The sequence below is a fragment of the Roseibium alexandrii DFL-11 genome, assembly GCF_000158095.2.
GTDB classification, from domain to species: Bacteria; Pseudomonadota; Alphaproteobacteria; order Rhizobiales; family Stappiaceae; genus Roseibium; species Roseibium alexandrii.
Genome location: NZ_CM011002.1, coordinates 173015 through 399599, shown reverse-complemented (window position 1 = coordinate 399599; position 226585 = coordinate 173015). Strand labels below are relative to the sequence as shown.

The 226585-nt window shown below is 55.9% G+C and carries 218 protein-coding genes, 1 other RNA gene and 3 pseudogenes (1 of these 222 only partly in view); 123 read left to right on the top strand and 99 right to left on the bottom strand.

Annotated elements, in window-relative coordinates:
• Both SADFL11_RS01855 and SADFL11_RS01850 read right to left on the bottom strand, forming a co-directional pair.
• Positions 1-242, bottom strand: the 5' portion of a protein-coding gene (locus tag SADFL11_RS01855; RefSeq protein WP_209002715.1) for a c-type cytochrome. Its footprint begins 61 nt before the window's first position; only the first 242 of its 303 coding nucleotides appear in the window; the start codon lies at positions 240-242; its stop codon lies off the left edge, out of view.
• Positions 243-354: 112 nt separating this feature from the next.
• Entirely contained in the window at positions 355-771 is a 417-nt protein-coding gene (locus SADFL11_RS01850) for a rhodanese-like domain-containing protein (protein ID WP_040452260.1), read from the bottom strand.
• Between the two features lie 90 nt (positions 772-861).
• On the opposite strand from SADFL11_RS01850, the gene ftrA reads away from it, so the two are divergent.
• From ftrA to SADFL11_RS01835, 3 genes are read left to right on the top strand one after another with little or no spacing between them, the layout of a single operon-like run.
• A complete protein-coding gene (gene ftrA, locus SADFL11_RS01845; protein WP_008192308.1) occupies positions 862-1872 on the top strand; it encodes a transcriptional regulator FtrA in 1011 nt (336 codons plus the stop codon).
• A 58-nt stretch (positions 1873-1930) separates the two neighbouring features.
• On the top strand, positions 1931-2869 hold the full coding sequence (locus SADFL11_RS01840) for an AAA family ATPase (protein ID WP_008190878.1): 939 nt from the start codon (positions 1931-1933) through the stop codon (positions 2867-2869).
• Positions 2870-2886: 17 nt separating this feature from the next.
• Positions 2887-4098, top strand: coding sequence for a vWA domain-containing protein (locus tag SADFL11_RS01835; protein WP_040450776.1), 1212 nt, complete (start codon positions 2887-2889; stop codon positions 4096-4098).
• 130 nt (positions 4099-4228) lie between these two features.
• On the opposite strand, the gene SADFL11_RS01830 is transcribed toward SADFL11_RS01835, so the two are convergent.
• The 3 genes from SADFL11_RS01830 to SADFL11_RS01820 form a co-directional block, all read right to left on the bottom strand.
• The gene (locus SADFL11_RS01830) at positions 4229-4948 is read right to left on the bottom strand and encodes an LrgB family protein (RefSeq protein ID WP_008194564.1); all 720 of its coding nucleotides are present in this window, start codon (positions 4946-4948) and stop codon (positions 4229-4231) included.
• On the bottom strand, positions 4948-5310 hold the full coding sequence (locus SADFL11_RS01825; RefSeq protein WP_008191073.1) for a CidA/LrgA family protein: 363 nt from the start codon (positions 5308-5310) through the stop codon (positions 4948-4950). Before SADFL11_RS01825 ends, SADFL11_RS01830 begins: the two co-directional genes overlap by 1 nt.
• A 108-nt stretch (positions 5311-5418) precedes the next feature.
• Positions 5419-5931 (bottom strand): L,D-transpeptidase, encoded by a 513-nt coding sequence (locus tag SADFL11_RS01820; RefSeq protein WP_040450777.1) that lies wholly within the window; start codon positions 5929-5931, stop codon positions 5419-5421.
• 170 nt (positions 5932-6101) lie between these two features.
• Between SADFL11_RS01820 and SADFL11_RS01815 the strand changes: the two genes are divergently transcribed.
• A complete protein-coding gene (locus tag SADFL11_RS01815; protein WP_008191474.1) occupies positions 6102-6734 on the top strand; it encodes a YceI family protein in 633 nt (210 codons plus the stop codon).
• Here the strand turns inward: SADFL11_RS01815 and SADFL11_RS01810 are convergent.
• On the bottom strand, positions 6731-7834 hold the full coding sequence (locus SADFL11_RS01810; protein WP_008194193.1) for a branched-chain amino acid ABC transporter substrate-binding protein: 1104 nt from the start codon (positions 7832-7834) through the stop codon (positions 6731-6733). The two genes, SADFL11_RS01815 and SADFL11_RS01810, sit on opposite strands and share 4 nt — an antisense overlap.
• A 169-nt stretch (positions 7835-8003) precedes the next feature.
• Between SADFL11_RS01810 and SADFL11_RS01805 the strand changes: the two genes are divergently transcribed.
• The 4 genes from SADFL11_RS01805 to SADFL11_RS01790 all read left to right on the top strand — a co-directional run bounded on the left by SADFL11_RS01805 (position 8004) and on the right by SADFL11_RS01790 (position 11777).
• Complete coding sequence (locus SADFL11_RS01805) at positions 8004-8531, top strand: flavin reductase (RefSeq protein ID WP_008191787.1); 528 nt, start codon at positions 8004-8006, stop codon at positions 8529-8531.
• A 59-nt stretch (positions 8532-8590) separates the two neighbouring features.
• Positions 8591-9595, top strand: coding sequence for a P1 family peptidase (locus SADFL11_RS01800; RefSeq protein WP_040450778.1), 1005 nt, complete (start codon positions 8591-8593; stop codon positions 9593-9595).
• An 81-nt stretch (positions 9596-9676) separates the two neighbouring features.
• On the top strand, positions 9677-10222 hold the full coding sequence (locus tag SADFL11_RS01795; protein ID WP_008188963.1) for a DUF3833 family protein: 546 nt from the start codon (positions 9677-9679) through the stop codon (positions 10220-10222).
• Between the two features lie 82 nt (positions 10223-10304).
• On the top strand, positions 10305-11777 hold the full coding sequence (locus tag SADFL11_RS01790; protein WP_081450473.1) for an MltF family protein: 1473 nt from the start codon (positions 10305-10307) through the stop codon (positions 11775-11777).
• Between the two features lie 112 nt (positions 11778-11889).
• Here the strand turns inward: SADFL11_RS01790 and SADFL11_RS01785 are convergent, their stop codons facing one another.
• Positions 11890-12471: an NAD(P)H-dependent oxidoreductase gene (locus SADFL11_RS01785; protein WP_008189049.1), complete on the bottom strand. Its 582-nt coding sequence runs from the start codon at positions 12469-12471 to the stop codon at positions 11890-11892.
• Positions 12472-12597: 126 nt separating this feature from the next.
• Between SADFL11_RS01785 and SADFL11_RS01780 the strand changes: the two genes are divergently transcribed.
• Positions 12598-13233 (top strand): TetR/AcrR family transcriptional regulator, encoded by a 636-nt coding sequence (locus SADFL11_RS01780; protein ID WP_008194875.1) that lies wholly within the window; start codon positions 12598-12600, stop codon positions 13231-13233.
• A gap of 6 nt (positions 13234-13239) precedes the next feature.
• Here the strand turns inward: SADFL11_RS01780 and SADFL11_RS01775 are convergent, their stop codons facing one another.
• The gene (locus SADFL11_RS01775; RefSeq protein ID WP_008192515.1) at positions 13240-13728 is read right to left on the bottom strand and encodes a YcgN family cysteine cluster protein; all 489 of its coding nucleotides are present in this window, start codon (positions 13726-13728) and stop codon (positions 13240-13242) included.
• Positions 13729-14036: 308 nt separating this feature from the next.
• On the opposite strand from SADFL11_RS01775, the gene SADFL11_RS01770 reads away from it, so the two are divergent.
• Genes SADFL11_RS01770 through SADFL11_RS01760 form a run of 3 tightly spaced genes read left to right on the top strand, consistent with a single transcriptional unit; the run spans position 14037 to position 17376 of the window.
• Positions 14037-16136 (top strand): transglycosylase domain-containing protein, encoded by a 2100-nt coding sequence (locus tag SADFL11_RS01770; RefSeq protein WP_008192534.1) that lies wholly within the window; start codon positions 14037-14039, stop codon positions 16134-16136.
• 11 nt (positions 16137-16147) lie between these two features.
• On the top strand, positions 16148-16819 hold the full coding sequence (locus SADFL11_RS01765) for a DUF1214 domain-containing protein (RefSeq protein WP_008188628.1): 672 nt from the start codon (positions 16148-16150) through the stop codon (positions 16817-16819).
• Entirely contained in the window at positions 16816-17376 is a 561-nt protein-coding gene (locus SADFL11_RS01760) for a DUF1254 domain-containing protein (protein WP_040450780.1), read from the top strand. Before SADFL11_RS01765 ends, SADFL11_RS01760 begins: the two co-directional genes overlap by 4 nt.
• Positions 17377-17448: 72 nt before the next feature.
• Here SADFL11_RS01760 and SADFL11_RS01755 read toward each other — a convergent pair whose 3' ends face one another.
• Together SADFL11_RS01755 and SADFL11_RS01750 are read right to left on the bottom strand one after the other, a co-directional pair.
• Complete coding sequence (locus SADFL11_RS01755) at positions 17449-18318, bottom strand: hypothetical protein (protein WP_209002714.1); 870 nt, start codon at positions 18316-18318, stop codon at positions 17449-17451.
• Between the two features lie 62 nt (positions 18319-18380).
• Complete coding sequence (locus SADFL11_RS01750; RefSeq protein WP_081450474.1) at positions 18381-18590, bottom strand: hypothetical protein; 210 nt, start codon at positions 18588-18590, stop codon at positions 18381-18383.
• A 366-nt stretch (positions 18591-18956) separates the two neighbouring features.
• Between SADFL11_RS01750 and SADFL11_RS01745 the strand changes: the two genes are divergently transcribed.
• Entirely contained in the window at positions 18957-19961 is a 1005-nt protein-coding gene (locus tag SADFL11_RS01745) for a DUF2336 domain-containing protein (RefSeq protein WP_134852868.1), read from the top strand.
• Positions 19962-19977: 16 nt separating this feature from the next.
• Here the strand turns inward: SADFL11_RS01745 and SADFL11_RS01740 are convergent, their stop codons facing one another.
• The 3 genes from SADFL11_RS01740 to SADFL11_RS01730 are packed head-to-tail and all read right to left on the bottom strand — an operon-like array spanning position 19978 to position 22293.
• Complete coding sequence (locus SADFL11_RS01740) at positions 19978-20367, bottom strand: DUF1491 family protein (RefSeq protein WP_008196738.1); 390 nt, start codon at positions 20365-20367, stop codon at positions 19978-19980.
• A 47-nt stretch (positions 20368-20414) separates the two neighbouring features.
• Entirely contained in the window at positions 20415-21113 is a 699-nt protein-coding gene (locus SADFL11_RS01735; protein ID WP_209002712.1) for a peptidoglycan-binding domain-containing protein, read from the bottom strand.
• Positions 21114-21171: 58 nt separating this feature from the next.
• Entirely contained in the window at positions 21172-22293 is a 1122-nt protein-coding gene (locus SADFL11_RS01730; protein WP_134852867.1) for a hypothetical protein, read from the bottom strand.
• A 327-nt stretch (positions 22294-22620) separates the two neighbouring features.
• On the opposite strand from SADFL11_RS01730, the gene SADFL11_RS01725 reads away from it, so the two are divergent.
• Both SADFL11_RS01725 and SADFL11_RS01720 read left to right on the top strand, forming a co-directional pair.
• Positions 22621-23064 (top strand): DUF5330 domain-containing protein, encoded by a 444-nt coding sequence (locus tag SADFL11_RS01725; protein WP_008196884.1) that lies wholly within the window; start codon positions 22621-22623, stop codon positions 23062-23064.
• A 278-nt stretch (positions 23065-23342) separates the two neighbouring features.
• Positions 23343-23774 (top strand): SufE family protein, encoded by a 432-nt coding sequence (locus SADFL11_RS01720; protein WP_008195160.1) that lies wholly within the window; start codon positions 23343-23345, stop codon positions 23772-23774.
• A 22-nt stretch (positions 23775-23796) separates the two neighbouring features.
• On the opposite strand, the gene SADFL11_RS25520 is transcribed toward SADFL11_RS01720, so the two are convergent.
• The 10 genes and pseudogenes from SADFL11_RS25520 to SADFL11_RS01670 all read right to left on the bottom strand — a co-directional run bounded on the left by SADFL11_RS25520 (position 23797) and on the right by SADFL11_RS01670 (position 32014).
• Complete coding sequence (locus tag SADFL11_RS25520) at positions 23797-24624, bottom strand: DUF6456 domain-containing protein (RefSeq protein WP_228198242.1); 828 nt, start codon at positions 24622-24624, stop codon at positions 23797-23799.
• Complete coding sequence (locus SADFL11_RS01710; RefSeq protein WP_081450475.1) at positions 24621-25058, bottom strand: helix-turn-helix domain-containing protein; 438 nt, start codon at positions 25056-25058, stop codon at positions 24621-24623. The genes SADFL11_RS25520 and SADFL11_RS01710 overlap by 4 nt, the downstream gene beginning before the upstream one ends.
• Positions 25059-25302: 244 nt before the next feature.
• Positions 25303-25719 (bottom strand): Ros/MucR family transcriptional regulator, encoded by a 417-nt coding sequence (locus tag SADFL11_RS01705; RefSeq protein WP_008190661.1) that lies wholly within the window; start codon positions 25717-25719, stop codon positions 25303-25305.
• Between the two features lie 321 nt (positions 25720-26040).
• Positions 26041-26384, bottom strand: a pseudogene (gene mnhG, locus SADFL11_RS01700) (monovalent cation/H(+) antiporter subunit G).
• A gap of 9 nt (positions 26385-26393) precedes the next feature.
• Positions 26394-26738, bottom strand: a pseudogene (locus SADFL11_RS01695) (cation:proton antiporter); the annotation flags it as partial.
• Complete coding sequence (locus SADFL11_RS01690) at positions 26735-27211, bottom strand: Na+/H+ antiporter subunit E (RefSeq protein ID WP_040450782.1); 477 nt, start codon at positions 27209-27211, stop codon at positions 26735-26737. The pseudogene SADFL11_RS01695 and the gene SADFL11_RS01690, both read right to left, overlap by 4 nt.
• The gene (locus SADFL11_RS01685) at positions 27211-28827 is read right to left on the bottom strand and encodes a Na+/H+ antiporter subunit D (RefSeq protein ID WP_008192944.1); all 1617 of its coding nucleotides are present in this window, start codon (positions 28825-28827) and stop codon (positions 27211-27213) included. Before SADFL11_RS01685 ends, SADFL11_RS01690 begins: the two co-directional genes overlap by 1 nt.
• 6 nt (positions 28828-28833) lie before the next feature.
• Positions 28834-29211, bottom strand: a complete 378-nt coding sequence (locus SADFL11_RS01680) for a Na+/H+ antiporter subunit C (protein ID WP_008192232.1) — start codon at positions 29209-29211, stop codon at positions 28834-28836.
• On the bottom strand, positions 29211-29630 hold the full coding sequence (locus tag SADFL11_RS01675) for a Na+/H+ antiporter subunit B (protein WP_040452267.1): 420 nt from the start codon (positions 29628-29630) through the stop codon (positions 29211-29213). Before SADFL11_RS01675 ends, SADFL11_RS01680 begins: the two co-directional genes overlap by 1 nt.
• On the bottom strand, positions 29630-32014 hold the full coding sequence (locus SADFL11_RS01670) for a putative monovalent cation/H+ antiporter subunit A (protein WP_008188602.1): 2385 nt from the start codon (positions 32012-32014) through the stop codon (positions 29630-29632). The genes SADFL11_RS01675 and SADFL11_RS01670 overlap by 1 nt, the downstream gene beginning before the upstream one ends.
• Positions 32015-32502: 488 nt before the next feature.
• On the opposite strand from SADFL11_RS01670, the gene SADFL11_RS01665 reads away from it, so the two are divergent.
• The 10 genes from SADFL11_RS01665 (at position 32503) to SADFL11_RS01620 (ending at position 44334) form a co-directional block, all read left to right on the top strand.
• The gene (locus SADFL11_RS01665) at positions 32503-33477 is read left to right on the top strand and encodes a GGDEF domain-containing protein (protein WP_050775978.1); all 975 of its coding nucleotides are present in this window, start codon (positions 32503-32505) and stop codon (positions 33475-33477) included.
• A gap of 67 nt (positions 33478-33544) precedes the next feature.
• Positions 33545-33955, top strand: coding sequence for a peptide-methionine (R)-S-oxide reductase MsrB (msrB, locus tag SADFL11_RS01660; protein ID WP_008193288.1), 411 nt, complete (start codon positions 33545-33547; stop codon positions 33953-33955).
• A 196-nt stretch (positions 33956-34151) separates the two neighbouring features.
• The gene (locus tag SADFL11_RS01655; protein WP_008190032.1) at positions 34152-34853 is read left to right on the top strand and encodes a substrate-binding periplasmic protein; all 702 of its coding nucleotides are present in this window, start codon (positions 34152-34154) and stop codon (positions 34851-34853) included.
• Positions 34854-34974: 121 nt separating this feature from the next.
• A complete protein-coding gene (locus tag SADFL11_RS01650; protein WP_008189996.1) occupies positions 34975-35838 on the top strand; it encodes a hypothetical protein in 864 nt (287 codons plus the stop codon).
• 125 nt (positions 35839-35963) lie between these two features.
• Positions 35964-37196, top strand: coding sequence for an MFS transporter (locus tag SADFL11_RS01645; RefSeq protein ID WP_008190692.1), 1233 nt, complete (start codon positions 35964-35966; stop codon positions 37194-37196).
• Positions 37197-37490: 294 nt separating this feature from the next.
• Positions 37491-38429, top strand: coding sequence for an ABC transporter substrate binding protein (locus SADFL11_RS01640; protein WP_228198270.1), 939 nt, complete (start codon positions 37491-37493; stop codon positions 38427-38429).
• 68 nt (positions 38430-38497) lie between these two features.
• On the top strand, positions 38498-40582 hold the full coding sequence (locus SADFL11_RS01635; RefSeq protein ID WP_008191557.1) for a S9 family peptidase: 2085 nt from the start codon (positions 38498-38500) through the stop codon (positions 40580-40582).
• A 116-nt stretch (positions 40583-40698) separates the two neighbouring features.
• The gene (locus SADFL11_RS01630) at positions 40699-42291 is read left to right on the top strand and encodes an ABC transporter substrate-binding protein (protein WP_040452271.1); all 1593 of its coding nucleotides are present in this window, start codon (positions 40699-40701) and stop codon (positions 42289-42291) included.
• A gap of 373 nt (positions 42292-42664) precedes the next feature.
• Entirely contained in the window at positions 42665-43729 is a 1065-nt protein-coding gene (locus SADFL11_RS01625) for a hypothetical protein (RefSeq protein WP_008190830.1), read from the top strand.
• A 236-nt stretch (positions 43730-43965) separates the two neighbouring features.
• Positions 43966-44334 carry a hypothetical protein gene (locus SADFL11_RS01620; protein WP_008189683.1) on the top strand — a complete coding sequence of 123 codons (369 nt, stop codon included), beginning with the start codon at positions 43966-43968 and terminating at the stop codon, positions 44332-44334.
• Positions 44335-44420: 86 nt separating this feature from the next.
• Here the strand turns inward: SADFL11_RS01620 and SADFL11_RS01615 are convergent, their stop codons facing one another.
• Positions 44421-45341, bottom strand: a complete 921-nt coding sequence (locus SADFL11_RS01615) for a LysR family transcriptional regulator (RefSeq protein ID WP_008194116.1) — start codon at positions 45339-45341, stop codon at positions 44421-44423.
• A gap of 99 nt (positions 45342-45440) precedes the next feature.
• Here SADFL11_RS01615 and SADFL11_RS01610 point away from each other — a divergent pair, with 99 nt between their 5' ends.
• The 3 genes from SADFL11_RS01610 to SADFL11_RS01600 are packed head-to-tail and all read left to right on the top strand — an operon-like array spanning position 45441 to position 46389.
• Complete coding sequence (locus SADFL11_RS01610) at positions 45441-45764, top strand: putative quinol monooxygenase (protein ID WP_040452273.1); 324 nt, start codon at positions 45441-45443, stop codon at positions 45762-45764.
• Positions 45761-45982: a DUF2798 domain-containing protein gene (locus SADFL11_RS01605; protein WP_008196244.1), complete on the top strand. Its 222-nt coding sequence runs from the start codon at positions 45761-45763 to the stop codon at positions 45980-45982. The genes SADFL11_RS01610 and SADFL11_RS01605 overlap by 4 nt, the downstream gene beginning before the upstream one ends.
• Positions 45983-46005: 23 nt before the next feature.
• Complete coding sequence (locus tag SADFL11_RS01600) at positions 46006-46389, top strand: RidA family protein (RefSeq protein WP_008194738.1); 384 nt, start codon at positions 46006-46008, stop codon at positions 46387-46389.
• A 112-nt stretch (positions 46390-46501) separates the two neighbouring features.
• Here SADFL11_RS01600 and SADFL11_RS01595 read toward each other — a convergent pair whose 3' ends face one another.
• The 5 genes from SADFL11_RS01595 to SADFL11_RS01575 all read right to left on the bottom strand — a co-directional run bounded on the left by SADFL11_RS01595 (position 46502) and on the right by SADFL11_RS01575 (position 50270).
• Positions 46502-46978 carry a GNAT family N-acetyltransferase gene (locus tag SADFL11_RS01595; RefSeq protein ID WP_008194601.1) on the bottom strand — a complete coding sequence of 159 codons (477 nt, stop codon included), beginning with the start codon at positions 46976-46978 and terminating at the stop codon, positions 46502-46504.
• A 34-nt stretch (positions 46979-47012) separates the two neighbouring features.
• Positions 47013-47945, bottom strand: coding sequence for a c-type cytochrome (locus SADFL11_RS01590; protein ID WP_008197319.1), 933 nt, complete (start codon positions 47943-47945; stop codon positions 47013-47015).
• 41 nt (positions 47946-47986) lie between these two features.
• A complete protein-coding gene (locus SADFL11_RS01585) occupies positions 47987-48445 on the bottom strand; it encodes a c-type cytochrome (protein ID WP_008196267.1) in 459 nt (152 codons plus the stop codon).
• A 225-nt stretch (positions 48446-48670) separates the two neighbouring features.
• Positions 48671-49273, bottom strand: coding sequence for a superoxide dismutase (locus tag SADFL11_RS01580; RefSeq protein ID WP_008192782.1), 603 nt, complete (start codon positions 49271-49273; stop codon positions 48671-48673).
• 133 nt (positions 49274-49406) lie between these two features.
• The gene (locus SADFL11_RS01575; protein WP_040450784.1) at positions 49407-50270 is read right to left on the bottom strand and encodes a DUF6159 family protein; all 864 of its coding nucleotides are present in this window, start codon (positions 50268-50270) and stop codon (positions 49407-49409) included.
• A gap of 208 nt (positions 50271-50478) precedes the next feature.
• Between SADFL11_RS01575 and SADFL11_RS01570 the strand changes: the two genes are divergently transcribed.
• On the top strand, positions 50479-51159 hold the full coding sequence (locus tag SADFL11_RS01570) for a thermonuclease family protein (protein WP_134852866.1): 681 nt from the start codon (positions 50479-50481) through the stop codon (positions 51157-51159).
• 58 nt (positions 51160-51217) lie between these two features.
• Here the strand turns inward: SADFL11_RS01570 and SADFL11_RS01565 are convergent, their stop codons facing one another.
• Positions 51218-51973 carry a substrate-binding periplasmic protein gene (locus tag SADFL11_RS01565; RefSeq protein ID WP_040450785.1) on the bottom strand — a complete coding sequence of 252 codons (756 nt, stop codon included), beginning with the start codon at positions 51971-51973 and terminating at the stop codon, positions 51218-51220.
• A gap of 105 nt (positions 51974-52078) precedes the next feature.
• Entirely contained in the window at positions 52079-52783 is a 705-nt protein-coding gene (locus SADFL11_RS01560) for a substrate-binding periplasmic protein (protein ID WP_008193198.1), read from the bottom strand.
• Between the two features lie 294 nt (positions 52784-53077).
• Here SADFL11_RS01560 and SADFL11_RS01555 point away from each other — a divergent pair, with 294 nt between their 5' ends.
• Entirely contained in the window at positions 53078-54253 is a 1176-nt protein-coding gene (locus SADFL11_RS01555) for a YbfB/YjiJ family MFS transporter (protein ID WP_008195992.1), read from the top strand.
• A gap of 145 nt (positions 54254-54398) precedes the next feature.
• Positions 54399-54734 carry a hypothetical protein gene (locus SADFL11_RS01550; protein ID WP_134852865.1) on the top strand — a complete coding sequence of 112 codons (336 nt, stop codon included), beginning with the start codon at positions 54399-54401 and terminating at the stop codon, positions 54732-54734.
• Positions 54735-54812: 78 nt separating this feature from the next.
• On the opposite strand, the gene SADFL11_RS01545 is transcribed toward SADFL11_RS01550, so the two are convergent.
• Positions 54813-55670, bottom strand: a complete 858-nt coding sequence (locus SADFL11_RS01545) for a branched-chain amino acid aminotransferase (RefSeq protein WP_008190784.1) — start codon at positions 55668-55670, stop codon at positions 54813-54815.
• Positions 55671-56001: 331 nt separating this feature from the next.
• Here SADFL11_RS01545 and SADFL11_RS01540 point away from each other — a divergent pair, with 331 nt between their 5' ends.
• From SADFL11_RS01540 to SADFL11_RS01525, 4 genes are all read left to right on the top strand, one after another.
• Positions 56002-56439 carry a VOC family protein gene (locus SADFL11_RS01540; RefSeq protein ID WP_008196842.1) on the top strand — a complete coding sequence of 146 codons (438 nt, stop codon included), beginning with the start codon at positions 56002-56004 and terminating at the stop codon, positions 56437-56439.
• A gap of 115 nt (positions 56440-56554) precedes the next feature.
• The gene (locus SADFL11_RS01535) at positions 56555-57217 is read left to right on the top strand and encodes a haloacid dehalogenase type II (RefSeq protein ID WP_008192585.1); all 663 of its coding nucleotides are present in this window, start codon (positions 56555-56557) and stop codon (positions 57215-57217) included.
• Positions 57218-57540: 323 nt separating this feature from the next.
• Entirely contained in the window at positions 57541-58647 is a 1107-nt protein-coding gene (gene dctP, locus SADFL11_RS01530) for a TRAP transporter substrate-binding protein DctP (RefSeq protein ID WP_040450786.1), read from the top strand.
• A gap of 199 nt (positions 58648-58846) precedes the next feature.
• On the top strand, positions 58847-60169 hold the full coding sequence (locus SADFL11_RS01525) for a TRAP transporter small permease subunit (RefSeq protein ID WP_008194837.1): 1323 nt from the start codon (positions 58847-58849) through the stop codon (positions 60167-60169).
• Between the two features lie 22 nt (positions 60170-60191).
• On the opposite strand, the gene SADFL11_RS01520 is transcribed toward SADFL11_RS01525, so the two are convergent.
• Complete coding sequence (locus SADFL11_RS01520; protein WP_040450787.1) at positions 60192-60461, bottom strand: hypothetical protein; 270 nt, start codon at positions 60459-60461, stop codon at positions 60192-60194.
• Between the two features lie 7 nt (positions 60462-60468).
• Here SADFL11_RS01520 and SADFL11_RS01515 point away from each other — a divergent pair, with 7 nt between their 5' ends.
• On the top strand, positions 60469-61824 hold the full coding sequence (locus SADFL11_RS01515) for a TRAP transporter large permease (protein WP_008191667.1): 1356 nt from the start codon (positions 60469-60471) through the stop codon (positions 61822-61824).
• A 76-nt stretch (positions 61825-61900) separates the two neighbouring features.
• On the opposite strand, the gene SADFL11_RS01510 is transcribed toward SADFL11_RS01515, so the two are convergent.
• A complete protein-coding gene (locus SADFL11_RS01510; protein WP_209002710.1) occupies positions 61901-62488 on the bottom strand; it encodes an outer membrane protein in 588 nt (195 codons plus the stop codon).
• 477 nt (positions 62489-62965) lie between these two features.
• On the opposite strand from SADFL11_RS01510, the gene SADFL11_RS01505 reads away from it, so the two are divergent.
• The 4 genes from SADFL11_RS01505 to SADFL11_RS01490 all read left to right on the top strand — a co-directional run bounded on the left by SADFL11_RS01505 (position 62966) and on the right by SADFL11_RS01490 (position 64831).
• Positions 62966-63547 carry a hypothetical protein gene (locus tag SADFL11_RS01505; RefSeq protein ID WP_040450789.1) on the top strand — a complete coding sequence of 194 codons (582 nt, stop codon included), beginning with the start codon at positions 62966-62968 and terminating at the stop codon, positions 63545-63547.
• Positions 63548-63567: 20 nt separating this feature from the next.
• Positions 63568-64149, top strand: coding sequence for a DUF2975 domain-containing protein (locus SADFL11_RS01500; protein ID WP_008196760.1), 582 nt, complete (start codon positions 63568-63570; stop codon positions 64147-64149).
• Between the two features lie 24 nt (positions 64150-64173).
• Positions 64174-64389 (top strand): helix-turn-helix domain-containing protein, encoded by a 216-nt coding sequence (locus SADFL11_RS01495; RefSeq protein ID WP_008189941.1) that lies wholly within the window; start codon positions 64174-64176, stop codon positions 64387-64389.
• A 121-nt stretch (positions 64390-64510) separates the two neighbouring features.
• Positions 64511-64831: a hypothetical protein gene (locus SADFL11_RS01490; protein WP_040450790.1), complete on the top strand. Its 321-nt coding sequence runs from the start codon at positions 64511-64513 to the stop codon at positions 64829-64831.
• A 48-nt stretch (positions 64832-64879) separates the two neighbouring features.
• Here the strand turns inward: SADFL11_RS01490 and scpA are convergent, their stop codons facing one another.
• Together scpA and SADFL11_RS01480 are read right to left on the bottom strand one after the other, a co-directional pair.
• Entirely contained in the window at positions 64880-67045 is a 2166-nt protein-coding gene (gene scpA, locus SADFL11_RS01485) for a methylmalonyl-CoA mutase (RefSeq protein ID WP_008191620.1), read from the bottom strand.
• On the bottom strand, positions 67042-68877 hold the full coding sequence (locus SADFL11_RS01480) for a methylmalonyl-CoA mutase subunit beta (RefSeq protein ID WP_008195529.1): 1836 nt from the start codon (positions 68875-68877) through the stop codon (positions 67042-67044). The genes scpA and SADFL11_RS01480 overlap by 4 nt, the downstream gene beginning before the upstream one ends.
• 537 nt (positions 68878-69414) lie before the next feature.
• Between SADFL11_RS01480 and SADFL11_RS25515 the strand changes: the two genes are divergently transcribed.
• Complete coding sequence (locus SADFL11_RS25515) at positions 69415-70116, top strand: helix-turn-helix domain-containing protein (RefSeq protein WP_040450791.1); 702 nt, start codon at positions 69415-69417, stop codon at positions 70114-70116.
• A 131-nt stretch (positions 70117-70247) separates the two neighbouring features.
• Here SADFL11_RS25515 and SADFL11_RS01470 read toward each other — a convergent pair whose 3' ends face one another.
• On the bottom strand, positions 70248-71222 hold the full coding sequence (locus SADFL11_RS01470) for an NAD-dependent epimerase/dehydratase family protein (RefSeq protein WP_008195204.1): 975 nt from the start codon (positions 71220-71222) through the stop codon (positions 70248-70250).
• Positions 71223-71489: 267 nt separating this feature from the next.
• Between SADFL11_RS01470 and SADFL11_RS01465 the strand changes: the two genes are divergently transcribed.
• The gene (locus tag SADFL11_RS01465) at positions 71490-72044 is read left to right on the top strand and encodes an RBBP9/YdeN family alpha/beta hydrolase (RefSeq protein WP_008189323.1); all 555 of its coding nucleotides are present in this window, start codon (positions 71490-71492) and stop codon (positions 72042-72044) included.
• 68 nt (positions 72045-72112) lie between these two features.
• Here SADFL11_RS01465 and SADFL11_RS25395 read toward each other — a convergent pair whose 3' ends face one another.
• The 3 genes from SADFL11_RS25395 to SADFL11_RS01455 form a co-directional block, all read right to left on the bottom strand.
• Entirely contained in the window at positions 72113-72505 is a 393-nt protein-coding gene (locus SADFL11_RS25395) for an aldolase/citrate lyase family protein (protein WP_209002709.1), read from the bottom strand.
• Positions 72506-72623: 118 nt separating this feature from the next.
• Positions 72624-72914 (bottom strand): HpcH/HpaI aldolase family protein, encoded by a 291-nt coding sequence (locus tag SADFL11_RS25390; protein WP_209002708.1) that lies wholly within the window; start codon positions 72912-72914, stop codon positions 72624-72626.
• Between the two features lie 157 nt (positions 72915-73071).
• A complete protein-coding gene (locus tag SADFL11_RS01455) occupies positions 73072-73395 on the bottom strand; it encodes a DUF1476 domain-containing protein (protein ID WP_008193764.1) in 324 nt (107 codons plus the stop codon).
• 308 nt (positions 73396-73703) lie between these two features.
• Between SADFL11_RS01455 and purC the strand changes: the two genes are divergently transcribed.
• The 5 genes from purC (at position 73704) to SADFL11_RS01435 (ending at position 75947) form a co-directional block, all read left to right on the top strand.
• Complete coding sequence (gene purC / locus SADFL11_RS01450; protein WP_008195310.1) at positions 73704-74468, top strand: phosphoribosylaminoimidazolesuccinocarboxamide synthase; 765 nt, start codon at positions 73704-73706, stop codon at positions 74466-74468.
• 133 nt (positions 74469-74601) lie between these two features.
• On the top strand, positions 74602-74844 hold the full coding sequence (gene purS / locus SADFL11_RS01445) for a phosphoribosylformylglycinamidine synthase subunit PurS (protein ID WP_040452276.1): 243 nt from the start codon (positions 74602-74604) through the stop codon (positions 74842-74844).
• Between the two features lie 13 nt (positions 74845-74857).
• Positions 74858-74965 (top strand): phosphoribosylformylglycinamidine synthase-associated small membrane protein, encoded by a 108-nt coding sequence (locus SADFL11_RS25735; protein ID WP_322962265.1) that lies wholly within the window; start codon positions 74858-74860, stop codon positions 74963-74965.
• Between the two features lie 18 nt (positions 74966-74983).
• Positions 74984-75652 carry a phosphoribosylformylglycinamidine synthase subunit PurQ gene (purQ, locus tag SADFL11_RS01440; RefSeq protein ID WP_008188661.1) on the top strand — a complete coding sequence of 223 codons (669 nt, stop codon included), beginning with the start codon at positions 74984-74986 and terminating at the stop codon, positions 75650-75652.
• A gap of 40 nt (positions 75653-75692) precedes the next feature.
• Entirely contained in the window at positions 75693-75947 is a 255-nt protein-coding gene (locus SADFL11_RS01435; RefSeq protein ID WP_008195752.1) for a DUF2164 domain-containing protein, read from the top strand.
• A 7-nt stretch (positions 75948-75954) separates the two neighbouring features.
• On the opposite strand, the gene SADFL11_RS01430 is transcribed toward SADFL11_RS01435, so the two are convergent.
• Positions 75955-76761, bottom strand: a complete 807-nt coding sequence (locus SADFL11_RS01430; RefSeq protein ID WP_008194075.1) for a helix-turn-helix transcriptional regulator — start codon at positions 76759-76761, stop codon at positions 75955-75957.
• Between the two features lie 97 nt (positions 76762-76858).
• Between SADFL11_RS01430 and SADFL11_RS01425 the strand changes: the two genes are divergently transcribed.
• The gene (locus SADFL11_RS01425) at positions 76859-77395 is read left to right on the top strand and encodes a peroxiredoxin-like family protein (RefSeq protein WP_008197064.1); all 537 of its coding nucleotides are present in this window, start codon (positions 76859-76861) and stop codon (positions 77393-77395) included.
• Between the two features lie 171 nt (positions 77396-77566).
• Here SADFL11_RS01425 and SADFL11_RS01420 read toward each other — a convergent pair whose 3' ends face one another.
• Entirely contained in the window at positions 77567-77794 is a 228-nt protein-coding gene (locus SADFL11_RS01420; RefSeq protein WP_050775980.1) for a DUF1127 domain-containing protein, read from the bottom strand.
• A 102-nt stretch (positions 77795-77896) separates the two neighbouring features.
• On the opposite strand from SADFL11_RS01420, the gene SADFL11_RS01415 reads away from it, so the two are divergent.
• The 5 genes from SADFL11_RS01415 to SADFL11_RS01395 all read left to right on the top strand — a co-directional run bounded on the left by SADFL11_RS01415 (position 77897) and on the right by SADFL11_RS01395 (position 84161).
• Positions 77897-79417, top strand: coding sequence for an aminotransferase-like domain-containing protein (locus SADFL11_RS01415; protein WP_008196408.1), 1521 nt, complete (start codon positions 77897-77899; stop codon positions 79415-79417).
• A gap of 163 nt (positions 79418-79580) precedes the next feature.
• Positions 79581-81779, top strand: coding sequence for a phosphoribosylformylglycinamidine synthase subunit PurL (purL, locus tag SADFL11_RS01410; RefSeq protein WP_008189817.1), 2199 nt, complete (start codon positions 79581-79583; stop codon positions 81777-81779).
• A 44-nt stretch (positions 81780-81823) separates the two neighbouring features.
• Positions 81824-82057 carry a BolA family protein gene (locus tag SADFL11_RS01405; RefSeq protein ID WP_008196307.1) on the top strand — a complete coding sequence of 78 codons (234 nt, stop codon included), beginning with the start codon at positions 81824-81826 and terminating at the stop codon, positions 82055-82057.
• Between the two features lie 119 nt (positions 82058-82176).
• Complete coding sequence (gene grxD / locus SADFL11_RS01400; RefSeq protein ID WP_008192765.1) at positions 82177-82509, top strand: Grx4 family monothiol glutaredoxin; 333 nt, start codon at positions 82177-82179, stop codon at positions 82507-82509.
• A 218-nt stretch (positions 82510-82727) separates the two neighbouring features.
• Positions 82728-84161, top strand: coding sequence for a glyceraldehyde-3-phosphate dehydrogenase (locus SADFL11_RS01395; RefSeq protein ID WP_008196825.1), 1434 nt, complete (start codon positions 82728-82730; stop codon positions 84159-84161).
• Between the two features lie 403 nt (positions 84162-84564).
• Here SADFL11_RS01395 and halB read toward each other — a convergent pair whose 3' ends face one another.
• Together halB and halA are read right to left on the bottom strand one after the other, a co-directional pair.
• Positions 84565-85248, bottom strand: coding sequence for an anti-phage Hailong system nucleotidyltransferase HalB (halB, locus tag SADFL11_RS01390; protein ID WP_008191186.1), 684 nt, complete (start codon positions 85246-85248; stop codon positions 84565-84567).
• Positions 85245-86252: pseudogene (halA, locus tag SADFL11_RS25810) on the bottom strand (anti-phage Hailong system effector protein HalA); the annotation flags it as partial. The pseudogene halA and the gene halB, both read right to left, overlap by 4 nt.
• A gap of 480 nt (positions 86253-86732) precedes the next feature.
• On the opposite strand from halA, the gene SADFL11_RS01380 reads away from it, so the two are divergent.
• Entirely contained in the window at positions 86733-87953 is a 1221-nt protein-coding gene (locus SADFL11_RS01380; RefSeq protein WP_040450794.1) for a 6-phosphofructokinase, read from the top strand.
• An 85-nt stretch (positions 87954-88038) separates the two neighbouring features.
• Here SADFL11_RS01380 and SADFL11_RS01375 read toward each other — a convergent pair whose 3' ends face one another.
• Positions 88039-88497, bottom strand: a complete 459-nt coding sequence (locus SADFL11_RS01375) for an Lrp/AsnC family transcriptional regulator (protein WP_008192215.1) — start codon at positions 88495-88497, stop codon at positions 88039-88041.
• 113 nt (positions 88498-88610) lie between these two features.
• On the opposite strand from SADFL11_RS01375, the gene SADFL11_RS01370 reads away from it, so the two are divergent.
• Complete coding sequence (locus SADFL11_RS01370; RefSeq protein ID WP_008195951.1) at positions 88611-89816, top strand: methionine gamma-lyase; 1206 nt, start codon at positions 88611-88613, stop codon at positions 89814-89816.
• Between the two features lie 3 nt (positions 89817-89819).
• Here SADFL11_RS01370 and SADFL11_RS01365 read toward each other — a convergent pair whose 3' ends face one another.
• Positions 89820-90287 carry an Lrp/AsnC family transcriptional regulator gene (locus SADFL11_RS01365; protein ID WP_008190576.1) on the bottom strand — a complete coding sequence of 156 codons (468 nt, stop codon included), beginning with the start codon at positions 90285-90287 and terminating at the stop codon, positions 89820-89822.
• Positions 90288-90471: 184 nt separating this feature from the next.
• Between SADFL11_RS01365 and SADFL11_RS01360 the strand changes: the two genes are divergently transcribed.
• Both SADFL11_RS01360 and SADFL11_RS01355 read left to right on the top strand, forming a co-directional pair.
• Positions 90472-92796, top strand: a complete 2325-nt coding sequence (locus SADFL11_RS01360) for a 1-deoxy-D-xylulose-5-phosphate synthase N-terminal domain-containing protein (protein WP_008196754.1) — start codon at positions 90472-90474, stop codon at positions 92794-92796.
• Positions 92797-93024: 228 nt separating this feature from the next.
• Positions 93025-93306, top strand: coding sequence for a hypothetical protein (locus SADFL11_RS01355; protein ID WP_008193677.1), 282 nt, complete (start codon positions 93025-93027; stop codon positions 93304-93306).
• Between the two features lie 5 nt (positions 93307-93311).
• On the opposite strand, the gene SADFL11_RS01350 is transcribed toward SADFL11_RS01355, so the two are convergent.
• Both SADFL11_RS01350 and ttcA read right to left on the bottom strand, forming a co-directional pair.
• Positions 93312-94901: a DUF427 domain-containing protein gene (locus SADFL11_RS01350; RefSeq protein ID WP_209002707.1), complete on the bottom strand. Its 1590-nt coding sequence runs from the start codon at positions 94899-94901 to the stop codon at positions 93312-93314.
• A 54-nt stretch (positions 94902-94955) separates the two neighbouring features.
• Entirely contained in the window at positions 94956-95897 is a 942-nt protein-coding gene (gene ttcA / locus SADFL11_RS01345) for a tRNA 2-thiocytidine(32) synthetase TtcA (RefSeq protein WP_040452278.1), read from the bottom strand.
• A gap of 211 nt (positions 95898-96108) precedes the next feature.
• On the opposite strand from ttcA, the gene SADFL11_RS01340 reads away from it, so the two are divergent.
• The gene (locus SADFL11_RS01340) at positions 96109-96798 is read left to right on the top strand and encodes a ZinT family metal-binding protein (protein WP_008188910.1); all 690 of its coding nucleotides are present in this window, start codon (positions 96109-96111) and stop codon (positions 96796-96798) included.
• An 85-nt stretch (positions 96799-96883) separates the two neighbouring features.
• Here the strand turns inward: SADFL11_RS01340 and SADFL11_RS01335 are convergent, their stop codons facing one another.
• Together SADFL11_RS01335 and rpsD are read right to left on the bottom strand one after the other, a co-directional pair.
• Positions 96884-97630, bottom strand: a complete 747-nt coding sequence (locus SADFL11_RS01335; protein WP_134852864.1) for a type 2 periplasmic-binding domain-containing protein — start codon at positions 97628-97630, stop codon at positions 96884-96886.
• A gap of 263 nt (positions 97631-97893) precedes the next feature.
• Complete coding sequence (gene rpsD / locus SADFL11_RS01330; RefSeq protein WP_008196665.1) at positions 97894-98511, bottom strand: 30S ribosomal protein S4; 618 nt, start codon at positions 98509-98511, stop codon at positions 97894-97896.
• A gap of 477 nt (positions 98512-98988) precedes the next feature.
• Between rpsD and SADFL11_RS01325 the strand changes: the two genes are divergently transcribed.
• Positions 98989-100785 (top strand): EAL domain-containing protein, encoded by a 1797-nt coding sequence (locus SADFL11_RS01325; RefSeq protein WP_008196453.1) that lies wholly within the window; start codon positions 98989-98991, stop codon positions 100783-100785.
• 18 nt (positions 100786-100803) lie between these two features.
• On the opposite strand, the gene murI is transcribed toward SADFL11_RS01325, so the two are convergent.
• The gene (gene murI, locus SADFL11_RS01320) at positions 100804-101625 is read right to left on the bottom strand and encodes a glutamate racemase (protein WP_040450797.1); all 822 of its coding nucleotides are present in this window, start codon (positions 101623-101625) and stop codon (positions 100804-100806) included.
• 10 nt (positions 101626-101635) lie between these two features.
• Positions 101636-102448, bottom strand: coding sequence for an RNA methyltransferase (locus tag SADFL11_RS01315; RefSeq protein ID WP_008193792.1), 813 nt, complete (start codon positions 102446-102448; stop codon positions 101636-101638).
• A 308-nt stretch (positions 102449-102756) separates the two neighbouring features.
• Here SADFL11_RS01315 and SADFL11_RS01310 point away from each other — a divergent pair, with 308 nt between their 5' ends.
• From SADFL11_RS01310 to SADFL11_RS01295, 4 genes are all read left to right on the top strand, one after another.
• Positions 102757-103548 (top strand): substrate-binding periplasmic protein, encoded by a 792-nt coding sequence (locus SADFL11_RS01310; protein WP_209002706.1) that lies wholly within the window; start codon positions 102757-102759, stop codon positions 103546-103548.
• 243 nt (positions 103549-103791) lie between these two features.
• On the top strand, positions 103792-106008 hold the full coding sequence (locus SADFL11_RS01305; protein ID WP_040450798.1) for an NADP-dependent isocitrate dehydrogenase: 2217 nt from the start codon (positions 103792-103794) through the stop codon (positions 106006-106008).
• 134 nt (positions 106009-106142) lie between these two features.
• Positions 106143-106475, top strand: a complete 333-nt coding sequence (locus tag SADFL11_RS01300) for a PAS domain-containing protein (RefSeq protein WP_134852863.1) — start codon at positions 106143-106145, stop codon at positions 106473-106475.
• 8 nt (positions 106476-106483) lie between these two features.
• A complete protein-coding gene (locus tag SADFL11_RS01295) occupies positions 106484-107194 on the top strand; it encodes an HAD family hydrolase (RefSeq protein WP_008191137.1) in 711 nt (236 codons plus the stop codon).
• 30 nt (positions 107195-107224) lie between these two features.
• Here the strand turns inward: SADFL11_RS01295 and SADFL11_RS01290 are convergent, their stop codons facing one another.
• Positions 107225-109324, bottom strand: coding sequence for a putative bifunctional diguanylate cyclase/phosphodiesterase (locus SADFL11_RS01290; RefSeq protein ID WP_008191521.1), 2100 nt, complete (start codon positions 109322-109324; stop codon positions 107225-107227).
• A gap of 466 nt (positions 109325-109790) precedes the next feature.
• On the opposite strand from SADFL11_RS01290, the gene SADFL11_RS01285 reads away from it, so the two are divergent.
• The 3 genes from SADFL11_RS01285 (at position 109791) to SADFL11_RS01275 (ending at position 113133) form a co-directional block, all read left to right on the top strand.
• On the top strand, positions 109791-110441 hold the full coding sequence (locus SADFL11_RS01285; RefSeq protein WP_008193660.1) for a TetR/AcrR family transcriptional regulator: 651 nt from the start codon (positions 109791-109793) through the stop codon (positions 110439-110441).
• A 79-nt stretch (positions 110442-110520) separates the two neighbouring features.
• The gene (gene ilvC / locus SADFL11_RS01280) at positions 110521-111540 is read left to right on the top strand and encodes a ketol-acid reductoisomerase (RefSeq protein WP_008194118.1); all 1020 of its coding nucleotides are present in this window, start codon (positions 110521-110523) and stop codon (positions 111538-111540) included.
• Positions 111541-111906: 366 nt separating this feature from the next.
• Positions 111907-113133 (top strand): GGDEF domain-containing protein, encoded by a 1227-nt coding sequence (locus SADFL11_RS01275; protein ID WP_040450799.1) that lies wholly within the window; start codon positions 111907-111909, stop codon positions 113131-113133.
• On the opposite strand, the gene SADFL11_RS01270 is transcribed toward SADFL11_RS01275, so the two are convergent.
• Genes SADFL11_RS01270 through SADFL11_RS01260 form a run of 3 tightly spaced genes read right to left on the bottom strand, consistent with a single transcriptional unit; the run spans position 113096 to position 115762 of the window.
• On the bottom strand, positions 113096-113995 hold the full coding sequence (locus SADFL11_RS01270) for a D-alanyl-D-alanine carboxypeptidase family protein (RefSeq protein WP_008196996.1): 900 nt from the start codon (positions 113993-113995) through the stop codon (positions 113096-113098). The two genes, SADFL11_RS01275 and SADFL11_RS01270, sit on opposite strands and share 38 nt — an antisense overlap.
• Positions 113996-114027: 32 nt before the next feature.
• Positions 114028-114789: an ABC transporter permease gene (locus SADFL11_RS01265; protein ID WP_008192690.1), complete on the bottom strand. Its 762-nt coding sequence runs from the start codon at positions 114787-114789 to the stop codon at positions 114028-114030.
• A gap of 46 nt (positions 114790-114835) precedes the next feature.
• Positions 114836-115762: an ABC transporter ATP-binding protein gene (locus tag SADFL11_RS01260; RefSeq protein ID WP_008197230.1), complete on the bottom strand. Its 927-nt coding sequence runs from the start codon at positions 115760-115762 to the stop codon at positions 114836-114838.
• Between the two features lie 245 nt (positions 115763-116007).
• On the opposite strand from SADFL11_RS01260, the gene SADFL11_RS01255 reads away from it, so the two are divergent.
• The 4 genes from SADFL11_RS01255 to SADFL11_RS01240 all read left to right on the top strand — a co-directional run bounded on the left by SADFL11_RS01255 (position 116008) and on the right by SADFL11_RS01240 (position 120301).
• Positions 116008-116910, top strand: a complete 903-nt coding sequence (locus tag SADFL11_RS01255) for a pirin family protein (RefSeq protein WP_040452284.1) — start codon at positions 116008-116010, stop codon at positions 116908-116910.
• A 69-nt stretch (positions 116911-116979) separates the two neighbouring features.
• Complete coding sequence (locus SADFL11_RS01250; RefSeq protein ID WP_008197163.1) at positions 116980-118131, top strand: GNAT family N-acetyltransferase; 1152 nt, start codon at positions 116980-116982, stop codon at positions 118129-118131.
• A gap of 307 nt (positions 118132-118438) precedes the next feature.
• Positions 118439-118876 carry a helix-turn-helix domain-containing protein gene (locus tag SADFL11_RS01245; RefSeq protein ID WP_040450800.1) on the top strand — a complete coding sequence of 146 codons (438 nt, stop codon included), beginning with the start codon at positions 118439-118441 and terminating at the stop codon, positions 118874-118876.
• A 513-nt stretch (positions 118877-119389) separates the two neighbouring features.
• Positions 119390-120301 carry a PhzF family phenazine biosynthesis protein gene (locus tag SADFL11_RS01240; RefSeq protein ID WP_008193550.1) on the top strand — a complete coding sequence of 304 codons (912 nt, stop codon included), beginning with the start codon at positions 119390-119392 and terminating at the stop codon, positions 120299-120301.
• A gap of 103 nt (positions 120302-120404) precedes the next feature.
• Here SADFL11_RS01240 and SADFL11_RS01235 read toward each other — a convergent pair whose 3' ends face one another.
• Together SADFL11_RS01235 and SADFL11_RS01230 are read right to left on the bottom strand one after the other, a co-directional pair.
• Positions 120405-121103 (bottom strand): substrate-binding periplasmic protein, encoded by a 699-nt coding sequence (locus SADFL11_RS01235; protein WP_008191294.1) that lies wholly within the window; start codon positions 121101-121103, stop codon positions 120405-120407.
• Positions 121104-121324: 221 nt separating this feature from the next.
• A complete protein-coding gene (locus SADFL11_RS01230; RefSeq protein WP_008196357.1) occupies positions 121325-122341 on the bottom strand; it encodes a DUF3616 domain-containing protein in 1017 nt (338 codons plus the stop codon).
• Positions 122342-122827: 486 nt separating this feature from the next.
• Between SADFL11_RS01230 and SADFL11_RS01225 the strand changes: the two genes are divergently transcribed.
• On the top strand, positions 122828-124384 hold the full coding sequence (locus SADFL11_RS01225) for a 2-isopropylmalate synthase (RefSeq protein WP_008193919.1): 1557 nt from the start codon (positions 122828-122830) through the stop codon (positions 124382-124384).
• Between the two features lie 91 nt (positions 124385-124475).
• Here SADFL11_RS01225 and SADFL11_RS01220 read toward each other — a convergent pair whose 3' ends face one another.
• Together SADFL11_RS01220 and miaA are read right to left on the bottom strand one after the other, a co-directional pair.
• Complete coding sequence (locus SADFL11_RS01220) at positions 124476-125012, bottom strand: GNAT family N-acetyltransferase (protein WP_167578936.1); 537 nt, start codon at positions 125010-125012, stop codon at positions 124476-124478.
• Between the two features lie 198 nt (positions 125013-125210).
• Positions 125211-126173 (bottom strand): tRNA (adenosine(37)-N6)-dimethylallyltransferase MiaA, encoded by a 963-nt coding sequence (gene miaA, locus SADFL11_RS01215; protein ID WP_008191989.1) that lies wholly within the window; start codon positions 126171-126173, stop codon positions 125211-125213.
• On the opposite strand from miaA, the gene serB reads away from it, so the two are divergent.
• Positions 126172-127062 carry a phosphoserine phosphatase SerB gene (gene serB, locus SADFL11_RS01210; protein WP_040450802.1) on the top strand — a complete coding sequence of 297 codons (891 nt, stop codon included), beginning with the start codon at positions 126172-126174 and terminating at the stop codon, positions 127060-127062. The genes miaA and serB overlap by 2 nt on opposite strands.
• A 66-nt stretch (positions 127063-127128) precedes the next feature.
• On the opposite strand, the gene SADFL11_RS01205 is transcribed toward serB, so the two are convergent.
• The 6 genes from SADFL11_RS01205 to SADFL11_RS01180 all read right to left on the bottom strand — a co-directional run bounded on the left by SADFL11_RS01205 (position 127129) and on the right by SADFL11_RS01180 (position 132289).
• Complete coding sequence (locus SADFL11_RS01205; protein WP_040450803.1) at positions 127129-128622, bottom strand: Do family serine endopeptidase; 1494 nt, start codon at positions 128620-128622, stop codon at positions 127129-127131.
• A 131-nt stretch (positions 128623-128753) separates the two neighbouring features.
• Positions 128754-128939 (bottom strand): DUF2065 domain-containing protein, encoded by a 186-nt coding sequence (locus SADFL11_RS01200; protein WP_008190419.1) that lies wholly within the window; start codon positions 128937-128939, stop codon positions 128754-128756.
• Complete coding sequence (gene hflC, locus SADFL11_RS01195) at positions 128936-129865, bottom strand: protease modulator HflC (protein WP_008191269.1); 930 nt, start codon at positions 129863-129865, stop codon at positions 128936-128938. The genes SADFL11_RS01200 and hflC overlap by 4 nt, the downstream gene beginning before the upstream one ends.
• A 2-nt stretch (positions 129866-129867) precedes the next feature.
• A complete protein-coding gene (gene hflK, locus SADFL11_RS01190) occupies positions 129868-131067 on the bottom strand; it encodes an FtsH protease activity modulator HflK (protein WP_040450804.1) in 1200 nt (399 codons plus the stop codon).
• Between the two features lie 229 nt (positions 131068-131296).
• A complete protein-coding gene (locus SADFL11_RS01185) occupies positions 131297-131752 on the bottom strand; it encodes a GNAT family N-acetyltransferase (RefSeq protein WP_008190272.1) in 456 nt (151 codons plus the stop codon).
• Between the two features lie 27 nt (positions 131753-131779).
• Positions 131780-132289 carry a dihydrofolate reductase gene (locus SADFL11_RS01180; protein ID WP_040450805.1) on the bottom strand — a complete coding sequence of 170 codons (510 nt, stop codon included), beginning with the start codon at positions 132287-132289 and terminating at the stop codon, positions 131780-131782.
• 283 nt (positions 132290-132572) lie between these two features.
• Between SADFL11_RS01180 and SADFL11_RS01175 the strand changes: the two genes are divergently transcribed.
• The 3 genes from SADFL11_RS01175 (at position 132573) to SADFL11_RS01165 (ending at position 136799) form a co-directional block, all read left to right on the top strand.
• Complete coding sequence (locus SADFL11_RS01175) at positions 132573-133904, top strand: multicopper oxidase family protein (RefSeq protein WP_008195945.1); 1332 nt, start codon at positions 132573-132575, stop codon at positions 133902-133904.
• 209 nt (positions 133905-134113) lie between these two features.
• On the top strand, positions 134114-135208 hold the full coding sequence (locus SADFL11_RS01170) for a type II CAAX endopeptidase family protein (RefSeq protein WP_008189828.1): 1095 nt from the start codon (positions 134114-134116) through the stop codon (positions 135206-135208).
• A gap of 19 nt (positions 135209-135227) precedes the next feature.
• Positions 135228-136799 carry a B12-binding domain-containing radical SAM protein gene (locus tag SADFL11_RS01165; protein WP_008195927.1) on the top strand — a complete coding sequence of 524 codons (1572 nt, stop codon included), beginning with the start codon at positions 135228-135230 and terminating at the stop codon, positions 136797-136799.
• A 24-nt stretch (positions 136800-136823) separates the two neighbouring features.
• Here the strand turns inward: SADFL11_RS01165 and SADFL11_RS01160 are convergent, their stop codons facing one another.
• Both SADFL11_RS01160 and SADFL11_RS01155 read right to left on the bottom strand, forming a co-directional pair.
• A complete protein-coding gene (locus tag SADFL11_RS01160; protein ID WP_081450476.1) occupies positions 136824-137252 on the bottom strand; it encodes a GFA family protein in 429 nt (142 codons plus the stop codon).
• 158 nt (positions 137253-137410) lie between these two features.
• Positions 137411-138217 carry a thymidylate synthase gene (locus SADFL11_RS01155; RefSeq protein WP_008195085.1) on the bottom strand — a complete coding sequence of 269 codons (807 nt, stop codon included), beginning with the start codon at positions 138215-138217 and terminating at the stop codon, positions 137411-137413.
• A gap of 159 nt (positions 138218-138376) precedes the next feature.
• Between SADFL11_RS01155 and ssrA the strand changes: the two genes are divergently transcribed.
• The 4 genes from ssrA to SADFL11_RS01135 all read left to right on the top strand — a co-directional run bounded on the left by ssrA (position 138377) and on the right by SADFL11_RS01135 (position 139959).
• Positions 138377-138747, top strand: a transfer-messenger RNA (tmRNA) gene (ssrA, locus tag SADFL11_RS01150).
• Positions 138748-138927: 180 nt separating this feature from the next.
• Positions 138928-139503: an SspB family protein gene (locus SADFL11_RS01145; RefSeq protein WP_008190511.1), complete on the top strand. Its 576-nt coding sequence runs from the start codon at positions 138928-138930 to the stop codon at positions 139501-139503.
• Between the two features lie 16 nt (positions 139504-139519).
• Positions 139520-139726: a DUF4169 family protein gene (locus SADFL11_RS01140; protein WP_008190160.1), complete on the top strand. Its 207-nt coding sequence runs from the start codon at positions 139520-139522 to the stop codon at positions 139724-139726.
• 5 nt (positions 139727-139731) lie between these two features.
• Positions 139732-139959: a ribbon-helix-helix domain-containing protein gene (locus SADFL11_RS01135; RefSeq protein WP_008196101.1), complete on the top strand. Its 228-nt coding sequence runs from the start codon at positions 139732-139734 to the stop codon at positions 139957-139959.
• Positions 139960-139980: 21 nt separating this feature from the next.
• Here the strand turns inward: SADFL11_RS01135 and SADFL11_RS01130 are convergent, their stop codons facing one another.
• Both SADFL11_RS01130 and SADFL11_RS01125 read right to left on the bottom strand, forming a co-directional pair.
• Positions 139981-143811 carry an AsmA family protein gene (locus SADFL11_RS01130; RefSeq protein WP_008197139.1) on the bottom strand — a complete coding sequence of 1277 codons (3831 nt, stop codon included), beginning with the start codon at positions 143809-143811 and terminating at the stop codon, positions 139981-139983.
• Between the two features lie 288 nt (positions 143812-144099).
• Positions 144100-145524 (bottom strand): FAD-binding oxidoreductase, encoded by a 1425-nt coding sequence (locus SADFL11_RS01125; RefSeq protein WP_008197299.1) that lies wholly within the window; start codon positions 145522-145524, stop codon positions 144100-144102.
• A gap of 126 nt (positions 145525-145650) precedes the next feature.
• On the opposite strand from SADFL11_RS01125, the gene SADFL11_RS01120 reads away from it, so the two are divergent.
• From SADFL11_RS01120 to SADFL11_RS01110, 3 genes are all read left to right on the top strand, one after another.
• On the top strand, positions 145651-146145 hold the full coding sequence (locus SADFL11_RS01120) for a thioesterase family protein (RefSeq protein WP_008196724.1): 495 nt from the start codon (positions 145651-145653) through the stop codon (positions 146143-146145).
• Between the two features lie 132 nt (positions 146146-146277).
• On the top strand, positions 146278-147927 hold the full coding sequence (locus SADFL11_RS01115; RefSeq protein WP_008197097.1) for a chloride channel protein: 1650 nt from the start codon (positions 146278-146280) through the stop codon (positions 147925-147927).
• A gap of 213 nt (positions 147928-148140) precedes the next feature.
• Positions 148141-149358 carry an NADP-dependent isocitrate dehydrogenase gene (locus SADFL11_RS01110; RefSeq protein ID WP_008196764.1) on the top strand — a complete coding sequence of 406 codons (1218 nt, stop codon included), beginning with the start codon at positions 148141-148143 and terminating at the stop codon, positions 149356-149358.
• Between the two features lie 75 nt (positions 149359-149433).
• Here the strand turns inward: SADFL11_RS01110 and SADFL11_RS01105 are convergent, their stop codons facing one another.
• Complete coding sequence (locus tag SADFL11_RS01105; protein ID WP_040450809.1) at positions 149434-150207, bottom strand: SDR family NAD(P)-dependent oxidoreductase; 774 nt, start codon at positions 150205-150207, stop codon at positions 149434-149436.
• Between the two features lie 107 nt (positions 150208-150314).
• Entirely contained in the window at positions 150315-151007 is a 693-nt protein-coding gene (locus SADFL11_RS01100; RefSeq protein WP_008192113.1) for an aspartate/glutamate racemase family protein, read from the bottom strand.
• On the opposite strand from SADFL11_RS01100, the gene SADFL11_RS01095 reads away from it, so the two are divergent.
• Entirely contained in the window at positions 151006-151536 is a 531-nt protein-coding gene (locus SADFL11_RS01095; protein WP_008192235.1) for a hypothetical protein, read from the top strand. The two genes, SADFL11_RS01100 and SADFL11_RS01095, sit on opposite strands and share 2 nt — an antisense overlap.
• Positions 151537-151586: 50 nt before the next feature.
• Here the strand turns inward: SADFL11_RS01095 and SADFL11_RS01090 are convergent, their stop codons facing one another.
• From SADFL11_RS01090 to recA, 3 genes are all read right to left on the bottom strand, one after another.
• Entirely contained in the window at positions 151587-152861 is a 1275-nt protein-coding gene (locus tag SADFL11_RS01090; protein WP_040450810.1) for a cyclic nucleotide-gated ion channel, read from the bottom strand.
• A gap of 190 nt (positions 152862-153051) precedes the next feature.
• Positions 153052-155709: an alanine--tRNA ligase gene (alaS, locus tag SADFL11_RS01085; protein ID WP_008197114.1), complete on the bottom strand. Its 2658-nt coding sequence runs from the start codon at positions 155707-155709 to the stop codon at positions 153052-153054.
• A gap of 308 nt (positions 155710-156017) precedes the next feature.
• Positions 156018-157085 carry a recombinase RecA gene (recA, locus tag SADFL11_RS01080; protein ID WP_008193049.1) on the bottom strand — a complete coding sequence of 356 codons (1068 nt, stop codon included), beginning with the start codon at positions 157083-157085 and terminating at the stop codon, positions 156018-156020.
• 324 nt (positions 157086-157409) lie between these two features.
• Between recA and SADFL11_RS01075 the strand changes: the two genes are divergently transcribed.
• Complete coding sequence (locus tag SADFL11_RS01075; protein ID WP_209002705.1) at positions 157410-158348, top strand: PfkB family carbohydrate kinase; 939 nt, start codon at positions 157410-157412, stop codon at positions 158346-158348.
• Positions 158349-158448: 100 nt separating this feature from the next.
• Entirely contained in the window at positions 158449-159387 is a 939-nt protein-coding gene (locus SADFL11_RS01070) for a pseudouridine-5'-phosphate glycosidase (protein ID WP_008193555.1), read from the top strand.
• A 7-nt stretch (positions 159388-159394) separates the two neighbouring features.
• Here the strand turns inward: SADFL11_RS01070 and SADFL11_RS01065 are convergent, their stop codons facing one another.
• Positions 159395-161827 (bottom strand): DUF3772 domain-containing protein, encoded by a 2433-nt coding sequence (locus SADFL11_RS01065; RefSeq protein WP_008195947.1) that lies wholly within the window; start codon positions 161825-161827, stop codon positions 159395-159397.
• A 195-nt stretch (positions 161828-162022) separates the two neighbouring features.
• Here SADFL11_RS01065 and SADFL11_RS01060 point away from each other — a divergent pair, with 195 nt between their 5' ends.
• From SADFL11_RS01060 to SADFL11_RS01035, 6 genes are all read left to right on the top strand, one after another.
• Positions 162023-163120, top strand: coding sequence for a class I SAM-dependent methyltransferase (locus SADFL11_RS01060; RefSeq protein ID WP_008196224.1), 1098 nt, complete (start codon positions 162023-162025; stop codon positions 163118-163120).
• A 212-nt stretch (positions 163121-163332) separates the two neighbouring features.
• Entirely contained in the window at positions 163333-164538 is a 1206-nt protein-coding gene (locus tag SADFL11_RS01055) for a hypothetical protein (protein WP_008196773.1), read from the top strand.
• Between the two features lie 66 nt (positions 164539-164604).
• The gene (locus SADFL11_RS01050) at positions 164605-165531 is read left to right on the top strand and encodes a DUF6384 family protein (RefSeq protein WP_008192959.1); all 927 of its coding nucleotides are present in this window, start codon (positions 164605-164607) and stop codon (positions 165529-165531) included.
• A gap of 37 nt (positions 165532-165568) precedes the next feature.
• The gene (locus tag SADFL11_RS01045; RefSeq protein WP_008194225.1) at positions 165569-167050 is read left to right on the top strand and encodes a hypothetical protein; all 1482 of its coding nucleotides are present in this window, start codon (positions 165569-165571) and stop codon (positions 167048-167050) included.
• Positions 167051-167173: 123 nt separating this feature from the next.
• Positions 167174-167668 carry a hypothetical protein gene (locus SADFL11_RS01040; protein WP_008196879.1) on the top strand — a complete coding sequence of 165 codons (495 nt, stop codon included), beginning with the start codon at positions 167174-167176 and terminating at the stop codon, positions 167666-167668.
• A gap of 145 nt (positions 167669-167813) precedes the next feature.
• Entirely contained in the window at positions 167814-168551 is a 738-nt protein-coding gene (locus SADFL11_RS01035) for an SDR family NAD(P)-dependent oxidoreductase (RefSeq protein WP_008189228.1), read from the top strand.
• A gap of 45 nt (positions 168552-168596) precedes the next feature.
• Here the strand turns inward: SADFL11_RS01035 and SADFL11_RS01030 are convergent, their stop codons facing one another.
• The gene (locus tag SADFL11_RS01030; protein ID WP_040450812.1) at positions 168597-169025 is read right to left on the bottom strand and encodes a VOC family protein; all 429 of its coding nucleotides are present in this window, start codon (positions 169023-169025) and stop codon (positions 168597-168599) included.
• 120 nt (positions 169026-169145) lie between these two features.
• On the opposite strand from SADFL11_RS01030, the gene SADFL11_RS01025 reads away from it, so the two are divergent.
• Together SADFL11_RS01025 and SADFL11_RS01020 are read left to right on the top strand one after the other, a co-directional pair.
• Entirely contained in the window at positions 169146-169742 is a 597-nt protein-coding gene (locus SADFL11_RS01025) for a TetR/AcrR family transcriptional regulator (protein ID WP_008191373.1), read from the top strand.
• A gap of 105 nt (positions 169743-169847) precedes the next feature.
• Positions 169848-170633, top strand: coding sequence for a TSUP family transporter (locus SADFL11_RS01020; RefSeq protein WP_008194412.1), 786 nt, complete (start codon positions 169848-169850; stop codon positions 170631-170633).
• Here the strand turns inward: SADFL11_RS01020 and SADFL11_RS01015 are convergent.
• Positions 170617-171642, bottom strand: a complete 1026-nt coding sequence (locus SADFL11_RS01015; RefSeq protein WP_008188724.1) for an FUSC family protein — start codon at positions 171640-171642, stop codon at positions 170617-170619. The genes SADFL11_RS01020 and SADFL11_RS01015 overlap by 17 nt on opposite strands.
• Positions 171639-172655: an HlyD family secretion protein gene (locus SADFL11_RS01010; RefSeq protein ID WP_008192870.1), complete on the bottom strand. Its 1017-nt coding sequence runs from the start codon at positions 172653-172655 to the stop codon at positions 171639-171641. The genes SADFL11_RS01015 and SADFL11_RS01010 overlap by 4 nt, the downstream gene beginning before the upstream one ends.
• A gap of 197 nt (positions 172656-172852) precedes the next feature.
• Here SADFL11_RS01010 and SADFL11_RS01005 point away from each other — a divergent pair, with 197 nt between their 5' ends.
• From SADFL11_RS01005 to SADFL11_RS00990, 4 genes are all read left to right on the top strand, one after another.
• Positions 172853-173464: a CDP-alcohol phosphatidyltransferase family protein gene (locus tag SADFL11_RS01005; RefSeq protein WP_008196596.1), complete on the top strand. Its 612-nt coding sequence runs from the start codon at positions 172853-172855 to the stop codon at positions 173462-173464.
• Positions 173461-174387 (top strand): phosphatidate cytidylyltransferase, encoded by a 927-nt coding sequence (locus tag SADFL11_RS01000; protein ID WP_008190341.1) that lies wholly within the window; start codon positions 173461-173463, stop codon positions 174385-174387. Before SADFL11_RS01005 ends, SADFL11_RS01000 begins: the two co-directional genes overlap by 4 nt.
• Positions 174388-174396: 9 nt before the next feature.
• Positions 174397-175026, top strand: a complete 630-nt coding sequence (locus tag SADFL11_RS00995) for a lysophospholipid acyltransferase family protein (protein ID WP_134852861.1) — start codon at positions 174397-174399, stop codon at positions 175024-175026.
• Between the two features lie 79 nt (positions 175027-175105).
• Positions 175106-175555, top strand: coding sequence for a hypothetical protein (locus SADFL11_RS00990; protein WP_134852860.1), 450 nt, complete (start codon positions 175106-175108; stop codon positions 175553-175555).
• A gap of 7 nt (positions 175556-175562) precedes the next feature.
• On the opposite strand, the gene SADFL11_RS00985 is transcribed toward SADFL11_RS00990, so the two are convergent.
• From SADFL11_RS00985 to SADFL11_RS00950, 8 genes are all read right to left on the bottom strand, one after another.
• Positions 175563-175901 (bottom strand): cupin domain-containing protein, encoded by a 339-nt coding sequence (locus tag SADFL11_RS00985; RefSeq protein WP_008193881.1) that lies wholly within the window; start codon positions 175899-175901, stop codon positions 175563-175565.
• 54 nt (positions 175902-175955) lie between these two features.
• Positions 175956-178505, bottom strand: a complete 2550-nt coding sequence (cckA, locus tag SADFL11_RS00980) for a cell cycle histidine kinase CckA (RefSeq protein ID WP_040452291.1) — start codon at positions 178503-178505, stop codon at positions 175956-175958.
• A gap of 151 nt (positions 178506-178656) precedes the next feature.
• A complete protein-coding gene (gene flhB, locus SADFL11_RS00975; RefSeq protein ID WP_008191652.1) occupies positions 178657-179736 on the bottom strand; it encodes a flagellar biosynthesis protein FlhB in 1080 nt (359 codons plus the stop codon).
• A gap of 9 nt (positions 179737-179745) precedes the next feature.
• On the bottom strand, positions 179746-180519 hold the full coding sequence (gene fliR / locus SADFL11_RS00970; protein ID WP_008193314.1) for a flagellar biosynthetic protein FliR: 774 nt from the start codon (positions 180517-180519) through the stop codon (positions 179746-179748).
• A 10-nt stretch (positions 180520-180529) separates the two neighbouring features.
• Positions 180530-180802, bottom strand: coding sequence for a flagellar biosynthesis protein FliQ (fliQ, locus tag SADFL11_RS00965; protein WP_008196205.1), 273 nt, complete (start codon positions 180800-180802; stop codon positions 180530-180532).
• Between the two features lie 47 nt (positions 180803-180849).
• On the bottom strand, positions 180850-181164 hold the full coding sequence (locus SADFL11_RS00960) for a flagellar hook-basal body complex protein FliE (RefSeq protein WP_008193822.1): 315 nt from the start codon (positions 181162-181164) through the stop codon (positions 180850-180852).
• A gap of 47 nt (positions 181165-181211) precedes the next feature.
• The gene (gene flgC / locus SADFL11_RS00955; protein WP_008193086.1) at positions 181212-181622 is read right to left on the bottom strand and encodes a flagellar basal body rod protein FlgC; all 411 of its coding nucleotides are present in this window, start codon (positions 181620-181622) and stop codon (positions 181212-181214) included.
• A gap of 32 nt (positions 181623-181654) precedes the next feature.
• A complete protein-coding gene (locus tag SADFL11_RS00950; RefSeq protein WP_040450813.1) occupies positions 181655-182059 on the bottom strand; it encodes a flagellar basal body rod protein FlgB in 405 nt (134 codons plus the stop codon).
• Positions 182060-182479: 420 nt separating this feature from the next.
• On the opposite strand from SADFL11_RS00950, the gene SADFL11_RS00945 reads away from it, so the two are divergent.
• The 3 genes from SADFL11_RS00945 (at position 182480) to SADFL11_RS00935 (ending at position 186144) form a co-directional block, all read left to right on the top strand.
• Positions 182480-184042: a flagellar biosynthetic protein FliO gene (locus SADFL11_RS00945; RefSeq protein ID WP_008189795.1), complete on the top strand. Its 1563-nt coding sequence runs from the start codon at positions 182480-182482 to the stop codon at positions 184040-184042.
• The gene (gene fliP, locus SADFL11_RS00940; protein WP_008196333.1) at positions 184039-184806 is read left to right on the top strand and encodes a flagellar type III secretion system pore protein FliP; all 768 of its coding nucleotides are present in this window, start codon (positions 184039-184041) and stop codon (positions 184804-184806) included. The genes SADFL11_RS00945 and fliP overlap by 4 nt, the downstream gene beginning before the upstream one ends.
• A 237-nt stretch (positions 184807-185043) precedes the next feature.
• On the top strand, positions 185044-186144 hold the full coding sequence (locus SADFL11_RS00935) for a DUF2336 domain-containing protein (RefSeq protein ID WP_008189513.1): 1101 nt from the start codon (positions 185044-185046) through the stop codon (positions 186142-186144).
• A gap of 151 nt (positions 186145-186295) precedes the next feature.
• On the opposite strand, the gene SADFL11_RS00930 is transcribed toward SADFL11_RS00935, so the two are convergent.
• The 5 genes from SADFL11_RS00930 to SADFL11_RS00910 form a co-directional block, all read right to left on the bottom strand.
• Positions 186296-190573 carry a tetratricopeptide repeat protein gene (locus SADFL11_RS00930; protein WP_040450814.1) on the bottom strand — a complete coding sequence of 1426 codons (4278 nt, stop codon included), beginning with the start codon at positions 190571-190573 and terminating at the stop codon, positions 186296-186298.
• A gap of 125 nt (positions 190574-190698) precedes the next feature.
• A complete protein-coding gene (locus SADFL11_RS00925; protein ID WP_040450815.1) occupies positions 190699-191424 on the bottom strand; it encodes a MotE family protein in 726 nt (241 codons plus the stop codon).
• Complete coding sequence (locus SADFL11_RS00920; protein WP_008195894.1) at positions 191421-191990, bottom strand: DUF6468 domain-containing protein; 570 nt, start codon at positions 191988-191990, stop codon at positions 191421-191423. Before SADFL11_RS00920 ends, SADFL11_RS00925 begins: the two co-directional genes overlap by 4 nt.
• Positions 191987-193225 carry a flagellar motor switch protein FliM gene (gene fliM, locus SADFL11_RS00915; protein ID WP_008196786.1) on the bottom strand — a complete coding sequence of 413 codons (1239 nt, stop codon included), beginning with the start codon at positions 193223-193225 and terminating at the stop codon, positions 191987-191989. Before fliM ends, SADFL11_RS00920 begins: the two co-directional genes overlap by 4 nt.
• 8 nt (positions 193226-193233) lie before the next feature.
• Positions 193234-193743, bottom strand: a complete 510-nt coding sequence (locus SADFL11_RS00910) for a flagellar basal body-associated FliL family protein (protein WP_008190159.1) — start codon at positions 193741-193743, stop codon at positions 193234-193236.
• A gap of 282 nt (positions 193744-194025) precedes the next feature.
• Here SADFL11_RS00910 and flgF point away from each other — a divergent pair, with 282 nt between their 5' ends.
• Genes flgF through flgH form a run of 4 tightly spaced genes read left to right on the top strand, consistent with a single transcriptional unit; the run spans position 194026 to position 197318 of the window.
• Positions 194026-194766 (top strand): flagellar basal-body rod protein FlgF, encoded by a 741-nt coding sequence (flgF, locus tag SADFL11_RS00905; protein ID WP_008196245.1) that lies wholly within the window; start codon positions 194026-194028, stop codon positions 194764-194766.
• A 21-nt stretch (positions 194767-194787) separates the two neighbouring features.
• Positions 194788-195570 (top strand): flagellar basal-body rod protein FlgG, encoded by a 783-nt coding sequence (gene flgG / locus SADFL11_RS00900; RefSeq protein WP_008189934.1) that lies wholly within the window; start codon positions 194788-194790, stop codon positions 195568-195570.
• A 30-nt stretch (positions 195571-195600) separates the two neighbouring features.
• Positions 195601-196569 carry a flagellar basal body P-ring formation chaperone FlgA gene (flgA, locus tag SADFL11_RS00895; RefSeq protein WP_209002704.1) on the top strand — a complete coding sequence of 323 codons (969 nt, stop codon included), beginning with the start codon at positions 195601-195603 and terminating at the stop codon, positions 196567-196569.
• Positions 196569-197318 carry a flagellar basal body L-ring protein FlgH gene (gene flgH, locus SADFL11_RS00890; protein WP_008190897.1) on the top strand — a complete coding sequence of 250 codons (750 nt, stop codon included), beginning with the start codon at positions 196569-196571 and terminating at the stop codon, positions 197316-197318. Before flgA ends, flgH begins: the two co-directional genes overlap by 1 nt.
• Positions 197319-197548: 230 nt before the next feature.
• Here flgH and dksA read toward each other — a convergent pair whose 3' ends face one another.
• The gene (gene dksA, locus SADFL11_RS00885) at positions 197549-197965 is read right to left on the bottom strand and encodes an RNA polymerase-binding protein DksA (protein WP_008193624.1); all 417 of its coding nucleotides are present in this window, start codon (positions 197963-197965) and stop codon (positions 197549-197551) included.
• Between the two features lie 165 nt (positions 197966-198130).
• Positions 198131-198553: a flagellar assembly protein FliX gene (locus SADFL11_RS00880; RefSeq protein WP_008196094.1), complete on the bottom strand. Its 423-nt coding sequence runs from the start codon at positions 198551-198553 to the stop codon at positions 198131-198133.
• A gap of 313 nt (positions 198554-198866) precedes the next feature.
• Between SADFL11_RS00880 and SADFL11_RS00875 the strand changes: the two genes are divergently transcribed.
• The 11 genes from SADFL11_RS00875 to SADFL11_RS00825 all read left to right on the top strand — a co-directional run bounded on the left by SADFL11_RS00875 (position 198867) and on the right by SADFL11_RS00825 (position 211239).
• Positions 198867-200012, top strand: coding sequence for a flagellar basal body P-ring protein FlgI (locus SADFL11_RS00875; protein ID WP_008189959.1), 1146 nt, complete (start codon positions 198867-198869; stop codon positions 200010-200012).
• On the top strand, positions 200012-200323 hold the full coding sequence (locus tag SADFL11_RS00870) for a rod-binding protein (protein WP_040450816.1): 312 nt from the start codon (positions 200012-200014) through the stop codon (positions 200321-200323). The genes SADFL11_RS00875 and SADFL11_RS00870 overlap by 1 nt, the downstream gene beginning before the upstream one ends.
• Entirely contained in the window at positions 200320-200814 is a 495-nt protein-coding gene (locus tag SADFL11_RS00865; RefSeq protein ID WP_040450817.1) for a hypothetical protein, read from the top strand. The genes SADFL11_RS00870 and SADFL11_RS00865 overlap by 4 nt, the downstream gene beginning before the upstream one ends.
• Before the next feature lie 211 nt (positions 200815-201025).
• The gene (locus SADFL11_RS00860) at positions 201026-201463 is read left to right on the top strand and encodes a flagellar protein FlaG (RefSeq protein WP_008195701.1); all 438 of its coding nucleotides are present in this window, start codon (positions 201026-201028) and stop codon (positions 201461-201463) included.
• Positions 201464-202009: 546 nt separating this feature from the next.
• Positions 202010-203137: a flagellin gene (locus SADFL11_RS00855; RefSeq protein ID WP_040452300.1), complete on the top strand. Its 1128-nt coding sequence runs from the start codon at positions 202010-202012 to the stop codon at positions 203135-203137.
• A gap of 242 nt (positions 203138-203379) precedes the next feature.
• Entirely contained in the window at positions 203380-204894 is a 1515-nt protein-coding gene (locus SADFL11_RS00850; protein WP_008192334.1) for a flagellin N-terminal helical domain-containing protein, read from the top strand.
• A gap of 291 nt (positions 204895-205185) precedes the next feature.
• Positions 205186-206724: a flagellin N-terminal helical domain-containing protein gene (locus tag SADFL11_RS00845; RefSeq protein ID WP_040450819.1), complete on the top strand. Its 1539-nt coding sequence runs from the start codon at positions 205186-205188 to the stop codon at positions 206722-206724.
• A gap of 373 nt (positions 206725-207097) precedes the next feature.
• On the top strand, positions 207098-208618 hold the full coding sequence (locus SADFL11_RS00840) for a flagellin N-terminal helical domain-containing protein (RefSeq protein WP_008197005.1): 1521 nt from the start codon (positions 207098-207100) through the stop codon (positions 208616-208618).
• A gap of 286 nt (positions 208619-208904) precedes the next feature.
• On the top strand, positions 208905-210395 hold the full coding sequence (locus tag SADFL11_RS00835; protein ID WP_008189299.1) for a flagellin N-terminal helical domain-containing protein: 1491 nt from the start codon (positions 208905-208907) through the stop codon (positions 210393-210395).
• A 90-nt stretch (positions 210396-210485) separates the two neighbouring features.
• Positions 210486-210983, top strand: coding sequence for a flagellar biosynthesis repressor FlbT (gene flbT / locus SADFL11_RS25510; protein ID WP_040450820.1), 498 nt, complete (start codon positions 210486-210488; stop codon positions 210981-210983).
• Entirely contained in the window at positions 210928-211239 is a 312-nt protein-coding gene (locus SADFL11_RS00825; protein WP_228198267.1) for a flagellar biosynthesis regulator FlaF, read from the top strand. The genes flbT and SADFL11_RS00825 overlap by 56 nt, the downstream gene beginning before the upstream one ends.
• A gap of 76 nt (positions 211240-211315) precedes the next feature.
• Here SADFL11_RS00825 and SADFL11_RS00820 read toward each other — a convergent pair whose 3' ends face one another.
• From SADFL11_RS00820 to SADFL11_RS00810, 3 genes are all read right to left on the bottom strand, one after another.
• Complete coding sequence (locus SADFL11_RS00820) at positions 211316-212845, bottom strand: hypothetical protein (RefSeq protein ID WP_040450822.1); 1530 nt, start codon at positions 212843-212845, stop codon at positions 211316-211318.
• Between the two features lie 3 nt (positions 212846-212848).
• The gene (flgK, locus tag SADFL11_RS00815; RefSeq protein WP_008196324.1) at positions 212849-214744 is read right to left on the bottom strand and encodes a flagellar hook-associated protein FlgK; all 1896 of its coding nucleotides are present in this window, start codon (positions 214742-214744) and stop codon (positions 212849-212851) included.
• 67 nt (positions 214745-214811) lie between these two features.
• Positions 214812-216245 (bottom strand): flagellar hook protein FlgE, encoded by a 1434-nt coding sequence (locus tag SADFL11_RS00810; RefSeq protein ID WP_008193342.1) that lies wholly within the window; start codon positions 216243-216245, stop codon positions 214812-214814.
• Between the two features lie 315 nt (positions 216246-216560).
• Between SADFL11_RS00810 and SADFL11_RS00805 the strand changes: the two genes are divergently transcribed.
• The 8 genes from SADFL11_RS00805 (at position 216561) to SADFL11_RS00770 (ending at position 225086) form a co-directional block, all read left to right on the top strand.
• The gene (locus tag SADFL11_RS00805) at positions 216561-217406 is read left to right on the top strand and encodes an AAA family ATPase (protein ID WP_040452303.1); all 846 of its coding nucleotides are present in this window, start codon (positions 216561-216563) and stop codon (positions 217404-217406) included.
• Between the two features lie 23 nt (positions 217407-217429).
• Entirely contained in the window at positions 217430-217969 is a 540-nt protein-coding gene (locus SADFL11_RS00800) for a hypothetical protein (protein WP_008196193.1), read from the top strand.
• A gap of 39 nt (positions 217970-218008) precedes the next feature.
• A complete protein-coding gene (locus SADFL11_RS00795; protein ID WP_040450823.1) occupies positions 218009-218536 on the top strand; it encodes a SixA phosphatase family protein in 528 nt (175 codons plus the stop codon).
• Between the two features lie 70 nt (positions 218537-218606).
• Positions 218607-220106, top strand: a complete 1500-nt coding sequence (locus SADFL11_RS00790) for a YcjX family GTP-binding protein (RefSeq protein ID WP_008190742.1) — start codon at positions 218607-218609, stop codon at positions 220104-220106.
• Positions 220103-221161, top strand: coding sequence for a YcjF family protein (locus tag SADFL11_RS00785; RefSeq protein ID WP_008188873.1), 1059 nt, complete (start codon positions 220103-220105; stop codon positions 221159-221161). The genes SADFL11_RS00790 and SADFL11_RS00785 overlap by 4 nt, the downstream gene beginning before the upstream one ends.
• A 209-nt stretch (positions 221162-221370) precedes the next feature.
• Complete coding sequence (ppk2, locus tag SADFL11_RS00780; RefSeq protein WP_008190817.1) at positions 221371-222429, top strand: polyphosphate kinase 2; 1059 nt, start codon at positions 221371-221373, stop codon at positions 222427-222429.
• Positions 222430-222763: 334 nt separating this feature from the next.
• Positions 222764-223939, top strand: coding sequence for a vWA domain-containing protein (locus tag SADFL11_RS00775; protein ID WP_008196934.1), 1176 nt, complete (start codon positions 222764-222766; stop codon positions 223937-223939).
• A gap of 22 nt (positions 223940-223961) precedes the next feature.
• Positions 223962-225086: a class I SAM-dependent methyltransferase gene (locus tag SADFL11_RS00770; RefSeq protein ID WP_008191562.1), complete on the top strand. Its 1125-nt coding sequence runs from the start codon at positions 223962-223964 to the stop codon at positions 225084-225086.
• A gap of 79 nt (positions 225087-225165) precedes the next feature.
• On the opposite strand, the gene SADFL11_RS00765 is transcribed toward SADFL11_RS00770, so the two are convergent.
• Together SADFL11_RS00765 and SADFL11_RS00760 are read right to left on the bottom strand one after the other, a co-directional pair.
• Positions 225166-225594 carry a universal stress protein gene (locus SADFL11_RS00765; RefSeq protein WP_008192897.1) on the bottom strand — a complete coding sequence of 143 codons (429 nt, stop codon included), beginning with the start codon at positions 225592-225594 and terminating at the stop codon, positions 225166-225168.
• A gap of 72 nt (positions 225595-225666) precedes the next feature.
• Positions 225667-226455, bottom strand: a complete 789-nt coding sequence (locus tag SADFL11_RS00760; protein WP_040452309.1) for an AraC family transcriptional regulator — start codon at positions 226453-226455, stop codon at positions 225667-225669.
• Positions 226456-226585: the final 130 nt, after the last annotated feature.

The following is a 226585-nucleotide window of genomic DNA, read 5'->3' as shown; positions in this document are numbered from 1 at the left end:
GCAATTTCTGGCATGTTTTCGTGCGCAGTGACGATGCCTTCAGCGAGGCTTTCTTCAAGACTATCCAGTGGATAAAGGCTGGAGAGCTCCCTGAACGGCGGCGCGCCTTCCAGGGCGCTTTCATCGTCAGCTGCCACAGCATGGCAGGCGGCACAATGGATCTCCGCTATTTCGCGGCCGCTCGCAAGACTGGCCGGATCCGTCGGATATATGCCACTGGCTGCAAGAGCCGGTCCGCTCAAGATACAAGCAATCAAGCCTGTCCAAAAAAGCGCATTGGTTCGCAAAACGAGTCTCCCTTCCCTCACTTGCGAATCTTATACGCGGCAGGTCAGGCTTGCGCCATACGCAGCTTTACTCTGCTGCAGCGGTCACTTCAGAACCAGCAAAAGCAAAGCCCTCATCTTCCCAACCGGTCAGACCGCCAATCATGATCTTTACGGGACGGCCGAGTTCTGCGAGCTTCACAGCAGCCCGATCTGCTCCGTTGCAATGTGGCCCAGCGCAATACGTCACAAAAACCGTGTCCTCTGGCCAATCCGTCATGCGCTCTGCCGTGATGTTCCGATGCGGCAAATGCAACGCCCCTGGAATATGCTTCCTTGCAAAGGTCTCGGCCGATCCGACGACGTGAAGAAGCACAAAGTCCACGCGGCCAGAGGCAAGGGCGTCTGCGACATCCGCGCAGTCCGTTTCAAAGCTAAGGCGTGCCGAAAAGTGACGGGCAGCGTCCGGGGAAGATGCTGGCGGGATATCGGTCACAAAACTCATGACTGGGCTCCTGTCTGTGTTGTTTGACCGGACCATAGCCAAAGGGTTTTCGACTGGCGTTTGGCAAGAAAGACAATTAACGTAAAAATCATGCCAAATACGGATCTTGCCTTTCAATCTCCGGCCAACGCACCCAACAAGCGCGTGGTCGCCCTTGCGTATGACGGCTTATGCCTATTCGAATTCGGCATTTGCTGCGAGCTCTTTGGCCTAAAACGACCGGAGATGGGAGAGGATTGGTACAGTTTTGAGGTGGCCAGCCTTGATCCGGGACAACCACTGAGGGCCTCTAATGGTGTCCGGGTGGAAGTGGATGGCGGTCTGGACCTCTTGAAAGAGGCAGGAACAATTCTCATTCCCGGCTGGTCCGGCATCAATGATCCGATCCCCGGGCGATTGCGAGATGCTCTTTGCCAGGCGCATGCCAACGGCGCGCGTTTGCTGTCGATTTGTTCGGGCGTCTTTGTGCTTGCTGCAACTGGCCTTCTAGAAGGCAAGCAAGTGACGACACATTGGCGGTATAGCGAGGCCTTGTCGGCGCGGTACCCGGATCTCGTGACCGTCCCCAATGTCCTTTATACCGACAACGGCCAGATCCTGACATCGGCCGGAAGTGCTGCAGGAATTGACCTCTGCCTTCATCTCATCCGCCGCGACTTTGGCCCATCAGCTGCAAACAGCGTGGCGCGGCGGCTTGTCGTTCCGCCCCACCGGGAAGGCGGACAGGCACAGTTCGTCGACACCAGTGTTCAGGTACCAAATGAAGCAAACCGCTTCGGCCCGTTGTTCGACTACCTGCGCGCAAATCTTTCAGGAAATCATACGATCAAGAGCCTCGCCGCACGGTCAGGCATGAGCGAACGGACATTTCTGCGCCGGTTTGAAAGTGCAACGGGAACGACCCCTGCCCGCTGGGTTACGCGTGTACGGCTTCAAAAGGCCAAGGACTTGCTCGAAGAAAGCGGTCTCTCAATCGACAAGATTGCAGATCAGACCGGGTTTGGGACGGCTGCTACAATGCGCCACCACTTCCGGGAAATGCTTGGCACTTCGCCGACCCGCCACAGGCGCCTGTTCCAAAGTACCAGCAAACAGACCTAGGCTCCGCCACCTGTTCGTTTATATATAGTCCAAAATCAATCACTCCTGGGAGCCGTTCATGCCGCAATCTGCCATTCCAGCGACGATCGACGAAACGCTCCAGTTGATGGACGAGGCCGGCTATGTTGCCGACCGGTCCCTTGCCACGGTTCTGCACCTTGCGCTGAAAATGAAACGTCCCTTGTTTCTAGAAGGCGAAGCAGGTGTCGGGAAGACCGAGATCGCAAAAGTGTTGTCATCAACACTTGGCCGCGACCTTATTCGCCTGCAATGTTACGAAGGGCTCGACATTGCGTCCGCGGTGTACGAGTGGAACTACCCGGCACAGATGGTTGAGATCCGGGTCGCGGAAGCCTCCGGCGATACCGAGCACTCCGAGCTTTCAAAGTCCATCTTCGATGAAAAATTCCTAATCAAGCGCCCGGTCCTTCAGGCCCTTGAGCCGTCTCTGAACGGCGCTCCAGTGTTTCTCATCGACGAACTGGACAGGGCGGACGAAGCCTTTGAAGCATTCCTTTTGGAAGTGCTCGCCGACAATCAGGTGTCCATTCCGGAGCTTGGCACCGTCAAGGCCGAGGAACCGCCGATCGTCATCATCACGACCAACCGGACCCGGGAAATCCACGACGCGCTTAAGCGCCGCTGTCTGTATCATTGGGTGGATTATCCAGACGCGGAGCGCGAACTGGAAATCGTCCGCCGCAAGGTGCCCGGCGCCTCCGAACGCCTGGCCGGTGAAGTTGTTGCCTTTGTCCAAAAGCTGCGCACGGAAGAAGACCTCTTCAAGCAGCCCGGTGTGGCAGAAACCCTTGACTGGGCCACCGCCCTTTCGGAGCTGAATGAAATCGCCCTTGATCCGGACATGGCCTCCGACACGCTCGGCGTTCTTCTGAAGTATCAGGACGACATCGAACGGGTCCGCGGCTCGAAGGTCCGGCAGATGATCGACGACATTCGCAAGGACGAACCGCGTCCCCAGTCCATGCCGGCCCTTTGAGCCAAGGCCGCGCCTCCATGACCGCAATCCGTTCCCGCATTACAGACAACATCGTTTATTTCGCCCGCACGCTGCGCAAGGCTGGCGTGCCGGTTGGCCCGGCTTCCGTGGTCGATGCGGTTCAGGCCGTCGAAGTGTCGGGCATCGGCAATCGCGATGATCTCTACTGGACCCTGCATGCCGTTTTTGTGCGCAAGCGGGAACATCGCATCCTGTTTGATGAAGCGTTCCGGGTCTACTGGCAAAGCCGGGGCTTGATCGAAAAGATGCTGGCGATCCTGTCACCTGTTGCTCCACCGAGAGGTGCACCCGAAAAGCCCAAGGCGGGGCAGACACGGGTTGCCCAGGCGTTTCAGGCCAACAAGGAACGGGTCGCGGAAGAAACCCGGCCGGAAATCGAGGTTGATGCCAAATTCACGGTGTCGGGCAAGGAACTCCTCCAGAGCAAAGACTTTGCCCAGATGACCGCCGAGGAGATCAATGACGCCAAAAAGGCGCTCGCCTCAATGGCGCTCACCATGGACAAAATCCGGCTCCGCAGGCTGGTCCCTGCACACTCTGGAAAGGTGGACCCGCGCCGCACCTTGCGGGCGTCGATGCGGGCCGGCGGGGATATCATTGACCTGAAGTTCCGCCAACCAGCCGAAAAGCGCCCACCGTTGGTCGCGCTCTGCGACATTTCCGGTTCCATGAGCCAATATTCACGCCTGCTTCTGCATTTCCTCCATGCGGTCACCGCCGAACGACGGGACGTGCATACATTCCTGTTCGGAACACGGTTGAGCAATGTTACGCGTCAATTGCGGATGAAGGATCCGGACGAAGCGCTGGAAGCGTGTTCTGAAGGGGTTCAGGATTGGTCCGGCGGCACGCGCATCGCCTCGGCTCTTCATGACTTCAACCGGCATTGGTCCCGGCGGGTCCTCTCCGGCAAACCGACCGTGTTGTTGATCACCGACGGTCTTGAGCGCGATTCCGATGAGGATCTGGCGCGCGAGATGGACCGGCTGCACCGGTCTTGCCGCCGCCTGATCTGGCTTAATCCGCTTCTGCGGTTCGAAGGCTTTGAAGCCAAGGCCAAGGGTATCCGGGCCATGCTCCCGCATGTCGATGAATTCCGGGCGGTGCACAGCCTTGAGGCCGTCGCGGACCTTGTCAGCGCACTAACGGGCAAACAGTCAGACAGCAAATCCGCAAATCCCAAGTCTTGGCTAAAGCGCCAGAGCTAAAAAAACCGCCGGCTCCGGTTGGGGCACACGGAACCAGCGGCATTTCGAGGAGGATCGTGCCGATCCGCGCATCACTATATTTTCATAGTTTCGAAAATATATGCGACACGCTGTCCCAAGGCTGCCCTGATCAGAAAAACAACTTCCAAACCAAGGGAAGAAGGGTCGCTGTTGCGAGGGCATTAAGCCCCATAGCGAGACCGGAAAATGCACCCGCCAATTCGCTGACTTGCAGCGCACGGGCTGTCCCAATGCCGTGTGACGCAGTACCGATGGCCAATCCGCGAGCGGCCATGTCCTTTACTCCCATCAGGTTCAATAGTAACGGACCAAGAGCAGCCCCAGTGATCCCGGTCAGGATCACCAGAACCGCCGTCAGCGACGGCAATCCACCCAGCTGTTCACTGATCCCCATCGCAACCGGCGCAGTCACCGACTTTGGCGCAAGGGACACCAGTGTTTCCTTGCTGGCCCCAAACAGAGCGGCAATGCCGACAGCACTGATGGCCGCCGTGAGAGACCCGGCAAGCAAACTGGCCAGAATCGCAATCGATGAGCGGCGGACCCGCTCAAGCTGCCGATAAAGTGGCAAAGCCAACGCCACTGTTGCGGGCCCCAACATGAAATGAACGAACTGGGCCCCTTCGAAATAGACCGAATATTGGGTATCGGTGACAAGCAGCAGGCTGACCAACAACACAACGGCGATCAGCACCGGATTGAGAAGCGGGTTAAATCCCGCACGCCGATAGATCCAGAAACCGACCTGATAGGCGACAAGGGTCAATGTCAGCGCCAGGAGCGGACTGGCGGAGAGATAAACCCAGATTTCCCGAAGTTCGCCCTCCATTATTCGGCCTCGCTGTCAGCAGCATCCGCAGTCCGCGACAAAAGGCGCATCACCACCGCTGTGACAGCAATTGTTGCAAGCGTGCTGCCGATCAGTGCCAGGGTTATGGCAAGCCCTTCTTCACCGATCAGAGTAATATGCAGCATGACGCCGACGCCGGCAGGAACGAACAAAAGGGAGAGGTTGGTCAAAAACGCATCGCCGACCGTTGCTAGTTCATCCGGGATACCGCCCTTGATCAGCAAGCCTGCCAGCAACAGAACCATACCGATCACCGGACCTGGGATCGGCAGTCCGCTCGCGACCGTGATCAGCTCACCAATGAGCTGACACGCCAAAATGACAGTCAGATAAAAAAGCATATGCGCCCCCAATGCCTTGCATGAAGGCACTACAGTGGCTTGGCGCTGGGAACCTGGCAAGGGCGCCTTCCAAGGAAGGTGACTTCACCCACGGAACGAAAGTGCCAGTCACGGCAACGCTATCACCGGCGTGCGGACCTGCACACGGCGGAACAAATCCTGGATATCGTGATTGGCCATCCGGATACAGCCATAGGAGACCGCACGCCCGATCGAGCCAGGACGGTTGGTGCCATGAATTGCGTAGTTGCCGTTTGACAGGGTCATGGCAGCGACGCCCATCGGGTTGTTTGGAGCACCTCCGCGGATCACGGTAGGAAGATGCGGGAAGTCCCGGCGCACTTCCGGCGACGGTGACCAGTCCGGCTTGATGTATTTCGCCGTGATCTGCGCCTGCCCTGTCCAGGACTTCTGACGTTTTCCGACGGCCACTTTGTAACGGATCGCCTGGCGTCCGTTCAGCACCAAATAAAGCCGCCGTTCGGAGTTCTTGATCACAATTGTGCCCGGCCGAAATTGATGGCCGGAAAAACCAACCACTTCTGCAGCTTGCGCTTTTTCTAAAGTCAAAGCGGCTGCAACGAACACAGCAAAGGCGAATAGCAAAGAAATGATACGCATCACACACCCAATCCTTAACGCTTGTTAAGAGTTTATGCATGAGCGCGGATGCGGCAAGTGGCACTTCAGAATACTTCAAACCATGGTGAACGGCGTTGTCTGTAAAGGAAACAAGCCAATCTGCTGTCCCATATCCGACGTAATGGTTTTGGTCACGAGAGGAGGCTTTGATGACAGGAAACACTGCGCGGCACATGTGCCGCTCACAGTCTTGGTGGAAACGTTTTCTTGCGTCGGTCAATCTCAGTTTTCTGGTTGGGCTTTCCCTTCTTGTCATGAGCACCGCTGACAGCCGGGCAGATATCTTGTCGGGCCGTTACATCCTGCCACCCCAAGCCGTGGATACTCAGTTCTCCGTCAGGGTATTGGGTGGCCAACCTGTCAAAGGCCGGTTTGGTACGGTCAAAGGCGAAATGGTTTTAAACGCGCAACGGCCGGAATCCAGCCGTGTTCGCGTCACTGTCGACCTCCGAAGTGTTGAGACCAATAATGACCGGGTCACGGGTTTCCTAAAAAGCTCTGCAATGTTCAATGTGTCGGAGTTTCCGACAGCAGAGTTCGAGAGTTATTCAGTGCGTTTGATTGGCGAGACAACTGCACAGGTTGAAGGGTTTCTTACCCTACGAGGAACCCGGCAACGCACCTCTTTGGAGGTCGAGCTTCGACCGGCCGGAAACAGTCAGAACATCGCCGTTGAGGCCAATGGCGGTTTTTTCCGGAGCCTTTACGGCATGGACGCGGGGCTACCGATTTATGCCGACAAAGTGCGCTTGCAGATTAAGGGCACCGGGAAGAGAAGTTAGCGCTGGACCGGTTTGGCGGACTTCCATTCATAGATGACAAACTGCGGAACGCTGCTGTCGCCATTGTCATCAAAGCTGATGTCGCCCAGGATTGTCGGGAAAGCCTGTTCATCCATTACTTTTGTCACCGCCGCAAAGTCTGGTGCGCCGGCCGCTTCTACCGCTTCGGCCCAGGCTTCGACCGCAGCATAAGCGGCAAGCGCATAGCGCTCAGCAATTTCTTCGCGGCTTTCCAATGCCGCAATGACCTTGGCGACCGTTTGCAGGCTGCGAGGATCTAGCGGGTAAGAGAAAGTTGTGCCCTCACCTGCCTCGCCCGCAACGTCCCAGAAGGCTTGCGTCATCAGGGTATCGCCCCCAACCAGAACAGCTTCGACCCCAAGCCTCTGCATCTCCAGTTTGATCAAACCTGCTTCAGGATGATAACCGCCAATGAAAACGACCTCGGCGCCTTCCAAAGCCAAACGAGAGACGAGAATGCGGTAATCATTCAGGCCCGCGTCAAATCCCTCATAGAGCGTTTCGGTGACGCCATTTTGGTTGAGAACAATCCGCACAGCATCGGTCAGCCCTTTGCCATAGGCGGTCTTATCATGAAGCAGTGCGATGTCTTGTCCAGCAAATTCATCTGCAAGGTATTGCCCGAGAACACGTGGCTGTTCATCATCTCGTGGCGCCAAACGGTAGATGCCGGGTCCGGGCCGCTCGTCAGTGAATTTCGTCAGCGTTGTGGCCGGAGAGATCTGCACAATCCCGGCGTTTGAGTAGATCTCACTTGCCGGTATGGACGCGCTGAAACAAACGTGCCCCACCACCATCGACACTTCGCGGCCGATCAACTGGTTGGCAACCGCTTTGGCCTGGGTTTCGTCACAGCCATCATCGACGATGTCCAGCACCAGGGGTTCGCCCAGAACACCGCCTGCCATATTGATATCGACGACCGCTTGTTCGGCCCCAGCCCTGATTTGCTGACCCAAGTCCTCAAACTGGCCTTTCATGGGGCCGGCCACCGCGATATGGATCTCGGCAGCAGCGCTTAACGGCCAGCTGAAGAGGGTTATTGCCATCATGCCCGCCAAGCCATGGATAATCTTCATTCTATTCTCCAGATCCATCCCTTGAGCGGCGCCGTAGGAACCTTGGTCATATGAAATCAATCGAAAGTTCCGAAAATTGCAAGGCTCGATTGGGTTTGATAGGCACACGCAACGACATATAACAAGATAACGACCGGATGCCATATCCGGACCATGGAGCAATGACCGCATGGCGACTTCAACCGGGATAGATCCCGCCGCCCAAAGCCTGACACTCGACAGCCAGACGTTTCGCGAAGCGATGAGCCGCATCGCCACTGCTGTTCATATCGTCACAACCGACGGTGACGCCGGCAGGGCGGGCGGAACAGTGTCAGCCGCTTGTTCGGTCAGCGATGACCCTGCCAGCATCCTGATTTGCCTCAACCGGCAATCCCGCCTTCACACTGCCGTCCTGAAAAACCGCTGCTTCTGCCTCAACACCCTCTCAGATGATCATCAAGAAATGTCTGATGTATTTGCCGGCCGCGAAAGCGCGGATATGAGCGGACGATTTACGCATGGCTCCTGGACAAACCTGGCGACCGGTTGCCCTGCCCTCGACACGGCACGGCTCAGCATCGATTGCGAAATTTTTTCCGTGTCCGAAGTCGGCACACACTCGATTGTCGTTGGCACCGTCACAGATTTGCGTATGACGGATCCCGGAAAGTCTTTGATCTATGTGCGCAGGGGTTACAAAAGTCTCGACACCTGAGCCCGGTCGGCGCAAACTCAAAGCTCTGCCTTTATTGAGTTTTCGCTGAAAGATTTTTGATGACCGGTCCCAGAAACCTGATTACCGATGTGCCCGGCTTGAAGGTCGGAAATGCGTCCGACCCGGACCTGAAATCCGGCGCAACCGTACTTGTGCCCGATGAGCCTGCGGTTACTTCCGTGGCCATCCAGGGCGGTGCACCGGGAACCCGGGAAATTGCGCTTTTGGAGCCCGAGCAAACCGTCGAAAAAATCGATGCGATTGTCCTCGCCGGGGGATCGGCTTTCGGTCTTGATGCCGGTGCGGGTGTACAGGGACGGCTTGCAGAATTGGGCTATGGCTATCAAGTTGGCCCGGTCCGCGTGCCAATTGTGCCGACAGCGATCCTTTTTGACCTCCTGAACGGCGGCAACAAGAGCTGGGGTCAAATGGCACCTTACCGGGATCTTGGCCGCGCGGCGCTCGATTCCATCGGCCATGATTTTGTTCTTGGCTCCAATGGCGCCGGTATGGGCGCCACAACTGCAAACCTCAAAGGAGGCCTCGGATCGGCGTCTGTGGTCCTGGAGAATGGTGTCACCATTGGCGCGATTGTTGCCGTGAATGCGCTTGGCCGCGCAACCATGGGCGAAACCCCGCATTTTTGGGCAGCGCCCTTTGAGGTCGGTAACGAATTTGGCGGACGCGGCATAACGCCAACACTGCCAGCCGACTGCACCACGGTCCGCACGAAGCTGGACGCGCTCGAAGCGGGGGCCAACACGACCATTGCAGCCGTTGCCACCGATGCGATTTTGACGAAGGGCGAAGCCAAACGCCTTGCAGTCATGGCACATGACGGCTTGGCCCGCGCGCTTTGGCCGGCACACACACCGCTCGACGGCGACCTTGTGTTCGCTTTGTCGACGGGGCAGCGCAAGCTGGAAAACGGCCTGGAGGACATGGTGCAAATGGGCGCTGCAGCCGCATCGTGCCTCGCTAGGGCAATTGCGCGTGGGATCTATCATGCAACACCAGCGGATGGCGACACGCTGCCCACATGGCAAGAGCGTTTCGGGGGCTAAGACCGCCTCCCAGTTTTAAAAATCTAAGCCGAGGATTTGCACGTACGCAAGGCATGTGAAACACACCATAGGCTTTGCAATATGTCCCTGTCTTTTTCCAATCTTGTAAGAAAGACGATCTTCCTGTTTGCGCTGACGTTTCTTGTGTTTGCCGGTTTTACTGCGCCACCAGCGCAGGCTGCGAAACCGCTGGTTCTTGAGGAGTTTTTCCGCGGCAAGACCGTTGGCAAAGGCGTGTTTGAGAGCAAGTTTACTGGCGTATACCGGCCGTTCACGGTGTATCTGACCGGGACTTGGAACCCGAAGACCCAAATGTTCCGTCTGCGCGAAGACTTTGTTTATGACGACGGCGAGCGGGACACCAAGACCTGGTTCTTCGAAAAGGTTGGCGACGGCCGGTATGTCGGCCAAAGATCTGATGTGATCGCGCCAACCCTGGTTGAGACTGGTGCAGATGGAGCCTTGCGATTTTCTTACATCGCCGACGTTCCGCTGGAAAATGGTTCAATCCTATTGCGCTTTACCGATACCCTTACCCAGACCGATCGGCGGACTGTTCGCAACACTGCCGATGTCACGAAAGGTGGTTTCAAGGTCGGAACAGTCGATCTGACGTTCAAACGGTGAGGCCGGATTATCGTCCGCCTTTGTCTTGAAAGCTCCACGCAAGTTTGATTGAGTTCCCTAACGGTACATCTGGGGGAGCGCCATGATAAACTGTTTCAGCTTTCTACGTTTGGGGTCGCTGATTGCATTAGCGATGCTGGTACTTTTTCTCGTCCCAGCATCGCCCAACGCGATGGAGACCCGGCTTTCAGATGAACTTGAGGAGATCCTGCGCGAGCCTTTTACCGGAGACTTTGATGCGATTGCAGAACGCGGTTATCTCCGCGTTCTCGTGCCATTTTCTAAAACGTTTTATTTCATCGACAACGGCGTTCAGCGCGGGACCGCTGTCGATATGACAGCCGAACTTGGCAAATTTCTGGAAAAGAAACACGGAAAGAAAGTTCGAAGTGGCCAGCTAGTCATGATGCCGACACCACGCGACGCACTGTTCCAAGATCTCGCTGAAGGCCGGGGTGATATAGCGATTGGCAATCTCACGATCACGTCGGAACGCCAAAAACTAATTAACTTTACAACACCCATATTCAAAGGCGTTCGGGAAGTTCCTCTGACAACGACAGCCGGTCCCGATCTGCGTTCCCCGGACGCCCTATCCGGATTGGAGATCCACGTCCGACCGTCGTCCAGCTATCACGACAGCCTCCTCGCCTTGAACAAGAAGTTCGAAACAGACGGCAAAGCACCCGTCAAAATCGTCACCGCCGATGAAAAGCTGGAAGATGAGGACCTGATCGATCTGGTGAAAGCCGGCGGTATCGGCATGATCATTATTGATGAACATAAGGCAGATTTTTGGATGCAGATCGTGGATGGGTTGAAGATCCATCCGGACGCCGCCGTGCGGACAGATGCAGAGATCGCCTTTGCTGTCCGCCCGAAAGCACCTGATTTGCTCAAAGAGATGAACGCGTTTGCCAAGACCGTTGAAAAGGGGACGCTTCTTGGCAACATAATCCTCAAGCGGTACCTCAAGGAGACTAAATTCCTCAAAGACCTTAATGATGAGAACCGCCGGGAGCAATTCGACAAACTGGCCGCAGTCTTTGAAAAATATGGTCAGCAATTTGACATTGATTGGCTTCTGATCGCTGCACAGGCCTATCAGGAAAGCCAGTTCAAACAGTCCGCTCGAAGCAACGCCGGCGCTGTCGGTGTCATGCAGATCAAGCCGACGACTGCAGCTGGGAATCCGATCAATATCAAAGGAGTTGAGAAGGATGCCGATACGAATGTGCATGCCGGGGTAAAATACCTGCGCTACCTGGCGGATCAGTATTTTTCTGATCTGAAAGATGATCCGGCCAATCAGACCTTTTTTGCGCTTGCAGCTTACAATGCCGGACCGAGCCGATTCAAAAAGCTGCGAGCGGAAGCTGAAAAACAGGGCTACGACCCGAATTTGTGGTTCGGAAATGTCGAGTGGATCGTCGGCAAACACATCAGCCGGGAACCGGTGCGTTATGTCGGCAATATCTACAAGTATTACGTAGTGTTTACCCAGGAGCAGAAGCGGTATCAGAACTCTCCTGAGGCCCAGAAAAAGGGCGACTAGGCTCAAGTCTTCAGCGGTAAAGAGAGAGAGACCGGTGCGCAGGCAGCGCCACCGGTCTTGTCGTTTAGCAGACTGTTAGCAGCCACTGCATTGGCAGCGGATGGCCCTCAAATCATAACGCACCTCCGAGTTGTGCGGCCCTGCGGATCATCTTGGCACGTGCCTGTTCTGTTGAGCCCTGGATCGGCGCAAACCAGGAATAGTTCTTCATCTTCAAGCCGCAGAAATCGAGGATTTGCATCTTGGTTTGCTTCTTGATGCCCTGACCATAAATGAACTTAAAGTACCAATGCGGGGTATCTGAAGTGACGAGAACCTCAGACGTTCGGCCAGCCATCAATTTCTCCGGGAGTGCTTTGCCCGATACAAATTTATAAGCCTTACCCGGCAGCAGAATACGATCAATCAACCCTTTCAGTTTGGCTGGCATCCCTCCCCACCAGAGAGGGTGAGCCAAGACGAAATGGTCGCACCACTCAAGAGTGTCCCAAAATGTCTCAAGGTCTTCTTCCCACTCTTTTGTAGATGCTTCGGACGCTGATCCCAGATCCGGGTCAAAAGACAAGTCTGCCAGATGCACCATGCGCACGTCATGCCCGGACTTCTTGGCCGCATCTGCATAGGTTTGTGCAAGCGCACCGCAAAAACTGCCCTTTGCCGGATGGCCATCCAGCACGAGTATTTTCTTCGACATAATTGAAACTCCAAAACCGGTCGGTAAAACGCACCGGCTCTTAAAAATTGACCACGGTCATTAATTGCCGCAAGTATGGTACAAGGTCAAGCAATAAATTGACCGCGGTCATTTTCAGAAGATGTCATGGCGATAGAAACCAAATCCCGCAAGCCTCAAGCACGCACCGCCCTCACCCGCGCCCGGATCCTGGAGGCGGCAGCGCACCTGTCAAAAAAGAAGTCCTTGGAAGAGATGACCGCAGAAGCGATCGCTCGAGAGGCAGGTGTTGCCAAAGGGACCATATTCGCTCATTTCGGCGATATGGATGGCCTTCTCTCCTACCTGCTGTTGGGCGAGTTAGAGAAACTTCGGGAAGCCGCCGACAAAAACGACAAGCTTTCGGCTCAAGACTTGGCAGATCCGGTTGCTGCACTTGTCCACCGGATGATGGCGCTCATTGCGGTCATAACCGAGAGCCAGACCATGCTGCGCGTGTTTCTGGAAAACATCGGCGCAACCAAGGGCCACTGCGCTCCCGAATTTATCGAACAGCTCGATGCACTTGACGAGAAGTTGCTGCAGTTTTTGGGGTTTTGGCAATCGTCCGACGACATCAGTCCAAAGCTCCGATCAGATCGTTCACCACAAGAGATGCTCGACGGTTTGATCGCTTTTGTGATTCATGGAGCAATTATTTTCCGATCGCATCAGCTGACGGACCTAAAGGAGTTGCAATCCCGCCTCGAGCGGCACGTAGAGGCTTTTCTGGTCAGGCCTTGAAGGGTCTTACTCAGCCTCCGGCATTTCGCCGGGCCATGTCACGACGTGATTTTCGTATTCTTCCAGCTCCATTCCATCTTCGGACACGGTGCGGTTTTGAACGGATACCCCTGCCAAGTGTACGGTTTCCGGATCGCCGGACACCATCGGATGCCACCAGTAGAGATCCGCGCCTTCCCGAACGAGACGGTATCCGCAAGTCGGCGGAAGCCATGTCAGAGTGTTTACTTCAGATGGTGTGAGTTGAATGCAATCCGGAACGGTCGCGGCCCGGTTTTCGTAGTCCTTGCAGCGGCAGGACGTACCATCCAGAAGCGTGCAGGCAACATCGGTCCAGACAATATCGCCTGTATCCCAGTCCTCCAGTTTGTTGAGGCAACACCGGGCGCAGCCATCGCAGAGAGATTCCCATTCTGCGTCGGTCATCTCCTCAAGCGACTTGGTTTTCCAGAACGGAAGCCCGCCGTCCTTATCCACTGAATTGCCAGACCCCATTGGGTTGCTCTCTCCTGCGCGCCCTTGATTTGATCCGTGCGCCTATCACGCATACGGGCCTCCAGCAACAACGATGGGTCAGAAGCGCCCCGGCGATGCCAAATCAAATAAGATTTATCCCATTCCCGAAGCATTTCCGCCGTTGTCTTCAGTTTTCACTGTAGTAAAAACGGGTTACGTTGAAAAAGCTGTTGAAGCGCGGAGATTCTGCAAGCTTGGCATCCGATCCAGACACAAAAGAAGGCAATGCCCAGCCGCGGCCCGGTATCGGACAACGGATCCGGCGCTTTCTGCTTTCGATCGACTCCATGGTCGATACAGCTCTTTGGCGGTCCTGGTCGATTATCCGCCGAAGCTGGGAAGCCTATGACGGGTTCTTGCGCAGATTTCGCGCAAAAGGGATCTGGCGTGGGCTCTCCGAGGTCACATCCGATGGCCTGACCTACGGAACAATCGGTTTTGTTGTCGTTCTGGCCTTCGCACAACCGGCCATCGAAGCGACCCGCTATGCGGATTGGAAGACGACCGACGACTTTGCCGTCACCTTTCTCGACCGCTTCGGACAGGAAATCGGCCGGCGCGGCATCGTTTTGAACGACAGCGTGCCGCTGGAAGAAATCCCCGACTCCCTCGTTAAGGCGACCCTTGCCACAGAAGACCGCCGCTTCTTCATGCATTTCGGCATTGATTTTGTCGGCACGTTCCGGGCCATGGTGGAGAACGCCCGCGCTGGCGGGGTTGTCCAAGGCGGCTCAACGCTGACCCAGCAGCTTGCCAAAAACCTGTTCCTGTCCAACGAGCGCAGTCTCAGCCGCAAGATCAAGGAAGCCTATCTCGCGCTCTGGCTTGAGGCGAACCTGTCCAAACAGGAAATCCTCAAGCTTTATCTCGACCGCGCCTACATGGGTGGCGGTGTTTTCGGGGTGACCGCAGCGGCTGAGTTCTATTTCAACAAGAACGTTCGCGAGCTGACCCTGGCCGAAAGTGCCATGCTTGCCGGGCTCTACAAGGCCCCGACCAAATACGCGCCGCACATCAATTTGCCAGCTGCGCGTGCCCGGGCAAACGAAGTCCTGACCAACATGGTGCAGGCCGACCTTCTGACCGAAGGCCAGGTGATCGGCGCGAGGCGCAATCCGGCTCTTGCTGTCGACCGCTCTCAAGAGCAGTTGCCTGAATACTTCCTCGACTGGGCGCTGGATGAGGTCAAGAAACTGGCCCGGCGGAAACCGGCCATGGCCCGCGACCGGATCGTCACGGTCCGAACCACATTGGACCCTGCTCTACAACGTCAGGCTGACCAGGCGGTCGAGTCAGTCCTCAGGGAAAATGCCAAGCTGCGCGACGCCAACTCAGCTGCATTGGTGGCAATGGTTCCGGATGGCGCCGTGGTTGCGATGGTTGGCGGACGGTCTTACGGCGAGAGCCAATTCAACAGGGCCGTCAATGCCCTGCGCCAACCGGGCTCCTCCTTCAAACCGTTCGTCTACATGACCGCATTCATGAACGGCTTTTCATCGAGCTCCATTGTTCCTGACCGGCCGTTTTGTCTCGGCAACTGGTGCCCGCGCAACTACACCCGCAGCTACCGGGGTGCCGTTACCTTGAAGCTGGCACTGACGAAATCCATCAACACCATTCCGATCAGGCTCGCGCAGAATTTTGGCCGCGAAAAGATCATCGAAACCGCCTATGCTATGGGCCTGACGCACGAACTGGAAAACTCTGTTTCCCTGCCGATCGGCTCCTCAGAGGTCACGGTCATCGACATGGCCTCGTCCTATTCGGTCTTCGCCAACGGCGGATACAAGGCCAAGGGCTACGCGATCCTCGAAGTTACCAACAGCGACGGCGAAGTCCTCTATCAGCGAGAGGTTGATGAGCCGGAGCCCCAGAGAATATTCCCGGAAGAAAAAGTCCACGAGATGAACGACATCCTCGTCAATGTGGTCGAGGCTGGAACTGGCCGCCGGGCCCGGATTGACGGTGTCGTCGCGGCCGGAAAAACCGGTACCACAAACGCTTATCGCGACGCCTGGTTCGTCGGCTACACGGGCAATTTCACCGGTGCTGTCTGGTTTGGGAACGACGATTTCACGTCCACCCGGCGCGTAACCGGGGGCAGTCTCCCTGCCATGGCATGGCAACGGTTCATGGCATATGCGCACAACGGGATTGAGCTTGTGGCTATGCCCGGCGTTGAAGCCGACACGCTGCCACGCCTTGCCCGGCCGGCGCGTCCGCTGGTTGCCGCAGCCGACGCAGTGGCTGTCCAGCCAAGGGTCCTCAGCCGGAGGACACAGCAGCTTCTGCTTGATATCGGGTCGGATTTGCGTGATCTCACTCAGTCCCGCGACCAGGCGGCAATGCCCGACGATGGCGATACCGAATATGCGGCCGCGCAATGAAGCAACAGAGTATGCGACACGCTACAGGCCATGTTGAAAGCGGTTGGCACAAGGAACTCCTTCCGCGCGCCATTCGGCCAGAGCGGCCACACCCGCTCAGAACCCTGGTCTTCCTCACCTCAATTATCATTCTCAGTGCGTTGATCGGGGTCAGTTCGGCTTACGTTCTGATCGAACGCGAAGAACCGCTTGATTCAATTTCGGTCGGTGCGTGGAAAGCATATCCCACAGCTGGCACTCCGGACGCCGACCCCTATTCTGTGGCTATTTACACCCGGGGCGGCTACATCCCACTGGCTTCTGGTGAAGGCTTGTCACTGACAGCCCGAACAGACAGCAGCGGACAAGCGCTCGACCCGGCCTGCAGCTACCGCATCACCGGACGCACGCCGACCGCACGGCTGTGGACCCTGACGGCTGTTGATGGACATGGCCGGCTTCAGCAAACGATGCCGGGACGCAATCATCTGGACAGCCAGAACCTTCTGCGGCGCGGCGATGGCTCGTTTGATATCACTGCAAGTGCACAGATCAAATCGGGCAACTGGCTCCCCCTGCCCACCAACCCAGCGCCGGGCAGCGGGCTTCGTTTTGTCCTGCGGCTCTATGATGCCCCAGTTACCACCGGGGCAGCGCTCGACGGTGTGAGCGTTCCGGACATCGACAGGATCAGCTGCCCATGACCCTGTCGCCCCGCTTTACCCTGACCGCCGGCGCACTCGCCGTGCTTTGCCTCGCAGCGATCATTCACATCCTGGTGGTGCTCACCATCCCGCAGAATGTGCAGCACAGCGCTTACGATGATGCTCTCACCTACGGCCCTGACAGGCAGTTCAACCTGTTGCCGGATGTTAGACCCGGGGAAGAAGCCTTGCCCGGTCTCGATCCGGCCATGAAACATGCGATTTGCCGGTTCCAGCTATCGGCCGGCCCGGTCTTTTTCGATGCGGGAATTCCGGCATCCTTCTGGTCTATCGGGGTGTTCAATCAGGCAGGCGAGACGGTCTACAGCCTCAACAACCGTACGGCTGGCGCTGACAGACTGTCCATGCTGCTGATCACATCGGAACAGCTGTCCATCCTGCGCCAGAACCCGCCAGCCAACCTGGAAAACCTGATTGTCATTGAAACGGAAACGATCAGCGGCATTGCCCTTCTGCGAGCCTATGTTTCACATCCAACGAGCGCAGAGGCCATCGAGAACGCCATGAGCATCGCAAGCTGCGACGTTCTCGGCTGATCAAGTTGGAACGGTCAGTAGCCCCGGGCATACTCGGCGGCAAACTGCATACAAAACAAACGCCAAGCCGGGCTACTTTTGCGGCGGCGGGCGTTCATTGCCCCAACCCTTGTAAATCCGTGACCGGCGAACCGGTTCTTCAGTGCCGTACCGATTTTCGGTCTGGCACTCGGACTCAGCCAGAAGCACCTGTCCTTGAAGCTCCCGGATTGCGGTATTCACCTTCCACTGGCGATCCCGGCTCGGCGTTTCAATTTCAAGAGCGTCCAGAGCGTTTTTGTAGGCCGTGATACGGTAACGCAGGGCCTGGCCCACCCACTTGATCATGACCCTGTTTTCCCAAACCCGGGCCTTTGCACCTTCATACATCTCTTCCGTTGTGAGCGGCTTATTCTTAAGGACACGCAAGCGCTCATCATCCGCCTCCCGCACTCTCAGAGCGACCTCACAAAACGGCATCACCAGATCCGCATCACCGGTGGCATCAGACGCGATCTTGTCAAACCTGGCATCTGAAGACCGGAACCTGTCTGACCGGAGATAGTGATAATAAAGATCAGGCGGGATGCGCCCTTCCGTCTCGGGGATGACACGGGTTCGGGCGAGTTCTGCCATAGTGCCGCCGATCCAGTCTTTCGTCCAAGGCGGACGGATCAGGGTCCAGCCACGGTCCCGCAGCAGCTTCTCATCATTTGTGTAGTTGAATTTGGAGACAGGGTCTTCGCGCATACGCGCTGCGCCTTCGCCGATCGCCGGCATGACACTGTCGTGAATGACCGACGGCCTTGCACGGTCGAAATCACCTGTTGGCCGAACACAGCCGGCCAGAAGCAACGCCAGTATGGAAACTGTTACGCCTGACCTCGCCAGTGCGGGAACAGAGACGCGGCAGCACCCTTGTGCATGCACATGTCTTTTCCCAACCGCGTTCCTCGTGCCCATGGGGCGTTTCTCCAAACCGCATGCGTGATGCTTGTTGCCTGCAGCTGGAGGGGCTCGAACCGTCAGTCCTTGTCGGACCCAGCAGGTCCAGCGGCTTTCCCGATGGTCGCGATTCGTGCGGCAAGATCAAGGTCGTGGTGCTCGTAACGGATACCTGGGAAGAGGATAACTTTCCCAAACTCTTCCGGGTTTGTCGAACGTGGCGGTGTTGAACGGGGGTCAACGCGCGCTGCCGGGCGAGGTGCGGAAGCGAAATCTAACAAAGTTCCCATCGTTTCCTCCTTCGGTTTTGGTTCCCGCTGGAGCGATGGGCAGCGGAAACGGTCAACGGGCGACGCAATACTACCTGCAACTCAATTAAGACGGTGTTCAGGTTAACAAGATGCTAACGGTTTTGGTCCAATTTGAAGGAACGGTCGTGGACTTATCCGCCGTTAATTAGTGTTTTTAGTCAGGTGGGTCAGCCCACAAGAAAACGGTTCGAACCAGCTGTGCAGACCATCAATTCAACGATCAGAAAACCCTCCTCTCAGCCATCTGACAGCGGGATCTTGCACTCCGCAGTCGAACTCTTCACTGGCAGAACGGGACATAGCACTGAAGAAAAACGTGTTTTTCTGGAGCTGGCGAGAAACCTGTTGCCTGCAACATCCGTTCGTGACCGGCGCCAGATCGCGAACATGCTGGTAGCTTATCCGGAAGCACCGGACGCGCTCATCGACCTTCTCGCCAAAGACAAAGACGATCTCACCGCCTTCCCCATCTTGCGGCACAGCACCAACGTTTCTGTGGATCTGCTTGTGGAGATCGTTAGGGTAGGCTCCGAAGCTGCCCGCAAGGCACTCGCCGGACGGCCTTACTTGCAGCGCCCGATTCTGGCCGCACTGTGCGAGACGGCCGATGCTCAGACCATCAAGCTGCTGATCGACCGGGAAGACCTGATACTTGACCAACACTTGAATGAGCGTTTGAGCAAGCGGACCGACCTCATTGCCGAGCTCGGTGAAGAGCTCTCCAAACATCAGGCCTTGAACACGGAAAATCTAATCAGTCAGTTTCTTGTATTGCCTGCCTCGTTGCGGGCAAAGGCGATTGCTGCAGCTGAAACCATGAGCGTGATCAGGTCCGCACAGGCGCCAGCCCATCCAAGCATTCCGGCCCTAGACACGGCCCGCCTCCGACTTCATGGCGCACTCTTGAAGGCAGCGCTGCTTCAAAAACGAAACCGCTTTACAGATAGCCTCGGTCAAGGCCTCAGCTTGCCAAGCTCGGTCAGTGACAGGCTTTTGCAAAAAGGCCAGGGCGAGGCTCTTGTCATTGCTCTGAAATCCCTGGGCCTCGACAGACCTAGGACGACAACGATCCTTGTCCGTTTGCTCGGTGAGCACTTGGCCGTTGAAGAAATCCGGAAGCTCTTGTTCCTGCATCGTAATCTCAGCACAGGTGCTGCAAATGTGCTGACCAGTTCTTGGACACTTTTTGGCACTTCCGCGAACACGGCAGAATTCGACGGCACCGGAGAAAAAACTCCACGGCACGTTGGACAATTCGAGGACGCAAGCCGGCCATCCAGAGATGCCCGATCTCACCGCATCAGCAGCGGAACGACAAGCGCGCAGCGTGTACGCCGGGGGATCGGCTAATTCGGGCTAAGCAGCTCTAAAGCCGGAAGAAATCGTCGGCAGGGTTTCGCGGATGCAAAGGTTCTGCGGTCGGCAATTCCACGTTTCCCGCCTCGGCCTCGATATCGACGACCCAGAAGTCCGGATCCATTCGGGCTTCGCTTTCCAGCCGTTTATCGACAGCCTCTCGCGCGGCCGCCTCCAAGGTCTTTTCAAACAACCGGCCGCCGTCGCCTTGTCCGGCATCATTATCGAAAAACGCCTGCGGTGCTGGCGAATAAAAGTCGAAAGTCCCGTCAAGCCGGTCGACAACAATCAAAATCGCACCGGCTTCCGCATTGCCTTTCCGGGTAACGGCAGCAAATCCATTTTCAGAAAAAATCCGGCGCACCAGCGCACTGACGAAAAGCTCAGACGTGACGCGCATCCAACCCTCCCTCACTGACCACATCCGCTACTGAAAACGCAAAGTGCCTATCCATCAAAGCGTTGACCGCTGACCATTTCGAGACGTTCGAGCGTTTGGGGATTGGCCTCACCCGTGATCGGCAGACCACGATCGAGTTCAAACCGCTTCAAAGCCGCCGCTGTATTGGTGCCCATCAGTCCATCAACCGTCAACGGACCGTAGCCCAGTTCCGACAACGCATATTGTATCTTCTTCAATCGCGGATCGGAATCGACCCCTGTTGCCGCCTCTTCCTGCGTGTTCTGCCGCGGCGTGCCAGAGGTAACCGGTTTCGCTCTGGGTACCGGTGGGGCAGTAAGCGCAGCCGGATCGGTTCCATGAAGCCAGATCAGAGCGAGAAGGCTCTCGCTTGCTTCACCGGTTTCGACCCGTCCGGCTTTTCGTTCAAATGCGCGAATTGCACGTTCTGTGGCGGGTCCATTGATGCCGTCCAATGGACCTTCGTAAAGATCCGCCTTGCGCAGAGAAATCTGCAGATCGAGGACCAGCGTCGAAATTTCCTGAACAGTGACACCGCCGTCCGCCTCTGCCAGAGGCTCAGGCGCGGTATCCGGCCAGTCGCGCGTTGTGTAGTAGGGGGCAGGATGGCGGCCCGGCTGCAGCCCGAGTGCATTTGCAACGATCAAACAGGCGGTCAAGCCCATGACAACCGTCCCGCCAGCGGCGACGGGATTGTCCCGGGCGACATTGCCGGCCCGGCTCATCATGTTTTCCGGTGGCTCCGGCTTTTTGTTTTGTTTTTTTCGTTTTGCCATGCCCTGCCTATGCCGACTTCGCTCGTGCTGTCTGCGCTGGGATGCTCTCAGAGGAAACGTCCGGTGTGAACTCCGGCAATTGTTCAATGTTATCCAGGATCTCTACCGGTGCACCGCCGCCAGTTTCCGACGTCACAGGATCAATCGCCACAAGGACTGGCTGTGTTTCACATTGATCACGTGCGCCTGCCCGGAACGCCTGTGCGGGGATCAGTCTGACCGTCATCGCTGTAAAGTTCGGCGCGCCGTTTTCTTCCATGTGTTCGTGAAACCTACGAATCCTAAGAACCAGTTCGGAGGCAAGGCCATCATGCCGGGCTTCAGAAAGCCGGGTCAAGTAAGCGGGCCGATCGGTGACATGAAGCCGCGTAAAGATCCAGTCGGGGCCGTTGGAGGCAAATGCGGGTCCGAAAAGCCGGCGCGCAGGACCGCCCAAAAGACGCAGTTCTCCATTCGACTGCACTTCGCAAACGACACCCGACACAGCCTGCCCCATCGTTTGGAAATCTTCGGTCGCATTTTTGATGAGCGTCTTGGTCCGGCTCCGGTCTGAAATCAACCGACAAGAGAGCAGCCCTGCATAAAGGACCGCTGCCAACGTCGCGACAGGATCAAGCGCCGCGGGCAATCCGAACGCAATTGGGCCGCCGGCGGGCAAGAAAAACAGACCGGCATAAACCGCTGCGCAAAACCCGGTGGTGATCACCGCGGTACGTCTTTGACCAGCAAAAGCAGCTTCAAGGCAGGGAATTAGCAACCAGATGACAGCAAAGGACTGAGCTCCGCCGGTCAATGCGCAAATCACGCCCGTGAAGACCGCAAACAGAACCGAAGAGATGGTTATGGCGCGTTCCAGATTACCGGATCGGGAAAGGTACAACGCCAATGGCCATTGGCCCAACATCCAGGCCAACATCAATACCGCTGCGGAGTGCGGTGCGCCCGCCAAGGCAAGATGCAGCGGCAACACGAAAAGTGCGACCGCACCAGAAAAAAAGCAGCCAACCAGGAATGATCTGTGCAGTGGCCCGGTCAAAGGATCCGAAACAGCGTCAGGGTGAATCATCCCGTCAATGCGGCTCGCCCAAGTCGTCCAGACGTTTTGCAGATATTTCAGATGGTTACTCACAATACACTACCGATACGCGCGCGAGAATCGAGCCTCGCCAACCTGTTGGTGTTATTTTCGCCCGCACCGCTTAAGGAACGTTAAAGGATAAATCTCTTTTCTATTGAAATTACCCTTTTCTCAGTGTTTTCAGTCGCTTGCTCGAGATTCATTCAAATTTGAATCAAATCCTCAGAAAATTCGACTTAAATGCATGTTTTATTTTATGAAAATTGCATCCGTCAGCTCAACCGGGTGTTCTGAAGTCAGTGCTACAACGGTTTCATAACGAGTGCGCCACAAACAAAACCGGCGCACCTGACATGTAAAGAACTATGGGTAGCAGCAATGTTCTTTCTCTTGAGAACCGCCTTCTGGCTGACTTTGGTTTTGGTCCTCATCCCGATCGGGTCTGAGACCGAAAGCACTCCAGTAGAACCAATCAATCCGGTCTCGGCATTTATCGCCGCGCAGGCAACCATGTCTGATATTGGCGGATTTTGTGACCGCAATCCGCAAGCATGCGAAACCGGCGGAAGTGCACTCACAGCGATCGGCAGCCGCGCTCGTGACGGCGCCCGGATCGTCTATGAGTATCTGGACACACAAATCGCTGACACTGATCCGTCCGAAACGGTGATCACCGGGTCTACAAACGTCCAGCCGACATCTGATCAATCCAGCACCGCTGGTGCACAGCCTGTCGATGGTGTGACCGAAACCACTCAGGTCGAGGAATCAGACATTGGGCCAACGCCTAGGCCCAAACCCCGCTCAGGTCAGAAGACCTGAGTTAAAACCGTTCCCAGATCCTGAGACTTTCAGGACCAAATGAACGGTTGATTGCGCCCCGCGAAGGCAATGCAAATCCGTTGCATTGCATCAGACGGCTTCACTTCAGCGGTTTTTCCGCTACGCCGCAGACGGACAGCTGCCCATTTCGTCTGCGGCGTTTCTTTGTTTTCACGCGCTCACAAACATCCAAACCCAATAAAACCCCGGCGCCAGGATAGGCAGATTGGGTTCTGCGAGCTATATGGAGCTCAAAGCGATCACAAAAGACGGATGCCATGACAACGACACTCGATGACATTCTGGAAACATTCGAGTTTCTGGATGATTGGGAAGACCGCTACAAATACCTAATCGATCTGGGCAAGGAGCTTCCGCCGCTGACCGATGCCGAGCGCAGCGAGGAACATAAGGTCCGCGGCTGTGTTTCGCAGGTCTGGCTGATCACCGGGATCGAAAAGAGCGCTGAAGGCGCTCCGGTGCTGACTTTCCGCGGTGACAGCGATGCACTCATTGTACAAGGACTTGTGGCAATCGTGACAGCAGTCTTTTCTGGCAAGACCGCTGAGGACATTCTGAAGACCGACGTTGAAGGGGTCTTCAATCAACTTGGCCTGCAGGAGCATCTCACTCCACAACGTTCAAATGGCCTAAGGTCCATGGTCGGCCGGATCCGGACCGACGCAGACGCTGCCTTGGCCGCAGCCTAAGTTCGTGTCGTCATCCGGGCTCTCACGGTGCGGATGACCAACTTCGAACACGAGACGGCCGTGACGGAGCTTGCGTACGTTCGCCATAGCGGTCCGCCAAAGCGGACAACGCAATTTGCAGGATGATTTTTGCGCACCTTGCGGGCCATCCGCGCTCGGCCTCGACTTTTTCAAGACCCTTCAGATGACAACACACGTCGACTAGGACACCCGCCAGAACCGGCTCCAGGCTCTGCAGGACAGATTCTACACGCTGGCGTGCGGACAGCACATCGTCATTCAAGTCTTTTAGGCCACTCCCTCTAGCGCTGACTGAGACCCGCTCGGTGCGCCAGCCCTGCCCGACCGTTGGCATCATCGACGCGAAAGTAAAGTCGGCGCGCAACCGTTCCCCAGCCCGTACTTCTTCCGGTTTCAAAAGCGGCTGGCCGTTCTTCTTCTTTCGTGCTGCCAAACGGGCGAGCGGACTTTCCGAAAGATTTACTTTAGCAGTTGCTGGCCGCTTTCCAGTTTCATTGGCATTATCACCGTCACAAGGCACAGATCGTATCTCGCGATGTTGAACGGCTATGTCCTCAGATCCACTCAAGGCGCGCCGGAGCGCCGCACGCCCCTCCGGATTGATCCGGCAGATGCTCTGTCCCACTCGTTTCAGAACGCCGGCCGAAAGTGCCTCCTCTATCAGCTGATCGCTCCAACATGTTGATCTCGTTTTGAAATCACGGACCAATACCCACTTTGACTGCCCGCTGGAACACTCCTGGACAACCTCAGACCCTTTGGACGACAAACTGCGTAGCAGACGAACTCGCGCGCACCGGTCGGCGCTGTTGTCTGAAAGGAATGTCATTGCGCCCCCCAGAAGCTGGCACCGAAAAGCGGATCACGGCGCAATGTGATCAATGCCTCGATCTCACTGACCAATTCATCAAAGAAGGGATCTTCCCTCATGATCTCGATTTTCTTGCATGCGTGGGAAGCTGTTGAACGATCTCTGAAATAGCGTCGCCCAACCACCGCGAGCGACAATCCGAACTCAACATGTGCGAGATACATCATCAGTTGCCGCGCATCGGAGACATGCTTGGGACCGCGGTTGAGGGTAAAAAAATCCATGGGTTTGATGCAGAACGCGCGGGATACATACCCCTCCGCAAGATGCAAATGGGCCGCCAGCCGATTCTCCTCAAGCAAGCAAAGTGGTTTTGCCCGCAAAGGTCCGTAGGTGTCGTGTATAACCCCTCCCCTATCATTGAACATATTCGCACCTCCTGTCGTGAACATTAGGAAACATTCGCCTGAATTAACGAGATAGGCTTATATTCCTACAGTTTAGACTCACAATTCAGAGGCGTGTATAAGTTCAATTACAACCTTAATACAAGATAGGAAGCTGCGGCCAAGAAGCCGAGTGGTCTCACGGTTCAGGCAGGCTGTTGCTCGAGGCATTTGGTCTTTACAATCAGTCGGGCACAAAAAAGGCCGCTCGGAAGCGGCCTTTAGATCATCCGGTTCGTAGCCGGATAAATTACTTCGCGCGCTTGCGCTGTTGACCGAGGCCCATCTTCTTCGCAAGTTCAGACCGCGCCGCAGCGTAGTTCGGAGCGACCATCGGATAGTCAGGCGCCAGATCCCACTTTTCGCGGTACTCTTCCGGCGTCATGTTATAATGGGTACGCAGATGACGCTTGAGCGACTTGAACTTCTTGCCGTCCTCAAGACAGATGATGAAATCTGGCATGACGGACTTTTTCACAGGCACTGCGGGCTTAAGCGGCTCCGGCTCCGGCTCGTTTGAAGCTGCTGCTGTTTTCTGAAGCGCGCCATACACTTCGTTGATCAGGCCAGGAAGTTCTGTGGAAGCAACCGTATTGTTGCTGACATATGCTGAAACAATATCTGCAGTAAGGTCAATCAAATTGGCTTCAACCAGATTATCAGTCATCTCACACCTGTTCTCTACTGAAATTCAAAACTGCGGCTATGATTACCTGCAAGTCCAAACTCCGTAAGCAAACATAAGAATAGGGATACTTACAATGGCGAGAATCGACAAAGACTCTACTTTGCAGGCGTCTTTGCCAGCCTTATATAGACCATGGCTTGCACAGACAAGCCCCGCTCTCAAATAAAAGTCTAATGGATGCAATAAAAAACTAGGTCTCGGAAATAATGATCATTCTACGGATCATTGATCCACACCTAATCAAAAGTATTACCGCAAGGTCATGACTGCTGCGCTTCGGCAGTCACAACCGGTTTCAAATCAGTCTTTTTGCGGAAAAACCTCGGCCATGGCGTCTTCTTTCGTATCCGCGCAAGGACGGTATCCGGCTTCATACGCAGCCTTAGCAAGCAGATGCGCCGAAATCGGGGCAGTCAGAAGAAAGAATATGACACCGGCCAAAGCGCGTGTTGCAACGGCCAAGTCTGCTGCGTAGACCGCTAGAGCAATGAGCATGAGACCTGAGCCAAGCGTTCCAGCTTTTGAAGCCGCATGCGTGCGCATATAAACATCTTCAACCGAACAATACCGATGGAAGCACCCAGCGCAAACAAGGCACCGATCACAAGCATGGTTCCGGCGAGGATTGTGACAACAGCGCTCATTGGCCTGCCCTCCCGCCGTCTAATACTGTCTTTGACCTCATCCATGATCGTGGCATCCCCTGCCGCACCCCGGTTCAAGATGAAGCGGGCGAAGGCAACAGTTGCGAGAAACCCAACCAGGCCAAGTGTGATTGCGATGTCGATGTAAAGGTAATAGCCGGTCAAAAGGCCGACCGCGGCAATAAAGCCGATGCCGACCGCGACCAGCATATCAAGAGCAACAACGCGATCCGGCAAGCTTGGCCCCTTCACGATCCGGTAGACGATGATAAGGAATGAGATGCTGAGGATCCCGAGCGATGCCTTGACGGCCCAGGCGAGATAAGCATCTGCAAAAGCATCGAGAGAGCTCATCTGAACACCTCCAGGATCTTGCGTTCAAAGCCGTTCTTGATGTCGTCAATCGTGGCTTGCGGATCCGGCACATCAATACAATGCACATAAAGCGTCTTGCGGTCTGCAGAGACATCCACCGACAAGGTGCCTGGTGTAAGGGTGATCAGATTTGCCAGCATGGTGATTTCGAAATCACGGTCCACCGTCAAAGGATAGGCAATGAAACCTGGTTGAAGCTCGATCTTCGGGCGCACAACGATGGTCGCAACCCGCCAAGCGGACAGCACCAGCTCGTAAACGAAGGTTGCGGCCAGGTTGAATGCCTTGCCGACACGGCTGAAGTAAGCGGTGGTTCCGACTTGTTCGCGGATCAGGTAGAGAGCAGCTGTCCCAAGCACGAAGCCCAGGGCAAGATTGATCTCGCTGAAACTCCCAGTTACGGCCGCCCAAGCAAGGGCCATGAGGATATTGATCAAGAATAGGCTTGTCATCACAGCCCCCCGAAGACAGAGCGCAGATAGCCGCGCGGCTCGACCAGACCAACAGCTCCGCGTGTTGAGAGTTCAAGCATCCACTCCGGCTGCAAACCGAAATAGACAATCATTGCCGTCAAAATGCCAAGCGGAAGCCAAACGGCTGGTCCCGCCAAACCTGCGGCCCCACCGCCTGCGATCGCAGCCGCAGCCGCCGCCCCCGGTCCCGCGCTTTCGCCGTCGGGTGTTCCCTCAGGCCCACCTCGCCAGAATGCGTAAATCCACACCCGGCCCATCGCGATGGTCGTCAAAAAGCCGCTGAGCAGAATAGCGGCACCGAGCAAGGCCCTGCCGTCAGCGAACGCCGCATCGACCAGCAAGACCTTCGGCCAGAAGCCGGAGAAGGGCGGCAGTCCCGAAACAGCGAAGGCAAGCACCAGGAAAACAGCCGCAAAGGCAACGTTCCGCTGATACAGCCCACCAAGCTGACGCAGATCGTAGGTGCCCGACATCATGTTCACGATCCCGCTGGCCATATACAAAGCGGTCATCACGATAATCGAGTGAACCGCATAGAATATGGCACCGGAAAGGGCCAGCGTGGTGCCGACTGCAATGCCTGCCAGCATGGAGCCAATCCCGGCAATTACAAGATATCCGAGCAAACGGCGCAGTTCGCTTTGCGCCAACGCCCCAAAAGCCCCGGTCATGAGAGTTAGTATCGCCACGATGGCAAAAAGATCCGCCAGCGCTTCGCGGGAACCCGGCATGATCAACACGAAGATCCGCATGAGCGCATACACACCCACTTTTGTGAGCAACCCGGCAAAGACGGCAGAAACCACGATGTTCGGTGTGTGATAGGAGGCCGGCAGCCAGAAATTCACCGGGAATGCTGCAGCTTTCATGGCAAAGGCAAGGAAGTAAAGCACCGCAATGGTGAGCAAAGTGCCGGAGGCCGGGCTGTCGAGCTCAGACATCTTGATTGCGATGTCGGCCATGTTGAGCGTGCCAAACACGCCGTAAATCATGCCGGTCCCGATCAGGAAAAAGTTCGTGCCGATAAGATTCAAAACACCGTACTTCAAGGCGCCGTCCAGCTGGGGCTTTTCATTGCCGAGAACCAGCATGCCGTAGGATGAGATCAGCAATACCTCGAACCAGACATAGAGGTTGAAGATGTCCCCGGTTAGAAAAGCCCCGCACACCCCGGCCATGAGCAAGACAAGAAACGGATAAAACCCGTATCTGCGCCCCGTGGCCCCGACGGTTACAATCCCATAAAGACCGGCGCAAAAGGCAACAATCGAAGCAATCAGCGACAGCGTGGCACCAAGCGCATCAACCGTGAAGGCAATCCCGAACGGCGGCAGCCAGCCACCCATCACCATCGTGATGACACCTTGATCCAAAACGCGGATCAAAAGCCCGAAGTTGACCAAGACGAGAAGCGCCAGGAAAATCATCGCCAGTTTAGGCTGGGCGTCCGTGTTCTTGCGCATCATCAGGCAGACGGCGCCGCCGATCAGCGAAACCAGAACCGGCGCCACGATCAACCAGTCCGCGGCCGCCACAGGCTCCAGGTTCATGGCTGCGGAGTAATCGACTTTTTCAGAAGAATAAGTGCTGGCCATATCAGATCAGTACCCTTGCGGCGGAAGCGGGTCGTTCTCAGGCTCGGCAACGCGCATTTCGTTGACGTCGTCCGTGCCGACTTCCTGGTAAGCCCTGAAGGCCAGCACAAGAAGGAACGCAAAGAAGGAAAAGGAGATCACAATAGCTGTCAGGACCAGCGCCTGCGGCAACGGATTTGCGATCACCTCCGTTGGCACCATCAGTCCCTCCGGAATGACCGGCGGCACCTCACGGGTTAGACGCCCATTGACGAAAATCGACATGTTGACCGCGTTTCCGAGGATCGCGATGCCGAGCAACATTCTCACCAGCTGCTTGGAAAGCATGAGGTAGACGGAGACAGCGAAGAACAGCCCGACAAGGATAGAAAGACCGGTTTCCATCAGTCGCTTTCCCTTTCTTCCAGCGCCAACGCAATCGAACTGATCGCCCCAACCACCACCAGGTAGACCCCGATATCGAAGATCAACGGTGTCGACAGTTTGATCTGGACATTGAACAGATCGATCGGCCACCACTGGCTGGTCATGAAAGGCTGATTGGTGAACAACGAGATCACCCCTGCCGCAGCTCCCATGAACAAGCCAAATCCGGCAATGCTCATTGGATGCACCTTGATCGCACGGCGCACGGCAGCAACACCGCAGGCAATGCCGAAGATCGCGAGTGCAGAGGCTGCAATCAGCCCGCCGATGAAGCCACCGCCCGGTTCATTGTGTCCGCGCAGAAGGACGAAAATGGAATACAGTACCATCAGAGCGGACAGATACGGCGCAATGGTTCGGAAAATGACGGTACGCATCACACGGCTTCCTTCTTTGCGCCTGTTTCGGATTGATCAATGCCCTCATCCTCGGGAAGCGTCTTCTTCGTGTGCACACGAATGAGGGCAAGGACACAAAGCCCAGCCAGAGCAACCACCGCGATTTCACCCAGCGTATCAATGCCGCGAAAATCAACGAGGATGACGTTCACGATGTTCCGGCCGTAGGCAATGGAATTGCTGTACTCAGTGAAGAAGTCCGACAGTCTGCGGTCAAAGGGCTGCTGTGTAATCGCCATCAAGGTCAAACCGAGACCAAGGCCGACCGATACGGAGATGGCACCCGTGATCAGTGTGGACACTCCATTGCGATGATCTCTGGGAGACAGGTTCAGACGGGTCATCACAAGCGCCAGAATAACCACTGACAGCGTTTCGACCATCAACTGGGTGAAGGCCAAGTCCGGCGCACCGAAGAGAAGGAAAATCAGGGCAACTGCAAACCCTTGGATGCCGAGAGACACGATGGCAGTCAGACGTGTTTTTGCGACCAGCACTGAGATCAGACCAAGCACGGCGATCAGGAAAATGCTCCACTCATAGAACGTATATATGGGCATTTTGGGCATGGCCGGCCATCCGCCGCCGACATACCCCGGCACCAATACAGCGGCGCCGGCCGCAAGAAAAGTCAGCGCCATATAGGTCTGCATCTTGCCCCCCTGCACCACCCGGGTGATGGCTGAAGACAGCGACACAATACCTGAGATTGCCTGGTCGAAGCCTTTGTCCGGTCCCCAACCGATGGCGGTTAAAGTTCGGGCGACGAAAACTCTCAGCTTGTCGAGCTGGGTAAACAGGAAAATCCCGGTGCCAATCGTGATCAGGGACAGGATCAACGGGGCGTTGATCTTGGTCGGCCAGAGATGCAGATCGATCTCGGTGAAAGACCCAATCAAGGATGACAAAGTTGGTCCGATAAACAGAACACCCGTGGTATGCGGGATGACCGCAAGGATGAACCCCAGCACCGACAACACCACAGGACCGGCGAACAACAAGACCGGCCCCTCATGGGCATGTTTCGGTGTGTCGACCGCTGGGCCAAAGAACGGCTTGATCGCAACGGCCGCTGCGATCACCAGCATCAACGAGTTGCCAACAACAGCAACGATGGTAATCAGGAGACCAAATTCCGGCCACCCCCATGTGCCGTAGTAAAGTACTTCCTTGGCGATAAAACCAATGAAGGGCGGCAATCCAGCCATCGACAGTCCAGCAAGACAGGCGGCCCCAAACGTAATCGGCATCGCGGAGCGCAAGCCGCCAAGATAGCGGATGTCTCGGGTGCCCGCTTCATGATCGATGGTTCCGGCAACCATGAACAGCGCGCCCTTGAACAGGGAGTGCGCCAAAAGGTAGAGAACCGCCCCCTCAAGCGCTTTTTCGTGGCTTGTTCCCGTCAACATGACGAGAAGACCAAGAGACGCCACCGTTGTGTAAGCCAACATCAACTTCAAATCAGTCTGACGCACGGCCAGAATGGTGCCCACCAACAAAGTGACACCACCAAAGAGCGGCAAAACAGTTGTCCAGAGCGCAGTGTCTCCAAGAAGCGGGTGCATTCGCATCAAAAGGTAGACACCCGCCTTGACCATCGTAGCGGAGTGCAGGAACGCGGACACGGGCGTGGGGGCTTCCATCGCATTGGGAAGCCAGAAATGAAACGGGAACTGGGCGGACTTCGTAAACGCTCCGCCGAGAACCAAGATGAAGATCGGCACATACAGGCCGGTATCCTTGATGATATCGGGCGATGCCAGAAGCACCGACATCTCGATTTCACCCGTCGCAGAAATGATGACAATGAAACCGGCCAGCAAGATCAAGCCGCCACCGCCCGTCACCACGAGCGCCTGGATTGCCGCCCGTCGGGACGCCGCCCGAAGGTGGTCAAATCCGATCAAGAGGAAGGAGGTGATCGACGTCAGCTCCCAGAAAATGAACAGGGAAATCAGGTTATTGCCGAGCACGAGCCCCAGCATTGCGCCCATGAAAAGGAACAGGAACGAAAAGAAACGGCCTTGCTGCGGATGACCTTTCAAATAGCCACCTGCATACAGAATAATGAAGGTTCCGATCCCTGAAATGAGAAGCGCAAAAAGCGTAGATAAACCATCGACATAGATAGAGAAGTTCACGCCATAACTCGGCGCCCAAGCAACCGCTGCAACGAACGACTGCCCTTCAGAAACAGGTGCGACAAAGCCTGCGAAGTGCAAAAAGATGAGCGCGGGAACCACCGCCAGCGGCCACGCCGCGTTGTGTTTGAACCACTTCGTCAAGAACGGCGCGGCAACTGCAGCCGCGAACGGCGCAAGCACAGCCAAAAGCGTGGTTTCGTCAGTAACTGCGGGCGTCATACTGATCTTTCGTTACGGTTGCCGATGAAGCATCGCGGATATCGAGAACGAATCGATGTCTTTGGGGGGCATAATAGCGGGATAGGAACTGTCAGGTGCGTAATTGGGACCCGTTTTTTGGACTTCAAGGCACAACGCGTGACCATTCAATACCTTACTCAACGCCAGGGTGTTGCCTCCCTTGACGCTGCGAGCTTCGTGCAAAAGTATTTAAAAATTGATTCCATTTGTCTTATTGCGACATTTAACCGTTGTCCGCCCGCCGACCAACCAAATCAGCGGTAAGCATCCCACTGCAAACCAACACCAAAGATGAAGCCGGTCTCATAACGTAAACATTGATTTCAAAGGGACTGCGCGCTGGATCGCGCTGAAGATTCGCGAACAATCCCCTAATACCGTAAGCCTCTTGATTTCACGTCCCTAATACCGTTCACTTTAAGAAACGCCGCAGTGGTTTCAGCGGCAAAAATTAAGCGAGGCAACGCATGGCTTTGGACCAAAATGGGGGGACAGCGTCCGGAGCTGCAACTTCGCAGCCTAGCAATTTGAATTTCGAAACACTTTTGTCACTCAGCGGCGACGCAATCCTCCAGCTGAGTCTCACCGGAACCTTGGAGTATGCCTCACCGTCCGCTGCCCGTTTGTTTGGCTGGGATTCCGAAAAATTGCCAGAGCAATTAAGTGACCTTGTCTACCTTGGTCCTCCCAATCCTGAGGCGGAGACGCTTCACAAGATTCTGTCCGGAGCGGCAACACCAGACGTCAGCTTGCCCCATGCCGATCTGCAGCTTCGCTCGGCACATGGTTCACTTGTTTGGGCCGAAGTGACCACGCACCTCATCGAAAAAGGCGGAGAACCGGCCGCCTTTGCCGTCTTCTTTCGAAGTATTGCGCGGCAAAAGGAACTCGAAGGGCTGCTGGAAGCTGCCACCCAGACGGATACCTTGACTGGTCTCTACAATCGCCGCGCTTTCGAAGACACATTGAACCGGGAGTGGGCGATCGCACTGCGCGAAAATACCCACACCACCCTTATCAAGGTTTCGGTCGATAAATTTGACGCAATTTCCGAACAGTACGGACAGAGCGCTGCAGACGACTGCGTAACGAAAGTGGCAGACGTTCTGAAAGACACCGCGCGGCGGCCCGCTGACGTCGCCGCCCGCATTTCGATGTCGGAGTTCGCGCTTCTTTTGCCTCGAACGCACGAAATGGGTGCCGAAACCATCAGCGCCTATATACAAGTCGCGATTCAAGACTTGGGGATCCCCAACCCGGGAAACACCGCACACAACGGTGTCGTCACCGCTTCGGTCGGCACAGCCTGCGCAGTCGCCGAACACAAAGGCGTGTTGGAGAGCTCCGAATTTCTGTTGGCTGCGTCAGAATCTTGTGTTTTTCAGGCCCGCCAGGAAGGCGGAAACCGTGTCAATTTCTCAATGAGCGTCCTTGGCGGATGAGCTTCCGCCCCTTGCCGATTCCGGTGATTTTCTTATTTCTTAGTCGGTACAAAGCTAGGAAAAAACAATGAGCGACGACACCGACACCAAATTCAAAAAATCGACGGCTGAATGGATGGCGCAGCTCACGCCCGAGCAGTTTTATGTCACCCGTCAATCGGGCACGGAGCGCCCCTATACGGGCCCCTACTGGAACAGCTTTACCGCCGGCCGCTATGATTGCGTGTGCTGCGGTGCCGAGCTTTTCCATTCGGACACAAAGTTTGATTCTGGCTGCGGCTGGCCAAGCTTTTTCCAGGCGGCTCAACCTGAAGCCATCCGCGAGATTGAGGACCGGTCCCACGGGATGATCCGTACGGAAATCCGGTGCAACAAATGCGATGCACATCTTGGGCATGTCTTTCCAGACGGCCCTCCGCCAACAGGCCTGCGCTATTGCCTGAACGGCCACGCAATGTCCTTTGAACCAAAAGAGTGATGCCGCAGAGTATCTCTGCGACAAATGTCTGCTTTCCGCAATACATCCTGGACGACCAAGCCATTGATGACATTCATCACATTTCTTTGCGGGACTTTAGGCCTCCTTTAACATAACACTGGTATTTCCCCTGATAATTCGCCGCAAAATCAGGGGAAAAACCTTGCCTATTCTTCGGATACTGGGACATGTCCTGTTGGGGGCAAGCTTATATGCTGCCTTCACCGCAGGGGCCCGAAGCCAAGACAAGATCATCGCCTACACCGGATTTCTTCCCCCTTTGTCGATCAACGCCGAAGAACGCGGCATCTCTGTTGAGATTATGGAACTGGTCGCGAAAGAAGCGGACATCGAACTCGACATCCGATTTGCACCTTGGAAACGGGCTCAGCTCCTCGTTGAAAACACTCCGGGGTCTCTCATATTTTCATTGGCCTACACGCGCAAACGCAGCGAAAAATTGAAATACATCGCCCCGCTGATCTATACGGAAAGCGCCTTCATCACCCTTGACGAGCAAATCGACAGCTTTGAACAGGCGCTCGCAGACAACAAAGTCATCGGCGTTCATTTAGGCAGCCAAAGGGCCCGTATCCTGCGGCGAAATGGTCTGACAAATCTGACCGAGATTGCTACCGCAGAACAGATGGCCCGGATGCTCCAGGCCGGACGGGTCGATGCCTGGTACACCATTTCTATGCGCGCAAGTTACATCACTCGAAAGCAGGGTTTCGATCACACACGCCTTCAGGTCGGGGCGCCACTTTCACACGGCGTGCAGTGGCTGGCCGCTAACAAGTCTGTATCCCCCGCCCTTAAAGCCCGCTTGTCAAAGGCTGTGTCCAAAGTTTGGCGGGATCCAAGATATTGGCAGATCGTCGACAGCTACCTGCAATAAACTGCGCGTAACGCAGGTTTTACCCCACAAAAATCCGCACGTGAGTACCGTCAGGAAAATGGAACCGCACGGCTTGGCTCCGCTGGTCAGCGGCTTTTTTTGCCTCTCAAGGGATACGTGGATGACGGTGACGGCTTGCTTGAAACTGTTGATGTTGCCAGCGGTGCTGATTGGCGCCCTGGCAATGAAGGATAGCGCTGCAGCACAGGACCGGTTGCCGGACGGAGACGTTGCAAAACTTCGTCACAATGGAACGACCTATGTCGCTTGGTACGGCACCCCGACAGACCGCTATGGTCATGCGATTTTGGGCGACGGGATTGAGGGCGGATCGCTGCATCTCAAAGTCGGCGGGAAAGCCTACGCTGTGATCCTGCCACAAGACCAGGTGTTTGAAGATCGCACGCCGCGCATTGTTGATCTCAACGGCGACGGCCAACCGGAGATCGTCACCATCCGTGCCTTCCTGTCTGCTGGCGCGAGTGTGGCCATTTATGGACTTCAAGGCGATCAATTGGTTGAACTTGCAAGTTCCCGGTCCATCGGCCGGACGAACCGCTGGCTCAACATTGCCGGGATCGCGGATTATCTCGGGACCGGACAAAAGCAGATTGCGTTCGTCGAAACGCCGCACATTGGCGGAACTTTGCAAATCGCACGCTGGCAAGGAAACAAACTGAAACTGACACACGCGCTCCGTGGATTTTCCAATCACAAGATCGGCGCACGAGAGCAAAACCTGAGCGCGACAGTCTACGCCGATGCTCAAGCCCTGCCCTACGTCATCCTGCCGTCCAACAATCGCAAGATCCTGCACATCGTCGGATACAAGGATGGCAAAATCGAGAGTTTGGGACAGAAAGCGCTCGCAGCTCCGGTCGCGCGGCATGTCCCTCGCGCACAAACAGAAGCGGATTGTGCTGCGTTTGAGCTTGAAAACGGCCAGCGGACACAAATGTGCGCAAGCGATATCAACGCTGGGTGACACCTTAAAGCCAAAACAGTTCCGGGATCCATTCACGCTGCTTGTCGATCGCTTCAAGGATATTCATTGGCCGCAAAAGCCCTGACCTGTTAGTCATTCCGGCAAGTTTTCCTTGAGAATTGCCGATGTCCGCCACTGCCACAAACGATCCTTTTGCGCCTGATGGGTCATACGCCTGGTTCCGCCTGGCTATCTCGATCCTTCTGAGCACGCTTGGTGGTGCAGGAATGTGGGCGGTGGTGATCATCATGCCCGCGGTTCAAGCCGACTTCGGCATTGATCGGGCCGGATCAGCTCTCCCCTACACTCTGACCATGATCGGCTTTGGTCTCGGCAACTATTTGCTTGGACGTGTTGTTGACAGGTACGGCATTGTCCTGCCGGTCATCGCTTCGGCCGTTAGTCTCGGCGCAGGTTTCGCACTCGCTGCTGTCGCGCCAAACATCTGGGTGTTTTCGCTCGCACAAGGGGTGCTCATTGGCTTAGGAACCTCGGCAACCTTCGGCCCGCTTGTCGCCGACGTTTCTCACTGGTTTGTCAAACGGCGTGGTTTGGCCGTTGCCTGTGCGGCCTGCGGAAACTATCTGGCCGGCGTGCTTTGGCCCTCCTTGATCAAATGGAACCTTGGCACGGGAGACTGGCGCGACACCTACTTGCTTATCGCTTTCATATGTCTCGTCACCATGGTCCCGCTCGCTTTGGCGCTGCGCAGACGGCCACCAGAAACGGCGTATAGCGCATCTCCTGCTCCCACTGGTTTCCACCAGGCTTCTGCTGGACTGTCACCGCGAGCGCTTCAGATGCTGCTGTTTGTGGCCGCGTTGGGATGTTGTGTCGCTATGGCCATGCCGCAAGTGCACATCGTCGCTTACTGTGTCGACCTTGGATACGGTGTTGCGCCGGGCGCAGATATGATCGCGATAATGACAGCCGCAGGGGTCGCCAGTCGGCTGGTGTCGGGCGTTTTGGCCGACAAGATCGGAGGCGTACGAACCCTCCTGATCGGCGCGGTCCTGCAATGTGCTGCGCTATTCCTGTTCATTCCCTTCAACGGTCTTGCATCCCTTTACCTGGTGTCCCTGATCTTCGGACTGAGCCAGGGCGGGATCGTCCCGAGCTATGCCGTAATTGTCCGCGAATACCTTCCTGCCCGTGAGGCCGGACAACGAGTCGGGCTCGTCATCATGGGGACCATTCTCGGCATGGCACTTGGAGGATGGCTGTCCGGCTGGATCTACGACCTGACAGGCTCCTATCAGGCGGCGTTTTTGAATGGCATCGCCTGGAACTTCCTCAACATCACCATCATGATTTTCATTCTGATGAAGGGTAAGCGTCGCCTCGCAGCGGCTGTCTGAACTGTTCAACAGTTTCAGATGCCCCCTCAATTGAGTGCGCCGACCTATCAGGGCCGGAATTCTAAGACCCAAATTTGAATGCCGGGTCCATTAACATAACTCTTATCGGCAAATATACCTAATATTTCAGAGACATAAGTCGCAAAAAGCTAAGTTTAATGAAATGGATTCATAAGACTTTGTGAAATAGGATTGCGCCAACAACATGCATACACCCGATCAAAACCTTGATGGCTATCTGACAAGCGGGACAACGTGTTTCAGATCATCGAAAAGACCCTGACATTATTACTGATGGCGTCGTTCCTATGCTTGGCGTTCCCTGGCGGCGGGGCTTCCACCTCTGATCAACAGGACATCCAGATAATCACGTGGCGTGGAATGACCCCCGCCGAACAAGGTTTTTTGTCACGCCTGAGCGAGCTTGGAATTAGTGCGAAGTATCATCATTTCGATGCTGGGCGGAGTGAAACCAATCTTGCAGGCTTCTTGAGGGCCAATCGGTCCGAACTTGAAAAGAGAGGCCTTATTTACACCTTTGGCACATCTGCAACGAACACCCTTCTGAATTTCGGAGTGGGCAATGTTCCGGTGGTTTTTAACATCGTGTCAGACCCAATCGGCAATAACATCACGCTGTCGATGCATATGCCAACGCGCGGCGCGACGGGCGTCAAACAATCCCTCTCCGCAGAAGTCATCTTGCAGTTGCTGGAGCAGGTCTACCCGTATGAAACCATAGCGGTGTTGTTCGATCCGAGAGAACCCAACTCCACCACAGAAGCCGATAAGGTCACAAATGTCGCGGATGTCTTGGAAAAACAAACACTGCGTGTGCGGTTCATTCCCGATGTGGAAGATGCCGAATTGCATGTGGAACTGATGAGGTCACAGCTGGAAGCCGCAGATGTTGTCTATGTCACCTCGACATCATCGTTCGTACAGAAAGCTTATCTTTTGAAGCAAATATTGCCGCCAAACATCGTGAGTGTGACAGCGTCCCCGGCGCTGGTGGACCATGGTGTTTCTTTGGCCTTTGGCGAAGCGTATTGGCAGCGCGGCGAGGCTGCTGCGGAGTTGGCGGCAGAAATACTGCTGAACGGCAAATCTCCCTCAGAAATTTCAATCAACGAGATCAAGGCAAACGAGTCGATCCTCTTCATCGGAAAAACGAGCCCAGTGGCGGACAGGCTCGATCTGAGTGCGTTTCCCGATCGCGTAAAACACAGGTGATGTGACAGGACATAGGCCACGCTTGATCGCCCTTGCCTTGACCGGGCAAACACCTTACCTCCGATTTCATGAAAAACGACACGCTCCCTCCACGCGCTGAAGCGCGCCCCGTTCAAATTGAAACCCACGGCATTACCCGGCAAGACGCCTACAGTTGGTTGCGGGCCGACAATTGGCAGGAGGTCATGAAAGACCCCAGTGTGCTAGATGCGGACATCCGGGCGTATCTTGAGGCGGAAAACACCTATCACGAGGCGCAAATGGCGCCGACGAAAGCGTTGCAGGAAACGTTGTTTTCCGAAATGCGAGGCCGCATCAAGGAAGATGACAGCGCGGTTCCCTCCCCTGATGGCCCTTATGCCTACAGCCTGAAATACAAGACGGGCGGACAGCAGCCGATCTTCTACCGAACACCGCGCGATGGTGGTGAAGAGACTATCTTGCTGGATGGTGACAAGGAAGCCGACGGCAAAGCCTATTTCAAGATCGGCGGCGCCAGCCATTCCACGGACCATAAGCTGTTGGCCTGGGCCTACGACGACAAGGGATCTGAGTATTACTCCCTCCAGTTCCGCAATCTAGAGACGGGCAAAGACACCGGTTATGTCATCGAAGACACGAGCGGCGGCGGTGTTTTCTGCGCGGACAGCAAATATGTCTTTTACATCCGCCTTGATGCCAACCACCGACCGTCCAAACTGTTCCGCCATGAAATTGGTACGGACACAGCAACAGATGTGCTCGTCTACGAAGAAAAAGACCCTGGCTTCTTTATGGGCGTCGGCAAAACGCAGTCCGGCGACACGATTGTCATCGACATTCATGATCACGAGACATCCGAAATCTGGATGATCCCGGCGGATCAGCCCACAACAGCGCCCGCCCTGATCGCTGCTCGCGAAACCGGCATCGAGTATTCCGTCGATGACCATGGCGACACGCTTTACATCCTGACCAACGCCGACGGCGCGGAAGACTTCAAGATCGTGACCGCTCCGAAAGCCACTCCAGGCCGTGAAAACTGGCGCGATCAGGTGCCGCACAAGGCCGGGTGTTTGATCCTGTCTCACTGCGTCTACAAGACATTCATGACCCGTTTGGAGCGGGAAGATGGCTTGCCGCGGATCGTCATCCGCAACCTTGCAGACGGCAACGAACATTATGTCGCCTTTGACGAGGAAGCTTATTCGCTGGGATTGTCTGGAGGGTATGAATTCGACACCGAGACCATCCGCTTTTCCTATTCATCAATGACGACGCCGTCACAAACGTTCGACTACAATGTCGCAACGGGCGAACGCACCTTACGCAAGGAACAGGAAGTGCCCTCCGGCCATAAGGCCGATGACTACGTCACCCGGCGCTTGATGGCACCGGCGGCTGACGGCGAAACGGTACCGGTCTCAATTCTCTACCGGAAAGACACACCGCTGGACGGCTCGGCCCCACTCCTGCTCTATGGCTATGGGTCTTACGGCATTTCCATCCCTGCCAGCTTCAATACGAACAGTCTTTCGCTGGTCGATCGCGGGTTTGTCTATGCCATCGCCCATATCCGCGGCGGCAAGGAAAGAGGCTTCGGCTGGTACAAGGCCGGACGGCGGGAGAACAAGAAGAACACCTTTACAGATTTCATCGCGGCGGCTGATCATCTGGTCAAGGAAGGCTTCACAAGCTACGAGAACATCATTGCGCAAGGCGGATCGGCCGGCGGTATGCTGATGGGTGCGATCTCGAACATGGCGCCGGAGAAATTCGGCGGCATCGTTGCCGAAGTCCCGTTTGTCGATGTGCTGGCAACCATGCTGGATGACACATTGCCCCTCACCCCGCCGGAATGGCCGGAGTGGGGCAACCCCATCACCGACAAAGCGGCCTATGAGTACATCGCTTCGTATTCGCCTTACGACAATGTCGAAGCCAAGGACTACCCGCCGATCTTCGCCCTTGCAGGTCTGACCGATCCGCGTGTGACCTACTGGGAACCAGCCAAGTGGGTTGCCAAGCTGCGCGCAACGAAAACCGGTGACAGTCTCGTAATGCTCAAAACCAACATGGACGCAGGTCATGGCGGGGCATCGGGACGCTTTGACCGGCTGAAGGAAGTCGCCCTCGTGCAAGCCTTTGCGCTTCAGGTGACCGGCAAGGTGTAAGCCTCTTCACAGTCTTGTGAAACTATTACCGGGTCCGGAAACGGATCCGGTTTTTCTTTGGCCGTGAAGTCGCTTAGTGTGATCGGAGTGACTTCATAATGACAAGCAGGGATATCATGACCCGTACATCGTCCAGATGGCTTCGGCGCACCGCCAGTTTCACGCTGACCGCCGCCCTTCTCACGTCTGCCTCGGTGACTCAGGCTGCTGAACTGCGCTGGTCATCACCGACCGATCCGCAGACAATGGACCCGCATGCAGTCAACTCCGCACCGGTGCTCGGGTTCTTGAATAATGTCTATGAAGGTCTTGTCAGGCGCGGCAAGTCCATGGACATCGAGGGGTCCCTTGCCGAGAGCTGGGAGCCAATCGGAACGGACGGATGGCGCTTTAACTTGCGCAAAGGCGTGAAGTTTCATGATGGAGCTGAGTTTACCGCTGAAGATGTCTTGTTCTCTTACCAACGCGCTTCATCCGAAGCCTCAGACACCGCATCCTGGTTTGCTCCGGTAAAAAGCGTTGAAGTCGTCGATGACTTTACGGTCGATTTCCTGACCCACGCCCCCGACCCGATCTTTCCCGATTCCATCGCAAACTTTATGATCCTCGACAAGGATTGGGCCGAAGCAAATGATGCCGCCCTTCCCGCGAAGGATGCAGAAACTTACGCCACGCTGAACACAAACGGCACGGGGCCGTTCAAGGTCGTCAGCCGGCAACCCGGCGTCGAGACCGTGCTGCAACCGTTTGATGGTTGGTGGGATACCAAGGAGCACAATCTCACCAAGGCCACCTTCTTGCCAATCGCCAATCCGGCGACGGCAGTTTCTGGACTGCTCTCCGGTCAAGTCGATCTGATCAATCCGGTTCCGGTTCAAGACGTCAATCGGGTCGCCAATCAGCTAGGATTGAAACTGCATCAGGGCATTGAAGCCCGGGTCATCATGCTCGGCTTCGGGCACGCCCACGACACCTTGAAGTATTCCAAGGAAACGACCGGCAAAAACCCCTTCCAGGACGTTCGGGTTCGCAAAGCGGTGCAAATGGCGATCAATACCGAAGCCATGATCGACAAGATCATGCGCGGCAGCGCGGAATTGGCAACGCAACTCGTCAGCCCGCAAATGAAAGGATACAGCTCCGCAGCCTCAGACCGGTTTGGCTATGACCCAGCTGCTGCCAAGGCCTTGCTGGCCGAAGCTGGTTATCCGGATGGCTTCTCTTTCGGACTGATGTGCCCCAACGACCGCTATATCAATGATGAAGCGCTGTGCAAGGCAATGGCGGCGATGCTGACGCAGGCAGGCATGCGCGCCGAGTTGAATGCCATGCCGGTCCGCAGCTACTGGCCAGAACTTCGCTCCGGCAATTTCGACATGTATCTCCTGGGTTGGTCACCCGGAACTTTCGACGCCGAACACCCAATCCGGTTCCTCGTCACCACGAGAAATGATGAGAAGAAGCTCGGCAGCTGGAACTTTGGCGGCTACTCAAATCCGCAGGTGGATGCGCTCTTGCCGCAAATCCAGCGGGAGATTGATCCGGCCATGCGACAGCAAATGCTGGATGAGATCGCTCTCACCGTTCGCGACGATGTGGTCTACGTGCCGCTCCACATCCAGCCTCTGCTGTGGGGCTCCAAGGACACGGTCGATCTGACCCAGCGGGCCGATAATTTCCTGATGCTGCGCTGGATTACAGTCAACTAGATCAGCGGGTGCTTAATCGAAATCGATTGAGCGCCCAAAGCTGATCGTTTCGAAAGGAGCCGAGCATCTTTGGGCGCTTCTAACAAAACGCCCGATGCTCTGCTCAACATCCAAGACTTATAAAACATACCGGCGCCGCTCGCGCCGGTATTTTTCCTTCCGGTCAAATAACAACAATTCTTCTCCAATATTTCTTCAGAATATTTATTCGGATAACGAAATATAGATTAGAGATTACAAAGAATAATATAAATATTACAGGCATTTAATGACGACAGTTTAATTTGAAATCTTCTCCGATCACGACCAAATCGTAACCGTCACCACCGGACAACAGTGTCCAAAACGATGGTCCTTGCGGAGGAGCAAAACAATGACTTACCAGCCTACCCATCCCCTGCCGTTTTCAATCAACACCGCGCCAGTCATGCCGATAGACCTCTATGTCCCGGCTGGGCCGCCGGGTGATCAGAACGGAACCACCAACACCGCTCTCTTCATGACCGATCTGGATGAACTCGGCTGGACGGTGCCGGACGCATTGGATGTTTCGACCAGTCCGGTCGAGTTCAACGATCTGCCATTCTTGAACCTGGACCCCTACAATCTGGACGGTAAAGACAATCTTCCGACCGGCGACCTTGCAGAAGGGCCGCAGGGCGGTCTCAGTTCCCAGGTCGATGTCCAGGCAGGCTCCGGCGAGCAACAGGTTAACTTCAGCCTCGAGATGGAAAACTACAAGTACACCACGGAGTACGGACAGATTAACATCCTCACGCTGGCCGAAGAACGCACGACAGAAATCAAGACCATCAATTTCAACGGCCAAGAAGTCGCGGTGGAGTATCAGGCTGGCATTGCGCATGAATTTGAAGGCAGTTTCTACGACAATGCCTTCCGGGAGCTTTATGTCGAGATGGCTGTCGAAACCGGGATGACAATCCAGGCCGAAGCCTTCGACGCCAACGGCAACCCGATCATGACTGCGTTCGGATACGAGCAGGCGCTTGAAATCTATGGTGAGGCCTTCGATTATGGCATTGAAGAATTCGAAATGGCCTTCGAACTCGGAATTGAGCTCGAACTGAACGATTTCGGCATGTATGAAATGACACTGTCGGTGATGTTTGAAGGCGAAATCGTCTACATGAACGGCGCCGAGCGGACTTACGAGTTTGAAGACGAGCTGTTCTTTATGTTCTCCGACCAGGATCAGATTGACTTCAACCAAATTCCGGACGGGCTCTACAACGAGATCCAGAAATTTGCTGCCGGCATGGGTGATGCTTGGGGCGGTATGGAAATCCTGAACGCTCAACTGGAAGCGATCTTCCTGCAGTTGCAGGAAGACGGTCACTACCAGGCCTGGGATGACGTGGATCAGGGACTGGACAATCCGTTCGACTTCAACGTTCCGCCGTCCGACTGGCTGACCTGATAGAAGCGAACCACTCCGCAGAATTCATTTCTTCTGGAAGATCTGCCTTTTCCTTGAACGGACCGGTGGCAAAACCATCGGTCCGTTGCCGCATTTCAGAAAACCAACAATCTGGTCATATCGGATTTTGCCCCCACAATAGCTTTTGACGTTTCGATCAGATCTTTGTACGACAGAACTCTGATTTTAAAGACATCTCTGAACAGAGATGCCGTCCGCGATTGCCAGAGGTCTTTATGCCGAATTTTGTGAGTAAAACTCGAAATGCCGGAAACCGACTAGGGCTCATTGCGGTCTGCACCCTCGCATTCGCCCTAAGTGCCTGCCAGATCCAGTCGCCTTCAGATATTCTTTTTGCACCGACCTATAATACCGACCGCGGCAGCATTCCGGTCGTATCTGGAACTCAGTATGACTGCCGCACGTTCCAGGGCAGCGGTTGGAAAGGGTTTGCCGGCGGCCGAGCAGCGAACTGGGGAGAGCCTTTCCCAGTCGCCCGGACAGCCTGTTTTAAGACGCGGGACGAGTGCCAGGCTTTTCTGACCCTGATGAGCGGTTACATCGACTATCAGCCCTACTTTCGCTGCCAGCCCCACACGGCCTGATATGATCAGCTGATCTGCCACACTATGTCCTGTCGTTGTCGGAAAATGTGCAAGATCAGTTCTCTGCGGCGGCATGATCTGACCGCTTAGATCAAAGTTGATACCGTGGGCAGCTGTCCTTGAAACACAGGTCTTTCGGCTAGATAGATCCGCATGAACTCCCGCAGACACTTAGCACGTGCGCTCAAAAGCCTACCGGTTGGCCAGACAGCGTAGATATCCCGTTGCTGGCCCTGCCAGTCCGGCAGGAGAAGCTTTAATCGGCCCTGCTCCAACGGCTCGGCAGCTTCAGTCACACTCAAAAGACACACGCCAAACCCGTCCTCTGCAAACTGACGGACCAGCGCGATATCATCAACAATCACATCCCCCTTGAGATGCAACACACAAGTGCTGCCAGTCAACTTGTGGCTCAAACGCCAGGCCGGGATCGTGCGGACGGCGATGATAGCATGCCGCTCAAGATCGTTTGGGCCTTCCGGCATGTTGCCCCCCTCAAGATAGGACGGCGCTGCCATAACCGCTGTCGAAATAGATCCCATCTTCTTTTGATAAAGACGCTGATCCTGCTGGGGGCCAATTCTTAAAGCCAGATCGATACGGTCTTCCAGCAAATCGATATTGAAATTGCTCAATCGCAAGTCCAGGCGAATGCCAGGGTGGCGTCTCATGAAGGCGGTCCACATTGGCTGCAGGGCACCGACAGATATATTGGTCGGCGCAGCCACAACGAGGGGCCCACTGAGTTCGTGCATCTCGGCGCTCAAGTTGCGCGCGGTGACCTCTGCCTGTTCCACGATGCCGGCAAAGGCCTGAAAATATGCTTCTCCTTCAGAAGTCAGTCCGAATTTGCGGGCGGAGCGATGAACCAGTTGATGCCCGAGCTTGTCCTCCAGTCGTTGCAATCGTCTGGTGACGGTCGCAGCCGGCAAGCTCAGCGCTGCACCGGCACCCGTTAAGCTGCGGGCTTGGGCGACGTGTACAAAGAGCGCAATATCATCAAGCATGATTTCATTTTCGGAATTTAAATTGTCGATAATCGGTATTTATCATGAAAAGTGAAATTCATATACCTCTCCTGTCCCCAAACAAATCAGGAGATGATCATGAGCCACTATTTCATCAGCGCCAGTATCGAAATGACCGAGGGTTCGAAGCTTGAGCAGGTTGAATCCGAGCTTCAAAAGCTGGTTGCGCAAACGCGCGAAGAACCGGGCTGCATTTTGTTTGAAATTCGCCAGAACCTGAAAGAACCAACAAAGTTCACCTTGTGGGAGTGCTGGACCAATCCGGACGCCCTGGCTGCGCATTTCGAAGCTGACCACACGAAAGGCTATCTGGCTCAAAACCTCACGGAGGTAAGGCACATCGAAGCGCTCGGAGAAATTGGAGACAAGACCTTCGCCGATGCGATCAAGGCGCACGCATGAGACATCGCGTGATCTCAACCGCTTTGATGTCCTTCTTCTTGTCGTTTCTGATGTCTTGTTGGGTCACCCTGATCAATCTCGGCTGGAGCGACGCTTTCCTTGGTCAATGGATGTCTGCGTTCCGGCTGGCATGGCCGGCCGCCGCCGCAATTGCATTCTGCTTTGGCCCGTTTGTCCAAAACGCCACCACCTACATCACGCAGCGCATACCACGTTAGGCACCGCAGCTATGAGAGATTCAATGCTTCCAATTCGTCAAAACATCGAACAACTCGGCCCGGTCGCCGGACCGTACAGTCATGCCGTGATCCACGGCGATACGCTCTATACGTCGGGGCTGACGGCCTTTGGCTCAAACAGCCAGTCCGAAGGAGCCGCGGCGCAGACGCATTCCATCTTGGACCAACTCTCTGTTCTTGCAGAGAGCTGCAACACATCCCTGCAGCACTTGCTCAAGGTTACGATCTTCGCGGTGGATCCGGCCGACATTCCAGAAATCAGAGAGGTGCTCACAGACCGCTACGGCGAAAACGTGCCGGCCAGTTCTCTTGTGTTTGTAAAGGAGCTGTTTTCACCTGATCTCCGGCTGGAAATAGAGGCAGTGTTCGCAGTGCAACCCACCTAAGTCCCCATGCCGCTACGGCGGGTTTGGTCTCGCAGTGTCCGGGGCACCTAATCAAAACCGGCAATGCGGCCATCATACTGCGTTGCCGGAGCAGCATAATTCAGAGGCGGCTTTACAAACTACACTGGAGGAAGACAGTCTCTTTAATGGGCGTATCATAATAGGCCGGGATCTCCACAAACCCTGCATCCTTGTACAAACGAATGGCGCCTTCCATGGTGGGAAGTGTGTCCAGCCGCATATACCGATAGCCTGCGCTTCTAGCCCGTGCCAGAACGGCTGACACCAGGCTGGAGCCAATCCCGCTCCCCCGTCCCTCCGGCGCCACGTACAAACGCTTCATCTCGCAAAAGCGTTCCTCAGCCATGGGCCGCAGAGCCACACAGCCGATCGACACATCAGAGCTTGTCTTCGCCAACAACAGTGCCCCGGCGGGCGCAACATAATTGCCGGGCAACGTGGCCAATTCTTCCTCAAAGCCTTGATACGACAAATCAATGCCAAGCCAGTCCACATAGGCCCGGAACAACCGTTTGACGTCTTCAAGGTCGCGGGACGGATCAGCGTCCGTAACGGTAAAATCAGTCATGCAGGGAAAAAATCTCGTCCAGTTCAACTCGCTATCATTGGGCAGCGTCCGAAACAGCCGGGATTGCTTTTAAATAAACCCCGATCGCCTCGCGGTCGGAGGCCGGAAGGCGGGCCATATTTTCCTGTACCGGCACCATCTCCCCGCCAACAGAATCGTAATCCGGTGTAAATCCGCTTTCCAGGTAATAGGCAATGTCGGATGCGCTCCAGCTGCCAAATCCCCCCGGGACAGGGGTGATGTTCGGCACCCGCCCCTCACCCGTTGCAGCCGGTGCACCGCCCAGCCAGTCGGAAAGGATCAAGCCGCCAGCAAGATCGCGCGGCGTATGGCATTCCCCGCAATGACCCGGGCCTTCCACGAGATACCGTCCCCGCTCCCAAATTGCGGGATCCACATCCTCTCCACTGACAGCTGCTGCAACAACCGGCGCTGGATCGAGGAACATTCGTTTCCAAAGCCCGACGCCCCGCCGGATGTTGAAAGGGAAGGCGAGCTCATTCGGCCCGGCATCTCCGCCGACAGCTGGCAGGGTCTTCATGAAGCTGAAGAGATCATTGATGTCCGCCAGATCCATCCGGGCGTAAGAGGCATACGGAAAGGCCGGGTAGTAATTCCGGCCATCAGGAGATGTCCCGCGTGTCATCGCATTGGCCAGATCAGCGATTGACCAATTCCCGATACCGTCATTCGGGTCTTGTGAGACATTTGGTGCCACGAAAACGCCAAACGGGGTTTCAAGACGCAGCCCGCCGCCGAGTTTCAGCTTGTCGTCGCCTTTCGCCTCAGGCGCGGCGTGGCAGGAACTGCATCCAGATGCCCAGAACACAAGCTCTCCATTGCCGGGATCGCCCGGTCCGAGATTGGCAATTGTGTTTTCGTCCAAACGGGTTGGGGCGGAGAGAAACCAGCCCGTGAGCGCCGCAGCAACGCCCAGCACAATCACGAACAGCAAGAGCTTTTTCATGACGGTTCTCCCCTCACCCCGAATAATGGATCCCGGAAATCCTAGTTCTTGACCCGGAACCCTTCATGGCACGACTTGCATGTACCAAAGACTGGCCCCATCGCCGCTTTGAAAGCATCGAGATCAGCTGGTCCAGCGCGTCCGGCTGCTTCCATCGCCGTGCCCGTTGCAGCAGCGAACTTCGCGATCTCGGCATCAAATCCGGCCCGGTTGTCCCAGATCGCCGGAGCAGCTTCAGTGTCGCCCGTGTTTGATCCGTTCGGGAAATAGTCTCCAAAAGTAAGGGAGGCTGCGCGCATTGCGGCAATCGCCGCTTTTCCGGCAGCAGGCGAATAGGCGATTTCGCCCTTCATCAAGCCGCCGCCAAGGCCAGCAGCTGCACCAACGGACGACATGATCGCCTGCCGGTCACCAATTGGATCATCGTCCGCCTGGGCCGCCCCAAGGCTGGCTGCAATCGCGATCGAAACAATGGAAATGCACTTCGAAATGGTCCGCATGGTCCTCTCCTCACTGACAGGTCTCAGCTTTGCTCAAGCGGATCTGCGTGTGGGAGCGTCCATCCCGGCAGCCGCATAAACCTAGGGGAGCGGAAAGTTGCGAGCGTTGCAAGCTTTGAAATGTAACAACCGTTATCAAGAAATAGTGCGCAAACGTCTACCGAAGACAAAAAAGCCCCCGGTCTCGAATGAGGCCGGGGGCTGAAACGTCTCAGTAGCGAAGGTTTACTTCGTTGCGGCTTCGTACATCTCCAGGACGTAGTCCCAGTTGATCATGTTGTCGATGAACGCTTCCAGGTACTTGGGACGCGCATTGCGGTAGTCGATGTAGTAGGAATGCTCCCAAACGTCACAGCCCAGGATTGGGCTTGCGCCGTGAACCAGCGGGTTTTCACCGTTCGGAGTCTTCATGATTTCCAGTTTGCCGTCCTTGACTGCAAGCCATGCCCAACCAGAACCGAACTGGCCAACGCCCGCTGCAATGAAGTCCGCACGGAACTTGTCGTAGCCGCCAAGGTCGCTGTCGATGGCAGAAGCCAGAGCGCCCGGCAGAGAGGTGCCGCCGCCGTCTTTCTTCATCCACTTCCAGAAATGGATGTGGTTGTAGTGCTGACCGGCGTTGTTGAAGAGCGGTGCATTCTTGCCAAAGCTTTCTTTCACGACGTCTTCCAGGGACTTGCCTTCCAGGCCGCTGCCGGCGAGCAGCTCATTGCCTTTGGTGACATAGGCCTGATGGTGCTTGTCGTGGTGAAACTCGAGGGTTTCTGCAGACATATACGGGGCCAAAGCGTCATAAGCATACGGAAGATCAGGCAATTCAAAAGACATGGCAAACTCCTCATGTGTTCTATGAACAGCGGTGCTGACCAAAACGGCCGCGTACCGTGTTGAGCCGCAAAATAGGTTCGTCACCTGCGCTCGGCAAGGCGCGTTTTGAAAATAAAGAAAAATTTTCTTTGTTTTATCGCTTGTCCGGCTGAAACGCGTTCCGGATCAAGCGTGAATCGAAGTTGAGCGGCATTTCACCCTCGACGGCGTAGATATAAAGCGCGGCCCGCAAGATGGCGCTGAGTGTTGTCACGACGAGAGACCCGACCAGGATCAGGGTCACGCCCACCGTGGCCAAACCACTGCCCAAAGCCGGGTTTTGCTCAAAAGAAAAGATCCCCAGCATCAGGATCGGCATCGCCACAATCAAGACCAGGAAATTCAAAGCCCCCAAGCCTATATGCCCGATCAGCGCCTCGCCCCAGGTTTTTCGAACAGCTTGAACTGACCGCTTGATAGCAGTCACCGGACCAACACCGTCCACCACCAAAATCGGAACGGCGAAATACGTGGCAACAGCCCAACCGGCCCCGAGCAAGTTGATGAAAAAGCGCATTAGCCCCTTCAACCGGCTTTCAAGAAGCTGCAGTACCCAACCGACAAATGCGGTCACCAAAGCCCAGAGCAGGATCTGCGGCAGTCTGCGCATGGACAGGCTGAGACCGTCCATGACCGTCGGATCTCCCCCGGCGAACCGGATCAGGGCACAGCCAAGAAGCGCTGCGTTGAAAAAGATCATGATGAAGTAGTTGATGAACAGGAAAACGAACATGAGCGCCCAAAACCGCGGATCCTGATCCGGTTGTTCGCTGTCGAAGATGCTCTGGAAAAAAGCTTGAAGTTCAGGCGTTGTGTAAATCGCCCAGCCTCCGGACCCAATCACAAGAGCAAGTGCCAAGGCGCTCATGATCGGAAAGAAGAGCATCTCCTTGTCCAGGAGCAACACTTTCCAGCAAGCCGCCCCAAGCGCCAGGGCGCGTTCCAGTTTCTCGATCATGCGTGGTTCCGTTCCACCGTTCAAACCGACAGTGTACGTAACCACATCTTCCGTTAAGGAAACCCAAAGACAGGGCTTTCACACTTCAGATCTGTTTGCGTCCATCCACAGGCAAAGGCCGATTCGGCGGTCGAGTTTGTTGTTCTAACGGTGCGACCAAGGCAAGACTCCGTCAGTTACACCATTTGATTCGTTGAGTCTTTCCAAGATGGGCAGTGTTTTTCATGGCACGCTGAAGCCAGCCCTGTGGCTGTTTGCTTTTACGATTATCGCGGCGTCGCAGCCCCAACAGGTCCAGGCGGCTGATGTTCGGGTTGTTGACGGAGACACGCTCGTCTTGAACGGAGAGCGTGTACGCCTTGAAGGAATTGATGCGCCCGAATTAGCCCAAACCTGCCTCACGTCTTCGGGCAAAAGCTATCGATGCGGCCTAACCGCCAAGGAGCACCTGCAATCGCTGATCATGCAAGGTGATGTCACGTGCAGGGGTGATGAAACAGACGCCTACGACCGGAAACTCGCCACCTGTTTTTCCGGCAGAAAGAACCTGAACCAGGCAATGGTCGCAGATGGTCAGGCGTATGCGTTCTTGCGATACTCCGATGCCTATCGGACCGAACAGGAAATGGCGCGGCTGAATGGCGAAGGTCTTTGGGCGGGCATTGCTGAAGCCCCTTGGGACTTCAGGCAGCAAAAATGGCAAGTCGCAGGGTCAAAGGCACCGGAAGGCTGTCCAATCAAGGGGAACATTTCCGCACGCGGACGGATCTACCACACTCCATGGTCGCCGCATTACAGCCGGACCCGGATCAACAAGGCAGCCGGAGAACGATGGTTCTGCTCTGAAGAAGAGGCGGTTGCGGCCGGCTGGCGTTCACCGATGAGCTAAGGCAGCTATTTCTGCGTTCTGGCCCTGAAGTCATACCGCCAAGGCTGGTTTCACGTTGTCATTGCGTATTCGGCAGACCAGGGTCGGATTGGCCCTCGTCGCCCGACGTTGTGAGATGGCGATTGAACAACTCCCGTGCTTCGCGGCCGGCTGATGAGTTCTCAAAACACACATAAAGACTGTGATTGATCAGCAGCTTTTCGTGAAATTGCAAACTGTCGGCCACGAAGGCCACGCCGGCATCTTCGGCCTTCAAATAATTAAAGACGTTTTTGTCGATTACGATAGCATCAGCCCGCCGAGCTGCGACCTTCAGAATGTTCTGGGTATCGTTTTCCGCCAGTTCGCCCACGATGTCCTCGTCTGCAATCATCTGATCGAGCTTTGCCTCATTCACATAGCCGCGGACAACGCCGATGACGTAGGATCGCAAGTCATCATGGGTATCCCAGTCGAAAGAGCTGTTTGATGGTGTCAGAAACCCAACAGGACTGTTACCGAAAGGTCGTGAAAACAGGCATCGGTCTCCGCTCGCTTCCGCGTCTATGTCAGCCGAATAATACTCTGGATAGACACCGATCCAGTTCGGGTCGTCAGCGGCAAGCATGATTGCGCGGTTCCAGGGAAACAGTTGAACATCAACCTCTATTCCAGCCCTCGCAAACGTTGACCTCACCGTGTTGGTATTCGGCCCTTCACCGGACTCTTCGACATACGGTGGCCAGTGGAGCGTGGTCAGCCTCAGCGTGTCAGACGCAAAGGACAGCGAAGACGTTGCAATGATGAAGGCACTTAAGGCCAATGCGCAGCGCATCAAATTCTCTCGGTTATGCTCCGTATTACACCGCGGGTAATCGGAACTGTCTGGAAAGCGCAGCGTGCCGCGCTTTCCATGTTTTAGTGAGCTCTTTAGCGCTCTTTAAAGAGCGGAGTTGAACTTGTCCCGTGCCGCCTTACCAGCATCGCTGTTTTCGAAGCAGATGAAAAGACCGTGTTCAATTAGTAGATTGTCGTTGAACTTCAGATCACCGGCAACCTTGGCAACAGCCGGATCGTTCTGCGCAAGATGCTCAAAAACCAGCTTGTCGATCACGCCTGCAGCAGAACGGCCGCCCGCGACTTTCAGAATGTTCTGCGAATCGTCGTCAGCTTCCTCTACCGCGATGTCGCCAGCTGCCACCATGCCGTCGAACTTCTCTTCGTTGTTGTATCCCCGAACAACGCCGATTTTGTGCGCTTTCAAGTCGTCATGGGACGACCACGAGAAGTCTGAATCCTTACGTTGAACGAACCCAACCGGGCTAACCCCAAAAGATTTGGAGAACAGGCAACGGTCGCCGCCCTTTTCCGCATCACTGTCTTCGGCATAATACTCAGGGTAAACGCCGATCCACTCAGGGTCCTTTTGCGCCAGGTTGATCGCCCGGTTCCAAGGGAAAACAGCCACTTCAGCGGCAATCCCGGCCTTTTCAAACGCTGCTTTGACAGCGTCCGAGCTCGGACCGCTGGCATCAGCCATCACGTAAGGCGGCCATTCCAGCGTCGTGAGTTTTACGGTCTCGGCCTGAGCGGCTAAGGGGCTCATGAGAAAGGCTGCGGTCGCAGTAGCCAATAGAAGACGCATGTGTTCGTCCTGCCTGATACTTAATTGTGTTTCGTGCTCACGAGTGAGCGTACCAACACTACGAACGAACAATGAATAAGAAATTTCCGAAGTGAAACCATGTCGCTTTTACGCACGTTCAGTGCCGCGAATATTTGTTTTAACTGTTAATAATACTTATCTACACACCAGACAATTTGATTAGACACAATCATGCCCCCCCCCTTCAGTTGAAGGCTTGCAGGGCCATAAACCGGCATCTACAAACATTTCTGGATATTTCCGCCCGCCGTTCCAGACACAAGACATCCTTCCATGAAACAGTCCTTTTGGAGTTCGGTTTGCCTCGCACTTGGTGGGTTGCTGGCACTGGCCGCGGCCATGGGCATTGGACGGTTCGTCTACACCCCGATCCTCCCCTCCATGGCCGAGGGCATCCCGCTGACGCCGAGTGCGGCCGGGCTCATCGCATCTGCGAATTTTCTCGGTTATCTGACTGGCGCTCTGATCGGCGCATCCCGTTTTTTGGGCGGAACACCCAGAACCTGGTTCCTTGCTGGGCTCGCGCTCAGTGCTCTGACGAGTGCAGCCATGGCCCTCACCAGCGATGTCTGGTTCTTCATGATGGTCCGATTCATCAGCGGCCTGGCCAGCGCCTTCGTTCTCGTTTTTTCGACCACCCTTATATTGGAACGGCTGACCACAGCCGGTCACAGCGCCCTGTCTGCAGTGCATTTTTCTGGAGTTGGCATTGGCATTGCCCTCTCCGCTGTCCTGATCGCGGCTCTCAATCACAACACTGCGGACTGGCAAACCTTGTGGCTTGCAAGCGGACTGGCGACCGCAATCCTGCTGGCAGGGGCCACCGTACTCGTTCCGGCGAGATCAAGCGCTTCACTGGCGGCACCGACAGATGGCGGTCGCGCCCGAGAAGATGGCAGACGCCCCTGGTCTCCAACGGTCATCCGTCTGGTTGCCGCTTATGGTCTGTTCGGCTTCGGGTATGTCATCACCGCAACCTTTGTTTCGGTCATGGCACGCACGACCCCGTCCTTGACAGAGATTGAACCATTTGTCTGGCTGATTGTTGGTCTGTCGGCAGCGCCATCAATCTATGTTTGGAACTTAATCGCCGCCAAACTCGGTGCCCGCCGGGCCTTTGCGTTGGCATGTCTTGTTGAGGCAGGCGGCGTTGCGATGACAGCAGTAAGCACCTCGCCAGCAATCTTTCTAATCGGAGCAGCGCTACTCGGCGGAACCTTTATGGGCATCACTGCCCTCGGTCTCGCCGAAGGGCGCCGTTTGACCGCAGAAGCAGGGACGTCTGCAGTCCGCCAGATGCTGGCGACCCTGACAGCCAGCTTCGGCCTTGGTCAGGCGGCAGGACCATGGATCGCCGGGCAGTTGCATGGCGTGACGGGGTCCTTTCAGGCACCATCCATTGCCGCGGCCATTGCTCTTGTGATCGCGGCCGCCCTTGCCGGGCTGTGACCTACCGCCAAACTTCACTCACCAATAAATGATCAAATTTTATCTAAATTGAAAACGTGTGATTTAGAACACGTCAGGGTCTGAATTCCGTCATTACATTCCGGGTCACAGTCAATAACGACTGCATATGACTTGGGAGAAAGATGTGAAACTTGTAAATTCAGTCATTAAAACTGCAGCACTTGCAGGATCTATTTCATTCGGCGCCACAGCAGCGTTTGCTGCACCACCAAGTGACGGATCTACACTTGGCGAATGCTACAACAACTGGATTTCCCATTGTAACCAGACCACACCGGGCTATCCAAACAGCTGTTACGATGAAGTCCTGAACCATTGCGACAGCGTGCACAGCGCAAGCCTTGGAACACTATCAGGATACAAGGTCAAGTCCATGCAACGCTCTGCGCTCACGAATGCCAAGCGTGCCAACACGACACTTTTGGCCCCGAAAGTCCAACCGGTTCGCGTTCAGAACTAACCGGACGCTGCAGCTCAACAAAAAGCCCTGCAATGGACGCATTGCAGGGCTTTTGTCTGTTCGAATGAGCGACCCAAATCAGGCGTGGGAAAACTCCCAGTAAAGGTCTCGTGCCCGGGCGGCAATCGGACCTGGCTGCAGATCACGCTCCTCGATCCGATTGACCGGAGTCACCTTGTTGTAGTTGCCGGATGAGAAGATTTCATCGGCCTCCAAAAATTCGTCATAACCGAGTGTACGCTCAAAGACGTCATATCCAGCAGAGCGCAGCAAATGAATAACGCGCTGGCGGGTGATCCCGTTCAGGAATGTGCCGTTCGGCGCCGGCGTGTGGACTTTCCCATCCTTGGCCATGAAAATGTTCGCAGACGTCAGTTCGGCAACGTTGCCCAGCATGTCGCGGACCACGGCATTGTCGAACCCCCGCCCCTTGGCCTCCAGCATCGCACGCGCATTATTTGGGTAAAGGCACCCTGCCTTTGCATTAACCGGCATGCATTCCATGGTCGGACGGCGGAACGGAGAGAGCGTGATACTGGACGCAGCATCCCTCGGTGCCATGGGTGCATCAAACAGACACAAACAGAACCTCGTACTGTCCGGATCTCCGCTGATGACACCCGGTCCATCGCCTTCCACCCAATACATCGGTTTGACGTAGATCTGCGTGTCGCTGCCGAACTTGGCGCAGCCTTCCTTGGTCAGCTCCACCATCTCCCCAACCTTCATGGTTGGCTTCATGCCGAGAGCAACTGCGGAATCGTTCACCCGTTGGCTATGGAGATCGATGTCCGGCATCACGCCATCGAAAAAACGAGCGCCGTCGAACACACTTGACCCGAGCCAGGATGCGTGGGTCCGCGGCCCCATGATCGGCGGATTTCCCTCGTGCCAAGTCCCGTCAATCCAGGTCCAGGTGTCGCTCCAGCCGCTCATCGTTCTCCCTTTCGATCATTCTGGGTATTTGTTTTCCGTGACCGGACAGAACACCGCTACCGCCCGCGGGTCAATAGCTTACCCGCAACATCTGGATTGCGAGTAATATAATTCTCGCATCTGACGTTTGCGGATTGTAATTGTTCCATCGGCTCAACAATTTGGAATTTTTCTTCCAGTCTAATTTTTTTGCAATGAGTCAGGATCACCGCCCCCTTTGCCGCCAAGGAAAAAATTTTTCCATAGCGCGAATTAGGGATCAGAGCTTGCAAGAAAACCGCATCATCGATATTTTGTTCCCTCTTTGTTCATTAATTTGGAGAAACTCGTAATGGATCAGCGCATTTCAATGATTACCCTCATTGTTCCCGATATCATGACGGCAAGGGCCTTTTTTGAGACCGGTTTGGGGTGGCAGGTGAATGCGGCCCCCTCCCCGCACGTCGTTTTTTTCCAGATACCGGGCGGTGTGTTCGCACTCTATGATCGCAACGCCCTTGAGGACGAGATCGGTTCTAAGGTCACTACTGCACCATTTGGCGCCATGACCCTCGCTTGGAACGCCAAGGCGCGCGACGATGTCGACACGATGTTCGCCAAAGCGGTCGCTGCGGGCGCTCGCTCAGTTAAAGAACCCCAGGAGGCGTTCTGGGGAGGATATTCCTCCTACGTTGAAGTCCCTGGTCGGCATTTGCTGGAAATCGCATTCAACCCATTCTGGACCGTCACAGACGACGGCTCCGTGCTGCTGCCTGACCCACAGCCGTGACGGGACGGCAACGGCGTTGGACATTTGATTTTATTCGAACGGCTTTTGCTTGACCTTGTTCCAGACTCAAGGTTCTCTGCCGCGTCCGTGTATTTCTTGTGCTGAAGGATCCGTTATGGCTCACGCCGCTTATGTCTTTGACGCTTATGGAACTTTGTTTGATGTGCATGCCGCTGTGCGCAAACATGCAGCCAAACTGGGTCCGGACGCGCAACGGCTGTCCTCTCTGTGGCGTGAGAAGCAGCTTGAATATTCCTGGGTGCGCGCCTTGATGGGCCAGTACAAAGACTTCTGGGAATTGACCCAGGAAGGTTTGGACACCGCCTTTGCGCTGGTTCCAACGGCCGACAAGTCGATGAAAGACGACCTCCTGAATGCGTACTGGGAATTGGATTGCTATCCGGAAGTCCCGCAGGTTTTGACCGACCTGAAAGCAACGGGTGCCAAGATCGCGATCCTGTCAAACGGGTCGCCGGCCATGCTTGATGCAGCGGCCAAAGCTTCAGGCCTCACCGAACTGTTTGATGAGATCTTTTCCGTTGACGAGCTCCGGACCTTCAAAACAAATCCGCAAACCTACGAAATGGTGACGACCCATTTCCGCATCTATCCGGAAGAAGTCTCTTTCCAGTCTTCCAATCGATGGGATGTTGCCGGCGCAACCGCGTTTGGCTTCCGGACGGTCTGGATGAACCGCACCGGAATGCCTGATGAATACACCGACCTTGCCCCAAAGGCAGTTCTTGCAGATTTGACTGGCCTGGCAGCTTTGGGCTGACCGGATCTTCATGGCTGACAGATAACTTTTTAAAATGGATAGTTTCCATTATGCTCATATAAATTGATAGTCGAACCGATTATTTCCAAAAAAGAAAAAATATTTATCTTAGATCGCATAGTTGCCGATCTTTGAAACTGTCCTATCCTCTTACCTTGCTGGGAGATAAAAAACAGAGGGCAATCTACTAACCCGTTAAACTTTTTGCACTTTCGCGGCATAGCCTGGAAGGATGCATATGACGGGAGAATCCAACGGCACGGTTGGGAGGCCTGCCGAAACGCTCTCTAGACCACCTCTCTCAAGCAAATTGGGAGGAATTTATGAAAAAGCTTACGACCCGCCGCGACGCGCTTCGTGGCATCGCAGGTGCTGGCGTTGCCGGTGCCGCCACACTCGCTGCCCCTCACATCGCAACTGCCCAAGGGCAAACGACCACTTGGAAAATCCAGACCTCGTGGCCGGGCGGTGCAGGCCTGCAGATTTTCAAGGACTGGTGTGCAACGATCGTTGAGAAAACCGGCGGTGAATTGGCATTTCAGCCGTTCGGCGCGAACGACGTAGTTGGTGACTTTCAGCTCTATGACGCGGTGAAAAACGGTGTTCTGGATGCCGTAAACCCGTTTACGATCTACGCGCAGGGCATCATACCGGCGGCAACCTTCCTGACATCGATCCCGCTCGGTCTGCGCAACCCGCATGAATTTGATGTTTTCTACTACGGCCTCGGCGGCATCGATATCGCCCGTGAGCTCTATGAGAAGCAGGGCATGAAATTCGTAGGTCCGGTCCACCACGGCCCGAACATCATCCACTCCAAGGTTCCGATCCGGTCCATCGACGACTTCCGCGGCCGCAAGATGCGCCTGCCGGGCGGTATGGTTGCCGAGGTGTTTACCGAAATTGGCGCAGAAACCACCGTTCTTCCAGGTTCCGAGATTTTCCCGGCCCTTGAAAAAGGCACGATCGACGTTGCCGATTATGTCGGTCCGGCGGTCAACTATGCGCTTGGGTTCAGCCAGGTCACCGACTACATCGTGATGGGGCCTCCCGGGTTCATGTCGCTCTACCAGCCGGTCGACATCATGGACATCACAGTCGGTATGGACGCCTGGAACAAGCTCAGCCCGCAAATGCAGCAGTTCGTCGAGATGGAAACACATGTCTACTCCGACGCACACCATGCTGCGATCCAGAAAGCCGACCAGGATGCCTGGGCGAAGTTCGAGGCAGACGGCACGGAAGTTACCCGCCTGACGCAAGACGACGTCGAGCTGATGACCGAAATTGCCGTTCCGATCTGGTTCAACTATGCCAACCGCGACGCAGACAGCGCCCGTGTGTTCAAAATGCAGCTCGACTACATGATGTCCGGCTCGCTTGGCTACGTGGATCCGTCTTTGACGGAAGGCCTTGAGCTGAAGCTCTAAGCCAAAAATCAGCCACTTCGGAAATCACCAGGTCCGCGCAGGAAACTGCGCGGCCCCCTCACATCGACGTTAGGTTCGCCGAACAACACTGCACGCCACCCTGAGCTGTGCAGCCTTTTGTAAAGGTCAGCAAGCAACAGGTGTCAGGGCAGACGCCTCTTCATGCGGAGACTGCGGCTGTCCGGGGGAAGGACAAGGCATGCCTCAATTGGATTTCACTCTGCCGCACTGGGCCTATTGGCTCGGCTTGATCCTGTTTCCGATCGTTGCGGCAACTCTGGCCAAACGGCCAAAACCCAAAGAACGGAAATATTCAACCGTTCTGGGCTACTTCATCTTGATTACAGGCGGCATTTTGGGGCTGCATAGGCTTTACCTCAAGAGCATGATCGGCTTGCTCTATATCCCGGTCTTCATTGTCATTCTTTTTGCCAATTCCCAGGGCCAGGACGCCCGTTCGGTCACTTCCGACATGTCCAACCTTGTCAGGCAGGCTGAACGGACCCTTGACCGTGAAGGCGGCCGGGTCACCTCTGCCGAAGCTGAACTGCCGGGGATGCGCCAGAAGCTTGCAGAGGCGGAAACTGGAAGTATAGCCGAACGGCGCGCCCAGCGGGATGTTCGCCGGGCCGAACAACGGATCGAACAGGGCCGCGAGCGCATGGCCGCGGCCGAAGCGGACCTGGAAACCGGACGGCCAGCGGCTGAAGAAGCGCAAGCCAATCTGGAGTTCTGGCAAAACATCGCGAAGTATGCCTTCTGGCTGATCCTGGCCGGGGTGGCAATTGACGTGTTCCTCCTGCCCGGTCTGGTGCGCAAGGCCAACGCCAACCTGCCGCCAGAACCAGAGCTCAGCGAAGCCGAGATCAAACTCAAAGCCCTTGAAGAGGCCGAGCGGAAAGACGACGCAAGTTACGTGTCGAGCGGCTGGACCGGTTGGATCGACCGCCTCTCGCTTTTCTGTGGTGAGTTTGTGGCTTATTGGGCCGTGATCGCAGTGATTGTCTACTACTTCGAGGTTATGAGCCGCTATGTCTTCGGCAGCCCCACGAACTGGGCACACGAAGCCATGTACTTGATGTTCGGCATGCAATACCTGATTGCGGGCTCCTATGCGATGCTGACAGAATCCCACGTCCGGGTCGATATTTTCTACGCGCCACTTTCCAAACGCCGCAAGGCGATCGTGGATCTGCTGACATCGGTATTCTTCTTCATCTTTGCCGGCACGCTTCTGGTGACATCCTGGATTTTCGCGTTCGACGCGATTGCCGTTCCCTCAGGAAATTCCCTGATTTCGGATTGGGCTCGAGGCGAGATCGGCTTTACCGAAGTCATCACCAGCTGGAACCTTGCGCAGTGGACTGACCCGAACATCCGCTGGGGCGAGATCAGCTTCAACGAGTGGGAAGTCCCCTTGTGGCCGATGAAAATGGTCATGATTATCGGCGGGCTGCTCTTGGTGCTTCAAGGCGTATCGAAATTCGCGCAGGACCTCCGCGCGCTTGTGGGGAGGGCTTAGAGTGTCATTCGGTCAAATCGCGTCATTTGATGAAGCCATCGGTTTCACTCGGCAAGGCGCGCCGTTTGCACGATGCGGCACATCGTGCAAACGGCGGAACGCAGCCGATGGAACAGATGGCTTCATCCGAGAAAAACAAGCTCAGCTTCAGATTCACAAGAAAGGGGCCGGACGATTTTGCCCCCTGGCGGCGTTGGGTCACCCTTGTGGTGGGACACACCACGGCGCGCGAACCGCCCTGCCAACGACCAAAATCGTCGCGGTCAAATGGCTCAATTTGATCGAAGGACACTCTAACGATGGGTCTTGAAATTGGCATTGAGTGGCTGACACTCATCATGTTCGGATCGCTGCTGGTGCTGTTGATGGCGGGCCTTCCGCTCGCCTTCGTGACCGGTGGCTTGGCCTGCGTGTTCCTGTTCATTTTGGGCGACGAACGCGCGCTTAACATCGTTCCGTCGCGCATCTTCCCGCTGATGACGAACTACCAGCTCTCGGCGATCCCTTTGTTCATCTTCATGGCGTCGATGCTGGAGCGAGCGGGCATCATCAATGATATGTTCGATGTCATCTATAAGGTGCTCGGGGGCGTTAAGGGCGGACTGGCGGCAGCAACCATCATTGCGTCCACGATTCTGGCGGCGATGGTAGGTGTGATCGGTGCGGCGGTGGTTACCATGGGCATCATCGCCCTGCCTGCCATGCTGAAACGCCACTATGACCCAAAGATCGCCATGGGATCGATCATGGCCGGCGGCACGCTCGGAATTCTAATCCCGCCGTCGATCCTTGCGATCATCTATGCCGTCGTGGCCGAACAATCCGTCGGAGAGCTGTTCATCGGGGCGGTCGTGCCGGGGCTGTTGCTCTCGGGCATGTACATCCTCTACGTGATCATATCCTGCACGATCAGCCCTGAAAAAGGCCCGCCGATCCCGGAAGAAGAGCGCATTCCCTTTAAGGAAAAAATGCGGCTGATGTCCGGCATGTCGGCGCCGATAGCGCTGATCGCAATCGTTCTCGGGGTCATCTTTACCGGTGTTGCAACGCCGGTGGAAGCGGCAGGGATTGGGACTTTCGGGGCAATCATCGTAGCCGCCATTCACCGGAACCTCGACTGGCAGACACTGCGCGAGGCCTCTCTGACAACCCTCAAGGCCTCCGCCATGGTCATCTGGATCATGTTCGGTGCCACCATCTTCGTCGGGCTTTACGTCCTGGAAGGCGGCCAGCAGTTTGTGCAAGGCGCGTTGGAAGCCACTGGCCTTGGACCCTGGGGTATCCTGATCCTGATGCAGGTGGTGCTGGTGATCCTTGGAATGTTCCTCGACTGGGTCGGGATCCTGCTGCTTTGTGTGCCGATCTTTGTGCCGATCGTCAAAGCGCTCGGTGCAGCAGCGTTCGGTCTGGACAACCCGGACGACCTCGTCCTTTGGTTCGGGGTGCTTTATCTCGTCAATATGCAGATGAGCTTCTTGTCGCCGCCGTTTGGCTATGCGCTGTTCTATCTGCGCGGTGTTGCGCCCCCGGACATCCCGATGACGGATATCTTCAAGTCCGCCCTGCCCTTCCTGGCGCTGCAAATCATCGGACTGGTGCTCTGTATGATGTTCCCCGGCATCATCACCTGGCTGCCAAATCTGGTCTACGGCTAGAAACAGGTCAGCTAGAAAGACCTACGGCTGCGCACTCTTAATGCGCAGCCGTAGTATTTTTCAGGAACGGAGGTCGTTAGAAGGCACGTGAAATACCGAGCATCAAACGATGATTCCCGGCAGTGCGCTTGGCCTGCGTTCCGGCAAAGGTGTCCTTGGTGTCGGCGATGCCGGTCAGTGTGTAGTCTGCGCGAAGACGCCAGTTGTCGTGCATCGCGACTTCCACACCGGCGCCAAGAACCGCGCCAAGCCCGACCGAACTCTCGGTCCGGCCATTGGCCTTCAGGCTGTGATCGGTCGCAGCAACGCCAAGACTGACATACGGCATGAAGTTGTTGATTGGCAGTCCGACCCGGGTTTTCGCGGTCACCGACCACTTGGACCCGGTCTCGATCGTACCAAGCACCGGATGCTGACCTTTTTTCGTGTCACCAATATAGGTCGCGGCCCCTTCCACGCCCAAGATCACCCGGGAAACTTCCCAGTTGTAGCCGCCAAAAACACCAAATGCGGCATCGAAACGGGAATAGTCTTTCTTCTGACCGCCGGCTTTCACTTCCGTGACTGTTTGAGACCCACCGGCCTCAAATCCGAGATACGGTCCTGCCCAAATGGACCCGGCAGGAGCCATTGGTACAAAATCAGTTCCGCCACCGACCGGCATGTCAGCGGCCTTGGCGCCGCCGACCAGAACAGCCAGGGCTGCGCATAAAACAAAAGGCTTTAACAGCCAATGTCTTGAGTTTGGAAAGGAATTCCGGAGGCGCCGAAACGGTTTTGGCCGCGGCGAACAGCCATAAAAAACGCAACTATCGCGATTGGTAAAGGAACTTACCATGGGAGGTCTCACTTCGGTTATCTCGTCAAACCCGAAACACAACAATCAAAAATTATTGTGAAACGATAATTTTAAAAATCACAACGATGATTATTTTGTCAACCGTAATGTTTTGAATTTGCGTTTTTTCTCAAAATGGACTAGAGGCTTTTCTCGTCACAGGGCAGCATTCACCCGCGTGGCAACATCCTCTTTGGCGGATGAACGCGCGCTGAACGCCCTGGCCCGAAGGCTCAAGATTCGCAGAACTAATTGATTTTACGAGATGTATTGGCCTTGCACCAATCAAGGCCGGAGGAAATCATGACAGAGATGGAATGGTCCGAACGCGAAAAACGACTGACACGGATCAGGCGGGTATCTGCGTTCATGAAATGGATGGTCAGCGGAATTCTGCTCCTGATCTTGATTTTTGGCCTTATCGTGATTGTTGGGATTTCTCTGCCGAACGAACTGATGATTGCACCGGACGAAACCATCGATTTTGCCGACATTGAACGTCCGCTGGGCGAGATCCCTCAAATCCAGCGCTTCGGCTTGTCGATCGTATCCGGCATCGCATTTCTGCTCTTGATGCTGGCCGGCTGGAACATTCGCCAGGTTTTCAAGCGTTTCCAAAGCATGGAGTTTTTCTCGCCCCAAACACTCGCCAGTGTCATTTCCTTTGGTGTCTGGCTCATTGCCTTTGCAACTTTTGACCTGATCAGCGATCCAGTCGGCTCGGTGCTTTTGACGTATGACTTTCCGCCCGGCGAACGGTCAATTGATGTGACCCTCGATGGGGGAGAATTGTTCTTCTTTGTTCTTGGGGCCCTGATGCTGCTTTTTGGCTGGATCTTGCGGGAAGCAGCGCTCATTGCGGATGAAAACCGCCAATTCATTTGATCTGATCCAGGGGACAGCACATGGTTGACACATCCATCAGTGAACAAAGCAAACGCCTGAAGCGCATTCGAATTGTTGCAAGACTGGTCAAATGGATCGCAACCCTATCCCTCTTCATCACATTGACGGTGGGGATCGGGCTGACTTTTGTATTTCTTTTCCCTGAAGGACCTGCGTGGAACATCGACGAAACAATCTGGATTGGCGAAGGCGAAAGAGCTTTGGCAGCCATCCCATTCGAACAACGGTTTATTTTGGCAGTCCTGCTGGTGGTCAACTTTGTGCTTGCTCTTGGAATCATTTGGGCGCTGCGATCAGTCTGCCGGCATTTTGAAACTGGGGACTACTTTTCCCCGCAGGCTTTGGAAAATGTCTTTTCGCTCGGCGCATGGATGATTTCATTTGCGGTATTTGATATTGCCAGTGATCCGGTCGGGATCATGGTCGCGACACTTGATTATCCGGAAGTGGAGAGAGTCATTGACGTTTCCCTCGATGGCGGCGAAATTTTCACAATGATTCTTGGGGCGCTTATGTTGTTGTTTGGATGGATCTTTCGCGAGGCGGCCCTGCTCGCGGAAGAAAACCGGCAAATCGTCTAGCATCAACGCATCAGGGTCTCGAATATGCCGATCATTATCGAACTGGATGTGATGCTCGCCCGCCGGAAGATGCGGTCGAAGGAGCTTGCCGAACGGATCGGTATCACCGAGCAGAATGTGTCCCTGCTCAAGTCCGGAAAGGTGAAGGGCGTCCGCTTCGAAACGCTGGAAAAGATCTGCGAAGTTCTGGACTGTCAACCCGGAGATATTCTGATCTACCAAGCGCCGGAAGACCCATAACCCGTCGAATTTTCATTAAATACAGATGAAACTGAGCAGATTACTGTAATTTCATCGCAAATTTTGACAATTAAAACGCTCCAGGATTATTGCGCATCATATCCTTTGGAGCTCATTTCTTATGTATGCACCGTCAGTTACAGACAATACTGGAATACGGCTGGCACCAGCCTCACGGACACGGTTGAGACACGGAAAACTCATCAAAGTCGACAAGACCGATATTTGTGATTGCACACTATACGACCTTCAAAACGGCGGGACAGGTGTCGTTATTCCGGACGCCGAAGCTGATTTACCCGACACGCTTTATGTCGCCGATACCAAACTTGCGACCGTGAATCTGGCGAAGGTGCGCTGGCGTGTTGGTTCCAACTTGGGGGTTTTATACTTGGAGAAGCCCGTTCAGCTTAGCCTGAAGCAGTCAGCCAAGACAAAATAACCGGCCGCGTTTCCCGCAGCCGGTCCGAATTTTGATTGCCATTTACGCTTATTCGGCAGCCTGAGCCGGCGCGTAACCAAGCTGAACATTCAGCTTTTCAATCAACCCGACAGCTGCTTCCGCAATGACGGTCCCCGGCGGAAAGATTGCTGCGGCGCCAGATTTATAGAGCTCATCGTAGTCTTGCGGCGGAACCACACCGCCCACGACGATCATGATGTCGTCCCGGCCCTCATCGGCCAGCGCCTTTTTCAGCGCCGGGACAAGCGTCAAATGGCCAGCTGCCAGCGACGACACGCCAACCACATGGACATCGTTCTCAACCGCTTGCCGGGCCGCTTCTTCCGGTGTCTGGAACAACGGGCCGATATCGACGTCGAAGCCGAGATCGGCAAAGGCCGAGGCAATCACCTTCTGGCCGCGGTCGTGACCGTCTTGCCCCATTTTGGCAACGAGGATACGCGGACGCCGGCCGTCGTCGTCCTCAAATGTTTCAACGAGCTTTTGTACCTTTTCCATGGTGCCGGACATTGCGCCAGCCTCCCGCTTGTACACTCCTGAAATCGATTTGATCTCCGCTTTATGGCGATCAAAGACCTTCTCCATGGCGAAGGAAATTTCTCCGACGGTCGCCATCGCCCGCGCGGCCTTAACAGACAGATCCAGAAGATTGCCCTCGCCGGTCTTCGCGCATTCTGTCAGGGCATCGAGCGCGGCCTGCGTCTCCGCCTCGTTGCGCTCTGCGCGCAGGCGTTTCAGCTTGTCGATTTGGGCCGCCCGCACGGTCGCATTGTCGACTTTGAGAACGTCGATGGCCTGTTCACTCTCCGGCTTGAACTTGTTGACGCCGACAACCGTTTGCGCACCGCTGTCGATCCGCGCCTGGGTCTTGGCCGCCGCTTCTTCGATCCGGAGCTTTGGAATACCTTTTTCGATGGCTTTTGCCATGCCGCCGAGCTCTTCGACTTCGCGGATATGCGCCATCGCCTTTTCAGCCAAATCCGCGGTCAATTTCTCAACATAATATGACCCGCCCCAAGGATCGATGACCTTGGTGGTGCCGCTCTCCTGCTGCAGGAAAAGCTGGGTGTTGCGGGCAATCCTTGCCGAGAAGTCTGTCGGCAGCGCCAGCGCCTCGTCCAGCGCATTGGTGTGCAGCGACTGGGTGTGGCCTTGCGTTGCCGCCATCGCCTCGACGCACGTACGAATGACGTTGTTGAAGACATCCTGCGCCGTGAGCGACCATCCTGAGGTCTGCGAGTGGGTGCGCAGGGACAGAGATTTCGGGTTCTTCGGCTGGAAGTTTTTTTCCATCAAAGTCGCCCATATCAGCCGGGCAGCGCGCAGCTTGGCAACTTCCATGAAGAAGTTCATGCCTATCGCCCAGAAAAACGACAGGCGCGGCGCAAACTGGTCAATATCCATGCCTGCGGCCACACCGGCGCGGGCATATTCAATGCCATCCGCGATCGTATAGGCAAGCTCCAGGTCCGCCGTCGCACCAGCTTCCTGCATGTGGTAGCCGGAAATGGAGATCGAATTGAACCGTGGCATGTTCTGCGATGTGTATGCGAAAATGTCGGAGATAATCTTCATCGACGACTTCGGTGGATAGATGTAGGTGTTGCGGACCATAAACTCCTTCAGAATGTCATTCTGAATGGTGCCCGAGAGATCCTTTTGATCAACGCCCTGCTCTTCCGCAGCGACAATGTAAAGCGCCAGCACCGGCAACACAGCGCCGTTCATGGTCATCGAGACGCTCATCTTGTCCAGCGGAATGCCAGAAAAAAGCGTGCGCATGTCATAGATCGAATCGATCGCAACACCGGCCATGCCGACATCACCCGACACACGCGGATGATCACTGTCATAGCCTCGGTGCGTGGCGAGATCGAAGGCAACCGAGAGGCCCTTCTGACCAGCGGCAAGGTTCCGCCGGTAAAAAGCATTTGAGTCTTCGGCCGTCGAGAACCCAGCATATTGGCGCACAGTCCAGGGCTGCTGGACATACATCGTTGGATACGGTCCGCGCATGAACGGCGGAAGACCCGGCCACGTGCCGATGTGTTTCAGATCGGCAATGTCACCGGCACTGTACGCGGCAGCGACATCAATGCCCTCCGGCGTCGTCCAGGCGGCCTCATCCGAAGCATTGGCCGCGCCAAGCGCGTCCTGAAACGGAACCTTGGAATAATCCGGAACCCGGCTCATGCTTGGCCCTCCAGTTCTTGTTCTGCTGAAGCGCTTGGGAGCCCCAAGAGGCTGTGCGCATCACGCAGCAGGTCCAATATATCACAACCGGCAAAAACGAAGGTTCCGACACCGGCAGAACGATAAGCGGCTCCCTTGTCGCCCGGCTTTCCTGCAAGGTAGATGTGTTTGGCCCCGCCATCAGAAAGGACTTTCGCAGCAGCTTCGGCCTCGTTTTCGTAAACAGTGTCGGACGACACGATACACGCCAGCGCTGCGCCACTTTTCTTGTAAGCACCCGCCATTTCGTCGATAGATTCATAGACGGCCGCTTCGCTCGCCTTCAGACCGCCGGCTGCGAATGCGCTGGCCAGCCACGTGGCCCGAGCCGTGAACTGCGCGAGCGGACCAAGGGTCGCAAGAAAAATACTCGGAGCCTGACCCGTTGCCCTTTCATGTGCTTCCGCGGCGGCCCGGAGCGCCTCGAAAGGTTCGGCATAGCGCCAGCCATCGTCTGAGTTTGTCTCAGAAAGCACATCAACGGGCTTTTCTCCAAGATTTGGGAACTCACTGACACCCGTGATCGGGCGTTTGCGCCGGGCGATGTCCTTTTCGATTTTCGTTTTGGTTTCAGAAATCTTCTTGTCAACCAGTCCGCTCTGGCGCGCAGCGAGCAATCCACCCGCTGCCTCGATTTCTTGGAAGAATGCCCAGGCAGCCGCGCAGAGTTGATCCGTCCGCGCCTCAATCGCTCCGGATCCAGCTGACGGATCCATGACCTTCGCCAGGCTGCTTTCTTCCAAAAGCATCGATTGGGTGTTGCGCGCGAGCCGGCGGGCGAACGCATCCGGCAAACCGATTGCGTCTGTGTGCGGCAATACACAAACACTGCCAGCTCCACCGACACCGGCCGCAAAAGACGCCACCGTGTTGCGGAGGAGGTTCACCCATGGGTCGCGCCGGGTCAGCATGCGCCGGGAGGTAACCATGTGCAGATCGGCGGGGTCTTGCGGCACGCCAGCGCCTGCCAAAACGGACGCCCAAAGTTTCCGGATGGCCCGGGCCTTGGAAATGGTGCCGAACTGATTAGCATCGGCGACCAGAGTGATCGAAATCCGCCTCGCCCATTCTTCCGGCGCGAGCGTTGCATTTTCCAGAGCGCGCATGTGCGCAACGGCAGAAGCAAGCACAAGCGCCAACTCTTGCGCATCGCTTGCCCCCGCATTGTGCCAGGCCTGACCGTCCGCGGTCAGCAGGCGCACCGGGCTACCACACGCAACACTTTCTTCCGCTACTGCTTTCAAAGCTGCGATATCAACTGCATTGGCCGTTTTGGCTGCATTCGGGTCATAAGAGGCAGTGAGACGAACGGCTGCCGAATTTTTGTGTGAGGATTTCAGGTAGCTAAGAAACTCTTTGATGAGCCCGAAGGTCTCGTTCCCTGCGTCGATGCGGGTTTCGATCAGATCGGGAAGAACACCAGCGTAAAGGCGAGCAAAATCATCAACAGTCTTTATTTGGGTACCTCGACCGGTTCCCAATCCAATTGGATCCAAGACAAGATCCAAACCGCTGGCCCCACCTTCCAAGTCCTTCAGGATTTGCGCATTCGCAGCTGAAAAATCCGGCAGGTCGATCCGCTGTGAAATGGTCCATGCACCCGGCTTGGCTCGCAAAGCCCGGGCTGGCTGGTCGGTGCGGTTGGCATAAAGCGGCTGGACCGGCAGACCGTCATCGGTATGAGAGGTCAGTCTATCGCGCGCAGCTCCTTTCAGAGCCTTATCGACCGCGGACCACCAGGACTCCTCATCAGCAGTGTAGAAGTGATCTGGCCCGGAAAAACTAAGTGGCATGGATACAGTCTCCCTTGCCGGCGTTTTTAGTCTGCAGGTTAAGCCTAAGCAACTCAGCATAAAGGGTAAGACTAATGAGAATAAAGCGGCAAAGCACAAGTCTCCGCGATCCCGCCGAGCCTCAGACGCCTATCCGGAGCTGATTCCTTGGCATAATTAATTAGGGGTTAAAAACAAATATTATTGTCATTATTTACAATATACAAAGAGGTGAAAAACAACCCCTGATAAACAAATCAGTAATTTATACACCCCCTCCCGCTGGGGAAATGCAAACAAAATGGCATATAAAGCCAACTTGCAGGTTTTTCCATATTGGTACGATCATCAATTGTATTGTAGCGTTGATTTGTTGACGCATGGGAAGTTCTATCCACGGAAGAACAACAAAGGTCCCACAAAATAAATGCGCAACGCTTCGAGTTTGGCTGGGGGTAGGTCACCTGTGCCATGCGCGAGTTAACCCATCGGGACCGCCAACAGCGTGTCTGTGGCGTGTCCAAAAAAGCGGCTTTTAAGCCGTAAAGGATGTGCACAATGCTTGATCAAACCGAATTGAAAAACAAACTGAGAGCAATCTCTGAGGCCAACGCGGCCCACCATGTTCTGGACATTCTGGAATCCAATCTTCGGCGTATGGGGGCAACCCATATCCTGATAACCGGTCTGCCGATGCCCAACCGTCCGATCGACAACCTGGTGCAGCGCTTCCGCTGGCCAGATCAACGCAATGATGGCATCGAGAGCACGTCTTTGTCGGCAAATGACAGTGCCTTGATGCTTGGGCTGGGCTCAAACCGGGCCCGTATCTGGACGATAACTGCCGGTGACATGGAGCATTCCGATCTCATGGCCTCGGCCGGTGAAGGAAGTCAGATCGTCGTTGTGCCGGTTACGGAACTTTATCCGTTCCAGGCATTTGTTTTTGCCAGTGGCCCGGCTCTGCAGGTCAGCAAATATGATCTGTCCAATCTTGAGGCACTGTCGGCAGCAGCTATCTCGCGCCTGCGTGAACTCGGCGTGGTCTCCGGCCAACGCCCGGGCGCTCTGTCTACTCGCGAACGTAAGGTTCTGGAGCTGACCGCTTACGGCAAAACCGCCGGTGAAATCGCTGATGTTCTGGATATCTCCCAGCGGACAGTCCATGCGCACCTGCAAAATGCCAGCGTGAAGCTGAATGCGTCCAACAAGACCCACACTGTTGTGGAAGCACTGCGTTACGGACAGATCAACGTCTAGGAAATTTACTGATGTGCCTGACTTGGCACCTGGACCTGACTGATTCTAAATGCCCCGTGGAGTTTTCCGCGGGGCTTTTTTTGTCACTACTGCACAGATCTCACGGATCAGGATCAGCAAGTCGATCGAAGTCATGTGAAACCGTCGTCAGTCAGAGATGTTGCACGCCAGTTTTTCAAAGCGGTGTCGAGATCAGTCTCGAACACATAGCCCGATGACTTAAGCTTTGCCGGGACAATGTTCGTTGATACCACCAGCTTCTGAATACGCGCCCGGTTGATCCCGTTTCTGATGCCAAACGCATTCAGGATTTCAAACGGCAGACTTGCAAGCTTCATCAAAGGCAAGGGAACAACACCCCGGGGCTGAGACAGGCCGCCGGCTCGCTCAAAACTCTGGCAGATTTCTTCAATTGTATACGGGTACGGATAGCAGAAGTTATAGAGCGATTGCCCCTCCTCCTGCCCCAGCATGAAATCGAAAGACCGGATCAATTCATCAACATAGCCGCACGCTTTGATCGTGTCCTTGCGGCCCGGATAGAGAAAGAACCCCTTTTTCAAGGCACCCGCAAGCCGGGTGAAGTTGCCGTTTTCTCCAGCACCGAAGACAACCGCAGGTCTGGAGATCACTAATTTACGATCGGGCGCTTCTTGCTGCCAGCTTTGCTGGATCTGCTCGGCCAACAGCTTGGACCATCCGTAGGCGGATTGCGGCGCGGTGGGAGTGGTTTCTTCTTTCGGTGCCTCATCTGGGCCATACACTGCGATCGAGCTGGTAAAAACGATCTTTTTGACACTCAAAGCTCGTGCGAATTCGCAGATATGCGTCGCCCCGGCCACATTCGTTTCATAATACTCATGGGTTTCATGGCCAGGTGTCCGGTGGACAGCTGCAAGATTGAAGATAACATCAGGGACCTGACACAGATCCACAGGCAGCGGCCGACGAATATCTGCGATTTTGTAATCGACAGTCTCGACCGGTACGCGCGGTGCGACCAGATCAACACTCACCAGTTCCTCGAACTTGCCGCTTTCTTTCAAGGAAAGAAGCAGGTGGGACCCGATAAATCCGGCGCCGCCAAAGACTACAGCCCGCGACATGCTTTTCCCTCATCCTGAATTCGACCTAGTCAGAAAGCCTCAAAGACCTGAATAAATTACTGACAAATGCGAAACGTTATCGTCAAAACTGCGCCTGACAGAATTGTTACATGCGGCATTCTTGAGATTTACACGCAAGAGTTAAGATAAAATCGAAATGCACCACCTAACCTCCCCTCGACCGGCAGGCTTTCGGCTGGACCTCACGAATAAAATATGGTTTCACGCAGCGCTTAGAGCTTTGCTCAACCTCAAAGGTGCCTTGTCTTGAAGATTTCCGAAACCGACATTCTGCTCATTCCCGGCTATGGCAAAACCCTGCCAGGCCATTGGCTGTTGCGCTGGCAGGACAAGATGCCAACCGCACGCGTGGTGGCTCAGAGAGAACTGCAGCGGCCGAACAAAAAAGACTGGGTGGACACGCTGGTCAAAGAAGTCGAGGCCTGTCAGCGCCCGGTAGTCCTGGTTGCCCATTCGCTGGGCTGTATTCTTGTTGCGCACGCAGCGCATGCTTTAAAGGAAAAGGTCCGCGGAGCCTATCTTGTTGCTCCCTCCGATTGGGATCGCGACGGCCTGGTTTCAGAGTTTGATGGCGGTGACTTCAAACCGGTGCCAACTCACCCCCTTACCTTCCCGGGCCATCTTGTCGCAAGCCGGAACGATTCTTATTGCGATTATGAACGGGCCCAGGATATTGCCAACGCATGGGGCACCACGTTCCAGGATGCCGGCGAAGCTGGTCATATCAACCTGGAAAGCGGGCATGGTCCATGGCCGGAAGGCATGATGTCCTTTGCCCACTTTATGAAGAAGCTCGGCTAACTCGGCGGAGTACCCTTAAGCTCGCTTAGCCCGCAAGCCTGTCCGCACTTCCTAGTCAATAGTTTACCTCAATAGCTGACTGCGGGCCCTGATCCCGTTGCCGTGTCAACTTCTTGAAGGTGGGCACGCGCCGCCTCATCGAACATCATCATGTCTGTGCCGTGAGCCATAAGCCTGAAGCCTTGGGCGATGGCCTCCTCAACTTTAGCCGCACCAATGCAGAAGATACCGGCGATCTTCCCTGCCGCTTTCGCTCGGGCAGCAATTTCGCCACAAACCCGGGCTGTCTCCGCCCCGTTAGGATCCAGCTTTTCGCCGCTCGACAAAGCCAGCGACAGATCGCTTGGTCCAACAAATACTCCGTCCAGACCCGGCACCGCCAAGATGTCCTCCAGCGCGTCAACAGATGTGCGCGTTTCCACCATGGCCAGTGCCAGCGTTTGTTCGTTTGCAGTTTTCAAGTAGGCATCCGGCGTCTGCTGGTTAAGCGTGACCACACGGAACGGTGCCCAACTGCGTCCCCAACCGGCGGATACTTGACCGCCTTAACGAAGGCCTCAGCATCTGCGCGGGAATTGATCATTGGAGCCAATCAGGCATTTCTGCGCCCATATCCGCCAATCGGCTGGCGGTTGCATTGCCGCCGACGGGGATTCGCGCAATCCGGTGAGCCCCACCAAGCACCAGGGCCGCAAAGCCATCACTGGCGGACTTGAAGTCATGCATGCCGTGCTGAAGGTCCAGGGTAACCGCTTCATAGCCACTTCGGGCAAAAAGCTCCGCCACGATCGGTGCCGCCAACATGGACCAGCCTGTGATCACCGGCTGTCCGGAGCGCAGTTTATCGGCAAGGGTTTTCGGGTCGGTCACGGTGGTCTCCTCCTGATTGGCCGCCATCAGACAAGGATCTCGAGCCGCCCGCAAGCCGGATATGTGCCTCATCCGTACGGGTCCAGCCGACAAATAAAAATGCCCGCCGGATTCGGCGGGCATTTCAAATTCGATAAAGACCAGTTCGGTCGGCTGATCAGCCTTCGTTTTGCAGCTGATCCACGGCGGTTGCCATCAGCTCGTCCATGGTGCGGCGAATCTGGTGATCAGACTGGTCGACATTGTTGGCATCAAAGTCTGCGCGGATCTTGCGGAAAACGTCCTCATCACCCGGCTCTTCGAAGTCAGCCCGGACAACTTCCTTGGCATATTCTTCAACCTTCGCGCCTTCGTATCCGAGAAGCCCTGCAGCCCAGAGGCCCAGCAGCTTGTTGCGACGTGCGGTTGCCTTGAACCGCAGCTCCTCGTCATGCGCGAATTTGTTTTCAAATCCCTGCTCGCGCTTGTCGAATGTGCTCATGCTTCTAAGTCTCCTGAACTGCGGTGCACATCCCCAATATGGGGATCATTTGGCTCTTTCAATATCCCCCACCGCTTCGCAAATCAACGTAGTAGCGACACGGATTGGCCAAAAGCATGACATTCCCCGGAAATTCGCGCAAAACATAAGATTGTGCTTTCGCCTCGCTTCGGGTAAGTTCCGCGCCGCAATCGAGGATTTGCGGCCATACGGTCCCCACCTGGTCGAAGCCAAATTCCCAGTGAACGACACGTATAGGCGCAGATATCCCTCGCAAGGTTTCTCTCAATAACGAGACGGATAAGCCCATGAACCGCCGCCGGCGCATCTATGAAGGTAAAGCGAAGATTCTCTATGAAGGTCCGGAGCCAGGAACCCTGGTTCAGCACTTCAAGGACGACGCGACTGCTTTCAACAACAAGAAACACGAGATTGTCGACGGCAAGGGCGTGCTCAACAACCGCATCTCCGAGTACATCTTCAACAACCTGAATGCCATCGGGATTCCGACGCACTTCATCCGGCGCATGAACATGCGCGAGCAGCTGATCCGGGAAGTCGAGATCATCCCGCTTGAAGTGGTTGTGCGCAATGTTGCGGCTGGCTCAATTGCGAAGCGCCTGGGTCTTGAAGAAGGCACACAACTGCCACGTTCCATCATTGAGTTCTACTACAAGAACGATGAACTCGATGATCCGATGGTGTCTGAAGAACACATCACGGCCTTTGGCTGGGCAACACCGCAGGAACTCGACGACATGATGGCCCTGGCCATCCGCGTCAACGACTTCCTGTCCGGTCTGTTCCTGGGCGTCGGCATCCGCCTCGTTGATTTCAAGATCGAATGTGGCCGTCTGTTTGAAGGCGATCTCATGCGCATCGTGGTCGCGGACGAGATTTCGCCGGACAGCTGCCGTCTGTGGGACACTGAGACCAACGAAAAGATGGACAAGGACCGCTTCCGCCGCGAGATGGGCGGAATGCTGGAAGCCTACCAGGAAGTCGCCAAGCGTCTGGGTCTGGTGACACAGAACGAGCGCCCGGTCGGATCAGGCCCAACACTGGTCCAATAAATTTTCAAAGACCCCTGCCCTGATCTCACTTGGCAGGGGTTTTTCTTTTGAATAGCCGTCTTTGCCTTTGCGAACCGGTTCAGCTGGTGTATGGAGCGCGCAACACGCCCACCAGATGCTGATGGAGACAACAATCATGAAAGCTCGCGTGATCGTCACCTTGAAAAACGGTGTTCTCGATCCCCAGGGAAAAGCCATTGAAGGCGCGCTCGGCGGTCTTGGCTTCGGCGATGTCGGCTCTGTCCGCCAGGGCAAGGTTTTCGACGTAGAACTGACCGGTTCCGACAAGGATGCCGCCAAGGCCGAACTGGAGCAGATGTGCGAAAAACTGCTCGCCAACACCGTGATTGAAAACTACGCAATCGAGATCGCATAAGCAGGGGAGCGAGATGGATAAGGATGCAAAGAGAGCTGTTCTCTTTATAGCCATAAAAGCTGCAATCTTCATCCTGCTGCCCGCATTTATTGCCCTCGTTGCTGTGTTTTACCTGCTCTGAACTTCCGGAACTCGCTCCATGAAAACCGCCGTCATCGTTTTCCCAGGCTCCAATCGCGATCGTGACATGTTCCATGCGCTGGAACTGATCACCGGCACGCGCCCTGTTGGTGTCTGGCATACAGAAAGCTCCCTGCCGGATGCCGATCTGGTCATCGTCCCGGGCGGCTTCTCCTACGGCGACTATTTGCGGTCCGGCGCGATTGCAGCGCGGTCTCCGATCCTGAAGGATCTGGTCGCCAAGGCAGAGAGCGGCGTTTCGGTTCTTGGAGTGTGCAACGGCTTTCAGATCCTGACAGAAGCGGGCCTGCTGCCGGGCGCCCTCATGCGCAATGCCGGTCTGACATTTGTGTGCAAGGAAGTCATGCTGGAAACCGTGAACAGCGCAACACAGTTCTCTTCGAAGTTCGAAAAGGGCCAGGTGTGGCGGTGTCCGGTTGCCCATCATGACGGCAACTATTTTGCCGACGCTGAAACACTCAAATCCGTTGAAGGCAATGGTCAGGTCGTGTTCCGCTATGCCAACGGCACCAATCCAAACGGCTCGATCAACGACATTGCCGGTGTCACAAACGCCAAAGGCAACGTGCTCGGCATGATGCCCCACCCGGAAAACCTGGTTGAGTCGCTTCACGGCGGCCTCGACGGCCGCCTGCTCTTCGAAAGCCTTTTGGAGAAGGCTGCCTGACCGGCCAATCTCTTCACCTGATTGCCGGAGGCCACCAGACATGCCGGATCTAAAACTGGACAAGGACACCCGCGCCCGCCTCAACGAGCAGATCCGGCAATATCTGAGCGACGAATTGGATACGGACATCGGCAACATGGAAGCCGATTTCCTGATCGACTTCCTGAGCGGGTCCCTTGGCGCGAGCTTCTACAATCTCGGTCTGAAGGATGCCCAGGCGCTGATCGCCCGGAAGATGGACGACATCAACGACGAGCTCTACGGCATGGAGCAACCGGACGATCCTGTTCTCTAACCTGCGTTCAGTTGTGTTCCAGCTGCCGCGCGCGGCGTGGCGGAGCACCGTAGCGTTTGGCGAAGGCCCGGGAAAAGGATGCCGGGCTGGAAAACCCACACATATTGGCAACAGCCTTGACCTGACGCCCAGCGGCGAGCTCGTCCCGTGCAATGTCGAGACGCCAATTCGACAAATACGTCATCGGCGTAATCCCGATCAGGCTCTTAAAGGTCACCGCAAATTGGGTTCGCGACATGCCGGCGATTTCCGCAAGCCGTTCCAAAGTCCAGTTTTCGCCCGGCTCTTCGTGAATGGCGACAAGCGCCTGGGCGACTCTCGGATCAGAAAGCCCGTTCAAAAGCCCTGAATCGATTTCATTGCCTTCCATGGCGTGGCGCAGCAACCGAATTACGACAATTTCACACAAGCGCTGGAAGACGGCCTGGCCACCACAGCGGGGCCGCATCACCTCTTCCACCAGCGGCATCACCACAGACGATAAACTTGGATCGTCTGCAAGGTCGACGGACAAACAAATGGGAAGCGCGGCAAAGAGCCGTTTGCCAACCCCGGAAATCTCGATGTTTGTCGACACGATGATGCTTTCATCAGCCCTCGGGCGAACGAGATCAAGAGCACCTGAAGCACTGTCTTCCGGCGGGCGCAACACAAGACGAAGATCTTGGCGCGGATCTTTGCAGATCATCAGCATGGCATGCTGCACGTCATGGCCGCCCGCTCCACCGTCGCTCACATGAACCCGCAACCTGTCGATCAGGGACGACAGCCGGTCCAGCCGACCATTGAAATTTGTGCGATAAGGCGCCTGCATATCCGTACTCTCGGCTTATTTATTTGTACTTTTATATCGAGATCGTTCGATATTCTAGCCCAAGTCGATCCGATTTATCCAAGACAAAGGAAGCATCATGCTCATCCCTAGACAGACCGTTCCAGCACTGACCGTTGAGACACTCGGCGGCGGGTCGTTTGACCTTTCAGCGGAAACCGCTGACTTTGCGACACTGGTCGTCTTTTACCGCGGGCTGCATTGTCCGATTTGCGCCACATATCTGAAAGAACTCGGCCGGCTCTTGCCAGACCTCAAGGAGCGCGGCGTCGAGGTCATTGCCCTGTCATCCGATGATCAGGAGCGGACGCAACAAATGGCTGACAAGGTCGGATTCGATGACCTTAAGTTCGGTTATGGATTGCCGCTGACGATGGCAAAGGATTGGGGGCTCTACATCTCCACGGGCCGCGGCAAGACGTCTATCGGGATTGAAGAGCCGGACCTGTTCTCAGAGCCAGGTGTCTTCTTGGTCAAGCCAGACGGCACCCTCTACTTTGCGTCCGTTCAAACCATGCCGTTTGTCCGGCCGCATTTTCAGGAGATGCTCGGCGCGCTGGATTTCGTTAAGAAAAACGACTACCCGGCACGTGGCGAGTACACCGGCGCAGTCTAACCCAAGACACCATATGGATTGCAGGCGCCCGCAGAGGTCGGGCGCCTGCGAATCCGGAGCCTATCGCCTCAAAAGCTAAGGCTGCTGCTTAAGAAGGCCGGACATCGGGCCCCGGACATTTTGAAAACCAAGCACGGTGTTTAAAAAAAATGCGCAAAGCGCATTACCACGTCACCGGAAGTCCGGGCCCTGCCAAAAGGGCTTTTCAATCTCAACCAGCACTTCGGATCTCTTCAAGCCGATGTCCTTCAGTTGATCATCCGTCAGGCTGGCCAATTCGCGCCGGCTTCTGGCTACGGCCATCCATTGCAAAACCAGCCGCACCAGGTTCCAGCGCGGGAACGTGACTCTTGGCTGGTCTGTGCAGCTGGGTGCGAAGATTGATTCCAATGCACTCATTTTCGATACTCCAAGAGATACAATCGACACATTACCGTGTCTTCAACGGTGACAATCTTATGAATTGACTCCTTGACGGTGGCAATATACTAAATTGTCACCATGACAAATTGGCTTCCTCAGATCCCGGACGGGCAAGGCCCGATCTATCTGCGGCTCGCAGATCAGATCTCCGCAGACATCGCCTCCGGCGCGCTCACAGCCGGAACCAAACTGCCGCCGCAGCGTGATCTCGCTTATGATCTTGGCGTCACGGTCGGCACCATCGGCCGGGCCTATGCGACCATACGTCAACGTGGTCTGGTGAATGGCGAGGTTGGGCGCGGAACCTACGTTCTTGGCAGTGCAGAGCCGATCCAGCTTCAAGAATCTACAAAACCGAACCTTGACGCCCCCGCGGGCAACCCTGCCCCGTCCGCTCCAGCCGTCCACCAGCGCACCGGAGACACTTCGTGGGTGCAAGGTGCGATGCAGCCGCCAAAAGACCGTGCGTTCGCAGGCACGCGCATCGCGGTTCCTCACGAATCTTCAATCAGGTTCGACAGCACATCAGCGCCGGAAATCGGACAGGCAAAGCTGATCGCACAAATCACGTTGGACATTACCCGCGACCATCCGCACGAGATCGCCAGCTACACGCGCGCTGTCCCGCCTGACTGGCGCGCCGCCGGGAAGATCTGGTTGTCACGCGGCGGCTGGGAACCTGATGAAGGCAGCATTGTTCCGACAACCGGTGCGCAGGCGGCAATCATGTCTATCATTGCAGCGACCACAGCACCTGGAGACCGGATTGCCTTTGAAGATCTGACCTACAGCTCCATCGCGCGGGGAGCTGCCCTGTCTGGCCGGCGGCCTGTGTTGGTCGAGCGGGATGAAGAGGGGCCCCTGCCCGAGGATCTGGCTCGCGTCTGTGCCCAAACACACCCACGCATCCTGTTTTTGATGCCGACCATGCACAATCCGACAACGGGGTTCATGAGCGAAACGCGCCGCCATGAGCTTATCGAGGTTGCCCGGCAGCACAATCTCTGGATCATCGAAGACGAGGTTTATGGCTCCTTGCGGGACACACCCGTTCCACCTGTTGTCTCGCTGGCTCCGGAGCGGACGTTTCACGTTGGATCTCTGTCAAAATCCGTGACGGCTGGTGTGCGTGGCGGCTGGCTCTCCAGCCCTCAGTCCTACGCCCAGCGCATCTACACCGCCCACAAGATGCTGACAGGCGGCATTTCCTTTCTTCTCTCAGAGCTGTCTTCCAGGCTGATCTTGTCCGGAGCGGCGTCTGACTTTCGCGAGAAAGTCGGTGCAGAGATTGCAGCCCGCCACGCACTTGTCCGCCAGCATCTCAGCCCGTTCGAATATCGCTCCGCAGCTGATTGTCCTTTCCTGTGGCTGAAGGTGCCCGAACCCTGGAACCCTGGAACTTTCAAAGCAGCAGCGGCTGCAGAAAACGTTCTGGTGGATGATGAAGATGAGTTCAAACCGGGCCGCACCGGCAAAGTCTATCACTGCATCCGCATCGGTTTCAGCAATCCGCTGACCCGGGATCAGACCGTTGAGGGCCTTGTGGCTGTGCGCGACCTTCTGAACGACAACTGCGCCTGCTACGACAGCTTCGAATGACGTTGCCGGGCGCGCGGCCGAAAGCCTTCCGGACAACATGCAAATGAATCGTCTGAGACCTCTCCCATTTTGAGGTTTTGTCTGCTAAACCGGCGCGAAACTGGCCCAGGCGCACAAAAGCATTTTGCAAAACGCTCTAAACGCCGCAGATTTCCGGACCGACATGATCCCGAACGACATCAAGATCACGCCCGAGCTCATCGCTTCCCACGGCCTCAAACCTGACGAATATGACCGCATCCTTGAATTGATCGGCCGCGAGCCTTCGTTTACCGAACTTGGTATCTTCTCGGCGATGTGGAACGAGCACTGCTCCTACAAGTCTTCCAAGAAATGGCTAAAAACCTTACCGACGGAAGGCCCGCGCGTGCTTCAGGGTCCAGGTGAAAACGCCGGGGTTGTCGATATCGGCGACGGTCAGGCCGTTGTTTTTAAGATGGAAAGTCACAATCACCCGTCCTACATCGAGCCATATCAGGGCGCGGCGACTGGTGTTGGCGGTATTCTGCGCGATGTATTCACTATGGGTGCCCGTCCGGTCGCAGCCATGAATGCCCTGCGATTCGGTGAGCCAGATCATCCGCGCACCCGGCACCTCGTCTCCGGTGTCGTCTCCGGTGTGGGCGGTTATGGCAACTCCTTCGGCGTTCCGACCGTCGGCGGCGAAGTCGAGTTTCATGCGCGCTACAACGGCAACTGCCTTGTGAATGCCTTTGCAGCTGGCCTTGCAGACAGCGACAAGATCTTCCTGGCAAAGGCTGAAGGTGTTGGCTTGCCGGTCGTTTACCTCGGCGCCAAGACCGGTCGTGACGGCGTTGGCGGTGCGACCATGGCATCGGCGGAATTCGACGACACCATCGATGAAAAGCGCCCCACTGTTCAGGTCGGCGACCCATTCACCGAAAAATGCCTGTTGGAAGCCTGCCTGGAGCTGATGGAAACCGGCGCGGTCATTGCGATCCAGGACATGGGCGCGGCTGGCCTCACCTGTTCCGCTGTTGAAATGGGCGCCTCTGGCGATCTCGGCATTGAACTGAACCTCGACCAGGTGCCGGTACGCGAAGAACGCATGAGCGCCTACGAGATGATGCTGTCGGAAAGCCAGGAGCGCATGCTCATGGTTCTGCGTCCGGAAAAGGAAGCAGAGGCTGAAGCGATATTCAAAAAATGGGATCTGGACTTTGCCATCGTCGGCGTCACCACCGACACGCTGCGCTTTGTGGTCAAGCACCAGGGCGAGACCGTTGCGGACCTGCCGATCAAGGAACTCGGCGACGAGGCCCCAGAATATGACCGTCCGTGGATCGAACCTCAAAAGCGTCCCGTTCTGGCAGCTGACGACATCGCCGAACCGGACGACTATGCCGAAGCGCTCACAACGCTGGTCGGTAATGCCAACGGATCGTCGCGCCGCTGGGTCTATGAGCAGTATGACACGCTGATCCAGGGCAACACCGCGGCAACGCCAGGCGGTGACGCAGGTGTCATCCGTGTGGACGGCACCCGCAAGGGCCTCGCCTTCTCCGTTGACGTGACCCCGCGCTACTGCGAGGCGGACGCGTTTGAAGGCGGCAAGCAGGCGGTTGCAGAAGTCTGGCGCAATCTGACCGCTGTGGGTTCAGAGCCGCTCGCGGCGACCGACAACCTCAACTTCGGCAATCCGGAACGCCCGGAAATCATGGGCCAGTTCGTCGGCTGCATCAAAGGCATCGGCGAAGCCTGCCGGGAACTCGACTTCCCGATCGTCTCGGGCAACGTCTCACTCTACAACGAGACCCACGGCGAAGCGATCCTGCCGACCCCGGCAATTGGCGGTGTTGGCCTGCTGCCGGATGTGACCGTGCGCGCCGGTGCGGCGTTTGCCAATGAAGGCGACGTCATTCTCGTCATCGGGGGCCGCGGCACACATCTTGGCGCCTCGCAGTATCTCAGCGACATCCTCGGCCGCGAAGAAGGCGCTCCGCCGCCGGTTGATCTGGTGGCTGAAAAACGGCGCGGCACCCTTGTGCGCCAGCTTATCGGCGCAGCGCGCCTCACCGGCGTCCATGACATTTCCTCCGGCGGCCTCGGCGTGGCTCTCGCGGAAATGGCCATGGCCAGCGGAATTGGCGCAAGCGTTGAGATCGACGGACCTGCACACGCCGCGCTCTTTGGCGAAGACCAGGGCCGCTACGTTGTCACCGTCAGCCCTGACAGGCTCGATGCGGTTCTGGAAGACATTGTCGATGCAGGCATCGAGGTCGAGCGGATCGGAACAACAGGCGGCACGGATTTGACAGTTCAAGGTGTTCTCACCATATCCGTTGCAAACCTGAAAAAAGCACACGAAACTTGGTTCCCAGACTACATGACAGCCGTTTGAGTCGGCCATGAGGGGGAAACAGGCAATGAAGGGGCGCACTTAAAATGCCAATGAACGCAAATGAGATTGAAACCCTGATCAAGGAGGCACTGCCCGACGCTCAGGTGGAGATCCGGGATTTGGCTGGCGATGGTGACCATTACGCGGCGAATGTCGTCTCAGAATCCTTCCGAGGCAAAAGCCGTGTCCAGCAGCACCAGATGGTTTATGAGGCGCTCAAGGGCAACATGGGTGGGGCTCTCCACGCTCTGGCGCTCCAGACCAAGGCTCCGGACTGAACCGAACTTTGCCCGTGCATTTGACCTGGTGATTGCCCATATACGTATTATCACGCATTATTCGGCATCATTAGGTTAGCCGCCCGCTGCAGGCAGACAGACAGACAAGGACAAGTGAAATGAGCATCCAAGAGTGGATCAAGAACGAAGTCGACACCAACGACGTTGTGCTGTTCATGAAGGGCACACCGAATTTCCCGCAGTGCGGGTTCTCCGGTCAGGTCGTTCAGATCCTCGACTATGTCGGCGCGCCATACAAAGGCATCAACGTTCTGGAAGATGACGAGCTTCGCAACGGCATCAAGGAATTCACCAACTGGCCGACCATCCCGCAGCTTTATGTCAAGGGTGAGTTCGTCGGTGGCTGCGACATCATCCGCGAGATGTTCCAGAACCAGGAACTTCAGGGCCTGATGACCGACAAGGGCGTTCAGACCGCTCAAAGCGCCTGACCGGCAGCTTCAATCAGACGGTTTTTCAAGGGGCGGTTTTCCGCCCCTTTTTCTATTTGAAGACGTTTTTTGCGGCACCAGCACCAGCTCCTAAATATCTAATCGATTAAACAAAAAGTGGGTCTGGACATTGCGTTTGGTCTAGCGATACACCGCACGCGCAGGCGGGAAAACCCGCCAATCATTGTGCGTTAATCACCCAAAGGGAGTTGGTCGGCATGGCGGCTATGGATAATCACTTCGATAACTGGAAGGAACAACAGTCCGCTGCCGAGCAGATGATCCCGCTGGTTGGCCACCTTTACCGCGACTACGGCATCAACATCCGGATTTTCGGCCGCCGGCTCCTGAACAACTCCGCCATCGAGATCATCAAGGCCCACCGCTACGCCCTACAGATCACCGGCCAGGAGTTGGACGTTGCCAAGAGCCTTGAGATCGTCAAGGCGATGCTGGAAATGGATCTAGCCGCCTCCCGCGTTGATCTCGGCAAGCTGTGCCACCGCTTCATGGAAACAGGCGGCGATGCCAAGACCCTGGTTGAGGAGCAGCTCGCCAGCATCAACACCGGCAAGACCTCCATCCTGCAGGAACCGCAGGACGTTGTTCTTTACGGTTTCGGCCGCATTGGACGCCTGCTGGCCCGGATGATGATCGAACGCGTCGGGGCCGGCAACAAGATGCGCCTGCGCGCCATCGTCGTGCGCGGCGGCAAGGAAGGCGATCTGAAAAAACGCTCCAGCCTGCTGCGCCGCGATTCCGTTCACGGCGCCTTCAGCGGCTCGATCACGGTTGATGAAGACAAGAACGCCATCATCGCCAACGGCAACTACATTCAGGTGATCTACGCCAATTCTCCGGCGGAAGTCGACTATACCAAATACGGCATCAAGAATGCGCTGGTGGTCGACAACACCGGCATGTGGCGCGACGAGGACGGCCTCGGCCAGCATCTGAAGTGCCCGGGCGCCGCAAAAGTGATCCTGACCGCACCGGGCAAGGGCAACATCAAGAACGTCGTTTACGGCGTCAACCAGGGCGACATCACCCCGGACGACGACATCCTGAGCGCGGCGTCCTGCACCACCAATGCGATCACGCCGGTCCTGAAGGTCATCAACGACGAGTTCGGCATCGAAAACGGCCACGTTGAAACCATCCACGCCTTCACCAACGACCAGAACCTGATCGACAACTACCACAAGGGCGACCGCCGCGGCCGCGCCGCTCCTCTCAACATGGTTTTGACCAGCACGGGCGCCGCCAGCGCGGTGGCCAAGTGTTTGCCGGAAATGAAGGGCAAACTGACCGGCAACGCCGTCCGCGTGCCGATCCCGAACGTCTCCATGGCGATCCTCAACCTGAACCTCAAGCGCGAGACATCAGCTGAGGAAATGAACGACTACCTGCGCCAGGTGTCGATCCAGTCGCCGCTGCAGGACCAGATCGACTACACGGCGTCCACCGAGCTGGTCTCCTCCGATCTCGTCGGCTCCATCCACGCCGGTGTCGTCGACAGCCAGGCCACCATCGTCGATGGCGACCGCCTGGTGCTTTATGTCTGGTACGACAATGAAGCCGGCTACAGCACCCAGGTCATCCGCCTGATGCAGGAAGTCGCCGGTATGAAATACCCCTCCGTCCCGGCGTGAGTTTTCCGGGACTTGGGCTGAGACTTAATTGGGATGAGTGAGAAAGGGGCAGTTTTCTGCCCCTTTTTTTGGTCCGGCAGCACAAAAACCCAGGCAAAAACGGCCTTGTTGAGCGCTGGCCAGAACGAAATAGAGGTGGCCACGGGAGACTGTGGGCTGAAGGACAAACAAATTTGCCAAACAGACATTCGCACCAATCAAATTCACTGGAACGGGCCATTCTAAAACATCAATAGCGTTGCGCTGTCTTCGAAGACACGTTTGAAGCTCTTTCACTGTTGGCGCATAATGAACAAGCAGCTATTTCAATCACTTAAACCTTCCACGTTGCGAACAAAAATTTACGAAATCACTTTCCTTGGCATTTAAAACAGCCTCGTAGAATTAATCAAAGGTTTAGCATTTAACAGTAAACGCCAAAGCTATCTTCGGCTTTCTTTACAAGCTGCCGGTATGTCCCAACAGCCACCTCGTTCTGTGTTTCGTTAAAGTAATCTAGAAACTCTGTTGGACTGCTTGCATCGGGACGCATGGCACAGAACCCCATCAAAAATGAGTTCAAACGGATCATTCTCGCGTGCGACTGCAAATTGGAACGACGCAGTCCGATTAAAAACGGCACTTCGTAGAGGGGAAATCGTTCTGCAAGAACTGCTGGCGAAAAAGCAATCTCGCCTTTTTCTGCCAATAGCGAAATCACGACTGTCCGCACACACCAAGCAATTCTCTTATTCACAAGCGCGGGATCATACTCCTCACCAAAGTCATGGAGAAACCATCCAAGATCGAGAGCCTTCTTTCGTTCCTCGGAGTAAGACTTCTTAGGTACAGCGGAGTCTTTTAGACGCGAAAAATGACCAGAAAAATCAAAAATGACTTGCCCTTCGTATGCTAGATGCATAGCGAAAAGATTTCCGGATTGACCCATTTCAATTAGTTTATCGGCGTTCATAAACTGGATTTCGATCCCATTCACCTTGTGCGAATAGGGCAGATCTGTGTTGCAAACTGCCAGAAGATCAATATCTGAGTTTTCATCAGTATCGCGTCTAGCAGCACTGCCATATAACATCAAAGCATCAATCATCCGCGGGTTCTTGTAAGCCTATTCACTACTGTGGGTATCGCCAGCGCAAACCAGAATAGACCGCATAACGCCGTCGTAAAGATTAGCATAGGATCCTGCGAATTCCTTCCAGAATGATCGGTATACCCAAAGAGGAGGAAAACCTCAGTTGTTTTGATGAGTGCTTCACCATATGGGAGCTTGAATTTGTAACTCATCCGGTAAGCTATGGCAGTCACCATTACGACGCCAACCAAAAGAACCCGAACTAAGTTGCCCCCCCATCCATTGAGCCAACCCATTACCAGCAATATCGCTAAACTTAACAATGCAGAAACGCATTGTATTAATCCAGCAGCAGTATTCCAAATCCAGGGCAAAATTCTTCGAAGCGGAAACGGCAACCCTGATTTATGGATACGATAAGCTCCTTTTGCAACACGTGCACGGTCCTCGCAAATAGAAGCGGTCCGCACTACTGAATAGAATGTGTCTTCAGAACCTTCAGATTGTAGATTCGCAAGTATACTTCGGGAAAGGGTAGAGCGTGTTTCTTCAAACCTTAACTTCTGAACTATAGGGGACTTACCTTCAGGAAGGTTTCTTATTGCTGCCTCACCCCCAAAAATAAATTTTTCCGGTTCCGTAATAAGAGTTTGCGGTAGCTGGGTCTCATTCCCTGAAAACGATATTCGGGTGTATTGACACTCTCTAAACTCGCAGTTTTCCAATTTACACTGAGAAAACGACGTCTCAGTGAAATCACAGCCTGTAAACTTCGCTCTTTTGAACGTGCAAAGGCCAAAATCGCACCTTTCAAATGAGCAGTTTTTAAAGATTATAGGAGTTGTAAATACACCTTGAAAGTCGCAATCCTCGAAGTTTATGTTCTCTATTTTAAGGAAATTCTTTTGTTCTATATCCTGTGAGCGATATAGAACTCGACAAGGTCCCTTATTATTGGTGAACTCCCAGTCACCAACCAAAAAATCGTCGTGATTTTCGGACGAGAACATTGGCTCCCACCAGTTTTTTTTCGTCGCGTCCTTACGGGAACTGGATCTCCAGGTTGGATATCTTTTATGCTCATTACTCTACTTTCTAGGGAATTACTGATTTTTACACTTAAAATATCAATCCGCCAGGAGATCCTAAAGAAACCGTAATACAAAAGGAAGACTCAGAAACGAAAGTTATGGTATCTATAAACAGACTAATTATCTGTTTGCGCCGGTATACAAGGTTTCCGGAAAATCGGTCTATAGTTGCTTCGTCCACTCGGCTGACACACGTGCCTCCTGCAGAAAATTACCGCGCCCCAACCTTATCTATGTTTCGTGTTGCTTCAAAAATTGACGGCTTCGAGCAATTGGATCCGAAGCTTCGTACCTTCGATTAAGAGTCGCGAATCCGTCCCTCTCCTCCTCCCCGCCCCAACAAATCCCTTGTCCGCTCCCCACCAAAAATGCCAATTAGGGCCCTGAAAAGAACAAAAGGACATCTCGATGTTTCACGGCAAGGTGCTGGTCGCGCAAGGGGGCGGGCCGACCGCGGTTATCAATCAATCCATGGTCGGGGCGGTGCTGGAAAGCCGCAAGTTCCGCAGCGTGGAGCTGATCTATGGCGCGGTTCACGGCGTGCGCGGCATCCTGGACGAGGATTTTTATGATCTCACCCAGGAGACCACCCACAATCTGGAGATGGTCGCCAACACCCCGTCCTCCGCGCTCGGCTCGACCCGCGACAAGCCGGACCTGAAATACTGCCAGGAGATCTTCAAGGTCCTGCGTGCCCATGAGATCGGCTATTTCTTTTATACCGGCGGCAATGATTCCTCAGACACCGTGCGCATCGTCAACGATGAAGCCCGCAAGGCCGGCTACGATCTGCGCTGCATCCACATTCCGAAAACCATCGACAACGACCTGGTCGAGAACGACCACACGCCGGGCTTTCCATCCGCTGCGCGCTACGTGTCCCAGGCGTTCATGGGCATCAATCTCGACAATGCCGCCCTGCCCGGCATCTATATCGGGGTGGTCATGGGCCGCCATGCCGGGTTTTTGACCGCCGCCTCGGCTTTGGGCAAGAAATTCTCCGACGATGGGCCGCATCTCATCTATATGCCGGAACGCACCTTCGACATCGATCAGTTCATTCAGGACGTCCGCGAGGTCTACAACCGCCTTGGCCGCTGCGTTGTTGCGGTCAGCGAAGGCATCCATGATGCTTCGGGCGAGCCGATCATCTCCAAGCTTTCCCAGGAGATCGAACGCGACGCGCATGGCAATGTGCAACTGTCGGGAAGCGGTGCGCTCGCCGATCTTTTGACGCAAAAGGTCAAGGATGCGCTCAACGTCACGCGGGTCCGGGGCGACACGCTCGGCTATATCCAGCGCAGTTTTGTCGGCTGTGTCTCCGATGTCGACCAGCATGAGGCCCGCGAAGTCGGCGAAAAGGCGGTGCAATACGGCATGTTCGGCGACCGCGACGGCTCGGTGACCATCAAGCGCACCGGCCACTATTCGGTCGACTATGAGCTGGTGCCGCTGGAAGCGGTTGCCGGAAAAACCCGCACCATGCCCGATGCGTTCATCTCCGCCGCCGGGAATGATGTCACCGATGAATTCCGCATGTACCTGCGCCCGCTTCTCGGCTCCGGCATGCCCGACGCCCACCGCCTGCGCCCCAACAAGGTACCGAAAATCCTGGCGGCCGGGTCTTAAAGGGCGACTGAGCGCGTTGCGCCCCTCTCCCCCTTGTAGGAGGAGACGGGAACAAGCGGCGATTTTTGTTTTAAGTTTTCTGAAATCAATCCACCCGCGGAAAGACGCCCGTTTTCTTGACAAAACCATAGACGAAGCTGGAATCGATCGAGGCGATGCAACCGATGGGGTGGATGCGGTGGCGGATAAAATCCTCATAAGCATCAAGCCCGGAGACGACGACCCGCAGTTGATAGTCGGTTGCCCCCGTCATCACGACACATTCCAGAACCTCGTCCATCGCCTGCACCCGGCTTTCGAAATGCTGGACGTCATCGGCATTGTGCCGCTCCAGCCGGATGCGCACGAAGACGGTCACCGGCAGGCCGTAAGCCTTCGGGTCGACCTCGGCCGTATAGCCCTTGATCGCCCCGCCCGCCTCCAGGATCTTCACCCGGCGCAAACACGGCGACGGAGACAGGTTCACCTTGGCGGCGAGTTCCTGGTTTGTCATGCGGCCATTTTGTTGCAGTGCACGGATGATTTGACGGTCTTTGGCGTCCATATCGAAGCCCTGTTAGCAGATTATGCCAATAACTAATCCCCTGATGGCATATTTTGAAATCAATTGCCATCGCCCTCGGCCCATCATGTCTCCAATTCAACGAGGGGACTTTCATGACCGATCATCTCAAGGGCTTTGCCACCCGCGCCATCCACCACGCCTATGATCCGCTGCAAAACGAGGGTGCACTGACCCCGCCGCTCCACCTGACCTCGACCTTCGCGTTTGAGAGCGCGGAAGCGGGCGGCGAGATGTTTGCAGGCGAGCGCGCCGGTCATATCTATTCGCGCATTTCCAACCCCACACTGGACCTTCTGGAGCGCCGCATTGCATTGCTGGAAGGCGCGGAAGCCGGGCTGGCGCTTGCCTCCGGCATGGGCTCGATCACAGCCGCTCTTTGGACACTGTTGTCGCCGGGTGACGAGATCATCGTCGACAAGACGCTCTATGGCTGCACCTTCGCCTATATGCATCATGGCCTGTCGAAATTCGGCATCACGGTCACCCATGTGGACTTGACCGAACCGGACAACCTGATCCCGGTCATCAGCGGCAAGACACGCGTCGTCTATTTCGAAACCCCGGCAAATCCGAACATGCGGCTCGTGGATATTGCCGCGGTCTCCAAGATCGCCCATGAGGCCGGTGCCACCGTGGTTGTCGACAACACCTATGCGACCCCCTACCTCACCCGCCCGATCGAGCTCGGCGCCGATCTGGTGCTGCATTCGGCCACCAAATATCTCGGCGGGCACGGCGATGTCGTCGCCGGCCTGATCGCCGGGCGGGCCGAGCAGGTGCAGGAGATCCGCCTGGTCGGCATGAAGGACATGACCGGCGCTGTCATGGCCCCGTTCAATGCCATGCTGATCCTGCGCGGCCTGAAAACACTTGCCCTGCGCATGGACCGTCATTGCGCCTCCGCCCAGCCGGTCGCCGAGTGGCTGGAAGCCCATCCGGCTGTTGGCGAGGTCTATTTCCCGGGGCTGACAAGCTTCGCCCAGCATGATCTTGCCAGGCAGCAGATGGCCAAACCGGGCGCCATGATCGCGTTTGAACTCAAGGGCGGACTGGAAGCCGGACGGAACATGATGAACCGGTTGCAGATGATCGGGCGCGCCGTTTCCCTGGGCGATGCAGAAACGCTGATCCAGCATCCGGCGACAATGACCCACTCGACCTATACGCCCGAAGAACGGGCCGCCCATGGCATCACCGACGGTCTTATTCGTCTTTCCGTTGGCCTGGAAGACATTGAGGACATCCTGGCGGATCTCGATCAGGCGCTCTCAGGTGTCCCTGCTTCCATGGCCGCATAAGGCTTAAGGCGTTCGGGCAACGCCGGATTTGACCCTTCTCAGCGGGATGGAACTTTCGATATTGGCAACTCCAGGAACCTTTGTGAGTTTGCCGGTCAGAAACGCTTCAAAGGCGGCCAGTCCAGTGGTCGCCACCCGCAGGAGATAGTCCCGGTTGCCGGTCATCAGCCAGCAATCGACCACCTCCGGGAAGGCCTGAATGGCGGTTTCGAACTGATCCAGTGTCACATCGACCTGCTTGTCCAGCTGCACGGATACGAAGACGGACACTTCATAGCCGAGTTTCATCTCGTCGATCAGCGCGCAATATCCGGTGATGATGCCCTGATCTTCGAGCTGTCGCAGCCGACGGGCAACGGGTGTTGCACTCAGCCCTATCCGCTCTGAAAGGTCCTGTATCGAAATACGCCCATCCTTGCGCAACTCGCGCAGGATCTGAATATCAAATGCATCAAGCGCGCCGGAACCCACCAACTTACCTCTATTTCATAGTGATTACCTTCAAGGTATTAGTCCTAAAACGCGAAAAATAGCAAGAAACCTGCAAAGGTAATTCGCTATCTTTACGTAAAGGTATGCATCCACGGGAGTCTGAAAATTGAGTATCACCCATCTAAGAGCCATCGAGCAAAGGCTGCTGTGGCTGTCGCATTGGATGATCCATCACGCCAACCATATCCGGCCAAAGGTTGACGGTATCAAGGTTGGCGGACACCAGGCCTCATCGGCGTCGATGGTCTCCATCATGACAGCACTTTACTTCTCGGCACTCCGCCCGGAAGACCGGGTCGCAGTCAAACCGCACGCATCACCCGTGTTCCATGCGATCCAGTATCTGATGGGCAACCAGACTCGCGTGAACATGGAAAATTTCCGTGGCTATGGCGGTGCGCAGAGTTACCCATCCCGCACCAAGGATGTCGACGATGTCGACTTCTCAACCGGCTCCGTCGGGCTCGGCGTTGCGATCACTTCCTTTGCCTCCCTGGTACAGGATTACATCGCTGCAAAGGACTGGGCGGGGGACCAGCCGCTTGGGCGCATGGTCGCGCTCGTTGGGGATGCCGAACTCGACGAAGGCAACGTCTACGAAGCGCTTCAGGAAGGCTGGAAGAACGACTTGCGCAACACCTGGTGGGTGATCGACTACAACCGGCAATCGCTCGACGGGATCGTCCGCGAAGGCCTGTTCGAGCGCATCGAAAAAATCTTTGATGCATTCGGCTGGGACGTCGTCCGCGTCAAGTACGGTGCTTTGCAGCGCGCAGCTTTCGAGGAACCGGGCGGCGGCGAACTGAAAAGCTGGATCGATGCCTGTCCAAACCAGGAGTATGCCGCCCTCACATTCATGGGCGGTGCGATTTGGCGCAAACGCCTGATGGATGATCTGGGCGACCAAGGCGATGTCAGTGCTTTGATCGACCGCCGCAGTGATGCCGAATTGGCAGCGCTGATGGAAAATCTCGGCGGCAATTGCGTGGAGACGATGGCAGAGACATTTGCGTCGATCACCCACGACCGTCCGACCTGCTTCCTGGCCTACACCATCAAGGGTTGGGGCACGCCTATTGCCGGACACAAGGACAATCACGGAGGCCTGATGAACAAGGCCCAATTCGCCAACTGGCAGGCTCATATGGGTGTTCCGGAAGGCGCGGAATGGGAGCCATTCGCAGCCGATGATCATGCAGAAGATCTGCAAGCCTTCCTGAAAAACGTCCCGTTCTTTGCGCGCGGCACGCGCCGGTTTTCAGATGCCAAGCTGACGGTACCGGACATCTCCCTCGACACGGCGAAGACGACGTCGACCCAGGCAGCGTTCGGCAAGATCCTCGATGATCTTTCCAAAGGTGACAGCGCGCTGGCCGAGCGGATCGTGACCACCTCCCCCGATGTCACCGGAACAACCAGCCTCGGCGCCTGGGTTAACCGGCGTAAGCTCTTTGCCCGTGCCGTGCAGGCAGACGCATTCATTGAGCACCGGATCCCGTCAACAGCCAAGTGGGAATTCACGCCGGACGGCCAGCACATCGAGCTGGGCATTGCCGAGATGAACCTGATGCTGCTTTTGAGCGCGGCCGGATTGTCCGACTCCCTCTTTGGCAAACGGCTCATTCCGATTGGGACGTTATATGATCCATTCGTCAGTCGCGGTCTCGATGCACTGAACTATGCCTGTTATCAGGACGCTCGATTTATTCTGGTTGGCACCCCCTCCGGTGTTACGCTGGCACCGGAAGGCGGCGCGCACCAATCGGTCGGCACGCCCCTCATCGGCATGAGCCAGGATGGCCTGGCGGCCTTTGAGCCGGCCTTTGCGGATGAGCTCGCCGTTATCATGCAATGGGCTTTCGAATACGTTCAGCGCGACGGTGATGGCCAACCGGACGAGCGCACATGGCTACGCGATGAGACCGGTGGGTCGGTCTATCTGCGCTTGACCACAAACCCCATTGAACAGCCGGGCAAGCGGGGCGACGAAGACTTCCGCCAGGGCGCCATTGATGGGGCCTACTGGCTGCGCAAGCCCGGTCCGAACTGCGATGTCGTTATTGCCTACCAGGGTGCGGTCGCGCCCGAAGCGATCCGTGCAGCTGGCATGATCAGTGAAGCGCGCCGGGACCTTGGGGTTCTCGCGATCACGTCAGCCGACCGGCTAAATGCCGGTTGGACTGCGGCCCAGCGCGCCCGGTCCCGTGGCAACAAAGCGGCCACATCGCACATCGAAACCCTGATGTCCGGCCTGCCCCGGCACTGCAAGATCATCACGGTGATTGACGGGCATCCGGCAACGCTGTCCTGGATTGGGGCGGTGGGCGGTCATCAGACGATCCCGCTGGGTGTAGAGCACTTCGGCCAGACCGGCACCATTGGCGATCTCTACCGGCACCACGGTCTGGACGCAGCTGCCATTGTCGAAAAAGTGCAAGGCCTGACAGAGGGAAGGCCGGCACCCAATTACGGATTGGCTGCGGAATAGTCGCAGCCTTTCCGCCACCACAAAGGCTCTTAATTTTCGTTTATCCCACGTTTAGCGTTTCAGATATCCTCTGAAACGCTGGCGTTATTCGGCAAAAATTGCCGAATCGCCTAACATGAACGCAAGGTGAATGCCGGATTCACGGTGAGTATAGGTGCGTTCCGCCATTCTCCGTCCATACCGCAGCGCCCCAATTCGGACCGGGGCCAGGACATGGGAACGGGGACTATGAACAAGTTTACTTACGCAAGCATCGCAGTGGCCGCAGTGATCGGCGCAGGACTAACCTTCGAATTGGTGATGCCCACTCCGCAGGAAAGTGAACTGCGCCGGGTGGAATGCCAGGCCCTGACCATGTTCACCCCGTCGCACAGCAAAAGCGCTGACGAACTTTGCGAGAACTATGGTGGCGTTGCCCTGAAAGATGCAGAGCCGAGCAAAGAAGGGCTCGTTATCCTGGTACGCAACCAGCCGGTTGGCGGGTTCGCGGGCAATCCGAAGGTCCAATAACAAATTTAGGACGCAGCCAGAGCTCCCGAATCGGAATGAGCAAAGGCTTCGACATCTTCCTGGACATTATGCAGGGCAAGCGCGCCCAACCGTTCCACCGGCTTAGCCGCCGCTTCGGCAACTTCCCGTGACATAACAACGGCATGGCCGCAGGTCTTGCCATAGTCACCGAGCCGGGCAGCGATGTTAGCGGCGCTACCGATCACGGTAAAATCGAGCCGCTCCCGCGACCCGACATTGCCGTAAGTCACCTCGCCATACGCGATACCGATCGCAGACGAGAGCGGATAATGGTCGGTCCCCGCGACATCGGCCAGTTTCTCTACAATCTGCTCCGCGCTTGCGACCGCCTGAGCGCAGGCCTTCTGATTGCCCTGATTGGCCGGAAAGATCGCCAGAACGGCATCCCCTATAAATTTCAGGACCTCGCCTTCATGGGCATTTACAATGTCGGTGGCGACTTCAAAAAAACGGTTGAGCTCCCGTACGTAGGCTTCGCGGCCAAGCTCAGTTTCCAACCGGGTGGAGTGCCGCAGGTCACAGAACAGGATCGCTGCATCAATGACATCGCCGTCCCCGCGCCTGATTTCCCCACCAAGCACGCGGGCCCCGGTCCTTTTGCCCAGATAAGTCTCGAGCAGGGAGGTCGCATTGGATGTGAGCGCGAACACCTCGAACAGGCGGCTGATCAGGGCGGAGCATTCAAAGACCAGCCCGAGATTGGCTGTTGTAAAGCCATTGGGATGATCGCTGGCAAGGGTCAAAACATTAACGCGGCCGTCGGAAAACGGCAACGGCATGGCGACATAGTCCGTCACGCCTTGTTTGCGGAAATCCTCCATCACCGCAAAGCTGAATTCGTCCGGGTTGGTGTCGAGTTTTTGCCGGATCCCGCCCAGCCCATCAGCCACATGCCGGAGCGGACTTTCCTGATAAATCGGACTTTCCATGAGCTCATAGGACGGTTGCCGGCTCTCGATCGTGTCGCCTTCCCGGTTCCAGATGATGTGCCGGCCGGCGATCATCGGATGGAGCGACCAGACCAGGACGCTCAGCCGCCAGACTGCAACACCATCAGCAACCAGCCGCTTGCCCAGCGCAGCCAACAGGTCCTCAGGCGACTTGGCTGTCCAGGCCTCGCGCAAAAGCCAGTCCACAGTCGGTCCGGATATATTGCCTCCGAGGATGGTATCAATCGCCGAACCGTTGTGGGTCACCTGCAGCCCATCTGCCGGCATGAATGCTATGCATCCGTCCACAGCCTGTCCTTCGGGCAGGGCATTGGGATAGCGCCAGGCCCCGTTTTCCAGAACGCGAGCGCCTGCATGGACATGACTGTAAGACGCTGTTCCCTTGAACGGGCAGAACGTCCTGTGCTCTGAGGCCGGTTCCAGTTTCGCGACAGTGTCTTCTTCTGGAAAATAGACCACCGGCGGCAAACGCGTTTCATACATCACGCGAGCGCGATTTGAGCGCGCCAGAACCTCACCGCCAAGCGAGGCGACGGTTTCCCCAGCGAGTGGCTCCACCACGATGGTATAGTCGTTAGAAGTCAATTGAGGGCGCGCTGTCATGCCGGAAAGATAGAAACGCATCGATGCGATGTCCAGCAATCCAGCAATGCGGGTCCTCAGGTAGGCCCGCTTCGGTTACTCAGCCGCAAAGAGTTTGGCGGTCATGGCGAGGGTCGCTCCGCACGGCTCTTCGGCCTCACGGCTGTTCTCTTCCCCAACGCCTTCCTGCGGGCGCAAATTGACAAAATCATAGAGCTTGCGATCAAGCAGGTGCGACGGCCGGGTGTGGCCGAGCGCACGGGCCATGACACCCAGACGGCCCGGAGTTTCTCTTTCCCAGGCCTGGAGCATGCGTTTGACTTCCTCACGTTGCAGACCATCCTGGGAGCCACACAAGTTGCACGGGATAATCGGAAACTCCATGCCGTCGGAAAACTTCTGGATGTCGCGCTCCGCCGCATAGGCCAGCGGGCGCAGAACCAGGAGATCGCCCTCATCATTGATGAGCTTGGGCGGCATCGACGCCAGCCGCCCGCCATGAAACAGGTTCATGAAAAACGTTTCTAGAATATCGTCACGGTGATGGCCAAGCACGATGGCCTCGCATCCCTGCTCCCGAGCCACGCGGTAGAGAATTCCCCGGCGCAATCGCGAGCACAGCGAACAATAGGTTCGATGCTCCGGGATCTTGTCGGTGACAATGGAATAGGTGTCCTCACGCACGATGATATGCTCGATGCCATTGTCTTCAAAGAACTTCGGCAGGATCTCCGGCGGGAAACCCGGCTGGGCCTGGTCAAGATTGCAGGCAACCAGATCCACGGGCAGCACCCCCCGCCATTTGAGTTCAATCAACACCGCCAGGAGCGTGTAGCTGTCCTTGCCACCGGACAGGCAGACGAGCCACTTTGGCCGGCTGGTCTCAGATGCCCCCTCCGGCACCATCCCGAAATCGCTGATGGCTTCGCGGGCCTGGCGCAGCAGCCGCTTCCGTAATTTCTTGAACTCAACGCTCGACGGCGCTTTCCGCAAGAGCGCTGGAACGTCGTTGTTCGTGCTGTCGGCAATGTCATTCATGATCTGATGCCCTGAGACTGGGTCCGGAAACAATTGACGGCTGACATACCGGATTGCGATCTCAAGGCCAAGAACCCTGGGCGGATTATTCCCCTCCATCATCGACCACCCCAGTCCTGAACCAATTTCTCGGTTGCCAGACCTGTCACAAATCACTATTTATCTATTTGTTATGTAATAACATAACATGTCTTGTAAAAAGAGGTTTATCGTGAAGTTTCATTCGTCTGCAGGTCTTCTCCAAGCAACCGCTCTCAAGTTGGGATTGGCCGCGGCACTGTTCGCTGCCGCGCCCGTCGCAGCGGCCGAAAAAGTCCAATCCAAAGACCACAATCACAGTCACTCTCACGGGTCCCATTCCAAGAAGTCCGAAATCTACAAAGGCTACTTTGAGGATGATCAGATTGAGAACCGGTCCCTCTCCGATTGGGCGGGAAATTGGCAATCGGTCTATCCGTATCTGACTGAAGGGACACTGGACCCGGTCATGGAACACAAGGCCGAACACGGCACAAAAACTGCCGGTGAGTACAAGGACTATTACCTGATCGGCTACAAGACCGACGTCGATGCCATCGAAATTGACGGAGATACCGTCCGCTTTGTCAAAGACAGCGGAACCGCAAGCGGCGCCTATACCTATGACGGCTACGAAATCCTGACCTACAAAAAGGGCAATCGCGGTGTTCGCTACATCTTTCAAAAGGTGTCAGGCGATGAAAGTGCGCCGGAGTACATACAGTTTAGCGACCATAAAATCTCACCGGCGGCAGCAGATCACTACCATCTTTACTGGGGAGACGATCGGGCAGCCCTTTTGAAGGAAGTGACCAACTGGCCAACCTACTACCCGGCTGAGCTGACCGGTCAGCAGATCGTGGAAGAAATGGTGGCCCACTAACCCGCCTCTCCACGGCGCTCTTGAAGAAACATCCCCGCCACCGTGGCGGGGATGTTTCTATTTATGACCCAGAGCAAAAAGAAGGTCAGAAGTCCGGAATCTCAATTCCGTACTTGGCATATATTTCGCCGAGAACACCGGATGCCTTCAACCCGCGCAAATAGATGTTCAGTTGCTCAACGGTGATTGGCGCGTAGGGAAAAACGACGAATTGCCGATTGTAGGTGTGGTCCGGGTGGTCAGCGAATATCTCCAGTTTGGCGTAGATTTCAGGCTCGGATACCGAAATCCAGTTAAGGAACGCCTCACTGGCCACTCCCTTGTCAACACGTCCGAACTCGACAAGCTTCAGCACGCCGCTTTCATCACTGACGAGGCTCACATTCGGCATCGATCCAAGCTTTTCAGCATTAAAGTCTGAGAATGCATAGTGAAACCCCATAACCGCACCGATCTGCGCAGTGGCTCCCTTCTTTTGGGCCGTGCCTTTCAGCTGAAAAAACAGGTCTTTGCCATTGGTGAGATTCACACTTGGCTTGCCGCCACGCTGCCCCCACCCCCAAAGCACGTCATTGTAGGCGATAAGATGAAAATCATCTGTTTGATGGTTGGCAAGCAACCGTTTGGCTGGAACCAGGCTCGGCGTGAAAGCATAGGCGTCCTGATGCTCGTTGAGAGCCGCCAAAACATCGTAGATCAGACCGCGTTCCTCGCTCCCGCTGAAGACCAGTGGGGGTTGAATCGATGTCAAACCAACATTGACAATGGTTCGCGCTGACAATTGCCCTGACCACAAGACAATTGCGATGAAAAGAAAGAAGCGAAATACCATTCAATGCCTCGTCCGGTGAAACCGAATGAAAAATCGCGGCCTGCTGCCATCGGGTTACAGGTCGCTCAATTCGGGCATCAGATTTTCTTTTTCAAGGAGAGCCGTCAAGGTCCGTAATCGAACGAATACGTTTTCGTAAAACGCGGACCTACCGATCGGTACAAATCTATCTAACCGCAGTGCCTTGGGAAAAAGATCACCCGCCGCAAAGAAAAAGGGCTGCCCGAAAGCAGCCCTTAGGTGTTTTGTATTCGGCGCTAGATTTAGCGCGAATAGAACTCGACCACCAGGTTCGGTTCCATCTGCACCGGGTACGGTACATCTGAGAAAGCCGGAACGCGGGAGTAAGTTGCAGTCATTTTTGCATGGTCTGCATCAACATAGTCCGGAACATCACGCTCAGCGGACTGGACAGCTTCCAGAACGATGGCGAGTTGCTTGGACCGTTCGCGAACTTCAACAACGTCGCCCGGACGCAGTTGGTAGCTCGGGATGTTGACGCGCTTGCCGTTGACCTTGACGTGACCGTGGTTGATGAACTGACGGGCAGCGAAAACGGTCGGTACGAACTTCGCACGGTAGATTACGGCGTCGAGACGGCGCTCCAGCAGACCGATCAGGTTCTCAGAGGTGTCGCCTTTCAGACGAGACGCTTCTGCATAGACCTTGCGGAACTGTTTCTCGGAGATGTTGCCGTAGTAGCCTTTCAGCTTCTGTTTCGCGCGCAGCTGAACGCCGAAGTCGGACAGTTTGCCTTTGCGGCGCTGACCATGCTGACCCGGGCCGTACTCACGACGGTTGACCGGGCTCTTCGGACGGCCCCAGATGTTCTCGCCCATCCGGCGGTCGATTTTGTATTTAACGCTATGGCGCTTTGACATCGCGGTTTCCTTTTAACTTCGCGTTGTTTTTCTAACAAGGAAACGCGCCCTCCTTCTTCTGACCAACCACATCAGCGAGCGGTCAGATCGACAGGGTTTCAACAGACGGCGCCGGCTGAAAACCCACGGGTGCGTACACCGGCCAGATCAGATCCAGCCAGATCGCGCGGAGTTACCGGTTCGGCTATCAAAAGTCAATGCCACCTGCGCGTTCGCGGCGGATTTCTTTCAGTTTGCTGGATTTGCCGCCGGACACTATCGGCAAAAACGGGCCTCAATCGGCCTCCTCACCAATCAGTGATGCCCTTACGTAATTTTCATGTCAAAATTAATGCATACATTTAGAGAATTTTAATTGCAGTTTTTCACTATGCCCGCCAATCACAACCATAAGAATAATTGCCAGTAAAATCTGCAACTCGGCCCATTTAGCGGTCTCAACGATTTTTCGTATTGTGAAGACATTAGTAGGTAGACATGTTCTCGCCGTCCAATTCAGATCCAGAGGAAGATGGCCCTGAGCCGGTTCCCGGCCAGCCGCCAATCAAACACATATTAAATAGCCTGGATTATGCTCTTCAACCGATCGTCGATGTCGGCACCGGTGTTGTTTATGGCTATGAGGCGCAGATCCGCAATTGCATCCGGACTGGTGCAAGTTCTACGGATGATCTTCTCAATCAGGCCCACGCCCAAGGTTTTCTGCCGCACTTGGAAACCGCCCTTTTGCGCAAGGCGGCCACAAAATTCATGGCGCTGCGCACCGCCAAGGGCACCAAACTCTTTTTCAAATTGGATGGGCGCGGTCTTGGTGAAAACGAAGACCCGCGCATGAACATGGACGCAATCCTGGTCGAATACGGATTGCAGAAAAGCCAGGTTTGCCTGGAGTGTTCCGGCCGCCATCAGGAAACCCTGAGTGACGTCTCCCACCATGCCCTGAGCGACCTGCGCCAATCAGGCTTCATGATTGCCCTGGATGATTTTGGCCGCGGGTCATCAGAACTGCGTCTTCTTCACGACATGTCCCCAGAATATGTCCGGATCGACCGGTTTTTCCTGAGCGGCATAGACAGCGATCCACGCAAGAAGCTCTTCGTCACAACGGTCGCAAATCTCGCCCACGTTTTGGGCGCCCGCGTCATCGCCGAATGCATTGAAACTGAACGCGAGTTCCGCGCCTGCCGGGATGCCGGTTGTGATCTGGTTCAGGGTTATTTCATCGCCAAGCCTTCGGCGGCACCCGGTTCAGCCAAGCTTTTCTACGACCACATCCGGGCTGAGACGCCGAATGGAAAACGCAAGGAAGAGCAGTGTCGGATCCGCAACGAACTGTTGCAATTGCCAACTGTTCAATTCGATTCGTCCATGAACGATCTTCTGGATCTTTTTGTTCACAATCAGGATGCCAGCATCATTCCGGTTCTGGATGCCAACCAGGAACCCCGCGGCATTATCCATGAACGCGATTTGAAAGCCTATCTTTACGCCGGAGGGCCGGATGACGAAGACGCCAAGGCGGCGCTCGACTTTCCATTGCGGTCATTCGTGCGGGCCTGCCCGATCGCCGATATCGACTCCAATGCGGACATGCTGCTGGTGACGTTTGCCTCCTCGATCAATTCCGATGGCATCATCATCACGCAGAATTTCCGTTACACCGGGTTCCTGTCAGCAACCTCCCTTTTGAAGATCATCCACGAGAAGCGTCTGCAGGAGGCGCAGGATCAAAATCCTCTCACCGGCCTTCCTGGAAATGGCGCGGTGAGCCGGTTCATATCGAAATCAGCATGCACGACGGCATCGGACCGGCATATTTGTTACATCGATTTCGACAACTTCAAGCCGTTCAACGATACGTACGGATACCGTCAGGGCGACCGCGCAATCATTCTCTTCAGTGAACTCCTGCAAAAACATGTAACCGGCAACAATTCGTTCCATGGACATATCGGCGGCGATGATTTCATGGCCGGTTTTCTAACCGGCGACCAGATGGAAATCGCGACGAGAATGCGGGCTCTGAGACGCGCATTCCGGACCGATGTTGAAAGCTTCTATCAGCCGGAACACCGCGAGCAGGGCTTCATGCGCGCGCAGGACCGCTATGGAACCATGCGGGACTTCCCGCTTTTGCAATGCTCGATCTCGATCCTCACCCTGCCAAAGGGTGTTCCGGCGAGCACAGGCTTGATCACAGAAGAGCTTGGTCAGCTGAAGGGCGCGGCCAAAGCCACTGAGAACGGGATCGCTCTGAAGACTCTGGCTGCCTGAAACCGTGGCCTTTGCCAATCAAATACTCTTTGGCATCAACTCACGCCCCGGCATAAGTGCCAGACCGAAACCGGCGAGAAGCCGCTCGATTGCAGGCTTCCGGGCCCCTGAAGTTAAAATGGCAAGGTCGGGGCTTTCAGACGGGACTGATGCCAGGTCCTGCCCCAGAACGCGTACCAGCTGACGCGCGATCGCCTCGGCCGGGTCCAGCCAGTCAACGGGCCACGGGGCGATTTTTCTGAACCGGTTTGCCAAAAACGGATAGTGGGTGCAGGCCAGTACGACAATGTCCGTGCGCTGGCCGTTTTGCTCCAGAAAACAATCCGAAATCTCCGGCAGCAGTGCCTCGTCAGACACCGGTTCACCGCGCAGATGCTGTTCGGCAAGTTCTGCCAGATTGTCCGATCCCACGAGCCTGACGTGACACTGCGCGGCAAAACTCTCGATCAAGGACCGGGTGTAGGCGCGGCGAACCGTGCCAGGTGTCGCCAGCACCGAAATCAGACCCGAAGCCGTCCGCTCTGCTGCCGGTTTGATTGCCGGCACCGTCCCGACAAACGGAACGCCCGGAAAAGCTTCCCGCAATGCCACTCCGCCAAGGGTGAACGCGGTGTTACACGCGATCACGACTGCCTTTGGATCGTGATCCTCGATCAGCCGCGTGAATTGATCCTGCAGCCTGACAAGAAGGTCCTCTTCCGGCCAGCGGCCGATCGGAAAGGCCGCATCGTCCGCTACATAAAGCAGGCGCTCACAGGGAAGCAGGTACCGTGCCTCGCGAAGAACCGTGAGCCCGCCCAACCCTGAATCATAGAAGAGGACCGGCCGGACATCTTTCACGGACAATTCCTCAGGCCTCTGTCTCGTCGACGTCGCCGGTTTTCCGCGGACGTGTTTCCCGCCGCTCCAGCGCAGCAATCACGCCCCGCAAGGTACGCACTTCCTGTTGGCTGAGTTCTGCTTTCTGGAAGATGTTACGCAGGTTCCGCACCATGTGCGGCCGGCGCTCCGGCGGACGGAAGAAACTCACTTCGTCGAGAGAACTTTCCAGGTGTTCGAACATCCGCAGAATGTCGTCCTTGGACGCCGGCGGATGCTCTTCTTCCGACAACAGGAATGGCAATTCGCCTTTACTCGCTGTCTTGCGCCACTCGTAGGCGCAGACGAGAACAGCCTGTGCAATATTCAGCGACGCAAAATCCGGATCGACTGGCAAGGTAACGATTTCGTCGGCAAGCGCGACTTCCTCGTTGTTCAGCCCCCAGCGTTCACGGCCGAACAAGTAGCCGACACCATGCTGGCGCTCACCAAGGTCCACAGCCTTAACTGCTGCTTCATCCGGGCCGCGCACAGGTTTTGGCACCTCGCGCGAACGGGCTGTTGTTGCGTAAACGAAATTCAGATCAGCAATTGCAGCTTCCGTGGTCTCGAAGACCTGAACCTTGTCGATCACATGGTCCGCCCGGCTGGCAGCAGCGCGCGCCTTCTCACTGGGCCAGCCATCGCGCGGATTGACGATCCGAAGGTCAACCAAGCCGAAATTGGCCATCGCCCGGGCGGCTGTTCCGATGTTTTCGCCCAGCTGTGGCTCACATAGGATCACCGCAGGCGGCCGCGCAGTAATTGCCCGCGCTTCGTCTCTGATTTTTGCGTTTTTGCTCATGCAGCGGGATTTAGCCGAACGGCGGAAACTTTTAAAGCCCCTGCATTCCCAACCTGCACCGGAGATAACCGGGTCCGTAACGAACGTCGTCTTGAGGACTCTGAAAAACAAACTCCAAACAATCAACTCAGACACAGCCAAATCAAGGCACCTATTACGAGAGCTTTAGCAAACCTCCCAACCCAAAGCGGAAACATACAAAAAGGAAATAAAACAAAAGCCCATGTTTTTTGCTTTAACTCAACACTCTCTTATTCTTCCTCTGAAAGAGTGCGGGCGTGTTCTATTAGCTATCAAAGAAGGGTGCCATGCAACGTGCGGCAATCATTTCAGCTATAGTGATGGGGTTTGCGATTGGACTTGTGCCAATGCCGGCAGCTTCCCAAGAGTGCCCCCGCGGCGGCACGCTGATCGCTGGCGCAGGTGATTACCGGCCCTACAACATCGTTGAAGATGGAGAAGTCCGGGGCATGGACTTCGAGGTGATTGAGACAATCCTCGGCAAGCTCGGCTGTGATCTTGTGAAAGTGCCCCTGCCCTGGACCCGGCACCTCAATGCCTTGCGCAACGGCACGGTGGACATCGCAACGCCTGTTACAAAAACACCTGAACGTGAGGCGTTTGCACATTTCTCAGCGCCCTACATTCAAGCCGACGAAGTGCTGTTCGTGCGGGCAGAAAACGTCGATACCTATGAAACCCTCCGCGACTTCTTCCAGAACGATAAACGGTTGGGTGTGGTACGGGACTATGCTTATGGCGGTTCGTTCCCAGCTCTCTCGGAAGCCTATCCGAATCTGATTGAGATGACGGACAGCCTGGAACTGAACCTCAAACAGCTTGAGCTCGGCCGGGTCGATGCGATTTTGGGAGAAACCTATGTCGTAACCTCGGAGATCCAGTCGCTCGGTCTCTCAAAGGTGATCAAAGCGACGAACGCGGTCGTCGCTTCAGAGCCAAATTATATCATGTTCAGCAAAAAGAGCGTCTCACAAGACTTCGTCGCCGCGTTTTCCAATGAACTGCAAACCATGCAGGAGAACGGCGAGTTCGACCGCATCACGGCGCGCTACAAGGACAGTGACGGTGCAATCAACTGATCAGATTGGGTATTGATCCTAAACAGGCTGCATCCTTCGGGGCACGTTTTACCACCTGTTTCCGTAAACCACCTTAATTGCCTTTTCCGCGCCGTTTGCTAGAACACCCACGGCTTTTGCGGCCTTCGCCTTTATGAGGGCTGGCAATTGATTGCGTACAATTGTATACGCTCTTCAAACTCCGCCCGGAGGCGCCTCCCTGCCCCGGCAGATCCCGTTGGACCATCAGGAAACGTGAGCAACATGGCCGATATTATCTACACCAAGGTTGACGAAGCGCCGGAACTGGCATCTGCTTCCTTCCTTCCGATCATCCGCTCCTTCACCAAGGCCGCGGGCCTGACCATCGGCACCAAGGACATCTCCCTTGCCGGCCGGATCCTGGCGACGTTTCCGGATTTTCTGACCGATGAACAGAAACAGTCGGACGATCTCGCGCTCCTTGGCGATATGGTCAAACAGCCGGACGCCAACGTCATCAAGCTGCCAAACATCTCCGCCTCGCAGCCGCAGCTGAACGCAGCCATCAAGGAGCTGCAAGCCCAGGGCTACAAGCTTCCGGATTACCCATCTGATCCGACGAATGATGCGGAGAAAGACATCAAGGCCCGCTACGACGCCATCAAAGGTTCCGCCGTGAACCCGGTGCTGCGCGAGGGCAATTCCGACCGCCGCGCACCGAAGGCCGTCAAGGAATACGCAAAGAAGAACCCGCACCGTATGGGCACCTGGGCGTCTTCTTCCAAGACCCATGTTGCGACAATGGGCGAGAACGACTTCCGCTCCAACGAAAAATCCATCACGGTCTCCGCTGCTCAGGCCGGAACAGCACAGATCGTTTTCGTTGCCAAGGGCGGTTCAGAATCCGTTCTGAAAGGCGACTGGCCGCTGGAAGACGGCGATGTCATCGACGCCACCTACATGAGCGTCAAGGCACTGTCGGCATTCCTGGAAAAGGAAATCCAGGACGCCAAGGACCAGGGCATCCTGTTCTCGCTGCACATGAAGGCAACCATGATGAAGGTCTCCGACCCGATCATCTTCGGTGTCTGCGTGAAAGCGTTCCTGAAGGACGTTTTTGAAAAGCATGCGGCAACGCTCAAAGAGCTCGGCGTCAACCCGGATCTCGGCATCGGCGACCTGGAAGCCAAGGTGGCCACGCTGCCTGCCGACAAGGCGGCAGAGATTCAGGCTGATATCAAGGCTGCGCTCGATAACGGCCCGGCCATGTACATGGTGAACTCCGACAAGGGCATCACCAACCTGCACGTTTCATCAGACGTCATCATCGATGCCTCCATGCCGGCTCTCATCCGCGCAGGCGGCAAGGGCTGGGGTCCGGACGGCAACGAGGGTGATGCCAAGTGTGTTATCCCGGACAGTTCCTATGCTGGCGTTTATTCCGCCGTCATCGATCATTGCCGGGAAAATGGCGCCCTCGATCCGGCACAGATGGGCACAGTTCCGAATGTTGGCTTGATGGCCCAAAAGGCCGAGGAATACGGCTCCCACCCGCAGACCTTCAAGGCGCCAAGCGACGGCACCATTAAGGTTGTCAGCGCGAGCGGTGAGACCCTCATCGAGCATGCTGTTGAAGGCGGCGACATTTGGCGCGCGTGCCGGACCAAAGACGCTCCGATCCGCGACTGGGTGAAACTCGGCGTCAACCGCATGCGCCTCTCTGGCATGCCGGGTGTGTTCTGGCTGAACGCTGAACGCGCTCACGATGCGGAGCTGATCAAGAAGGTGGAAGCGTACCTTCCGGATCACGACACATCCGGTCTGGACTACCGCATCCTGGCGCCGACCGAGGCCGCAAAATACTCCACCGAGCGCATTGCCCGCGGCGAAGACACGATCTCCATCACCGGCAACGTACTGCGGGACTACCTGACCGATCTTTACCCGATCCTGGAAGTCGGTACGTCCGCAAAGATGCTGTCGATCGTTCCGCTGATGAATGGCGGCGGCCTGTTTGAGACAGGTGCCGGCGGCTCTGCGCCGAAACACGTTCAGCAGCTGCAGGAAGAAAACTACCTGCGTTGGGATTCCCTTGGTGAGTTCTGCGCGCTCGGCGCCTCTCTGGAGCACCTTGCCAACGTCAAGGGCAACGCCAAGGCCCAGGTTCTGGCCGATGCGCTCGACAAGGCAATCGAAGGCCTGCTCGACAATGACAAGTCCCCGGCCCGCAAGGTCGGCGGCCTAGACAATCGCGGCAGCCACTTCTACATCGCGCTCTACTGGGCACAGGCGCTGGCCGCTCAGGATCAGGATGCAGAGCTGAAGGCCCAGTTCGCCCCGATCGCCGAGGCGCTTTCCGCCAACGAAGACAAGATCGTTGGTGAACTCAATGGCGTCCAGGGATCTCCGGCTGACACCGGCGGCTACTACCACGCCCCGCAAGCGAAGGTCGACGCTGTGATGCGCCCAAGTGCAACGCTGAACGGCGTCATTAGCTAAGGCCAATAAGCCAAAGTTAAAGATACAAAAGGCGGCCCGAGTGGCTGCCTTTTGCTTTGCGTTTAAAGGATCCCGTGTCACCTTCTGGCAGCGCCTTGTCTGTAGCGCCGAAAGAAAACCGCATGGAGGATAAAATGAATGCAGCAGATCTGAAAATCATGAACTCGATGCCAGTCATCTTTTGGGCAAAAAACGAAGATGGGGTCTATATTTTCGGCAACGACACCATCAACGAGTTTGGCGGCGGCGTTGTGGGCAAGACCGATCATGAACTCCCTTGGGCAGACACCGCGGATGGGCTCGTAGCCCATGACAAAAAAGTTCTTGCAGCCGGGAAACCTGGCTATATGCATGAATTCGTTCATAAGTCGTCTAAGGGTGAAGCAACCCTCAACGTATGCAAATGGCCAGGTGAACTTGACGGCGTTCGCTGCACGTTCGGCATATCCTTCATTATTGAGGACTAACCAGCTTCATGGCCCATTCAATCAAGGCGGTCCTCTTCGATAAAGACGGCACGTTGCTGGACTTTGATGCGACCTGGGCGAAGCCACAAGAACAGGCAGCAGTATTCGCGGCAAATGGCGACGAGCTATTGGCAAAGCGTTTGCTGGTCGCCGGTGGAATGGATACGGAAACTCGAAAAACTACGGCTGGCAGCCTGTTTGCTGCCGGCAACGCGCTGGAGATCGCGCAGGCATTTTTAAACGAAGGCGCCCCGCATGACCTTGAACTGCTGACATCAGAATTGGACCGTATATTTCTGGAAGGGATGCAGAAGGCCAGACTACTGCCAGGGCTCGAAACGTCGCTCCGTCAACTGCACGATGCAGGTTTCATTTTGGGCGTCGCAAGCAGCGACAGCGAAGGCTCTATCGCCGCCTTTCTGAACACCACCCGTGTTGCGGCCCTGTTTTCATTCATCGCCGGTTATGACAGCGGTCACGGGCACAAGCCCGGTCCCGGCATGGTCGAAGGATTTGCACGCGCGAACCAAATCCCTGTTCACCAAATCGCGGTCGCCGGCGACAACACGCACGATCTGGGAATGGCGGAAAACGCCGGGGCTGGCTTGAAGATCGGTGTCCTGTCAGGGACAGGAACCGCAGCCGACCTCAGCCCGCTCGCTGATCTGATTCTCGAAAGCTGCGCGGATCTCTCCGACCAGGTGCTTGTCCGCCCGTGATCTGATCTTAGCCGTTGCCGGATTGGCAGCCTAGTGCAACGCAGACGCAACTTCTGTTTTGACGGCACCGACGGATTGCGCCAGGATCATGGCTCGATATTCCGGAAAGGCGACAGCCGGGCTCCACAGGAACCCCTGTCCCAAGGTACCGCCCCAAAGCTTCAAATAGTCTTTTTGAAGCGGCGTTTCGATGCCCTCGGCGACAGTGTTTAGATTGAGCTGATGAGCCATGATGAATATGAGCTCGACAATGGTCCGGCGATCCGCACATGTCGCAATATCCATGATGAAGGAGCGGTCGATCTTCAAAGTGTCGAAGGGCATATTCGCCAGACTGCTAAGGCAGGAATATCCCGTCCCGAAATCATCAATTGCGAATTTGACACCTTTTTCCCGGATGGGGCGAATGCGATCCAGTACAGTGTCTGAGTAGTCCATGAGGCTCGACTCGGTGATTTCCAGCTCGACTTTTTCCGTCGAGACGCCACTCTCGCTCACTGTTCCGATAGTTTCATCGATAAAAGTTTCTTCCTGAAACTGCGCCGGGGACACATTCACGGCAACCGATGTGTGTAGCCCTTCTTCGTGGAGGTGCTTGGTATCGTTAAGCGCTCTTTGCAAGACGAACCGGCCAATAGGTGCAATCAACCCCCGTTCTTCGGCGATCGGAATGAACTTGGCGGGTGACACTTGTCCAAGAACCTCATCGTTCCACCGGAGCAAGGCTTCCGAACCCACGATCCTGCCATTTTCAGGGATGACTTTTGGCTGATAAAAGACTTCCAATCCGCCCGTATCAACCGCATGCCGGAGGCGATCAGCGATCAATTCGCGCTCATTGGCCTGAGTTCGCAGCGCCTCACTATAGGAAACAGCCCGGCCCCGGCTCGCCGACTTGGCCTCATACATCGCCAGATTGGCATTCTTCATGACTTCTTCTGCGTCGGCGCCTTGTTCGGGATAGGTGACAAACCCCGCACTGGCACTCACTGAAAGAGACATGCTCCCGATCTGGACCGGCCTGCTCAGAAGCCGAAGTACGGTCTCTGACACCTCGGTCAATTGGTCCGGATCTGCCAGACCGGGTAGGATCGCGACAAACTCGTCTCCGGAGAAACGGGCCAAAGCAGGTGCATTCTTGGTGTGCGGATGGGCAACCTTATCGAGCAACCTGCCCAGACGTGCCGCAAGCTGCCGCATGACCTCATCACCAACACGATGGCCATGCATGTCATTGATAAGCTTGAACCGATCAAAACCAACATAAAGAACCGCGCCTTCCGCGTCCGGCTTTTGGTCGATCATCGTTGCGGCCAGCTTGTCCAGCTTGGCGCGATTGGCCAACCCCGTGATCATATCGGTATAAGCAAGCCGTTCGATCTCTACGATGTTGGATCGCTGGGTCTGCAGCATATGGCGGAACGCCACCTGCAAATCGCCGACCTCCCCCGGCGCATCGGTCTCAAGGTCGCAATCAAGATAACCTTCCGTAGCTTCTTTCGCCGCTTCCGTGACCTCGCTGATCCCGGCGGTGGCCTTGTACATCAGCCAACCAAGAGCCGGAATGAACGCGAATGCAACGACGCCCAATAGAGCGACCACCTGCCACAGCGTGTTGTAGAAGATGCCAGCAATCTCTGCCTTAGACACGCGGACGAGCACGCTACCAACGGCCGTTCCGTTTCGAAACACAGGAAGAACGTAGTCGATCGAACCAGTTGTTTCGTGCAGTTTGGCCTCACCTGTGAGCGCCGCGTTGAACGCATATTCGTTGAACTGCACTTCGCTTGTCGGCGCTGCCGACATGAAATCGCTGGCGAATTCCTGCCCAAACCGGCTGTAGGCCTTTGCTGCGGTCACGTGATCGTCTTTGGCAACTGCATTCAGCAGCCGCTCCATCTCACCGTAGTTCTTGTTTTCGATTTCACGTGCGGAGATGTTTGCGACAAATTCCGCTTTTTGCCGTGCGTCTCGCTCAAGTCGTTCTGTTATGCCCGACACTTGGGAGTAGTAGCTGATGCCTATGAAAAAGAAGGAAAATCCAAGGATTCCGCAAACTGCGTAAAGTGTTGACCTGACAAACACCCGCCTCAGGATATTTTGGCCTGCCGTTATGACACTCACCGGCATCCGGACCCCCAACAAAACTCAGCCGTTCTGGCATCTATGCGTTCTTGGATAATCTCATCGGGATTAATTCAACAAACAATGAATATTGGCAGCAAAATGCACGCTTTTGCGCTTTGTAATGAAGTATGCTGGGGTCGCTAATCAGAAAAAGCTGCACACATTGCACGGCACTGGTTATTTCGCCATTGTCAACGCTACGGAAGGCTCTTCCGATACATTAGTAAAACCATAAAATGGTACGCAACTTCTGACACTCGCAATTGCTGCGTACCAAATACTACACCGGCGCCTACCGAATTCCAACGTTCCGCTAGCGCAATAACTCAGAGATTTTTTAAGAGGTTTTTGATCGAAGTTTCTCCTTGACCCTGCCTGTTCCCTTTGCCATAACCACCACCCGAACCGTACCGTACGGTTCTTAAAAAATCACCGAGCCTGCCCGTACCCAACAGTTGACCGAAGCCAAATGCCAGCCGCCAGTTTTGACATCGCCACTTCCCGCCCGGACGCTGCACCAGAGTTCTCGCCGCGCCAGCAAGTGGTCTTGCAGCATGCGCTGACGCTCTTGGTCGAAGGCGGCGAAAAAGCTTTGACCACCGCGGGTCTTGCGCGCACGGCAAGCTGCTCCAAAGAGAGCCTCTACAAATGGTTCGGCGACCGGGATGGCTTGCTCGCAGCCGTCGTCGCTTATCAGGCGAGCCAGGTGCAGTTTCCATCTGAAAGCGGTGCAACGGCGGATCCGGACACGTTCCGGGCCCACGTCACAGCTTTTGTCGAAGCCTTGCTCGCCGTCCTGTTCTCGGAAAGCTCATTGGCCCTGAACCGGCTTTCGATCGGACAATCGAACACCAATTCCAACCGTCTCGGCCAGCTTTTGCTTGTGCGCGGAAAACACATGATTTCAGCCCGTGCGCGCAACATGCTTGAGACCGGCCGGCGCCATGGGCTCTTGAAATTCGACGATGCGGAGGACGCTTACCAGGTGCTCTACGGTTTGGCGATCCGCGATGTCCATATCCGTCTTCTTCTCGGCGAGACTGCAAGTGCCGCCGAGAAGGATCTGAAAAGCCAGGCAGAAACAGCCGTGGCCCGATTTTATCAACTGTTCGGGGCCTGACCCCGGGCGGAGGAAACAAAGAACATCAGGCCCGGATCAGATCCGGTCTTGATCATCATCTCAAGGAAAGGGAATTCCCATGCGTGTCTATTACGATCGTGATGCTGATCTGAACCTCATCAAGTCCAAGAAAGTCGCCGTCATCGGCTATGGCTCCCAGGGCCGTGCCCATGCCATGAACCTGAAGGACAGCGGCCAGAAGGAAATCGTTGTTGCCCTGCGCGCCGGTTCAACCACTGCACTGAAAGCAGAAGCCGATGGCTTTAAGGTCATGACCGTTGCAGAAGCTGCCGCCTGGGCCGACCTGATGATGATGGCGACCCCGGACGAGCTGCAGGCCGACATCTACAAGGATCACATCGCCGACAACATCCGTGACGGTGCTGCGATCGCTTTCGCCCATGGCCTTAATGTTCATTTCGGCCTGATTGAGCCGAAATCCACGGTCGACGTCCTTATGGTTGCGCCAAAGGGCCCAGGCCACACAGTACGCGGTGAATACCAGAAGGGCGGTGGTGTCCCGTGCTTGATCGCTGTTCATCAGGATGCATCCGGCAATGCGCATGACCTTGGCCTGTCCTACGCTTGTGGCGTTGGCGGCGGCCGCTCCGGCATCATCGAGACAACCTTCAAGGAAGAGTGTGAAACCGACCTCTTCGGCGAACAGGCCGTTCTCTGTGGTGGTCTGGTCGAACTGATCCGCGCTGGTTTCGAAACTCTGGTCGAAGCTGGTTACGCCCCGGAAATGGCTTACTTCGAGTGCTTGCACGAAGTGAAGCTGATTGTCGACCTGATCTACGAAGGCGGCATCGCCAACATGAACTACTCAATCTCCAACACGGCTGAGTGGGGCGAGTATGTCACCGGTCCGCGCATCGTCACGCCAGAAACAAAGGCGGAAATGAAGCGCGTTCTGGAAGACATCCAAAACGGCAAGTTCACCTCCGATTGGATGCAGGAGTACCGCGCAGGCGCTGCGAAGTTCAAGGCAACCCGCCGTCTGAACGATGCCCACCAGATCGAAGAAGTTGGCGAAAAGCTTCGCGGCATGATGCCCTGGATCAAGTCCAACGCTCTCGTCGACAAGACCAAAAACTAAGGCCTCGCCTGCGTTGGACTTGTCCATGACAAGAAAACCTCTGCGTTCGCCAAAGGCGAAACGCGGGGGATCAAGTCCAACGCTCTCGTCGACAAGACCAAAAACTAAGGTTTCTGCGACGACGAATTGCAAAACCCCGCTGGCAACAGCGGGGTTTTTCATTTGCGAACTGACCAGGCCGCTAACCGATTCCGACTTGGAGTAGCTCAGCACCGCGATACGTTTTTGAGCAGTTTGCGCAACAAAAGACTTTCAGCGAATACACTTTGATGAAATTTTAGAGCGCAGAAACAATTGGCCAGAAACCCGTACTGCCCTAGAGTTATGAGCAAGCGCCACGATTGAAAATCCCGGAGACCGGTTTTTATGACGCCATTGCCACTGTTTTCGGCAAACATGCTCATTTTGTCGGTCTTCGCCATTTCTTTTTTGGCAATTTCTTTCAGTGCCCGTCCAAACCGGCATTGGCGAAGCTGGGCGGCTGCCAACGCCTTGTCCGTCGGCGCACTCGCCTCATTTGCAAGTCTTTCTGCCTTGCCGCCAATTGCAACTTATATGCTGCCGAACATCCTCCTGCTTGCCGGGTTCGGATTTCACTTGCACGCAGCACGCAGTCTCAAGCAGGTTTCAACCCCGTATGGTGTCGTGATCGCACCTGCCGGTGTCTACATTGTTGTAGCCGCCTTGGCTTACGTTTTTGAGGTCTACGCCCTCGCCTATGTTGCTTCCAACCTGCTTTTTGCAGCGCTTTGTATCAGCATCGCCGCAACCTATGGCTCAGCGGCGTTCCGCGGTCTGGTATCCAGCCTTGCGCTGATCATCGCCTTTGGTTTGCTGGCCCTGGAGGCAGGTCTCCGAATACTGCACGGTGTCCTGGCTGAGGGCCCATTCGGCCCCGGCATGATCGACGACGGGACAGTCAACATTCATTTGATGATTTCGTTGATTTTCATTGCCATTTCCGGTGCGTTTTCTATGGCGATCTCCTTTGAGCAGCTTGCGCGCAACAATCACGAGGATGCCCGGCGGGATCCGCTTACCGGGACCTTCAACCGCCGGGAATTCCTGCGGCGCCTGGAGGGACAACTACAGCCTGCAACGGGAGCACATTTTGGTCTGATACAGTTTGATCTGGACCATTTCAAACAGGTCAACGACCGGTTTGGCCATGTGGCTGGCGACGAAGCGTTGGTAAAGGTCTGCCAGGCGATCCGCCACCATCTGCGCCGAAGCGATTGTTTCGCGCGCCTCGGCGGGGAGGAGTTTGGCCTCCTTCTACCAAATGTTGGCCAGGAAGACGCGGTTGTGATCGCAGAGCGAATCCGCAGACTGGTCGAAAATCAGTCTTACGAGTTTGCCCCGGACGGATTTCAAATCACCATCTCGGGCGGCATGTATCACGGCACCGGCGAAAGCCTGACACCGACAGATTTGTTCAAAATCGTCGACACCGGCTTGTACACATCCAAGAATGCAGGCCGCAACCGGATCACCATGGCCGCTCAAGAGACGGAAACGCCAAAATTCTCTGAGGAATTGGCGCAACTTGACGGCCTCAGCCAGCCTGAAAATGAGCTTCAATCAGCCGTGTGACCTCGGCATCGCGCGCAGTTTCGCTTTGACCGCCAATAACGACGACGATCAACTGTTTGCCGCCGCGGCGGGCTGTGGCAACGAGATTGTAGCCAGACATGCGCACGTATCCGGTTTTCAAACCATCAACGCCCTGGACCTTGCCCAGCAGGTTGTTGGTCGCCCGGAATGTCCGCCCATTGTAAGTGAACGACTTTGCCCGGTAATAGCTGGCATATTGCGGAAACCGGCGCTTCAGTGCGAGGCCAAGCTTTGCCATGTCGCGTGCTGTGGTCACCTGCGCCGGATCAGGAAGACCGGTGGCATTGACAAAACGGGTGCGCGACAGGCCCAGCGCACGGGCCTTTTGGGTCATTTCACGCGCAAAAGCGGCTTCACTGCCGGCGAGGTTTTCAGCAACGGCCACGCCAACATCATTGGCGGACTTGACGGCCAGTGCCCGGGCCGCCTGCTCGACCGAAATCGTGCTGCCGGCCTTCAGGCCAATCTTGGCCGGTGGCTGAGAAGCCGCGTTTGCCGAAATATTCAAGGGGCTCGACAACCGGTTTTCGCCGGAACTGACGCTCTCAAACAGCATGTATAGCGTCATCATCTTTGTCAGGGACGCCGGAAAACGCGGAGCATCTGCGTTGACAGCATAGAGTTCCTGGCCCGTTGCGGCATTCAGCACAAGGGCCGAGAAGCCCCGCTCCTGAGCGGTTGCCGGTGCATAGCTGACAACCGGCAAAGACGCGGTCTGAACCGCTGCAGCCTGACCGGATGACGCGCCAGATTGTGACGGCGCACCTGCCGTTTGACAGGCGGCCAAGGACACCGCCAGCACAACCGCCGAAAGACTGCGCAAAAAGCGCGAAAAACTCATGATGCCCCTCAAACTCACCTCGTCCGCACGGCCTACGGTTTCAGCTTGTAACCCGTTTTAAAGATCCAATGAACAATCGCAAGAGAGACGGCCAAAAACAGGAGCGTCATGAAAAGCGAGAGCCAAAGAGAGACGTCGGCCTGGCCGTAAAAACTCCACCGGAATCCCGAAATCAGATAGACGACCGGGTTGATCAGCGTCACCTTCTGCCAGACCTCAGGCAGCATCGAGATCGAGTAAAAGCTTCCCCCCAGAAAGGCGAGCGGCGTCACAATCAAAAGCGGGACGAATTGCAGCTTCTCGAAATTGTCCGCCCAAATACCAATGATAAAACCGAGCAAAGCAAACGTGATTGCCGTCAACAAAAAGAAGGCCGCCATCCAGAACGGATGTTGGATTTCGATGTCGACGAAAAAGTTTGCTGTGATCAAAATGATCAAGCCGACCAGGATCGACTTCGTCGCCGCGGCTCCGACATAGGCGATGGTGATTTCCAGAAATGAGATCGGTGCCGACAAAACCTCGAAGATCGTGCCTGTAAACTGCGGGAAATAGATACCGAATGAGGCGTTCGACAGGCTCTGCGTCATCAAAGACAGCATGATCAGCCCCGGCACGATAAACGCGCCGTAGGAGACACCATCCACCTCGCTAATCCGGGAGCCGATCGCTGCCCCGAACACCACGAAATAAAGTACCGTGGAGATGACCGGCGAGACGATCGACTGCATGATCGTACGTTTGGTGCGCGCCATCTCGGCAAGATAAATCGCTTTGACCGCTTCAAAATTCATTTGTGTTGTCCTCGGACAGCGGAAGAGTAATCAGGTGCCATAGCGATCAGTCTCCCCTTTTCACAAGATCGACGAAAATATCCTCAAGCGACGACTGATCCGTCTGGAGATCATGAAAATACACACCGGCCTTCGACAGATCTGTCAGCAATGCAGTAATCCCGGTGCGTTCCCCTTGCGTGTCGTAGGTGTATGTCAGGCTGCTGCCGTCCTCAGACAGCTTGAGATCATACTTCTGGAGCTCCGGGGGAAGGTCTGTTACGGCGCAACTGAGTGACAGCGTCAACTCCTTGCGGCCAAGCTTTTGCATAAGGCGGTTCTTGTCTTCAACAAGGATGATTTCGCCCTTGTTGATGACCCCTACCCGGTCGGCCATTTCTTCCGCTTCTTCGATGTAATGCGTGGTCAGGATGATCGTGACGCCCTTGTCCTTGAGCTCGCCAACGATGCGCCACATGTCATGACGCAGTTCCACATCAACCCCGGCGGTCGGTTCATCCAAAAACAGAATCTCCGGCTCATGCGCCAGTGCCTTGGCCACCAGAAGACGGCGTTTCATACCGCCAGAAAGAGCCATGATCGGGTTTTTTCGCTTGTCCCAAAGGGTTAGGTCCTTGAGGATCTTCCCAACCAGATCCGCGTTCGGTTTCAGACCAAACAGGCCCCGGCTCAAGGCCACCGTATCACCAACCATTTCGAACGGCGCTGTTGGCATCTCCTGGGGTACCAGACCAATCATCCGCCGCGCCGCGCGATAGTCTTTCAGTGCATCGTGCCCACCAACGGTGATGCTGCCCGACGTCGGCCGGACGAGGCCGCAGATTGTGCTGATCAAGGTTGTCTTGCCGGCACCGTTCGGACCGAGCAGCGCGAATACCTCGCCTTTTTCAATCTCAAGCGACACCGATTTCAGCGCCTGAAACCCGCCATCATAGGTTTTTTCCAGATCTTGGACGGAAAGGATCGGCGCCATGAAAATCTAACCAGTTTTTTGAAATGTATCAGACCGGCAGACTGCGGGTCGTTTGGGCGGGCACACTCGCATGTGGTCCAATCAACTGCAAGATACAAGGCTGGCTTCATCCTGACAGTTGGTGTCAGCAGAGGACCGTTGATTGTTTCGAATGGCGAAACACTGCGTCCAGCCGCTCTCCTATGGGTTTCCGGGACAGATCCTCTATCTTCCAAGGTAACATTCAATCAAGCCTGGAACACAACATGTCCGTTCGCCCCGTCACCCATATCGGTTCGACCCAGTCCACACTTGAAGGCGCTGGCGTCAAGCTGGAACGGGTCTTCGGTTTTCAAGATCCGGAGATGCTGGATCCGTTTCTGATGATGGACGATTTCCGCAACAACCGCCCGGAGGATTATCTCGCTGGATTTCCCTGGCACCCGCATCGGGGCATTGAGACGATCACTTATGTTCTGAAAGGCACCGTGGAGCATGGCGACAGTCTGGGCAACACAGGCACACTTGGCGCAGGCTCTGTGCAATGGATGACTGCGGGCCGCGGCATCATGCACCAGGAGATGCCCAAAGGCGATGAAACCGGCAAAATGCACGGATTTCAGCTCTGGGCCAACCTGCCCTCATCCCTGAAAATGACGGAACCTCGCTATCAGGACATTGAAGGTAAAGACATCCCCGTCGTCGTAGATGATGACGGTACTTCCGCGCGTGTCATCATCGGTGAGTTCTGGGGCAAGAAGGGGCCTGTCGACGGAATCGCAGCCGACCCGCAGTATCTGGATGTTCATGTTCCGGCAGGACGTAAAAAACGTTTCAAGGTCGATACTTACAAACAAACCTTCGCATACATCTTCGAAGGTTCAGGCAAGTTTGAAGGTGCTTCAGATCCATTTGGCGTGCTGACCGAAAAGGAGTTCGGGGGCGAAGAGCTCAAGATCCGCGACCAGACCGGCGACCGCACGCTGGTCATATTCGGCACGGGCGATGAGATCGTGGTTCATGCCGGTGAGAACGGGATTCGTTTTCTGCTGGTCTCGGGAGCCCCCATCAAGGAACCTGTGGCGTGGCACGGTCCGATCGTCATGAACACCCGTAAAGAACTGATGCAGGCGATCACGGAACTCCAGAACGGGACATTCATCAGGTAGGCCATCAACCGCCTTGCAACTTTCACATTCAATCACTACGGCTGTCTGATCTTCTTTGATTGGACAGCCATGCGTTTAAAACTCCGCGCCGCGCGTGCTTACGATGCTCCGGCCCTCACCAAAATCATGCACGATGCCAAGGCGGCCTGGGGCTATCCGGAAGACCTGATGCGTCAATGGCGGGAACATTGGCAAATCACACCGGAGATGATCACCGATCATGAACTGATCGTTGCCGAAGACGCCGGTCATGCGATCGCTTTTTCCGGATTGGAGCAAAACACTCCTCGATCCGTCACGCTTGAGTATCTCTATGTTTCGCCAAGCGCTCAAAAGAAAGGCATCGGCACCCTGCTTCTCCAGCGCAGCGAAGATCGTGCCCGCCAGTTTGGTTGTGACAAGGTCACTCTGCGCAGTGAGGTGAATGCAGGCGGTTTTTTTGAGCGGAGACAATACAAGACTGTCGGCCAAGAACCCAGCAAGATGGCGCCTGGCCGGTTCATGCCCCTGATGGAAAAGACACTTTCGGGCAATGTAGTGCCGATTTCCGAAATCACGCTGTCGGTTTCATCAAACCCTTGGGATTTTGAAACGGACAATGCCGCCGAAATATCCGCACACTTTGTGGAGCAACAAAGGCGGATCCCGGAGCTGTGGAACGGCAGAACGCTTAAGCTTACCAGTCATTCATTTGACAGTGGCGCACTCACCGGCGTTTGCACCGAATGCTCTTATGCCGCGTTCCTGACTTGGCGGGACTGGGGCGCTCCGGACCTAACAACATTCAACCTCTTCGGCTCCGCAGTCATACGCTCATCGGACGGCGCGCTCCTCTATGGTGTCATGTCCGCCCATACAGCGACCGCCGGTCAGATCTACCCACCTGGTGGCAACCTTGATCCGTCTGACGTCGGCCCAACAGGGCTGATCGACATCCGGGGGGCGATCGCACGGGAACTGGAGGAAGAGACTGGGCTTCGCCTGAATGAACTTGTGCCAGACGACTTACTGATCGTTTTCGACGGTGCTCGTATCAGCGTTGCGCAAGTGTTCGACAGCAACCAGCCAGCGGAGCCGTTGCGCCAAGACATCATCGCGCATTCTCTGGCCTCTGAGGAAAAGGAGTTGGCGGACGTGCGGATCATCCGGTCCATACAAGACCTGGACCATCCGGCTATCGCCTCCTATGCCCGGGCTCTCGGGGCCCATATTCTGCGGTAATCGCCGTGTCACGGTGACGGGCGCACTTTCGTCAATAAAATCGCGTGGATCACTTCGCAGATATTCAACATTCGGCAACTGAAGTTTTTTACCTTCGGCACCAAAGGGCCCGACGGCCCGGATAGCCGATTGCCTGACATGACTGTACGTGGTGACAGGAGCACGTAAACACTTCATCTTATGCGCCAATAGATCAACGAGAAAGACGGCCCACCTGCCATGAAACAGTTTCTCATGGCTCAAATAGCTCGTCCTCGGTTCTCAAAATGAGAAAGCGCCACCTATCTTCGAAAAAGTGAAATTAGCAATGAAAAATGGTAAAAACAACGACAATACTATCGCAGTTGAGATTGCAGACCTAATCTTTGACAATATAGATTCTGTCAAAACACACCTTAACTTAGATAGTTATGATACAACTGCTGTTGTTATGAGAATAACCGCGGCATCCGATGGCGAAGGTGGTGTCTCTGAAGCGAAATTAGCACAGCAGCTGAATATTACCCGCCCCACCATGAACCGGATCATCCGCAGACTTCTGGATACCCACCACATCCTAGCGATTTCAGACACTTCCCCTAAAAAATATGTCTTTAATTTCGACTATGAACCGGCCCAGTCCAAGTCAGACTCCAAACGCGCCAAGTTAAACTTTCAGCGGTCAGTAATAGATCGCTGTGTTGCCGCGCTCCTCGCCGTCTTCTGGTCGTTCGAGCGTTATCAATTTGATAATGAGGACGAATAGCGCTTGAAGGCGGAGTGTATGCTCAGTAACATGATAATAACGCTGACGATATTTCAGCAGGGTTGAAGTCTGGGAATTATTTTTATTTCGGGCATACCGTCTTCAACTTGGGGTCACTTTGTTTTTTTCGGAATTCGGGCTGCTCGCAAACGGGTCTATTTCTATAGTTTGCACGCAGGCTGGCCAAGAAACCTTTCAATGGACTGCTTCTCCAAGAGCAGTCCATTTTTTTGGTTTAACAGCGCGGTGAATCACCGATCCCCTTCTTGGAATTCAGTCCTTCGCCACAAGCATCACATACCCATGCCCCAATGCGCGAGGGTTGTCTTCACCGGGAAAAACACGCGTTTATCAAAACACCGGGGATCTGCCAAAAGCGGGCGCCAGCCATGTTCAAGGCAAGAGTTTGTTCACCAACAATCGGCGCAAAGGTCTGGCGGGACTTGCGAAGACATGCAAAAGTCCGCTCACCTTCGAACCTGAAACGCGTTCGATCTCCAGGGAGAACACTGTATGAGCCGCAGCTACGCGATCTTGGACGTCTTTACGAACAAAGCTTTGGCCGGAAACCCACTGGCTGTTGTGCTTGATAGTGAAGGCTTGAGCGACGAGCAGATGCAGAAAATTGCCGGCGAGTTCAACCTGTCCGAAACCGTGTTTGTCTTCCCTCCGGAAAATCCCGGGCACTCAGCATCAATGCGGATTTTCACACCGAAATGCGAGCTGCCGTTTGCGGGCCACCCGACTGTTGGCACCGCTATTTTAATGGCCGTGGAACGGTTTGGCGATGTTTCTGGCGAACAGGATGCTGTGGTTGTTCTCAAACAAAAGATCGGTACGGTTCGCTGCGCCGTGATCTTGCGGGAAAACGCAACAGCTTTTGCAGAGTTTGACATACCCCGGCTCCCGGAACCGGCCGGACCGACGCAGAATATTGAGTTAATTGCAGCGGCTCTGAACCTTGAACCATCCGATATCGGCTTTGAGAACCATGCACCTTCCCGTTTCAAGGTCGGTCCGGCGTTCACGTTCGTCCCTGTCCGGGATCTGAATGCCCTGGCCCGGGCAAAACCCGTTCCGGCAATGTGGAAGAAAGGCTTTGGCAACGATGACCATAACGATGCCTATGTCTACTGTCGTGAGACCCGGTCTCATGACAGCGCGTTCCACGCCCGCTTGTTTGCACCTGACATGGGCATCATGGAAGATCCGGCAACCGGCTCCGCGGCAGCCGCTTTTGCGGGCGTGATCCGGCATTATGACGGCCTGACAGCAGGAACCCATCACATCCGGATCGAACAGGGCTTCGAGATGGGCCGTCCGTCGCTGATCGACCTCGAGATCGATATTGAAAACGGTGACATGCATGCCATCCGGGTTGGCGGACAGGCAACGCTGATCGCCCGGGGCGAGTTGTTTCTTTAGGCCGCAGCCATCGGCCATAGGCCCGATCATATCCGAAAAAACAAATAAAGCCCCGGCACCATCCGGGGCTTTTCAGTTTTGGCGCTTTGCAGCATAAGCTGCTTTATTTCGCGTGGGCGTCCCAGGCATCGGCCAGTTTCTGCCCCTCCGGGTGCGCCTTGCTAAAGAGGACATACATTGGGACCGTTCGAAGAACCGCACCTTTACCGATGGAGCCCGCATCAGCACCCAGGGTGTTTTCAACTGACAGGCTGCCGACAACCTCATTCTCGATCATGATATCGGCACGGCCAGCTTGAAGGAATTTCCATGCATTGTCTTCTGAAGACACGATGTGAATGTCAACACCGGCATCGGCCAGTGCACTTTCATACCAATAGCCGGAGAGCCCAACCACTTTCAGGCCTTGGGCCTTGATATCCTCAATCGAGGACACCGAAACGCCGTCTGGGTGCTTTTCCTTGTTGTAGAAGATGACATCGGTTTGCTCTTCAAGAGGAACTTTCGGATAGATGAAATCCGCAGCCCGATCCTCGGAGTGTGACCAGGAGAATGTGGCTGCCGTATCCCCGCGCCGGGCAACTTCGAGAGTGCGCTTCCACGGCGAAAACTCAAGCTCGACATCATAGCCAGCGGCCTTCAATACATCGAGGACACGCTTGGTATGCAGGCCTTGGTCCGGAAGCGACTCGCCGATATAAGGAGCCCACTCGCCAACACCGATTTTGACGGTATCTGCTTGAGCAGCGGCGGTTAGGCCAAAGGATACGACGACTGCAGATAGGGTTTTGATGAGTTTCATGACTTCCCCCGTGTTGATACTGATCGGGAGATGGCACGAAATTTCTGGACAGCCAGTTAACAAGGACAGATGAATACATACACCCGTTGAAAATCAGAAATACAAAGTGAACGATGTATTTCGATAATAATAAAAACCAAAAATAGACATCGAATACCTCAAATATTTATAGGCAATATTGCACATAAAATGGATCCGTAACGCTCAGGATAACGGCCGTATCATCTTAGAAGATGATACTCCCGCGGCCCGCCATCGACAGCGCCGTCGTACATGACAAGCAGATCAAACGAGTCCCGGTTTTCCGACAAAACCAGGACGGTCTCTGCTTTGTGGTCCCTATCCGGCATCTTTAGATCTGCCAGTGTCGAGAGGGTGAGGCTTGGGAACCGGAGATGGTGAAGCGCATAGTCCCCCTTTGATTGAACGGGACCGGACAACACGATCAAGCCATCAGAAACGGCCGCGAGATCCCGAACCCCGGCCCCACTCCCGAGCGCCAGCTCAATCACGTCCAAATCCGGTTTTGAGTTGGAAAACAGCGCATCGACATTCACACTGCGCAGAAATGCGCGGCCATCGACGGAAGGACCGCGCAGGCCAATGTACAGCCGGCCATCACGGTATGCGAGACCTTCGATGTTAACGCCGCCATCCCCCTCACCCAATGGCTTTTCAGCATAGTGGCCAATAGGATCCGGCGCACCTTTCAAGATCGCTCTGAGCTCATCGGTCCGCTCGATCACAGGGGCAACCGTCTTCTTGGAAAACTTGAACTCCGGGACCCCGGTCTCTCCATCAACCGGAAACCGGAACAAAAAGAAAGAGGAAGAATTGAACTCTGCTTTCTTGCGGCTCAGCCCGTGCGACCCGACGATATAGAAAAACCCGTCACCGTAGGCGGCGCCTTCCGCATCGATCTCGCCGGTTTTTGCGCCGTTAAGCTCCTTTGGCAACAAACGCATGGATTTACCCGGAATGATCCGGTTACCGTCTAGGGTGAAAAACTGCGTTCGCTGCTTTTCATCCAGCGCGACGACACAGACCGGCGGAGCGACTGGGGCGCAGGCAGCACCGCTAATGCTCTTGCGCAGCTTCTTCTTGCCGTCGAACTCAGGTTTTACCGACCATTCTGCGACAAAACCTGGCTCATCTGCACTCGCAAAACCTTGTAGCGCCGATAATACAGCCAACGCTCCGACTAAGGCACACATCAATGTTGCTGTCTTACGGATCACCGCTCTGCTCCCAAAAGTGTTTCGGATATCGATCCTAACAAAACATCCGTCAAAGCCAGCCCGTTCCAACGACCAAAATATGAACTCCTGAGTTCTCTCTACCTCGATCAAACAGGGTAAGCTCCGCAAAAGCTGGTTGCATCAAAAACAATCCTGCCCTAAGAACTACGAACATTAACGCACCAGTCACTCTTTGAGAGCACACTTGGCGCCGTGTTTTGGAACGACCAAAGGCCATAAGAAGACCCATGATCGCGCAGCGCGACATTGTAGCATCTTCTATCGACGCGCAGATCCTGCAGCGCGGCGGCCTTCTCCTACTTGGCGATCTCCTTCTTCTTAGATGCCCCTGAGCGTCGGCTGTTCGCATGTTTTGAAGCGAACGGGCACTTAGGGGAGAATTCTTAGAACCGCATCAGAAAATCCGGATCGCGCGCCCCACCCGAAAGCTCAAAACGGCCCGATCCAGCTAAGGGACGAAACATCATGACTGCCACTTCCGAGAAGGATCAGATCCGCATCTTCGACACCACCTTGCGCGATGGAGAACAATCGCCCGGTGCGTCCATGACCCTGGAAGAAAAGCTGCAAATAGCGGAAATTCTCGATGAAATGGGTGTCGACATTATCGAAGCCGGTTTCCCGATCGCCTCCAACGGTGACTTTGAAGCCGTACGTGAAATCGCCAAACGATCTCAGAACTCAACCATCGCCGGTCTGGCCCGCGCCATTCATGCCGACATCGACCGGTGTGGCGAAGCTGTCAAATACGCGGGAAAAGGCCGGATTCATACCTTCGTTTCCACCTCCCCGATCCATTTGCAGTTCCAGATGAACAAGAACCAGGAAGAGGTTCTGGAAATCATCACCGACACGGTTACCCGCTCCCGCAACCTGATCGATGATGTCGAATGGTCCGCCATGGACGCGACCCGCACGCCGATCGACTATCTGTGCCGCTGTGTGGAAGCCGCTATTAAATGCGGCGCGACCACGATCAACCTGCCGGATACCGTCGGTTACGCAACCCCGGATGAATACAAGGCGATGTTCGAGCAGATCATCGAGCGCGTCCCGAACTCCGATCAGGCCATCTTCTCGGTACACTGTCACGACGATCTTGGCTTGGCGGTTGCCAACTCCCTGGCTGGTGTTGCCGGCGGCGCACGGCAGATCGAGTGCACGATCAATGGCTTGGGCGAGCGTGCAGGCAACGCGTCCCTGGAAGAGATCGTCATGGCGATCCGCACCCGCGGCGATATCCTGCCTTATGAAACCCAAATCGACCCGCAATTCCTGGTCCGCGCGTCTAAAATGGTGGCTGGCGCTTCCGGTTTTGCCGTTCAGTACAACAAGGCCATCGTCGGCAAGAACGCGTTTGCTCATGAGAGCGGCATTCACCAGGACGGCATGCTGAAAAACGCAGAAACCTACGAAATCATGCGTCCGGAAGATGTGGGCGTCAAAGCCACGTCTTTGGTCATGGGCAAGCACTCCGGCCGTCACGCGTTCCGCGACAAGCTGCGTGAATTGGGCTTTGAGCTGGGTGATAATGCCCTGCAGGATGCCTTCCGCCGCTTCAAGGATCTGGCCGACCGCAAGAAGCACGTCTACGACGAAGACATCGAGGCGCTGGTCGAGGATGAAATCAACATCCTGGGCGAAAGCACCAAGGTTATCGCCCTGACGGTAATTGCCGGAACGGGCGGACCTCAGAAGGCGATCCTGACCATGGATGTCGACGGTCAGCATGTCACGAAAGAAGCGACCGGCGACGGCCCGGTCGATGCAACGTTCAACGCGATCAAGGCGATCTCGCCGCACGAGGCAACCTTGTCGCTCTACCAGGTGCACGCGGTGACCGAGGGCACGGACGCGCAGGCTGAAGTGTCTGTCCGTCTGGAGGCAGATGGCCGGATCGCAACCGGCAAAGGCGCGGATACGGACACGCTCGTCGCCTCTGCAAGGGCGTATGTTTCCGCCATGAACAAGCTGGCGCAACGCCGGCAGGCGAGCAATCCGGGGGCTCTGCAGGCCGTCTGATCCGAAGGGACAGCAGGTCCATAACCCTGAGAACAAAAAAGCGGCGCCGGAAGGTGCCGCTTTTTTCTTTGTGCACTGGACTATGCGGACATCAAGCGCTCATGAGGTAAGTCTGCATCGACGGGCTGAGCATCTGGAAGAGATCAGCCTGAATGCCATCGATGACCTTGCTCTCCCGATGAGTGAAACCGGCGTCCAGGACAACCTGCCGCATGGCCCGATTATCGACCCGCACGACGGATACGAGATGAGAGAAATAGGTTTCCCGGAAAAACCAGTCAGTCAGCGCTTTGCACAAACGCCGGGGCACATTCGACATCTTTCCGTGCGTGGACGGCAGGCAATAGCCAAGACTGATTTCAGACGTCTCGGACAAAGGCGTGAACCCTGCCCAACCAAGAAATTCCCCATCTTGTGTCTCGACCTTCCAACGGGAGACACCGAAGTCATCTTGTGACTGGAGCGCGGATTGGACAAACTTTTCGGCAGCCGTGGCTTTGCAGGCTTCACTGCGTTCCAGACATCCGTTACCGCCGCAATTCACCTGAAGTGATTTGATGAAGTCTGTGTCCGATAAGGACAGCGGAACAAGGCGAATGGTGTCGCATTCGAGAATTATCGTCTGCATATCATCCTCCCGGAAACCGGCTTTGGAGTTATCCATGACGAGGGTTCGCGGCCTCGTTTCTTTTCACAGGGCTGATGTAACCCTGAATTGTGCCTTTCGCATGACAGACCAAAGTATAATGCCAAAATATCGATGAAAATATTCGTATTTACAACAAGTTAACGTGAAACTCGCAGTGCACTGCACAAACTTCTGGCTTCACTCAGCGCGCAGAAACTCATCGGCAATTCGGGCAGTGTCAATTTCATTTGACGGGTCAAGCCGTTGCCAGTCCGGCATCTGATTCCGGAACCAAGTTTCCTGACGTTTTGCATACTGACGCGTTGCAACAACAAGCCGGTATTCCGTTTCCCCAATGTCGCTGCCGCCTGTTAATAACCCTGCGATTTCCTTTACACCAATGGCCCGCATGGCCGGCAATTTATATGACAACTCCCGCGCGAGCAGTGTTTTGACTTCTTCGATTCCCTCCAGGCTCAGCATGAGGCGGGCCCGTTTTTCAATCCTTTCGTGAAGCCATGGACGTGGAGGCGCAAGCACCAGACACAGGCAGTGTTTGATGTCCAAAAGCGGTGGAGACTGCTGTTCGGTCTGGAGCTCTGCCAGCGGCCGGCCGGTGGTTAAAAGCACTTCCAGCGCCCGCGCCAAGCGCTGCGGATCATTGAGCCCTTCAGCGCCGTCCCTGTCGCCCGCCTTTGCCAATGCTGCCTTGAGCTCTGAAACGCCGCCGTCGTCCGCCAGAGACCGGGCTTTTACGCGCACGTCTTCCGGGATCTCGGGGAGCTCGGCAAAGCCCTCCGTCAATGCCTTAAAGTAAAGTCCGGTTCCGCCAACGAGGACCGGGATCTGCCCGGCAGACCAGATCAACTCCAGTTCGTCTGACATTCGGCGCAACCAAGCACCCGTCGAAAAGGCCTCCGACGATGGCAGGACGCCATATAGGCGATGCGGAACCTCTGCCTCCTCGTCTTCAGATGGGCGCGCACTGACAAGGCGCAGATCCTCGTAAAGCTGCATGGAATCGGCATTCACAACGACCCCATTGACCCGTTTTGCCAATTCAATCGCCAAGGCTGACTTGCCGCTTGCCGTTGGGCCCGCTATCAGAATGGCGCGCCGCTTGTGCGCACTGCCCGGCCCTGTTTCAAAGGATTTGTCCATGTCCCTCGTCGCTACCCTGGTGTCAAAGCCAACCGCCCCTGCCGTAGGCGGAGATTTGGCTCAAAGGGCGGCGGAGGCGCTAAAGTCTGACACGCCGCCAACCACACTTAATCCCGGTGTAGCTGCGGATATCTTCTTTGATGGGGTCGACGCAAGAGCTGCCGACACAAAGCTACGGGAAATCATAGCTGCCGCACCGGTTGACGTATTCGTCCAGCCAGTGAAAAGCCGCAAGAAAAAGCTGCTGATTGCAGATATGGACTCCACCATGATCCGCCAGGAATGCATCGATGAACTGGCAGCCGAGCTCGGCCTGAAAGAGAAAATCTCCGAGATCACCGAGCGGGCCATGCGCGGTGAGATAGATTTCGAACCGGCCCTTCGTGAACGGGTTGGCCTCCTCAAGGGCCTGCCGCTTTCTGCCATCGACAGCGTTCTGAGCAATCGCATCACGCTCATGCCCGGTGGCCGCACGCTTGTGCAAACCATGAAAGCCAATGGGGCCTATTGTGCTCTGGTTTCAGGGGGCTTTACCCACTTCACAGGCACGATCGCCGCCATGCTCGGCTTTGATGAAAACCAGGCCAACATCCTTCTGGAGGATGATGGGAAACTCTCCGGCCTTGTCGCAGAGCCGATTCTTGGACGCGATGCCAAGCGCGATCGTCTGGAAGCACTGGTCGCGGACAAGGGACTGTCGTTCGATGACACGATAGCAGTTGGCGACGGCGCCAATGATCTGGCGATGATTGAGCGCGCAGGAGCCGGTGTCGCCTATCGAGCAAAACCGGCGGTCGCTGCGGCGGCCGACTTCCGCATCGACCATGGCGACCTCACCGCCCTCCTCTATTTCCAGGGATATGCGGATCAGGACTTTGTGCTGAGCTAAGAGCTTTCACTAAGCAAAAAGGGCGCCGATCGGCGCCCTTTCGATTTCACGTCAGGTTCGAAAACCCTAGTTGTCCTCGATCCGAACCGGAACGAAACGGACATCGCCGGTCGGATTGGCGAGAAGCAGAAGCGCTGACCGGCGGCCGTCATCCTTGAGCTTCTGGATTTCCGCTTCGACATCGGCTGGTGTCGAAACACCTTCCTGGGCGACCTCCTTGATGACATCGCCTGCCATCACCCGTTTTTCTTCTGCGGAAGACCCAGCCTCGACTTCGGTCACAACAACCCCGGTCACGTCTTCTTCAATGGAAAACTGCTGGCGCAATGCGTCATCCAGCTCCGCCAGTGTCATGCCCAGCACCTTGCTGGTCTCAGCAGGCTGATCCGGCTCTTGCTCTGCAGGAGCGCTTGCCTCGGCCACCTGGTTTTCTTCAAGGCGCTCCAGGGTCACACGGATCGTGACTTCCTCGCCTTTCCGAAGCACAACGACATCGACTTCCTTGCCAATCGCTGTTTCGGCAACCATCCGCGGCAGTTCCCGCATGGATTCAACGGTCTTGCCGTCAAACTTGATGATGACGTCTCCAGCCTCGATGTTGCCCTTGGCAGCCGGGCCATCGTCAGTTACGCCGGCAACAAGGGCACCTATGGCATCGTCCATGCCAAGGCTCTCGGCGATCTCATCTGTCACTTCCTGGATCCGAACGCCAAGCCAGCCACGGCGGGTTTCACCAAACTCGCGCAGCTGATCGATTACGCGGATGGCAGTCTTTGCCGGGATCGCAAAGCCAATGCCGATGGATCCGCCGGACGGCGAGATGATAGCCGTGTTGATGCCGATCACGTTGCCGTCCATGTCGAACAGCGGACCACCGGAGTTGCCGCGGTTGATGGAGGCGTCCGTCTGAATGAAGTTGTCATAAGGACCCGCATTGATGTCGCGGTTCCGAGCGGACACAATACCAACAGTCACCGTGCCACCAAGGCCGAACGGATTGCCGATTGCCATCACCCAGTCGCCGACACGTATGCCGTCAGAATCGCCGAAACTGACTTCCTTCAGAGGCGTTTCCGGCTCCACCTTGAGAACGGCGATATCTGTTTTTTCATCCGTTCCTATCACTTCGGCACGCAATTTGGTGCCGTCGTTAAAGTTTGCCGTGACTTCGTCAGCACCGTCAATCACATGGTTGTTGGTGATGATGATCCCGGCTTCGCCGTCCAGAACAAATCCAGAACCGAGGGACTGGACACGGCGTGGCTGATCATCGTCGCGGTTCTGGCGGTTGAAGAATTCTTCAAAAAACTCCTGGAAAGGAGAGCCTTCGGGAACCTGTGGCATCGGAACAGACCGCTGTCCCTGGACTGTTTGAGCCGTAGAAATGTTCACCACGGCATCCGCCAGGTTCTCGGCAAGGTCTGCGACACTTTCAGGTCCATGGCCGTCATGCGCATGGGAACCCTGGAAGGGAGTAACCGCAATCAAACCGCCGAGCATAATGCCAGCCGTTGCACAGACAACGCGCGGCATGCCTTGGCGTAATAGTTTCAGAGCCATAGGGCTTTATCCTCCATACCAGCCATCGTGACTGTCGTGAGAGTGCAAACGGGACTGGGCCAGGCCCAGAACTTAGCTGATAATATAGAACGGGCGGGAGGTTTTGGCCCCTCCCGCCCTTAAACTTTTCGCTATCCGCGGATGATCCACACAAGAAATACGCCAATAACGGCTGCGCCCAGTCCTGCGGCACGCAATGTTTGGTCCGGTGTTTCCAGAGCGCTGCGCATGACATTCTTCATGCCACCTGGCGCAATCGCGTACAGAACTCCTTCCAACACCAGGACCAAACCGATCGCCGTTAAAAGCTCATTCATTGCGCGGCGAGCGAGGGTGACCGGATATCTTCCACATCGTCAGATCCACTACCGTTGGCCGGAGCATTCACCCCGGTTGGATCCTTGAAGAACCGGAAGAAGCTGGAATCCGGAGACAGGACCAAGCTCGTATCGCCCGCTTGCAATCCAGCTTCATAGGCCTGCATGGACCGGTAGAAGGCAAAGAACTCAGGATCAGCGCCAAAGGCTTGCGCGAAGATTTTGTTTCGCTCTGCATCCCCGTCACCGCGAATGATTTCTGAGTCCCGGTTGGCTTCCGCCACAAGAACGGTCGCGTCACGGTCCGCACGGGACCGAATTCGACGGGACTGTTCTTCACCCTGAGCTCGGATCTCTGTTGCTTCACGCTGACGCTCGGTCTGCATGCGGGCGAAAATCGCCTGAGAGTTTGCATCGGGAAGGTCTGCGCGACGGATCTTCACGTCAACCACCTCGATGCCCAGCTCTGCTGCGGCTTGAGAGACTTCCTGCCGGATCAGCTCCATGAGACCGGACCGGTCATCCCGGACGATCGCCTCGAAAGACGCCTTGCCGAGCTCAGAACGCAGCGAAGACTGCAGGAACGTCGAGAGACGCTGGTTAGCCGTCCGAATGTTATTCACGCGCTGATAGAACAGAACCGGGTTGGAAATCCGGTAGCGCGCGAAGGCATCCACAACGAGACGCTTCAGGTCAGCCGCGATAACTTCCTGCGGGCTCATGTCCAGGTCGAGGATACGCTTGTCGAGATAAACAACGTTCTGAACGAACGGGTATTTCAACTGCGGGCCTGGCTCCTGGATCACACGATCCACCCGTCCGAGCTGCAAGACCAGAGCCTGCTGCGTCGGGTTGACCACAAAGATCGAGGTGTACAGCAGGAAGCCGAGTACAACGACAACAATACCAAAAATACCGCTACGCATGATCAGTTCCCTCCCGTGCGGGTGGACTGGCCGCCACCGCGTCCGTTGAGGTCGTTTAGCGGCAGGAAGGGCAAGACGCCGGATCCGGACGACTGGCTGTCGATTATGATTTTGTTATTCTCGCCCAAGACTTTCTCCAGGGTTTCCAGATACAGGCGTTCGCGGGTCACATCGGGCGCGAGTTTGTACTCCTGATAAATTTTCGTGAAGCGCTGCGACTGACCGGTTGCCTCGGCAATGGTTTGTTCCTTGTAGGCATTTGCAGCTTCCAGAACCCGAGCTGCTTCGCCGCGCGCTTCCGGAATTTTCCGGTTGGCGTAAGCTTGGGCTTCGTTCTGGATCCGCTCTTGGTCGGCACGCGCCGCTTGAACGTCACGGAATGAGTCGATGACCTGCTGTGGCGGATCAACCTTCTGCATCTGAACTTCGGTGATTTCGATACCGGCCAAATAAGAATCGAGCGTGCTCTGCATCAAAGTGGCCACGTCGTTCTGAATGGTCACACGGTTTTGCGTCAAAATCGCATCGATGTTTGACTCACCGACCACTTCACGCATCGCGCTTTCAGCAACCGCTTTCACGGTGCCTTCAGGATTTTGAATGTTGAACAGGTAATTGGTGATACCATCACGCGTGTTTTTGATACGCCACTGGACCTTGAAGCCGACGTCAACGATGTTTTCATCACCGGTCAGCATGAGGCTTTCTTCCGGGACATCGCGGGAGCGGACTGCGCCGGTGTTGGTGAAGAGCTCCTCAACACCAACGGTGGTTTCGCGCTGCTGCTCGACCTGCGGCTTGTAGACCTCACCAATCGGGTATGGCCAATTGTAATGGAAACCGGTGCCAGTCTGGTCTGTAACCTTACCAAGCACAAGTTCGACACCCACCTCACCGCGACCTTCGTCAACGATGTAGACACCGGTGGCGAGCCAACCGAGGACACCAAGTCCAATCACAATGAGAACGCCCAGGATACCGAGACCGCCGCCACCACCTGGCAGGACGTTTTTCATGCGGTCTTGGGTGCGTTTCAGGAGTTCTTCAAGGTCAGGCGGATTGCCACCGCCGCCGCCACCGCCCCGATTGGGACCACCGCCCCACGGACCATTGTTGTTTCCTCCACCGCCGCCCCATGGGCCGCCGTTGTTTCCACCACCCCAGGGGCCACCACCGCCACCTGACTGATTGCTCCAAGGCATCAAGATTTCCTTCTGTGAACTCCAGCCCCGATAACCGCGGCTGGATTTTGGCTTTCGCCCGTTCTGACTCAACGTAGGTTATAGGGAAGTTACCATGTGCTTTCAACGCAGCACCCGGCTTCCTGCCATATCAACAACGCGATCTTCCCGGACCGCAGGTGGGCTATTTGCACTCGATTTTCAAGCCCCAATAGGTGTTGAACCGGACTTGAATGGCCGTTGGTAAGTTCTAATGCGACGCAATCATGTCGATGTGGGGTATATCATCTTCTAAATAGACCTCGGAAACCGTCCGAAACCCAAGGGATGCATAGAATTTTTCAAGATGAGCCTGCGCGGAAAGGTGCACTTGTCCAGCAGGCGCAATTTGCCGCGCCTTTTCCATGCCCGCCAGCATCAAGTCCCGGCCAAGACCAAGGCCGCGATGGGACTGCGCTACAACGACACGGCCAATCCGGACCGCGCCATCGTCACTCGAAGACAATCGGATTGCGCCAGCGAGCGCGCCGGTTTCCGCATCGCGCAGGAGATAATGCTCAGTGTCCGGATCTTTGCCATCGATTTCCGGAAAAAGGCAATCCTGTTCCAGCATGAACACATCCTGCCGGAGTTTTAAAAGATCATGTACGTCCCGTGGGCTCAAAGCGTCAAATGTATTCCAGGCGCCATTAAGCTTATTCTTCAATATTGTCTCCAAAGGTCGCGTGAGTGCTCATTTGCGCCGATAGGTCACAAAGGTAAAAGGTGCACTGTCTTTTTCCGTTTGCTCTCCGGATACCCGGGCAGTTTCCGACCAGATAGCAGTATCAATCTCAGGGAACTGCGTATCTCCGATGGGTTCGGCAGCGACCTCGGTGATTTCCAGACGATCAGCTAGGTCCATCGCCTGGGCATAAATCTGACCACCGCCGATGATCGCGATCTCATCTGCTGATGTGTCTGCGGCGATTTCACGCGCACGGTCTATCGCACTCTGTAAAGAGGTCGCCGCTTCGGCGCCGCCGGGCTTGTACTCAGGATCCCGCGATATCACGATGTGCGGACGGCCAGGCAAAGGTTTTCCGCCAAAGGACAGAAACGTTTTCCGGCCCATGATGACAGGCTTGCCCAAGGTCATGGCTTTGAAGCGCTTAAGATCGGATGACAAGCGCCAGGGCATATCATTGTCGGCGCCAATGATCCCGTTTTTGGCCACAGCAGCAATAACGACAATTTCAGACAAAACCCACTCCCGCTCGATTCTCGATGATCAACCGGCTCGTAACACGTGTACCAGCCGGAAAACGAGCGCTTTTTCATACGCGGCGCTTTTGTACGGCACGGGCTTGACCTTCCTGCAACTGGAAGCCCTATCGTCCCACCCTATTATTCCGAAGACGACCGGCCCTGCGTTCTAAGCCCGACAAGCCCGGTCCCATCCTCGCTGACACTTTTATGGCCGTGAAGACAGCATGAATAGAAGACAGTTCCTTAAATCAATATCTTCCGCTGCAGCGCTATTGAGCATGCCGCGATTTGCAATGGCAGCGAGCGGTGATGGCTTTATTCAGCTTGAAGCCGTCAAAGGGCAAAGCAGGCTTTACGGCGAAGATGGCGGCCTGTCCGATCTATGGCTCTACAACGGGAAACTCCCCGGACCGGAAATCCGCGTAAAGCGCGGGGAGCGGGTCAAGGTTCGCTTCAAGAACAGCCTTGACGAACCGACATCAGTCCATTGGCATGGTATCCGGATCGACAATGCCATGGATGGCGTTTCCGGACTCACGCAGCCAGCGGTGCAGCCCGGTGAGACCTTCGACTATGATTTTGTCGCCCCGGATGCTGGAACATACTGGTATCACGCCCATCACATGAGTTGGAACCAGGTGCCGCGCGGGTTGGCCGGTCCCCTAATTGTTGAAGAAGAGGACAATCCCTTCTCACCGGATGCTGACATTATCCTGTCGCTGTCCGATTGGCGATTGGACGATAATGGCCTGCTCGATACGGCGAGTTTCGGTGCCCGGCATGATTTCTCTCATGCTGGACGGCTTGGCAACTGGTTGACCATCAACGGCACATCGCTGCCCGACATTCCGGTCAGAAAGGGCCGCTGGCATCGTATCCGCCTGATCAACACCTCAGCCTCTCGTGTCCTTGATCTGGCCCCGTCCCGTTTTGGCGCCAAGGTCATCGCACTGGACGGTCAAGGCTTCGGCACGGCCAGAGACATTGACGGCGTCATACAGCTCGCGCCTGCCCAGCGCATGGATCTCGTGATGAAGCCAGACAGCGCCGGCCCGATCCCCTTTGAGATGATGACAGGCCAGCCGTTCACCTTTGCTAATTTCGTTGTGTCCGGTGAAAAAGCAGAGCCAAAGGAACTGAGAGTTCCAGCCCCCAACTCTCTTCCAGAACCCGATCTTGTGAACGCCCGGTCTTTCCCGCTCGACATGGCGGGCGGCGCCATGGGCCGGATGCAATCAGCAACAATGGACGGCCAGGAACTGTCCATGCGGGAATTGGTGCAGGCCGGAAACTTTTGGGCGTTCAACGGCCAGGCGGGCATGGGTGACAAACCGCTTTTCTCCGCAAAACGCGGCGAGACAATCATTTTGGAAAGCACCAACAACACCGCCTTCCCCCACGCGATCCATCTGCACGGCCATCATTTCCGTGTTCTGGAGCGCAACGGCGAGAAGCTGGCTCATCCGGACTGGCGCGACACATTTACAACCCAGCGCGGCGAAACCGTGAAGATTGCATTGGTCGCTGACAATCCCGGCAAATGGCTGGTTCACTGCCACATGCTTGGCCATGCGGCCTCCGGCATGATGGATTGGTTCGAGGTGGCGTAAGTCCGCCTCTGCAGTGGACCGCCGCACGAGACGGGTGGCGCGAGTGGGCTCGTTACGGCTATGTTGGCCACATATCGATACTTGCACATCCAGATTGACTGTTTCTGTGACCACTTCAATTTCAGTTTTCGCGGCGACCCGCAGCGGTTCAGCTCTAGCCCGGTGCCCTTTTGACTGACCCGGACCAAACGCAGGTATTTCCGGCGGCAATGACCGACGATATCGTCGCTTCGTCCCGAGACGGGATCATCACCATTGATCCGCACGGCGTGCTCACCTCATTCAACCCAGGCGCTGAAGCGATCTTTGGGCTCACGGCAACCGACGTGGTCGGACTGACCGTTGCCGAAGTGTTCCTGCCGCTGGAAGATCTCGACGCCTTCACAGACTGTGTGCTTGAGGCTGTCCGGCAGCCGGACAAGGAACACGTTGCGACGATCAGCCTGGAACGGCCGGAGGGTATCCTCCACCTCAGTGTCCGGACGGTCTTGCTTCACCGGAAAGGCTCGGATGAACGCATTGGCGTTCTGGTCATGATTGCCGATGAAAGCGAGCGGGTGGAGCTTTTGACCCGAACGGCCGACCGCGAACGCGAGCGGGCAGCGACGGGGCGTTTCATTGTTGCGATCCTGACGATTTTCAGCGTGTTCACACTACTCCTGGAGCCGATCCAGAAACTCGCACGGGCTCATTTTTACGACCTCGGCCCGGTAATCGCGCTCCTGACACTTGTCATCATCGCGTTTTTCCTTGACCGCTGGTCCTCTCCGGAAAGCCGGACCCTGAAGCTCAACCTGCGTCCGGAAAGGCGCTATGTGGTTGAGAGTATTGTTTGGTCGTTGGGATTCTGTGTCCTGATGACTTTCGGAAAACTGATCTTCATTTTGCTCGCCCGCGAGGACGGTGCAACGCCGCCTGAACTGTTCAGTTTCCTGGTTCTGGACGACGGAACACGGGTCCGGGAGCCCGGGTTGTTTCTCATCGCATTGGCGATTTACCTGGTTTCGGTGCTGTTTCAGCAATTTGCGATCCGCTGCGCCATCCAGGCACCACTCCAGAGTTTTCTCACCGGCGTGATCGGCCCGGCAGGCTGGGTCGCCAATCTGGTGTCCACACTCCTGTTCGCGGTTCTTCACGCCCATCTCAATCCGCTCGTATCGCTCGCCGTGATTGTTCCGTCTCTTCTTTGGGGCTGGTTGTTCATGCGCTCCGGCAGTGTCGTTCCTTCAATCATTTCCCACGCCATCATCGGTGTTTACGCGATCTTCATCTTGGGGATATTCGCTGGTCTGGACCAGGTATGAGCCGCAATCGGAATTTTTCATGATCAAGAACGCAGCACCGGCCGGTAAAAGGCCTAAGGTTTTGATCGTGAACGCCTATGTCGATCCGTGGCGCTCTGCGGCACCCATGCGCTTGTTTATTCCGCGCGCGATGGCACCCTATTATCTTGCCGGGCGGCTAGATAAAACCAGAGCGGACGTGCGCGTCTACGACGAAGTCTATCACGGGGCGCTGCTCAATCCCCGTCTGCTTGACTGGCCGGACATGGTCATTCTGACCGGATTGACGGCTGCCTTTGACCGGGCCCGGCAGTTGTCTGCCTATTTCAGAAATGCCCGGCCGGATGTCACGGTCGCTATTGGCGGTCCGATTGCCCGCACACTGCCCGCTCTGTGTGCTGACGTCTTTGACTATGTCTGCCAGGGCGATGTCGAGACCTTCGATGATTTCATTGACGAAAGACTCGGGGCAGATTGTCGGGCAGAAAACCCCGCCCCCCGCTTTGATCTTGCGGGCTGGTCCTACGGCCTTGGATTTGTCGAGACGACAAAGAATTGCAATTTCAAGTGCGCCTTTTGCTCCCTGACCGGCGAGGGACGCGCCTATCAGTCTTATTCGTCGGCCGGGATCACCAGCCAGATCGAGGCTGGCGGCAAGACTTCCATGCTGATGGTGCTGGACAACAATTTTTACGGCAACAACCGCGCGGATTTCGTACGCCGGACGGAACTCCTCGGCGACCACTGGCGGCGCGGCAGATACCGTGGCTGGGGGGCATTGGTCACCGGTGATTTTTTCAAAAACCCGGAGAACCTGGCCATCATCGCCGCCAATGGCTGCAAAGCCTTGTTCTCAGGCGTTGAATCACTCGATCCGGCGGTCTTGAAAGCCTACAACAAAAAGCACAGTCTCTCGTCCGATCCGAGGTCGCTGGCGCGGCTGTGCGCCGAGTACGGGATCCTCTTCGACTACGGCATGATGCTGGACTTTTCCCATCAGACGATCGCAGAAATCGACGGGCAGATCGACGGATTGCTGGCCAGTCCGGAAACACCGCTGCCGGCGCTGATGTCCTTGACCATTCCGATCCTCGGCACGCCGCATTTTAATACTGCCGCCACTGAAGGGCGTTTAATGCCGAATGTGCGTTTGGCTGACATGGATGGTCAAAAACTGGTGGAGTGGCCGAAGGAACCGCTGGAAGAGGTTGTTCCGTATCTTGCAAACCTTCTGCAATTCAAAGGCCGGAAGCTCGCGTTTTCCCGCCATGCGGTGCGCCATGCATGGTCACGGCGGCATTCGTTCGATACGCTGCAAACCTTGATCAGCATGCTCGGCCCGATCGTCCGATATGCGGGCGGTATCCGTATCGGAGATCACCGGCAAATGCATCAGACGTGGCGTGAACCGAAACGTACTTTCAATGCAATGACCGAGCCGCTGAGTGTCGCCTACGAGCCATTGCACCGGATGGACGCAAAATTCGCTAGGTATTTCGAACCGCTGTTCCTCACCGACGCGAAGGGGCAGCTCACCCAGCCAATAGCGGACGCGATCCGTCCGCCACTGCCACGGACAGCCCATGAATTACTAAAAAGCGATGTGGCTTGAAGTGCAAATAAGCAGACGAAAACGTCAGGTATCGTACTCGCTCAGATCCTGAGGCGCATGCAGCAGCGTGGTATCGTATTTCGGCAGATCGTCCGTCATCTGGAGCCAGGGCAGCTTGCTTTTGTAGTTCACATGGAATTCAGGCTTGAAGGTTTCAGGGTGCTCCAGCGTCGCGGCATAGAGGTGCATGCCGCCTTTGTAGTGTTCGGCCTCGAAGGCCATGGGCGTTCCGCACGTATCGCAAAAGTGTCTGTAGACACCTTTTGAACTTTCCAGGGATCTGGGCGTCGCACCTGTCCACCTGAAATTCTTTGATGGCACGCCGAGCCAGGCAACCAACGGCGCCGAGCAATTGCGGCGGCAATCATCACAGTGGCAATAGCAGCCCCAGGTAACCTCACCGGTAAATTCCCAACTGGTCTTCTTGCAAAAACAGTGCCCGCGCGTCGTCATGTCCTCTCCCGCATTCTCCGAACTCAGCTGGTCCTGCCTGGAAGAGCAGGCCCCACCAAATCTATTGCAGAATGAAAGGCAAATAGAGCCCAAGAATAGACAGGCACTTTCTCCAATCCGGCATCTGGCGCATCCGGATCAGAAGCTCGTCGTCGGTCTCACACCGCAATAGGCGCTGCAATGTGCGGATGCGGGTCGTAGCCGGTCAGTTCGAAGTCTTCATACGTGAACGCAAAGAGATCTGTCACTGCGGGATTGATCTTCATCTCAGGCAGAGCGCGCGGCGCTCTCGTGAGTTGTTCGCGCGCCTGATCGAAATGGTTGGAATAAAGGTGCGCATCACCAAGTGTGTGCACAAAGTCGCCGGGCTTGAGCCCTGTGACCTGTGCGATCATCATCGTCAGCAGGGCGTAAGATGCGATGTTGAACGGCACACCGAGAAACACATCGGCTGAACGCTGATACAGCTGGCAGGAGAGTTTGCCGTCAGCGACATAGAACTGGAAAAGCGCGTGGCACGGTGGAAGCGCCATTTCGTCCACCAAGGCCGGGTTCCAGGCTGAGACAATGAGGCGGCGGCTTTCCGGGCTTTTGCGGATCATCTCCAGAACGTTCGAGATCTGATCAATCGACTGGCCACTTCCGTCTCTGTAGGGAGCCGGCCAGGAACGCCACTGGTAGCCATAGACCGGGCCCAGATCGCCGTTTTCATCGGCCCAGTCGTCCCAGATCTTGACGCCATGTTCCTTCAGGTAGGCAATGTTCGTATCACCTGCAACGAACCAAAGCAGCTCGTGAATGATCGAGCGCAAATGCAGCTTCTTGGTCGTAACCAGCGGAAAGCCTTCAGACAGGTCAAACCGCATCTGATGGCCAAAGATCGAGCGTGTTCCGGTTCCTGTCCTGTCGCCCCGGTCGATGCCGTCTTCAAGGATCTTAGAAAGGAGATCGTGATATTGCTGCACGGCGGGCGCCCTTCGTCATACTGCCGGAAACGTATCGCTAACTTCGCAGATTCTGCCAAAAACACACCCCCTGCCCCGGACTTTCCCCAGCTCCGGCCACAGGACCGGCCGTCTGCCTGTGGATGATCTTAGCCAACCAAGCGCCGGTCCTTTGGCAAAGCCCTTTCAATTCAAACCGAAAGTGCCTATATCAGGGGTGCTGGTTCGCCAGCTATGGCAATAAATTGTCAGTGTAATAAACCTATCGGACCCGGGGGCGGTACCCGGCGCCTCCACCCAAGCCCATAAGGCTTAAAGCTTTGAGCCCATATGGGTTTCGGCGGGGGCGAAATAGGATCGACGAGGGCGTAAAGACTGTGCTTTTGCTCGGCATTGTACCACCGTTATCGGGCTATCTCAGTAGTTGCAAATGACAACACTGCTATGGACAACGCTGTAGCTGCGTAATGCGGTTCCGGTAGTCCACTAAGTCCTGTTGGTTAGCCCCTTCAGGCGGGGTTCGAAGGCACCTGGCAACAGAAGCCTTCACTTCACACTCCTGCCTGCGCAAAAGCGAAAGATAGGCCTCCGGCAAAGGCGAAACATTTGCACTGCCTATCGCCGCCCGCTCCATAAAGCGCTATCCTTGGAAAAGGGCCTTTCCTTTTTGAACCTTGCCCGTCAATGTGCTTTTCTGAGATGAAATTCAAAGCGAGATTCGACTGAACACGATGTCTGAAGACCTGTTGCGATACGATATCCTGATCCAGGATGCCCTGCGTGGTGCTGTGAAGAAAATCCTCGCGGAGGTTGGACGCACCGGCCTGCCCGGCGATCACCACTTCTACATCGCGTTTGAAACAACCGCACCAGGTGTGAAAATCTCCCAGCGTTTGAAAGAGCGCTACCCGCAGGAAATGACCATCGTCCTGCAGCACCAGTTCTGGGATCTGGCGATCGGCGAACATGCCTTCGAGGTTGGCTTGTCCTTTGGCGGCGTTCCAGAAAAGCTGCTGGTGCCCTTCTCAGCAATCAAAGGCTTCTTTGATCCTTCCGTTCAATTCGCGCTAGAATTCGATCCGGGCAAGACAGCCGAGGAACTGCCGGAAGACCTGCTGGAAGCGGTCGAAGAGCTTGCGAAGGCGGAACAGGAAACCACCGAGAAGCTGATGACAGCCGACAACAAGCAGGATGATGTTCCTGCTGTCGAAGCTGAGAAAAAAACCAAAAAACCCGATCAAGACACTGAAGACGGTGACGGCGGCGGTGAGGTTGTCTCGCTGGACGCTTTCCGGAAAAAAACCTGACCCTCAGGACAAGGCCATGAGCGCCGAAATTGTCAATCTGCGCCAGGCGCGCAAGCACAAGCAGCGGCAAACCAGGGAAAAAACCGCTGAAAGCAACCGCCAGAAGTTTGGCCGGACCAAAGCCGAACGCGAGGCGGACCGCCGGCGCCGGGACATGCATGAAAAGCAGGTAGATGGCCACAAGCTTGACGGACCGGCCACCACTCCGCCAGGCGACAATTAACCCTCATGGCGCTCCAGAAAAGATCGGTTTCCCTACACGGCCACCGGACCAGCGTCGCCCTTGAGTCGGAGTTCTGGGCGGTCATTGACGAAGCCGTAAGAGCAGAAAGTCGCTCCCTTGCCAGCGTGATCGCAGAAATAGACGACACGCGGGATCCGGACGATCCGCTGTCTTCTGCCATACGCGTTTGGGTGCTCAAACGGGCGCAATGGCGTGCTGATCAAAAAGCATAATTCATCAAACTTGAACCAGCGTCACTGGCCTGCCGGGATACCGAACTGTCCGCTTAAAAGATCTTCGATGGTGATCGGGCCATCAAGAGGCGGGAGGTCGGAGGCGGGTTTGGTTTCAGGCGCCGCGGATGCGCCGGTGAGATCCAGATTGTCGTTCGACGCATCAAGCACCGCCCGGATCCGGTCGGTCAGCGGGATCGGGTCATCCACTGGAGCATCGGCAGGGCTGGCGGCGGTTTCAACGGCTTGCGTGTCGGGCACAACCGGGGTCTGCTCGCTGTTCTGCGTTTGCTCCTGCTCCTGGCTCTCCCGCTCAAGCTGTTCCTGCTCCAAACGGAGACGTTCTTCTTCTGCCGCTTGCGCCGCTGCTTCTGCGGCAGCGGCAGCCTCGATCGCTTCCCGCTCGCGCCGCACTTTTGCTTCGGACTGGCGCTTGAGTTCGCGCGTCAAGCGGTCCCGCTCCAAGATTTCTGCCTGGAGGCGTTCCACCCGCTCTACTTCCTGCTCAAACGCGCGGAGCGTCAGATAAGCTGTGAAGGGCGTGATGTCGACACTGCGCGCAGGCGCTTCGACGGGCCCTTCGAACAGCAAACCAATCTGCGGCTCTGCTCCGGTCACCGCATTTTCGCCCGGATCGACCTTGAGCGAGAAATCCGCATCGAGGTCATAGGTGTTGAGATCCAGCTGAGCCGACCCGAAGACTTCGGCCTTTTCCGCATCAACCACCACGTTGCGGGCAGAAAGACGGCCGCCAACCAGTGTCAGCGTTCCTTCCACCTTTTCAAACGGAAGGCTGCCGGCAGACATGTGGCTGAGGAAAACCTCTTCGATCTTGTCGTCCTGCAAGTCGAGACCGGCATCGACCGCCCGGGTCACCTGAAGAAAGGCCTGCGGGTTCAGCCGCTGAACCGTGCCGTTTTGAAGCGCAAAGGAGCCGCCACCATTCAACCCTGCAACGATTGCCGCGATCGACCTGCCAATGCCCTCAAAGTCGAGGTAAAGATCGCCTGTCCCCGAAACAACCGCCCGGCCATCCGGGCGCCAAGACAGCTGGCGGAGGTCCGCGCCAGTCAGCTTGACCCGGCCAGACGCGGCCCCTTCCGCCTCGGAACGGCGGAGCGACAGATTACCGTCAAACTTGCCGCCCGCATAAGTGCCATTCAGACCATCAAGACGAAGAAGCAGCGGCGTTAAGCGGAACTCGGCGCGCGCAGATTGAAGGGCCATATCTTCGTCGAGGTAGAGATCATCTGCCCGCAGATCCAGCGTCAGGTCCAGATCATCGAGAAGCGGCGCGCCAAAGAAGGCCGTTGGCCAAACGCTGGATCCATCACCGAGCGCGTACCATTGGTCCGGACCGAGCACCAATTCGCTCAAGGCACGCAATTCCATCTGGCTGACGTTGAGCTCTCCATTGAAACGGCGGTTCCGCTCGCCCGGGACCGGTGTCAGATCGCCTTCCAGCCGGCCGTCGAACCGGGTATCCCGGAACGTGCCGCTAAAGGACGGCAGTGCCAGACTGGTGCCGACCCCTTCAACAGCCGCTGTGAGCGTTGCAGGCAAGTCACCAGCCATGACCGGCAGAATACGGCCGGAAAGCAACGCGAGCGGTGTCAGATCAGGAGTTTCCAGCGTCCCGTTCAAGGCATAGGCAGCTTCCTCATCTGCCTTGAGGGTCAGCGTTCCAGTCGTCTCTATCTTGGTCTCGCCCAGCGCAAAAGTGCTGCGGACGTCAAGGCCGTTGGCGGGCACGCCCGAGACCTCTGCCAAAATCCGCGCTTCGCCGATCGCCTCAACCGGGAGAACATCAAGGCCGAGCTGTTGTAAAACCGCACTGCCATCCGCCCCTGTCATGGACAGCGAAACGCCGATATCAGCTTCATGCCAAGCGTCTATGCGGCCCTCCAGATTGGACCGGACCGCAACTTCCGTCCCTCCGGCGGTGCCGGTCAATTCAACGGAAAGATCAGTGCCGTTGGCGCGTTCTGCAGCTTTCAGGGACGCATCGAACTGGGCCGGCACAAGGCTATCTGCGGCTTTTTCCAGCCGGTCAATGAGCGCCGAATCGGGCAGCACTCCCTTGACCAGAGCCATCAGACCAGACAGATCCCTGGCATCGAGCGTTCCGGAAACGGCCCCGTTTGGAGCGGTCAGAAGATTGCGGACATCGCCTGTTACATCAATCCGGGCACCGGCGAGATCTGCTGCAAACAAACGATCAATGCGCATGTTGCCATCGGCGTACTCGGCCTCAAACGCCAGCCCTTCCCCGGCAACGCCCCGGCCCCGCACCTCACGTGCCTGCAGGCGCAGCGACACATTGGTAGACCTGGTCCCACCGGATGTCGATTGCCCTGTCGCCCCGCGGAACGGCCGCATTAAGGCCGTCAGCGTTTCCATCTGATCGAGATCCAGAGTGTCGGCATCAAGAGACAGGGAAAACTCGGCATTGCCACCGCCGCGCGGCTGGCGATACGCAAGCCCGCCACGGGCTTCCGAGCCGGCAACGGTGAGACGCAAGTTATCAAGGGCGGCGCCTGCCGGCATCAGGTTCAAACGTCCCTCAACGGCAACAGGCTCTAGAACCGCAGCTCCACTTTCCTGGCTCTGCCACCAGCTGAAAAATGTCGCGGGCTGATCGGACCGAACGGAGACGGCACCTCGGTATGTCAACGCCGGTTCAAGGCCAAGGTCCCCTTGCGTCGCGACCATGGTGCGGCCTGGCAAGCGGCCGGCAAGGCGGGCAATCCGCCAGCCTCCCAGCATGGTTTCAAGATCAAGACGCACATTTTGGATGATGCCACCCCCAGCGACAACAGCCGGGACATCCAGCGACAAGGCACCATCGATCGTCGGCAGCGGAACAGCCCCTAACGCACTGACAAGCTGCTGCCCGGCAGTGTTGATTTCTACCGGCGCTTGTGGACCGCCGCCCAGAAGACGATCCAAATCCACCTGTTTCGACTGCGCACGAACTTCAAAACGCCGATCACCGGAATAAACCAGATCCGCCTCACCCGTCATGCTGAGCCGTTTGTCATCCGGTCCAAACCGGAATTCGAATTCCGGAACAGCCACTTCCGCGATATCCGCGGAGAACTGGCCGTCAACCGACCAAGTGTTCGTATCGCTTTCGTCCAGCGCCACGGAGGTTATGTCGAACGCTCCGTCAAAACGGGGTGCTGCATCCGTCTCGCTCAAGGCTCCGTCAAAACTGAAGGTGACGGGCAGATCCGTGGGAGTCACATCCCCTTTGAGGCGCAGACTTTCATTGTCGCGGATGCGGCCAGAGGCAAGACTGACCGAATAGGCACTCCCGTTCAACGTCAGACTTCCATCGGCGCGGAAGGGACCGGCCAAAGTGCGCGCGCTGACGGAGAGGTTGCCGTTATCAAGGCTGTGCGTCTCACCCGTACGGGCATCGATCACAGAAATCGCCCCGTCGCGGATCGTGACCTTCTCCAGCGCCACATCTTCGGGAGGCAGATCGGCAAGGGCGCCATCGGCCGTCACCGCGGTCAGCCAATCCAACCGGCCAGCCTCGTCCAGAGAAAGGGTAAGGTGTGGCCGCTCCAGAGCCATGTCAACGACCCGGAACTCGCCTTTCAAGAGCGGCGGCAATTCAACACGCATGTCGAAGCGGGAGACGACCAACAAAGGATCTTCTGCTTCACCGACACGGACATCGGAAAACCGGATATAGGGTGCAGGCAACAGGCGGAGGTCCGCCTCCCCGAGGACGGTCACGCGGTGTCCAAGCACCCGGCTTGCATAGGTTTCAAAGGTTGACCGGTAAATGGTCCAATCGACGAAAAAAGGCCCTACGAGCGCCGTTACCAGCACCAGAACCACTGCAATCCCGAATGTAATGTAAACCGAGTTCAGGCTGCATCTCCTTTGGGTTCAGCCAATCACACCAACTGCTATCTTGGGGCAACGTATGTCATTTCATCCAAAAACCGGAACAGGAAACAGCGAGGCTTTACCCCTGTTATTTATCCGATTCCCTACACTATCATGACTGCCGTAAAACGTTATCTGCCCGAATTGCGCAAATTGCCGATTCACCTTTATTCAGCAAACGGCAAGAGGGCCTTCCTAAAGGAATTGCAAAGCGTCTTTGAGACATCCATCAGAGCTTTATGGCAAGATCTTGCCCGGGTTCATGATGTTGTCCGGGTCCAGCGCCAGCTTGATGGCCTTCATAAGACCCAGCGCGTTGCCGTGCTCCCGCTCCATGTATTTGCGCTTGCCCTGCCCCACGCCATGCTCACCGGAACAGGTGCCGCCCATATCAATGGCGCGCAAGGACAGGCGCTCAACAAAATCCTTGCCGCGGCGCACGGCATCAGCGTCATCCATATCAACGAGAACCTGAACGTGGAAGTTGCCGTCACCGACATGGCCCACGATCGGGGCGAGCAAACCCTCTGCCTGAATATCATCCGCTGTCGCTTGAACGCAGTCGGCAAGCCGCGAGATCGGCACACACACGTCCGTGACCATGATGTCCGCATCCGGCTTGAGGGATTTTCCGGCCCAATAGGCATCGTGTCGCGCCGTCCAAAGGCGTGTGCGTTCTTCCGCCGCTGTTGCCCATTTGAAAGGCCCGCCGCCAAGCTCTTCTGCAATGGCGGAGAACATTTCAGACTGTTCTTTCACGCCCGCTTCGGAGCCATGGAACTCCAGGAAAAGCGTTGGCGTTTCGGCCAGGTCCAGCTTTGAATAATTGTTGCAAGCCCGCACCTGCAAGCTGTCCAGTAACTCGATCCGGGCGACCGGCAAGCCCATCTGAATGGTGCTGATGACAGCGTTACAAGCGGTCTGAACATCCGGGAACGGACAAACACCGCCGGAAATAGCTTCCGGTTGGCCATGAAGGCGCAAGGTGATTTCCGTGATGATGCCGAGCGTGCCTTCCGAGCCGACCATCAACCGGGTCAGGTCGTATCCCGCCGAGGACTTTTTCGCCCGGCCGCCGGTGTGGACAATCGAGCCGTCCGGCATAACGATGGTCAGGGCGACCACGGCGTCCTTCATCGTGCCATAGCGCACGGCATTGGTGCCGGACGCCCGCGTCGCCACCATGCCTCCAATACTGGCATCTGCGCCTGGGTCAATTGGGAAAAACAGACCTGTGTCCCGAAGATAGCTGTTGAGCTGCTTGCGGGTCACACCGGCTTCAACGACGCAATCCAGATCTTCAGGATGCACGTCCAGAATGCGGTTCATTTGGCTGACATCGATGGAGATCCCCCCGTGCGGGGCATTCACGTGCCCCTCCAGCGAAGTTCCCGTCCCAAAGGGAATAACCGGCACTTTGGCCGCGGCGCAAAGTTTGACGATGTCTGAGACCTCCTGCGTTGTCTGCGCAAAAACAACGGCATCCGGCGGCTGGGTCTCGATCCAGGTGGTTGTGTGCCCATGTTGCTCGCGCAGCGCTGCGGAAGTTCCACATCGCTCACCAAAGCTGTCCTTCAACGTCGACACGAGTCCCTCGACCCCGGCGCTCCCGGTTGAATTTTCAAGTGTTTGGGCCGCTCCCGCCAATTCCGGCATTGTCATTTTCTCCGTAGACACGTCTTTTCTTCGTGCTTTTTCATCGCCTATGTTAGCCGCACCTTACAGCAAAAAACCATTGGTCAACGGTCTGAAAATGCCGCAGACCGATCATATTTGGAGGAGTTTTTCATGCCTATTGCCTGGAAGCCGGAGCCGGTGCGGTGCGATGTCATGACCGTCAAGGACGAATGGATCGACTATAACGGTCATCTGAACATGGCCTACTACAACGTCCTCCTTGATAAGGCGTGCGATCAGGTGTTTGAACAGCTCGGCCTCGGCCCGGATTATGTGAAGGAACGCAATGCCTCGTTCTTCACCGCAGAAGCTCATGTTTGCTACGTTCGGGAACTTAGTGCCGGAATGCCCGTGATCGTCTCCCTGCAGCTGATCGATTTCGATGAAAAGCGGGCTCACTTTTACGAAGAAATGCATCACGCAGAGGAAGACTGGCTCTCTGCAACGTCCGAACAGCTATGCCTGCATGTAGATATGGGAGCCCGAAAGGTCGCGCCATGGCCGGAAGACATCACGGCAAACCTGCAAGCGCTTGCAGACGCGCACAGCTCTTTGCCCCGTCCGGAGCGTGTCGGACGGCATATCGAGATCAAAAAGAAGAGCTAGACCTTAAATTTCAGCACAAATTGCAGTGATTTAGGACGTTTATCGGTCAACTTGATCTGTATTTTGCGCACGACTCGAGCGACACTGGCAGACGTAAATAGTAATGTGCCGTTTCGCCAGCGGACCGACAGAATGCGCAAGATACTAGACGCCGCGAGCCACCTGCCCGACATCCTGATCAGCTGGATCACGCCCAACGTGCGCCAGTACCGATCCAGCCGTCTGCATGTCGTCTGGTTGCTCGCGCTTATCGTCGGCGTCCTGGTTGCGATTGCCGCCATCATCTTCCGGACCCTGATCGGGCTGTTCCAATTGCCCTGGTTGGGAACGGCAACCGAACTCACAATGGAAGCTGCTGCCGCTCAGCCGTGGTGGGTGATTTTGGCGGCCCCGACCATTGGCGGCCTTATCGTCGGTTGGATGCTGCAGAAATATCACCCGTATCAGCGGGCTGGCGGTGTGGCCGACGTTATTGAAGCGCGTGCCTATGGCGGCCGTGGGTTGCCGCTGAAAGCAGGGCTATGGTCCGGTCTGGTCACAACGATTTCTCTCGGTGCAGGCGCGAGTGCCGGACGTGAAGGCCCCGTTGTCCACCTCGGCGCCACGATCGGCGCTGCCATCTGTTCGAAATTTTCGCTGCCGGATTCAGCGCGCCGGGTCCTCTTGGGCTGTGCTGTCGCCAGTGCGGTCTCTGCCTCGTTCAACGCGCCGATTGCAGGCGTCCTCTTTGCCCACGAAGTGATCCTCGGCCACTACGCCGTTTCGGCCTTCGTGCCGATTGTTCTGGCATCTGTCATGGGCACGTTGATCGTCCGCTGGTGGTTTGGCGATGTCGCCGCCTTCGTGATCCCGCAATATGAGATCACGTCTTACCTTGAGATCCCGGCCTTCGCGCTTTTAGGTCTGACATGTGCGGCTGTGGCCATCATTTTCCAGTTCGCGCTGATTGGGACGGACTGGACTGCCCGCAACATCACCATGCCGCTCTGGCTTCGCCCGGTTCTGGGCGGTCTTGCCGTCGGCACGATGGGGATCTTCGTTCCCGGCATCCTAGGTGTTGGTTATGAAGCCACCGACCTTGCGCTGAAACACGAATTGCCGCTTCAGACCATGCTGATCCTGCTGGTAGCAAAGACCGCGGCAACGGCCATTACCCTCGCCTCACGGTTTGGCGGGGGGATTTTCTCGCCGGCCCTTTATCTCGGTGCCATGACCGGCGGTGCCTTCGGCTTGATTGCGGCGTCCGTGTTCCCGGAAATGGCCTCAAGCCACGGGCTTTATGCGATCCTTGGCATGGGCGCGGTGGCCGCGGCTGTTCTCGGCGCACCTGTCTCCACGACGATGATCGTCTTCGAGCTGACCGGCGGCTATGCCCTTTCAATCGCACTGCTTCTGTCTGTCTCCATCGCAACCGGGCTGACGCAGGCCGTGCATGGCAAGTCCTATTTCCATTGGCAGCTGGGCATGCGCGGGTGTTTCGTCAATGAGGGCGCGCACCGTCTCCTCAGCGAGACTGTGAAGGTGCGCGATTTCATGGATCTGCCCCCGGAAAACGAAGACTCGGACGCCCTTAAATTCGATCCCGGCTCCGATGGACCTTATCTGCATGACACAGACAGTCTTGAAAGCGCGCTGAAGAGTTTTGATGCCTGCGGAAAGTCATCGCTGCCCGTGGTGCGCAAGGGCAACGCCACGCGGATCATCGGCACAGCCCGCCATGTTCGCGGTTTGCGCTACTTCAACGCCGCCTTGATCAAGGCGACGAAGGAAGAACATGTTTAACCGGGGATCAGCATCGGAAACTACCGTATCCGTCCGCTACTACCGGTATACAATTAACCGCTACGCATCATAGCGAAGCTGATAAACAGTCAGAACTTGCGCGCCAACGTCACATTGTATACATATGCACACAATAATTGATATGTGTTAGAGAGCCGTGAAAAGGCTGTTTCGGACCGCCCCCTTCCTCACCAGACAAGAGGCCGACATTCCATGACCAAGATCAAAGTCGAAAATCCGGTTGTTGAACTTGATGGCGATGAGATGACCCGGATCATCTGGGCTTTCATCAAGGACAAGCTGATCCATCCCTATCTGGATGTTGATCTGCACTACTATGATTTGTCGATTCAAAAGCGCGACGAAACCGACGACCAAATCACCATCGATGCGGCCAATGCCATCAAGGAACACGGGGTCGGCATCAAATGCGCGACCATCACCCCCGATGAAGCCCGCGTTGAGGAGTTCGGCCTGAAGCGCATGTACCGGTCTCCAAACGGCACGATCCGGAACATTCTGGGCGGCGTGATCTTCCGCGAGCCGATCATCATGCAAAACGTACCGCGCCTCGTGCCGGGCTGGACCCAGCCGATCATCGTCGGCCGACACGCGTTTGGCGATCAATACCGCGCTACAGACTTCACATTCCCCGGCAAGGGCAAGCTGACCATCAAGTTTGTTGGCGAGGATGGTACGGAGATCGAACGCGAAGTCTTTGACGCGCCCTCCTCCGGTGTCGCGATGGCCATGTACAATCTTGATGATTCCATCCGCGACTTTGCCCGCGCTTCGCTGAACTATGCGCTGGGCCGGAAGGTGCCGTGTTACCTCTCCACCAAGAACACTATCCTGAAAGCCTACGACGGCCGCTTCAAGGATCTGTTCCAGGAAATCTACGAGGCGGAGTTCAAGGACAAGTATGCCGAAGCCGGGATCTGGTACGAGCATCGCCTGATCGACGACATGGTCGCCAGTGCCCTGAAATGGTCTGGCGGTTATGTCTGGGCCTGCAAGAACTATGACGGGGATGTGCAGTCCGACACGGTTGCCCAAGGCTTCGGCTCTCTTGGCCTTATGACCTCGGTCCTGATGAGCCCGGACGGCAAGACGGTGGAAGCGGAAGCGGCCCACGGCACGGTTACCCGTCATTATCGCCAGCACGAAAAGGGCGAGAGCACATCGACCAACTCGATTGCCTCGATCTTTGCCTGGACCCGCGGGCTAGCGCATCGGGCAAAGCTGGACGGCAACGACAAGCTCGCCCGCTTTGCCAAGACGCTGGAGACCGTCTGCATCAAGACCGTTGAAAGCGGCTACATGACCAAGGATCTGGCGTTGCTGGTCGGCCCGGATCAAGGCTGGCTGACAACAACCGGCTTCCTCGACAAGATCGACGAGAACCTGCAAAAGGCCATGGCTGATCTTTAAAAAACAGCGGCACCCGGCGCAGGTCTACCTCCGCCTGCCGGGTGCATTGACCGCTGGACTGACAGTTTCGCGCGGCTACTTCGCCTGCATCTTGGAAACCATTTTCAGGACGGCTCGGCGCGGCAACAGCGGAATCACCCAATTGAGCGAGAAGTCGAGTGCCTTCTCGTTAATCGAAACCAGCTTGCCCTCCATCATCGCGTCATAGCCGATCTTTGCCACGCTTTCCGGCGTTGCGCCGGAGCGCGTCAGCTGCGTTCCTTCAAGATCTGCAATTTTGGCAAACTCAGTCTCGACATATCCAGGTGCCAGAACTGTCACTTTCACGCCCTTAGGCTTCAACTCTTCATTGAGCGCCTGCGAATAGGAGTTCACGAAGGCTTTGGTTGCGAAATAGACGGCCTGTGATGGCCCGGGCATAAAACCGGCCGTTGACCCGACATTCAGGATGTAGCCCTTCCCGCGCTGGGCCATTTCGTGTCCGAACAGCCGGGTCAGCGTCATCAAGGACATGACATTCAGATCGACCATCGCCTGCTCGCTGGCAAGCTCCCGCTCGATGTGATTGCCCCGGCCGCCAAATCCGGCATTGTTGATCAGAATTCCAACCTCAATCCCCGCCTTGGTGATCTCGTCGTACAGCGCTTGCGCGGCTTCGCCAGACCCCACATCCCGCGCAAAGACATGCACATTAATGCCATGCTTTGCCTCCAGCTCTGTTTTCAACTGCTCGAGCGCGTCTTCACGCCGTGCGACGAGAACAAGATCTCCGCCTTTTGCGGCATGGTAGCGGGCAAATGCGGCACCGATACCTGAAGAGGCTCCGGTGATCAGAGCGGTGGCGGTCATGGTCTTTCCTTTCAAGCTTTGCGAAAAAAGTATACTGATGAGTTTACTTTTGCGCAAATGCCCATTGCCGGCCGCAGTTTCAAGTGTCTCTGATCAGATTTTCGTATTCAGCCGAGTGCAAAACTGACGGCGGCCTCGGCATGCAGCGTTGTTGTATTGAAGGCTGGAACGCGAAAGTCTACTTCTGAAACCAATAGTCCGATTTCCGTGCATCCGAATATAACGCCATCGGCACCTGCAGCGACGGCGCGGTCAACAACGTCGAGATAGCGCGTCTTGGAGCGGTCCAACACTTCTCCCTGACAAAGTTCTTCATAGATGATCCGGTGCACCGCCGCCCGGTCATCAGCCTCCGGGATCCGCACCTCAATCCCGTGCTGATCACGCAGATGACCTTTGTAAAAGTCCTGCTCCATCGTATAGGCGGTTGCGAGCAGCAAGGGCGCTGTGCTGCCTGCTGACTTGATTGCCGGTGCCGTCGCATCGGCAATGTGAATGAGTGGGATATCGACCGCGGCCTGAACCTCTCCGGCCATTTTATGCATGGTGTTGGTACATATCACCAAGCACTCCGCACCGCCGCGTTCCAGGTTCTGCGCTGCGTCAATCATGAGGCGCGTTGCCCGTGCCCAGTCGCCATCGGATTGCGCCTTGGCAACATCGGCAAAATCGAAAGACCAAAGCAGACATTTCGCCGAATGCAGGCCGCCCAGCCGATCCCGTGTCATTCGGTTCAAAAGCTGGTAATAAGTGACTGTGCTTTCCCAGCTCATACCGCCGAGCAGACCAATGGTTTTCATGACTGACTTTCATCTTAAGATTTCCGCGCCAGGCGGACAGATACTTCCCAAACGGAAGCTGGTTGAATCAAATTCAGAACAAGGCCGGTTTTTATATGTATTCCAGAGGTTTGTCAGCGCACTCTTATGCGCCGCTTGCCTCTTGATCCTCACCCCGGCCGCACATGCCCAACCGGTCCAGGAGCCAGCAAGAGGCACTGCCGAGCGCTCAGCAATCCTTAACGCGGTCCGCCCGCTGGCCGAAGCCCATTTTGGAGCGCCGGTCGAATTCGTTGTGAGCTGGCTTCGGGCTGGCGGTGGTTGGGCCTTTGCAGGCGTTGCGCCACAACGGCCCGGAGGCGCTCCGATCGACCTGCGCAACACCGTTTACGCCAGCGAGGCGGACTATATGGACGGTCTTCAAACCTATGTTCTGCTTCGCTATCAATATGACCGCTGGAACGTGGTTGATTTTGCAGTCGGACCAACGGATGTCTTCTGGCATGGCCATCCGCTCTACCGGCAGGTCCCGCCCGGCTTGACGCCCTGATTTTCATTTGCCGCAGACAATAGGCAGCGCCTTTTAAGCGGAGTGCTGCTCTAGTCAGCCTTCACGGGCCGGCCATCTTCGAACAACTCCGGCTGCAGATTGTTATCTTCATCGGAAGGCACGATGCCCGCCTGCTCCAGTTCTTCTTCAGCGATTTCACCGAGCACCTTCTTGCCGGCCTCGACCCGCTCCCGGGCCTCATCCATGATTTTCTTCGCCAGAGCCGCATCCTGATCCATCAGCTGTTGCAGAGCGCCAGCCTCAAGCACGAGTAACTGGCAATCCCGGTAGGCGACCACCGTTGTTCTGCGAACTGCCTGATTGAGGAGCGCCAGTTCGCCGAAGAAATTTCCTTCGCCAAGGAACACCGTCCCGTGTTCCGTGCGGATTTCGACTTCACCGCTGGTGATGAAAAACATCCGGTCAGCGATGTCTCCAGCTTCGGCGATGGTGGCCCCCTTGCGCACGTTGAAGGCTTGAAGAAGTTTTGAAACCGACGCCACTTCCGTCGCGCTCAGATCTTCAAACAGCGGCACACGGGCAACCATGGACCAAGTGACGACAAAATCACGGCTGTGGATCTCGCGCGCAAAAGCTGAGGCAATGATGCCAACCGGCAATGCAATCAACCCATAACCCATGAGCATGACAACCGCCCCGACCATCTTGCCGAGGTTGCTGATTGGCACGACATCTCCGTAGCCAACCGTGGTCACCGTGGTGATGGCCCAGTAGATACCGTGCAGGATGCTGCGGAATTTCTCCGGCTGATGATTGTGTTCAATCAGATACATCAGCGTGGCGGCCATCAGGATCACGCCAAAGATGATCATGCTGGATCCTATGAGCGCCTTGCGCTCTGCGGCAACCGCGGAAATCAGCGATCGGAGCGCCGGGGAATAGCGGGCGAGCTTCAGGAACCGCAACAAACGAAAGATGACGACCATCGTCACGGCCTGGTTTGGCAAAACCAGAACGAGAACCAACGGCAATGCGCCTATGAGATCGACAATCGCGTCCGGATGAAGCGCATAGCGCAACCGGGCCCCGACCGGTCCGTAGCGGCGCATCGGCGGGTGAAGGTCCGCCACGTAGAGCCGCAATAGGTATTCGATCAGAAAAATGACGCCGGAGCCAAGCTGTAAAAACCTCAAATGCGGGCCGAACGTGTCCCGGATTTCCGGCACGGTCTCCAAGACGGCAAACACGACATTTGCCACAATCAGGAAGATCAGAAAATTGCGCAGGCTTTGCGCCGCAAGACGGCGTTTACCGGTATCTTCAAGCACTTCGTAGAGTGCGCGTTTAAAATCATGGCCGGGCACAGGTTGTCCTGCTTGCAGTGGACTCACTTTTTAAAAGACATAGCCGAAGTTTCGAGTTGCGCAAAATTATCCTGCGGAAGCGCAAGTGCATGTCTGCAGATAGGCAAGCTGCACAAGGAGCAATAACAAAAAGGGCGGAAGACTGTGTGCTCCCGCTCCTTTTACTGTTCCGTGTGCTGTCAGGTCAGTTTCAAAGACCAGCCAAATGCGCCTCAATCGCAGAAACGGCACTCTCGGCCTTTGATCCATCCGGGCCACCGGCCTGCGCCATGTCCGGGCGGCCGCCGCCGCCACGACCGCCGAGCGCTTCAGACCCGATCCGCACCAGATCCACGGCACTCACCTTTTCGGTCAAATCCCTCGTCACCGCAGTGACGATGGCTGCTTTCCCATCTTCCGCGACGTTGATGAGCACAACAACGCCGGACCCAAGCTGGGTCTTGGCTTCGTCGGCCATGCCTTTCAGGTCCTTCGGGTTGATGCCTTCGACGGTGCGGGCCATCAGTTTGAAACTGCCGGCATCCTTGACCGGAGTTCCGCCGTCCGCGCCGCCGCCCATTGCAAGCTTCTTGCGTGCGTCCGCCAGTTCCTTTTCCAGCTTACGCCGTTCCTCGACAAGCTGAGCAACACGGGATGGAACATCCCCAGTGCCCACCTTCAGGATCCCGGCGACTTCGCGAAGCCGCTTGTCTTGCGTATCGAGGTAAGTCCGCGCTTCAGCCCCGGTCAGGGCCTCGATCCGGCGCACGCCAGCGGCCACCGCGCCTTCGGAAACAAGTGTTACAAGGCCAATGTCGCCCGTCCGTTTGACATGCGTTCCGCCGCAAAGCTCAAGTGAATAAGGCTTGCCGGTCTTGTCGCCATGAAGCGCTGTACCCATGGAGACGACGCGGACTTCTTCGCCGTATTTCTCACCGAACAGCGCCATGGCGCCAGCCTCGATCGCGTCATCAACAGCCATCAAACGGGTTTCAACAGACGCATTCTGCAGAATGATTTCATTGGCGAAGGTCTCGACAATCGCCAGCTCGTCGTCACTCATCGGCTTGGGATGAGAGAAATCGAAGCGCAAACGGTCCGGCGAGACCAGCGAGCCTTTCTGGGCGACGTGCGTTCCAAGGACTTCACGCAAAGCTTCATGCACAAGGTGGGTTGCCGTGTGGTTCGACCGGACAGCCGAACGCCGGTCGTGATCCACCTTCAACTCCAGTGCGAGCTCAGGCGTTACGGTACCTTCGTCAACAGTCACGACATGCACAAAAAGACCGTCAGCCTTCTTTTGTGTATCGGTGACCGTGATCTTCACACCAGGTGCCGTCATCACGCCGGTGTCGCCGACCTGACCGCCGCTCTCTCCATAGAACGGCGTCTGATTTAAAACGACAAAACCGGTCTCACCAGCTTTCAGTTCATTGGTCTCCGCGTCATCTGCCGCTAAGCCCGCAACGATACCTTCGGCGACTTCCGTCTCATACCCGAGGAAATCGGTGGCACCGTATTTTTCCTTCATGGCAAACCAGACGGCTTCGGTAGCCGCACCGCCGGATCCAGACCAGGCTGCACGCGCTTCCGCTTTCTGGCGCTCCATAGCAGCATCAAAACCGTCGGTATCGACGGTGATATCCCGGACACGCAAGGCATCCTGCGTCAGATCCAGCGGGAAACCGTATGTGTCATAGAGCTTGAAGGCCGTTTCGCCGTCGAGTTGTCCACCCGCGGTCAGATCTTCGGTTGCTGTGTCCAGCAATCCAAGCCCCCGCTCCAGTGTTTTGCGGAACCGGGTTTCTTCCAGCTTCAAGGTTTCGGTGATCAACGCCTCGGCACGCGTTAGCTCGGGATAAGCACGGCCCATTTCACGGATCAGCGACGGGACCAGCTTGTGCATCAGCGGATCGCGCGCGCCCAACAAATGGGCGTGACGCATACCGCGGCGCATGATCCGGCGCAGAACGTAGCCGCGGCCCTCGTTCGACGGCAACACGCCGTCGGCGATCAAAAAGCTGGTGGAGCGCAGGTGATCCGAGATCACCCGGTGGCTCGACAGCGCATCGCCGGACGCCTCAACACCTGTTTCGTGCTCGGAAGCGGAGATCAACGCCCGAAACAGATCGATGTCATAGTTGTTGTGGACGCCTTGGAGAACGGTCGCAAGACGCTCAATGCCCATGCCTGTGTCGATGGACGGGCGCGGCAAATCGAGACGCGAATCCGGTGTCTGCTCGTACTGCATGAAGACGAGGTTCCAGATCTCGACAAACCGGTCGCCATCTTCTTCCGGCGTTCCTGGAGGGCCGCCCCAGATATGATCGCCGTGATCGTAGAAAATTTCCGAACACGGGCCACACGGACCGGTGTCCCCCATTGTCCAGAAATTGTCGGACGTCGGGATGCGGATAATCTTGTCGTCAGAAAGACCGGCGATCTTTTTCCAGAACACTGCCGCGTCATCATCTTCTGCATACACCGTCACCAGCAGGCGGTCCTTCGGAAGACCGTACTCCTTGGTTATCAGGTTCCAGGCGAGCTCAATCGCGCGTTCCTTGAAATAGTCGCCGAAGGAGAAATTGCCGAGCATTTCGAAGAATGTGTGGTGGCGCGCGGTATAACCAACATTGTCGAGATCGTTGTGCTTGCCGCCCGCACGCACGACCTTTTGGGCAGTAACGGCCCGGCTGTAATCCCGCGTCTCCAGCCCGGTAAAGACGTTCTTGAACTGGTTCATGCCCGCATTTGCGAACATCAAGGTCGGATCGTTGCGAGGCACTAGCGGACCGGAGTCGACCACCTCGTGATCGTTGGCCTTGAAGTAGTCCAGAAAGGCGGAGCGGATTTCGTTTACGCCGGTCATTCACGTCTCGCTTAGATCCGGGCCCGCGTCCGGGCCCTAAAGAAACATCGACAAAGGTGCGTGTCAGGGACAATCCCTGCGCACCGGAACAGCCTTTTAACTTTCGGCACTCGGTGTGTCCAGCGGTCTGCCCCCGAGATTCTGCGGTTCGGATCGAAGTTTCATACGGGGTTCGCGACAGCAATCGACGGAGAGTGCCCGGACCACAAAAAGCCCTCCCGGATCAGCTCCGGAAGGGCTCTTGAATTCTGAAAACCGCCAATTCCGACTAGAACAGCTAATGTTTTCGATCTAAATGCGGGTCGAACTTAATCGTCGTCCTCTTCACCGCCAGCCGGGTCAATGATCGCCTCGGCGATGAGCCCGGCGTTCTGGCGGATAGACAATTCAATCTCGTCTGCAATTTCTTTGTTTTCGCGCAGGAACTGCTTCGAATTCTCACGACCCTGGCCGAGCCGCTGGCTGTTGTAGGAGAACCATGCGCCCGACTTCTCGACAATGCCGCCCTTGACGCCTAGATCGATCAACTCGCCCATCTTTGACACGCCCTCACCGTAAATGATGTCGAACTCAACCTGACGGAATGGCGGCGCAAGCTTGTTCTTGACCACTTTGACACGGGTCTGGTTGCCGACGACTTCATCCTTGTCCTTGATCGCACCGATCCGGCGGATGTCCAGACGGACGGAGGCGTAAAATTTCAAGGCGTTGCCGCCGGTAGTGGTTTCCGGTGAGCCAAACATCACACCAATCTTCATCCGGATCTGATTGATAAAGATCACCATGCATTTTGACTTGGAAATCGACGCCGTCAGCTTCCGCAGGGCCTGGCTCATCAAACGCGCCTGCATACCGGGCAGGCTGTCGCCCATTTCGCCTTCGAGCTCGGCCTTCGGCGTCAATGCAGCAACCGAATCGATCACCAACACATCGATCGCGCCGGAGCGGACAAGCGTATCGGCAATTTCCAGAGCCTGTTCCCCGGCATCCGGCTGGGAAATGAGCAGGTTGTCGATATCAACACCCAGCTTGCGGGCGTAAATCGGGTCAAGCGCGTGCTCGGCATCGATGAAGGCACAAATGCCGCCGGTCTTTTGCGCTTCGGCCACCGTGTGCAGAGCCAGTGTCGTCTTACCGGACGATTCCGGCCCGTAGATCTCGACGATCCGGCCTTTCGGCAGACCGCCAATGCCAAGGGCGATGTCAAGACCAAGCGACCCGGTGGAGACTGATTGAACCTCCACGACCTGCCCCTGGCCCATTCGCATGATGGAGCCTTTACCAAAGGCCCGTTCAATCTGGCTGAGCGCTGCATCAAGCGCTTTTGTCTTGTCCATCTGGCTGCTTTCTACGAGACGAAGTGTACTTTGCGACATGGCTGAACGCTCCTTATTCCATGATGGACGCTCTGTTTCAATCCGCTCCTTTGTACTTATTTTGTTCTCATTTTTCAAGCCCCCAAAACCGTTTGGTATTTAAATGGAATTTGCCTTTTGTTTCCAATATGTTCTCATATGAATGTATAAAGAATAACGCAAGGTAAGTTAAATTTGGAACATTCGGAGACCGGGCAGCGTGAGAGAATCACAGAGTGACCGGCTGGTTGCGGACAAAGGCGCAATCTGTTAGCCCGCCGGTCTTCAAGTTTTCTGCAGGGATGTCAAAGCGGAAATGGCACTCCCTCGCCTATTGATGTGATGATGACAAACGTGTTTCCTTTTTCTCCCCTACCGGTCTTGTGTACCGGCGCAATCCACTATGATACGCTTGCCCATGCCAGCGAGGCCTATCGCCCGGAAACGTCAACACCGGCGAAGCTGACTGCAAAGCCCGGCGGAGTTGCGACCAACATTGCAAGGACACTTGTTCGGCTGGACATTCCAACCGGGCTTGCCGGTGCAATTGGAGCCGATGGCGCTGGGGCGAGCTTATCGGAGCAACTGACCGCCGATGGGATCGAGCTTTACACCCTGGAACGCACCGGATTTTCGACGGGTCAATACATTGCCTTTCACAATCCGGACGGGTCGCTCGCTGCTGCAAGCGTGGATGACCGGGTGCTGAGCGAAGCTCCGCCAGATCTCTTTGATCCGGTCTTCGATGCGCTCCCAGCGTCCTTGAAAACCGGGCTGTGGTTCATCGATGCAAACCTGCCGGATCAGCTCTTGAAGTCCGTTTCTGATCGCGCGCCTAAAGGCAGATTGGTCGCAAACGCTGTTTCCAATTCCAAAGCCACCCGGCTGCTGCCGCTGCTTCCCAAACTCCATTGCCTGATGCTCAATCGCGGCGAAGCGCTCGCCATGACGGGCAAGAGCACAGAGACATCGAGCGAAGACCTGCTCCGCGACCTTCAATACCTCGGCGCTAAGCGGGTGGTCCTGACCAATGGCAAATCCGATGTGCTTGTCCTCAACGTAGAGGCAATCACCGCTCATAAGACCCTTGCAACCCAAATCGTTGACGTGACCGGTGCCGGAGATGCTTTGACCGCCGGAACGATTGCCGGCCTCTGCCGCGGGTATCATCTGAACGATGCCGTGCCGTTAGGGCTTCGGGCCGCCGCCATCACACTGAAAAGCACCGGAGCCCTGGCAGAAGGATTATCATGGGACGCCCTTGCAACCCTCAATGAAATTTGACCAAATGGACAAATACCGTTCTTGGCGATTTTTGTTCAGATGTCTATAAGGCGCAAAATTCCCCCGGCTCCGGCCGACCTGCCACACATCTAAAAGGCTTTTGCTTGTGACACACCCCGCCCAATCCGCCGCTTTGAAAAACGTGATCGTCTACAGCGACGAAGTCCGTGATGCGCTCGCCGCCAACAAGCCGCTCGTTGCGCTGGAATCGACCATCATCACTCACGGCATGCCATTCCCGCGGAACGTTGAAACGGCACGGCAAGTCGAAGCCGATATTCGGGAAAACGGTGCTGTTCCGGCAACGATTGCCATCATGGACGGAAAGATCCATGTCGGCCTGTCCGACGCGGATCTCGACCGGCTTGCACAGGCGGAAGATGTCATGAAGTGCTCACGGGCGGATCTCACTTTTGCGCTTGCGACTGGCCGCTACGGAGCAACTACGGTAGCCGCGACGATGATGGCGGCTCACGCAGCTGGCATCAAAGTCTTCGCGACGGGTGGCATCGGCGGTGTGCACAAGGGCGCAGAGCAAAGCTTCGACATCTCAGCGGACCTCGATGAACTCGCCCGCACGCCTGTCTGTGTCGTGTGTGCTGGCGCCAAAGCGCTTTTGGACATTCCGAAAACCCTTGAGGTACTCGAAACAAAAGGCGTTCCGGTCGTTGCCTACGGGACTGACGAATTGCCTGCCTTCTGGTCCCGCGAAAGCGGCCTCAGCGCTCCTTACCGTCTTGATACGCCGAACGAGATCGGTGTGCTTTTGAAGGTGCGGGAGAACTTTTCAGATCATGGCGGTGTGCTGATCACCAACCCGGTCCCGGAGACGGATGAAATTCCCCGCAATGAAATGTCAGGTTTCATCGACGCGGCCATCAAGACAGCAGCCGAGCAGAATGTGACCGGCAAGGGAGTAACACCGTTCGTCCTCGGCAACATCCTTGAGCTGACCGATGGCCGCAGCCTCGACACCAACATTGCGCTGGTGCGCAACAATGCGCGTCTCGCCGCAAGAATTGCAGCAGAACTGGTCTGATCAGGCTTCACGAAGAGGCCGGTGTTCCATCTGCCTCTTCCCGTTTTGCCAAGGCTGAAATCAGCTTGTCCATATCCTTGAAATGAACATCCTGCTGCGGGAACGGGATTTCGATGCCTGCCTTGCCGAGCTCGTTGTAGATCGTGAAATAAAGGTCAGACTGGGTGGTCAGGATGTTGTTTACATCCTTCAAATAACATCGAAGTTCCAGATTGAGCGCACTGTCGCCCATCCCGATGAACAAGACGAACGGATATGGATACCGGGCAATCGTGTAATGCGCCCGCGCGGCGTTGGTCAGGATTTCTTTCACTTTTTCCAGATCGCTGCCGTAGGCGACTCTAATCGGAAGCATCAGGCGGCCGGTCTTGTTGCTCAGCGTCATGTTGCGCACCGTGCCGGCAATCAGATCCGAGTTCGGAATGATGACATCATGACGATCAAACGTTTCGATCCGCGTCGACCGCACTGAGATTTTCCGAACATATCCCGACTGCCCCGAGACTTCGATCCAGTCACCTTCCTTGATCGGGCGTTCAACCAGCAAAATGATCCCGGAGACAAAGTTGGAGACAATTGTCTGGAGGCCAAAACCAATGCCAACAGACAGCGCACCGGCGACCACTGCGAGGCTGGAGAGATTGAGACCAGCGGTGGAAACCGCAATCAACGCCGCCAGCGTCAAGCCGACATACCCGGTTCCAGTGACGATGGCTGTCTGCGCACCAATGTCCATACGCGTTTGCGGAAGAACGGACGTCCGCAATAGTCGTTTCAGCCAGCGCGTGACCAAAACCCCAGCGCCGAAAACCACGATCAAGATCAGCAGCGTGTCAAGCGACAGCCGGATGTCACCCAGCTGGACGCCCCCCATAAACAACCGCCAGGCATCTGCAATATCGGTTGGCCGCGCGCCCCAAGTCATGGCGATCAGCGGAGCAAACACAATGACCAGAGCGATTATCAAGCCGAGCGAAATGAGGATGGGAACCGGCTCCGTTGCATCCCTTTTGGTCGCCGTCCGCACCAAGGCAAGCGCCAGGTGATAGAACATGAACCCAAGCCCGAGTTGAGCGAGTGTCACGATCATCGGGATAATTGCCGCCCGGGCCATCAAGACATACCCGGCCAGGGTCAAAATGAAGGCAATCACAGCGGATGCCTTCATCAGCACGGACATTGAAAACAGAAAACCGGAGTCCCGCGGATTGACCGAGGCTTCTTCCACCCCGGCTTCATCCTCCTCGTCCGGGTCTTCTGCTTCAGGCTGACCAGCATCCGCGGCGGGCGTATTCGGCCTCAAAACCCCAGCGAGTGACCAAAGAAAAATGGATGCCGCAGCGATGAGGGGCAACGAGATCACAGACAGCGCAGCTTCGCCAAACGCATTGTCCCTCTGCAGCGCTTCCAGAGTGATTTCCAGCATCAGGAAAATGCCGAGACCCAAGCAGAACCACAGCCCGCGTTTCGCGCTTCGCTCTTCAAGATCCAAAAGACGCCATCGGGTTTGCTCCGGCGCGAACAGTGTGTGTCCGAGCCACATGGCAAGCACAACCGCCAATGCAGACGCGGGCGCTGCGATCAGTGCGGTTCGGGCCGCATTGGGCTGAATATCAAGGATCCGGATGACGGCCAGGAAGGAGATCAGGCCGATTGCGGGCAAAATCAGATAACTCAGATTGTACAACACCGCCGCCAGGATGACCCGAAAGCCCCCTTCCTGCTGCAGGCTAAACCTCAGAAGAAAGCGGTGTATCGGAAACCGGAGCCAGAACAAGAAGGCCAGGCCAAACACCACAAGTGCAATTGAAATAGGGACAGTCTGCCCGAGCGATTTGGAAACACTCGGCCGGGCCAACTGATTCTGAATGTCCCGCTGAAGACGTTGCTGGTACTGCTGAATTTCGGCAGCAGCCGAACTCCAGGTCGAAAGAAAGACGGGAGACGGAAAACGCTGCGTGAGTTGGTCGAGGGTTTTGGTGCGTATATGCCGATCAATAGCGTGGATCAGGGCAGCAGCGCGGAATTGAATCTCTTTTGCCTGAATGACCGGCGCATTGGCGTCAGCAACGGCATTGATCAGCTCGGCGCGGCGCGCCGCAATATCATCGGCTTCCTTTTGACCGCTCGGGGGAACGGGCCCGAGAGCATCAAGCTGAGCCTGCAAGGTATCCGCCTCAACGCTTCCCAGATTGACGATGGCAGCATGGCGGTCCCGAACTGAGACCAACTGGCTGCGCAATAGCTCCAACGTCCGGATCGAGACCGTACCTTGCTCAAGCGCATGGGTTGCCCGGGTAAAAAGCTCATCCGCCGATGACGGTAGCCCCAATGCATCGGTTTGTTCGGCGTCACCATTTTGCGCTGAAGCAGGTGCAATGGGCAGCGCAGCCGCTGTCCAGAAGATCAAAAATGTGCCCAGAAGCTGGATAAAACGCATCAATGACTGCCGCCTGACAAACTACTTTCTAACGTGTCCACACTGACGGTCTTTAAAGACCAGTCAATAGAAAGCCGGTCATGACCGGCTGTCGCCCACTGTTGCTTTCGATCTGGTTTGCTGTTGCCCCTTGCGGAGACTGCAGGGATTGGTCTTTCCTAGTCTCATCTGCCATTTTTCACGAAAGGCAATGGCATGACGGATGAGAAGACCGGGTCAGACACCGCGACAGAACACATGGTCAATTACGACCGGAACTCCTACATGCAGAGCAATCTGGTCAAAAGTAGAGCAGACTGGATAGAAAGAGCTGTTCGGGACATTGGTCCCCAGAAAACGGAATTCCGGCATCTCGATCTCGGCTGCGGCCCGGGTCACACGGCAATAGAGGCAGTCAAACCTTCTATAGCGGCCTACCGTCAAACTTCTCCGAACGGCCACATTGCCGTCTGTCATGGCGATCAACCCCACAATGACTGGAACGGCTTGTTTGGTCTCGTATTCTCAGGGTCCGGATATCTACAAGACAAAAATATCCGGACAGAGGCCTCGATCGGATCCTTTTATGACGTCATGGCAGCCTCGGGTTCGATCTCGCTGGCGACCTGTTTTGTGGCCAGCCATTGGCTGTCCCGCCCCCTGCTGATCTCTTCGCCCGGCACAGTCTGGTATGCCGATCTTGAGGGGGACGCCCGGGCCGCCTACGAAGATCTCGCAAGATCCGACTGGACCAGATTCTTGAGAAGCCGGGCAATCGAACTTGCACCCGGCGGCTATCTGATCGTCTCGACCCTTGGAAGCACGCCGGACCTTGAAGAGATCAATGGCATACGCGGATCAGCCCGCCACCTTTACCGGGCCATTCATAAGGTCGCCGCTACGATGGTCACCGATGGGCTATTATCCGAAGAGGCCCTTGACCGGTTCATATTCCCCCTCTGGTTTCCCTCTGTCAGCGACGCAGTTGGTCCGCTCATTCAAAACGAGGATCTGGAAGCTGCGTTCGAAGTGATTGAGGCCTCCGTAACCGACGCTGCAATTAACCCGCAAGACGCCTATCAAGACTGGCTGGCGGATCGTGAAAAATACGCTGAGCTCTACACAGGGTATGTCAGAGGCTTTGGAGAATCGTCACTCCGCCTGCACCTTTTTGAAAAATCGGCAAAAACCGTTGATGAGGCTGATGCCTTGATTGCAACGTTTTTCGAGCGCTTCGAAAAGCTGTACCGAGCCGAGCCCGGCCGCTATGCATCCGAAACACTCACGATGACGCTCGTATTGCGCCGCCGATGACCTTATGTCCAAGGTCTGCTCAAATGCCAATCAGGGCTGACCAGTAATGCAAAAAGACTGTCATCTCATGGCTGTAAGGCTAAGTGACCTAACGGGATGGGTTTTCATTGACAACATGCCCGTTGGCAGTCCTATGTGAAGCGCTGTAGTCATCCGGACCGCGCAAAACTCGTGCGGCTAAACATAAGCAAACAGGTATCGAGGTGTTTTAAATGGTTGAAGAAAACTCCCAAGGAACAGCTGTCCAAACCCCAGCTCCGGCCGGTGGATTTTCGCCCCTTCAATACCTCGACCGCGCATTGACGACGTTGCGCGACATCGGCATCACGCCCGAAACAGAATCGGACGCGCCGATCAACGCCCTTTTGGAACAGATCTCGGATTTATCTCCGGACAAGGTGCTGATCATTTCCCGCACGCTGGGCCAGGCTTCGAATTTCAATGAAGTGGTCCGCAATCAGGTCCAGCAAATGGATATTGGCGAGCGGTACGAAGAAATCACCGACGCGTTCAATTCGATCCGCGATGATGCCAAGGCCCTGGTTGACCAGCTCGCAGACGGTAAGATCTCCTTCACAGAAAATCTTTCAAACAAGTGGCGGGACATGCGCCGCGGCACCATTTCAGACCGTTTCACCGACATCCGCACCACCTACAAGGATGTTGCCAAGGCGACCAAGGACCAGATTGAACGGGAACAGACGATCCTTGAAGCCTATCGGGACTTCCGCGGCGCGTTGAAACAAGCTGAAGTCACGGCGCTCGAGCTGCTGAACATGGCAACCGCCAAGTTGGATGCAGCCAAATCAGCACTTGAGGGGGCCTCGGCAGAAGTTGAAGCCTACGCTGGCGATGATGCAGCCCAAAAGGCCCGCCTTGAGCTTGCCCGCGACGAACGTCTGCGCGAGATGCAGGACGAGGAAAAGCGGTACCAGATCGCCAAGGATCTCTCGGACAACCTGACAGTCGGCTACAACACGTCAGAAGTGATTATGGCGCGGCTGGTCCAGACCACCAACGCCAAGGAGCGGGTGTACGCCCAGTCGGTCAGCTTCTTCTCGACGAACGAGTCTGTTCTGACTGCGCTCAATGCCTCTTTCACAGGGCTGCAAGGCCTGCATGAGTCCACCGAAACGCTCAACGCCATGAAAGACGGCATCAACAAGAGCCTCGAGACGCTGGCGGAAATTGGAGATGCGGTCCAAAAAGAAGCGCTCAAGGCCGGTTATGGTCCAACTGTTGCGGCGGCATCAGTCAAAAAACTGGTTGATTCCGTTGTGAACTTTCAGGTCCAGTCCCGCGAAATCATTTCAGAAATGCGGGATATGTCGACCAAGAACTCCGAAGAGATCCGCAACGCCGTCGAGGACGGCAAGCGCCGTCTTGCCAAGTTGACGGCCGAAGGCCAAGGGCTCTAACTTCGGACTAAGACTCATTGGGAGCCGGGTCTGCCCGGCTCCAGCAATTTGGGAAGACCCAAGTCTATGGCTGCACAGCCCGACACGCCGCTCGATGATCTGATGATGGCGATGGACGTGGTGGACACGCTCCGCCACGAAGAAGGACAGGTCGCGCGTGAACTTAAAGCCGACGAACGCGATGCCGCCATGGTCGAGCGGCTACGCAATGTCTATGCCGCGCAAGGGATCGACGTCCCGGACCATATTCTGAAAACCGGTGTTGAAGACCTCAAGCGAGACCGGTTTGTCTACAGTCCGCCGGCCGCTGGCTTTCAGCGCACGCTGGCCATGGTCTACATCACGCGCTCGATCTGGTCCAAATGGCTGGCCGGGCTGGCCGCTGTTCTCATCGTCGCGACCACTGCCTGGTATATGCTCGTCACGCTGCCGGCACAGCGGTCTGAAGCTGCCCTTGCAGAGCGGCTTGAAAACATGCCGCAGACCTATTCTGAATTGTTTCAACGCATCGATGACCTGACCGGAAACTCTGCAATCGAGGCCGATGCCCAGCGCCTTGTGGACGACGGAACCATCGCCCTGTCAGACGGCAAGACCAATGTGGCGTTCAAGGCGGAAGCCGATCTTAGGGATTTGGCCAGCCGTCTTGCCGAAGTCTTTGACGTTCAGATCATTTCAAGGGAGGGCGTACCAACCGGCATTACCCGGATCCCTGACGCCAATCAGGATGCGGAAAATCACTATATCGTGGTTGAAGCGGTCGATCCGGACGGCAACATCTTGGAGCGGGATATCGTCTCGGAAGAAAACGGTGAGACGGTTCGGGTCAATAAATGGGCACAGCGGGTATCCGATACCATCTACACTGCAGTGCGGCGCGACAAGGTCGATGACGGCATCGTCCAAAAAGGAACCTTGGGCCAAAAGCAGCGCGGTGAGCTGGACATCACCTGGCGCAGCGGCGTCCAAAACGGAGCGATCACCGAATGGTAAGACTGCTTTGCCGATTTCCTAGCATGCGGAACAGACAATGCTGACAGGCCGGCAGACCCTTGGAACCATTGAACAGGCGCTCAGCGACTTGCGCCGCGAAGAGTCCGAGCTCAGCCAGCGGATCGAACGTGCGACCCGCGGGCTGACCGACCTGCAGGAGCGGCAGACCGAGGCCTATCGGGATCTTGCCCGCTTTCATCTGGACAATGATGCGGCCGGCGCTCTCAACACCCGCCTGGACAGCGCTGCGCGGGAAGCCCGGCGGCTTTTGGAAAAACGCACAGCCGACTACAAGGTCCTGAGCGACCAACTGCGGCAGTGCGAAAGCGAACGCAGCGCGCTTCATGCCCGCCGCCAGAAGCTGGATGCGGATCGGGACACCGCAGAAAACCAGATGGACGACCTTCTAGAGGCCGTGGACAGCCGCCTGGAAGGCGATGACGCATTTCAACGCCAGAAGGCTGCAGTCGAGCGCGCTGAGGAGACGGCAGCTGCGGCAGCTGCAAAAGCGGAAACGTCTGAGGCTGACCGGCTCGAAAAAGGTAAAGCGTACGAAGCCGATCCGCTGTTTCTCTACCTCTGGGACCGGGGGTTTGCGACACCCTCCTATGACAAGCGCGGTTTGACCCGTTCGCTGGACCGCTGGGTTGCCGGGTTGATCGGCTATAATGCCGCCAGAGCCAACTACGCGATGCTCACCGGGATCCCCGAGCGCATGGCAAAACATGCCGCACGCTGCGCCGAGATCGCAGACCAGGAACAGGCGAAACTGGCAGAACTCAGCCGCAACGCCATGACCGATGCCGCAGGCACGGATCTGGTCGGCAGCATTGAAACGTTAAGCGGCGAGATCGACAGCATCGACGGCGATCTGGATCAATTGGACCGGCGGATCGAGACCCTCGCCGGTGCCCTGGCAGAATTTGCGAGCGGCGAAGACAACGATTTCCAAAAGGCAGAAGAACACCTGGCTTCCTCGCTAAAGATGGACGCGCTCAATGATCTGTGGCGAGCGGCGATCGAAACGCCCTCGCCTGAAGACGAGAAGATTGTCCAACGCATTGAAGACTTCAAGGACCGCATCGAACAGGTCGCCCGGGAGGTCCGCCAGGACCGCGAACTGCAGCGCGATATCGGCCGCCGCCGAGCTGAGCTTGCGGATGTCGTCAAACGGTTCCGCTCCAATGGATATGGCAGCTGGGAAACAACGTTTTCCGATGATCGCTTGACGACAGTTTTGCTAGGCGAACTCGTAAAGGGCGCGATTTCCGGCGCGGAGTATTGGGATAGAGCACAACGGTCCCACAAGCGCCGCCGTCCCAAGGGCCGCCGGGTGGCATTTCCAAAGGGCAAAGGCCTTCCCCGCTCCATGGGCGGCTTCGGTGGCATTCCGGGCCCCGGCGGGTTCGGCGGGCCGGGCGCCGGCATGCCGGGCGGAAATGACGGGTTTGGTGGCGGCGGCTTCAAGACCGGCGGCGGGTTTGGCGGCGGTGGCTTCAAAACCGGAGATACGTTCTAGAGGATCAAAAATGTGACACTGGTGCAGAAACCGGCCTTTACGATACGGCAGCTTCCTTGCACTGGCGAAAGACCTGTTTTAGACCGAACCCATAGAGACATTCATACAAGCTCAGGCGATCTCATGCGGCATCTCATTCTTGCAGGCCTTTGTGCACTCACACTTGCAGCGTGCCAGTCCAGCAACACCCAACAAGCGTCCCTTGGAAATCAGCCGCAGCTGACCGTGCCGCAGGGCGCGCAAAGCGTTAAGGTCGCCGCCGACCCGATGACCGTTCGCTCCGCTCTGGTCTCCAGCGCCCAGGAACGCGGCACCATCGTGATCCAGGACGAGCCGAATATGGTCGTCATGGAGCGCCAGCTCACCGGCGAAAACCCCGCACTGGACAGCCAGTTTGGCCCCTCAGACAATGGCAATCGGGTTATCCGCATCCGGCTTCGCTTCACAGGCACCCCATGTGAGACGCTCGTTGTTCAGGATCTTGCCGTGATCAACAATGTCCGCACGGGGCTGGAACAGAGTTTCGTTCTGCCGGGCAATCCGAACACCATGCAAAGCCTTCAAGGCCTGAAGAGCCGTGCCGAGCAGAGCAGTTCCTGCCCGCCGGTGACGTCTTAAACCACCGCAGTTCGGCGCCGCAGTTATCCGCACCTATTCGCTCACCTGTAAAATATAAAAATATTTTTCTTGCTTAATTGCGCTTCATAACCACCTTTTCGCTTGGAATTGACGGCTGCAATGACAGGCGAAGGGGCGGTGAAGCATGGGCACGCTAAATGGCAAGACGGTGATCATAACCGGTGCGGGCCGATCAACTGGCCGGGCACTCGCGGCAGCCTTGGCGGACCATGGCGCAGGTATTCACCTGTCCGCACGGGGCAAGGCACAGGCCGAAGACACGTGCCGCTTTATCAAAGATGTCACCGGCTCGTCTGCCACTGCCTACAGCTGCGATATCGCTGATCCGGACTGCATCCGCCAGTTTGTCTTGGATCTGAAGGCGACGACGCCAAAGATCGACATTCTGATCAACAGTGCGGCCGTGTGGCTCTCCGGATCCTTTGAAGCGACGGACGACGATCATTTGATCACCGCCGTAAATTCTACGGTTACCGGAACGATCCTCCTGACCAAACACTGCCTTCCGCTTTTGGAAATGTCAGAAGAGCCTGACATCATGACCATTGTTTCAAAGTCGGGTTTGGCATTGGATGGTCAATCGGAACCCAATGCTGCTTACCATGCCACAAAGAGCGCTCAGACCGCCTTCATGAACCGGCTTCGCCAAACACACCCCCATATCCGGGTGATGTCCGTCTTTCCGCCCGATTTCGAAAGCGATCTGGAATACAAGAGTTCTGCCTGGTTCAAACGCCCCTCTCCAGGCACGAACAGAACCATGACCGCACGCCATGTCGTGGAAGCGATCCTGTTCGCACTGGAACAAGAGCGCATCTGTTCAGTGGAATCGCTCGTCCTCGGCAATTCCGCGTCAGGTTAAACCAACCTCACATGATGCCTTTCGAGCCGGCTACCAAACATGGGTTCAGGCCGGCACGGCCTCGGGCGCGAACTGTTTCAGGAACTCCGGGCTCGGAGGGATCGGTTTGATCACATCGATCATGATGCCGTTCGGGTCTTCGGTGATGAAATGCCGCTGACCAAAGGGCTCGTCCTTCAGCGCCAGCAGGATCGGCAATCCGGCGTCCGTGGCGCCCGCATAGATCTGATCAACGTCCTCGACCTCAAAGTTCAATAGCATGGCGCCAGTGCCCTGCCCGCGGCGGATCGCCGGGATCGTTTCATGGTCCTGATCGAGAATGGCGAGGTTTACGGCCTCGTCCTCGATCGATTGCAGATGCACATACCAGTCTGCTTCGAACACAGCCTTGAACCGGAAGTGATCCTGATAAAACCGGGCAGTCTTGGTCACGTCCTTGGTCATAAGGACAGGGTAATACTGGGTGCATTTCATCACGCGTCTCCTGCAGTCAAACACGGTCCATCAACCCAATTGAGTTGATAGGGCTTTCCAGCCATAACAAATAAACATACAGTATGTATGTGAATTTCAATTAACATACAGGCTGCATGTATGCAAGATGAAAAACCGCGCCGGTCCCAGGCCGAGCGCCGTGCTGAAACCAGGAAAGCGCTTTTGGACGCTGCCCGGGCACTCTTTGTCGACAAGGGGTATGCGGAGACCGGGACACCGGAGATCGTCAAACGGGCGAACGTTACCCGCGGCGCGCTCTATCATCATTTTGAGGACAAACCGGATCTGATGCGCGCCTTGGTGCAGCAGGAAGCTGAGGCGGTCGCAACCGAGATTGCCTCTGACACGAACACCGGCCAGTCTCCGCTTGACGCGTTCATGGCGGGAGCCAGTGCTTATTTTTGCGCTCTGTCAGTGCCTGGACGGGCCAAGATCCTGCTTCTTGAAGGCCCAACTGTGCTCGGACTGGAAGAAATGGCCGAGATCGACCGAACAACCGGCGGCGCAACGCTTCTTGAAGGACTGCAACACAGTGCGGCGCACGGGTACTTGCAGGACGTTCCCCTGGAGCCGCTCGCCGAGCTCCTGTCCGCCGCCTTCGACCGGGCGGCGCTGGAAATCGCGAATGGCGCAGACCGCTCAGCTTACGAAACAGCGACCAAGACGCTTCTCGCCGGTGTCCTGGCAACCAAGTGAGCTGGTAATCAAAACAAAACGGGACTAAGAGGGGCGCTCCTTCCCGGTGCATCCGGCCAGCCTAATGCGGTCCGTCAGCGCCAATTTCCGAAGATCGGGTCCAGTTTGGCCGAAGTTGCGTTTGATATTCTGCTGCTGCTTTTCGTGGCCGCCTTCATTGCCGGGTTTATCGATTCCATTGCAGGCGGCGGCGGATTGATCGCCATCCCTGCCCTCCTCATGGCCGGGCTCCCCCCGCTGGAAACGCTCGGAACAGCCAAGCTGCAGGCGCTGTTTGGCTCGGGCTCAGCCACCCTTGCCTATTCCAGGCGGGGCCTTGTCGATTACAAAGTCATCCTGCCCATGGCCGGCCTGTCTGCGGCGGGCGCCGTTTGCGGTGCGCTCGTGGCGACCATTTTGCCAACTGACGTGCTTCAAACGGCCCTTCCAGTCGTTTTGATCGTAATCGCGGTCTACTTCGCTCTGAAACCCAATGTCGGCGCAGTCGAACAGGTGCCGCGGATGACAGGCTTTGCCTTCGGCGCGACCGTTGTACCGACGATCGGTTTTTACGACGGCATTTTCGGCCCGGGCACCGGTTCCTTTTTCATGCTCGCCTTTGTCGCCCTGATGGGCGCAGGTCTCTTGAAAGCCACGGCCCATACGAAGGTGCTCAACTTCGCTTCGAACCTTGCTGGGTTTCTTGTGTTCATGGTAAGCGGAGTGGTGTTCTGGAAGATCGGCCTGCTCATGGGAGTGGGTCAGTTTCTCGGCGCACAGGCCGGATCCAAGCTCGCAATGAAGAACGGCGCGAAGATCATCCGCCCGCTCCTGGTGTGCTCGTGCATCGCAATGGCCGTCAAACTGCTTCTTGATCCGGCAAATCCCGTCCGCATCATGCTGGCGCTGTAGGCTTCTTTTCCGAAATTGATGCCCCTTGCGAAGAGCGGCCAAATCCAAGTTCCGCAGCGAGCAGGTTTCCGATGACCAGGATGACCACACCGATAAAGATCCCCGCCAATCGATCCAGAACAGGTTCAACGGTTGTCGGCGGGCCGCTGCCCGTTACCATCGTCATCAGATATGCCAAAACAGCCTGGGTTCCGACATAAGCGTTGCTTAGGCCGGAAAAATGGGTGCGCGAAAATACAAAAATCCCAGCGATCAGGAGCAATGACCAAACCAAGAGGTTTGCCGGCAGGAAGACAACGACCGCGAGCCCGGTCGAGCCGCCGATAAGGCAACCAGACAAGCGGTCAAAAGCTTTCTTCGTCCCATATCCGATCTGAAGTGGTATCATCACGGTGGCGGTGACAGCGATTTGAATTGGGGACGGCAGGTCGAAATACCGGTCCAGCACAAGGATCGTCACCATGATAATGCCGGCAAAGACTGCAGCCTCCATGGCATGGCGGCGCGTCTCGGCATCTGCCGGTGTTTTATCTTGCTCCACCGAAATCGGCCTTGGGTTCAGTAGTAACTCGACCAGCATGGCTGCCAGAACGCCACTGGAAATCTCCAGACACCGGTCAATCGCGAAGGCCCGCGTTTCGCCCGGATTTTGAAGAGATACAAACAACACCAGCGTACCGGTGACGCAAGCCAACGTCCACGCATAGGAATATGGGCTCGTATAGCGTTTATAGATCCCGAATACGATTGAGCCGATGATAAGAACCGACAGTGTCAGATACTGTCCCGCGAAAAACGTAGCTGCATAAAACGCAGCAGCGCATCCGATGACAGTACCGATAACCCGAAGGGCCCCTTTGGAAACAACGGTTTTTCGATCAGCCCCGGAAACGATAAACGCACTGATCGCCGCCCACCACGGGTTGTCCAGGTTGAGAAACAACGCCAGAAGAACAGCGCACCAACAGGCCAGCGCAGTGCGCAGCCGCAGACCTTCGTTCGCGGTCATTGCCCGCTTCCGTGAGATGATCCGGTTGGCGGCGGCGGGTCCGTATTCAAAATCAAAACCCTTGCATCCGCGCCCATGAACGCCTGTCTGTCATCCGGATGGACGGACAAGTTGATTTCTACCGGAAAGCGTTGAGACAGGCGGATCCAATCGGTTTCCGGATCCACATAAGGCAGCGCCTGGGTTTCAAGCGTTGAGCGCGCAATTCCCTTTGAAATACCGCGCACGGAGCCCTCGAAAAACACCCACGGCGCCGTGGAGACCATGTAATAGACAGGTTGGCCGGGTTTTATGAACTGAACATGCTGCTCGTGCACGTTGGCAACGATCCGGTACCCTGTCCGGGACACCAAAATCAGAACGACATCTCCGGCATCCAGGTATTGGCCCGTTTTTGTATTGAAGGGAACGACCTGCCCGTCGAAGGGGGCCCTGACGACCGTTTGTTCCAGATTGTAGTCGGCAACAGCCTTCTCAGCCGTCGCCTGGCGCAACTCAGCCGCTTTTTGTTTCAACTGATCCTGAGCCCCGGTCCGCGCGGCAAGAGCGCGTTCATAATTTGCCTGCGCTTCCGCCAAGTCCCGGGTCGCGTCATCAAGCCGCTGCTCGGTCACGACACCGCTCTCCTGCAAGGTTGAGAGCCGGCGTTGAGTGGCCTCCGCATCATCCAGGATGGCTTTTGTGGCAGTTACATTTGTCTTGGCTTCCTCAACGCCATCCTTGGCCACCTGCAGCGCTTGTTCGGAAACGGCGACATTGGCCGCAGCCGATTCTGCTGCCAGTTTGTAAGGAGTTTGATCCAACGTAAAAAGCGGATCGCCTTTACGAACTTCGGTATCGTTCGTGACATGCAGCTCGGCAAGCGTTCCTGCAACTGCCGGAGACATGCTGGCATAATCCGACGTGATGTAAGCATCGGACGTGTAGGCAAAGAAATGGCGACTGATTTCGTTGCCGATTAAGATCAGGAAAAGGACGGCAACGAAAACCACCAGGAACTTTTTTTCAAACATGCATCCTCAAAAGGCAGGCGCTGTGTCGCTACACTATGCAGCGTTGGCCGAGGTGCGACAACCAGCGCCCCCCATTCCAAAGGCTTTAGCAGACACACTTGCGGAGGATCTTTGTCGGTATTGAACTGTGTGAGGCCGTGCCATTGCCTCCTGCCGGGGTTATAGTCGCCCCGCATTGTTTCTATTTCCGGATAATCATGCCCACCATTTATCAGCTCAAGTCCCGGTTTCAGGATCTCCTGCGTCCAATCTGTAAAAATCTTGCCTCGGCTGGCGTGACGGCAAACCAGGTAACGCTGGTGGCCCTCGCGTTGTCGATCGCAGAAGGTTTGGCACTCTTGATATTTCCAGGCGCCTTTTGGCCGTTCATTCTGTTGCCAGTAATCCTATTTGTCCGGATGGGGTTGAATGCCATAGACGGCATGCTCGCCCGCGAACATGACCAGAAATCGGATCTCGGCGCGATCCTGAATGAACTCGGCGATGTCCTGTCCGATGCAGCTCTTTATCTGCCCTTCGCCGCGCTGCCGTTTTTTCCGGGCGAACTGGTTGTCGGATTGGTGGTCCTGGCGATCATCGGTGAGATGACAGGTGTCATTGCCGTCCAAATCGGGGCAAGCCGCCGGTATGACGGACCGTTCGGCAAGAGCGACCGAGCCGCCCTTTTCGGCCTGTGTGGTGTTCTCGTGGCCTTTGGGCTGACCTCCGAACCGTTTATCGTGATCCTGATGGGTCTTGGCGTTCTTCTATCCGCCGTCACAATCTGGAACCGCGCGAAGAACGCCCTCAGAGAACTGGAGACGCAATGACCCTGCAAGCCATCCACTGGGCCCTGATCGGCATCTGGGGGCTTCTAACCGCCGCAAGCTTGATCGTTTACATCCTCTCCAAACGCTCAGAGAAAAACCTTTCAGAACTCGTTCAGCGCACCCAAAGCTGGTGGGTGATGGTGGCGATCTTCACAGTCGCCTTCCTTGTTTCAAACACGATTTCGATCATCGTGTTCGCTCTGATCAGTTTCCTGGCGCTGAAAGAGTATTTCTCGATGATCCCGACCCGGCGCGCAGACCGGCGCGTGCTGTTCTGGGCGTATCTGTCGATCCCGGTCCAGTATTTCTGGGTCTATGACAGTTACTACGGCATGTTTGCCGTGTTCATCCCGGTCTACATGTTCCTGTTTCTGCCCTTTGCCAGTCTGCTTTCCCAGCAGACCGAAGGATTTCTGAAGTCCGTCGGCACGCTCAACTGGGGCCTGATGCTCTGCGTGTTTTCAATCTCCCACGCGGCCTTCCTTCTGATCCTGCCGACGATCGAAAACAACTCGGCGGGCGGTGCAGGCTTGCTGCTGTTCCTGGTGTTCCTGACCCAGTTCAATGACGTTGCCCAATACACATGGGGAAAATTGTTCGGACGGCGGAAAATCATTCCGGGCGTCAGCCCGAACAAGACCTGGGAAGGGTTCCTGGGTGGTGTCGGCACGACCTTTGTGCTCGCCATTGTGACGGCGCCTTTGGTGACGCCTTTCAGCCTGGCACATGCAGCAGCAGCCGGGCTCTTGATCCCGGTTGCCGGGTTCATCGGCGATGTCACTGTCTCCGCGCTCAAGCGCGATCTCGGCGTCAAGGACACCGGAAGCCTCATTCCCGGCCATGGCGGCATTCTCGACCGGATCGACAGCCTGACCTTCACCGCCCCGCTGTTCTTCCACTTCACCCGCTATTTTTATTACTAGGCCGGGATGATGCTGCAGAAGGTCTTTTACATTTTCGTCAAGATTGCAGTGCTGTTTCTGCTCGGGCTGAATGTCAGGCGCAAAGACCTGCTGCCCTTTGAAGGGCCCGCAATCATCGTCGCCAACCACAACAGCCATCTCGACACGATGGTGCTGATGGCCTTGATGCCGCTGTCAAAGCTTAAGGACATCAAACCGGTCGCCGCCGCCGACTACTTCTTTTCCTCGCCCTGGAAGGCTTGGTTCTCAGAACATGTGCTCGGCATTATCCCGGTCGAACGTAAACGCGAGGACCGGACCTCTGATCCGCTGGAAGGCTGTTACCAGGCGCTGCACAAAGGCCAAGTGCTGATCCTGTTTCCGGAGGGCTCCCGAGGCGAGCCGGAAGAAATGACCGGCCTGAAGAAGGGCATTTCCTATCTTGCCGAACACACGCCCGGCGCCCCTGTCGTTCCAGTGTTCACCCACGGCCTCGGCAAGGCGCTGCCAAAAGGTTCGTTTTTACTGGTGCCGTTTTTTTGCGATATTTTTGTCGGCAAACCAATCACTTGGGCGGGCGACCGGACTCAGTTCATGAACACCCTGCAAGACCGGTTTAACGAACTCTCGTCGGAAAAAACCTTTGCACCTTGGGAGTAGAGCAGCCGCCTTTTTGTGGGGGGTGGCCGAGGCAACAGTGTTTTTCATCGTGCCCGATGTGCTCTTGACGTGCTTGGCGATGAAGTCTCTCAAAGCCGCCTTAATGGCGGCGCTTTTTGCTGCTCTCGGCGCGACGGCCGGAGGCACTTTGGTCTGGCACCTGGCCTATGCCGAGCCTGAAGCCACAATGCATCTTCTGCTGGTCGTGCCCGGCATATCAGAGGCAACTTTTGAGACAGTCCGCAGGCTTCTATCAGAAGGTATCTATATCGGAATGTTGCGGGGCGCCTTTACCGGCGTTCCCTACAAGATCTTTGCAGCGGAAGCTGGAAACACCGGGATCAATCCATTCCTTTTTGCCAGTCTCACGCCGCTTGTTCGCTTGCCAAGGTTCGTTGCGCTGTCTCTAGTCGCTTGCGCAGCAAGCCGCTGCATCGGCGAACGTTTGTCAAGTCGGCAAAAACTCTTCACTTCACTCAGCTTATGGCTCAGTTTCTACGTCATCTATTTCAGATACGTTGGATGGTGAGTGCGCGTCACTCCGCCCGCAAGGGATACCGGTACGGCTCCTCAAAGACATCAATCACCTTGGTGCCAGCCTTGATGACAGCGCCATGCTCGACATTTGCCGGAATGTTGTAGATCGCACCGGGGCCCATGGTCCGGGTCTCACCGCCGATGGTGAACTCGATCTCGCCGGACAGCACTGTTCCCCACTGCGCCAAATGGGAATGGGGCGGCAGGACCATGTCCTTTTTGAAATCGAAGAAAACCACCAATCCCCGGTCCGACTGGACCGAGTGGGAAGAGACAACATCCTCCGGAAACGGCACGTCCAAAGCGGGGAAAGACTTGATGAAATCAGGAAGGTCCACGGGCTGCTCCTTTATCTGCACAGGGCATACCTAGCGCAGTTTCCTCGGCCATGACTAGCCGTCCAGCACATCCTTCACGGTCGTTGCGAGCTGTTTGAGCGTAAACGGCTTGGGTAGGAAGAAGAACTTCTCATTGGCCGGCAGATTTTCCTCAAACGCGTCTTCCGCATAACCGGACACGAAAATGATCTTCAAATCCGGCCGTGTCTTGCGCAGCTCGACCAGCAACGATGGACCGTCCATTTCTGGCATGACCACATCGGATACCACAAGGTCGACCTCACCGCCGGTCTCTTCCATCACCTCTAAGGCTTCCATGCCGGTGCCGGCCTCGTAGACTGTGTAACCGCGCGACGCGAGCGCCCGGGCGGCAAAGGCGCGCACGGCCTCTTCATCTTCCACCAGCAGGATCGAAGCGGACCCGGTAAGATCGGCGACTTTTTCCTTTTCAGGCTCCTTGGCCACCGCTTTCGGCTCATCGACAACGGCCGGGATATAGCGCGGCAAGAACAGGCGGAACGTTGTGCCCTCGTCAATTTCCGAGGTGCAGAAAATGAAACCGCCGGTCTGTTTGACGATACCGTAAACGGTCGAGAGACCGAGCCCTGTGCCTTTACCGACTTCCTTTGTGGAGAAGAACGGATCGAAGATCTTCTCCATCACATCGGGTGGAATACCGTGGCCTGTATCTTCCACCTCGACCAGCATGTATTCGCCCGGCGGCATGCCACGGGTGTTTTCAAACTGGGTCGATTCAGATTCTGAGACGTTGCGCGTGGAAATCGTCAAACGGCCGCCGTCCGGCATCGCGTCCCCGGCATTCACTGCCAGGTTGACGATCACCTGCTCCAGCTGGTTGAGATCGGCCATGACCGGCCACAGATCCCGCCCGTGAATAACCTTCAGGTCCACTTTCTCGCCAAGCAACCGGTCAAGCAGGATCGACAGATCGGCGAGAACGTCATTCAGTTCAAGCTGTTGCGGACGTAGGGTTTGACGGCGCGAGAACGCCAACAGCTGCCGCACAAGTCCGGCGGCGCGGTTGGCGTTCTGCTTGATGTTCATGATGTCCTGGAAGGACGGATCGGTCGGGCGATGGCTTGCCAGAAGCAGATCGGAAAAGCCGATGATCGCGGTCAGAACGTTGTTGAAGTCGTGCGCAACACCGCCGGCCAGCTGGCCGATGGCCTGCATCTTCTGGCTTTGCGCAAACTGAGCCTCAAGGGCGCGCTGCTGGGTCGTTTCCAGCGCATAAACAATGGCGGCCTCACCATCTCCCTCGCCTTCCTGAACCGCGGAGACGTAGAAGGTTGCCGAGCGCGGGTCATTGCCTTCGACCAGCGGAATATCGATCGGCGCGATTTCGCTGATCCCGTTCGCTGCTGCGCTCAAGGCCTTGCGGAGATCTTCCTGACCGTTATCAGCGACATAGGCTTCAAGTTTCGGCGCCTGATCATCGGTGTCTACGGCACCAAACAACTTAAGGAATGGCGCGTTTGTGCGCAGCACACGGCCTTCCTTGTCGAGGGATGCGATTGCGATCGGCGTATTGTTGAAGAAGCGGGCGAAACGCACTTCCGCTGCGCGCAGCGCTTCGGAGGCTTCTTCGCCCCGCGACCGGTTCAAGACCAGTGTGCGGCTGTCGCCTTGTGTGCCGTTCTCGCCGAATGGAACCCTGTGCAACAAGCGAACAGGAAGCCCAAGCCCGTTGCGGGTGACGAAATCTAGATCAAAGGTCTCGCTCTTGACCTCACCGGCCTGCCCCTTCACGGAGCGGATCAGTTCGGTGCCATCACCCCGGACAATATCGGAAAGGCCGAGATCCCCAGCGTCAAACTGTGCCAAATCATACCCAAGCCAATCGGCGAGGGTCGCGTTGAGGTATACGATCCGTCCCTGAGCGTCTGACGACAGAAACCCTGCCGGCGCATGATCGAGGAAATTGATGACGCGCTGAAGTTCCTGGAAGGAATTTTCCTGCTCAGCCCGGTCTCGGGTGATGTCTGATAACTGCCAGACCGCCATGACCTTGCCGGACGCGTTGCCAGATACCTGGAGCGGCCGCACAGAAACGCGGTACCAGCGCGCTTTTCCTTCCGCCCGGCCGAGCGGGAACGGCATGCGGATTTCTTCCTGCGCTTTGCGGCCATCGCGCATCGCTTGAGACAAGCGGAAAATGGCGTCGGTCGCGTCTGGATCGGAGGAAAACACGCGTTCGACGACGCGGATATCGGCAGCCGTTTCCGCGCCAGTTAGCTCAGCGTAAGCCTTGTTGGCGTAGACCAGACGGCCATCGATGTCGGTTATGAGCGCACCGTCTTCCAGCGTATCGACAAATGCAGAGGCAAGCGGATTGGCCTCACCTGGCCTTGCGGAAAGGCGAAGGAAACCGATCGCACCAGCAAACAAACAGAAAACGCCAACGACAGCAAGAATTCCAAGCAAAGCGAGAATGAACGGCTGTGCAACAGCCCGGTCCATGACCGCAAAGGCAGCCGCGGCCCCGGCAAGCACAAGCGCGAGCCCGATCAACAACCCTATGTTTCCGGATCGCTCCGGCCGATTGATCATCGGCCCGCCTGGCGCTCCGTCAAGGTCACTCATACAATCCGTCTCCTCGGCCCGATTCGCTTTGTTTAGGCCGAATTTCAGCATTCTGTTGTTGGCCGGTAATTTCAACAGAGCAAGCGCTCAGTCCTGTTGAAATTCACCCGTTAATCCGCATTCCCTGCGATATCGTTACTTTTTACTGTAATCAATTGGCCCGCCAGGCGGCCCGTTTGCGCATTCTGAAGACAAAGCCGATGACCTCGGCCACCGCCTTGAAGTGTTCTTCCGGCACTTCCTGTTCGATCTCAACGCTGGCATAAAGCGCGCGGGCGAGCGGCGGGTTCTCGATGACCGGAACCTCATGTTCCTTGGCCACGTCCCGGATACGCAGGGCGAGAGCATCCGTCCCCTTGGCAACACAGAGAGGCGCGCCCATGCCCTCTTCATATTGCAGGGCGACGGCATAGTGCGTCGGGTTGGTGACGACGACCGTCGCTGCCGGCACCGCAGACATCATGCGTTTGCGTGACCGCTCCATGCGCAATTGCCGGATCTTGCCTTTAACGTGCGGATCACCTTCTGTCTGCTTGAATTCTTCCTTGACCTCTTTGAGGCTCATCTTTTGCTTGTTGAACCATTTGTTTTTTTGGTAGACGAAATCCGCAGCGGCAACGACTGTCATGACAGCAAGGATTGCAGCCAAAACCTGAAGTATCAAAATGCGGGCCTCTTCGAGAATGATCATCTCATCCGCGAAGATCATGATTTCAGCTTCGTCCCTGTGCGGCCACAACACGGCGACCATAACCGCGCCGACAACCAGGATCTTCACCATCCCCTTGGCGAAGTTCACCAGGCTTTCCGAGGAAAACAGGCGCTTGAAACCGGAAAGCGGTGAAACCTTGGAAAGTTTGGGCTTGATGGTTTCGGCTGTCAGCAGGGGTTGATGCTGGATCAAGTTGCCAAACACCGCCATGACCACCAGAGCCAGCAACGGCAAACCAACGATCAGCGCCACCGATTGACCGGTATCCCGCCAAAGGGCCTTGAGGGCATAGCCGTCAACCGGAATCTGATGGGCGTGTTCAATGTACCCCTTTAGCAAGTTTCCGAGCGACGCAGCCGCCCCCGGCGCCATAATGGCAATCATCAGGGTCGCACCTGCAAGCGTGAACCAGGTGCTGACTTCTTGCGATTTCGGAACGTCCCCTTTGTCATGCGCGTCTTTGAGACGTTTCTGCGTGGGGTCCTCAGTCTTTTCTGAGTCGTCGGTTTCGTCAGCCATAACGCACCGTTACCCCGCTATAAACTTGCCCAAAGCCTGCTGCACATGTTCCAGGTAGAACATCATCAGCGTGCTTATAAGCACCATGAGAAGGAAGAAGCCGATCGCTATGTTCACAGGCATGGCGATGAAGAAGATCTGCATCTGCGGCATCAGCTTGTTCAGCAATCCAAGGCCGAAATAAAAGACCAGACCAACAACAAGAAACGGTGCGCTCATCCGCACCGCTATCGAGAACACCATCGCCACCGTCTCGGCGAAATTCTCCGAAAAATCTCCAACCGGCGGCATGCTGCCAGGCGGAAACAAAGTGAAGCTATCGTGAAGGGCTGCAATCACCAGGTAATGCGTGTCTGTGGTGAAGATCAGTGTGATGCCGACCAGGGCAAGAAAGTTGCCGTAAAGCGCCCCTTGCTGTCCCTCATTGGAGATGTCAGTGCCAAGCGCGAAGGCAAGGCCAGATTGGTTCGCCATGATCACGCCGGCAATCTGCACGGCAGACGTTACCAATTTTGCACAAAGCCCGATGGCGACCCCGATCACAATTTCACTTATTAAAAGAACACCGAGTTGTGCCGGGTTCGATACCAGATCCGCCGGATAAAGCTGAGAGCCGACCGGGTAGAGAACCAAGGTCATTGCCAGGGCGATGGTTAGGCGAAACCTGGTTGGGATCGAACTTTCCCCAAGAGCTGGCAGAAGCATGATCATCGTGCCAAGACGCGCAAACATCAGCATGAATGCGGCAGCTACGTCTGGCAGAAAATCAAGCTCGATCGTCATCCCTCACACCTCAAACCGGGCTGGTGGCGAGGATCATCTCGGCAATTTCAGCCATAAACCCCTCCAGCACCTGGCTCATGAACGGAAGGGAAAGCAGAAGCGTCACGAAAATCGCGAGGATCTTTGGCACGAACACCAAAGTCATTTCCTGGATCTGGGTCAAAGCCTGAAACAGCGCGATGATCACACCGACAAGGAGACCGATAACCATGGTTGGCCCTGCAATGAGGATCATCGCCCAGACGGCGGACCGGGCCAGATCAAGCACTTCAGGACCGGTCATGACACCACCTCCGCGCTAACGCGCCTTCAAGAACAGACAAGACCCAATCAGATCGGCATCCGCATGATTTCTTCATAGGCCGAAATCACACGGTCTCGAACCGCAACCATAGTCTCCAGTGTAACCTCAGCTTCGGCTACGGCTGTCACCACATCGACAACATCGGTCTTGCCTTCAATCAAGCCGACGGCCTTGGCGTCCGCCACCCGGCCCTGGTCAACAACATTTTCAACCGCGCTTTGCACCATCTGCCCGAAATCAACCTGTTCACGAACAGGTGTCGGATCTTCAATCGCTTTTGCCTGCTGCTGAAGCTGGGCCGCCATCTGGTAGGCATTGTTGGCAATGGACATTGTCGACATGGGTTACTTCCTTAATCCGGTTGCTTCAGGCGATGGCGCAAATGGCCTCAGGCCCGCAGGATATCGATCGTCCGCTGCAGCATTTTGCGGGTGGTTTCGATGACGTTGAGATTGGCTTCATAGGAGCGTTGAGCTTCCCGCATGTCGGCCGATTCAACCAAGGTGCTGACATTTGGCTGCAGAACATAGCCGTTTTCATCTGCTGCCGGATGCCCGGGCATGTGGGTCGACTTGAAAGCGGATTTGTCTTCGACAATCCGTCCGAGCTCCACCTTGTCGGCGCCAAGTTGCTTGTCGAATTCGGACTGAAAAGTCGGGATTTTCCGCCGGTACGGCTCCTCGTCCGGTGTCCGGGCAGTCGAGTTTGCGTTGGCGATGTTTTCCGCAATTACCCGCATACGTCCGTTCTGCGCTTTCAGGCCGGAAGCAGAGATGAACAGGGATTTCATCAGATCCATAGGATGTCACTCCTCATTGCATTGCCGTGCTCTTACGCGGTCTTGGAAAGTGCGGTACGGATCAACCCAAGCCCTTTGGTGTAAAGGGTTGTTGCTGCCTGAAAATCCATCTGGTTCTGCGTGATTTTCATCATCTGCTCTTCCAGATTGACCGCATTGCCGCTTGGCGTAATCTCAAAACTGTCGCGGCGCTCGGCCTTGCCACCGATACCCGATCCGATCATTCCGGATATGTGGGCAACGGAAGTGCGCTCCGTCGTCAGACCGAAGGCCTCACGTCCTATGTGATCATCAAACGAATAGGCTTTGACATCGCGCGCCTCGAATTCAGGCGAATCCGAGTTCGCAATATTCTCAGCCAAGACCCCCTGGCGCGTTTGGTGCCATTGCATCTTGGATTTAAGCGCCTGGAACAGAGGCAAGTCCGTAAAAGCCATCCGATTCACTTTCTGTTAACCAACAGGCAAACATTGCCGATGAAATGGTTAACGAGTGGTTAACTATTCTTAACACAAACGGCTTCGGCGTTAATTTTTTGCCATAGCCCCGCATGATTTCCGTGCATTTCGCGAATAACCGCACCCCAGTCGCAGGCAAATTCTGCCTAGCTCTGTTAACTTTGAGACTAAGAGAGATTCGAGGCGGAGCATCAAGCGGCAGAAATTGCCATGAGCAGTCAGAATTGGTGCGGCACTGAACGAAAACGGCAGGCAATTACAGCCGATTTGAATGAGCACGCACCGGTGCGGTGATGTTAGGAATTACTGGGGATAAACGCCACAAGCCGTCATCAGGAACACATTTAACAGTAAACGCTGTCTCCCGGTTTGGGCGCCAAGGGACGGCACGAGGTAAAGATGTACAACTGGATTCAAAACACATTTCAGGTCGGAGAAAGCGTGGCGCAGGGGCTGGCACTGATCATTTCTCTGGCGGTTGTTCTGGCCCTGTTTGGATTGTTCATATTCATCATCAAAAGGCTGATGGGCGGCCGGATCACACAATCGCGCGGGCGCCAGCCGCGCATCGGGCTTATGGACAGTGCCGCGATCGACAATCGCCGCCGGCTGTTGCTGGTGCGCCGGGACAATATCGAGCATCTGATTTTGGTCGGCGGTCCGACAGATGTCGTGGTTGAGCAGAACATCATCCGCAACACGCCGCTCGCTGCCGGGCAAACCAGAACCGGCACACATCAAGCCACTGCGCAGGCAGGGGGCATCAAGGCACCACTTGCTCCAGGCCCGGATATTCCGCTGACGCCGGAAGACAGCGCGGCTGCACAGCAACCTCATCAGGCGCCGGATCTGAAAGCGCCGGCGCAACCGGCACCACCAACGGCAGCCGTGCCGGCACCGGTCACACCGGTTGAGAGCGCTCCAAAAGCACCGGAAACCTCAGCTGTTCTACCGCGCCAAGTACCACAGCCGTCCTCGGCTACGGCACCCGCGAAGCCACAGACTCTGGCCGGCAGCCCCCGCCCGTCCATGGGCTCAATCAGCCAAAACAAAAGTTTTCAACCGGTAAGCACTCGCCCCGCTGAGCACACAACATCACCGGGTTCAGCAAATCCGCAGACGCCGCAGGTCACCGTTGCACCTGCAAGTCCCGCTTCGAATGACAAGGCACCACCCCTCTCCTCTTCAACGGTCACCGCTAGGAAACCAGGACCGGATAGTTCTGCGCCTGTTCTGTCTGCGACCAAGGATGAGGCTCCAAAACCGGTCTCCCGGCTCAGCAACTCGTTGAGTTCATTGGCGCAGCCATTCTCTCCAAAGGACCGGCCGTCCTATGGGGCCGCAAAAATTTCGCCACCAGCCTCCGGACCGGCAGCCCGTGCAAAAACGGCATTGGTTACACCGGTCGAAACAGACACCTCGCAAAAACGGGTTGAGCCTGTCCTGGCTCCAAAAACCAACACCGAAACGGAGTCACAAGCAACTCTCAAAGGCTCAAGCCAACAGGCCGAAAAACCGGAAATCGCTGCGGAAGCAGAACCTGTAGCTGAAACGCCGCCAGAGCCGAAAAAACCGAATGCAAACTCTCCTTCGGCAGAAAAGGCGGATCTGACAAATGTCATGGCCGAAAGCATTGAAAAGGAGTTGTTCGACGAGCCGGCCACGAACACAACCGTCACAGAACCACAAGAGGTTGTGGCAACGGCATTAGAGCCAACTGAGGAAAAGCCAGCCGACATCGTTGTCGAGACCAAAGAAACAGACGAGAAAAAAGACGCACACCACGTGAGTGAACCGGACAGGGTGGCCGAAGCTGCTGACAAGACCGGCGAAGACAAAAAAGAGATCGGCACAAGCAAGCAGGCTCAAGCCGCGCAAGACCAAGGCATTGGAGACCGCAATCCGATCGAAGCAGAGATGGCGAAGATTCTGGATGAATTGGGTGGACAGCCAAAACAATGACAGGCCGCACTAGCCGCATCCACTGGCCCAAATATCTGACAGCAAGCATCGCGTTTGCAATGGGCGCCATTGCACTCACCTTGCCTGCGCATGCCCAGGAAATCTCCGTTGGGTTCGGTGATGACGCGAACCTGACAGAGCGTGCGGTTCAACTCGTGATCCTTTTGACGGTGCTGTCTTTGGCACCGTCCATTCTTGTGATGGTCACGAGCTTTACCCGGATCGTGGTCGTCCTGTCGCTCTTGCGGTCGGCAATCGGCCTGCAGACAGCACCGCCCAACATGGTGATGGTGAGCCTCGCTCTGTTCCTGTCTGCCTTTATCATGATGCCGACGCTTCAAGCGGCCTATGACGCAGGTGTCCAGCCCCTGATTGATGGCGATATCGAAATCGATCAGGCCTATGAACGGGCATCCGAACCGTTTCGGGACTTTATGCTGTCACAGGTGCGGGAAAAAGATCTGATGCTCTTTCAGGAACTCTCTGGCCGGGACGCCCCCGAAACACCGGAAGATCTCGAGATGGCAGTCCTCATTCCGGCCTTCATGATTTCCGAACTCAGGCGGGCGTTCGAGATCGGTTTCCTGCTTTATCTGCCGTTCCTGATCATTGACCTCGTGATTGCATCCGTCCTCATGTCGATGGGTATGATGATGTTGCCGCCAGTGGTAATCTCTCTGCCCTTCAAACTGATTTTCTTTGTTCTTGTAGACGGCTGGAACCTTGTGGCGGGCTCCCTGGTCAAGAGTTTCGGGGGCGGATAGCGGGGATCCTTATGCGATGCACGACCTCCAACTCAGGCACACACTTCAATTCTGAGCCGTTTGTTATGCCGGGAAAATTAGTTTGGGCTAATGGCCAATAGCCATTGGCGCAAAATGCTAAATCGTGGATCAGCTACGGCGTTTTTCTCATACAGACAAGTAGAGAAAAATTAACACAGTATTTGAAATAATACGGATGATTGCACAACGTTACTCCAAAAGAAGTTTGGTTTTTAGGTGCTCATAGAACAACTTGAACAGCTTGCGCGCATCAAAGAACCTGAAGCACGCTCCAAATTGATCCGAACGCTCGTCGGGGAATATGCGCGTTCAGAGGATCACGACCCTACGGAAAATGAGCGGGAACTCTTTTCCAGGATCGTATTGTCCGTCTTCGATCAGCTGGACCGCAGCGCGCGCTATGAACTGGTCGTTCGTCTCGCCAAGACCAACCGGATTATTCCGGACCTTGCCGACCGCCTCGCGCAAGAAGATTTTGCCCTCTCCGAACCTGTTATCGAATGCTCTCCGGTGATCAGCCAGGACGCCCTGATGGCAATCGCCACCAACGGTGGCGACGACAAACGGGCGGTTATGGCGCACCGGGATGACCTCAGCGAAGAGGTCACTGACAAGCTGATTGCCAGAAGTGCCCGGCCAGTGGTGCATGCACTTTTGGAAAATCTCGACGCCCCCTTCTCCGTCCGAGGCGTCCTGGCGCTGTTGATCTTTGCAAACACGGAAGTTGAAGTGCTTGGCGGCCTGGCCCGGCGCGCGCTGCGTGACAGCGAGTTCCTGGAAACCCAGATGCAGATCCTGGAGACAAACTGTCCGATCTTTCCGGCGCCTTTGAAGCGCGCAATCGAGGAAGAAACTTTGGAGAAGCTGGCGGCACAGATCAACAATATCAAACGCGGTGAAGGCGACATCGAAATCGACGGGGTCATTTATTCCCGTCATGAGGCAAGCGTACAGATCGCCAATGGTGAGCTCTCCTTTGATGCGATCCTGAGGACCTTGTTCGAAGAACAACGTCTGGATGCGGCGATCTGGTTGATCAGCCGCAAGATCAATCTCGCCGACGATGTGGTGTCAGACACACTGAAGTCAGATGCCGACGGCGCTATCATGCGGTTGATGTTGCAGACCGGCATTCATGAAAAAACCTACCGTGATTTCCTCAAAGCGCGTTGCGAGTGGCTGGACCGCAGCACCCGGAGCATTCCGGAACTGGTCATGCGCTACAAAAAAGAACTCAAGAAGCCACGGGCTTCAGCCGCGGCCGCAGCAGCGGCTGCTGCGGCGGCGACCCTCGGGGCCACCGTCACGGCACATTAAGCGTCTGAAACGCATAACGCTTGGATACCAAGCCTATAGGTATCGCTTACTCTTCCGACACCCTGACGCCTTGCGCCGTTCTCGGAACCAAGCGCGCACGCGCTTCTAGGTACGCACCGTCAATTGCGCAATCTGGTTAAATATTAAGGCCTTAACCCGCCGGTTCAGCTTCGACCGGAGGGCCTTCTGCGCGGTTTGAACTGCGGTCCGGGGACATGTACTGACGGCGGTACTCTTCCAGGAATGTTTCCAAGGAGTCGACATCTGCCAGTTGGCTGGCAACTTCGAGGAACTCAACACCTTGTGCCTGGATCGGCCGGGTGACGACTTCAAATGCCAGAGCTTCCGGGCTGTCCGCCATCTTGGCCATATACTTGTTCTGCAAGCGCTCCAGGCTCAGCTGATCACCGGCAAGAGAATAGGCAATCCCTGCGCGCAGAATATCCCGACGCTCAAGTTCATCCAAGGGGATCTGGTCCGACCAGCGGGAGCCGTGCATGGCTTCAAGTTGATCACCGGCATCCCGCCAGCTCTCTGCGGCCCAGAACGTGTCGGCCCGAAGGCGGTCCACATCGGTGCCGCGCATGTTCCGAACAAGCTCCAGCGCCAGATCGGGCCGACCGCTTTCAGTAAGCGCCCGCGCTTCGACGATGTTACGCTGACGGGTCAGCGTCGACGGTAGGCTCGCCTGGCGCGTCCGGTTCAAGACACGAAGCGCTTCTTCGGGTTTCCGGTCCATGAGATAGATCGCCCCAAGATCGGCCGCGATCTGGGCCCGGGCAGCCCCTTTCAACCGGTTCTCGACCTGATGCCGCAGCAGTTCGGTTGCTTGATCAAGAAGATCGACTTCGACGAGACGCTTGGCGAGAAGACGGACCATTTCATCGCCCTGGCGGCCGATTGGTGTCAATTCTCTGAAATCATAGTACAACGCCAATGCCTTGATCGGCGGCATTTCATCCGCTTTGCCGTCCAGGAAAAGCGAATTGAACAACGCGTTCATTTCTTCCTGAAGCAGCCGCGTGGTGTCCGCGTCCGGCTCGGCCTGCACCGCAGACTTCATCGCCTCAAATGCTTCCCGATATTGGCCTTGCTCTGCATAAAGCTGGGCCAGGAACCGAAGCGTTCTCAATTCGATTTCGTCACCGCGCCATGAGGTCGAAAGGGCCGCAAGCTGATCGATCGCTTCATCAATGGTCATCTCGCCATCGCGGTAGCGGATGCGCAGCGCACGGTATTCGGCCTCCGCCGCACGCGGCCGGTCATCCGACCGGGCGACCAGATCAAACACCGTCAAGGCTTCCTGGGAACGGCCGGATGCATCGGCAACACGGCCACGCAAGATGTCGTAACGTGCGGCTTGGGCCCGCGTGACTTCAGCAGGCTCGATTTCGGCTAAGATGCCGTTGGCAATCCCGAAATCATTGGCTTCAACCATCGACTGCGCCGCAGCCAGCTTGAATTCCGTCTGGATCGAGGTCGGATAGTTGCCAACCACGGCCCGGCCACGCGGCATGGCAATTCGGGCCTGGGTCCAATTGCCAAGCTTCACATCGACGATCGTCTGCCAGACAGCAGCATCCGGGCTGTTCTTCAGATCAGGCCGGTGAAGATGTTCATAGGCTTCCTCCGGCCGGTCCGCCATAGCAAGCGCCGCGCCTTTGACCAGATTGAACGAACTGTCCTCGGCAAGGGCAAGGTTTTCTTCCAAAGCGAGGCTCAACCAACCCATCGCTTCCTGAGGGAACTGGTGAGCCAGGTAAAAGCGGGCCAGCGCCATCAAGGGTTTGGCGCGTTTGCCTTCAGGTGTTTGCGCAAGATCTGATTGTAGTTCGTTCAGTCGCGACCGGAAGGCGCCAGGCCCGGCAGTGCTCAAAGACACGAACTCTACACCGCCGTCCTCGTCCGGCTCGACAATCCGGCTGAGCGTGCCGGTGCCACGGCGCAAATGCCGGTTGGAAAGCGCCAAGCCACCATCTTTTTCGATAATGACATCATCACCGAGGATTTTGATTTTCACACCGTCGGAACGAGTCGCAAGCGCGATACCTTGTGCAGAACTCAAGGCTTCCAGATCCACGAACTTCTGCGGCTTCAGCAATCCGCGCGGAGGTCCGAATCCGGTCACAAGGGAGATTGTATCGCCAACAAAAGGGTCGGTGATGCTGCGAATATGTTGAGGATCCTGATAGAGAACCCGCAGGACCGACCCACCATCACCGCGGACTGTCCGCTCCATCTTCAGGGGAATGGACGGCTCCAAAATCAAGTCCCCAATGACGAGGGACCAGGCATTGCCATCAGCGCCTACCGTCGCGAGGACCGGGTCGTTCATGTCCAAACGCAGGATCTGATAGTCTCCGTACTGTTCGACATCAATGGTTTCCGCAGTTTCGGCAAGGGCGGAGACCATGCCGCGCGTATCGATCGTTGCGTCCGTATCAAACACGAGCCAGATGCTGTCATTCCGGCGGAAAACAGCGCTCGATACGGGCTCCGAGAACGGGAATACGACCCTGACCGTGTTGCCGATCCGGCGCGCTTCTGCGGACACAAAATTCCTGGCTTCCGCTCCAAAGTTTTCGGGTGGACGCTCCGGTGACACGCGCGGTGCCCCGGCATCACGGCCACCGGTGGCGCGCCAAGTCTCCGGTGCCTGGACCTCGGTTTGCGGCAGCTCTATCCCGGCAGGAACATCGCTTCCCCCAAGAGTGTTGTTCTGGCGGATCTGCACTGCACTGTTGGGCACTGCGGACCGGTTACCATCATCGAGTGCTTCGGTAGGCTGCAATGTTGGAATGGCGTTTCCTGCTTGCGATTCGCCCGGAAGCGGCTCTCCAGGCTGCTGAGTCGACAAGTCCAGCATAGGCGCAGGCCTTGAAATATCTTCTTCAAGTGGCGGAACATCCCCCAGCGGCATCGCACGCTGGCTCGCCTGTGCCAACTGGATCGGCCGCGGCACGTTCACGTCTGATGTCCCGGTCGCATAAGAATTTCCGAGTTCATCGGTCAGATCCGGGATCGAAGCGGTGATTTCACTACCATCCGCCACCACCGGCACCTCGTTCCCATCAGCCTCTGCCAGAACCACTGGGTCTGCAGATAAACTCTCAAGCGGCAGATCGGTTGCAGCAGAAGCTTCGTCTTCAGAAACGACTTGAACCGGGCCTTGCCCGGTCCTGTTGTTGGCTCTGTTTTCTGCATTGGGAACTTCGGATGTCCCGGGCGGTTTCTGCCGCGGCAGCTCACCGGCACCGTTTGTTGGCGGTTGTGCCTGGGCGAGCGTAATTTCTTCTAGCGGCGGCGCTTGGGCGGAATCATTCGTTGGAGCGGCCTGGCGGCCATTGTCAGAGGCCCCAGATACAGACCCTCCAAGTGGGACAGCTGTAAAACCAGGAGATTCATCTGCGCGGGACTCCTTGAGCTGCCCGCCTCTGGAAGAAGACACTTCTGCCGGTGGCAAACCGCGGGGATTACTCACTTCCCGGGTATCCCGAAGGCCTGGAGCCGTGATCATCTGGGAGCGGTTTTCATTGTCTGCAACTGACAGTTCCTGATTGATCAACGCATTCGCCGGATCATTCGGCACCATATTCTCCGGCGTCACATCGATCACATAGGTCTGCTCTTCCCGGAACGCCCGGATATCGACGGACGGTTCAACGCGCATCAAGAACTTCAGCTTGCCTTTGTCCAGGAAGGACGTCGCATCGATAACGCCCGGCGGCAGATGAGTACGCAAATGCGAGATGTCCAGCTGAGCCGGGTGGTTGAACGTCAGTTTGATAATGTCGTTTTCACGGACGAACGCGGTATCGAACTTTATGGACCAATCAAACACCAGCCGCGTGAAGGTCGGATGCTCGCCAACACGTAAAGTGACTTGAGGGCCTTCTTGCGCCTTCAAGCGGGCTTGCTCAAGCGCCCTCACCTTCCGCATCGCTTCTTCAGCGCGTTTTGCCAAGTCCCGGACAACATCGTCCGGCAGTCCCGGCGGCAGACCATTCCAGGTCATCGGCAGAATATCGATGAAGAGTTTCTCACCGGCCTCAAGTGTGTTGATCTGATACTGTGTTTTCAGAGCGAAGCGGATCGCCGCCCCGTCGGGATCACGCCGGGCGATGGTCACGTAATCGCTCAGATCCAAGGGAACATCATCGACATTAACGTCGATTGGCTCTTGAAACGAAATTCTGAGGACGCCGCCGGTAATGACCGCATCATATGTTGGTAAAAGCGTCCGGTCCTTGAAGGTCAAAACAATACGACCGAAGCCCTGCTCCTGAGAAACCTCCAGTTCGACCGGTTCCAGCGTGTCTGCAAGTGCAATGGACGCTGGGTGAATGAGCGAAACGGCCGCTGCGACAAGCATCATGGCAACCTGAAGACACACAAAGGCTCTCCATTCGCTGAATTCTGCGAATTTCATGTAAGCCAGCGATGTCTGGATCCGCCTTGGCAAGTTGTTTTGACCTCGTTTGCCACCAACACTGCAGTTTAATTATGTCTTGTTAACGCGCCCTTACGTCGCTTACAGAGATCAGGCTGTTTTGCTCAATTCGACGGAATCTTGGGTAGGATTCCTCCGGTGGGCGCCTGCGCCTGCACAGGCTGCGCTTCGGGCTGTGGCGGGGTCGACGATTGGCTAGCAATCGCAACCGTCAGCTGTTCCGCGGCATCAGGTGACATGCGTGCCAAAATATCCGCCATTTTCCGCGGTTTCATTTGGCGCACGACCTTCAAAAGGATCGGCAGGCTGAGACGGTCGAAAATACGAGCCGCATCCTTCGGCTTCATGTTCTCATACATGGTCACAAGGCCAGCAATCTCGTTCTCTTCCTGCTGCTTTTTTTCCTCAACGGCCGCACCGATGCGTGCCTCGAGCTGCTTGAGTTCTTCAACCCTCTGCTCAATCCGTTCTTCGGTCGCCTGAAGAAGCCGCTCCCGAAGGTCTAATTGACCTTCCTGCTTCTGCAGGTTTTCCCGGCGTTTCCCAAGGCTTTCCAAAACCGCGCGCTCAGCCGCAGATCCGCCTATTTCCAGGCTATCCGGAAGAACTGGCTGGGCCGGCGGAGGCACGGTACCGGGAGCTTGCGCCACCCCATCAGCCGGGGCTGGCGGCGTTTCACCGCCATCCGCTGCAGCCTCAGTGGATTCTTGTGCGATCGCGCCATTGATTGGCAGGCTGCCGGTTTCAGGACCCACAACAAGTCCCAAAAGCTTCAGCCCGAACAGCGCGCTCGCGGCGACACCCAACAATGGCAACAATCTCAAGTTCATGCAGCGCCCTTACGCTTGTTACGAAACTGCTCCAGCCGCGCAGTCGCCTCCTCAGCCGCACTGCGGATATCCGACGCTCTGCTGGGGCGTCTGCGCTCTTGCTCGACAGCCGGCGCACTCTGTGGAACCACCGGCTCAAAAGCTCCGTGCCCCGCGGGTTGCGGCGCCGGAGTATATTGCGGCTGCACCGGGTACGGATCCGCTGCCGGAACCGGTTCTCTTTGCGGAGCCGATGACTTCGCCGCCCCTGCAATCTGAGATATCCGCGTAAACACTTTATCACCTTCGCGGATCTGGTCAGCCAAGGTGTTCGACATGGTTTCCGATTCCTTAAGACGGTTGCCAAGCGACTTGTCTGCCTCCGCCGCGGTGGTCTTCAGTCCAAGGATGGCTCGCTCGGCAATCTCTGTCGCTGTCATCAATTCGGAAATGGTGGCACGCAGGGTCTGCTCATCGGCTCTCAAACGCTGCAAACGGCGGTTTAAAATCCAGCAATAGGCGATTGTGATAACCAGCAGAACTGCGACCAGAGCCTCAATAATCAATCCGATTGGCATGGATGTCATGGTTGCTCCATTTCGCTCTGCATGGCGCGCTCAAAGGCTGCCAGAGTCATTTTCGGTTTACGCAAATTCTTTGCGACACGGATGGCAATGGAATCTTCCGTTTTGCCAAGTGTTCCCTCCGTTAGAGGGATGTTTCCACACTTAACGAGCACTGGATCCGTCGGCGCGACATCGAAGACCAGTGTCTGCCCAACATCCAGACTGAGCACCCGGCCGAGCGGCAAATAGGTTTCATAAAGAACCGCATCGACCTCGATTTCCGCTGCATGTATCTCCGTCGCCAAATGGCCTTCCCAGATCGGATCGCGGCCAAATTTTTCACCCATGAACATCTGGAGCAGCAGATCGCGGATCGGCTCCAATGTCGCATAGGGCATCATGATTTCAACGGTGCCGCCACGGTCTTCCATGTCGATACGCAGTTCGACAAGGATGGCGGCGTTCGCCGGGCGCGAAATCGCAGCAAACCGGGGATTGGTTTCCAGACGCTCCAGATTGAAGTGGACCGGTGACAGAGGTGCAAACGCTTGCTCAGCATCCTGAAGGATCAGTTGCACCATCTGCTGGACAAGGTTCGTTTCAATCGTGGTGTAAGGACGGCCTTCGACCCGTGCAGCTGTGGTACCCCGGCCGCCGCCTAGCAGAACATCGATGATCGAGTAAATAAGACTCGATTCAACGGTGATTAGGCCAAACCCATCCCACTCCTCAACCTTAAAGACGCCCAGAATCGCAGGCAGCGGAATGGAATTCAGATAGTCTCCAAATCGCACGGAACTGATGGAATCCAGAGACACCTCGACGTTATCGGATGTAAAGTTGCGCAAGGAGGTTGTGGTCAAACGCACAAGGCGGTCGAACACAATTTCGAGCATCGGTAACCGCTCATAGGAAACCATGGCCGAGTTGATCAGCGCGCGAATACCGCTCTGATCACCAGCAATCGTATCCTCGATGTTAAACCCGAGAAGGTTGTCGATCTCTTCCTGATTGAGAACGCGATCCGCACCACGGGTGGCGTTTTCCAGATCTGGCTCACTGTCGTCAATCATGGCCGCCCACTGTGCTGCCATGTCATCCGAACTTCCGGCGCCCTGCTCCTCTAGAGCAGCCCCCCAAGCCGCGGCCAGGTCTTCATCGTCATCCGCGCCGGCACCCTGCTCGGCAAGAGCAGCCCCCCACGCATCAGCCATGTCCTCTTCGGACAGATCGTCATCGTCGTCGGCGTTTGCCATTCACACCATCACTGAACAAGGATTTCCTTGAACAGTACCCCTTCCACTTTTGCCGGATAGACCGACAAGTTGATCCGCCTGAGCAATTCTTCCTTCAAGCGGAACAGGCCTGCAGATCCTTCCAGATCTGCGGGACGAAGCTCGCGCAAATAGATCTGAAACGCATCGAGGATGCGCGGCAGATACGGCTGGATCTGATCGATCATTGCGCGGTTTTCGACCTCCAGGGCGATGCGGACCTTCAGATAGGTCGTGCGGCCCTCGGTCGCCAAATTCACAGTCATCTCCGGAAGGTCATAAAACACTACCGGTCTTTGCGCTTCCTGCGGCGGCGCATCTTCACCTGGCGCGGGCGCCGGCATGCTGTCGCCCATAAACAAGAAGTAGTAAGCCCCGCCTCCAACGGCGAGCAGAACCACAAGCCCAATCGCCCCAAAGAGAATGAGTTTCTTCTTACCACCGCCACCGGCAGCATCTTCCTCACCATCTTCTTCGGCTGCGGCATTCTCGTCGGTCATGCTGCCCTCCGCACATGCGTGAGCGCTCGCGCGCGCTCTAAAAATTACTAAAGTGTTAAAGGTTAACGAATGGTTACCAATCCACTTTAGCGAGTCACCGGGCAAAAATTGCCAAGTGGTTAACTTCTGCCGGAATCTATTGCCGGACGCACCACCCACTCTCGGGTTTTGCCCAGTTTTCCCAAGGATTTAAAAACTGGCACGGCTCCTGCATTAACCTTAACGGGCGCCGACGTCTGGGGAGGCTGAAGCGCTCATCGGGGAGCAAAGGAACCGTTCATTATGGAGAACGTACATTTAATTGGCCTGTCCCGGCAGTCCGCTTTACGGAATCAGCTGGACGTTGTCGCCAACAACATGGCGAACATCAACACGACAGGCTTTAAGTCGCAGCGGCTGCTCTTTGAAGAGTATTTGATGCCGGTTGCCGAAGCGACCGAATTCCAGACACCTGACGAAACGCTGTCCTATGTTCTGGATTACCAGTCCATTACGGACTTCGACACCGGCGCATTCAAGATGACCGGGAACGATCTGGACTTGGCGATCGAAGGCGAAGGCTTTTTCGTCGTCCAGATGGGTGACGGCACCGAAGCCTACACACGCGACGGCGCGTTCGTGATCGACCAGAACGGTCAACTGGTCACATCAGATGGACGCCCGGTTATGACAACTGGTGGGCCGATTACCTTCTCGGCCGAAGACGGTTCCGTTGAGATCGCCAAGGACGGCACGATTTCAACCGAACTTGGAATTCGCGGTGTCATCCGCGTAGCGTCTTTTGAAGATCCGCAGGAACTCGAAAAACAAGGTGACAACCTCTACAGGGGCGAAAACCCGGGCATTCCGCAGCGCTTCAATGTCGTGCAGGGGGCCCTCGAACGCTCCAATGTCGAGGGTGTGTATCAGGTGACACAGTTGATCGAAGTCACCCGAGCCTATGAATCCATCACAAAAATGCTCAAGGACGTGAATGATCTTCGCCAACAGGCGATCCAGGTCCTTGGAAAACTTGAAGCCTAAGCGCCTTAAGGAGAACGCAACATGAGAGCTCTCTACACCGCCGCGACCGGTATGAAGGCGCAGGAATACAACGTCGAAGTCATTTCGAACAACGTCGCCAACATGCGGACCACCGGTTACAAAAAACAGCGGGCCGATTTTCAGGACCTTCTGTACCAAAACCTGCGCCGCATGGGCACGGAGACCTCCGATGACGGAACGATCGTTCCGACCGGCATTCAAATCGGAACCGGCGTGAAACTGGCATCAACTGGCCGTGTTATGTCTCAAGGATCAATGGAGAACACCGGTAAGGAATTGGACATCGCAATCCGCGGTGAGGGCTTCTTCCAGATCCAGCTTCCAGGCGGCGCAACCGGGTATTCACGCGATGGGTCTTTTGAGCGGGATCAAAACGGTCAGCTGGTGACAATTGATGGCTACCAATTAGATCCAAACATCACTATTCCAGAAAACACGCGCGATTTGACAATCGCTCCTTCCGGGAAAGTCCAGGGCGTTGACGAAGCTGGCGCCACAGTTGATCTCGGTCAGATACAGCTTGCCCGGTTCGTCAACAAAGCCGGCCTTGAAGCGATCGGTGACAACCTGTTTCTCGAAACAGATGCCAGCGGTGCCCCTCAGACCGGCAACCCGAATGAAGACGGCTACGGAAGCACTCAGCAGTTTTTTCTGGAAATGGCCAATGTGGATGCGGTGACCGAAATCGCCGATCTGATCTCGGCCCAGCGCGCTTATGAGATGAATTCGAAAGTCATCCAGGCGGCCGACCAGATGTACTCGACCACCACTCAGATCCGCTAACGAGAAAGGCTTAAGTCGATGAAGACCTTAATGATAGCCGCTCTTAGCCTGGCATTGGCTGCGCTGACAAGCTTCAGTGCAGCGGCCAACGAGCATCCGGTTCTACGGTCCCAGGTCATGACCTTGTCGGACATTGTGACAGTTGGGGATTTCTACTCCAACGCCGGAGATGTGGCACAAGTACCACTGTTCCGGTCCCCTGACATGGGCACCTCCGGCAATGTCCCGGCAACCACGGTTGCGCAACGTGCCCGGGATGCTGGCCTCGTCACAGCAGGTACGGACGGCCTGCGCACTGTCGTCGTTCACCGCGGCGCGACACGGCTGAACCGACACCAGCTGGAAAACCTTATTCGTAACGACCTGGCAAAGCTTGAGGCGGGTATTGATCCTGAAGGGCTCGAAATCACTCTTCTGCAGGCCCCTGACCAGATCCTGGCCGACCCAAAGGCGGCGGATCCGGTTCGTATCGACAGGATCAACTGGAGCCGGAACAACGGTCATTTCACGGTGTTCGCAACCATCGCAGTCGAACACGGCACACGCCCTTTGACCGTCACCGGCACTGCGGTTGAAATGATTGACGTTCTTGTACTCGGCCAGCCGCTGAAGCGGGGCGACATTGTCCAGGACGGAGACCTCACTACGATCCGGCTCCCGCGTTTGAAGGTCAACACCGCCGCGCTAGAGGACGGCACCAACATTGTCGGCAAGGCTGCCCGTGTGAACCTGCGCCCGAGCCAACCATTGTCGCACAAGGATTTCGAATATCCGGTTCTGGTCGAACGCGGCGACAAAGTCACTGTCACCTACAATGTCGGTGCCATGAATCTCACCTCCCGGGCGAAAGCCCTCACTAACGGCGCCAAAGGCGACGTCATTGATGTCATGAATCTCCAGTCCCGGCGTGTCGTACCGGCAACCGTGACTTCCCGCGGCCAAGTAGCTGTTCATGCCGCTCATGCAATTGTTGCAAGCCTGAACAAAGAGGCCAATTAATGTCTATCTCTCGCAACATATCCTTGTTGGGCAGCATCGCCCTCGCAGCGCTTGCTGCAGGATGCGGCTCGGCTGACCGGCTGGCGAATGTCGGCCAGCAACCCGCTCTGAACGCCATTCAGGACCCGACAACAACACCGGGATACAGACCGGTTCAAATGCCGATGCCGGACCCGGTTCAGGCGCACTACAATCCGAATTCCCTCTGGCAATCAGGCAGCCGAGCCTTCTTCAAGGATCAGCGCGCAAGCCAGGTCGGCGACATCTTGACCGTAGTGGTCTCCATCGATGAAAAAGCCGAGATCGAAAACGATACAGCCAGAAGCCGAACCGAAACCAACGGCGCAGGTGTTGGCGGTGCGCTTGGAACCGCCATCGACACTATCTTCCTGCCGGCCGGCACTTCTGCAAGTGACCTCGGTAACGTAAACAGCAGCTCGACTTTCGCCGGAGCTGGTGAAGTAGACCGCGAGGAAGAACTTAGAACAACTGTTGCTGCTGTCGTGACCCAGGTTCTGCCCAACGGCAACCTGGTCATTGAGGGCCGCCAGGAAATCCGGGTGAACTTCGAAGTCAGAGAGTTGATTGTAGCCGGTATTGTCCGTCCGGAAGACATCACCTCAAACAACACGATTGCCAGCCAGCAGATTGCGGAAGCCCGCATCGGTTACGGCGGACGCGGCCAAATCACCGATGTTCAGCAGCCGCGGTACGGCAACCAGGTCCTGGATATCCTCTTGCCGTTCTAATCCGGCAAAACCATACACCAGCTCCCCCAGCTGCGGCAGGCAAGTCAGACGTGAAAGGCCCGCTGCAGCTGAACCGGGCACGGCATCTCGCTCCCCGAGTGCCGTGCCCGATTTCTTTTGATCCCAACGGTCACCGACATTTGAAAAGACATAAAAAAACCTTCCCGTCTCCGGGAAGGTCTTAAAGTCAAATTGGCTTGCGAATTCAGCAAACCGGCCGTTACTGGAAATCAGTCGTCGCGATACACCTTCTCCCGGCGTTCGTGCGCTTCCTGAGCCTCTATCGACAACGTCGCTATTGGCCGTGCCTCGAGCCTGCGCAGAGCGATCGGCTCTCCCGTCTCTTCACAGTACCCGTAACTGCCATCCGCAATCCGCTCCAGGGCGGCGTCGATTTTTGAAATCAACTTGCGTTGGCGATCACGTGCGCGCAGCTCGATAGAACGATCCGTCTCCGAAGATGCGCGGTCTGCCAAGTCAGGGTGGTTCTGGCTTTCCTCCTGAAGGGTCGCGAGTGTTTCAGCGCTTTCTTTCAGGATCTCACCTTTCCAGGCAAGCAGCTTGTTCTTGAAGTATTCCCGCTGCCTATCATTCATGAACGGCTCGTCTTCCGAGGGTCGGTATTCAGACTCAATATCAACCGTCATCTACAACTCCGGTTTACCGTTATGACGGGCGCAATATATAGGCGGTTCGCCCCGGGGACAACGGTTCATTTGGTAAAATTCGCGTCATAAATTCTGCAATTAATTCAATTTGTTGCGTAAATTTTAGCAAATATCCCGGCGCAATTTCAACGCCCTTATGCACCGTCAATCAGGGAATCGGCCGAGCTTTGCAAGCTCAACTTTGACCCTGAGTTCAATCTCTTCCAGCACACTGTCGACCTCCGGGTCCCCGCTGGATTGGCGCTTTGAAACCGTCAGAGAAAGCTGCTCCAAACGATCCTCGGAAACATAGCCTGCCAAAAGATCCGCCCGGATCATTTCCAGACTGTCCAACAGTGTATGGCCGTGACGCGCCGCTTTCTTGCGGCGTTCGGTACGTTCATCGACTTCCTGGAGAGCCAGAAGCGCATCAATGCCCTGAATACCAGCCCCGCCGGCTGTGGCCTGCGTTGTCGGCTGCTCAGCGGCTCCACCTACATCCGGCGCAAAACCGCTGCCTGAGCTGCTGCTCTTCTTTGCGCCGCGCCCCTGAACTCCGGTTAACGGTTTGCTCCCGGTAATACGCATTGCTCTATCCTAATGTTCTGCACAGCTGGTCAACACCAAGTTGCTCCATGGCCTGACAGAATCTGCCTTGAAGGGTAAATGAGTCCGGGCAAGCAAGGCAATATTTGCCGGGCATCTATTGTTAATCATTAACTCTATTCGCCATATTTGCGTGGATATGCTCGCCATTCTTCGGCAAACGGCGCAGAATCCAGCCACTTTAGCTACTCAATTCAACCGGGCCTGAGACTTGGCACGGCTCTCGCATAGTGCATCTCGAACCATAGTGACTTCCAGCCGATAACACGGCCTCTTAGATGGATCTGCGTGAAGAATGCGTCGTCTGATCACATACTTCGAAAATCGCGCCACCCGCGTCACACTCGTTGCGGCCGCCCTTGTCGGCTTACAGCTTGCGATCGCAGTTCAGGCTGTAGCTTCCTCACGGATTAAAGACATCGCGGATTTTGAAGGCATTCGTGAGAACCAACTGATCGGGTACGGCCTGGTTGTCGGCTTGAACGGAACTGGCGACAGCCTCAACAATACACCGTTTACGCAGCAAAGCTTGCAAGCGATGCTGGAACGGCTCGGTGTAAACACACGGAACATTCCGCTGAACACTGACACGGTTGCTGCCGTCATGGTGACGGCAAACCTGCCACCGTTCTCCACTCAAGGTACCCGGATCGACGTGAGCGTCAGCGCCCTTGGCGACGCCTCTTCTCTTCAGGGCGGCACGCTGCTTGTGACACCTTTGGTTGGTGCGGATGGCGAAGTTTATGCAATCGCTCAAGGGTCTGTCGCGATTGGCGGCTTTTCGGCACAAGGCGACGCTGCATCAATCGTTCGGGGCGTTCCGACAGCTGGCCGGATCGCGAATGGCGGTCTCGTCGAACGCGAATTGGATTTCAAACTCGCTTCATTGACGAGCGTTCGCCTTGCCTTACGCAACCCAGACCTAACAACGGCCCGGCGGGTGGCTCTGTCCATCAACGAACTGATCGGCATGCCGACTGCAGAACCGGTCGACCCGGCAACTGTTCAACTCGAGTTGCCGCGTCAGTACGACGGCAACATCGTTGATCTCTTGACCGACATTGAGCAATTGATCGTCGAACCGGACCTTGCCGCTCGGGTGATTATCGATGAAAACTCCGGCATCATCGTCATGGGTCAGGACGTTAAGGTCTCGATGGTCGCTGTTGCCCAAGGCAACTTGACCGTAACAATCGCCGAGACCCCGGAAGTCGTGCAGCCCCTGCCCTTCGCCAATGGCCAGACGGCAATTGCACCGCGCACGGATCTTAATGTGAACACCGATCCAGACGCGAAATTGGCAATCGTTCCAAATACAGTGACTTTGAAACAACTCGTCGATGGACTGAACGCCCTTGGGATTGGCCCGCGCGACATGATCTCGATCCTCCAGGCGATCAAAGCCTCTGGTGCCCTGCAAGCAGAAATCGAGGTGCTCTGATGGATCTGCCACTTGCCCCTTCCATGCCCCGGTCCAACCCGCTTGATGTCCTTCAAGGGGTAAACCCGAGCGACAGGACCGCTGCGCGAACCGCAGCGGAAGAGTTTGAAGCCGTATTTTTGAACAATATGCTTCAGAGTATGTTTTCCGGCCTTGAGAATGGCGGTGCCTGGGGCGGCGGGACCGGCTCAGATACTTGGCAGAGCATGCTTGTCGACGAATATGCCCGTACGATTTCTGCTGCCGGCGGAGTTGGAATCGCAGATAGTGTTGAACGTGAATTGCTTGCTTTGCAGGAAGGTGCCCGATGACCGCACAACCAGATACCAGCACCCTTCCCTTTTCTCTCGACCGGCCGGCCAGCAAGCAAGAAGCCGAAAACTTCTGCTCGGCCTTGTCCGGGACGATGGAAGCGCTCTTGTCCGTGATCGAAATGGAAACAGAGCTGGTACGAGCCGGAAAGCTGAAGGAAGCCGGTGAGCTGCAAGCCGACAAGGCGCGTCTCATTCATGAATATACGCGCGGCATGATGTCCGCGAAGGACCATGCTGTTGCACTTGGCAACCTTGCGCCGGCCGCGACACAGTCGCTGCGCCGACAGCATGGTGAGTTCCAACCCGTGCTGCGCATCAATCTGGCGGTTCTTGCAACGGCCCGCGAAGTGACGAATAACATTGTTACTTCGGTCGCAAAGGCTGTTGGAGCCAAAAACGCTACGGCGCCGACAACTTACGGCCGGACGGGCGCTTCTCCGGATGGACCGCAATCAGCTCAAGGCATTGCAGTGAACCAGTCTCTTTGAGACACCGGCTGAGCCCTGATAATTTCCTCAGTACCCAGTTTTTCTATCAAAAACGAACTGAGAGACACCAGCTCAAAACGAATCAAAAAATGGTCACAAGAAGATAAATCCAACTCCTTAAAATTCTAACTATTCCGTTAACAGAAGATTCATTCCCTTACGTTATTTTTGTCACTATCGGGTCATAGTATGACGTTACCCGGAGGGCAAAATGGATACCGCATTAGTCCGGCCTCCATCGCCGACCTATACGGCGATCACGCCGGTGACACGCGCCCCGGAAAAAGATCAACCGGCAAGTTCTACGGATCTGCCGGCGGAGGACACTGTCCGTCCTTCCGCAGATTCATCTGGATCTCAACGGGCTGCGACAAACGAACAAAACAGAGCCGGTGACGGCCGCGCTGACCAATCTGCACTGGAGCGGTACACGCCAACCGTAACGCGCCAGAACGTGTTCGACGAAGACAGCGAAAGCCTCATTTACGTTGCAACCAACACGGAAACAGGCGATGTCATCCGCCAGATCCCAAGCGAAACCTTGCTGAGGTTACGAGCCTACAGCGAGACGGTTGCCGCTTACCGGACCCAGGTCGAAGAACAGCAGCGCTCCAGCTCTGAAAACGAAGCCGTTCAACGCACCGTGTAAACCACGGCTGAACGGCTCGTTCCTGCCCCAAGGCCTCGGGGCACAGACATGCTCATACAACTTCCCAGAAACACTTCTACAGTCAGATCCAGCGCGCTTTTGACAGCTGTTTTGTTCCGTATAACTTCGATCCAAATGCGCCAGGTTGGAACTCGCTTGCCCCATTGAGATTGCCGATCCCCGCCCGGCGGTCCTTCTGGTATTTTGAGGTTTCCTTTACGCGTGATCGATCATCTCCTCGGATCTCCCTCGACCAACCCCCGCCAACGTCAAAAACAATTATCGCCCTTCCAACCTGGACAGCCGTAGCAAAAAACAGTTCCTGAATACCATTTGGCAGCTCGGTTAAGGCATTAATTCCTAGAAACACAGCAGTCTTCCTTGCAGAAACGGCTCTTTTCGGCCAAATTGGGACTGAAAGTATTTGTTAACCTTAATTCTCGCTAACCGTACTTTTTACATTGTCATTAATACCTATAGTCTTTCTTGGTCGGTGATCCCCAGGACGGGAATCTTGTTTTGCGTTTTTCCAAGGAAGGAAAAGAAATGTCCGACATCACCCTCACCAATGCCGTACGGGCCAACCTCAACACTCTGACTTCGACCGCGAAAATGATGTCGGATGTTCAGAACAAGCTGGCGACCGGTAAGAAGGTGAACTCCGCGCTCGACAATCCGAATTCGTTCTTCACGGCAAAGGGCTTGGAGAACCGCGCGAGCGATCTCAGCACCCTGCTCGACGACATGGGCCAAGGCGTTCAGACACTAAAGGCAGCAGACAAAGGGATTTCGGCGATTTCCGACCTGGTCGATGCGGCCAAGGCAAAAGCCAACCAGGCCCTACAAACGTCAGACAAAGTACAGCGTTCCAAATACGCTCAGGAATACAATGACCTGCTGAGCCAGATGGAAGATTTGGCTAAGGACTCAGGCTACAAGGGCAAAAACCTGCTTTCCGGAACCGGCAATGACCTTTCCCTGACCTTCAACGAAGACGGCTCGTCCTCGCTGTCAATTTCGGCAGTTGATTATACCAACTCATCTGCCGGCCTTGGTCTGAGCGATATTGACCGTACAGCCACTTCCGCAACAGCCCAACTTGAGTTTGCTGCTGACGGAACATCAACAACCGCTCATGTGGTGGATCAGGGTACATACAAAGCTGGCGATACGCTCACCGTCACGGATAGTAAAGGCGACTCTGTTGGAACGGTTTCAATAACTGACACCATGTCCATGGCTGATTTAGCAACCGCACTGAACGGTTTAACCGGCGTTACGTCAACTTATGACAACACGACCGGAAACATCTCGTTTGCGGGTGAAGGCATTCAGCTGAAGAACGGATCCGAAGAAATCGGGACTGGCGGAACAATCAGTGACTTCGACACTGATAGTAAAATCGAGACAGCCCTTTCTGCATTGAAATCTGCCCAAGACACCCTTCGTGCCCAAGCGTCTACTTTTGGTACAAATCTTTCAATTGTTGAAAACAGGCAAGACTTTACGACCGACCTGATCAACACACTGCAGGAAGGTGCTGGTGCATTGACACTTGCTGATACCAATGTCGAAGGCGCAAACCTGTTGGCTCTGCAAACACAGCAGCAGTTGGCCTCCACGTCCCTGTCCATGGCGTCGCAAGCATCACAAAACGTGCTGCGGTTGTTCTAAGGCAGTCTGCACTCACACTCGGGGCGTTTGTTCCAAAATGCCTTGAGTTGAGACAGAGCATTGAAAATGTGAAGATTTTAGGCGGCGGGGTGTAACCCCGGCGCCTACACGTGTTTACTTTACGTTATCCTTAATATCCGTTCACTTTGTTTGTTTAGATTCCGTTTTCAGTTTCCGCCGTTTCATGCGTGCCAGTCCCAGGAAGGGGCTGTGTATCTCGTGTTCCTAGAAAGGAAACAGAAATGTCTGACATCACTCTGTCAAGCGCGGTTCGCGCGAACCTCAATACGCTCCAGCAAACCGCTTCTTTCATGTCCGATGTCCAGAACAAGCTGGCCACCGGCAAAAAAGTGAACTCGGCTCTGGACAATCCGAGCAACTTCTTCACAGCTTCCGGTCTTCAGTCCCGTGCAAACGATCTGGGCACCCTGCTTGATGACATGGGCCAGTCGGTTCAGACCATCAAGGCAGCAGATGACGGCATCACCGCCATTACGAAGCTGGTTGAATCCGCAAAGGCGAAAGCCAACCAGGCCCTGCAAACAGGCAGCCAATATGAGCGCAAAGAATTTGCGGCGCAGTACAATGAGCTGCTCACGCAGATCGAAGATGTTGCAAAAGATGCCGGCTACAAAGGCAAGAACCTGCTCGCGGGCACCGGTAACGACCTGCGGACAATCTTCAACGAAGACTCCACGTCCAAACTGGATGTTTCCGCTGTTGATTATACTGACACAACCCTCTCCACCGGCTTGAACCTTTCAGATCTGACCGAGGGTCAAGGCGGTGCCACTGCCTTTAACCTGTCCGGTGGCAAAACCACCATCACCCTCACCGGTGCTGATGGTGCGTTGAACTCCAGTTCCACGTTGAACGAATCCACTGCAATTTCGACCACAACAACACTGGAATTCACAAACGTCGAATCGAGCACTCCAACCCTGATTGGTACGACCGTCAGCAACGGCGCATCCGTCCAGGATCTGGTGGACTCACTCAACGCTACAGAAGGTGTCCGTGCTGAGTTTGACGAATCCAATGGTGAACTGACCATCTACAGCAACCAGGATTTCTTGATCTCCGACACGGATACAACAGCGACAACCGCTTTGACGATCGGTTCTGCGGCATCTGTGAACGCAAGTGCATTGACGTCTGGTTCGTCTCTTACCGATAGCGGTTCGTTCAAAGTTGGTGACACCATCACTTTGACAGATGGTAACAACTACGAACTCGGATCGTTTGAAGTTGAGGCCTCTTCTACCGTTGATGACCTGAATACCTTCATTAACGACTTCAATGGTGTCTCTTCGACGTTTTCGGGCGGCCGGATTAGTGTCACATCTGATACTGATTTGACCATAAACAGCTCACGTGATGGTACGAACAACACTGACTTCGGCAGTGAAGACTTTGCTGCAACGACCAACGGTTCGTTCTCAATCGCTGCACAAGCCGATTCCGGTTTTGCGACGGACAACGATATCAACCGGACAATCAGCAAGCTGAACAACGCTCTTGGAAACTTGAGAACCCAGGCTTCCGAGTTCGGTACCAACCTGTCCATCGTTGAGAACCGTCAGGACTTCACCCGAAGCCTGATCAACACGCTGGAAGAAGGTGCTGGCAAGCTGACACTCGCCGACACCAACGAAGAAGGCGCAAACCTCCTGGCCTTGCAGACTCGTCAGCAGTTGGCCTCGACATCGCTGTCCTTCGCATCTCAGGCAGACCAGAACGTTCTGCGTCTCTTCTAAGACAGAAAGTCTTAAACACGATCTGGAAAGGCGGACTTCGGTCCGCCTTTTCTTTTTGGCTCACGCAGGTCGGTAGCCTGGCATTTGGTCAGAAGTTGCCACCGGTCTAGCCCGATACCTTCTCCCCTCCCTGGCATTCGCCCTTCCCAAGTATGAAGCGAAAATTGCTTCTCGCAGGTCGTTAATCCCTTATTAACCATAGCGTGCGAGAGAATTTATATTGTTAATTTTAACAATGTATATTTTGACGCATCAGGATGAGGCGTCACGACCCCAGGAAAGGGATCTTGAATGTCTGACATTACTCTGTCGGCTGCCGTGCGGCAGAATCTGCTAACTCTCCAGACCACTGCTGACTTCATGTCCGGCGTCCAGAACAAGCTGGCGACCGGCAAAAAGGTCAACTCGGCACTCGACAATCCGAACTCCTTCTTCACTGCATCTGGTCTCAATGCCCGAGCCAGCGATCTTGGCACGCTGCTCGACGACATGGGCCAATCCGTCCAGACCATCAAAGCAGCGGACAAGGGGATCACGACCATCACCGAATTGGTAAAATCGGCAAAAGCAAAAGCCAACCAGGCCCTTCAAACGCAAAGCCAGTACGAGCGCAAACAGTTTGCCGCGCAATACAACGACCTGCTGTCTCAAATTGAAGCCGTTGCCAAGGACAGCTCCTACAAGGGCAAGAATCTGCTCGCTGGCGCAGGTAACGACTTGACCACCATCTTCAATGAAGATTCGACCTCCAAACTGACAATGGAGGCCGTCGACTTCACTGAAACATCGCTTTCCAACGGCTTGAACCTCTCGGATCTAGTTGAAGGCCAAGGGGGTGCAACTGCGTTCAACCTGACCGGTAGCAAAACGACAATCACCTTGACCGGCACGGATGGTGCCTTGAATTCAAGCTCCAAACTCGCGGAAGCTTCTGCAATCGCCAGCCTATCAACATCTTTGGAATTCGTTGACAGGAGTGAATCGACTCCCTCGGCCCAATTGATCGGGGGTGCCCCTACGGTAAATGGGGGGCAGACGGTTCAAGAACTCGTAAATACGCTCAATGATCTGAATGGCGTGCGCGCGGAATTCGATGACAAGACTGGAGAGCTGACAATCTACAGCAACGAAGACATGCTCATAAGTGAGGTCGGCGTTGGCGGTCTATCGACACCGGTCACTATCGGCACCGCCGCTTCGGTAAATGCCTCTCACTTCAACACTACAAGTGCCAAATTGGTCGACAGCGCATCATTCGCGGTCGGTGATACACTTAGCCTAACCGACGGTAACAACTATGAGCTTGGCTCGCTAGAGGTTGACGCTGATACAACGGTCGATGACCTCGTCAACTTCGTCAATGATTTTCAGGGTGTAGACGCATCTTTCAATAACTCCACGGGACGCTTGAGCATTCTCTCGGAAACGGACCTTACACTGGGCAGCAATCGAGGAGGTGGTACCAACACTGACTTCAACGCCACAGACTTCGGCGCAAACAATACGGGAGTTGTTCTCTCGGCTCTGGAAGATTCAAGTTTCGCAACGGACAATGACATAAATCGTGTCGTCGACCGATTAAACAACGCCTTGTCCACCCTCAGATTCCAAGCCTCTGAGTTCGGTACGAACTTGTCCACGATCCAGCACCGGCAGGACTACACAACGGCCATGATCAATACGCTGCAGGAAGGTGCCGGTGAACTAACACTTGCCGACACAAATATGGAAGGCGCTAATCTTCTTGCGTTGCAAACCAGGCAGCAGTTGGCATCGACGTCCCTCTCCTTCGCATCTCAGGCAGATCAGACGGTTCTGTCGCTCTTCTAAAATCAAACGGTTACCAGCTGATAGTCTTTAACCACGATGTTTTTTGGAAAACGGGCCCGGCGGCCCGTTTTTTTTTGCCTATTTCAATTTTGCAAATTTTTGCGTGGGACACAGTGCCAAACTCCTTAATTTCCGCCGTTGAGAGCATTAACAAGAATGTCCTTCTGCATTATATCATTGTTATTTTTAACTATTAATTTTTCAAATAATACGAAATACAATTGATATTTCTTACAGACTATTTGCAGGCATTGCTTGCCAACAAAAGCAACCCTCCAACACCTTTTACCATTGATTAAGGTTAACAGGGAATTCTTACATCAACCTGCTCAGGAAGAGCAGCTGAACATATGACCCAGGAAAGGGATTATTGATGTCAGGCATTACGCTTTCGGCTGCCGTCCGGCAGAACCTGCTTACCCTCCAAAACACCTCCTTCTTGACAGCCGACGTTCAGAACAAACTGGCGACCGGCTTGAAAGTAAACTCAGCGCTCGACAACCCGGGCAACTTCTTCACCGCGTCCGCTCTTAACTCACGTGCAAGCGACTTGAGCAGCCTACTCGACGATATGGGCCAATCGGTGAACACGATCAAGGCTGCCGATGACGGTATCACCGCCATCACGAAGCTGGTTGAATCCGCTAAGGCGAAAGCCAATCAGGCCCTTCAGACACAGAGCCAATACGAGCGGAAACAATTTGCTGCGCAGTATAACGAACTGCTCGAACAGATCGAAGACACTGCCAGAGACTCCAGCTACAAGGGCAAGAACCTACTTGCAGGTGCCGGTAACGATCTGAGGACCATCTTCAATGAAGATTCAACATCGCGCCTGGATATTTCTGCAATCGACTACACCGACACCACCCTTTCGACGGGTCTGAACCTTTCAGATCTGGTGGAGGGCCAAGGCGGCGCGACTGCATTCAATCTCCTCGGAGGAGCGACAACCATCACACTCACCGGTTCTGATGGCGCCTTGAACTCAAGCTCCACATTAAGCGAGTCGACTGCGATTTCGACCACCACGACATTGGAATTCACCAACGTCCAATCAAGCACACCAACACTGATTGGTACGACCGTCAGCAGTGGCGCTTCTGTTCAAGATCTGGTGGATGCAATTAACGGCACTGAAGGTGTTCGTGCCGAGTTTGACGAGAGCAACGGTGAGCTGACCATCTACAGCAACCAGGATTTCCTGATCTCCGACACGGATACAACAGCGACAACCGCTCTGACGATCGGTTCTGCGGCCTCAGTAAATGCCTCCGCATTGACGACCGGTTCGCTTTTGACAAACAGTGGCTCATTCGCCGTCGGTGACACGATTGCATTGACGGACGGTAACAACTACGAGCTCGGTTCACTTGAAATTGAAGACAGCACAACCGTCTCCGACTTGGTCAATTTCATCAACGACTTCAACGGTGTCGACGCGCAGTACAACAATACGACTGGTCGTCTGAGTATCACGTCTGAAACAGACCTAACGGTGTCAAGCGAGCGAAGTGGTTCGGCTAACACAGACTTCGCATCGTCAAACTTTGCAGCCACAACCAATGGTGCGCAATCCTTGTCCGCTCTGACGGACTCCGGGTTTGCAACAGACACTGAGATCAACCGTGTTATCACCCGGCTGAACAACTCCCTTGGAAACCTTAGAACCCAAGCATCCGAATTTGGTACCAACCTCTCGATTGTTGAGAACCGGCAGGACTTTACCCGGGCGATCGTCAATACGTTGCAAGAAGGTGCTGGTAAACTCACCTTGGCGGATACAAACGAAGAGGGTGCAAACTTGCTTGCCCTGCAGACACGGCAGCAGTTGGCATCAACCTCCTTGTCCTTCGCTTCTCAGGCAGATCAGACCGTACTGTCCTTGTTCTAATAGCAGAATCAGTTTCGCATCAAAAAACGCGAACACGAGCACAAACGGCGGGTTCACCACCCGCCGTTTTTGTTGTCTGACTGCTATTACTTGGCAGAGTGCAAAATTTTTCCCTCGTAGATTCAATCAGTTAAAAGAAAGCTTTTGGTAACTTTTATTTAAATAACGTTAATTCGTGCATCACCGATTAACTTTCCGTTTAGATTTACGCACGGGGCCCTGATCTGCGAACAAGTATCCAGCGGCGGCCTGTACGAGTACTGAACAGGAAATGCGGTGAAGCCAGATGCCTGATATTGTTCTTTCCAGCGCGGTTCGTGACAACCTCTTGTCATTGAAAAAGACTGCTGCATTTCAGGAAACAACTCAGAATCGCCTCGCGACTGGTCTGAAGGTGAATTCGGCCCTCGACAATCCGAATTCGTATTTCACGGCGCAATCGCTGAACGACCGGGCCGGCGATCTGTCCAACCTACTGGATAATATGGGACAGGCTGTTCAGACGCTCCGCGCGGCTGATGACGGCATAACGTCGATCACCAAACTTGTTGAATCCGCTAAGGCCATCGCGAACCAGGCTCTCCAGACGTCGAGCGAATACGAACGGCGCCAGTTTGCGGTTCAATACAACGCCATCCTTGAGCAAATTGAGGATATGGCCAAGGATTCGGGCTATAAAGGCAAGAACCTCCTTGCAGGTGCCGGCAACGAACTTGAAGTGATCTTCAACGAGGACAGTACTTCGAATCTGACAGTCAATCCGGTCGATTTCACAGACACGACCCTGGATACAGGCTTGAACCTGGACGATCTGGCAACGGGTGCGAGCGGCACATCTTCGTTTAACATGTATGGAGGCAGCGCCCAGCTGACGCTAACTGGCCTGCAAGCATCATCCAATCTCACAGACCTCGCTGCATTTGCTGACAATAACCATGTAATGGTCACAGACGGCTCGACGACCACAACCCTTACGGTCGGTGTAGACATCGTCACCGTTCAAGATTACGTCGACGCCCTCGATGATTTGTCGGGCGTTCATGCCTCTTTCGATGAGACCACGGACTCCATCACGCTGGTTACGGGCTTAAACAGCAACATTACGGTTACCAAGGACGCAAACGGCGGTGGTAGTACTTCTGATGGTGGTATTACCGCCGGTGCCACAACACTTACCGCCACAGCACTTTCCTCAACCGCGACACTTATTACATCGGGCGGTTTCAAGGCTGGTGACACGATTACAATTACCGATGGCAACGGCTTCGAGCCAGCGTCCCTGGAGATCGATGAAGAAACGACCGTCGATGATCTGGTCAAGCTGATAAACAACGTGAAAGGTCTGGATGCGACCTTTTCGGGTGGAAGTATCAGCCTGATCGGCGAGGTATCATTTGACATCACCAGCGATAACGCCGACTTCAACAGGATGCGCCTGGCCTCGACCTCGGGAACAGTCGCCCTAGGTGCCACCGCGTCAGAATTTAAAACGGATACTGATATCGAACGTGTTCTGCAGGCAATCAATGCATCGCTGGACGAACTTCGAAACTCTGCCCGTAGTCTGGGCACAGCGCTGTCCACAGTCGAGATCCGAACAGACTTTACCCAGAACATCATCAATACACTTGAAGTGGGTGCGGGTGACCTGACAATTGCCGACATGAATGAAGAAGGCGCAAACATGCTGGCCCTTCAAACACGGCAGCAGCTGTCATCAACTGCTCTGTCTCTGGCTAACCAGGCGGAACAAAGTGTACTCAGCCTGTTCGGTTAACCGGAAGAGCCAGATTCGGCAGGTATTGGGTGAGAGGGTTAACCTATTTGTTAACGTTTCGCTCCGATACTCAAACGTGGAGGTCAAGGAATGGCGCTCAAGGTCGAGTTAAAGCCGGGAGAAAGGATTATCATTGGTGAAAGCGTAATTACCAATGACAACCAGCGAACCCGCCTGTTTATCGAAGGCGATGCACCCATTCTCAGAGAGAAGGACATTCTCACTCCTGAAACAGCAGATACACCCGCAAAACGCGTCTATCTTGCAGTTCAGTTGATGTATTTATCCACCGACCTGGAGCGAGTTAAGGAAAGCTACTTCACCCTGGTCAATGACATCGTGAAGGCCGCACCGAGTACGATCCCTTATGTCACACGGATTAGTAACTCGATTATATCCGGATCCTTCTACAAGGCACTGAAAGAAGCTCGTAAGCTCATTGAGTATGAAGGGACGCTGATCAGTCATGTACAAACAGGCAGCGCAGGCCTATCAGAAAACCAGTCAGGCGGCACCGGTATCACCGCGGGAACTGGAAGCGACTCTGCTGATGAAAGCCGCAGCCCGGCTCCAGCTGATCAAGGATGAATGGGATGACCTCTCTCTCGCCGAGGTCGATGATGCTCTGATTTACAACCGTAAACTCTGGACGGTTCTTGTCACTTCTGCGACCAGCGAAGAGAGTTCTCTGCCGCTGGAAATCAAGAACAACATCGGGTCTCTGGGGGTTTTTGTCTTCAAACAGACAATGACAGTCATCACAACGCAAGATCCTGAAAAACTTGGCGCGCTGATCAGCATCAACCGAACGATTGCGGAAGGCTTGCGGGCAAAGCCTGAATAAGTCAGGTCCCCATGAAGACGATAAAAAAGCCGGTGAATTGACACCGGCTTTTTTCGTTCTGGTCGAGTTGAGAACCTTACCTCAGATAGTCGGCAAGGCTCAGGTTGAAGACGATCGAAGAGGCATTGTAGGAGACCTCGATGTTCGTCCTGAGTTGCAGGATTTCTGCGGCAAGCCGGTCCTGGTCGATACCTTCGATCTCTCCGATGGTCGCCTCATAGGTGTTAACGACTTGGATGTGACGTTGATCCGTCAAACTTGCGGTCCGATGCGCAATTGCAATGTCTGTCGAGATATCGACAATACCCGATTGATCGATGCCCGGTGGCTGCAAGATGGCCCGTAAATCCGTGGAGAGCGCGTTGTAGTACTCTTCATCGAGCTGAGCCCCGCCTGAGAAATCAGCCGCGGCAAATGTTGCGAGTGTTTGCACGAGCTCTTGAAGCGGTTCTTCGTTGGCCCGCACTCCATATTCGACGGTAAGATTTGTATCTATGATCGCGTTTTTGTCGGTGCGCGGATCTGTCGTCGTTGTATTGCGTCCAGTGTACCAGGAGAGGGTATCCGTTGCACCGGACGTCAGTGCTGTTGCTGTTGTATAGGGTGGACCGTCTATCCTTTGCGGCACTTCGCCGTTGTATGTGCTGAAAAACTCATCGGATGCCCAGATGTCGGATGCCGCCTTCAGAGTTGTCTGTGCGGTGTCTCCCAGCTCCTGAGCAATCGCATCCCGCAGATTTTGCGCGGTCTCTTCCAAGTCCGCACCGATTGCAAACGTACCCTCAGCTTCATTTGAAGCAGCAGCCGTCAGCGTGATTGTCGTTGTATTGGTGTGATCTGGAGGGAGAGTGAGTGTGATTTCAATCTGCTCGCCAAGCGTCGGTTGTCCCGTGAATTGAACATCAAAGGTGTCAGGGTCCCCTCCGCCGGGGCCCGTAAGTGTCACGTTGGTCAGCGTTGATGTCACGGACGAAATGTCAAAGCCGAAGTCATGTGCCCCGTCTTCCGCAATCGTGAACGTGGAATCCAAGGGCCCGGGTGTTGTCGTCAGGGCAGACACGGTCATCCGGCCATTGTTCAGGGCACCCAAGTTCGCTTGGGAGAACTCGCTCATGTAGTCCTTCAGGCCTGAAAGGCCGTTGGCCCCGTTCATGATCGTATCAATGGCCTGGACCGGATCGGAGATCGCATCCGTGCCGCCGAACGGATAGTAACCCGCGACTTCAGTATTCAGAATATTGAGGGCTTCGTTCAACAAGAGCTCTGCTCTTGACTGGGTCTGGGTCTGACCATCGCTCTGGATCACAAAGTCATTGGTATCCATGGCGGATTTGGCATCACGCCGGATGTCTTCCAAACGATCCAGCGACACTGTCATCGCCTCAAGATGTAAGTTGGAGATCGTGATCGTCTCTTGATAGGATTCGATCAGGCTGACTTTTTGCGTCAGCTGTATATCAAGCAGCCGACGATCACCAATGTCCCCATAGGTGCTGCCAACCTTGCCACTCGCCAGCTGTGTTGTCTTCTCAGTGAGCTTGTCATTGAGGTTCAACAACTGGCTGGTCAGATAACTCCGCGACGTTGAGATGGATGATACTGGCATACGCTACCTCACCACGTTCAGAAGTTCTTGCATCAGATCATTGATGGTCTGCATGACCCGGGCATTCGCCGAATAGGCGTTTTCCAGCTGAACCAGAAACGCCATCTCCGCATCGAGATTGACCGAGTAGCTTTCCTCGTACCGGACCGCGAGATTGAGCGTCAGAGCCTCTTTGGAATCCGAATACGTCTTCGCATCTGCTGCTTGGTTGCCCTGATAGGCCACCGTCTGGTTGATGTAGTCCAGCACCGTTCCCTGGAACGGGCTCGAGCTGCTACCCATACCGGCCTCAGGATCGAAATAGGCTGTTTCGTTGGTCAATGCATTGAGCAGATACTGCGCACGCGCAGGATCGTTCTCAGAGTTTGCAGCCGGTGTTGTCTGGTAATCGACAAGCAGGGAACTGTCCGCAAGCAATGCCGGATTTACACTGATCCCGTTTGCGTAACCGACCCTTTGGCCGCCATTTTCGGGAGCGTCAGTAAAGGTCTCGGTCCCGTTTCGCTGATCGACAAAGATCGACAGACCCAGCCCCTGATCGGTAGTTGCTGACGGCGTGATGTTCGCTGAAAGGCTCTCGACCGTTGTCGCATTCGGCACGGTTGTGCTGTCGCCGAGAATTCGCAGGTTATCACTGCCGTCGTTGGAGACCTGCAAATCCGGCGCTGCGGTTCCCAAGGCTGCGATAATATTCGTGATGTAGGTCGCAGGAGTACCGCTGGAGATATCAATGCCGACAACCGTGTCATTCGGATTGGTTGTTGCAGTATTGGCCAGCGGCAACAGCGTTGGATCACTGACCGCCATAAGTGTGATCGTCTGCGACTGACCGGCCGAGTCGGTGTACTCCAGATTGATTGTATTGCCGGATTGAAGACCAGAAACAGGCAGATCGAAGCCAGTATCCGGACCGACAGTTGCCGCCGTGCTAGCTTGTGTCACATTTGAAAACGCCAGAGAAAGTTCAGCTGCGATGGTGTCCAGCTGTTTTTGCGCCTCGATCAGGACGTCATCCCGCAACTCCATGGTCGCAACCATGAGACCGGTACCAGTCGTGCGGTCGCGCCCTGAAGCCCCTGCAGGCACAATATCAAACTGCGCACCGCCGGCTGTTGTTGCAACAATGGCATTGCCCTGCTGATCTGCTCCCAGCCTGTTTGTCGACTGAAATGCAAGCGTTGCTGCCTCGCCATCGGAAAACAACGGCTGACCGTTTTTGGTTTGGATAAACAGCGTATTCGTGGTGGTTTTGCTGACATTTAGATCCAGATAGCCGGAGAGCTGTTCAACGAGACGGTCGCGTTCGTCTTCCATTTCCGAGCTTGAAACCCCAGCCTGCGTGGCATCGCGAATAGCTGCATCAATGGATTCGATATTTGAAAGAAGACTGTTCACAGTCTCAGTCTGGCGGGCAAGCGCCTCGTCCGCTTCCTGTCGCAAGTCCGCAATCTGCTGGTAGGAAGTATTCAATTCCCGCGCCATTGCGTCAGCAGCGGCCACCACTTCCTGCTGAGCGGCATAGTTGCCCGGCTGGTTGACCAGCGACGACAAGGCCCCGGTCAACTCACCTGCCAGCGCTGAAAGGCTGGACTGATCACCAATGGTGCCAAAAATGTCATCGAGACGATCTGTAAAGGCTGCAATCTGTTTGCCGTAGTTCGTGTCGGCCAAGGAATTGAAGTAATCCGATTGGATCTCTTCATTGATGATACGGCTGATCTCGTTGGTGACAATCCCGGCGACATTACCGTCACCGTCGAAGTAGGCATTTGCAGAGACTGTTTTCTTGGAATAGCCGGCAGTATCAGCGTTCGCGATATTCGATGCGGTGACATCGATCTGACGCTGATTGAACGATATGCCGAAAACCGCTGTATTCAGGGCACTTGTCAGTCCCATGGCGGCTACTCCTCAGATTTACTCAGAAAGGGGATCGCCGGCGGCTGAAGCCGCCGGCGGATGAGCGTTAGCGGACCATGTTCAGGGCGCTGTCCAGCATTTCGTCTGCAGAGGTGACGATCCTGGAGTTCGCCGAATAGGCCTGCTGGGTGATGATCAGCTTGGAAAACTCGTCCGCGATATCCGCGTTGGAAAGCTCAAGAGCGTTGGAGATCACGGCACCGCCGCCAGACAGGTCGGCATCACCCGAATCGGAGGTCGCAGCAAAGGCCGCCCCGTCTACCCGGCGCAGGCTTTGCTCGGCCTGGAAAGTTGCCAGCGGAATCTCATACAGCGCACGTGTCTGGTTGTTGGAATAGCTCGCAATCACGCGGCCCGATTCATCGATCGCAATGTTTGTGAGTTCACCGGCGGCATACCCATTTTGCGATAAGTTAACCGAAGTCGCGATCCCGTCGGGATCTGCAAACTGCGTCAGGGACCCGTTTGCGAATGAAATGGTGATGCTATCTGCAGCATTACCTGCCGTGCCTGCGGTAACACCACCTACAGTGATTTCATCAAGCGTGAAGCTTGTCGTTCCTGATGTGGTGACGCCAAGGGCTGCTGTCGCGCCTGTGTTGGCGAGGGCACTGACTTGGCCGGTTCCATCAAAAGTGACGTCTCCAACCTTATAGTACGATGTCCCGGCCTCTCCACCGGTATCGACATACATGCTCCAGACTTCAGCCCCAGCAGTGTTGTCGACCTTGGCCCAACGAACGTTCAATGGAACTTCCGAGCCATTTGAGTTGTAGGCTGTGACAGATCCACCGGAGATCGATGACGCCAGGAAATCAGCTTCGAGAGTGCCGGTATCCCCAATTTCGGTTGCACCCAAGTTTGGACCGGGAGCACCGTTCGCACCATCATTCAACAATTCGGAGTTTGCGGTGTTTGGGTCGTAATTGGTTGTCGCCGGAACACGCGGAAGGCTAGCCTGATAATTGACTGTTGTCGTAGAGCTGGCGGCGAGAGGCTGACTGTTGATCTGAATGACAGACGGATTGTCGCCAACCGGGTTACCAGTTGCAGGGTCAAGTGGGAAACCCTTGAGGTAATAGCCAGATTGATTGACGAAGTAGCCTTCCTTGTTGACTTCAAAGTCACCAGCGCGCGTGTAGAAGGTGTCATCTGCAAAGGTTGTAGAGCCGTCGACAAAGTCGGCCGCCTGCGTCACGACGAAATAACCTTCTCCGTTGATGGCCATATAGGTATCAACGTCGTTGGATGAGATGTCGCCGCCAATTGTGTTGGTCGCGCGCGACGTGGCATAGGTTGTCCCAGACACCTGGTCGGCCTGCGTGGACCCGCCACCGGACACCAGATCAGAGAATGTTGTATCGAGACGCTTGAACCCAACCGTCTGTGAGTTCGCAACGTTGCCCGAGATATTTTCAAGCGCGGTCGCCTGCGCTGACAAACCAGAAACGGCGGAGTTGATCGCCCCGTAAATACCCATGTTTCGTCCTCTTGGTCACAGTGGGCATATTCCTGAACAAGGACAGCCCGGTTTCGAAGAGGAGCAGCAAGCAATGTGCCAATCAGCAGGTAAGGCAGATTAAACAAATAATATCAAAGACATAAAATAAAAAATTCTCACTGACCTCTCAATAATTACGGCGGCATACCCTGTTCAAAGCGGCAAAAACTTCCGGGCGGACAGGCAAGAGTCTCCACTTCCCGGTGCTCAACCGGCACACTCGGCAAAAAGCTGACTTGCATCCCATGCGCCCGCCTGCCACTTTTCGGCAAGATGAATGACAGGGACACCCACATGCGCTTTGAAGGCACCGATAGTTACATCGCCACTGAGGATCTGAGAGTTGCGGTCAATGCCGCAGTCGCACTCGAGCGGCCCCTACTGGTCAAGGGTGAACCGGGAACCGGAAAGACTGTCCTTGCTGAGCAGGTCGCTCAGGCCCTCAACGCCCCATTGATCGAGTGGCATGTCAAATCGACCACCAAAGCTCAGCAAGGCCTTTATGAGTACGATGCGGTTTCACGGCTGCGCGACAGCCAGCTCGGCGACGAACGGGTCAAGGACATCAACAACTACATCCGAAAGGGCAAACTCTGGGATGCGTTCGTGGCACCGGAAAAACCGGTTCTGCTGATCGATGAAATCGACAAGGCGGATATCGAGTTTCCGAACGACCTTCTGCTCGAACTCGATCGCATGGAGTTCCACGTTTACGAGACCGGCGAAACGGTTCGCGCCAAACAGCGACCCGTCGTGATCATTACGTCGAACAACGAAAAGGACCTGCCGGACGCGTTTTTGCGCCGCTGTTTCTTCCACTTCATCAAGTTTCCGGATGCCGAGACGATGACAGAAATCGTCGAAGTTCACTTTCCGGGCATCAAGCAGCGCTTGCTCAACGAGGCACTGCGCATGTTCTTTGAAGTCCGGGATGTTCCGGGCCTGAAGAAGAAGCCGTCAACCTCGGAGCTTATCGACTGGATCAAGCTGCTTCTAAACGAAGACATTGACCCAGAGACCCTGCGCCAACAGGATAGTGGGAAATTGATTCCGCCCCTGCATGGTGCCTTGCTGAAGAATGAACAGGATGTCCATCTTTTTGAACGTCTGGCATTCATGGCACGCCGGGAACGGGGATAATCCGGTCACGGGACGCATCTGACATGGTCCATCTGACGAAACTTGCTCTCCTCAGCCTGATTGGCGCTTGGACACTTGTCGGCATTGATGTCACCAAGGCCCAGGTGAGTCCTGAAGCTGAGGCGGGCTGGCAAAGCGACGTAGAGGGTCTGCGGCATTTTAACGGTCTCCGCTGCCCGGACGTCATTGGAGCCTTTTACCGGATCAAGGTGATGGAAGGCGACGGGTCCAGTTTGGCTGGCTGCATCTATACCGGCCGCGACGGCATTACCGCGGTATTGCGAATACACCTGCAAGGCTCAGGACGCCGCGAAGCCGTCAGTTTTTCACGCAGCTATAAGGCAGCCGGATTTGAATCCATCTTGTTAAGCGGTCCCGCCGAGACAGGCATTTCGTTCAAGACCGGAACACGGGATAACGCGACCCAATGCGAAACCTTCTGGCATTTTGCCGGTGCGAAAGCCGATTTCACCCTTTGGATGGCCTACACTCTGCCAACTCAGGAAATTGACATCGGCCCGGCAATCGCGTCTTTCACAGAAGCACTGGCACGCCAGAACTGACCCGGTTCGGCACGTAAGCACAACAACGAGGGCATCTGGATGCGTCTCTTCCTTTTCAGACACGCAAAATCCGACTGGGGAGACGCAGACCTTGCAGATTTTGACCGTCCATTAAACGGACGCGGGAAATCGGCAGCACGCGTGATGGGCCGGTACCTGCGCGAACAAAACCTCCTTCCGAACCGCATATTGTGCTCCACGTCTCTGCGAACCCGCGAGACGCTCTCCCGCATCCTGCCCTTTCAGCCCCAGGAAGCGCAGATCCATCTGTTGTCCGACATCTACGACGAAAGCGATCTCAGCTACACCAACGTGATCCGGCGCCATGGCGGACGGGCCCAACAGCTTATGGTGATTGGGCACAACCCGGCCACCGAACAAACCGCAATCGAACTTGCCGGAACCGGTGACGCCGATGCCATGGCAGACCTGCGGGTCAAGTTCCCCACAGGAGCGCTCGCAGTGATCGACTTCGACATTGCCAGCTGGGATGAAGTACAAATCGGAACCGGCCACCTGGAGCGGTTCATCAAGCCCCGGGATCTCGCCGCAAAATTGGACGACTAATCACCAAAGCGCCTCTGATATTTGCAAGTCAATGGACTGACGCCTACATGACGGCCATGGAGGCCATTGCTTGACATCCCTGACAAATCTCGCCGAAGAAGCCCGGCTGACCCTTGCCAATCTGACAGATGCCGCCACGGACCTGGCCGTGCCAAGCCTGCGTCTTGGCGTCACCGGCTTGGCCCGTGCGGGCAAGACCGTATTCCTGACGTCACTCGTGCACAATCTGGTGCATGGCGGGCGGCTGCCCGTGTTCAGCGCCGCAGCTGGTCAGCGGATGACCGGCGCCCGCCTGCAGCCCCAGCCCGACGATGCGGTTCCAAGGTTCGATTATGAAAGCCATGTTCAGGCGCTGGTCAAAGACCGTATCTGGCCGCAATCCACACGGCAGGTGTCAGAACTTCGACTAACCATCGATTATGAAAGCGCCTCCTACGTTTACCGGAAACTTGGGCCGGGCCGCTTGCATCTCGACCTCATCGACTATCCCGGCGAATGGCTTTTGGATTTGCCACTGCTCGACAAGGACTACGCAACCTTTTCCGCAGAGGCGGTCGCCCGGGCTCGGAAAGAGCACCGGTCATCGATTGCCGGACCCTATCTCGAGGCATTGACGGAAGCCGCTGCAAAAGCGGATGCGCTGGAGAACGAACAAACTGCGCAGAAACTCTCAGCGGCTTTTAAAAGCTACTTGAGCGCCTGCCGCGCTGATGCACATGCCTTATCGATGCTGCCGCCCGGCCGGTTTCTTATGCCCGGCGACCTTGAGGGGTCTCCAGCGCTCACCTTCGCCCCACTCGACATTGCCCCGGATGCGCCCCCGGCGCGGACAGGCACGTTGCGCGCGATGATGGAGCGTCGCTATGAGGCCTACAAGACCCATGTGATCCGCCCTTTCTTCCGAAACCATTTCGCACGTCTTGACCGGCAGATCGTGCTTGTCGATGTCCTTCAAGCTTTGAACGCGGGTCCACATGCAATGCTGGATCTGGAAATTGCTCTGAGCGAAGTGCTGTCCGCATTCCGGCCCGGCCGCCGGAGCTGGCTGTCGTCCATTCTCAGCCGAAGGATTGACCGGATCCTCTTTGCTGCCACCAAGGCGGACCACGTTCACCGGACCGATCATGACCGCCTGGAAGCGATCACCCACCGCCTTGTGGGCAGAGCCGCTGATCGTGCGCTGTTCAAGGGCGCCGAAGTTGATGTCCTTGCGCTCGCAGCCGTGCGCGCGACCCTCGAAGCCAGTGTGCGCCACAAGGGCCAGAAGCTGCCCGCAATCCTCGGCACACCCCTGCCAGGCGAGAAGATCGACGGAGAAACCTACGACGGCAATACGGAAATCGCGATGTTTCCCGGCGACTTACCGGAAAACCCGAACATGCTCTTTGAGGATATTGAATCAATTTCTCAAAACACTGGCCAAACCCCGCATCAGACTGATCCATCACTGCAGTTCATGCGGTTCCGTCCGCCGAAACTGGACACGACTGCAGAAGGCCTGACACTGTCCCTGCCCCATATCCGCCTCGACCGGGCGTTGGAATTCCTTCTCGGAGACCGTCTGGCATGACCGATACGAACACCCGCCCGCCCCGCAAACCGGCCGCTTTCCGTCTTGATGACAGCAAGGTTCAGCTCTCCGGCGACCACGCCGAGAACCCGTCTGCCGGCCACGCGTTGGTCACCGAAGAGGTGCTTGACGAAGAAGCCCCGCGTCTTCCCCGCTCGGCCAGCACACCCAAGTCCGGCTCCAGCTTCGGCAAATGGCTTCTGGTCGGTCTCAGTGGCCTTGTGTCACTCAGCATCGGCCTTGCCGTTGACAGCCTGATCCGGGATCTGTTTTCCAGAACCGATTGGCTCGGATGGCTTGGCGTCGCTCTCGCTGCCACCGCAGTTGCCGGACTGATTGGCCTGACAGCACGCGAACTTGCCGGCGTTCTCCGTCTCAAGCGCATCGATGATCTCCGGGAACGTTTACAGGCCGCTGCCGACACAGATGATGCGCAAAAGGCGCAAGAGAGCCTGAAGGACCTCCTCGCCATTTACCAGGATCGGCCGGAGACTGCGCTTGGACGCAAGACATTGAGCGGCCATATGCGCGAGATCATCGACGGCAAGGATCTGGTGATGCTGGCCGAGCGCGATCTCTTGCAGTCTCTGGACCAGGAAGCCCGCAAGATCGTCATGAACAGCGCCAAGCGGGTCTCCATCGTTACGGCGGTCAGCCCCCGGGCATTGGTCGACCTTCTGATGGTGCTGTTTGAAAACGTCCGCATTATCCGGCGCCTGTCTACCCTTTACGGCGGACGTCCGGGCACGCTCGGCTTTATCCGGCTGGCCAAGCATGTCTTGGCCCATCTTGCAGTTACCGGCGGCATGGCCGCAGGTGACAGCCTTGCCTCACAGGTGCTTGGTCACGGCGTGGCAGCACGTCTGTCGGCACGGCTTGGCGAGGGTGTCATCAACGGCATTTTGACCGCACGCATTGGTATCGCTGCGATTGCCGTGTGCCGGCCGGCGCCGTTCATTGCAACTAAGGGGCCCAGCGTGTCCGACTTCATGGGCGAACTTTTGTCCTCTGCCGAAGCTGAGACCGAGTCCAAGAACGGCAAAACATCGAGTTAACCGGACCAGAAAACGGTCCGTTTATGAACTTGAAAGTCAAACATGGAAAATAGGCTCCAGAACGCCAGCAACCTTTAATCGAAATCTGCAAGACCAACTTAACCAAATCCAAGCATTTCGACTGGAATTCCGCTACGGAATTGACCCTTATCAATGCAAAAATTACTTTGCTGGCGTAGCCATTTTGCGACCCGAAGAGAGGACACAGAATGGCCACAGAGACACTTCCCACAACAAACAAGACACCGGCAACCGCCAAGAATGGGACCCTAACCGAACCGGCCAAGAAACCAGCGCCAAAACGCGCCCGGAAAGCTCCGGCGCAAGCGACCCTGGCTCCGGAAACAGCTGAACAAAAAGAGGCCAACGACCGCCTGCATCAGCTCGCTCAAATGCGTCACGATCCCGCAGCGATCAATCATGTCTTCGAAACCGGCGAATACCCTTACGCCAACAAGATGAAGCGGGCGCCCTATGAAAAACGGAAGGCGGCCCTTCAGGCAGAGCTGTTGAAAGCACAGCAATGGGTCCAGGATACCGATCAGCGCATTGTTCTCATTTTCGAAGGCCGGGACGCGGCTGGCAAAGGCGGCACGATCAAGCGGTTTAACGAGCATCTGAACCCAAGGGCGGCACGGGTCGTCGCATTACAGAAGCCAACGGAACGCGAAAGCAAACAGTGGTACTTCCAGCGCTATATTGAGAACCTGCCCTCAGGCGGTGAAATGGTGTTCTTCGACCGATCCTGGTACAACCGCGCCGGTGTCGAACGGGTCATGGGCTTCTGCTCGCCGAACCAGTACCTCGAATTCATGCGTCAGTGCCCTGAAATGGAACGGATGCTGGTCCGCGATGGGGTTCTGATGTTTAAATACTGGTTTTCAGTTACATCCGACGAACAACGCCGCCGCTTCAAGCAGCGTGAAGTCGATCCGCTGAAACAATGGAAACTCTCGCCGATCGACAAGGCGTCTCTCGACAAATGGGACGATTACACCGAGGCCAAAGAGGCAATGTTCTTCTATACCGACACGGCCGATGCGCCCTGGACCATCGTCAAGTCGGACGACAAGAAACGTGCCCGCCTCAATTGCATGGAGCATTTCCTGTCATCCCTGCCCTATCCGGGCAAAAACACCCGCGTGGTCGGCCAACCCGATCCGCTGATTGTCGGCACCGGCCATCACGTCATCGGCCGGGATCACCACATCCTTGGCAAGACGCTCCACCCAGACATCAAAGGCGGCCGGTCCACAAACGGCAGCTAACGAACGATTTGAGGCGTGATAACAAGAACAAACGGACTGGCCGGACCTTCCGGCCGGCTTGCGTTCGAAAACACACCTTTGATCTTAGTATCGCCGACATGCCGCACCGGCCTTGAGCCGGTGCCTCGCATTAAAACCAAACTCATTTTTAAAAGCTGAGTGCCCGTCAGGTCCCGGACCGCCGCTTCGCTGCGTCCGGGAAAGCTTGATCGCGAGAGTTGCCGAAGATCAGCAACGAAAATGATCGCATTATCCGTCCACCCGCCTCCAGTTACCGACCCTATTACCTGAAGAACGGCTCGACACTCGCCGCCGCCGCCGTTAATCTCGCCGCATGTTCATTACCTTTTTCACCGAACTGAAATCCGCTGGAATCCCGGTCTCCTTGCGTGAGTATCTGACGCTGATGGAGGCGCTGGATAAGGATCTGGCCGAGCGCAGCGTCGAGGATTTTTATTATCTGGCGCGGCTGTCGCTGGTGAAGGACGAGAGCAATCTCGACAAGTTCGACCGGGTGTTCGGGACCGTCTTCAAGGGCCTTGAGCTGATGAGTGACGTGCCCGTCACCGAGATTCCGGAAGACTGGCTTCGCAAGCTCGCCGAAAAGCACTTGAGCGAAGAAGAAAAAGCACAGATCGAGGCCATGGGCGGCTTTGAGAAGCTGATGGAAACCTTGGCCGAACGCCTCAAGGAACAGGAAAAACGCCACCAGGGCGGCAACAAGTGGATCGGCACGGCCGGCACTTCGCCATTTGGCGCCTACGGCTACAATCCGGAAGGCATCCGGATCGGCCAAAAGGAAAGCCGCCATCGGCGAGCGGTGAAGGTTTGGGACAAGCGGGAGTTCAAGGATCTCGATGACACCCAGCTTCTTGGCTCCCGCAACATTCAGGTTGCCTTGAAACGGCTCCGCAATTTCGCCCGCACCGGGGCGGCAGAGGAACTGGATCTCGATCACACGATCAAGGCGACTGCCCACAAGGGCCTTCTCGACATCAAGATGCGGCCGGAGCGGCATAACGCCGTCAAGGTGCTTCTGTTCTTCGACATTGGCGGATCGATGGACGATCATATCCGGGTCTGCGAAGAGCTCTTTTCGGCCGCCCGGTCCGAATTCAAGGTGATGGAGCATTTTTACTTCCATAACTGCCTCTATGAGACGGTCTGGAAGGAAAACAGGCGGCGCCACACTGAGCGGCTGCCGACGATCGATGTACTGCACAAGTACCCGTCCGACTACAAGATCATCTTTGTCGGCGATGCTTCCATGAGCCCCTATGAAATCGCCTATCCGGGCGGATCGGTGGAGCACTGGAACGAGGAAGCAGGTTCCGCCTGGATGCAACGCGTCACCGGGCTCTACAACAGCGCGGTGTGGCTCAATCCTGTCCGCCAGGAACATTGGCGTTACACACCCTCGATCCAGATGATGCAGGAATTGATGGAAAACCGCATGTTCCCCTTGACCGTGGAGGGACTGACGGACGCCATGAAGGAACTGGCCCGCTAACCAGCCAACAGGGGCGCAAAATATGTCTGCACAGAAAACGCCCGCCCCTGCCTCGCCGGTCACCCATGCGACCACGACAGGCATGACCGGTGGCGGGTTTTACAATCAGAACTCGACGCCGCAGTGGGACGCAACAGCTGCTGTCCTTGAACATCTTGAAGCCGCTGCAGATGCACTGCCGATCGACGGGAACGGGCCGGTCTGTCTGGCCGATTTCGGCTGCTCGGAAGGCCGGAACTCCATCGCGGCGTTGAGTAAGCCCGTCACCCGCCTGGTGCGGCGGACGGACCGGCCGATCCAGACGATCCATTCCGACCTCCCGACCAATGACTTCTCAAGCCTTTTGCGCTCTCTGCGGCCGGAAGGACACTCCGTTTTTGGACATCCGAATGTCTATTCGTCCGTTGTTGGCGGCTCCATGTATGACCAACTGCTGCCCGATAGAAGCCTTCATATAGCGACGACGTTCAACGCGATCGGCTTCCTGTCCAGAAAACCTATCGCAACACTGCCCGGCTACATTTTTCCAAATGGCCCAAGCGCTGTGCGCAACAATGGCTTTGTCTCCGAACAAGATCAGGCGGCTTTTTCAAAGCTCGCACGGCAAGACATCGCGACCTTCCTGAAAGCCCGAGCGAGGGAACTGGTGCCAGGCGGCAAACTGCTGCTGCAGGTGTTCGGCGCGAACGAGACAGCGAGTACCTGCGACGGGATTTATGATCTTCTAAACGATGCTGTCCTGTGTTTCGTCGAAGACGGCTCGATATCCCAGGATGTTTACGAGGCTTACTTTCAACCGGTCTATATGCGGACGCTGGAGGAGTTAACGGGTCCTGTGAACGATCCCGCTCTAGGCGCCGCCGGGCTTTTCCAGATTGACTACGCGATATCCTACGAGATCCCGGTCTCCTTCAATCAGCGCTTTTCCGCGGTCGGCGATTTGGACGCTTACGCGCGGGATTACGTCAATTTCTTCCGCGCCTTTACAGAAGCGGTTCTCAGAAATGCACTCCCGGCAAACGATCAGCGGGACACTCTTGTTGAGCAGATCTACGAAAAAGCCATTCAGTTGCTCAAGGCGTCACCAGACCTGTATCCGTTCCGCTATATTGCAGTCGCAGCGCTGATGACGCGGACCAGAAACTAAACGCCCTCAAAACTAAAAAACGGCGGCAGGCTCTCGCCCGCCACCATCTTCCTCCTCCAGAAGAAACCGAGAAACACGATCAGCTGCCGCGCAGCACCAATACAGAACACGGAGCATGCCGGACGATGTGAGCCGCATTGGAGCCAATGAAATAAGTCGACAAGCCAGGCTTGTGCGATGTCATCAAAACAAGATCGCATTCGGCTTTTTCAGCTTCCTCGATCACCTCATGATAAACGGACCCGACCCGAACCATGACGTCGACTGCACCTTCGGGCACATCCAGCGCATCGCCGGTCTTTTGCAAGATGCCGGCAGTCTCCCTCATTTCGTTTTCCTGAAAGCCCTCCGGCAACTGGCTCGCCACAAAGCTTTGAACTTCCGGGCAAACCCCAAGGAGATGGATCTTGGCACCGTAATCACGGGCCATTTGTGCTGCCTTCGCCAGAGCATCATCGGCAAACTGCGGCTCGGCCGGATCGATGGGTACAAGGATTTTCTTGAACATGGCGTTACTCCCTCAATATTCTTGGAAGGAATCTAGTCCGTGGCCGAGGGCCGGTGCCATGAGGCAGATCAATCAGTCCTCGGGACTACCGAAATACCGCCCAGGCGTAACACCGAAGGCTTTGCGGAAGGTGGCAACAAATGCGCTCGGCCCTTCGTACCCGAGTTTATGCGAGACGTCGGACACGCTGCGCCCTGCGGCCAAAAGTTCAAGCGCGCGAAACAGCTTCACCTGCCGGCACCAGGTCCGGTAGTTCATGCCGGTCTCGGCCTTGATGCGGCGCTCAAAGGACCGTACGGACATGGCGCTCCGTGCTGCAGCATCGGCAAGTGCCGGGACATGCGCGGGGCAGCGCACCAAACCATCGCACAAGTCTCTCAGTTTTGGGTCTTGAGGCATAGGCAACTGAAGTGGGGCTGCCGGCAGCATTTTCAGCTGATCAAGAATGACGTCTGCGATCCGCCCTGCCGGTCCGTCGATCGTTTCGGCACGCGGGTAGGACATGAACTCCAGAATCAAGGCCCGCAACAAAGTCGTCACCTGAATCACCTGCGCGGTCTTCGGCAAATCCTGGGCATGGTCGTAATTCACATAAACAAATCGGATCTCCGTATCGGTCAGATACCGGGTCTCATGGGCGATCCGGGGCGGCAACCAGACCGCCCGCTCCGGCGGAGCGAAAAAGGTTCCGACTTCGGTATCGATCGCGATCGAACCTTTTACAACGTGAAAGAGCTGTGCTGAATCGTGAGAATGCCAGCCATTGTGCCCACGCCCTGCACTCTGGCTGTTGGCATATCCGATAATCTTCGCCCTCACCTCATGATCGGGAAACTCGGAAAGCTCCGGATGGATCGACATGTAGCCCTCCTCGAGTGCTGCGCCGGATTTGGCGAAACGGAAACATATCATGACAAAAGAGCGCTAACACGCAAGCATGCAATCGAAGTACAAGCGAAACGCAGCGCTGCCAGCACCCACTTTTTTGGCA

Bases quoted from the DNA above. Each gene is read 5' to 3' on its own strand.
- SADFL11_RS01850 (WP_040452260.1), bottom strand. From the start codon at position 771: ATGAGTTTTGTGACCGATATCCCGCCAGCATCTTCCCCGGACGCTGCC.
- ftrA (WP_008192308.1), top strand. From the start codon at position 862: ATGCCAAATACGGATCTTGCCTTTCAATCTCCGGCCAACGCACCCAAC.
- SADFL11_RS01840 (WP_008190878.1), top strand. From the start codon at position 1,931: ATGCCGCAATCTGCCATTCCAGCGACGATCGACGAAACGCTCCAGTTG.
- SADFL11_RS01835 (WP_040450776.1), top strand. From the start codon at position 2,887: ATGACCGCAATCCGTTCCCGCATTACAGACAACATCGTTTATTTCGCC.
- SADFL11_RS01830 (WP_008194564.1), bottom strand. From the start codon at position 4,948: ATGGAGGGCGAACTTCGGGAAATCTGGGTTTATCTCTCCGCCAGTCCG.
- SADFL11_RS01825 (WP_008191073.1), bottom strand. From the start codon at position 5,310: ATGCTTTTTTATCTGACTGTCATTTTGGCGTGTCAGCTCATTGGTGAG.
- SADFL11_RS01820 (WP_040450777.1), bottom strand. From the start codon at position 5,931: ATGCGTATCATTTCTTTGCTATTCGCCTTTGCTGTGTTCGTTGCAGCC.
- SADFL11_RS01815 (WP_008191474.1), top strand. From the start codon at position 6,102: ATGACAGGAAACACTGCGCGGCACATGTGCCGCTCACAGTCTTGGTGG.
- SADFL11_RS01810 (WP_008194193.1), bottom strand. From the start codon at position 7,834: ATGAAGATTATCCATGGCTTGGCGGGCATGATGGCAATAACCCTCTTC.
- SADFL11_RS01805 (WP_008191787.1), top strand. From the start codon at position 8,004: ATGGCGACTTCAACCGGGATAGATCCCGCCGCCCAAAGCCTGACACTC.
- SADFL11_RS01800 (WP_040450778.1), top strand. From the start codon at position 8,591: ATGACCGGTCCCAGAAACCTGATTACCGATGTGCCCGGCTTGAAGGTC.
- SADFL11_RS01795 (WP_008188963.1), top strand. From the start codon at position 9,677: ATGTCCCTGTCTTTTTCCAATCTTGTAAGAAAGACGATCTTCCTGTTT.
- SADFL11_RS01790 (WP_081450473.1), top strand. From the start codon at position 10,305: ATGATAAACTGTTTCAGCTTTCTACGTTTGGGGTCGCTGATTGCATTA.
- SADFL11_RS01785 (WP_008189049.1), bottom strand. From the start codon at position 12,471: ATGTCGAAGAAAATACTCGTGCTGGATGGCCATCCGGCAAAGGGCAGT.
- SADFL11_RS01780 (WP_008194875.1), top strand. From the start codon at position 12,598: ATGGCGATAGAAACCAAATCCCGCAAGCCTCAAGCACGCACCGCCCTC.
- SADFL11_RS01775 (WP_008192515.1), bottom strand. From the start codon at position 13,728: ATGGGGTCTGGCAATTCAGTGGATAAGGACGGCGGGCTTCCGTTCTGG.
- SADFL11_RS01770 (WP_008192534.1), top strand. From the start codon at position 14,037: ATGGTCGATACAGCTCTTTGGCGGTCCTGGTCGATTATCCGCCGAAGC.
- SADFL11_RS01765 (WP_008188628.1), top strand. From the start codon at position 16,148: ATGCGACACGCTACAGGCCATGTTGAAAGCGGTTGGCACAAGGAACTC.
- SADFL11_RS01760 (WP_040450780.1), top strand. From the start codon at position 16,816: ATGACCCTGTCGCCCCGCTTTACCCTGACCGCCGGCGCACTCGCCGTG.
- SADFL11_RS01755 (WP_209002714.1), bottom strand. From the start codon at position 18,318: ATGGGCACGAGGAACGCGGTTGGGAAAAGACATGTGCATGCACAAGGG.
- SADFL11_RS01750 (WP_081450474.1), bottom strand. From the start codon at position 18,590: ATGGGAACTTTGTTAGATTTCGCTTCCGCACCTCGCCCGGCAGCGCGC.
- SADFL11_RS01740 (WP_008196738.1), bottom strand. From the start codon at position 20,367: ATGCGCGTCACGTCTGAGCTTTTCGTCAGTGCGCTGGTGCGCCGGATT.
- SADFL11_RS01735 (WP_209002712.1), bottom strand. From the start codon at position 21,113: ATGAGCCGGGCCGGCAATGTCGCCCGGGACAATCCCGTCGCCGCTGGC.
- SADFL11_RS01725 (WP_008196884.1), top strand. From the start codon at position 22,621: ATGTTCTTTCTCTTGAGAACCGCCTTCTGGCTGACTTTGGTTTTGGTC.
- SADFL11_RS01720 (WP_008195160.1), top strand. From the start codon at position 23,343: ATGACAACGACACTCGATGACATTCTGGAAACATTCGAGTTTCTGGAT.
- SADFL11_RS25520 (WP_228198242.1), bottom strand. From the start codon at position 24,624: ATGACATTCCTTTCAGACAACAGCGCCGACCGGTGCGCGCGAGTTCGT.
- SADFL11_RS01710 (WP_081450475.1), bottom strand. From the start codon at position 25,058: ATGTTCACGACAGGAGGTGCGAATATGTTCAATGATAGGGGAGGGGTT.
- SADFL11_RS01705 (WP_008190661.1), bottom strand. From the start codon at position 25,719: ATGACTGATAATCTGGTTGAAGCCAATTTGATTGACCTTACTGCAGAT.
- SADFL11_RS01690 (WP_040450782.1), bottom strand. From the start codon at position 27,211: ATGACAAGCCTATTCTTGATCAATATCCTCATGGCCCTTGCTTGGGCG.
- SADFL11_RS01685 (WP_008192944.1), bottom strand. From the start codon at position 28,827: ATGGCCAGCACTTATTCTTCTGAAAAAGTCGATTACTCCGCAGCCATG.
- SADFL11_RS01680 (WP_008192232.1), bottom strand. From the start codon at position 29,211: ATGGAAACCGGTCTTTCTATCCTTGTCGGGCTGTTCTTCGCTGTCTCC.
- SADFL11_RS01675 (WP_040452267.1), bottom strand. From the start codon at position 29,630: ATGCGTACCGTCATTTTCCGAACCATTGCGCCGTATCTGTCCGCTCTG.
- SADFL11_RS01670 (WP_008188602.1), bottom strand. From the start codon at position 32,014: ATGACGCCCGCAGTTACTGACGAAACCACGCTTTTGGCTGTGCTTGCG.
- SADFL11_RS01665 (WP_050775978.1), top strand. From the start codon at position 32,503: ATGGCTTTGGACCAAAATGGGGGGACAGCGTCCGGAGCTGCAACTTCG.
- msrB (WP_008193288.1), top strand. From the start codon at position 33,545: ATGAGCGACGACACCGACACCAAATTCAAAAAATCGACGGCTGAATGG.
- SADFL11_RS01650 (WP_008189996.1), top strand. From the start codon at position 34,975: ATGACGGTGACGGCTTGCTTGAAACTGTTGATGTTGCCAGCGGTGCTG.
- SADFL11_RS01645 (WP_008190692.1), top strand. From the start codon at position 35,964: ATGTCCGCCACTGCCACAAACGATCCTTTTGCGCCTGATGGGTCATAC.
- SADFL11_RS01640 (WP_228198270.1), top strand. From the start codon at position 37,491: ATGGCGTCGTTCCTATGCTTGGCGTTCCCTGGCGGCGGGGCTTCCACC.
- SADFL11_RS01635 (WP_008191557.1), top strand. From the start codon at position 38,498: ATGAAAAACGACACGCTCCCTCCACGCGCTGAAGCGCGCCCCGTTCAA.
- SADFL11_RS01630 (WP_040452271.1), top strand. From the start codon at position 40,699: ATGACCCGTACATCGTCCAGATGGCTTCGGCGCACCGCCAGTTTCACG.
- SADFL11_RS01625 (WP_008190830.1), top strand. From the start codon at position 42,665: ATGACTTACCAGCCTACCCATCCCCTGCCGTTTTCAATCAACACCGCG.
- SADFL11_RS01620 (WP_008189683.1), top strand. From the start codon at position 43,966: ATGCCGAATTTTGTGAGTAAAACTCGAAATGCCGGAAACCGACTAGGG.
- SADFL11_RS01615 (WP_008194116.1), bottom strand. From the start codon at position 45,341: ATGCTTGATGATATTGCGCTCTTTGTACACGTCGCCCAAGCCCGCAGC.
- SADFL11_RS01610 (WP_040452273.1), top strand. From the start codon at position 45,441: ATGAGCCACTATTTCATCAGCGCCAGTATCGAAATGACCGAGGGTTCG.
- SADFL11_RS01605 (WP_008196244.1), top strand. From the start codon at position 45,761: ATGAGACATCGCGTGATCTCAACCGCTTTGATGTCCTTCTTCTTGTCG.
- SADFL11_RS01600 (WP_008194738.1), top strand. From the start codon at position 46,006: ATGCTTCCAATTCGTCAAAACATCGAACAACTCGGCCCGGTCGCCGGA.
- SADFL11_RS01595 (WP_008194601.1), bottom strand. From the start codon at position 46,978: ATGACTGATTTTACCGTTACGGACGCTGATCCGTCCCGCGACCTTGAA.
- SADFL11_RS01590 (WP_008197319.1), bottom strand. From the start codon at position 47,945: ATGAAAAAGCTCTTGCTGTTCGTGATTGTGCTGGGCGTTGCTGCGGCG.
- SADFL11_RS01585 (WP_008196267.1), bottom strand. From the start codon at position 48,445: ATGCGGACCATTTCGAAGTGCATTTCCATTGTTTCGATCGCGATTGCA.
- SADFL11_RS01580 (WP_008192782.1), bottom strand. From the start codon at position 49,273: ATGTCTTTTGAATTGCCTGATCTTCCGTATGCTTATGACGCTTTGGCC.
- SADFL11_RS01575 (WP_040450784.1), bottom strand. From the start codon at position 50,270: ATGATCGAGAAACTGGAACGCGCCCTGGCGCTTGGGGCGGCTTGCTGG.
- SADFL11_RS01570 (WP_134852866.1), top strand. From the start codon at position 50,479: ATGGGCAGTGTTTTTCATGGCACGCTGAAGCCAGCCCTGTGGCTGTTT.
- SADFL11_RS01565 (WP_040450785.1), bottom strand. From the start codon at position 51,973: ATGCGCTGCGCATTGGCCTTAAGTGCCTTCATCATTGCAACGTCTTCG.
- SADFL11_RS01560 (WP_008193198.1), bottom strand. From the start codon at position 52,783: ATGCGTCTTCTATTGGCTACTGCGACCGCAGCCTTTCTCATGAGCCCC.
- SADFL11_RS01555 (WP_008195992.1), top strand. From the start codon at position 53,078: ATGAAACAGTCCTTTTGGAGTTCGGTTTGCCTCGCACTTGGTGGGTTG.
- SADFL11_RS01545 (WP_008190784.1), bottom strand. From the start codon at position 55,670: ATGAGCGGCTGGAGCGACACCTGGACCTGGATTGACGGGACTTGGCAC.
- SADFL11_RS01540 (WP_008196842.1), top strand. From the start codon at position 56,002: ATGGATCAGCGCATTTCAATGATTACCCTCATTGTTCCCGATATCATG.
- SADFL11_RS01535 (WP_008192585.1), top strand. From the start codon at position 56,555: ATGGCTCACGCCGCTTATGTCTTTGACGCTTATGGAACTTTGTTTGAT.
- dctP (WP_040450786.1), top strand. From the start codon at position 57,541: ATGAAAAAGCTTACGACCCGCCGCGACGCGCTTCGTGGCATCGCAGGT.
- SADFL11_RS01525 (WP_008194837.1), top strand. From the start codon at position 58,847: ATGCCTCAATTGGATTTCACTCTGCCGCACTGGGCCTATTGGCTCGGC.
- SADFL11_RS01515 (WP_008191667.1), top strand. From the start codon at position 60,469: ATGGGTCTTGAAATTGGCATTGAGTGGCTGACACTCATCATGTTCGGA.
- SADFL11_RS01510 (WP_209002710.1), bottom strand. From the start codon at position 62,488: ATGCCGGTCGGTGGCGGAACTGATTTTGTACCAATGGCTCCTGCCGGG.
- SADFL11_RS01505 (WP_040450789.1), top strand. From the start codon at position 62,966: ATGACAGAGATGGAATGGTCCGAACGCGAAAAACGACTGACACGGATC.
- SADFL11_RS01500 (WP_008196760.1), top strand. From the start codon at position 63,568: ATGGTTGACACATCCATCAGTGAACAAAGCAAACGCCTGAAGCGCATT.
- SADFL11_RS01495 (WP_008189941.1), top strand. From the start codon at position 64,174: ATGCCGATCATTATCGAACTGGATGTGATGCTCGCCCGCCGGAAGATG.
- SADFL11_RS01490 (WP_040450790.1), top strand. From the start codon at position 64,511: ATGTATGCACCGTCAGTTACAGACAATACTGGAATACGGCTGGCACCA.
- scpA (WP_008191620.1), bottom strand. From the start codon at position 67,045: ATGAGCCGGGTTCCGGATTATTCCAAGGTTCCGTTTCAGGACGCGCTT.
- SADFL11_RS01480 (WP_008195529.1), bottom strand. From the start codon at position 68,877: ATGCCACTTAGTTTTTCCGGGCCAGATCACTTCTACACTGCTGATGAG.
- SADFL11_RS25515 (WP_040450791.1), top strand. From the start codon at position 69,415: ATGCTTGATCAAACCGAATTGAAAAACAAACTGAGAGCAATCTCTGAG.
- SADFL11_RS01470 (WP_008195204.1), bottom strand. From the start codon at position 71,222: ATGTCGCGGGCTGTAGTCTTTGGCGGCGCCGGATTTATCGGGTCCCAC.
- SADFL11_RS01455 (WP_008193764.1), bottom strand. From the start codon at position 73,395: ATGAGCACATTCGACAAGCGCGAGCAGGGATTTGAAAACAAATTCGCG.
- purC (WP_008195310.1), top strand. From the start codon at position 73,704: ATGAACCGCCGCCGGCGCATCTATGAAGGTAAAGCGAAGATTCTCTAT.
- SADFL11_RS25735 (WP_322962265.1), top strand. From the start codon at position 74,858: ATGGATAAGGATGCAAAGAGAGCTGTTCTCTTTATAGCCATAAAAGCT.
- purQ (WP_008188661.1), top strand. From the start codon at position 74,984: ATGAAAACCGCCGTCATCGTTTTCCCAGGCTCCAATCGCGATCGTGAC.
- SADFL11_RS01435 (WP_008195752.1), top strand. From the start codon at position 75,693: ATGCCGGATCTAAAACTGGACAAGGACACCCGCGCCCGCCTCAACGAG.
- SADFL11_RS01430 (WP_008194075.1), bottom strand. From the start codon at position 76,761: ATGCAGGCGCCTTATCGCACAAATTTCAATGGTCGGCTGGACCGGCTG.
- SADFL11_RS01425 (WP_008197064.1), top strand. From the start codon at position 76,859: ATGCTCATCCCTAGACAGACCGTTCCAGCACTGACCGTTGAGACACTC.
- SADFL11_RS01420 (WP_050775980.1), bottom strand. From the start codon at position 77,794: ATGAGTGCATTGGAATCAATCTTCGCACCCAGCTGCACAGACCAGCCA.
- SADFL11_RS01415 (WP_008196408.1), top strand. From the start codon at position 77,897: ATGACAAATTGGCTTCCTCAGATCCCGGACGGGCAAGGCCCGATCTAT.
- purL (WP_008189817.1), top strand. From the start codon at position 79,581: ATGATCCCGAACGACATCAAGATCACGCCCGAGCTCATCGCTTCCCAC.
- SADFL11_RS01405 (WP_008196307.1), top strand. From the start codon at position 81,824: ATGCCAATGAACGCAAATGAGATTGAAACCCTGATCAAGGAGGCACTG.
- grxD (WP_008192765.1), top strand. From the start codon at position 82,177: ATGAGCATCCAAGAGTGGATCAAGAACGAAGTCGACACCAACGACGTT.
- SADFL11_RS01395 (WP_008196825.1), top strand. From the start codon at position 82,728: ATGGCGGCTATGGATAATCACTTCGATAACTGGAAGGAACAACAGTCC.
- halB (WP_008191186.1), bottom strand. From the start codon at position 85,248: ATGATTGATGCTTTGATGTTATATGGCAGTGCTGCTAGACGCGATACT.
- SADFL11_RS01380 (WP_040450794.1), top strand. From the start codon at position 86,733: ATGTTTCACGGCAAGGTGCTGGTCGCGCAAGGGGGCGGGCCGACCGCG.
- SADFL11_RS01375 (WP_008192215.1), bottom strand. From the start codon at position 88,497: ATGGACGCCAAAGACCGTCAAATCATCCGTGCACTGCAACAAAATGGC.
- SADFL11_RS01370 (WP_008195951.1), top strand. From the start codon at position 88,611: ATGACCGATCATCTCAAGGGCTTTGCCACCCGCGCCATCCACCACGCC.
- SADFL11_RS01360 (WP_008196754.1), top strand. From the start codon at position 90,472: ATGATCCATCACGCCAACCATATCCGGCCAAAGGTTGACGGTATCAAG.
- SADFL11_RS01355 (WP_008193677.1), top strand. From the start codon at position 93,025: ATGAACAAGTTTACTTACGCAAGCATCGCAGTGGCCGCAGTGATCGGC.
- SADFL11_RS01350 (WP_209002707.1), bottom strand. From the start codon at position 94,901: ATGCGTTTCTATCTTTCCGGCATGACAGCGCGCCCTCAATTGACTTCT.
- ttcA (WP_040452278.1), bottom strand. From the start codon at position 95,897: ATGAATGACATTGCCGACAGCACGAACAACGACGTTCCAGCGCTCTTG.
- SADFL11_RS01335 (WP_134852864.1), bottom strand. From the start codon at position 97,630: ATGGTATTTCGCTTCTTTCTTTTCATCGCAATTGTCTTGTGGTCAGGG.
- rpsD (WP_008196665.1), bottom strand. From the start codon at position 98,511: ATGTCAAAGCGCCATAGCGTTAAATACAAAATCGACCGCCGGATGGGC.
- SADFL11_RS01325 (WP_008196453.1), top strand. From the start codon at position 98,989: ATGTTCTCGCCGTCCAATTCAGATCCAGAGGAAGATGGCCCTGAGCCG.
- SADFL11_RS01315 (WP_008193792.1), bottom strand. From the start codon at position 102,448: ATGAGCAAAAACGCAAAAATCAGAGACGAAGCGCGGGCAATTACTGCG.
- SADFL11_RS01310 (WP_209002706.1), top strand. From the start codon at position 102,757: ATGCAACGTGCGGCAATCATTTCAGCTATAGTGATGGGGTTTGCGATT.
- SADFL11_RS01305 (WP_040450798.1), top strand. From the start codon at position 103,792: ATGGCCGATATTATCTACACCAAGGTTGACGAAGCGCCGGAACTGGCA.
- SADFL11_RS01300 (WP_134852863.1), top strand. From the start codon at position 106,143: ATGAATGCAGCAGATCTGAAAATCATGAACTCGATGCCAGTCATCTTT.
- SADFL11_RS01295 (WP_008191137.1), top strand. From the start codon at position 106,484: ATGGCCCATTCAATCAAGGCGGTCCTCTTCGATAAAGACGGCACGTTG.
- SADFL11_RS01290 (WP_008191521.1), bottom strand. From the start codon at position 109,324: ATGCCGGTGAGTGTCATAACGGCAGGCCAAAATATCCTGAGGCGGGTG.
- SADFL11_RS01285 (WP_008193660.1), top strand. From the start codon at position 109,791: ATGCCAGCCGCCAGTTTTGACATCGCCACTTCCCGCCCGGACGCTGCA.
- ilvC (WP_008194118.1), top strand. From the start codon at position 110,521: ATGCGTGTCTATTACGATCGTGATGCTGATCTGAACCTCATCAAGTCC.
- SADFL11_RS01275 (WP_040450799.1), top strand. From the start codon at position 111,907: ATGACGCCATTGCCACTGTTTTCGGCAAACATGCTCATTTTGTCGGTC.
- SADFL11_RS01270 (WP_008196996.1), bottom strand. From the start codon at position 113,995: ATGAGTTTTTCGCGCTTTTTGCGCAGTCTTTCGGCGGTTGTGCTGGCG.
- SADFL11_RS01265 (WP_008192690.1), bottom strand. From the start codon at position 114,789: ATGAATTTTGAAGCGGTCAAAGCGATTTATCTTGCCGAGATGGCGCGC.
- SADFL11_RS01260 (WP_008197230.1), bottom strand. From the start codon at position 115,762: ATGGCGCCGATCCTTTCCGTCCAAGATCTGGAAAAAACCTATGATGGC.
- SADFL11_RS01255 (WP_040452284.1), top strand. From the start codon at position 116,008: ATGTCCGTTCGCCCCGTCACCCATATCGGTTCGACCCAGTCCACACTT.
- SADFL11_RS01250 (WP_008197163.1), top strand. From the start codon at position 116,980: ATGCGTTTAAAACTCCGCGCCGCGCGTGCTTACGATGCTCCGGCCCTC.
- SADFL11_RS01245 (WP_040450800.1), top strand. From the start codon at position 118,439: ATGAAAAATGGTAAAAACAACGACAATACTATCGCAGTTGAGATTGCA.
- SADFL11_RS01240 (WP_008193550.1), top strand. From the start codon at position 119,390: ATGAGCCGCAGCTACGCGATCTTGGACGTCTTTACGAACAAAGCTTTG.
- SADFL11_RS01235 (WP_008191294.1), bottom strand. From the start codon at position 121,103: ATGAAACTCATCAAAACCCTATCTGCAGTCGTCGTATCCTTTGGCCTA.
- SADFL11_RS01225 (WP_008193919.1), top strand. From the start codon at position 122,828: ATGACTGCCACTTCCGAGAAGGATCAGATCCGCATCTTCGACACCACC.
- SADFL11_RS01220 (WP_167578936.1), bottom strand. From the start codon at position 125,012: ATGCAGACGATAATTCTCGAATGCGACACCATTCGCCTTGTTCCGCTG.
- serB (WP_040450802.1), top strand. From the start codon at position 126,172: ATGTCCCTCGTCGCTACCCTGGTGTCAAAGCCAACCGCCCCTGCCGTA.
- miaA (WP_008191989.1), bottom strand. From the start codon at position 126,173: ATGGACAAATCCTTTGAAACAGGGCCGGGCAGTGCGCACAAGCGGCGC.
- SADFL11_RS01205 (WP_040450803.1), bottom strand. From the start codon at position 128,622: ATGGCTCTGAAACTATTACGCCAAGGCATGCCGCGCGTTGTCTGTGCA.
- SADFL11_RS01200 (WP_008190419.1), bottom strand. From the start codon at position 128,939: ATGAATGAGCTTTTAACGGCGATCGGTTTGGTCCTGGTGTTGGAAGGA.
- hflC (WP_008191269.1), bottom strand. From the start codon at position 129,865: ATGCGTAGCGGTATTTTTGGTATTGTTGTCGTTGTACTCGGCTTCCTG.
- hflK (WP_040450804.1), bottom strand. From the start codon at position 131,067: ATGCCTTGGAGCAATCAGTCAGGTGGCGGTGGTGGCCCCTGGGGTGGT.
- SADFL11_RS01175 (WP_008195945.1), top strand. From the start codon at position 132,573: ATGCCGCGATTTGCAATGGCAGCGAGCGGTGATGGCTTTATTCAGCTT.
- SADFL11_RS01170 (WP_008189828.1), top strand. From the start codon at position 134,114: ATGACCGACGATATCGTCGCTTCGTCCCGAGACGGGATCATCACCATT.
- SADFL11_RS01165 (WP_008195927.1), top strand. From the start codon at position 135,228: ATGATCAAGAACGCAGCACCGGCCGGTAAAAGGCCTAAGGTTTTGATC.
- SADFL11_RS01160 (WP_081450476.1), bottom strand. From the start codon at position 137,252: ATGACGACGCGCGGGCACTGTTTTTGCAAGAAGACCAGTTGGGAATTT.
- SADFL11_RS01145 (WP_008190511.1), top strand. From the start codon at position 138,928: ATGTCTGAAGACCTGTTGCGATACGATATCCTGATCCAGGATGCCCTG.
- SADFL11_RS01140 (WP_008190160.1), top strand. From the start codon at position 139,520: ATGAGCGCCGAAATTGTCAATCTGCGCCAGGCGCGCAAGCACAAGCAG.
- SADFL11_RS01135 (WP_008196101.1), top strand. From the start codon at position 139,732: ATGGCGCTCCAGAAAAGATCGGTTTCCCTACACGGCCACCGGACCAGC.
- SADFL11_RS01125 (WP_008197299.1), bottom strand. From the start codon at position 145,524: ATGACAATGCCGGAATTGGCGGGAGCGGCCCAAACACTTGAAAATTCA.
- SADFL11_RS01120 (WP_008196724.1), top strand. From the start codon at position 145,651: ATGCCTATTGCCTGGAAGCCGGAGCCGGTGCGGTGCGATGTCATGACC.
- SADFL11_RS01115 (WP_008197097.1), top strand. From the start codon at position 146,278: ATGCGCAAGATACTAGACGCCGCGAGCCACCTGCCCGACATCCTGATC.
- SADFL11_RS01110 (WP_008196764.1), top strand. From the start codon at position 148,141: ATGACCAAGATCAAAGTCGAAAATCCGGTTGTTGAACTTGATGGCGAT.
- SADFL11_RS01105 (WP_040450809.1), bottom strand. From the start codon at position 150,207: ATGACCGCCACCGCTCTGATCACCGGAGCCTCTTCAGGTATCGGTGCC.
- SADFL11_RS01095 (WP_008192235.1), top strand. From the start codon at position 151,006: ATGACTGACTTTCATCTTAAGATTTCCGCGCCAGGCGGACAGATACTT.
- SADFL11_RS01100 (WP_008192113.1), bottom strand. From the start codon at position 151,007: ATGAAAACCATTGGTCTGCTCGGCGGTATGAGCTGGGAAAGCACAGTC.
- alaS (WP_008197114.1), bottom strand. From the start codon at position 155,709: ATGACCGGCGTAAACGAAATCCGCTCCGCCTTTCTGGACTACTTCAAG.
- recA (WP_008193049.1), bottom strand. From the start codon at position 157,085: ATGTCGCAAAGTACACTTCGTCTCGTAGAAAGCAGCCAGATGGACAAG.
- SADFL11_RS01075 (WP_209002705.1), top strand. From the start codon at position 157,410: ATGACAAACGTGTTTCCTTTTTCTCCCCTACCGGTCTTGTGTACCGGC.
- SADFL11_RS01065 (WP_008195947.1), bottom strand. From the start codon at position 161,827: ATGCGTTTTATCCAGCTTCTGGGCACATTTTTGATCTTCTGGACAGCG.
- SADFL11_RS01060 (WP_008196224.1), top strand. From the start codon at position 162,023: ATGACGGATGAGAAGACCGGGTCAGACACCGCGACAGAACACATGGTC.
- SADFL11_RS01055 (WP_008196773.1), top strand. From the start codon at position 163,333: ATGGTTGAAGAAAACTCCCAAGGAACAGCTGTCCAAACCCCAGCTCCG.
- SADFL11_RS01050 (WP_008192959.1), top strand. From the start codon at position 164,605: ATGGCTGCACAGCCCGACACGCCGCTCGATGATCTGATGATGGCGATG.
- SADFL11_RS01045 (WP_008194225.1), top strand. From the start codon at position 165,569: ATGCTGACAGGCCGGCAGACCCTTGGAACCATTGAACAGGCGCTCAGC.
- SADFL11_RS01040 (WP_008196879.1), top strand. From the start codon at position 167,174: ATGCGGCATCTCATTCTTGCAGGCCTTTGTGCACTCACACTTGCAGCG.
- SADFL11_RS01035 (WP_008189228.1), top strand. From the start codon at position 167,814: ATGGGCACGCTAAATGGCAAGACGGTGATCATAACCGGTGCGGGCCGA.
- SADFL11_RS01030 (WP_040450812.1), bottom strand. From the start codon at position 169,025: ATGAAATGCACCCAGTATTACCCTGTCCTTATGACCAAGGACGTGACC.
- SADFL11_RS01025 (WP_008191373.1), top strand. From the start codon at position 169,146: ATGCAAGATGAAAAACCGCGCCGGTCCCAGGCCGAGCGCCGTGCTGAA.
- SADFL11_RS01015 (WP_008188724.1), bottom strand. From the start codon at position 171,642: ATGACCGCGAACGAAGGTCTGCGGCTGCGCACTGCGCTGGCCTGTTGG.
- SADFL11_RS01010 (WP_008192870.1), bottom strand. From the start codon at position 172,655: ATGTTTGAAAAAAAGTTCCTGGTGGTTTTCGTTGCCGTCCTTTTCCTG.
- SADFL11_RS01005 (WP_008196596.1), top strand. From the start codon at position 172,853: ATGCCCACCATTTATCAGCTCAAGTCCCGGTTTCAGGATCTCCTGCGT.
- SADFL11_RS01000 (WP_008190341.1), top strand. From the start codon at position 173,461: ATGACCCTGCAAGCCATCCACTGGGCCCTGATCGGCATCTGGGGGCTT.
- SADFL11_RS00995 (WP_134852861.1), top strand. From the start codon at position 174,397: ATGCTGCAGAAGGTCTTTTACATTTTCGTCAAGATTGCAGTGCTGTTT.
- SADFL11_RS00990 (WP_134852860.1), top strand. From the start codon at position 175,106: ATGAAGTCTCTCAAAGCCGCCTTAATGGCGGCGCTTTTTGCTGCTCTC.
- cckA (WP_040452291.1), bottom strand. From the start codon at position 178,505: ATGAGTGACCTTGACGGAGCGCCAGGCGGGCCGATGATCAATCGGCCG.
- flhB (WP_008191652.1), bottom strand. From the start codon at position 179,736: ATGGCTGACGAAACCGACGACTCAGAAAAGACTGAGGACCCCACGCAG.
- fliR (WP_008193314.1), bottom strand. From the start codon at position 180,519: ATGACGATCGAGCTTGATTTTCTGCCAGACGTAGCTGCCGCATTCATG.
- fliQ (WP_008196205.1), bottom strand. From the start codon at position 180,802: ATGACCGGTCCTGAAGTGCTTGATCTGGCCCGGTCCGCCGTCTGGGCG.
- SADFL11_RS00960 (WP_008193822.1), bottom strand. From the start codon at position 181,164: ATGTCGACAATGTCCATTGCCAACAATGCCTACCAGATGGCGGCCCAG.
- flgC (WP_008193086.1), bottom strand. From the start codon at position 181,622: ATGGATCTGATGAAATCCCTGTTCATCTCTGCTTCCGGCCTGAAAGCG.
- SADFL11_RS00950 (WP_040450813.1), bottom strand. From the start codon at position 182,059: ATGGCTTTTACGGACTTGCCTCTGTTCCAGGCGCTTAAATCCAAGATG.
- SADFL11_RS00945 (WP_008189795.1), top strand. From the start codon at position 182,480: ATGTACAACTGGATTCAAAACACATTTCAGGTCGGAGAAAGCGTGGCG.
- fliP (WP_008196333.1), top strand. From the start codon at position 184,039: ATGACAGGCCGCACTAGCCGCATCCACTGGCCCAAATATCTGACAGCA.
- SADFL11_RS00930 (WP_040450814.1), bottom strand. From the start codon at position 190,573: ATGAAATTCGCAGAATTCAGCGAATGGAGAGCCTTTGTGTGTCTTCAG.
- SADFL11_RS00925 (WP_040450815.1), bottom strand. From the start codon at position 191,424: ATGAACTTGAGATTGTTGCCATTGTTGGGTGTCGCCGCGAGCGCGCTG.
- SADFL11_RS00920 (WP_008195894.1), bottom strand. From the start codon at position 191,990: ATGACATCCATGCCAATCGGATTGATTATTGAGGCTCTGGTCGCAGTT.
- fliM (WP_008196786.1), bottom strand. From the start codon at position 193,225: ATGGCAAACGCCGACGACGATGACGATCTGTCCGAAGAGGACATGGCT.
- SADFL11_RS00910 (WP_008190159.1), bottom strand. From the start codon at position 193,743: ATGACCGACGAGAATGCCGCAGCCGAAGAAGATGGTGAGGAAGATGCT.
- flgF (WP_008196245.1), top strand. From the start codon at position 194,026: ATGGAGAACGTACATTTAATTGGCCTGTCCCGGCAGTCCGCTTTACGG.
- flgG (WP_008189934.1), top strand. From the start codon at position 194,788: ATGAGAGCTCTCTACACCGCCGCGACCGGTATGAAGGCGCAGGAATAC.
- flgA (WP_209002704.1), top strand. From the start codon at position 195,601: ATGATAGCCGCTCTTAGCCTGGCATTGGCTGCGCTGACAAGCTTCAGT.
- flgH (WP_008190897.1), top strand. From the start codon at position 196,569: ATGTCTATCTCTCGCAACATATCCTTGTTGGGCAGCATCGCCCTCGCA.
- dksA (WP_008193624.1), bottom strand. From the start codon at position 197,965: ATGACGGTTGATATTGAGTCTGAATACCGACCCTCGGAAGACGAGCCG.
- SADFL11_RS00880 (WP_008196094.1), bottom strand. From the start codon at position 198,553: ATGCGTATTACCGGGAGCAAACCGTTAACCGGAGTTCAGGGGCGCGGC.
- SADFL11_RS00875 (WP_008189959.1), top strand. From the start codon at position 198,867: ATGCGTCGTCTGATCACATACTTCGAAAATCGCGCCACCCGCGTCACA.
- SADFL11_RS00870 (WP_040450816.1), top strand. From the start codon at position 200,012: ATGGATCTGCCACTTGCCCCTTCCATGCCCCGGTCCAACCCGCTTGAT.
- SADFL11_RS00865 (WP_040450817.1), top strand. From the start codon at position 200,320: ATGACCGCACAACCAGATACCAGCACCCTTCCCTTTTCTCTCGACCGG.
- SADFL11_RS00860 (WP_008195701.1), top strand. From the start codon at position 201,026: ATGGATACCGCATTAGTCCGGCCTCCATCGCCGACCTATACGGCGATC.
- SADFL11_RS00855 (WP_040452300.1), top strand. From the start codon at position 202,010: ATGTCCGACATCACCCTCACCAATGCCGTACGGGCCAACCTCAACACT.
- SADFL11_RS00850 (WP_008192334.1), top strand. From the start codon at position 203,380: ATGTCTGACATCACTCTGTCAAGCGCGGTTCGCGCGAACCTCAATACG.
- SADFL11_RS00845 (WP_040450819.1), top strand. From the start codon at position 205,186: ATGTCTGACATTACTCTGTCGGCTGCCGTGCGGCAGAATCTGCTAACT.
- SADFL11_RS00840 (WP_008197005.1), top strand. From the start codon at position 207,098: ATGTCAGGCATTACGCTTTCGGCTGCCGTCCGGCAGAACCTGCTTACC.
- SADFL11_RS00835 (WP_008189299.1), top strand. From the start codon at position 208,905: ATGCCTGATATTGTTCTTTCCAGCGCGGTTCGTGACAACCTCTTGTCA.
- flbT (WP_040450820.1), top strand. From the start codon at position 210,486: ATGGCGCTCAAGGTCGAGTTAAAGCCGGGAGAAAGGATTATCATTGGT.
- SADFL11_RS00820 (WP_040450822.1), bottom strand. From the start codon at position 212,845: ATGCCAGTATCATCCATCTCAACGTCGCGGAGTTATCTGACCAGCCAG.
- flgK (WP_008196324.1), bottom strand. From the start codon at position 214,744: ATGGGACTGACAAGTGCCCTGAATACAGCGGTTTTCGGCATATCGTTC.
- SADFL11_RS00810 (WP_008193342.1), bottom strand. From the start codon at position 216,245: ATGGGTATTTACGGGGCGATCAACTCCGCCGTTTCTGGTTTGTCAGCG.
- SADFL11_RS00805 (WP_040452303.1), top strand. From the start codon at position 216,561: ATGCGCTTTGAAGGCACCGATAGTTACATCGCCACTGAGGATCTGAGA.
- SADFL11_RS00800 (WP_008196193.1), top strand. From the start codon at position 217,430: ATGGTCCATCTGACGAAACTTGCTCTCCTCAGCCTGATTGGCGCTTGG.
- SADFL11_RS00795 (WP_040450823.1), top strand. From the start codon at position 218,009: ATGCGTCTCTTCCTTTTCAGACACGCAAAATCCGACTGGGGAGACGCA.
- SADFL11_RS00785 (WP_008188873.1), top strand. From the start codon at position 220,103: ATGACCGATACGAACACCCGCCCGCCCCGCAAACCGGCCGCTTTCCGT.
- ppk2 (WP_008190817.1), top strand. From the start codon at position 221,371: ATGGCCACAGAGACACTTCCCACAACAAACAAGACACCGGCAACCGCC.
- SADFL11_RS00775 (WP_008196934.1), top strand. From the start codon at position 222,764: ATGTTCATTACCTTTTTCACCGAACTGAAATCCGCTGGAATCCCGGTC.
- SADFL11_RS00770 (WP_008191562.1), top strand. From the start codon at position 223,962: ATGTCTGCACAGAAAACGCCCGCCCCTGCCTCGCCGGTCACCCATGCG.
- SADFL11_RS00765 (WP_008192897.1), bottom strand. From the start codon at position 225,594: ATGTTCAAGAAAATCCTTGTACCCATCGATCCGGCCGAGCCGCAGTTT.
- SADFL11_RS00760 (WP_040452309.1), bottom strand. From the start codon at position 226,455: ATGTCGATCCATCCGGAGCTTTCCGAGTTTCCCGATCATGAGGTGAGG.